Source organism: Chryseosolibacter histidinae, assembly GCF_018598225.1.
Taxonomy (GTDB): domain Bacteria; phylum Bacteroidota; class Bacteroidia; order Cytophagales; family Cyclobacteriaceae; genus Chryseosolibacter; species Chryseosolibacter histidini.
In genome coordinates this window covers 57,672-250,433 of the sequence record NZ_JAHESF010000009.1, presented here as the reverse complement: position 1 = coordinate 250,433, position 192,762 = coordinate 57,672, and the positions used below count along the sequence as shown (strand labels likewise).

131 protein-coding genes and 1 tRNA gene (1 of these 132 cut by a window edge) are annotated in these 192,762 nt (G+C 51.0%); 76 read left to right on the top strand and 56 right to left on the bottom strand.

Going from position 1 to position 192,762, the window contains the following annotated elements; all coding sequences use genetic code 11:
* Positions 1-865 precede the first annotated feature (865 nt).
* Positions 866-1,411 carry a tail fiber protein gene (locus tag KK083_RS11740; protein WP_254163422.1) on the top strand — a complete coding sequence of 182 codons (546 nt, stop codon included), beginning with the start codon at positions 866-868 and terminating at the stop codon, positions 1,409-1,411.
* Positions 1,412-1,624: 213 nt separating this feature from the next.
* On the opposite strand, the gene KK083_RS11735 is transcribed toward KK083_RS11740, so the two are convergent.
* Positions 1,625-2,395, bottom strand: a complete 771-nt coding sequence (locus tag KK083_RS11735) for a class I SAM-dependent methyltransferase (RefSeq protein WP_254163421.1) — start codon at positions 2,393-2,395, stop codon at positions 1,625-1,627.
* A 272-nt stretch (positions 2,396-2,667) separates the two neighbouring features.
* On the opposite strand from KK083_RS11735, the gene KK083_RS11730 reads away from it, so the two are divergent.
* The 6 genes from KK083_RS11730 to KK083_RS11705 all read left to right on the top strand — a co-directional run bounded on the left by KK083_RS11730 (position 2,668) and on the right by KK083_RS11705 (position 9,935).
* Positions 2,668-3,300: an RNA polymerase sigma factor gene (locus KK083_RS11730; RefSeq protein WP_254163420.1), complete on the top strand. Its 633-nt coding sequence runs from the start codon at positions 2,668-2,670 to the stop codon at positions 3,298-3,300.
* On the top strand, positions 3,290-4,147 hold the full coding sequence (locus KK083_RS11725; RefSeq protein WP_254163419.1) for an anti-sigma factor family protein: 858 nt from the start codon (positions 3,290-3,292) through the stop codon (positions 4,145-4,147). Before KK083_RS11730 ends, KK083_RS11725 begins: the two co-directional genes overlap by 11 nt.
* Before the next feature lie 178 nt (positions 4,148-4,325).
* Positions 4,326-5,528, top strand: coding sequence for a hypothetical protein (locus tag KK083_RS11720; protein WP_254163418.1), 1,203 nt, complete (start codon positions 4,326-4,328; stop codon positions 5,526-5,528).
* A gap of 176 nt (positions 5,529-5,704) precedes the next feature.
* Positions 5,705-7,084 (top strand): efflux RND transporter periplasmic adaptor subunit, encoded by a 1,380-nt coding sequence (locus tag KK083_RS11715; protein WP_254163417.1) that lies wholly within the window; start codon positions 5,705-5,707, stop codon positions 7,082-7,084.
* An 18-nt stretch (positions 7,085-7,102) separates the two neighbouring features.
* The gene (locus KK083_RS11710; RefSeq protein WP_254163416.1) at positions 7,103-8,467 is read left to right on the top strand and encodes an ABC transporter permease; all 1,365 of its coding nucleotides are present in this window, start codon (positions 7,103-7,105) and stop codon (positions 8,465-8,467) included.
* On the top strand, positions 8,460-9,935 hold the full coding sequence (locus tag KK083_RS11705; protein WP_254163415.1) for a TolC family protein: 1,476 nt from the start codon (positions 8,460-8,462) through the stop codon (positions 9,933-9,935). The genes KK083_RS11710 and KK083_RS11705 overlap by 8 nt, the downstream gene beginning before the upstream one ends.
* 74 nt (positions 9,936-10,009) lie before the next feature.
* On the opposite strand, the gene purB is transcribed toward KK083_RS11705, so the two are convergent.
* Positions 10,010-11,347 (bottom strand): adenylosuccinate lyase, encoded by a 1,338-nt coding sequence (gene purB, locus KK083_RS11700; RefSeq protein ID WP_254163414.1) that lies wholly within the window; start codon positions 11,345-11,347, stop codon positions 10,010-10,012.
* 328 nt (positions 11,348-11,675) lie between these two features.
* On the opposite strand from purB, the gene KK083_RS11695 reads away from it, so the two are divergent.
* Positions 11,676-12,815: a ferredoxin--NADP reductase gene (locus tag KK083_RS11695; protein ID WP_254163413.1), complete on the top strand. Its 1,140-nt coding sequence runs from the start codon at positions 11,676-11,678 to the stop codon at positions 12,813-12,815.
* Between the two features lie 170 nt (positions 12,816-12,985).
* Here the strand turns inward: KK083_RS11695 and KK083_RS11690 are convergent, their stop codons facing one another.
* From KK083_RS11690 to KK083_RS11675, 4 genes are all read right to left on the bottom strand, one after another.
* Positions 12,986-13,468 carry a response regulator gene (locus KK083_RS11690; RefSeq protein ID WP_254163412.1) on the bottom strand — a complete coding sequence of 161 codons (483 nt, stop codon included), beginning with the start codon at positions 13,466-13,468 and terminating at the stop codon, positions 12,986-12,988.
* Complete coding sequence (locus KK083_RS11685) at positions 13,465-13,863, bottom strand: response regulator (protein ID WP_254163411.1); 399 nt, start codon at positions 13,861-13,863, stop codon at positions 13,465-13,467. The genes KK083_RS11690 and KK083_RS11685 overlap by 4 nt, the downstream gene beginning before the upstream one ends.
* A 354-nt stretch (positions 13,864-14,217) precedes the next feature.
* A complete protein-coding gene (locus KK083_RS11680) occupies positions 14,218-14,835 on the bottom strand; it encodes a response regulator (RefSeq protein ID WP_254163410.1) in 618 nt (205 codons plus the stop codon).
* The gene (locus KK083_RS11675) at positions 14,832-17,462 is read right to left on the bottom strand and encodes a PAS domain S-box protein (RefSeq protein WP_254163409.1); all 2,631 of its coding nucleotides are present in this window, start codon (positions 17,460-17,462) and stop codon (positions 14,832-14,834) included. The genes KK083_RS11680 and KK083_RS11675 overlap by 4 nt, the downstream gene beginning before the upstream one ends.
* Before the next feature lie 166 nt (positions 17,463-17,628).
* Between KK083_RS11675 and KK083_RS11670 the strand changes: the two genes are divergently transcribed.
* Positions 17,629-18,768 carry a glycerate kinase gene (locus KK083_RS11670; protein ID WP_254163408.1) on the top strand — a complete coding sequence of 380 codons (1,140 nt, stop codon included), beginning with the start codon at positions 17,629-17,631 and terminating at the stop codon, positions 18,766-18,768.
* A gap of 109 nt (positions 18,769-18,877) precedes the next feature.
* Here KK083_RS11670 and KK083_RS11665 read toward each other — a convergent pair whose 3' ends face one another.
* From KK083_RS11665 to KK083_RS11625, 9 genes are all read right to left on the bottom strand, one after another.
* Positions 18,878-19,867 carry a cation diffusion facilitator family transporter gene (locus KK083_RS11665; RefSeq protein ID WP_254163407.1) on the bottom strand — a complete coding sequence of 330 codons (990 nt, stop codon included), beginning with the start codon at positions 19,865-19,867 and terminating at the stop codon, positions 18,878-18,880.
* Positions 19,868-19,873: 6 nt separating this feature from the next.
* Positions 19,874-20,143 carry a CBU_0592 family membrane protein gene (locus KK083_RS11660; protein WP_254163406.1) on the bottom strand — a complete coding sequence of 90 codons (270 nt, stop codon included), beginning with the start codon at positions 20,141-20,143 and terminating at the stop codon, positions 19,874-19,876.
* Positions 20,144-20,250: 107 nt separating this feature from the next.
* The gene (locus KK083_RS11655; RefSeq protein ID WP_254163405.1) at positions 20,251-21,261 is read right to left on the bottom strand and encodes an SMP-30/gluconolactonase/LRE family protein; all 1,011 of its coding nucleotides are present in this window, start codon (positions 21,259-21,261) and stop codon (positions 20,251-20,253) included.
* Positions 21,262-21,352: 91 nt separating this feature from the next.
* Positions 21,353-22,090, bottom strand: a complete 738-nt coding sequence (locus KK083_RS11650) for a DUF8737 domain-containing protein (protein ID WP_254163404.1) — start codon at positions 22,088-22,090, stop codon at positions 21,353-21,355.
* Between the two features lie 72 nt (positions 22,091-22,162).
* On the bottom strand, positions 22,163-23,089 hold the full coding sequence (locus KK083_RS32655) for a helix-turn-helix domain-containing protein (protein ID WP_254163403.1): 927 nt from the start codon (positions 23,087-23,089) through the stop codon (positions 22,163-22,165).
* Between the two features lie 174 nt (positions 23,090-23,263).
* A complete protein-coding gene (locus KK083_RS11640) occupies positions 23,264-24,637 on the bottom strand; it encodes a SusD/RagB family nutrient-binding outer membrane lipoprotein (protein WP_254163402.1) in 1,374 nt (457 codons plus the stop codon).
* Between the two features lie 12 nt (positions 24,638-24,649).
* On the bottom strand, positions 24,650-28,237 hold the full coding sequence (locus KK083_RS11635) for a SusC/RagA family TonB-linked outer membrane protein (RefSeq protein WP_254163401.1): 3,588 nt from the start codon (positions 28,235-28,237) through the stop codon (positions 24,650-24,652).
* 193 nt (positions 28,238-28,430) lie between these two features.
* Positions 28,431-29,405, bottom strand: a complete 975-nt coding sequence (locus KK083_RS11630) for a FecR family protein (RefSeq protein WP_254163400.1) — start codon at positions 29,403-29,405, stop codon at positions 28,431-28,433.
* 250 nt (positions 29,406-29,655) lie between these two features.
* Complete coding sequence (locus KK083_RS11625; RefSeq protein ID WP_254163399.1) at positions 29,656-30,237, bottom strand: RNA polymerase sigma factor; 582 nt, start codon at positions 30,235-30,237, stop codon at positions 29,656-29,658.
* Positions 30,238-30,699: 462 nt separating this feature from the next.
* On the opposite strand from KK083_RS11625, the gene KK083_RS11620 reads away from it, so the two are divergent.
* Positions 30,700-32,415: a M3 family oligoendopeptidase gene (locus KK083_RS11620; RefSeq protein WP_254163398.1), complete on the top strand. Its 1,716-nt coding sequence runs from the start codon at positions 30,700-30,702 to the stop codon at positions 32,413-32,415.
* Between the two features lie 2 nt (positions 32,416-32,417).
* On the opposite strand, the gene KK083_RS11615 is transcribed toward KK083_RS11620, so the two are convergent.
* The 4 genes from KK083_RS11615 to KK083_RS11600 form a co-directional block, all read right to left on the bottom strand.
* On the bottom strand, positions 32,418-32,762 hold the full coding sequence (locus KK083_RS11615; RefSeq protein ID WP_254163397.1) for a hypothetical protein: 345 nt from the start codon (positions 32,760-32,762) through the stop codon (positions 32,418-32,420).
* Between the two features lie 15 nt (positions 32,763-32,777).
* The gene (locus KK083_RS11610) at positions 32,778-37,256 is read right to left on the bottom strand and encodes a T9SS type A sorting domain-containing protein (RefSeq protein WP_254163396.1); all 4,479 of its coding nucleotides are present in this window, start codon (positions 37,254-37,256) and stop codon (positions 32,778-32,780) included.
* A gap of 148 nt (positions 37,257-37,404) precedes the next feature.
* Positions 37,405-37,860, bottom strand: coding sequence for a MarR family winged helix-turn-helix transcriptional regulator (locus KK083_RS11605; RefSeq protein WP_254163395.1), 456 nt, complete (start codon positions 37,858-37,860; stop codon positions 37,405-37,407).
* Positions 37,861-37,913: 53 nt separating this feature from the next.
* The gene (locus tag KK083_RS11600; protein WP_254163394.1) at positions 37,914-38,492 is read right to left on the bottom strand and encodes a YceI family protein; all 579 of its coding nucleotides are present in this window, start codon (positions 38,490-38,492) and stop codon (positions 37,914-37,916) included.
* Positions 38,493-38,811: 319 nt separating this feature from the next.
* On the opposite strand from KK083_RS11600, the gene KK083_RS11595 reads away from it, so the two are divergent.
* Together KK083_RS11595 and KK083_RS11590 are read left to right on the top strand one after the other, a co-directional pair.
* Positions 38,812-39,018, top strand: a complete 207-nt coding sequence (locus KK083_RS11595) for a hypothetical protein (RefSeq protein ID WP_254163393.1) — start codon at positions 38,812-38,814, stop codon at positions 39,016-39,018.
* A gap of 2 nt (positions 39,019-39,020) precedes the next feature.
* Positions 39,021-39,452 carry a hypothetical protein gene (locus tag KK083_RS11590; RefSeq protein ID WP_254163392.1) on the top strand — a complete coding sequence of 144 codons (432 nt, stop codon included), beginning with the start codon at positions 39,021-39,023 and terminating at the stop codon, positions 39,450-39,452.
* Here KK083_RS11590 and KK083_RS11585 read toward each other — a convergent pair.
* Entirely contained in the window at positions 39,437-40,150 is a 714-nt protein-coding gene (locus KK083_RS11585; protein ID WP_254163391.1) for a tRNA1(Val) (adenine(37)-N6)-methyltransferase, read from the bottom strand. The genes KK083_RS11590 and KK083_RS11585 overlap by 16 nt on opposite strands.
* 169 nt (positions 40,151-40,319) lie before the next feature.
* Here KK083_RS11585 and KK083_RS11580 point away from each other — a divergent pair, with 169 nt between their 5' ends.
* Positions 40,320-41,309 carry a Gfo/Idh/MocA family protein gene (locus KK083_RS11580; RefSeq protein ID WP_254163390.1) on the top strand — a complete coding sequence of 330 codons (990 nt, stop codon included), beginning with the start codon at positions 40,320-40,322 and terminating at the stop codon, positions 41,307-41,309.
* 219 nt (positions 41,310-41,528) lie between these two features.
* On the top strand, positions 41,529-42,044 hold the full coding sequence (locus KK083_RS11575) for a cupin domain-containing protein (RefSeq protein WP_254163389.1): 516 nt from the start codon (positions 41,529-41,531) through the stop codon (positions 42,042-42,044).
* Between the two features lie 155 nt (positions 42,045-42,199).
* Here the strand turns inward: KK083_RS11575 and KK083_RS11570 are convergent, their stop codons facing one another.
* Positions 42,200-43,582, bottom strand: coding sequence for a serine hydrolase domain-containing protein (locus tag KK083_RS11570; protein ID WP_254163388.1), 1,383 nt, complete (start codon positions 43,580-43,582; stop codon positions 42,200-42,202).
* A gap of 92 nt (positions 43,583-43,674) precedes the next feature.
* Between KK083_RS11570 and KK083_RS11565 the strand changes: the two genes are divergently transcribed.
* Positions 43,675-44,460 carry a TIGR02757 family protein gene (locus KK083_RS11565; RefSeq protein ID WP_254163387.1) on the top strand — a complete coding sequence of 262 codons (786 nt, stop codon included), beginning with the start codon at positions 43,675-43,677 and terminating at the stop codon, positions 44,458-44,460.
* 118 nt (positions 44,461-44,578) lie between these two features.
* A complete protein-coding gene (locus KK083_RS11560; RefSeq protein ID WP_254163386.1) occupies positions 44,579-46,789 on the top strand; it encodes an eCIS core domain-containing protein in 2,211 nt (736 codons plus the stop codon).
* On the opposite strand, the gene KK083_RS11555 is transcribed toward KK083_RS11560, so the two are convergent.
* Positions 46,783-47,343, bottom strand: coding sequence for a hypothetical protein (locus tag KK083_RS11555; RefSeq protein ID WP_254163385.1), 561 nt, complete (start codon positions 47,341-47,343; stop codon positions 46,783-46,785). The two genes, KK083_RS11560 and KK083_RS11555, sit on opposite strands and share 7 nt — an antisense overlap.
* Before the next feature lie 236 nt (positions 47,344-47,579).
* Between KK083_RS11555 and KK083_RS11550 the strand changes: the two genes are divergently transcribed.
* The 19 genes from KK083_RS11550 (at position 47,580) to KK083_RS11460 (ending at position 70,767) form a co-directional block, all read left to right on the top strand.
* The gene (locus KK083_RS11550; RefSeq protein ID WP_438834722.1) at positions 47,580-48,791 is read left to right on the top strand and encodes a c-type cytochrome; all 1,212 of its coding nucleotides are present in this window, start codon (positions 47,580-47,582) and stop codon (positions 48,789-48,791) included.
* Between the two features lie 39 nt (positions 48,792-48,830).
* Complete coding sequence (locus KK083_RS11545) at positions 48,831-51,929, top strand: TAT-variant-translocated molybdopterin oxidoreductase (RefSeq protein WP_254163383.1); 3,099 nt, start codon at positions 48,831-48,833, stop codon at positions 51,927-51,929.
* 41 nt (positions 51,930-51,970) lie between these two features.
* A complete protein-coding gene (gene nrfD, locus KK083_RS11540; protein WP_254163382.1) occupies positions 51,971-53,386 on the top strand; it encodes an NrfD/PsrC family molybdoenzyme membrane anchor subunit in 1,416 nt (471 codons plus the stop codon).
* Positions 53,387-53,417: 31 nt separating this feature from the next.
* Entirely contained in the window at positions 53,418-53,948 is a 531-nt protein-coding gene (locus KK083_RS11535) for a DUF3341 domain-containing protein (protein ID WP_254163381.1), read from the top strand.
* 39 nt (positions 53,949-53,987) lie between these two features.
* Positions 53,988-54,644 (top strand): c-type cytochrome, encoded by a 657-nt coding sequence (locus KK083_RS11530; RefSeq protein ID WP_317195224.1) that lies wholly within the window; start codon positions 53,988-53,990, stop codon positions 54,642-54,644.
* 66 nt (positions 54,645-54,710) lie between these two features.
* Positions 54,711-56,102 (top strand): quinol:cytochrome C oxidoreductase, encoded by a 1,392-nt coding sequence (locus KK083_RS11525; protein WP_254163379.1) that lies wholly within the window; start codon positions 54,711-54,713, stop codon positions 56,100-56,102.
* Positions 56,103-56,118: 16 nt separating this feature from the next.
* A complete protein-coding gene (locus tag KK083_RS11520) occupies positions 56,119-57,195 on the top strand; it encodes a cytochrome c oxidase subunit II (protein ID WP_254163378.1) in 1,077 nt (358 codons plus the stop codon).
* 20 nt (positions 57,196-57,215) lie between these two features.
* On the top strand, positions 57,216-59,099 hold the full coding sequence (locus tag KK083_RS11515; RefSeq protein WP_254163377.1) for a cytochrome c oxidase subunit I: 1,884 nt from the start codon (positions 57,216-57,218) through the stop codon (positions 59,097-59,099).
* Entirely contained in the window at positions 59,099-60,121 is a 1,023-nt protein-coding gene (locus tag KK083_RS11510) for a COX15/CtaA family protein (RefSeq protein WP_254163376.1), read from the top strand. The genes KK083_RS11515 and KK083_RS11510 overlap by 1 nt, the downstream gene beginning before the upstream one ends.
* A gap of 2 nt (positions 60,122-60,123) precedes the next feature.
* Complete coding sequence (cyoE, locus tag KK083_RS11505; protein ID WP_254163375.1) at positions 60,124-61,017, top strand: heme o synthase; 894 nt, start codon at positions 60,124-60,126, stop codon at positions 61,015-61,017.
* Between the two features lie 19 nt (positions 61,018-61,036).
* Positions 61,037-61,630: a cytochrome c oxidase subunit 3 gene (locus KK083_RS11500; RefSeq protein WP_254163374.1), complete on the top strand. Its 594-nt coding sequence runs from the start codon at positions 61,037-61,039 to the stop codon at positions 61,628-61,630.
* A 13-nt stretch (positions 61,631-61,643) separates the two neighbouring features.
* A complete protein-coding gene (locus tag KK083_RS11495) occupies positions 61,644-62,393 on the top strand; it encodes a cytochrome c oxidase subunit 3 (RefSeq protein WP_254163373.1) in 750 nt (249 codons plus the stop codon).
* Between the two features lie 21 nt (positions 62,394-62,414).
* Positions 62,415-62,753, top strand: coding sequence for a cytochrome C oxidase subunit IV family protein (locus KK083_RS11490; RefSeq protein WP_254163372.1), 339 nt, complete (start codon positions 62,415-62,417; stop codon positions 62,751-62,753).
* 69 nt (positions 62,754-62,822) lie between these two features.
* Positions 62,823-63,308, top strand: a complete 486-nt coding sequence (locus KK083_RS11485) for a hypothetical protein (protein WP_254163371.1) — start codon at positions 62,823-62,825, stop codon at positions 63,306-63,308.
* Between the two features lies 1 nt (position 63,309).
* Positions 63,310-63,849, top strand: a complete 540-nt coding sequence (locus tag KK083_RS11480) for a DUF420 domain-containing protein (protein ID WP_254163370.1) — start codon at positions 63,310-63,312, stop codon at positions 63,847-63,849.
* An 84-nt stretch (positions 63,850-63,933) separates the two neighbouring features.
* Positions 63,934-64,191: a hypothetical protein gene (locus KK083_RS11475; RefSeq protein ID WP_254163369.1), complete on the top strand. Its 258-nt coding sequence runs from the start codon at positions 63,934-63,936 to the stop codon at positions 64,189-64,191.
* Positions 64,192-64,258: 67 nt separating this feature from the next.
* Positions 64,259-64,537, top strand: coding sequence for a DUF983 domain-containing protein (locus tag KK083_RS11470; RefSeq protein ID WP_254163368.1), 279 nt, complete (start codon positions 64,259-64,261; stop codon positions 64,535-64,537).
* A 58-nt stretch (positions 64,538-64,595) separates the two neighbouring features.
* Positions 64,596-68,237 carry a sensor histidine kinase gene (locus KK083_RS11465; RefSeq protein WP_254163367.1) on the top strand — a complete coding sequence of 1,214 codons (3,642 nt, stop codon included), beginning with the start codon at positions 64,596-64,598 and terminating at the stop codon, positions 68,235-68,237.
* A 169-nt stretch (positions 68,238-68,406) separates the two neighbouring features.
* On the top strand, positions 68,407-70,767 hold the full coding sequence (locus KK083_RS11460) for an ABC transporter permease (protein WP_254163366.1): 2,361 nt from the start codon (positions 68,407-68,409) through the stop codon (positions 70,765-70,767).
* 172 nt (positions 70,768-70,939) lie between these two features.
* On the opposite strand, the gene KK083_RS11455 is transcribed toward KK083_RS11460, so the two are convergent.
* Complete coding sequence (locus tag KK083_RS11455; RefSeq protein ID WP_254163365.1) at positions 70,940-71,689, bottom strand: ABC transporter ATP-binding protein; 750 nt, start codon at positions 71,687-71,689, stop codon at positions 70,940-70,942.
* Positions 71,686-72,420: an MlaE family ABC transporter permease gene (locus KK083_RS11450; RefSeq protein ID WP_254163426.1), complete on the bottom strand. Its 735-nt coding sequence runs from the start codon at positions 72,418-72,420 to the stop codon at positions 71,686-71,688. The genes KK083_RS11455 and KK083_RS11450 overlap by 4 nt, the downstream gene beginning before the upstream one ends.
* A 67-nt stretch (positions 72,421-72,487) precedes the next feature.
* Here KK083_RS11450 and KK083_RS11445 point away from each other — a divergent pair, with 67 nt between their 5' ends.
* The 4 genes from KK083_RS11445 to KK083_RS11430 all read left to right on the top strand — a co-directional run bounded on the left by KK083_RS11445 (position 72,488) and on the right by KK083_RS11430 (position 76,768).
* Positions 72,488-73,195, top strand: a complete 708-nt coding sequence (locus KK083_RS11445; RefSeq protein WP_254163364.1) for an SDR family oxidoreductase — start codon at positions 72,488-72,490, stop codon at positions 73,193-73,195.
* 123 nt (positions 73,196-73,318) lie between these two features.
* Entirely contained in the window at positions 73,319-75,289 is a 1,971-nt protein-coding gene (gene ispG, locus KK083_RS11440) for a (E)-4-hydroxy-3-methylbut-2-enyl-diphosphate synthase (RefSeq protein ID WP_254163363.1), read from the top strand.
* A complete protein-coding gene (locus KK083_RS11435) occupies positions 75,289-75,519 on the top strand; it encodes a DUF6728 family protein (protein ID WP_254163362.1) in 231 nt (76 codons plus the stop codon). The genes ispG and KK083_RS11435 overlap by 1 nt, the downstream gene beginning before the upstream one ends.
* 280 nt (positions 75,520-75,799) lie before the next feature.
* Positions 75,800-76,768, top strand: a complete 969-nt coding sequence (locus KK083_RS11430; RefSeq protein WP_254163361.1) for a hypothetical protein — start codon at positions 75,800-75,802, stop codon at positions 76,766-76,768.
* A gap of 21 nt (positions 76,769-76,789) precedes the next feature.
* On the opposite strand, the gene KK083_RS11425 is transcribed toward KK083_RS11430, so the two are convergent.
* The gene (locus KK083_RS11425; protein WP_254163360.1) at positions 76,790-77,062 is read right to left on the bottom strand and encodes a four helix bundle protein; all 273 of its coding nucleotides are present in this window, start codon (positions 77,060-77,062) and stop codon (positions 76,790-76,792) included.
* A 387-nt stretch (positions 77,063-77,449) separates the two neighbouring features.
* Here KK083_RS11425 and KK083_RS11420 point away from each other — a divergent pair, with 387 nt between their 5' ends.
* Both KK083_RS11420 and KK083_RS11415 read left to right on the top strand, forming a co-directional pair.
* On the top strand, positions 77,450-79,324 hold the full coding sequence (locus tag KK083_RS11420) for an LVIVD repeat-containing protein (protein WP_254163359.1): 1,875 nt from the start codon (positions 77,450-77,452) through the stop codon (positions 79,322-79,324).
* On the top strand, positions 79,324-79,827 hold the full coding sequence (locus KK083_RS11415; RefSeq protein ID WP_254163358.1) for a T9SS type A sorting domain-containing protein: 504 nt from the start codon (positions 79,324-79,326) through the stop codon (positions 79,825-79,827). The genes KK083_RS11420 and KK083_RS11415 overlap by 1 nt, the downstream gene beginning before the upstream one ends.
* 206 nt (positions 79,828-80,033) lie before the next feature.
* On the opposite strand, the gene KK083_RS11410 is transcribed toward KK083_RS11415, so the two are convergent.
* From KK083_RS11410 to KK083_RS11365, 10 genes are all read right to left on the bottom strand, one after another.
* Positions 80,034-80,732 carry an SOS response-associated peptidase gene (locus KK083_RS11410; RefSeq protein WP_254163357.1) on the bottom strand — a complete coding sequence of 233 codons (699 nt, stop codon included), beginning with the start codon at positions 80,730-80,732 and terminating at the stop codon, positions 80,034-80,036.
* 27 nt (positions 80,733-80,759) lie between these two features.
* Positions 80,760-81,704, bottom strand: coding sequence for a YheT family hydrolase (locus KK083_RS11405; protein ID WP_254163356.1), 945 nt, complete (start codon positions 81,702-81,704; stop codon positions 80,760-80,762).
* 191 nt (positions 81,705-81,895) lie between these two features.
* Positions 81,896-82,423 carry a YfiT family bacillithiol transferase gene (locus KK083_RS11400; RefSeq protein ID WP_254163355.1) on the bottom strand — a complete coding sequence of 176 codons (528 nt, stop codon included), beginning with the start codon at positions 82,421-82,423 and terminating at the stop codon, positions 81,896-81,898.
* Complete coding sequence (locus KK083_RS11395) at positions 82,416-83,168, bottom strand: TerC family protein (protein ID WP_254163354.1); 753 nt, start codon at positions 83,166-83,168, stop codon at positions 82,416-82,418. The genes KK083_RS11400 and KK083_RS11395 overlap by 8 nt, the downstream gene beginning before the upstream one ends.
* A 277-nt stretch (positions 83,169-83,445) precedes the next feature.
* Positions 83,446-98,496 (bottom strand): glycine-rich domain-containing protein, encoded by a 15,051-nt coding sequence (locus KK083_RS11390; protein ID WP_262899494.1) that lies wholly within the window; start codon positions 98,494-98,496, stop codon positions 83,446-83,448.
* A 226-nt stretch (positions 98,497-98,722) separates the two neighbouring features.
* The gene (locus tag KK083_RS11385; RefSeq protein ID WP_254163352.1) at positions 98,723-99,937 is read right to left on the bottom strand and encodes a hypothetical protein; all 1,215 of its coding nucleotides are present in this window, start codon (positions 99,935-99,937) and stop codon (positions 98,723-98,725) included.
* Positions 99,938-99,947: 10 nt separating this feature from the next.
* A complete protein-coding gene (locus KK083_RS11380) occupies positions 99,948-101,018 on the bottom strand; it encodes a porin family protein (protein WP_254163351.1) in 1,071 nt (356 codons plus the stop codon).
* 11 nt (positions 101,019-101,029) lie between these two features.
* Positions 101,030-104,164 carry an nSTAND1 domain-containing NTPase gene (locus KK083_RS11375; protein WP_254163350.1) on the bottom strand — a complete coding sequence of 1,045 codons (3,135 nt, stop codon included), beginning with the start codon at positions 104,162-104,164 and terminating at the stop codon, positions 101,030-101,032.
* A gap of 8 nt (positions 104,165-104,172) precedes the next feature.
* Entirely contained in the window at positions 104,173-105,618 is a 1,446-nt protein-coding gene (locus tag KK083_RS11370) for a hypothetical protein (protein WP_254163349.1), read from the bottom strand.
* Between the two features lie 13 nt (positions 105,619-105,631).
* A complete protein-coding gene (locus KK083_RS11365) occupies positions 105,632-108,805 on the bottom strand; it encodes a hypothetical protein (RefSeq protein WP_254163348.1) in 3,174 nt (1,057 codons plus the stop codon).
* A gap of 240 nt (positions 108,806-109,045) precedes the next feature.
* Between KK083_RS11365 and KK083_RS11360 the strand changes: the two genes are divergently transcribed.
* Positions 109,046-111,361: an OmpA family protein gene (locus tag KK083_RS11360; RefSeq protein WP_254163347.1), complete on the top strand. Its 2,316-nt coding sequence runs from the start codon at positions 109,046-109,048 to the stop codon at positions 111,359-111,361.
* Between the two features lie 102 nt (positions 111,362-111,463).
* Here the strand turns inward: KK083_RS11360 and KK083_RS11355 are convergent, their stop codons facing one another.
* Complete coding sequence (locus tag KK083_RS11355; protein ID WP_254163346.1) at positions 111,464-112,657, bottom strand: S-adenosylmethionine:tRNA ribosyltransferase-isomerase; 1,194 nt, start codon at positions 112,655-112,657, stop codon at positions 111,464-111,466.
* Between the two features lie 248 nt (positions 112,658-112,905).
* On the opposite strand from KK083_RS11355, the gene KK083_RS11350 reads away from it, so the two are divergent.
* Positions 112,906-113,985 carry an o-succinylbenzoate synthase gene (locus KK083_RS11350; RefSeq protein ID WP_254163345.1) on the top strand — a complete coding sequence of 360 codons (1,080 nt, stop codon included), beginning with the start codon at positions 112,906-112,908 and terminating at the stop codon, positions 113,983-113,985.
* Positions 113,986-114,014: 29 nt separating this feature from the next.
* Here the strand turns inward: KK083_RS11350 and KK083_RS11345 are convergent, their stop codons facing one another.
* From KK083_RS11345 to KK083_RS11315, 7 genes are all read right to left on the bottom strand, one after another.
* Positions 114,015-114,878, bottom strand: coding sequence for an SDR family oxidoreductase (locus KK083_RS11345; protein ID WP_254163344.1), 864 nt, complete (start codon positions 114,876-114,878; stop codon positions 114,015-114,017).
* Between the two features lie 162 nt (positions 114,879-115,040).
* A complete protein-coding gene (locus tag KK083_RS11340; protein ID WP_254163343.1) occupies positions 115,041-116,492 on the bottom strand; it encodes an APC family permease in 1,452 nt (483 codons plus the stop codon).
* Positions 116,492-117,580, bottom strand: coding sequence for an aromatic ring-hydroxylating oxygenase subunit alpha (locus KK083_RS11335; protein ID WP_254163342.1), 1,089 nt, complete (start codon positions 117,578-117,580; stop codon positions 116,492-116,494). Before KK083_RS11335 ends, KK083_RS11340 begins: the two co-directional genes overlap by 1 nt.
* A 284-nt stretch (positions 117,581-117,864) precedes the next feature.
* Entirely contained in the window at positions 117,865-118,647 is a 783-nt protein-coding gene (locus KK083_RS11330; RefSeq protein WP_254163341.1) for a hypothetical protein, read from the bottom strand.
* Between the two features lie 34 nt (positions 118,648-118,681).
* Complete coding sequence (locus KK083_RS11325; RefSeq protein WP_254163340.1) at positions 118,682-118,849, bottom strand: type II toxin-antitoxin system antitoxin; 168 nt, start codon at positions 118,847-118,849, stop codon at positions 118,682-118,684.
* Between the two features lies 1 nt (position 118,850).
* Positions 118,851-119,393 (bottom strand): hypothetical protein, encoded by a 543-nt coding sequence (locus tag KK083_RS11320; RefSeq protein ID WP_254163339.1) that lies wholly within the window; start codon positions 119,391-119,393, stop codon positions 118,851-118,853.
* 3 nt (positions 119,394-119,396) lie between these two features.
* Positions 119,397-120,248 carry an SPFH domain-containing protein gene (locus KK083_RS11315; RefSeq protein ID WP_254163338.1) on the bottom strand — a complete coding sequence of 284 codons (852 nt, stop codon included), beginning with the start codon at positions 120,246-120,248 and terminating at the stop codon, positions 119,397-119,399.
* Positions 120,249-120,410: 162 nt separating this feature from the next.
* Between KK083_RS11315 and KK083_RS11310 the strand changes: the two genes are divergently transcribed.
* Positions 120,411-121,289 (top strand): bestrophin family protein, encoded by an 879-nt coding sequence (locus KK083_RS11310; protein ID WP_254163337.1) that lies wholly within the window; start codon positions 120,411-120,413, stop codon positions 121,287-121,289.
* 531 nt (positions 121,290-121,820) lie between these two features.
* Here the strand turns inward: KK083_RS11310 and KK083_RS32505 are convergent.
* Positions 121,821-121,946, bottom strand: coding sequence for a hypothetical protein (locus KK083_RS32505; RefSeq protein ID WP_262899493.1), 126 nt, complete (start codon positions 121,944-121,946; stop codon positions 121,821-121,823).
* Between the two features lie 159 nt (positions 121,947-122,105).
* On the opposite strand from KK083_RS32505, the gene KK083_RS11305 reads away from it, so the two are divergent.
* The 6 genes from KK083_RS11305 to hslV all read left to right on the top strand — a co-directional run bounded on the left by KK083_RS11305 (position 122,106) and on the right by hslV (position 132,128).
* Positions 122,106-124,457, top strand: a complete 2,352-nt coding sequence (locus KK083_RS11305) for a TonB-dependent receptor (protein WP_254163336.1) — start codon at positions 122,106-122,108, stop codon at positions 124,455-124,457.
* Between the two features lie 6 nt (positions 124,458-124,463).
* On the top strand, positions 124,464-125,297 hold the full coding sequence (locus KK083_RS11300) for a DUF4249 domain-containing protein (protein ID WP_254163335.1): 834 nt from the start codon (positions 124,464-124,466) through the stop codon (positions 125,295-125,297).
* A gap of 63 nt (positions 125,298-125,360) precedes the next feature.
* Positions 125,361-128,345: a hypothetical protein gene (locus tag KK083_RS11295; protein ID WP_254163334.1), complete on the top strand. Its 2,985-nt coding sequence runs from the start codon at positions 125,361-125,363 to the stop codon at positions 128,343-128,345.
* Between the two features lie 142 nt (positions 128,346-128,487).
* Positions 128,488-130,119 carry a pyruvate dehydrogenase complex dihydrolipoamide acetyltransferase gene (locus tag KK083_RS11290; protein WP_254163333.1) on the top strand — a complete coding sequence of 544 codons (1,632 nt, stop codon included), beginning with the start codon at positions 128,488-128,490 and terminating at the stop codon, positions 130,117-130,119.
* A 174-nt stretch (positions 130,120-130,293) separates the two neighbouring features.
* Positions 130,294-131,523, top strand: a complete 1,230-nt coding sequence (locus KK083_RS11285) for an alginate lyase family protein (RefSeq protein WP_254163332.1) — start codon at positions 130,294-130,296, stop codon at positions 131,521-131,523.
* Positions 131,524-131,591: 68 nt separating this feature from the next.
* The gene (hslV, locus tag KK083_RS11280) at positions 131,592-132,128 is read left to right on the top strand and encodes an ATP-dependent protease subunit HslV (RefSeq protein ID WP_254163331.1); all 537 of its coding nucleotides are present in this window, start codon (positions 131,592-131,594) and stop codon (positions 132,126-132,128) included.
* Between the two features lie 221 nt (positions 132,129-132,349).
* On the opposite strand, the gene KK083_RS11275 is transcribed toward hslV, so the two are convergent.
* The 6 genes from KK083_RS11275 to gap form a co-directional block, all read right to left on the bottom strand.
* Positions 132,350-133,495 carry an AI-2E family transporter gene (locus tag KK083_RS11275; RefSeq protein WP_254163330.1) on the bottom strand — a complete coding sequence of 382 codons (1,146 nt, stop codon included), beginning with the start codon at positions 133,493-133,495 and terminating at the stop codon, positions 132,350-132,352.
* A gap of 125 nt (positions 133,496-133,620) precedes the next feature.
* Positions 133,621-134,808: an aspartate aminotransferase family protein gene (locus KK083_RS11270; protein WP_254163329.1), complete on the bottom strand. Its 1,188-nt coding sequence runs from the start codon at positions 134,806-134,808 to the stop codon at positions 133,621-133,623.
* 451 nt (positions 134,809-135,259) lie between these two features.
* Positions 135,260-135,739, bottom strand: a complete 480-nt coding sequence (locus KK083_RS11265) for a nuclear transport factor 2 family protein (RefSeq protein WP_254163328.1) — start codon at positions 135,737-135,739, stop codon at positions 135,260-135,262.
* Between the two features lie 142 nt (positions 135,740-135,881).
* Entirely contained in the window at positions 135,882-136,316 is a 435-nt protein-coding gene (locus KK083_RS11260; protein WP_254163327.1) for a hypothetical protein, read from the bottom strand.
* A gap of 201 nt (positions 136,317-136,517) precedes the next feature.
* Positions 136,518-137,699, bottom strand: a complete 1,182-nt coding sequence (locus KK083_RS11255; protein ID WP_254163326.1) for a tetratricopeptide repeat protein — start codon at positions 137,697-137,699, stop codon at positions 136,518-136,520.
* A gap of 136 nt (positions 137,700-137,835) precedes the next feature.
* Positions 137,836-138,834 carry a type I glyceraldehyde-3-phosphate dehydrogenase gene (gene gap, locus KK083_RS11250; protein ID WP_254163325.1) on the bottom strand — a complete coding sequence of 333 codons (999 nt, stop codon included), beginning with the start codon at positions 138,832-138,834 and terminating at the stop codon, positions 137,836-137,838.
* A gap of 181 nt (positions 138,835-139,015) precedes the next feature.
* On the opposite strand from gap, the gene KK083_RS11245 reads away from it, so the two are divergent.
* Positions 139,016-139,090 (top strand) — tRNA-Glu (locus KK083_RS11245).
* Positions 139,091-139,177: 87 nt separating this feature from the next.
* Here KK083_RS11245 and KK083_RS11240 read toward each other — a convergent pair.
* The 3 genes from KK083_RS11240 to KK083_RS11230 are packed head-to-tail and all read right to left on the bottom strand — an operon-like array spanning position 139,178 to position 142,352.
* Positions 139,178-140,434, bottom strand: a complete 1,257-nt coding sequence (locus KK083_RS11240; RefSeq protein WP_254163324.1) for a peroxiredoxin family protein — start codon at positions 140,432-140,434, stop codon at positions 139,178-139,180.
* A 39-nt stretch (positions 140,435-140,473) separates the two neighbouring features.
* Positions 140,474-141,319, bottom strand: a complete 846-nt coding sequence (locus tag KK083_RS11235; protein ID WP_254163323.1) for a formylglycine-generating enzyme family protein — start codon at positions 141,317-141,319, stop codon at positions 140,474-140,476.
* 28 nt (positions 141,320-141,347) lie between these two features.
* Positions 141,348-142,352: a substrate-binding domain-containing protein gene (locus KK083_RS11230; RefSeq protein ID WP_254163322.1), complete on the bottom strand. Its 1,005-nt coding sequence runs from the start codon at positions 142,350-142,352 to the stop codon at positions 141,348-141,350.
* A 915-nt stretch (positions 142,353-143,267) separates the two neighbouring features.
* On the opposite strand from KK083_RS11230, the gene KK083_RS11225 reads away from it, so the two are divergent.
* The 9 genes from KK083_RS11225 to KK083_RS11185 all read left to right on the top strand — a co-directional run bounded on the left by KK083_RS11225 (position 143,268) and on the right by KK083_RS11185 (position 157,326).
* A complete protein-coding gene (locus KK083_RS11225) occupies positions 143,268-146,393 on the top strand; it encodes a SusC/RagA family TonB-linked outer membrane protein (RefSeq protein WP_254163321.1) in 3,126 nt (1,041 codons plus the stop codon).
* 26 nt (positions 146,394-146,419) lie between these two features.
* Positions 146,420-148,009, top strand: coding sequence for a RagB/SusD family nutrient uptake outer membrane protein (locus KK083_RS11220; RefSeq protein WP_254163320.1), 1,590 nt, complete (start codon positions 146,420-146,422; stop codon positions 148,007-148,009).
* A gap of 46 nt (positions 148,010-148,055) precedes the next feature.
* Positions 148,056-150,374, top strand: coding sequence for an arylsulfatase (locus tag KK083_RS11215; RefSeq protein WP_254163319.1), 2,319 nt, complete (start codon positions 148,056-148,058; stop codon positions 150,372-150,374).
* Between the two features lie 297 nt (positions 150,375-150,671).
* Positions 150,672-152,297, top strand: coding sequence for an arylsulfatase (locus KK083_RS11210; RefSeq protein WP_254163318.1), 1,626 nt, complete (start codon positions 150,672-150,674; stop codon positions 152,295-152,297).
* Positions 152,298-152,542: 245 nt separating this feature from the next.
* The gene (locus KK083_RS11205) at positions 152,543-153,061 is read left to right on the top strand and encodes a hypothetical protein (RefSeq protein ID WP_254163317.1); all 519 of its coding nucleotides are present in this window, start codon (positions 152,543-152,545) and stop codon (positions 153,059-153,061) included.
* Between the two features lie 198 nt (positions 153,062-153,259).
* Entirely contained in the window at positions 153,260-154,693 is a 1,434-nt protein-coding gene (locus KK083_RS11200) for a hypothetical protein (protein WP_254163316.1), read from the top strand.
* A 22-nt stretch (positions 154,694-154,715) separates the two neighbouring features.
* Complete coding sequence (locus KK083_RS11195; protein ID WP_254163315.1) at positions 154,716-155,237, top strand: hypothetical protein; 522 nt, start codon at positions 154,716-154,718, stop codon at positions 155,235-155,237.
* 1 nt (position 155,238) lies between these two features.
* A complete protein-coding gene (locus KK083_RS11190) occupies positions 155,239-155,931 on the top strand; it encodes a hypothetical protein (protein WP_254163314.1) in 693 nt (230 codons plus the stop codon).
* A gap of 3 nt (positions 155,932-155,934) precedes the next feature.
* Positions 155,935-157,326, top strand: coding sequence for an ankyrin repeat domain-containing protein (locus KK083_RS11185; RefSeq protein WP_254163313.1), 1,392 nt, complete (start codon positions 155,935-155,937; stop codon positions 157,324-157,326).
* A gap of 17 nt (positions 157,327-157,343) precedes the next feature.
* On the opposite strand, the gene KK083_RS11180 is transcribed toward KK083_RS11185, so the two are convergent.
* Positions 157,344-157,751, bottom strand: coding sequence for a DoxX family membrane protein (locus KK083_RS11180; RefSeq protein ID WP_254163312.1), 408 nt, complete (start codon positions 157,749-157,751; stop codon positions 157,344-157,346).
* Between the two features lie 304 nt (positions 157,752-158,055).
* Here KK083_RS11180 and KK083_RS11175 point away from each other — a divergent pair, with 304 nt between their 5' ends.
* Entirely contained in the window at positions 158,056-158,664 is a 609-nt protein-coding gene (locus KK083_RS11175; RefSeq protein ID WP_254163311.1) for a hypothetical protein, read from the top strand.
* A 30-nt stretch (positions 158,665-158,694) separates the two neighbouring features.
* Here KK083_RS11175 and KK083_RS11170 read toward each other — a convergent pair whose 3' ends face one another.
* Positions 158,695-161,421, bottom strand: coding sequence for a tetratricopeptide repeat protein (locus tag KK083_RS11170; RefSeq protein WP_254163310.1), 2,727 nt, complete (start codon positions 161,419-161,421; stop codon positions 158,695-158,697).
* 266 nt (positions 161,422-161,687) lie between these two features.
* Here KK083_RS11170 and KK083_RS11165 point away from each other — a divergent pair, with 266 nt between their 5' ends.
* Together KK083_RS11165 and KK083_RS11160 are read left to right on the top strand one after the other, a co-directional pair.
* Positions 161,688-161,999, top strand: coding sequence for an antibiotic biosynthesis monooxygenase family protein (locus KK083_RS11165; protein ID WP_254163309.1), 312 nt, complete (start codon positions 161,688-161,690; stop codon positions 161,997-161,999).
* Between the two features lie 115 nt (positions 162,000-162,114).
* The gene (locus tag KK083_RS11160; protein ID WP_254163308.1) at positions 162,115-166,323 is read left to right on the top strand and encodes a hybrid sensor histidine kinase/response regulator; all 4,209 of its coding nucleotides are present in this window, start codon (positions 162,115-162,117) and stop codon (positions 166,321-166,323) included.
* 80 nt (positions 166,324-166,403) lie between these two features.
* On the opposite strand, the gene KK083_RS11155 is transcribed toward KK083_RS11160, so the two are convergent.
* Positions 166,404-166,844: a winged helix-turn-helix transcriptional regulator gene (locus tag KK083_RS11155; protein ID WP_254163307.1), complete on the bottom strand. Its 441-nt coding sequence runs from the start codon at positions 166,842-166,844 to the stop codon at positions 166,404-166,406.
* Between the two features lie 91 nt (positions 166,845-166,935).
* Here KK083_RS11155 and KK083_RS11150 point away from each other — a divergent pair, with 91 nt between their 5' ends.
* The 13 genes from KK083_RS11150 to KK083_RS11090 form a co-directional block, all read left to right on the top strand.
* The gene (locus KK083_RS11150) at positions 166,936-167,505 is read left to right on the top strand and encodes a YceI family protein (RefSeq protein ID WP_254163306.1); all 570 of its coding nucleotides are present in this window, start codon (positions 166,936-166,938) and stop codon (positions 167,503-167,505) included.
* 761 nt (positions 167,506-168,266) lie between these two features.
* Entirely contained in the window at positions 168,267-168,962 is a 696-nt protein-coding gene (locus tag KK083_RS11145) for a hypothetical protein (RefSeq protein WP_254163305.1), read from the top strand.
* A gap of 18 nt (positions 168,963-168,980) precedes the next feature.
* Positions 168,981-169,649: a hypothetical protein gene (locus tag KK083_RS11140; protein ID WP_254163304.1), complete on the top strand. Its 669-nt coding sequence runs from the start codon at positions 168,981-168,983 to the stop codon at positions 169,647-169,649.
* Between the two features lie 265 nt (positions 169,650-169,914).
* On the top strand, positions 169,915-171,108 hold the full coding sequence (locus tag KK083_RS11135) for a DUF4856 domain-containing protein (RefSeq protein WP_254163303.1): 1,194 nt from the start codon (positions 169,915-169,917) through the stop codon (positions 171,106-171,108).
* Positions 171,109-171,202: 94 nt separating this feature from the next.
* Complete coding sequence (locus tag KK083_RS11130; protein ID WP_254163302.1) at positions 171,203-172,336, top strand: imelysin family protein; 1,134 nt, start codon at positions 171,203-171,205, stop codon at positions 172,334-172,336.
* Between the two features lie 75 nt (positions 172,337-172,411).
* Entirely contained in the window at positions 172,412-173,758 is a 1,347-nt protein-coding gene (locus tag KK083_RS11125) for an HTTM domain-containing protein (RefSeq protein WP_254163301.1), read from the top strand.
* On the top strand, positions 173,739-176,159 hold the full coding sequence (locus tag KK083_RS11120; RefSeq protein ID WP_254163300.1) for a TonB-dependent receptor domain-containing protein: 2,421 nt from the start codon (positions 173,739-173,741) through the stop codon (positions 176,157-176,159). The genes KK083_RS11125 and KK083_RS11120 overlap by 20 nt, the downstream gene beginning before the upstream one ends.
* Before the next feature lie 153 nt (positions 176,160-176,312).
* Positions 176,313-176,687 carry a hypothetical protein gene (locus tag KK083_RS11115; RefSeq protein WP_254163299.1) on the top strand — a complete coding sequence of 125 codons (375 nt, stop codon included), beginning with the start codon at positions 176,313-176,315 and terminating at the stop codon, positions 176,685-176,687.
* Between the two features lie 83 nt (positions 176,688-176,770).
* The gene (locus KK083_RS11110; protein WP_254163298.1) at positions 176,771-177,136 is read left to right on the top strand and encodes a hypothetical protein; all 366 of its coding nucleotides are present in this window, start codon (positions 176,771-176,773) and stop codon (positions 177,134-177,136) included.
* Between the two features lie 242 nt (positions 177,137-177,378).
* Positions 177,379-180,228, top strand: coding sequence for a PA14 domain-containing protein (locus KK083_RS11105; RefSeq protein WP_254163297.1), 2,850 nt, complete (start codon positions 177,379-177,381; stop codon positions 180,226-180,228).
* A 666-nt stretch (positions 180,229-180,894) separates the two neighbouring features.
* Positions 180,895-182,880 (top strand): T9SS type A sorting domain-containing protein, encoded by a 1,986-nt coding sequence (locus KK083_RS11100; RefSeq protein WP_254163296.1) that lies wholly within the window; start codon positions 180,895-180,897, stop codon positions 182,878-182,880.
* 32 nt (positions 182,881-182,912) lie between these two features.
* Positions 182,913-184,955: a beta-helix domain-containing protein gene (locus KK083_RS11095; protein ID WP_254163295.1), complete on the top strand. Its 2,043-nt coding sequence runs from the start codon at positions 182,913-182,915 to the stop codon at positions 184,953-184,955.
* A gap of 53 nt (positions 184,956-185,008) precedes the next feature.
* Positions 185,009-192,762: the 5' portion of a SpvB/TcaC N-terminal domain-containing protein gene (locus KK083_RS11090; protein WP_254163294.1), read on the top strand. The gene runs 1,963 nt beyond the window's last position; the window shows 7,754 of its 9,717 coding nt (coding positions 1-7,754); its start codon is at positions 185,009-185,011; its stop codon lies off the right edge, out of view.

Genomic DNA, 192,762 nt, shown 5'->3' with positions numbered 1-192,762 from the left:
CGGCCGGGTGAGCGCGGGGTTTTTTTTGGGGGGCGGCGGCGGCAGACCAGGGATGGGGGGAACGAGTTTGGGGGCTGGGGTCTGACGACTGCATCGGTACCATTGCGCATGCCGTTTGAATCTTAACCCTTAAAAAAAAGCGTGTATATTGCACGCCCGGATATTGTCAAAACAACGAAGAAGTCAGCAATACATCCGGTAATCACACTGCAAATCACTTCAACTTATCAAATCAATGAAATCACTACGGAATCTCTACTGCCTTTGCTTATTGGTATGGGTTACTTCAACTGCCTCAGGTCAACTGTATATACCCGGAACGGTACAGGCTGCCGCCGGAACGACGACTAATGTGGGCGTCGGTACCTCTACTCCGGAAGGAAAATTTACCATTTCGCAAATTGGCAATGGATGGAATGATGGGCTGCGGATAAATCGTGATGCAACAAACTGGCTGACCTTAACAGAAGACGTTTCGGATATACGCCTTAAAAACTGGGGAACCGGTGGAATTTTCTTTTATACTTCTTCCGGACTGGTAACGATTTTGAATAACGGCAACCTGGGCGTTGGAACGGCTGCTCCATCAGCTCCATTGGAAGTCAGGGCCGCCAATAATCCCCTTGGGACCATACGTGTTAATACGCTGGCTTCCGGAGAGTATTCATCGTTCGGCCTATATGAAAATAATGCTAAGCGGTGGGCATTCTATAACCATCCCGGGCAGTCAAATAATTTGGTTTTCGCCAACAAGGACAATCAGGATAAAATTTTCTTTACACAAGATGGAAAAATCGGAATAGGCACTGCCCCTCAGGCACCGATTCATGCTGTAGGAGCTTCGGGTGAAGTAATGAGATTGAGCATGCCGAATACTTATGTGGCCAACGCTGGTCCTGCGCTCGTTTTCTGGAATGGTATAAGCGAAGAACTCGCTTCTATCAGTGGCGTATTCAAAGACAGTAACCAGGGCAATTACGGCAATCTTGTCTTTAAAACGAGAACAAACGACCAGGTGAAACTTGAAACCAAAATGGTTATACTATCCAATGGCAACGTGGGCATTGGAACCAACGAGCCCGGCACCTTCAAACTTGCCGTCAACGGAAAGATCTGGTCTCAGGAAGTGAACATCGCCATGACCAACCCCGGTCCTGACTACGTCTTCGAAAAAGATTATAATCTTCTCTCCCTCGCCGAGCTCGAAGCTTACATCAAAGCCAATAAACACCTGCCCGAAGTTCCGTCAGCAAAGGAGATGGACGCCGAAGGCCTCAACATAAAAGAGATGAACCTGATCCTGCTGAAGAAAGTGGAGGAGCTGACGTTGCATTTGATCGAAGCGAATAAAAAGATCGAAGAGACCAACGAGAAAGTGAAAGCCCTCGAAGAGCGGGTAAAGGATAAGTAGCGAATTCCCCGCTAAGACCGGTATCCTGAGCGAAGCCTGTGGGCAGGAGCTGCGCGGAGCGAAGGATCTCCAGATTACGGAGTGCATACGCTTGGTACTGTGCGCTAATGAGTGTGTAGCGATGATCTGGGGATCCTTCGTTCCCTCAGACCCGCCGCGCTTACCGCCACTCTGGATATCGGTTACTGGGAATGATATAGGTCTTCGTTCGGCCTAAGGCTTGATGCCTTTGTAAATGATCTCTCCATTCACCAGCCCATACCGTTGTCTTTCTTCCGCGGTCTTCTTGTTCACGAACGGATCTTCAATGGCCTTCAGTCCGGCGCGTTCCATGCGCTGCGGATAATCGTTTCCATATTTGCGTACGTGGTCATCCTGCCCGAAAGCCTTTTCACGCGCTTTCGGATCGGTAATGCTGGCGTCTTCGAACGTCTTTTCAGGTACGGGATTGAAAAACGGCACCTGCAGAATAGCGAAGCCTCCCGGCTTCAGCACGCGCCTGATCTCGCGCATGGCCCTGATGTCGTCGTTTACATGCTCCAGCACATGGTTGCAGAGCACGGCGTCAAACGTGTTTTCAGCGAACGGGATGTCATGGATATCCATCTTCACTTTGGCCAGTGGCGATTCGATATCGGCGGTGATGTAACCCGCACCGTGCTGCGCTTCGAAACGTTTGATAAAACACGCTTCGGGAGCAATATGAAGCACTTGTTTTTTGCCACTGAAAAAGTCTGTCTCTTCTTTCAGGTACAGCCAGATGAGGCGATGGCGCTCCAGCGACTGGCAGTTAGGGCATAAGGCATTCGGGCGCGGATTGATCCTCCCGTAAGGTAAAAACTTGCCATACTGCTTGCCGCAAATGGGGCAGGTAACATTGCTGCCGGAATAAAAGAAACCTAATATTTTCAACCCGACTCCCGCCACGCGTTGCAGGTATTTACGCGGAACGTACCGGATGATGAATGCGATCAGTTTTTTCATGCGACGGCAAAGATAAAAAAGTTGCCGGTTACCGGTTGCCGGGTGGCCAGTTTCGGCGAAGCATAGCATTAACAGGGACGGTATTTATACCAAATTGACCCCATTGCTCACACGTCTGAAATCACATACCCTAAACCGGCTAGCTGGCAACTGGCAACCGGTAACCAAAAAAAATCTCCTTGTCTAAAACTATTCCCCCCTCCGTGCCATCTTTATATCATGAAACGGTGAAACTGTCCCGGAAACGGGCGGAAGGGCTGAAAATGGCAGCTATGCATGCAGAAACTCTACTGGACATCGCGATGATGCATTCCGAGACCCTGATCGTAAGGGCCAGGCAGGGAGACCAGGGTGCCCAGGGCAAACTGGTTCAATTGTGGTATAAACGGATCTACAATTTCGGGTACAAATTCTTCCTGGACCACGATCTGGCCATGGAAGTGTCGCAAAAGACCTTTATTTCCATGTGCCGGAACCTGGCGGGTTTACAGGATATTGCCCGTTTCAAGTCGTGGCTTTACAAGATCGCCGTGAACAACTGTCGCGAGGAAGCCCGGAAAAACAAAAACAGCCGCTCGCTTTCCTTTGACCAGGTATGGAACAGGGAAGCCGAAGAATCGCCCGCATGGGAAGGATCGGGCCAGCGGCTTGATAATCCCGAACGGCAGCTGGAGCAGGTTGAGCTCTCCGATATTCTGCAGGAGGCACTGCTGGAACTGAACGAAGAGCAACGTGAAGTGGTGATCATGAAAGAATACGAAGGATTGAAATTCAGGGAGATCGCGGAAGTGCTCAACATTTCTGAGAACACAGTGAAGTCAAGAATGTATTACGGACTTGACGGGCTGAGAAAAATACTGGAAAAGAAGAACATCAATAAAGATACGATCGGCTATGAACTATAAACCAGACGAAAAAGATTGGATGGCTTACCTCTACGGTGAGCTCGAGGGGCAGGAGAAGGAGAAGATAGACCGGTACCTGCTGGAAGATGCTGAAGCCAGGGCGGAGTTCGAGAAGTTTCGCAGGCTGCGTAAAATGATGAGCACGGTGGAAGATCAGGAGGTGATCGCGCCCCCCATTTTTATAGGCGACACACGGCAACGCATGCTCTGGAGCAGCCCTTATTTCAAAACCATTGTGAGCATTGCGGCATCGCTGCTGCTGATCATTCTGGTTGGCAGGATCACGGGTACACGCATCAGCGTTTCGAACCATGAGTTCCGGCTGAGCTTCGGTGAAGAACAGGCGCAACCCATCCGCGAAAGCGCTCCTCCAACACAAGCGCTGACCGCCAGTGAAGTACAGCAGATGATCAATGCATCGCTGAACGAGAACAACCTCGCACAGCAGGCCAGCTGGAAAGAGACGCAGGCAAAGCTGGATGTTTCCATCCGGAGGAACCTGAACGCAAGCTCGGCCCGCATCGATCAGCTTGTACGCCAGGCAGCCACCGCATCGCAGGATCAGATCAGGCAATATGTGTCCACTATCCAGACAGAGAACGCGCAGATGGTGAAAGATTATTTTCAACTGACATCCGGTGAACAGAAAAAATACATTGAAGACCTGCTGGTGGATTTTGCCCAGTATATGCAGCAGCAACACACCAACGATCTGCAGGTAGTACAGACACAGCTCAACAGCCTGCAGCAGAACACGAACATCTTCAAGCAGGAAACGGAGCAGATCCTGACGAGCATTATCACCACCGTTGGGGCGCCGCAGGAGTCGAAGGAGATAAAGAACTGAGACCAGGATTTACAGGATTAAAGGATTTAAAGGATTGATCGGGACCAACGGGATAAAGGATTAACAGGATTAGAGGACTGACAGGATTAAATGCAGGCGGTCCCATAGCAATGCAGAATCGCGCTTATAATATTATAACAGAGATAAATAAAACTTTTAACGACCAATACAGAAGGATATGAAAAAGATGATAAAGATCTGGGTGAGTGGAATACTGGCGTTGTCACTGCACTCGCAGGTTTTAGTAGCTCAGAAAATTGATGAAGAGCGCATGACGCGCGATATTGAAGTGGCGGAGAATGTGCTCGCTACGCTGATCAAGCACGAGGTTAGCCCGGATAAGCGCTACATCGGCATTGATGTGAATGGAAGGTATCAGGAAGGATACGGCGTTACGTTCCGGATCCCCGGAGATTATGCAATGCCCATGGCCTTTTCGATCAGCGGTAACGGTGTGACCGTACGCTCTGGTACTTATTACTACTCCGATGATCAGGCCCCCGTGATCGTGAATGGGATCGGCGAAGTGAAAACGACAAAGCCCAACCCTCCCGCCAAAGAGAAAGAAGATGACGGCTACAAGCTGAAGGAAAAGGTGAAGGAAAAAAGAAGGGTTGTCAATGACAGCCTCCGCGATGAATTCAACAACAGGATGATCAAAGCTTCGAAAGATTTCATTCTCGACTATGGCGACCTCATCAGCCAGCTGGGACCGAATGAAAGGATCGTTGTCACCAACCAGGATGAGCCCGGCAGGTCATGGTACTTCAGGGGACAGCGGACCCACATTTCCGTCGAAGGTACCAAAGCAGATGTTGTTGCTTTCAAACAGGGTAAAGCTACCCGTGAGCAGACCCTTGCCAAGCTGAAAGTGGTGAACACTGAAACCGTGGAGGTGAAAGAACCGGACCTGGAGCTGCTTTCCAGCATCATCAACAGGCTGTATCGCCCTGACCTTTCCAAGACTTATTTCGGTGAAAACAATATCTACTACGAACGCCTCAAGGATTACGGTGTGATCTACTACATGAGGGTTTACAGCAGCAGCGAAGATCGTGACTTCAAACGGTTTTCAATGCCTACCCAGGGGCTGGAAGATATGGATCAGGCCACCCGTAACAAGAAGGTGAAGGAGCTCTATCCCCAGTTTGAGCGTGAGTTCAAGGAGAACATCCTCGAATACGGCCGCACCCTGAAAACACTGGGCGATGAAGAAGTGCTGGTATTTAATATTTCGCTTACCAAATGTGAGGGCTGCGGTATACCCTCAACGTTGGAGCTTGGCATAAAAGGCTCAGTACTGAAGGATCTCAATATGGGTAAGATTGATAAAGCGGCCGGAATGGCAAAATTCTCGGTAAAAAAGGGACCCGTTCAATAACTTTAGGTATAGTATAAACGTTGATGTTGAGAGCGGCTGGCGTATGGCAGGGAGACCTTCACTATACGCCAGCCTTTTATTTTACACTGCGGGGAAGGAAATTATCTCAATGGCTGAAGCAAGTGTAACCATTGCGCTATCTTAGAGTAATCATTTTTTGACCAAATAAAAAAGACATGAAAAGAAACCTGATCATTGGTGCTGGCGTGATAGCTGTGTTGCTTATTGCCTATTTCATCGTGAAGGGCAACAAGTCCGGCGAAGTGGCCGATATCCTGGCCAATGTGAAACGCGGTCCATTCAAGGTGGAGATCGAGACCACGGGGGAGCTGGAGGCCAAAAACTCCGTGAAGATCCTCGGGCCGGCAAGCCTTCGCGATTTCAGGATCTGGCAGGTCACCATTCAGGACATTGTCGATGAGGGAACCGTTGTAAAAAAAGGTGATTGGGTGGCCACCCTCGACCGGTCAGAGTTTCAGAACAGGTTCAATGAAAAACAGATCGAGCTCGAGAAAGCCAATTCGAAATTTGTACAAACACAGCTCGACACCACCCTTCAGCTGCGCCAGTCGCGCGATGAGCTCATCAACCTGAAATATGGTGTGGAAGAAAAAGAGATCATCCTCGAACAATCCAAGTTCGAGCCTCCCGCCACCATCAAACAGGCCGAGATCAACCTCGATAAAGCAAAACGCTCATACGAGCAGGCGCTTGAGAACTACAAGATCAAACGTAACCAGAATGTGGAGAAGATGCGTGAAGTGTCTGCCGAGTTCAGAAAAGTGCGGAACGAGTTCGACGCCATGACCAAGGTGCTCGAAGCGTTCAGGGTTCTGGCTCCCGAAGACGGCATGGTGATCTACGAAAAAGGCTGGGATGGCAAACCGATCAAAGCAGGTTCTCAGATCCAGATGTGGGATCCCAAAGTGGCCATGCTGCCTGACCTGACCAAAATGCTTTCAAAAACTTATGTCAACGAAGTGGATGTGCGCAAGGTGAAAGCGGGACAGAAAGTGGAGATCGGTCTCGATGCCTATCCTGATAAAAAGCTGGCGGGTTTTGTGATCCGCGTAGCCAACGTGGGCGAGCAGCGCCCCAACTCCGATGCCAAGGTGTTCGAGGTTTCCGTGGAGATCAACGGCACCGACCCAACCCTGAGGCCTTCCATGACCACCAGCAACAAAGTGATCGTAAGTGTGAAAGACAGTGTGCTGTACATTCCGCTCGAAAGCCTTCACAGTCATTTCGATTCCATCACCTTCGTGTACAAGAAACAGGGTATCAACACCATCAAGCAGGAAGTGATAGTAGGGGAGACCAACGCCAACGATGCCGTGGTAGTGGGTGGCCTTGAAGAAGGCGACCGTATTTTTCTCTCCGTACCGGATGGCCTCGAAGACAAAGACTTCAGCCTGTTACCTGAAATGAATGGCAAGCGCAAGAAGAAAGAAGAGGAGCAGAAACCTGACGATAGAATAGTGCCTTCAGCGCCGGCATCACCCAGCGTAAAAAATGAAGCGAAGCCAGTGGGCAAGGAAGGAAAGGGAAAAGGTTAACCACTAAACCAGCACACCATGCAAGCACGCCTGATGGCTAATCTCTATATCGCGGTAAACGCGGTGGTAGCCAATAAAGTACGTTCGTTGCTCACCGCCCTCGGCATCATATTCGGCGTGGCCGCAGTGATTGCCATGCTGGCGATCGGTAACGGTGCACAGCAGGAGATCCTGGACCAGATCAAGCTGGTAGGGGTCAACAACATCGTGATCAAGCCAATCATCGAGCAAAAAGAAGAAAAGGTAGAGGAAGAGGTAGGCCAGAAAGACAAGAAAAAATTCTCCCCCGGCCTCACCATCCGCGACGTCAAAAGTATCCAGTCTATCATCCCCGGGCTCACGAGGTTAAGTCCTGAGATCATCCTGGAGACCAACGTGATCAGGAAGGGATACCGCAGATCGGCCAAGCTGGTGGGCGTGGAGCCTTCGTATTTCGATATTTATAATTTCGAGCTTCAGGAAGGCCAGATGTTCAACGACGAGCAGCGCAGGCTCGGATCGCCTGTTTGTATCATCGGCCAGTCCATCAAGTCGCGTTTCTTTCCTACAGAAAATCCCATTGGAAAAAATATCAAGGTAGGGCCGCACTGGCTTACCATTACAGGTGTGCTGAAAGAGCGTGTGGTATCGCAGAACAGCATCAGCAAGCTCGGCATCCGCGATTTTAACATGGATGTTTACACGCCACTGCAGTCGATGCTGATCCGTTACAAGAACAGGGACCTCATCACCGCGGATGAGCTGCGCCAGGAAGCCATGCGCAGCAGGGGAATGGTAGTGAACAGCCAGAACAATAACGAGTCTACGTCTGCCCAGCTGGAGCGGAAGAACTATCATCAGCTCGACAGGCTTGTGGTGCAGGTTGACGAAACCACAATGCTGCAGCCGTCAGCGGAGATCATGTCGCGCCTGCTGCAGCGGAGACATTACGATGTGGTGGACTACGAAATTGAGATCCCTGAATTGTTGCTCAAGCAGCAGCAGCGTACCAACGATATTTTCAATTACGTGCTGGGCGCGATTGCAGGCATATCTTTGCTGGTGGGTGGCATCGGCATCATGAACATCATGCTGGCTTCTGTGCTGGAGCGTATCAAGGAGATTGGCTTGAGACTCTCCATCGGCGCCAAAAAGAGCGATGTGGTTCAACAATTCTTGTTCGAGGCGATCATGATCAGCGTATCGGGCGGCATCATCGGCGTTATACTCGGCGTATCCATGGCCTATATTGTTTCGGAGGTGGCGGGTATTCCCACCATCATCAGCTTTACTTCTATTCTGCTCTCATTCGGTGTAGCCGCAACGGTAGGGCTGATCTTCGGCATAGCCCCGGCACGCAAGGCCGCCAACCAGGACCCCATTACCTCACTTCGTTATGAATAAGATGTTTTTACGGATATTTTTAATTGTTCAGATCACGTTCATTACCTTTTATGCTTCGGCTCAGCAATCTTTTCCCCTGGAAGAGATCATCGTGCGTGCCAAAGCACAATCCCCGGCGGCCAAGCAGGCAGAAACGCGGAAGGAGAACCGGTACTGGGCCTACCGCTATTACAAGACCAATTTCAATCCACAGCTTCGTTTGAGCGGACAGCTTCCTTATACCAGGCGGGTTACGCAGGCCCCGTTGTCTGACGGAACCTTCACTTATGCCAAGGTGAACCAGTTCAACAGCTTCATGAACCTGGGCCTGGAGCAACCCATCCCCTGGACGGCGGGCACCGTGTCTGTGAACTCGAGCATTGGCTACTTTAATAACTACAACCACGCGCCTGAATCGTTGAGCCCCAAGGAGCAATGGAGTGGAACCGTGATGAGCGTTGCCCTTAACCAGCCTATCTTTTCGTTCAACCAGCTCCGCTGGGATAAGATGACCGAACCTTTGCGATTTGAGGAATCTAAAAGAGAGTACGTGGAGCAGATGGAATTCATTTCGCGTGAAGCGGTAACAAGATTCTTTAACGTGTTGCAGCAGCAGATCAATCTGCAGATCGCGCAGTTCAACCTTGCCAACAATGACACGATCTACAAGATCGAGCAGGGGCGCTACAACATCGGCACAACATCGCTCGATAAACTTTTGCAGGTAGAGCTTCAGTTGCTGCGGTCAAGACAGGCGGTGGCCGAAGCAAGTCTTCAGCTGGAAACAGCAAGGCTTCAGCTGCGATCCTACATCGGCTTGAACGACGGAGAGCAGTTTCAGCTTTCCTTGCCTGAGATCATCCCGACTTTTATGGTCACGGTTGACGAAGCGCTGGAATATGCCAAGCAGAACAGGGCGGCGTACATTGCTTTTGAACGACGAAGGATCGAGGCAGACCGGGAAGTGGCCCAGGCGCGGGGACAACGATGGCAGACGGAGCTCACCGCGGCGTACGGGCTGAACAACAACGGCCTTGCCCTCAATGACATTTACGTAGACCCCACCGAACAACAGCAGTTCAACCTGACATTAAGCGTTCCCGTGCTGGACTGGGGCAGGAATAAGTCGCGCATGCGCACTGCGATCGCCAATAAACAATTCAACGACTTCGCCATCGCTCAGGAGGAAGTTAATTTCGAGCAGGAGATCATGACGCAGGTAAGGCAGTTCGAGATGCTGAAGCTCCAGATCGAGATCACCAAGAAGTCGGATCAGGTGGCCGCAGAACGTTACAACGTGGCACAGAACCGTTACCTCATCGGCAAGATCGACATCACCAACCTTAATATCGCGCTCAACGAAAAAGACGATGCCAAAAGAAGCTACATCCAGGCTTTGAAAGATTTCTGGACGGCGTACTATGACCTGCGGAGGTTAACGCTGTATGACTTTGCGTTGAAGCAGTTGTTGTATAAACAAGAAGAATAGAATTTAGGAGTTAGAATTTAGAATAAATACCGCCGGTGACCATACTCATTCTAAATACTAAATTCTAAATTCTTCTATATCCCAGTGTAGTTAAACGGCGTGATCTCCTTCAACCTTTTCTTCAATCCATCCTTGATGTTCAGCGTATCGATGAAATCAGCAATGCTTTGCTGGGTGATCTTTTCATTTTTCCGTGTGAGCGCTTTCAGGGCCTCGTAAGGATTCGGGTAACCTTCTTTTCTGAGGATGGTCTGGATCGCTTCGGCTACTACGGCCCAGTTGTTATCGAGGTCGCTGTCGATGGCCGCCTTGTTGAGCTCCAGCTTGGAGAGTCCTTTGATCAGCGATTTAAACGCGATGTAAGAATGGGCCAGCGGAACACCGATGTTTCTAAGCACCGTAGAGTCAGTGAGATCGCGCTGCAGTCGTGACACGGGCAGTTTCGCCGACAGGTGCTCGAAGATGGCGTTGGCAAATCCGAGGTTGCCTTCTGCGTTCTCAAAGTCGATGGGGTTCACCTTGTGGGGCATGGCAGATGAGCCGATCTCGCCTTCTTTGATCTTCTGTTTGAAATACTCCATGGAAACGTATTGCCAGATATCGCGGCTCAGGTCAATGAGGATGGTATTGATGCGCTTGAGGTTGTCGAACAGTGCGGCGAGGTTGTCGTAGTGTTCGATCTGTGTGGTGGGGAAGCTGCGCGAAAGACCGAGGTGGTGGCAGAATTCATCACCGAATTTGTTCCAGTCGGTCTCCGGATACGCCACGTGGTGAGCGTTGAAGTTGCCGGTGGCGCCACCGAATTTAGCGGAGTGGGGAACGGTTTTTAAAAGGTTCAACTGTTTTTCGATGCGTGCGGAAAAAACGGCGATCTCCTTACCCAGGCGGGTCGGCGATGCGGGCTGACCGTGGGTGCGGGCAAGCATGGCCACGTCACCGTAATTTTTGGCAAACAGGTTCAGGTCGCGGATAAGGTCTTCCAGCAGGGGCTGGTAATCGCGCTGCAGAAAATCTTTGATGGAAAGGGGGATGGCCGTATTGTTGATGTCCTGCGAAGTGAGCCCGAAGTGAATGAACTCCTTCAGGAAGCCGAGGTTCATCGCCTCGAATTTTTTCTTGATGAAATATTCAACCGCCTTTACGTCGTGGTTGGTGATCTTTTCAATCTCCTTGATCTCCCGGGCATCCGCTTCCGTGAACTGCTTGTAGATCTTTCTTACATCGCTGATCTGGTGTGCGGGAAAATCAGTGAGCTCAGGCAGCACGGCCGACAGGGCAAGCAGGTATTCGATCTCAACCTGCACCCGGTAGCGGATCAGGCCATACTCCGAGAAATAAGCAGAAAGGTATTTGGCAGTTTCAAAATATCGCCCGTCAACGGGAGATATGGCATTCAAAGGATTTAATTGCACGGCATCTGTGTTAAAATGTAAAATTAATGGCTTATGCAGGATTGCCAAAACCTGTGAGGCCTTAAATACCGCGAAAATAGGGCTCAGAACGCCGAATTTGAAGCTTCCGGCTTTTTGTTAGTTTTGCGGGGAGAATAGTTGCCGGTTACCGGTTTACCGGTTGCCGGTTTAGTGCAGTGTATTTTTCGAAGCCTGAGTATATTGGGCCCAATAATGGTTACACGCTTTATGGTGGATGTTGTTGACAGCACTTCATCAAACCGGCTACCCTGCAACTGGCAACCGGCAACTGATCCTAATTTTGTAAATCGTAGATCAATCGTTCTATATGGCTTTTAGTTTTTTTAAGAAATCAGACAAGACCGAGAACAAAAACAAAAAGGAAGAATCCAAAGGCGGGCCGAGATACTTTGAGCTTAAGGTAAAGAACATCATCAATGAGACCAAGGAGGCGATCTCCATCGTTTTCGAGCATCCTTCCGATCAGAAGATCGACTACAAACCGGGGCAATTCCTTACCCTCATCATTCCAGTAGACGGTAAGGAAGTGCGCAGGTCTTATTCACTCTGTTCGTCACCCTATGTCGACCAGGACCTGGCCGTTACAGTGAAACGTGTGGAAAAAGGTCTCATGTCTAACTGGCTGGCCGATAACCTGAAAATAGGGGGTAAGGTGAAGGTGATGGAGCCGATGGGGCAGTTCACCACCGAATATAACAGGTCGCGGAAACGCCACATCATTATGTTTGCAGGCGGGTCGGGCATTACACCCATGATGTCCATCATCAAAAGTATGCTCACCCAGGAGCCTGAAAGTATCGTGTCCCTCATTTATTGCAATCGTGACATCGACAGCATCATTTTCAAAGAAGAGCTGGAGCGGCTCCATACTACCGACGAGGGAAGGCTGCATGTGGTGCACGTGCTTGACAACGCGCCCATGAACTGGCAGGGCTACTCCGGTCTGCTGAACCACGACATGCTCACCAAGCTGTTCGAACGCATTCCTGACTGGGGTATCGAAAATTCAACGTACCTGATGTGCGGTCCTGAAGGCATGATGAAGAACGTGGAGACATTGCTGTCCATGCGGCACATCCCCAAAGAAAAGATCTTCAAGGAAAGTTTTGTTCAGGGCACGATCGACAAAGATCTGAAGAAAGAAGCGCCGGTAGTCGAAGCCAGTGAGCGCAAAACCAGGGAAGTTACCATTCGTTATGACGGCCAGGAGTACAAGGTGATGGTGCCGCCGGATAAGGCCATTCTCGAGACGGCCCTCGATCAGGGCATTGATCTGCCGTATTCGTGCCAGAGCGGACTCTGCACCGCCTGTCGTGGAAAGGCGCTGTCAGGCAAGGTGAAGCTCGATGAGGAAGAAGGGCTGTCGCAATCAGAGCGCGCCGAAGGTTACGTGCTTACCTGTGTGGGCCACCCGCTCACGGATGATGTGGTGATCGAGATCGGTTAGAATAAGTTTTAAAATTTAAGGTTTCAAGTTAAAAGTTGCCAGTTAGCCGGTTGCCAGTTACCGGTTAGACTGGGTGTAATTCACTTGCTGGTTTCTGTTCAATTGTTTCCAATAGTTATCGCGATTGCTTTGTCTACTGCTTGCCCGCCGAAGCTTTAGCGAAGGAGGGCCTACTGCCTACTGCCTACTACCTTATTCGAGTTCATTCGTTCAATGCCGGCGAGGGCATCGACTGACAGGGGTTTGGAAATAAAACCCTTTACAACGCTGTAGGTATTGGCTCTTTCGATCTCGCGCTGGTTTACGGTGGATGAAAGTACGATCACCTCACATTTTGCAAGCACGAAGTCCGGCAGCTTTTCATACTCGTTGAGAAAATCCCATCCATCCATGTGCGGCATATTGATGTCGACAAATATCACTTCCGGGAGCTGCTCTGCCTCGGCCGGCGTATAGGCCTGCAGTGTCTCGAGTGCTTTTGCCGCCTCTGTGAACTCAACGATATTGAAATTGAATCTTGAGGAAATCACCCGCCTGTGGATGTAGTTCGTTAGCGCATCGTCATCGATCAAAAAGAGTGTTTTGGGTTGCATATCATTTTCTGTTTTCAAAGGAAGATGTACCGCTGTGTAGACTCCTGTGTAATTTGTCATAACTGGATATTTTTGAGTACTTCCGACACCTTGTCGAAATCATTGGATTTGTCGAAGAAATAGTCTGCTCCCAACGTCATACACGTGCGGCGGTACTGCGGATCCGTCAGGTTGGTAAGCATCATGAGCTTCATCCGGCGATATTGTCTGCGCAAAGTGATGAGCAGGTGTAACCCGTTCCCACCGGGATGCTGCTCACCCAGGTGAATGTCCAGGATCACAACGTCGGGTTTTTTACTGCTGATCAGCTCCAGCGCCTCAGGTACGCTGCGGGCATTACCCAGGAACCTGATATTGGCCAGCTCGACGAGCAAGGATTGAACCCTTTCCGCTACCACAAGCGAATCTTCAACAGTCACAACCTTTACTATCGTGGCAGCGGATTTAGGGCTCATCTATGCTGTAATTACAGTACAAATAACGCAAGGAAAGCAGCCGTAGTTAATAGGATAAAATGTGAAAGCGTTGTAGTGGTTTGTACTACAGAATAGTCCACGATCCACGGTCGACGGTCCACGGTCGAAGCCTCCTCAAAACCGGTATCCTGAGTGGTGGTTTGGCGGTAGACGTTGAGCGAGCGAAGGATCCCCCGATGGTTACTGCGAATTTGATACGAGCACCTGTGCCATGCTTTCGCACGCTGCTACCCGAGGATCCTTCATTCCCGCACACCTTACGCACTGCCATCGTTCATGATGACGGTCCCGCGGGCTGACTTGCCGTGGACTGTGGTCTGTCGACTGTGGACTCTAAACAAGGTGGTTATCTATCGCATACCTTGTCAGCTCGGCATTGTTGTTCAGGCCAAGCTTGTCGAGGATGCGGGCGCGGTAGGTGCTGATGGTATTGACGCTGAGCGAGATCTCTGTGGCGACCTCTGACACTGTTTTGCCGGAGGCGATGAGCTGGAGCACCTGCATCTCACGGTCAGACAACAGCTCGTGCGCAGGTTTGTCTCCGTCTGCTTCTGCCAGCTTTTCAGCAACGAATGGTGTGATGTATTTTTTTCCCGACAACACGCGGTGAATGGCGTGAAGCAATTCGTCTGTGGCGCTTTCCTTATTTAAAAAGCCGGAAGCGCCTGCTTTCAGTACCCGCACGGCATACTGGTCTTCCGGATGCATGCTCAGCATCAGTATGGGGGCATTGACACCATTTGCCCTGATCTGTTTTAATGTTTCGATGCCGTTTCTCCCGGGCATGGAAATGTCGAGCAGGATGGCATCCCAGGCATGCCTGCCCGCTTCCTGGATCGCATCACTGCTGCTGGCTACTTCCGTTACCTCCGAGGCTGGAAATTCTTCGCGTAAAATGTCAACCAGCCCTTTGCGAACGATGGCATGGTCATCGGCTATCAAAAATTTCATTGTGCGATCTTTTGAGGGTTAGCCACCCATGGTACTTTCAGCATCACCACGGTGCCTTGTGATCTTTTACTATTGATGGTAAGCTCGCCTTTAAACATGCGTGCCCGTTCTTTCATTCCTACCAATCCCAGCGAGCTCTTTTTGACCCCGTCTGTATCAAACCCCTGGCCGTTGTCTGACACCACGAGCTTTACACAACCGTTCACCACCTCAAGCTCCGTGGTCACCAGCGATGCATGCGCATGCCGCGCAATGTTGGTGAGGGCCTCCTGATAGACCCTGAAGATATTGGTGGAGAGCTCTCTTTCCGGATTGAAGTCATTGATCGCAGCATGGAACAACGTTTTGATGCCCGTGCGTTTTTCAAATTCCTGCGTCTGCCATTCCAGGGCTGGTATCAACCCAAGATCATCCAGGATGCCTGGCCGCAGCTCCGATGAAATACGCCGCACGGTTTTCATGGTCTCGTCCACCAGCGCGATCATCGACGAAAGTTTATCGGCCACAAGCTTATCTTCCGTTTTGTTCTTTCTGATGATCCATGAGATATCCATTTTAAGGCCCGTGAGCTGTTGCCCCAGCTCATCATGGATCTCGCGCGCCATCCGTGTTCTTTCTTCTTCGCGGATTCGTTCCAGGTGTGCCGTAAGCTCCTGGATCTCCTCCGTGCGCTGGTAGAGCTCGCGCTCGGCTTTTACGCGGTCTGTAATATCGATGCCCATACCGATCAGGTAAGTGATGCCATTGAAATGCACACGCCGTCCATTGAAATAGTAAGGGATCCTGGTTTTGTTTTTGGTAAAGAAATGCGCGGTAACATCCGAGTCTCCATCGATGAATACGGTTTTGATCTTATCGCCGACGATCCTTTTCTCATCGCGGTCGAAGAAATCCAACGGATGCATGCCACGGATCTCCTCTGCGCTGTAACCGGAAACAATTTCGAAATTGTTGTTCCACCGGATGAACTTCCCTTCGTGGTCGTACATGTAGAAGATGCCCGGCAAGCTGTTGATGATGGAAACGGAAAAATTTCGCTCCATGATCACATCCTGTTCTGCCTTTTTCCGGTCGGTAATGTCTTTGTAGTAGATCGTGAGCCCGCTTCCGGAAGGATACACCTTGACCATGAACCACCGTTGCATAGGAGGGTAGTAGTCTTCAAGTTCCTGTGTTTGCCGGGTGCGCATAGCCTCCTGGTATTTTTCCCAGAAAGAAGAGCCGGCCAGGTCGGGGTGTGCTTCCAGCATGGTCTTGCCCAGCGTGTCGCGGCCCAGCGGATGCGTTGCCAGGGCCGCGTCATTTAAAAAAGTATAACGCCACGCATTGTCCACCGATACCACGCTGTCGTTGATACGATTCAGGGCTGTCTCCTTCTCCTTGCGAACGTTATCCACCTTCTGTTCGAATTCAACACGGCGGGTGATGTCATGGTAATTGTAAACAATGGCTTTTACGTTATCGTCATTGAGCAGATTGCTGTAGGTGCCCTCGATCCAGATGTAGTTGCCGTTCTTATGTTTGAACCGGTGTGTACGCGCAACCACGGCGCCCGGCGATTGTACCAGTGATGCGAACATGGCAATGTCTGCTTCACGGTCGTCCGGGTGGATCAGATCGGCGCCATTGAAGGCCTGGCTTTCTTCCAGGGTGTACCCGATGATCTGTTCTGTGGAATGGCTCTGGTAGATCACCTTGCCAGCGCTGTCGAGCAGCACAATGGCATCGGAGCTTTTTTCGATCAGGGACCTGAAATATTTTTCACTCGCCGCCAGGGCATGCGTCTTTATTTCCACCAGCCGTTCCAGTTTCTCGGGTTGTCTTGCCAGGTGCAGCACAAACAGTCCCGACGTGATGGCCAGCACAAGCCCCAGCACCGATAGGGAGGCCGTGGCGAAATGGATATTTCCGTTTTCCCTGGCAACGACATATAATTTCCATTGCCCGTCAGGAACTTCAATGGATGCGGCGTTCCACTTATCGGCAACGGGTAAGGGGGAAGCCAGAAAATACTCTTCCTTTTTTGTTGCAGGATTTATTTTTGACAGCTGGTAATGAAAGTCCCCATCCTGTGTATTCTTCAATCCTGCTGCTTCCAGCAACGTAGATAATTTGATGATCACTGCGGAGAACCCGAAAAACTTTCTGTCCCTGAAAATAGGAAGCCTTCCGACCACGGCCATGCCGCCCTGCTTCAGCTCGAAGGGACCGGCGAAGAACAACGCATTTTTCTCCAGCGCTTTGTAGGCCTCTTCGTTCCGGAGCGAATCTTTGAGGATATCGTAGCCCAGGGCGGCCTCATTTCCCTTGCGGGGATACACATGGGTGATCACGCCACCTTTTGTCAGCTCCAAAACATCGATGTTCCTGTTCGAGCCGATGATCTCCTTGCCAACACTGTCAAAATCTTCCGGTACACCGTATTCTTTTACCAGGAAGGCGAGTGTCTGCGTCGCCGAAAGGCTGTAGCTCAGGGCGGTTTTGAGCCGTTCTTTCACCGTATTGATCTCCCGGGTGACCTTTGCACGTTCGTTATCCAATGTAATCAGGTGCCGCTGGTACGCCACATATTGGGTCAGCGCCGCTACAGCAATGAAAACGATGAAAGCAACTAAGCGGGATCTCATGGGGGTTTTTGAGTTGAGTATAATATACTGATTTTTTCTGTAACAATGGGGGAGGTTATGTTTCTGGATAACCCCGTCTTTTTTAAAAAACTTGCAGCTAAACGCAGGAGCACCTTTCCGGAAAATGAATAATTTTAATATTCACTTATCATTCCGGTAAACAGTCATGCACGTCCTGATCGCTCCCAATGCATTTAAAAACAGTCTTTCTGCCGAAGCAGCGGCGCAGGCCATCCAGCGGGGGCTGGAGCAGAGCATGCTTTCATGCACATGCGAATGTTTTCCGATAGGGGATGGCGGCGATGGTACCGGTCACCTGCTCATTAAAAAATGTGGAGGCACACGCGTGGAGGCAGTAGTGCATGATCCGTTAGGCAAGGCCATCCGCACATCGTTGGGACTGATCGACCAGGGCGTTACAGCCGTCATCGAGATGGCCGATGCCTCGGGGCTGCGCCTGCTGCGTACAGACCAGCTGAATCCATTGCGCGCATCATCAGCGGGTACGGGTGAGTTGATCAGGCTTGCGCTCGACAAGGGTGTTAAAAAGATCATCATTGGCATGGGCGGCTCCGCTACGGTAGATGGAGGGACCGGCATCCTGAAAGCGCTGGGCGTGCGATTCCTGGATGCGGCAGGGGAAACACTTCAGGACATGCCTGAAAGTTTAACCAACCTTGCGTCGGTGGATACCATAGGAATCGACCCAAGGATCTTTGCGTGCGAGGTGATCGTGCTCTGCGATGTAGACAACATGCTGCTGGGCGAGCAGGGATCTGCAGCGGTGTTTGGTCCACAAAAGGGCGCATCACCGGAAGCTGTAAAAAAACTCGATGCCGCACTGGCCCGGTTGTCAGCCGTGGCGTTGCGGCAAACCGGTATTGATATGTCAGCCGTCAAATATGGTGGCACCGCGGGAGGAGCCGCCGCAGGTCTTCATGTTTTTCTGAAGGCCAGGCTTGTTCACGGCATCGATCACTTTCTTCAGCTCACACGGTTTGAGCAGGCGCTGGAGAAAAGCGACCTCGTGATCACGGGAGAAGGCAGCATCGACGAGCAGACATTGCAGGGAAAAGGACCGTTTGGTGTGGCCATGGCTGCGAAGCGAAAGAACATTCCTGTCATCGGCCTGGCCGGAAAAGTACCCCTTGAAAAGAGCAGCACCCTCCAGCAATACTTCGATATGCTCCTCTCCATCGGCAACGAGCCCACCGATCTCACCAGTGCTATGAAACACACCGCCGCTAACCTGACAAGAACCGCTTGGGAGGTTGGGAACTCGTTGAGCCTGAATTTTCGAAGGTAGGGCACTTGTTGCCGGTTGCCAGTTACCGGTTAGGCTAGTGCATTTTTCAGAGACCGGGCAATGGATCAAATAAACGCTTTAAACCGGCTATCTGGCAACCGGCAACTGGCTAGCCTTTCAACTGGTGCTTCTCATTCGGAGCCACGTTCTGTACCGTCCAGACGATCCTTTGTTTGAAGGCGTGTTGCCGCACGGGGCAATCTTCTTTGATGCAGATGGGGCATTGAATGGGCAGGCACCCGTCGGTGTGCACGAAGAACTCGATGGAGTGGCCAAACTGCTCGCGGATGATCTTGCCAAGCTTGTCGATCTCGTCATGCGCTTCATGCACATTCAGGTACCACGGCACCGTGAGATGGCAGTCGATGTGCAGTACGCTGCCATACTTGATGATCCTGAGGTTGTGGAGGTCCATCCAGTTTTTGCTGCGGCCGTGATCGAGCGCCTGGATCAGCTGTTGCAGCAGCTCTTTGTCACGTTCGTCCATGATGCCGGCCAGTGAGCTTCTGATGATCTTAAAGCCTGTATAGAGGATAATGACTCCAAACAGGATTGCCACGGCGCTGTCGATCCAGGTGATGCCGGTGATGAAGATCAGCAGCAATCCCGCCAGGATGCCAATGGTACTGTAGGTGTCGGAGTGCAGATGCCTGCCGCTGGCCTGCAGTGCGAGGGAGTTGTTCTTTTTGCCTGTGCGGATACAAATAGATCCCATGATATAGTTCAACACGGCCGTTGCAGCGATCAGGCCAATGCCCATATCGAGCTCATGGATCGGGCTGGGGGAGATGAGGTTTCTGCCCGCTTCGATAAAAATGAGCACGGCGGCAACGGAGATCATGGCTCCTTCAACAGCGGCCGAGATAAATTCGATCTTGCCATGGCCGTAAGGATGGTCTTCATCCCGTGGCTTGGCCGAAAGGCGCAGGCTGTACAAGCCCATAACCCCAGCCACCACGTTGACAATGCCTTCGAGCGCGTCGGTTAAAATGGCAACGGATTGTGTTAAATAAAATGCTGCAAGCTTGACGATGAGCAATACAACCGAGAGCACTGCCACCCAGGTTTGAACCTTGATATTTTGACGGGATGTTTCCAAAAAAGATTATGGCTTCGTGTGAGATGAACGTTTTGTCTGCGAAAGTTTAAGGACGGCAATCAGCGCGATCAGCACCCAGACGACGTTCACGAACGTATTGGCCCATGCCGCCTTGTATACTGAATAAACGATCAGCAAAATTCCGCCGGTAAGATTCAACAGGTAAAACCATGCCGAGTCAGACCTGATCTTCTGATAACTGTTCAGCCCGTAAGCGAGCAGGATCTCCACCGATCCGACCCAGCCGAGTATTTCAATGAGTAGGTTTGTTTTCAAATTAGTTGCCAGTTACCGGTTGCCAGTTTCCGGTCTTTGATTGGGGTGAAGTTTAAGGTTTAAAGTTTAAAGTTTAAAGTTGGAGTGGTTATTCTAAATTCTAACTTCTATTCTCTCAGCTTCACTCTTAGCAGGTAATTATCCGAGGTGAGGAAGAGTGTCTTCTCGCCGTCAGCGAAGGCGCAGTTGGCGGTGGGTACGGGCGTTCTTATTTTGCCGAGCACTTTTCCCTCTTTGTTGAAGATCCATACGCCGCCAGGACCTGTAGCGAAGACATTTCCCTGCCGGTCGATCTTCAGTCCGTCGGGAAGACCGTTGTTCTCGGCTTTCGCTTCGGCTGTTGCATTGTAGAAGATCCGCTGGTTCACGAGTGAATCGTTCGCGGTAATGTCAAAGGCATACCAGATCGCCTTGTCGGGATCGGAGTTGGCTACGATCAGCGTTTTTTCATCGGGTGTGAAGGCAAGGCCGTTAGGACGGGTCAGTGAGTCAACAAGCAGCGTGAGCTTCCCATCAGCTGATACTTTGTACACGCCCTGGAAGGGGATCTCCTTGGCGGGATCGCTTTCATTTTGCAGGGGCAGTCCGTAAGGAGGATCGGTAAAGAACAGGTCACCGTTCTTCCTGCACACCACATCGTTGGGACTGTTGAAGCGTTTGCCGTCATAGCGGTCCGCAAGGCTCACAAAAGCTGCTTTGGGCTGATCGAAACTTGCATCCAGCCGCGCCAGCCTTCTGTCACCATGCTGACACAAAATGAGACGTCCTTCGTTGTCCAGCGTCAATCCGTTCGAGCCTGGTTCTTTGCTTTGGGTGGGCTCACTTCCCGTATAGCCTGAGGGTGAGAGATACGCTTCGGCGCCATTTTTCTCCGTCCATTTGTAGATGGTGTTTTTGGGCACATCCGAGAACAGCAGCATCTTTTGTGAGTCGACCCAGATCGGGCCTTCGCTCCAGTCGTATCCTTCGGCGAGCACTTCGATGGTTGCTTTTTCACTGATGATATCATTGACAGCGGCATCGATGCGTTCAATGGAGCCAATGGTCTTTGTTTCTTTCATGGTGTTACAGGATATGATCAGCAACCCTGCAGATATGAGCAGGCAATTTATCTTCATAAAGTTGTGTGTTAGGCGCGCGAAAGATAAAAAAAAGCGCTGACACGCGGATCGTGACACAGCGCTTAAAATGACCTGCTTAACGCTGCCCTCAGGGCTTCTGACCTACAAGGGTGCCCGTCAGGAGCTGCCGCAACGAAAAGAAATGTAACGTATAAGCGAGAGGAACCAGGAACCCGGGTAACCATGATATCGGAAAATAAGCCACAATGGTGTTGGCCGGTTCGTTCATAAAGATCCGCCACGGCGAAGGAGTGGAAAGTATGGCAACGCTCACGATGTTGATGAGCAGCCCCAGGCAAATGAGGTTCCAGGCAATCAGTGCGGCGCGTGGAAGCTTTTGCCGCGCGGCAAGCCACGCCACTACGGGTGCGGTGATGCCCGTCAGGATGTCGAAATTCCTGCCTTCAAATGTCATTTGTCCGGGAAGCCTGCCCGCAATGAGCAACGCCCATAAAAGCAGCTCCACAAAAAAACGGAAACTCTGGAGCTGGATCAGATTCTGGACGGGGATATGCTTCAGCACTTCACCCAGGTCTTTCGAGAACAGCGAAAGGATCACGGTAACCAATGGAATGACGATCACCGGCATGAAGTTGAACGGAAAGATGCCGAAATTGGCCATCATTCCCGAACCTGACCACGCGCTGACCAGGACGCACCAGAGCATCAGCATCATGAGGATCCGGGTGACGATATTCTTTTTCACACCACTGGTACGACAGGCGACCTCAGCCCCTTGTTTAAGCTCACGGAGAAGAAGCCAGAAATAGATCACAGTGAGAATGATAAAGCCCAGCTGGGTGATCAGGAGTAAGTAAGGTTTCATAGTATTGAATTTACCCCTTTGTACGAAAAGACAGAAACAGGCGATATGACAAAAATTGCTAATTCGACGCCATTAGCGGTATTGCGATGGATAGAGCCCTGTCTGGTGATAGAACATACGGCTGAAGGAACTTGTGTTGTCAAATCCAAGGGCCTTGGCAATGGCGCTTACCTCCATGCCTGTGCGTTTCAGAAATGTCTTCGCCTGCTGAACCTTAACCTCGCTGATGAACTGGTGAGGTGTTTTTTGAAACGCGATCTTGAACAGTCGCAAAAAGTGGAATTTAGAAAGACAGGCAACACCGGCCAATTCTTCTAGTGTAATATCCTGATGATAGTAAGAGTGAATATAATCCGTTGCGATCAGGAGGCGCTTCAGAATTTCCTGCTTTGTGCTGTTTTTGAGCACGGGAATGCGATGGGCGATGACGTCAACCTCATGGTTCTGGCGGAGCAGGTGGATCAGCAGATCGTACAGCTTTTCTTCTTCGTAAAGTTTGCCGCCCTGGTTGTTCTTAAGCTCCGTTGCAAGCCGATTGAAAACGTTGTCGCGGCGGTATAGTTTATTATATAGCTCGATGCGGTGATGGGGCGCCGTAAAAAAGCACTCGTCAATAATTTTTTCAGGATGGAGCTTCAGTGTGCTGAAGACCTGTTCGGCGAAATACGCTCCGAAGTGAATGTTGAGCGTCTCGGCAGGTGTGTCCTTATCTATCTCGAGGGTGTAACGCTGATCGTGGTTGCTGATGAAGAAGTAATCACCCTGCACCGTTACCTGTTTGCCACCACACGTTACGCGGCTTTTGCCTGATACGTTGGTGAATACAGACAGCGGACCGCGGATGTTATCACGGCAGATGTTCGTTGCCTTTACGTTGAGGATTACCGTAGGCCAACCCGCAACAGGAAGCGTGTGCCCGCCCCATGCCTTCTGGCTGGAAAAACCTTCCTCAGCCTGTTGCCTGAGCCATTGCAGATCCGGGAATTGCGTATAGATCACGACGATATGAACGGATTACAGACCCACAAGTTAAATAAAAAAACGCAGGGACATTAATCCCTGCGTTTCGCTTTATTCTAATCAATAAGCCTCAGTCAGTTTCCCCGTTCCTCTAAATTCTTACTCCTTACTCCTTAATTCTTACTCCTTCTTCTGACTCCTGGCTCCTGACTTCTATTTATCCCACCAAACTCTCCCATAAAGGCTTTCCTGCCCTCCGAACTGCCGCTCCACGGCCTCATTGTAGTGGGTAGTGTTATTGAAACGTTCTGCCTCTACATAGATCTGCCGGCGTGGCACCGCGGCTCCGGCAGGCGACACCAGATTGTTGGGGAATCCTGTTCTTCTCCATTCTGCCCATGCTTCGTAGCCGTGCATGAACAGGTGGATCCAACGCTGCGTGGCGATCTGCTCAATGGCCGTGGCCGGATTGTAAGCAATGCCAGGCTGCGCCAGGAATGCCGCTGCTCCCGCACTGCTGCCGGTCCATTGCAGCAACGACTGTTCAATGGCCATTTTGTAATTCGCTTCCGCTTCAGTATCTCCGCCCGTGATCCATTGCAGTTTTACAGCTTCTGCTTTTGCGAACAACAGCTGCGCATAGGTTACCAGGTGAATCTGTGAATCCGGTTGGCGGATCGCTTCACCCAGCAACGAATATTTCTCCGTGTCGAAATCCTGCGTGTCACCGAAGAGCTGTCCCACGTACTCATTGTTGGTGCGGTTGGGATCACCATACACCGCCAGCCTTGGATCGTTTACGGGTTTCATTTTATCCACGAGGCCTTTGGTCAGCGCCCACCATTCGCGCGACTGAACTTCTACCTGGTCGTACCAGTAGCTCCAGTTGTTTTCGTCAGCAAGGTGCTTGTATACAAGGTTGTCTGCGTTAGAGGTCATGACACCTGCGGCCAACGCATTGTTGAACTCCAGCTTGCCTTTGTCAGGATTCACTTTTGACAACCGCAGCGCCATCAGCAGCCGGATGCTGTTGCCGAGCTTCTTCCAGCGGGCCATGTTGCCGCCATACACGATGTCGCTGGAGAGCGTGCCGATCGCAGGGGTATTGTTCGCCTCGTCGAGCAGCTGGAACAGCGCATTGTAGATGCTTTCCTGTGTATCGTAGGCCGGTGTAAAATTCACGTTGCCTTTCAATGCTTCGCTGTAAGGAATATCTCCCCAGCGATCGGTAATATGCCATATAAAATAGGCCTTCAGGATCCTGGCAACAATGAGCTCGTTGTTGGCCTTCGATGTTTTTAACACGGTCTCGATGTTGATCAAAGGATCCTGGTACAGGGTGTAAAAGCTCGTGCTCGATTGCGGATACAACGAGGCCTGCACGTACTGGGTCTCGGCCAGGTACTGTGCCATGAACTGCGCCTGTGGCGATGAGCTCAACGTTGGCAGCGAAAGCATGGCGCTGGCAAGTAATTGCGGGCCTGATGCCTGGCTGGGTTCGTTGGGGTTTGTATTGATATCATCGTCAAAGTTGTTGCAGGCGCCGATGAGGAGAATGCTTGTTATGAGTATGAATGTTTTTTTCATGACAGTCGGCATTTAGAAGGTCACATTAAGATTAACTCCGTATGAGCGAACGGTATTGATCTGGCCCGATTCAAACCAGCTCAGCGACTGGCTTCCGGTAGATACCTCGGAGGGATCAATACCTTTCGGTGCTTTCTGGTACAGCATCACCGGGTTGCGTGCTGTCAACGCCAGCCCTATTTTCTGGAACGGCAGCTTAGACCAGGTGCTCCGGTCGAAGGTGTATCCAAGCCGCACCTCGCGCAGTTTTACATACGAGGCGTCGATCACCCAGTCATCGTATGCCCGTCTTCCTACGATGCCAAAGTAGGTTTGGGGATTCACGTACGCCGTCACGGGCTCGCCGGTAGAAGCAGAAATGCCCTCAACCTTGATGCCGCCACCATTGGCAATCGGTTCGCGTATGTTAAAACCTTTATCGTTCGTGGCTACCGTGATCGGGTCGAGGCCCGTCCTTACCGCCAGCATCTTCGAACGGCTGAAGAACTGTCCGCCAACCTGGAAGTCGATCATGGCGGCCAGCTCGAATTTGCCATAGCGGAATACGTTCTGCATACCACCGGTATAGTCGGGCAACACGGTGCCGAAGTCATGGTCAGAAGCGGTATAGGTTGGCATGTTGTTGTTGTCGAGCAACATCTTGCCCGTTGCAGGGTCACGCTTGAAAGTAGGTCCTACCAGGCTGCCAATGGGTTTCTTCTCGTACGAGATCGCATAGGTTGTCACCGAAGCGTAGGTGGTGCTGCCATACTGGTACGAAGTGATACCGGGATAAAGCTTCACGATCATGTTCCGGTTCCTGGCAATGTTGAACGCAATGTCCCACGACAACTTGCCGGTTTGAACGGGTGTGCCCGTCAGGCTGAGCTCGATGCCTTTGTTTTCGATCTCCCCGGCATTGATGGTTGCTGACTGATATCCGCTGGTGCCGGAAACATCCAGCTTCAGGATCTGATCTTTGTTGATCTGCTGATAGTAGGTGAAACCTGCGCCCACACGTCCGTTGAGGAATTTCAGGTCGATACCCGCCTCATAAGAATGGGCGAATGAAGGTTTGATGTTCGGATTGTTCAGGTTGTTGGGTGTGGTGATCGTATTCGCGTTGACGGCGCCAGCGTAAACTTTGCCGATCTCATAATACGATGAGGTTTGATAAGGGCTCAGGTCAGATCCTGCCTGTGCATAACTGAGTCTCAGCTTGCCCAACGACATGGGACGCCAATCCAGCAGCTCGCTGAACACGAGACTTCCCGATACGGATGGATACCAGTAAGAGTTATTATTTGACGGCAGTGCCGATGAGTTGTCGTTCCGGATCGATGCATCGAGGTAATAGGTGTCATTGTAGCCCAGCGAAACCATGGCGTATCCGCTGCGGATCTGTTTTCTCAGCAGGTAGGACATGTAATCTTCCCGTCCACTGTCAGGCCTGTCGATGGACGCTGCAATGCTGTAGTAGCCCGGAACAGAAAGGCCACCGACCGTTCCCATAGACAGGAAAGTATATCGCCGATCGTAAATATTTCCTCCCAGGATTCCATTCAATGAAAAGCGTCCCCATGTTTTGGTGTATTGGGCAAGGAATTCATAGTTCATTTCCCGGTTCTGATACTTCGCTGTCGTGTAGCTGGGAAGTCCGGTGCCACCAAACGCTTCTCTTGCTTCCACACTTTGTGTGAACATATCTGACCGGATGAATCCGCTAAGCTTTAACTCGGGCAATAATTTGTACGTCAGGCCGAGGTCCCCGAAGAAACGGTCGCGGCTGTCGTTAGACAGATTTTCGTAGGCAAGGAAGTAAGGATTGGACCAGTACAGGGGAGCGAAGCTGTTCATTTCACCGGTGGTTGCGCTGGGCCTCGACAGGTTCCAGTGCAGAATGGTGCCATCGTCATACTTGTAATCTCTCAGGCGTTTCATGTCGAAGCTCCGCTGGAACCACTGACCGAGATACCGTGAACCTACCTCTGATCCTTGCTGTGGCCGTTGTGCATTGTTACGCGCATAGTTGACGTTGGTGGAGACCTTGAGCTTCGAGGTGATGTCCATGCCGGCGCTGATGCCGAGGTTGTTCCGTTTCAGGAATGTGTTGGGCTCGACGCCTTCAACACGGGTGTCGTTGAAGCTGATGCGGAAGTTTGTGTTCTCGCCGCCACCCGATACAGATACTCCGTTATTAAAGTTATAACCGGTTTCGAAATAGTCGCGGATGTTGTCGGGGTGCGGTACAAAAGGCATGAGCTGTTTGTACTCCGGATCCTGCGGATAAAAGCTGAACACATGGCGAACGAGTGTTCCGTCCATTTTGGGGCCCCAGCTTTCATCGACAGACATGTCAACGTACTTGTCACCGTTGGGCAAGGTGCGCCAGGTCTGGCTGCTGCCACCGCCGTACATATTCTGATAAGGCATGAAGTTGGCGGCCTTCTCCACAAAGAAAGCGGAGTTGAGCTCAACATTCACCTTTGACGCTTTGTTGCCTTTTTTCGTGGTGATCATGATCACGCCGTACTGGCCACGCAAGCCGTACAGCGCTGATGCCGTGGGGCCTTTCAGCACGTTCACCGACTCAATGTCTTCAGGGTTCACATCCTGGCCAAGGTTACCGAGGTCTACGCCAGCACTCGAAGAAAAATTGGCATTCGAGATGGGTGTACCATCTACAACGATCAGCGGCTGATCGCTGCCATTGATCGAGTTCACGCCCCTGATCTTGATCTTTTGCGTGCCGCCCATGCTTGCGCCGGATGAGCCTACCACCTGTACACCTGCAATTTTACCGGAGAGGGAGCCCAGTACGTTCTGCTCTTTTGTGAAGGTCAGGTTTTTGCCTTCCACTTCCTGTGTGGCATACCCCAGCGAGCGTTCTTCCCTCGATACACCGAGCGCGGTAACCACAACTTCAGTCAGGGAGGTTACATCAGGTACTAACGTAACGTCGATCGTTGTGCGGTTCTCGATGTTTACCTCCTGAGTAGTGAAGCCAATGAAGGAGAATTGAAGCACACCGGTAGGTTCCTGAAGCGTGAGCGCGTAGATGCCGCCAACGTCAGTTGTGGTTCCAGTGGTGGTACCTTTCAGTACGATGCTCACACCGGCGAGTGGCTCTCCCGTATCATCTACTACTTTCCCGCGGACCGTGTGCTCTGTATAAACAGCATTCTCCGGGTTTGATGAGGATTCTTCCCTGCGTACGATGAGGATGTTCTTACGCATCTGCCGGAAGGTAAAAGAGGTTTTGCCGAGGATCAGGTCAAGCGTTTCTGACACGGTTCGCTCGGCTTTCTCCAGGTTGATGCTGCTGATCTGCCTGATCTCTTCGTTCCTGTAAACGAACCTGAACGGGGTCATGCGTTCTATCTTTCTCAGGGCAGATTCAAGCGATTCGTCCCTGAGCTCGAGCACAAGTTTTGTATCATCAGTGCCTTGTCCGTGACCGGGGGTGGCCAGCAGCAACTGAAAACTTGCAAACAACAACACTATAAAAACCACGCTGATGCGCATAATCTGCTTTACTATGGGTTCCTGGATCAGTCCTGCCAATGCCGAAACATGGGCATAACAGGACTGTCTTTCTGCATTGTGTACAGAAAAATTCATAATTTTGATATGTTTTAAGTGATGCGAATTATTTAAAACAGGCCTGTTGCCAATGGCTGTTGGCGAGCAGGCATTTCAGGTCTCCCTGCCCTTGGCGGGGGGACCGTTTTTTTGATCAGGTGTGCTGTACAATCATCACATAGAAATTTAGGGTTTAGGTAGTGGAACAAAGTTTAGGTTAATACAATATCTTTTAAAGTGTGCAACCGCTGCCGCTGATCCTGATGTTGCCTGATCCATCGGTGCTGTACTGCGCCCCATTAAAAGCGCAGATCACATCGAGGATCTGGTAAAGGTCTTCGCCACGGATGAACGTGGCTGTAAACCTGCAATTGCCGATGCGCTCGTTTTCCAGGGCAATGCGCACATTGAACCGTTGCGCCAGCTCATCCACGGCATCACGCATCGAGGCATCGTCAAAGAAAATATCTTTTTCCGTCCAGGCAGTTGCTTCATCACTCTTTACAACATGCTGCAACGACTTCCTGCTCGTCTTTTGCACAACGATCTGCTGATCGGGTGTGATGATGCCCAGCACCTTGTCTTCATCGCTTACCCTTACCTTGCCGCGAGAAACGGTCACGGTAATATTGTCCTGCCCCGGGTATGCCTTCACATTAAAAGCGGTTCCGAGCACTGTGGTGTTGATCCTTTCGGTGTGCACTATAAAAGGTTTATTAGCATCGTGCCGGATATCGAAAAAAGCTTCACCGGTCAAATACACTTCGCGTGCTTCTTCATCGCTGAAAGTTTCGGGATAATCCAGTGTACTGCCTGCATTCAGGATCACCCTGCTTCCGTCGGGCAGCCTGATAAAGCGATGTTTTTCTTCGCCAATGTCCGCCACCGTTTGCATTTGTTTTTCCGTGGACACGAGCTTGTAGACCAGGCCTCCTGAAAGGACTGTAAAAACGATGACCGCCGCGGCCTTCAGCCAGGTAAAGCTTCTCTGCCTTTGCTCCATGGGTTTGCTTTCCGATGATCGCAGGATCACCTGAAGGATCTTCTCTGCCTTTTCAGCGGGTAGTGTATGGGCAGGGTTGTTCCATAAGTGTTGCAGGAAGTCGCGGGTCTCCGCACTGTCATGTTTGCTGATCAACTGCATGAGCTCACTGATCTCCTCTTCCGTGCAGGATGCGTTGATATAGCGTTGAAATAAAGTATTCAAGCGGTCATTGTACATAAGGCGTCTGGTCGTTGGCTTTAAGCCGTTCTGTTTATAATGACAATTGTGGGTAGGAGTAAGGAGTAGTGGTGATGAAAAAAAAGTCCATAGCCGATGGTCCATAGTCCATAGCCGGCCGGTGTGGCGTATTCGATTGAGAGTACTATAAGGTGTCCGGGAGTCTGACAGTTATACACGTCCTGCCACGGACCATTGACTATGGACCTGTTTGGTCGATAGAACGAATTTGTGACTACAAGCCCAGCGAAAGAAAAACAATTCCAATTTGCAGTACGTGTGCGAATTGTGATTTGAGTGTTCGGAGAGCCTGCTGCATGTGGGTTTTAACGGTGAGGCGGGAGATCTTCAGGCGCTGGGCTACTTCTTCGTAACGCAGACCTTCCTGGTGACACAGGCTGTATACCAGGCGCTGCTGCGGAGGCAGGTGACTGATGGCGCGGTTCAGCAGTTGCTGATAGTCGCGGTGGATCACCGTTTCTTCGGTGTCGGAATGTTTGTCTGCGAATTCGCGTTGTAAAGTATGCTTTGCTTTTTCTTCGATGGAGAGTCGCTTCAGGGTATTGAAAGCAAGATTCCTTGTGATTGTATAGAGATAACCGTTGAAGTTATCGACAGCCGCAAGCGATGCACGGTTGATCCATATTTTCAGGAATACTTCCTGCACCATTTCTTCAGCAGTTTCCTGCGAACGGGTGAGTCTGAAAGAAAAAGAATAAACCCTGTCTGAGAAGGCGTGGAAGATCAGGCGAAAAGCATGCGCATCGTTTTTTGAAAGGCGGTCCAAAAGATTTTTAATGTCCTTGAGTTCCTGCATTCAAAATTTGCTTAGGTGGTTGCTGATGATAACCTAAACTTAATGAAAAGGAAACAAGGATGCAAAAAAAGGAGCCAGGAGTCAGGAGTAAGGAGTCAGGAGCGCTCGAATGAAATGTGAAGTGATGTTGTAACATTGTTCTTCGGCTCACTGTTTTCAGGGATGCGTAGTAGTAGGCAGTAGGCGATAGCAGTGGGCAAAATCATTCCGATTACTATCGGGAACAATTGATTGATAGAAAACAGAAGGTGCAATCGTAGCCCCACTAATCGTACCTCGTACCTCTTACCTCTTACCTCTACCTCGTACCTGAAATAGCAAATGCGGTGGACCGGAGCCGGGACGAATGAATTAAGGCGGACCTTAACCGGCAACTGGAAACCGGCAACTGGCAACCATTTTAACCGTTTGTGAAGTCCGCTTCATTTTAGGTATTTTGCCATAACGATAATTTATGATACTATGACTGATGTAATCGATATCCCCAAACGCCCCGTCCGTAAGTTCCTGCCGGCAAACTTTGCCGTGACCTCGTGGGAGGTACTGAAACCCTATTTTGACGACCTGCTGGCCAGGAAAATAGAATCGCTGGAGAGCCTCCGGAAGTGGTTCCTGGACAGAAGTGAGCTGGAATCGGTTATCTCCGAAGATCTTGCCTGGCGGTACATCCGCATGACCTGCTACACCGAGAACCAGGATTACCTGAAAGCGTACCAGGACTTCATTCAGAACATACAGCCGCAGATAGCACCGGTCTCCGATCAGCTGAACAAGAAAGCGGCTGCAGTGCCCGCTATCAATGACCTGGCAAAAGAAGAAGGATACGATATACTGATCCGCAACCTTAAAAAGGATATTGAGATCTTCCGCGAAGAGAACGTTCCCCTGTTCACCGAGATCAGCACACAATCGCAAAAGTACGCCCAGATCTCCGGCGCGATGACCGTCAATATCGATGGCAAGGAGATGACCCTGCAGCAGGCTTCGGTATTGCTGATGTCTACCGATAGGAAAAAACGCGAGGAAGTATACCACAAGATCACAGAACGCCGGCTTCAGGATAAAGATGCGCTCGACGATCTCTTCACCCAGCTTATCAAGCTGCGCCATCAGGTTGCCGTGAATGCGGGTTTTAAAAATTTCCGCGACTACATGTTCAAGGCATTGGGCCGGTTCGATTATACACCGCAGGACTGTTTCAATTTTCATGAGGCCATTCAGCACGAAGTAGTGCCGCTGCTGAATGAGTTTGCGAAAGAGCGGAAGAAGCTGCTCAAGGTTGATTCGCTGCGTCCCTGGGATAAAGCGGTTGATCCTGAAGGTCGCGAAGCGCTGAAACCTTTCACCAATGGGAAAGAGCTCACGGAAAAAACGATCGAGGTGTTTCACCGCCTCGACAAATACCTGGGACAATGCCTGTCTGTGATGCAGGCCATGGGACACCTCGACCTCGAATCGCGCATTGGGAAAGCTCCCGGCGGATACAATTATCCACTGGCCGAGATCGGCGTGCCCTTTATTTTTATGAATGCTACGTCAACCCTTCGCGACATGGTAACCATCATGCACGAAGGTGGTCACGCGATCCATAACTTTTTAACGAGAGAGCTGGCGTTGAACGATTTCAAGTCTACGCCTTCAGAAGTGGCCGAGCTCGCTTCCATGTCTATGGAACTGATCTCCATGGATCACTGGAATGTTTTCTTCACCAATCCCGCAGAGCTGCAGCGCGCCAAACGTGAGCACCTCGAAGATAGCATCGAAACGTTACCCTGGGTGGCTACCATCGACAAGTTCCAGCACTGGATTTACGAAAACCCCGAGCACACACCGGCGCAAAGAAAGGAAGCCTGGAACCGGATCTTCGATCAGTTTGCAGACACACAGACTGACTGGTCGGGACTGCAGGTTGCCAAAGATTACCTCTGGCAAAAACAGCTTCACCTGTATGAGGTGCCGTTCTATTATATCGAATACGGTATGGCACAGCTTGGCGCGATTGCCGTGTGGCGCAATTTCAGGAACGATCCCGCCAAGGGGCTGCAGGGATATCAGAACGCTTTGAAGCTGGGCTACCTCCGTTCCATCCCGGAGATCTACAAGGCTGCCAATATCAAATTTGATTTCAGCAGGAACTACATCAAAGAGCTTATCAGCTTTGTAAGAAAAGAACTTTAAGGTCACTGCTTTTTGACCTGCACAAGCTCATAAGAAGACCTGGAGGCATCAGCTTCCAGGTTTTCTTTGAGATAGCCCCGTACCTTTTCACCGGTACGGAGCTTAATGTCTTTTGTTATTCGTACAGGCATCTGCTGCCCTGCGGCCGGAACATTGATGATACCCTGGCCGGAGCCGACAACTTCCTCGATCTTTAACGTGGCATAGTTGCCCGATACCGTTGTGACGCTGCCGATCACAACAACGTTACCGGGTGGAATTTGTGTGCTGTCGCTTGCAGGTCTGATCTGCGCGCAAGCATACTGGCATACAATGATGAAAACAAGTAACAGTCGGCAGCTTTTCATACGACTGTGGTTCCTCTATTCTTTAACGAGTTTCAGCGTCTGATGGTGGATCAGCTGCTTTGCTTTCACCAGATAGATGCCTGATGGATAGCTGGATGCATCAACCTCCACCACAATGTTGCTTTGTGTTTTGGCCAAGAACACCCGTTCACCTTTTAACCCCAGGATCTCCATCTCTACCTCATCCTCAAAAGGCGAGGCGATCATGATATTGAATTTATCACGTGATGGATTGGGCCATGCGTCGATCACGAACGGTGTAGCAGTCTCCAGCATCTCATCGTCGCCCGCAAAACGTGCGTAGGCAACGTCATGCCCTGTGCCGGTACACCTGGTCTTGGTTGAACCCTTCATATCGATGTGAGGAATGTAGAAATCATCGCGCCAGGTGATGATCGCGGTGTTGGATCCCTTCACTGTACTGGTCGTGAAATAAGATTCGCCGGGAGGTGCCGTGTAGTTTCCACGTTGCGATGTTTTGTGTAGTCCCCATTCCACTTCGATATCAAAAGGGTTGGGATTGGTAATTCTCCATCGACGCACAACGTCCGGGTTATCGGAGCATACGGCAGCAAGCTTCAGGTTCTTCACCGGCGCAACGATCACCACGTTTGAGTTTGCCGATTCGCCGCCCGCATTTACTGCGCGCAGCCTGTATTTGTAAGATCGTTTAAAGTGTGTGCCCCATACAACGTAGTGGTCGCCTTCCACAACCCTGGCTTCGAAGCCTGGCAGGAAGGTTGCAAAATCATCGGCCGATACATCGAGCTCATAGTGGTTTGCGCCGGTCACAGATGTCCAGTTGGCAACAAAAAACGTGGGAAGCACGAAGGTGGCAAGCCCTGCTACGGGTGCGTCTGGGATCACCGCTGTGCTGGCGACATTGGAATAGGCCGAGGTATCGCTGATGCCGATGGCAGCAACGCGGTAATAATAGGTGAGCGTGGGATCGAAGAGATCGGTGTCGGAGTAGGTTGTTTTGCTGGGGCCAACCGTGGTCCGTTTGGCAAAGGTCGTTCCGTTGGTAGAACGTTCGATGAGGTATGCCATCTCCGTTGTTGCGTTGTCATTCCAGCTCAGGTTAAACCGGGTGTCGCTGCTGTATAAAGCAACGAGGTTGCTGGGCGCTGCGGGAGCTGCCACCGTGCCTTTGCCATAGATCGTGAACAACATGTCGGTGGGTACTCCGCCGAACGCTACGGACTGTGCCGTCCAGTTGATAGCGCCAACGCCGAAGAGGTTGGCCGCATCCCTGAACTGGCCTTGTGTGCCGTTCACGGTGGTGGTTGTTCGCCAGAACCATTGCCGGCTGCTGACAAAAGCCAGCTCTGCGTAAACCGAGATCCAGTATTTTCCTGCTGTCAGGGATACGGGCGCAGGCAGCACCAGGTCGAGGTTAGCATTGGCCGTGCCGGAGGCGGGCACCAGCGCAGGACTCACATATACTTCATGGCCGGGAACACCAAGGGTATCTTTGTAGATGACCACCCGGATGGCATTCAACACCGGTGTTCCATTGACGCCGCCCGGAGTTACTACCCGCTCGATGGACCATGTATCGCCTGCCGCCACGGTAAAGTCATCGGCACTTTGGGCCAGCGCATTTCCGAAGTTGGTGAAGAGCTGTGAGGGACGCGAGCCTGCCGGGGCCGTATTCTGATCGTAGAGAATGTATTCGATGTCGCGCACGGTGATAGTGAACGGTTCGCTGATCGATTCTCCTGCAGCACTCGCAATGATGCCGATGGTGCCTCTGCCCAGGGAAGAAGATGGGTAGGAGAGCGTGAGCAGGTTTCCGTTGAGCGATGCCGTGATCAACGAGGGGTTTGTATTGATCAGCGAATAGGCGATGGCGTCGCCGTCGCTGTCATGGAACACGTTGCTGATGTCAATGATGGTATTGGGGCTGCCGGCAAACACTTCAAAATCGTCGATGGGATTGATCACATGTAACGTCGGCTGCGGTAGTGGGGTCACTTCAAACCTGGCGCTGTAAAGGCCGTTGCCATGGGTGGCTACCGCAGCCAGTCCGTCTTCGCGCGTTTTGATCATCGGGATCACCACATTACCGATACCGTCAACGTCTTCCTGTGTCCACACCGTTGAAGCGCCATTCAGCGCAACCGTTGAGTAAAGTCCCGTGCTTGTGCCCACGTAGTAGCGATCGCTGTTTCCTTCAATGGCCAGCCAACGAACGGATGGGCCGCTGCCTACGGGTGTGGCATTCTCCTCGAGGTTGGCGCTGATATCGGTCCAGGTGGTTCCACCATCAGCGGAGTAAAAGATGCTTCTCACGTTGTAGTTGGAGTAAACAGCAAAAACGCGGTCGGCGTTGGCCGGGTCAACGGCAATGCAGCTCACATTGCCCACAGGCAACCCTTTGCCGGTAGCAATGTCGGTTTTGGGCTGATCGCCTATGTTGGCGTTATCGATGCGGAAGATCAGTCCGTTGTTGGTGCCATAATACAAACGGTTCGCCGGCATTCTTGATACCGCCAGCGCGCTGATGGAGTGGCCTGCGGGTACCTGTGAGTTGGCGAGGTTGTTCCAGTTCACCGAAGTGGTTGCGTTGCTGAAGACGGGGATCCCGTCAAGGTTGTCGTTGCGCCACATTCTTGCGCCGGCCGGCATGTACATCACGTTGTCGTTGTTGGGGTCGAGCACAAAAGGCGCTACGAAAGCGAACCCTGTTGCACCTGTGGGGGTGACCCGTGTGAATGAGACATAATCGTCGCCCGCATCGTCAGGGGAGAGGTAGTTGAGCCGGTAAACATTTCCGCCCTGTGAAGACACGTAGCGGGTAATGCTGCCGTCGGCAAACGCGTTGTAGGAGCCATCGCCCGAAAATGCGTCTGACCATGGCGTTGTGAGGTTCGACGAGCTGGTGAACCACGTGCTGTTATCCTGGAACCCGGACATCAGCTGGTCACCGGTTCCCTGCGGATCGAAAGACAAGGTGTAGGGTTGCGTGGTCAGGTATCCGTTGTTGCGCGAGGTCCAGGGCACTGGCAGCACACCCGGGTTCGTGGCGAGTATGTCATCCGTATATTGGATGCCGCCATCATTGCCGGAGAGTGCCCGGGAAGGATTTGAAGGATAGAACACCAGTGCATGCTGGTCGGGGTGCTGGTTGGGATACATGCTCACGTTGTTGGCCGGCGAATATCCGCCAACCCATGCCATGCCTGTGCGGGAAGTAAATCCGTTCGGCGACCGGTAAAGATTCGTTGCACCGAGAAAGACAATGTTGGGGTTGCTCGGATGCACTTTGATCAGCATGTTGTATCCGCCCTGCGTATTGAGGTTGCCCACGCTTCCGCCGAAAGCGGGAATGTTGGCCGTGAGGTTCGTCCAGGGCGTTGCAGCGCCGTGCGTATAACGCCACAGGAAGCCGGAGCTCGCGTTGTCTGCAAAAACGTAAATGATATTCTCATCAGAAGGTGTATAGCCCAGCACGGTCCTTCCATACGTGGCAGGGAAGGTGGCCGGTGTGATGTTGGTCCAGGTAACGCCGTCAGTGGACCGGTGGATACCTTTGTTGGGGATGCCACCGCTGTCAAAAGTTACATAGATGACGCCACCGGGTGTGATCATCACGTCGGTCCAGGTATCGAAATCGCCGGCGATGACCTCGGTGAATGAACCACCGCCATCCGTAGACCGGTGAATGCCCCAGAAAGTAGCGGCATAAAGGTCGCCCGTAGCAGGATGGATGGCGAGGTTAAAAATGATATCGTAACGACTGTTGGCTTGTGGCCTGTTGTCTGCTGTGAACGGTAGCAAGCTCCAGCTTCTGGCACCATCAACGGATTTATAAATGCCATTGCCGCCAAAGAAGGCGCCGCCACCCGAAGCCGAGTTGCCGATGCGCTCACCCGTGGCGTAATACCAGATGTTTCTGAAACCGGGACGCGGATCCTGTACCACCGCAGTGACGCTCTGGATCTCGTTCGAGCCTGTGGTCTTGAACCATGTGAGACCACCGTCTTCAGAACGCCACATGCCGCCCGAAACACCTCCGGCAACAATGATGTTCTCATTGTCAAGGTCTATGGCCAGCGCGCGCGTACGTCCGCCAACATTGAACGGACCTCTGGGCCTCCAGTCTTCAACAACCCGGGCGTTTTTACGTCCTGCCTTATTTCCGAGCGATTCATTGAGACGCTGGGCGAACGCAAGCTCCCGTTCCCTGATCCCTTCCGGAATCACCCCGGTAGCAGGGTCTTTCAATAATTCGATTTCATAAAGTCTTCGCAGCAAGGCGTTGTCACCCACAGGTTCGGGCTTGCCTTGTGCCTGCCTGAGCTGTTTGTCATAGATGTTTGCAAGTTTGCGAAGATTGTTGTGACCTGTTACTTGTTGCGTGGCCTGAGGTTCTGTTGCTTCAGTTTTGAGACCAGGTTGCTGGGCACGTATGGCGAGGGGCAAAAACAGTGAGAGAAAGATGAAAAGCAAGACTCTGCTTCCCACCCGAAAGCGTAAAGATCTTTTCATGAATAGTTAGGTTAATAACTCAATCTAATGAAAAAAAGGCAGAATTGCTTAGCCAGGACGTTATTATAATTTACGATTACCGATTTTAGATCAACAATTGGAAGGCATTGATTGTAAATCTGATCCCGGTCGGCTATCGGCACGGAGATTATCGCACGCCTCTCGATTTATCGAGCAGCTCGCTGAGTTGGTGAGCTTCATCGTCTGAAAGCGCCAGAACGTTATCGATATGCCTTTGATGTTTGTCGATCTCTTTCAGGAGGTCGAGGCCCTGCTGCGTGATGAAGACGTCGAAGGCGCGTTTGTCTTTGGTGCAGGCTTGTTTGGTGAGCAAATTTTTGGTAGCCAAACGGTCGAGCAAACGTGACACGTCTGAGTTCTGATCCAGGAGCCTGGTCTTGATGTTGGTGGCTGAGATGCTGTTGGGATGCTGTCCCTTCAGAATGCGGAGGATGTTGAACTGCTGCCCTGTGATGCCATACGTTTTAAAGAAACCCTGGTGTTTGTTCTGAAGCCAGTTGGCAGTGTAAATAAGATTGATCACCGCTTTCTGATGCGGGCTTCTGAATTTCTTCTGCTGGATCTCCTCTTCGATTCGTTTCATGGGGCAGCGTGTGAAAAATAAAGCCCCGGCCAGTCGCCAGGGCTTTTAAGATCTTAAGCTTTTTTGTCGAGCTCTATCTTTGCTACAACGTCAACTTTGTCACTTACCACAGCCTCACCTGAAGCAAGTTTGTTGTTCCAGGTCAATCCAAAATCCTGGCGGTTGATCTGACCATTCAGCTTGAAGCCTGCTTTGATACCTTTGCCCGTGTTGATGCTGCCACCATAGGTAACATCGAACTCAACAGGTTTGGTCACACCTTTCAGCGTCAGGTCGCCTTTCAGCTTGTACTTGCCGCCAGCCTTCTCCAGTTTACCTTTGAAGGAAATGTCAGGAAACTTTTCAGCTTCGAAGAAATCGGGAGACTTTAGGTGACCATCTCTTCTTTCATTGTCAGTGTCGATGGAAGCAGTCTTGGCTGAGAAGGTCACTTCAGCGCCATTAAAGTCTTCCGCTTTGCTGATAACCGATCCTTCAAAATCTTTAAAGTTGCCTTCTACTTCAGAGACTGCCATGTGTGTCACGTTAAAGCCTACCTTGGAGTGGTTCTTATCCACAGTCCAGGTAGTTTGGGCCACAGCGCCGCCTGCCACAAGCAGGAGCATCATTACAAGTGCGTTCAATTTTTTCATAATACGAATTGGTTTCATTTGGTAGTACAAGATAACACCGGAATCAAAGTATATGTTATAACAAATAAATATTTTCTTGTAACAGTTTGAGGGACAGAGAAAAAAAGAAATAAGGAGCCAGGAGTCAGGAGGCGGTTCTTTCAGATAAGCGTGCGTCAGGTTTTAGCTTACCTGTTTAAAGCAGTGGCGGGCAGCGAGGCGAATGTTTAGACTCCACTTTTAAAAATAGACTCTGTAAAAAGATAGCGTTTGATTTGCTCGGTAAGTTTTAAATCAGGAGCTTCATGTAGTAATATTATTCATTTAAATTTTTGATTGTATGATTACTTTGCCCTCTCTTGATCATTCAGTATTACCCCCTCGTATCAAGTTCACAGAATTCAAAACATCCATTACTAAAGAGATGGATGCTGAAGAGTTTCTGCAGTTCGTTTCTGAGCACAAAGACCGGATCATCTCCAGCCGTCTTATTCTTCCCAAACTTGGGTCAAACGGTTTTGGTAAGTTCATTGTTGAGTTCGAATAACGATGGATGAGTCAGGCAAGGTCCCTAAGCGACTTCCTGAGAACGTTATCGACAGACTGGTAAAAACACAGTACCAAAAAGCCTTAAATGAAGCTGAGCAGATCAAGCTTAGGATCAGAAATTCTGATCACCAGGCAGATTATGCGAAAAGGCTTTTGGAGTATCAGGCTCAGATAATCACCAATCGACCGGAAGAGCATAGAAAGACTGTTACCCGATACGCGTATGTAACAGTGATGATCCTATTTGTTTTTTTGGGATTCATTACAACGTGTCTTTATATCGGCAAGGAAGAATTTATACGGTATTTCCTGCAGATCGTCAGTTACATTGTTGTCTCAGCTTTTTCGTTCTATTTTGGTAGAAAGACAGGAGGCAGAAAAGATAATGGCGTTAAGGAAGCAGAGGTCGTCGATTCTCAGCTCTTCAAATAAAAGTCACGTGTAAGCCTGCGATAATCTTCAGACCATTCCTCACCTTGATCGTGAAGGATCAGGGATTCGTCTTTTACATCCGCGGCCTGACGACTGAACTCCAGCAGCAATCGCTCCACGGGTTTATGGGCGCGGGATCTGAACTCCATGCGCCTGACTATGTGCAGTCCATGATCTTTTGCGCTGCCTGTAAATTGCAATGCTTCCTGGTAGGGAAGGATCACAGCCAGCCTGCCCGTTGGCGCCAGCAGGCGTGAGGCAGCGCTGAGCAGCTCATCGAAAGACAACTCATGGGTATGCCGGGCCTGGCTTCGTTTTTTTTCAGGAGGTTTCCAGCTGTTGATGAAATAAGGTGGGTTGCTGATCACCAGGTCGTATTGGTGCGAAGGCGAAAATTTTTGGATCGCCGTATGGTGTACGCTGATCCTTGAAGCCCATGGTGATTGCAACACATTTTGCAATGCCTGCTCACGATCCTCTTTTTCGATCTCCACTGCATCGATGAGAACAGGTTCGGCAGTACGCTGCGCCATCATGAGGGCGATCACCCCGGTGCCGGTACCAACATCAAGGATGTATCGCGCATTGCTGACGTCCGCCCACGCGCCCAGCAGCACACCATCGGTCCCGATCTTGTGCGTGCTGCGGTCATGCGCAACGCTGAATTGTTTGAATTGAAAGGTGCCCTTGCGTCTCATGCGTTGAGTAGTCCACAGTCCACGGTCCACGGTCCACAGCAGGGCAGTGTGAGGTTACCAATCGTACTTCGTACCCAGTATCTCGTACTTTCAAACAAAGTGGTGGGTAAATTTGTCAATTGTTTTATATTGTCAATTGTCAATTGTTTAACAAGATTCGTCATTTTTTATGAGCAAAAAAATCAGGTGGGGTATTCTCGGATGTGGCAAGATCGCCAACAAGTTTGCAGCAGACCTCCGGCACGTTGAAAATGCCGAGCTGGTGGCGGTGGCTTCACGCGATCACGCCAAGTCCCGGGCATTTGGCGAAAAGTATGGCGCCAGGTTATTCTTCGATCGTTATGAGGCATTGGCTTCGTCCATGGAAGTGGATGTGATCTACGTCGCTACACCGCACGGCATTCATCACAGCCATGTGATGTTGTGTCTGCAGCATAGAAAGGCAGTGCTGTGTGAGAAAGCCTTCGCGCTCAATACACGTGAGCTCAGTGAGATGGTGGCGTTGGCTCGCAAGCAGAAGGTATTTATGATGGAAGCATTCTGGACCAAGTTTTTACCACAATACGATGAGGCCATGCGGATGATCCGGGAAGGAGTGGTCGGTGAGGTGAAGCTGATCCAGGCAGATTTTGGATTCAAGGCACCGGACCCGGCACCGCAGCGTTTATACGATCCGGCGCTTGGCGGAGGCTCGCTGCTGGACATTGGTATATACCCGGTATTCATGGCGCTGTCTGTGCTGGGCAAACCCGAAGAGATCCAGGCCATGGTTACTCCTTACAGCACCGGTGTTGATGAACAGTGCGCCATCATCATGAAGTTCGCCAACGGTGCGCTGGCGGTGCTCTCGTCAACGTTCGCGTCAGAAACCCCTGTGGAAGCGATGATCGCCGGTACGAAGGGGAGGATCCACATGCGCAACCGCTTTCACAATGCGCAGGGTACCCTGGAGGTTGTCACCGGCAAAGATGTGGTAACAAGTATAGAAGTGCCCCGCGAAGATGCTTTCGGTTACCAGTTCGAAGCGCGCCACGTAGGCGATTGCTTGCAGAAAGGCCTCACGGAAAGCCCCGTAATGAGCCTCGACGACTCCCTCGCATTGATGGAGACGCTTGATAAGATCAGGAAGATTGCCGGGATTAGATACAATGTCGACTGATTATGAAGAGTCCACTGTCCACAGTCGACAGTCCACGGTAATACCGTTTACAGGCATTAAACATACTTTGCATACGTGTGAATAATGCGAATAGGATCGTTCTTCAGCACCTCACGGCTGTGGACCGTGGACCGTCGACTGTGGACTTTTTGCCTACCGCTTACTTTTTTTTTGCCTGCTGCATACTGTTTCGCATATTGCGGCCGAAATTTTTAATCCATGAGCAAACTTCCTTCCCTCACCGGTGAAAAACCCGCTGTATTTCAATCTGTTCAGCAATACCTTGATACATTGGGATTGTCTGTTGTGTCAAAAGATATGAACAGGCCCTGGGGAGGTTTTTTTGTACTGGACGAAACGCAGGCCGAAAAATTCGGTGCATTGTTCTTTCCGGGCATTGCGCTCGATACACTGAAGATAGGAGGAAAGCTTAGTCCCAAGATCCTGATGGTGCAGCCTGACAAGCGGCTGTCGTGGCAGTATCACTTCCGGAGAGCGGAGATCTGGAAACTTGTTGCCGGCACTGCAGGCGTGGTGACCAGTGAAACAGACCAGGAAGGTGCCGTGAAGAAACTTTCGATCGGTGAGATCATCCGCCTGAACCAGGGCCAGCGCCACCGTCTCGTGGGCCTCGATGGCTGGGGAATGGTAGCAGAGATCTGGCAGCATACGGACCCCACCAATCCTTCGAACGAGGATGATATTGTTCGACTGCAGGATGACTTCGGCAGATAAATTGCAGTTGACAATTGACAAATGGGCAGTAGACAAAGACCCAGCGCAGGATTTGCCTGGGCATGTTGTCAATTGAAGTGAAGGGGAATCGTGACGATTTCTCCTATCTATTGTCAATTGCTCCCGATAACATCGGGGTTGTCAACTGTCAACTATTACTTCACCGCTTCCACAATTCCGGCGAGAAACTTGTTGTCGTCAAGGTAATCTCCCTGCGAGAGGCTCAGCTTCACTATTACCAGATTTTCAGACGGGATCACAAACACGTTCTGGCCTTCGAAGCCATCGGCCCAGTAGAGGTCTGCGGGGGCATCGGGATAATAACGGTTCTTCGGATTGCCGGGAGCGCCGGCGTTGAGCCAGAACTGTGCGCCGTACTGGCCGCGGTCTGCACCTTTGGCTGGTGTGGTCGTATACTTCACCCATCCTTCCGGTAAGATCCTTTCGTTGTTCCAGACTCCGTCATGGAGGTACAACAATCCGAACCGGGCCCAGTCTCTTGCTGTGCCGAACGAATAAGACGAACCCACAAATGTTCCACCCGCGTCAGGCTCAATAGTGGTGTTATACATCCCGATCCTGTAAAAGAGCTGTTCATACGGGAATTTGTAATAACCTTCGTCGCCAATGGTCTCACGCACGATCCGCGAGATGATGTTGGTGGTACCGCTGGAATAATAAAAAACTTCCCCTGGCTTCATCGCTGCTTTTGCTTCGGCAGCGTACAGGCCCATGTCTTTTTTCTTGAACAGCATGTTGGTGGCGCCGCTGGGTCCGCCGTAATTTTCTTCCCAGCTCAGTCCGCTGCTGGCGTGCATCAGGTCGTTCAGGGTGATGTTCTTCCTTTCGTCCGTCCATGTCTTCACTGTTGCAGGGGCATCGATGTTGAGCTTGCCCTGTTTCACCAGGATGCCCACCAGCGCGTTGGTGATGCTTTTGGTCATCGACCAGCCAATGAGCTTCGAGGTGGCGGAAAATCCCGGAGCATAACGTTCGGCAACGATCTTGCCATTGTGCACAACGATGACGGCCCGTGTTCTGCGAAGCTTTTGAGGGCCGGGTTCTGAAAAAGCGCTGTCCATCACCTGGGCGAGCTTTTCGTTATCGATGCCTGTTGCTATCGTATCGTTGACAAGATTTCCCATGGGCCATGCCAGTGTATCCTGGTTGGCAGGAGGGGCCCCGGGGAGGTTGACTTTCTGGCTGCGGAGCTCTTCTTCGCTCATCTCCACCACCAGCGAGCAGCCGAGCCCTTTGCGGTAGACCGCCTTTCGTTTGGCCAGCCCGAAAACACTTCCGGTGGCGGAAGAATCCTGGTAATTTGCCTCGAAGCTTCCCAGCCTGAGCGGAAAACCACCCAGCTCGTTTTTGATCACGTCTTCAGGGGCTCTTCCGGCCAGCATCACGCACGAGCACATATTTTTGGCTCCGTAACCGCTGATGATGGGAAATGCCTGCCACGCATAATACAATGCATAGCTGACGACCAGCAGTACGATGGCGAGCAGTGACCTCTTGATGATCCTTTTAATATTCATGGAGGAGATGGGATTTATAGCGGACTTAAAGATATTTAAACGATGATGAAGTTTGCAATGAATTGAAGTAATCTTGCAGTTTAACCCGCAGCGTGAAACTATCGAAGAAACCTGATCCCGCCGAGCTGAAGCAGTTCCTGGATGAAAAAGCGGACCAGTTCAACAGGCCGGCCTTCATTGAGAATGATCCGGTGTCAGTTCCTCGTTCGTTTTCAAAAAAGCAGGACATCGAGATCTCCGGGTTATTTGCTGCGGTGCTGGCGTGGGGTCAGCGCAAGACCATTATCCGCAAATGCAGGGAGCTGCTGGAGCGGATGGACAACGATCCGCATACCTTCATCCTTCACCATAAAACACGCGACCTGAAAGCGTTTTCCGATTTTAAACATCGCACCTTCAACGGTACGGATACTTTATACTTCATCGAATTCCTGAAGCACTACTATCAGCAGCATGCATCGCTGGAAGATGCTTTTATAGTACCACCCGGAGATACAACGGTCGAGCAGGGGCTGATCAGTTTTCACCACACCTTTTTTAGCATCGAAGACCATCCTCACAGAACCAAAAAGCACCTGCCTACACCAGAGCGTAAATCCACCTGCAAGCGCATCAACATGTACCTGCGCTGGATGGTGCGTGCGGATAACCGTGGCGTTGACTTCGGCCTCTGGAAGAAGATCTCCATGGCGCAGCTGGTCTGCCCTTGTGATCTGCATGTGGACCGCGTGGCCCGCAGGCTCAAAATGATCCGGCGCAAGCAGACCGACTGGCAAACCGCGCTGGAGCTGACCGCCAACCTGCGCAAGCTCGACCCTGCCGACCCGGTGAAGTATGATTTCGCGTTGTTCGGTCTTGGGATAGAGGAGGGGTGGTAGATCTTACACCGGCCCTGCTTGATAAATCAATTCATCCGCTAAAAATTTATCCCATTCAATCAAAAAACTGGCAGTTACACGTGGTTTCATGCAACTTCAGCACAAACCAATCAGCCAGATGTGCGCTTATCTTCAACGTTCTTTTGAAAAGGCCAGACCGGCCGGCGTGGCTCCGCTCAAAGGAGGGGCCTCATTGGAAAACTTTGGGATCCATGATAACCGTTCTCAAGTTGTATTTCAGCATCGTGCGCCGGAGAAACAGAATAATACGGGAATACCTGACGCACTGAAATCAGCCGCTGAGCATTTTTCCGGCATTGACCTGAGCGATGTGAGGGTTAACTACAATTCAGAGGCACCCTCAAGGTTGCAAGCGCATGCCTATGCCAGGGGATCGGAGATTCATTTGGCTGCAGGTCAGGAAAAACATCTGCCACACGAGCTGAGTCACGTGATCCAGCAAAAGCAGGGAAGGGTGAAGCCAACGGGCTATGTGCAATCACTGCCTGTGAATGATGAGCAAAAGCTTGAGGATGAAGCAGACCGGATGGGCGCAAAACTGGCCGGCGCTGACATTCAGGAAGCTCGGTCTTATTCGCCTGCGATACAATCAACTCCTGGATTTGCCGACACCGCCGGAATAATCCAGGGTGTTTTTACCCGCAAGCACAAACGTTCCGGAAGCGTGCAAAAATACACCAGCCTCTGGTTAAATACCAGGAGAGATGCGCTGGGAGGGGCCTGGTATATCGCCTATTGTGATATTGTTGGAGTCGTGGGACTGAAAGCATGGAGCCGGTTTGAGAAGGGCGTCAACGATACCGGGGAAATCGATATCACAGAAGATGATGAGATGCTAACCATCATTCGAATGATCCGCGATCACTGGAATGCTTCGGAAAAAATGGAAGATGATAAAGCTGTGGAACCAGCTCCGGTGCCAATGAAGGAACACGTCAATTTTTCGTTCTCAACCCATAATGTTGAGAAGTACGGCGAACGTACAAAAGACAGGACCACCAAGGCAGGGCAGGAGGCATCATTGATGAGCAGGTTTCAGCCTGACGTGGCTTCCATGCAGGAGGTAACGAGGCCAGACCTGCTGATCCAGGATATGGATGCCATCGGGGTGGACGATCAGTACAAAATACATCCTGGTCCTCAATATGAATCGGGCACTTATAAAGAATCCTATTCTTTGGCCTTTAATACAGGCAGTGTTCATTTCCAGCCAGAACTGTCATTCATCGATCCCGCTACCAACAGCTCCATGCCATATTCTCAAACGCTGTCATTTGGCAAGCAGGCCGCGCAGGAGAATGGCGATCCTGAAATGAAGCAGGCCCGTCCTACAAGTTATTGGGATATACCTATTCCCGCCGGTCCTAACCTACGCCCAGCCTATAAACATACGGGCGATGCAGAGGAGGCTGAAGCGTATGCTAAAAAACATCAAAACCTGCGGCACAGGAGGCATAACCCTTACCTGAACGTAAGACAGGTTAATGTTCACACATCGCCAGGCAAGTCAACGCCAACGATCAATAAGCAGGTGAACGGCATCATGGAGGACATGGAAATGCTTTCAAAAGAAGAACCCAACACGATGGCCAGCGGAGACTTCTATATGCAGAAGGGGTCAAAGCAAAACTGGAAGAGATTAAGGAAGGGTACGGATAAACTGAAGCTTGTGGCACCTGGCGTAGCGACAAACTTTAAAAAGGGAAGAGGTATTCAGACGGCGGATCATTTTGTAGTACCGGCCAACTGGAGCGGTACCAGCGCGCACGCGCTTCCGCCCCCGGAGAGAAAAGAGACCAATGAGGAATTGCTGGCAAGGGGAAAGGATGTAAATGAGCTGGCGAAATGGGAGAAAAGCGGGATCGATCACGCCTTTGTTTTTGGCCGTGCGCAGGTTCCTGTGCCGGCACCAGGTCAGGGGTTGGTGGATGCACTGACTTTGTATTTGCAACACTTTTTCGCCATCATATACAGACAGAACAATTGCCTGATCCAGGCCATTGCGGATGCTGCGGGGATCAACCTCACAGGCCCCGTTACCGCGGATATCCGCAACCAGCTCAGTAAAAAAGTAAATAAGCCTGTTCCGATCGGAGATTTTATTGAAGCGAGCGAAGAAAATATAGGCATCATTATGAGAGCCCTTGGCATTTACGGCATCGTTCGGGTCTTCAATGTTGAGCACCCCGAGCAGGCAACGCTACCCATTTTTATTGCGGGGTCATCATTTACCCAAACAAGGAATGTTGTGCTCGAGATCAACTATTCCTACAGTCATTTCTATGCAAGCCCCCGCACCGGTCAATAGATCACGCGTTTTTCAATCGCAAGGCTGATAACGAGTATCACCAGCAACACCAGGGCGACGGCAGTATGCACCCAGGTCTTTTTGGTTTTGGTGGTTATCATAGTTGATAAGATGATGAGCACTGCCAGGTGAGGGATCTGTGTCTGGAGTGCCAGGCCGCTGAACGCGAGGTTGTGAATAATGCTCTGGATATCAAGGATGATCACAGCAATGAAGAGCTTCGGATAGTTGTGAAGATAGAACTCCCTGGAGGTGAATTCGCGCGAAACGCCGGTGGGAAAGAGCAGGTGCGCGAGTATGTAAAGGCTTATGGGATAGATCAGTATGGCGAGAAACTTATGCAACGTCCAGGTCTGTACGGCTTTCAGCTCATACGTCACCCACCATTCCTGGATGTAGATCACGAACACCAGCGCTATCCATATAATATAAGGAGCATACAAGGCAGACAGACGTGTATGTTTGATCATCTCGGCAACACCAGTCAGGATCGTGGTGATTCCAAGCCCGAGGATGATCGAAATGAGAACGATAACATATTCAAAAGCGGTCATAAACAATTTAAAATGATTCTAAATTAAACTTTTTCCGTCCATCTTCGCAATCTGTCCTTACCTTTCGCCGCCGGACATAAAAGCCTGCGAAACAGCATTAAAATACTGATAAAATATTGTGCAGAACTGTAAATAAATTTGAAAAAATGAGTTCCAATAGTAGATTTGTGCCACTTGTTTTGGAAACGGACACTAGCCTTATCATGATAAAAAACTATCTACACTCCACGTGCAAGATCTTCTTATTCGTTTTTACATTAATCTCCGTTAGTTTCTCCGCTTATTCTCAGGAAATCCCCAAGGAACCTGCTGCGATCTCAGCCGGGAAACAGATTTTTGATTCAAACTGTAAAGCTTGCCACAGAGTTCATCAGAAATTAGTAGGCCCTGCACTGGCCGGCGTTTATGACAGAGCTCCGTCTATTGACTGGATCAAATCATTCGTCAAGAACTCATCTGCAGTGATTGCCAGCGGTGACGCTTACGCCGTTAACCTCTTCAACGAGTACAACAAGACGACGATGACGTCGTTCTCGAGCTTCAAAGATCAGGACATCATGAACGTTCTGGCCTACATTCAGGACGAGACGATCAAAGGTCCTGGAGAGCAGCCTGGTCAAAAGCAAAAAGTAGTTGACGGTCCTAAGGAAGAAGGTGTTCCTGCTACATATTTAAATGTTCTGCTCGTAGGCATGATCGTGATCCTGATCCTGCTTGTTGTCATTTTAGCCTTCCTTGTTTCATCCCTGAAACGTTTCCTCGATCAGAAAGCACTGACGGAAGAAGAAAAAGAAGTTGTTCACTCACCCATTACAGCAGGTACCATCGCCAGCAGCCGCGGATTCATCTTCGTGGTAGCGTTCCTGGTAGGCGCCCTCGGCTTCAAGGCAGTGATCAACGGATTGTACTCTGTTGGCATCCAGCAAGGCTACGCACCGAAACAACCCATCGCTTTCTCTCATAAGATCCACGCCGGTCAGTACGAGATCGACTGCAAATACTGCCACGTAGGTGTAATGAAAGGCAAGAGCGCAACCATCCCTTCTGTGAACATCTGTATGAACTGTCACAACCAGATCAAATCAGGAACAACCACAGGAGAAGGAGAGATCGCCAAAATTGTAAGAGCTTATAATGAGAACAGGCCTATCGAATGGGTAAGGATCCACAACCTCCCTGACCTGGCATACTTCAACCACGCCCAGCACGTGAACGTAGCCGGCGTTGAATGCCAGACCTGCCACGGCCCCGTTCAGGAAATGGATGTAGTCCGCCAGCACTCCCTGCTGACCATGGGCTGGTGTATCGACTGTCACCGCAAAACGGATGTCAATACAAAAGGCAATGCCTACTATGACAAGCTTGTAGAGCTGCACAATGCGAAGTCCAAAGGAAATATGAAGGTGGAGAATATCGGCGGGTTGGAATGTTCAAAGTGTCACTATTAATCTGAAATAATTACGATCACGCATCGCGATAAATGATTTATGGAAGAATCTAAGAAGATATACTGGAAAGGCATCGAGCAGCTGGCAAACAATCCCGAGTTTGTAAAACACGCTCATCACGAATTTGCCCCTGCGCCTCCGGTGGATGAAGAAGACCCTGGTCACTCACGCAGGGATTTCCTGAAGATGATGGGATTTGGTATGGCTGCCGTTTCACTGGCTGCCTGTGAAGCGCCGATCCGCAAGGCTATTCCTTATGTGAACAAGCCCGTAGACATCGATCCCAGCATCGCCAACTATTATGCTTCCACATACATCAATGGTGGCGACTATTGCAGCATTGTAGTGAAGACCCGCGAAGGCCGTCCGATCAAGGTTGATGGCAACGCACTTTCAAACGTTACGAAAGGAGGCACCAGCGCACAGGTTGAGGCTTCCGTTCTTTCATTATACGACAACGACAGGCTCCGCGGCCCCAAAGCCGGTGGAAAGAAAATAGACTGGAAAGACCTCGATACTCAGGTTATAGCAAAACTCAGCGAGATCGCAGGTAAAGGTGGCCAGATTAGGATCGTGAGCAACACGGTGCTGAGCCCCAGCACCAAGGCGGTGATCGAGAAATTCAAAGCCAAATATCCCACCACCCAGCACATCCAGTACGATCAGACATCGCACTACGGCATGTTGAAAGCCAACGAAGAGTCATTCGGCACCGCCATGATCCCTTCGTACGACTTCAGCAAGGCAAACACCATCGTGAGCATTGCCGCCGATTTCCTCAACAGCTGGGGATCGTCTATCGAGAATACCAAACAGTACGGTAAAAGCAGGGAAGTAAGCGAAGAGAAACGCGACATGTCCCGTCACTACCAGTTCGAGTCGATCATGACCATCACTGGTGCCAATGCTGACTACAGAACACAGATCAAACCTTCAGAAGAAGGTGCGGTTGCCGTTCAATTGTATAACCTGATCGCTGCCAAAGCAGGCCGCGCTACGGTGAGCGGTGGTATGGAGAAGCCTAACCTGTCACGCGCCGCTGACGAACTGTGGGAGAACCGCGGAAAAGCGCTCGTGGTAGCAGGCTCTAACGACAGAGCCGTTCAGGTGGTAGTAAACGCCATCAACGATATGCTCGGAAGCTATGGCACAACCATCCTTCCCGGCCTTCCTGTAAACTTCAGGCAAGGTAACGACGAGGCCATGACCAGCTTTGTAACCGAGCTAGAAGGTGGAAAGATCGATGGTGTGATCTTCTACAATGCCAACCCTGTATACGATCATCCGCAAGGAGAAAAGATCGCCGCTGCACTGAAGAACGTTTCACTGTCAGTAGCAACCTCTTATAAAGAAGAAGAGACCGGTACGCTGGTCAACTTCCTGGCGCCCGATCATCACTACCTCGAATCATGGAATGATGCCGAGCCTAAGAAAAATCACTACAGCCTTTCACAACCTGCCATCACGCCGATCTTCAAGTCGCGTGCAGCACAGGAAAGCTTCCTGACCTGGGCAGGTGCGGCTGATACAGACTACTTCGAATTTGTAAAAGAGAACTGGAGAAACTGGTTCTTCAAAAACCAGACGATCGATTTCCAATCGTTCTGGGATAAGTGCCTGTACGATGGCGTTTATGAGCTGCCTGTTGAAGGTGGTTCAGTAACCTTTGGCGCCAACGTAGGCAACGCCGCCAATGCAATCGCGAACAACTACAAGAGCGGTGGCATGGAGCTGGTGATCTACGAGAACGGAACCGTAGGCAATGGCTCACAAGCCAACAACCCGCTGCTGCAGGAGCTGCCTGAGCCTGTTACCAAAGCCGTGTGGGATCACTATGTAACCGTTTCTCCCAAAGACGCTGCCGGCATCTCATTCTCTGAAAGCATTTCAAAATACGCAACCATCAAGGCCAACGGCAAGGAAGTAAGAGTACCTGTACTCGTTCAGCCCGGCCAGGCACAGGGAACGATCGGCATTGCGGTAGGCTATGGCCGGACGAAAGCCGGAAAAGTAGCTGACGGAATCGGCGTGAACGCTTACCCGCTCATCGCCAGCATCAACAATTCACTGAGCTACAGCGCGGTGAACGTTGACTTCCAGATCACCGGTGATACGTACCAGATCGCGCAGACCCAGACTCATAACACGTACATGGGCCGTGCTACCGTGATCCAGGAAACCAGCCTCGCCGAATACAAAGACGACAGCTACCAGAAAAAGAAATACAAGCCTGAGATCCATACCTGGAAAGAGGAGTCGCACAAATCTGACCCTGAAAAACTTTCCATCTGGAAGAACCACGACTACAACAACCACCATTGGGGTATGGCCATCGACCTCAATACCTGTACGGGATGCGCTGCCTGCGTGGTGGCTTGTAACGTAGAGAACAACGTGGCACTGGTAGGCCGTGAAGAGGTGATCAACCGTCGCGAAATGCACTGGTTGCGCATCGACCGCTACTACAGCAGCTCAGCCTCTATCGATGACTGGAAAGGACTCGAAGAAGCCGCCGATAACCCGGAGGTTGTATTCCAGCCGATGTTGTGCCAGCATTGTAACAACGCTCCCTGTGAGACAGTATGTCCTGTTGCGGCCACAACCCACAGCACAGAAGGTCTCAACCAGATGACCTACAACCGCTGCATCGGTACACGTTATTGCGCTAACAACTGTCCTTATAAAGTAAGACGCTTCAACTGGTTCAAGTATCACGATAACCGCCAGTTCGAGAACGTGAACACAGCGATGAACACAGACCTCGGCAAAATGGTGCTGAACCCCGATGTGACCGTTCGTTCACGCGGTGTAATGGAGAAATGTTCATTCTGCGTACAGCGCATCCAGTTGGGCAAGCTTAACGCGAAGAAGGAGAGAAGGCCGCTCGAAGACGGCGAAGTAGTAACCGCGTGCCAGGCATCATGCTCTACTGGCGCGATTGTTTTCGGTGACATGAACAACCCGAACAGCCGGATCTCGAAATTGCTGAAGATCAGACCGCTTGATCCGAACAGGCCGCACATCAACGATAAGGAAGCGGACAACCCGCGCGCTTACGCTGTGCTGGAAGAGATCAACGTACGTCCTAATATCTTCTACCTGACCAAGGTGAGGAACAAGGAAGAAGTTAAAGCTTAAGAAAGAATCGATTTAATAACGGATAACGCTTAAAAATAACAATGCAAGTAACTTCGGCAATACGTGAACCTTTGATTACCGGTGGTAAAACCGTAAAGGACGTATCCCATGATATCAGTCGGCAGGTAGAGGGCGCACCCACCAAGCTCTGGTGGATGGCGATGGCGATCTCCCTGGTGGTATTCGCTTACGGATTCTACTGTGTGTGCATGCTGCTTTGGCATGGCGTAGGGATGTGGGGTCTTAACAAAACGGTAGGCTGGGCTTGGGACATCACAAACTTCGTGTGGTGGGTGGGTATCGGTCACGCCGGTACGCTGATCTCCGCGATCCTTTTGCTGTTCCGTCAGCGCTGGAGGATGTCGATCAACCGCGCTGCTGAAGCGATGACGATCTTTGCCGTTATCTGTGCCGCTACTTTCCCGCTCATGCACATGGGCCGCCTCTGGCTGGGATTCTACTGGTGTCTGCCCCTTCCTAATACCTGGGGCTCACTGTGGGCGAACTTCAACTCACCGCTGTTGTGGGACGTGTTCGCGATCTCGACTTACTTCACCGTATCGCTGGTGTTCTGGTACATGGGTCTGATCCCTGACTTCGCTACCATCCGCAACAGGGCACTCATGCAAGGCAACAAGATCCGCGCTACCATCTATAATGCACTGAGCTTCGGCTGGTCAGGTGGTGCTAAAACCTGGGCAAGATATGAATCTGTGGCCCTGATCCTGGCAGGTCTTTCAACGCCGCTGGTGTTGTCGGTTCACACAATCGTATCCATGGACTTCGCTACCTCCGTGATCCCTGGCTGGCACACAACCATCTTCCCGCCGTACTTCGTTGCGGGTGCGATCTTCTCCGGTTTCGCCATGGTGTTAACGCTGCTGCTCATCACCCGCGCTGTATTCAAACTGGAAGATTACATTACCATCTACCACATCGAACTGATGAACATCATCATCATCGTTACCGGTTCGATCGTAGGTATCGCTTACATCACGGAGCTCTTCATCTCCTGGTACTCAGGTGTTGAATATGAAGGATATGCCTTCTATAACCGCGTGCAAGGTCCTTATGCCTGGTCATACTGGTCTATGATGACCTGTAACGTGATCTCTCCGCAGCTGTTCTGGATCAAGAAGATCAGAACGAGCATCGTGGCCACGTTCGTGCTGTCGATCATCGTGAACATCGGTATGTGGTTCGAGCGCTTCGTGATCATCGTTACGTCGCTGCACAGGGATTACATTCCTTCCAGCTGGACGATGTTCCATCCCACCATGTACGATATCGGTGAATACCTTTTCACCTTCGGACTTTTCTTCACCGCATTCCTGCTGTTCGCCAAGTTCTTCCCGGTGATCAACATTGCTGAGGTGAAGAGCATTCTGAAGGCAACTTCAGAGAAGAAAGCGGTGGCGCATGGCGAGCTGGTGGAAGAAAGCGCAAACAAACATTAATACGGATCGATAACATTCATAACTCAATAAGATGGACGTTAACAAGAATTTTCTGGTGGGGGTTTTCGAGGATGAAGATGTGCTGCTGGCCGCAGTGAAAAAAGTGAGGTCAGGCGGCGTAAAAATACACGAAGTATATTCACCCTTCCCGGTGCACGGCCTTGACGAGGCGCTGGGGTATAAGAGAACCCGTTTGCCGATCGCAGCTTTCCTGTTCGGCCTGACCGGAACAACTTTGGCGTTGACCATGCAGATCTGGATGCTCGGTTATGACTGGCCCATGATCATCGGTGGTAAGAACTTTGTGTCACTGCCTCCCTTTATCCCTGTTACCTTCGAGATGACGGTACTGCTGTCTGCCCTCGGTATGGTGGCTACCTTCATGATCGTGAGCGATATGAAACCTTATGGCTCACCCCGTCAGTTCGACCTTCGCAGCACGGAAGATAAGCACGTGATGGCGATCGATACCGATGCGAATGGAGGTAAAAGCAAGGACGAGATCAGCCGTCTGCTGAAAGAAGCGGGCGCCTCTGAAGTGAACACTAAATCTTTCGAATAATTACACAGGAGCTATAAAGATATGCGCTTAGTAAAAAGCTTGATAACAGGAGTTTCAGCGGCAGTCCTGCTGAGTTCATGCGGTGCAGGTGGTGACGATCAGGGTACCGAGTATGCACCCAACATGTATCACTCCGTGGCTTACGAACCGTACTCACAGATCACAGACGAGGATGCCGGCCGCTGGGTAACTTCCATCGACTACCCTACTTCCGTGGAAGGAGGAGAGGGTCATGCCGAATATTATAACTCGAACAGGTTCAACCCTCATCGCATGAACATGCGCGAGCCTGCGCCCAATACCGTAAAACGGAACGCGCAGGGATGGCTTCCTTACCGTCTTCCCAACGATTCAACTGGATTGCGTCTTGCCAGCAGGCTGAAGAATCCCCTGGACTCAACGGCCGAAGTGGTAGCCGCAGGAAAGGCGCTGTATGAAATGTATTGCGACCACTGCCACGGACCGAAAGGCGAAGGCAACGGAAAAGTTGCTGAAGGTGTGGAAGTGGATGGCACGAAGAAAGGTAACTACAACGGTGTTCCGAACTACAAGTCTGACGCATTGAAGAAGATCACTGAAGGACATATCTTCCACGTGATCACCTACGGTAAAAACCTGATGTGGCCCCACGGCTCACAGATCAGCCCGGAAGACCGCTGGAAGATCGCCAAATACGTGAAGACCTTACAGAAATAAAATCCACTAACGAATGAACGAACCCGCGTCTGAAGAGGGCGGGGGACAACGATAACGAAAACAACAATGGCTCATTTACAAGTTGCAGACGAACAATACATATTCAGGCCTGAAACCAGGAATAAGCTCTTTATTCTTCTTGGTGTAGGGGTGGCTTTATTTGTCCTGGGGTTGATCCTGGCCATGAGAAGCGGCGGACATCACGAAGAGGCCGGCCATGGTGAAGGACACGGTATGATCAAAACTGAGAACCTGGTAGCCAGCACAGAGAAGGCTGCGGCAGGAGACCAGGAAGAGCATCATGCCGCTGCTGCTGAAGCAGGAGAGGGCCATCATACAAAGGGTTGGAAAGAAAGACTGTTCTCGTCTCTTTGGATGAATAACGTGTTCTTCACAGGACTGGGCATCATCGGCCTGTTCTTCGTAGCCATTCAATATGCCGCACAGGCAGGCTGGTCTGCCGGTGTGCTCAGGGTGCCGCTGGCCATGGGTAACTGGATCCCGATCGCGGGCATCCTCATGATCGTTCTCTACTTCACTACAGGTCATGATATCTTCCACTGGACTCACCACGATCTTTATGATGCGAACAGCGCGGAATACGATCCACTGATCAATAAAAAAGCGCCGTTCTTCTTCTGGCCTGGTCATGCAGGCGGATTCCCGATCTTCTACATTTTCAGAATGGTGCTGTTCTTCAGCATGTGGTACTGGTTCTTCACCATGATCAAAAAGAACATGCTGGCCGAAGACCTCGAGAACTCTACTTCATACTGGTACAAGAACAGGGTGATCTCTACCTGGTTCCTCATCTTCTTCGCCGTAAGCTCTTCAATTGCTGCGTGGGATTGGGTGATGAGCATTGACACACACTGGTTCAGCACCATGTTCGGATGGTATGTGTTTGCAAGCTGGTGGGTAACCGGCCTGGCCACCATCACGCTGATCTGCGCATTCCTCAAGGATGCAGGTTACCTGAAAGTGGTGAACTCCAACCACCTGCACGATCTCGGTAAATTCGTGTTCGCATTCTCGATCTTCTGGACGTACATCTGGTTCGGACAGTTCCTCCTGATCTATTATGCCAACATTCCCGAAGAAACTGTATACTTCATAGAGCGCATGACTACCAGTCCTTACAGCTGGATCTTCTATGCGACCCTGATCCTGAACTTCGTATTGCCTTTCCTGTTGCTGATGACAAGGGATGCAAAACGTCAGTTGTCTACACTGAAGCTGGTTTGCCCCATCGTGATCGTTGGTCACTGGTTCGACTTCTTCCAAATGGTGACACCTGGGGTTATGCAGCAGAACGGCGGCCTGGGCTTCCTTGAAATCGGATTGGCCCTCGTATTCCTGGCTGTGTTCCTGCTCGTAGCATTGAGCAACCTGGCAAAAGTACCGTTGGTTGGCAAGAACCACCCGATGTTACAGGAGAGTCTAAATCACCACATTTAACGGATAAAGTAATATTATGATGAGTTTGATTATTGGTTTAGGTGTAATTCTGGTTCTGATCATTCTTTATCTGATCTTCAGAGTCAGCAACCTTGTAACCATCGCCAAAGGCACGAAGACCGATGAAGAAAGGTCAGATTCTTCCAATAGCCTGAATGCCGCGTTGTTTATCATTTTCATGGTGGTTAGCCTCGGTGTATTTTTCTGGTACTCTTTCGAATATTTTGAAGACTATACGTTGCCGATCGCTTCTGTGCACGGCGCCTGGACAGACACACTTTTCTGGATCACCATGGGGGTAACGGTGGTAGCTTTCAGCATCATCAGCATCATCATGTTCGTGTTCATCTACCAGTACCGCTACAAAGAAGGCCGCAAGGCAAAGTTCTATCCTGATAACCATTACCTCGAGCTGGCCTGGACCATCATCCCTGCCATTGTATTGGCTGTATTGATCTTTACCGGTTTAAGAGCATGGAACGACATTACAGCGCCGGCTTCTGAACAAGCTGAGGTGATCGAGCTCGTAGCCCAGCAGTTTGCATGGACCGCCCGTTATCCCGGCGTAAAAGACAACAAGCTTGGTGGCTACAACTTCAGGCTGATCGATGCCGTCAACGAGTTCGGACTGGACCTCACTGACAAGAATACTTTCGACGATTTCAAATCGCTGGAGCTTCATATCCCCAAAGGAAAAGAAGTGCTGCTGCGCATCCGTGCCAAGGACGTGCTTCACAGCGTATACCTCCCTCACTTCAGGGTGAAGATGGACGCCGTTCCCGGCATGACAACACTGTTCAAGTTCACAGCAACCAAAACAACCCAGGAGATGCGTGATGAATTGGGTAACCCCAGCTTCAACTACGAGCTCGCCTGTGCAGAGATCTGCGGCCGCGGCCACTTTTCTATGAGAATGCCGGTGGTAGTGGATGAGCCTGAAGCTTACGAGCAGTGGAAGAAGGGTCAGGAAGCTTGGTTGAAGCAGAATCCTGACTACCTGAAGAAAGTGCCTGCAGCGCTTCAGGAAGCAGCAATGATCAAATCCGGAATGCAGAAAGACCCCGGTGCAACGGTAGCAGAGATAGGAAAATAAGATTAAAAGGAATTTAAGACATGGCAACAACAGATATTCACATCCAGCATGACGTTCACCATCACGACGACCACAGTCATGATGAACATCACGAAGGCAATTTCTGGACAACCTATATTTTCAGTCAGGATCACAAGACCATTGCCAAGCAATTCCTGATCACAGGTATCTTCTGGGCGCTGGTGGGCGGTACACTTTCCGTGATCTTCCGTCTGCAGCTCGGTTTCCCTGACATGAACCTGGAGTGGCTGAAACCCATTCTCGGTGGCTGGATCACGCCTGAAGGTAAACTCGATCCTGAGTTCTATCTCGCGCTGGTAACCATGCACGGTACCATCATGGTGTTCTTCGTGCTTACTGCCGGCCTGAGCGGAACATTCTCGAACTTCCTTATTCCGTTGCAGGTAGGTGCCCGCGATATGGCATCCGGTTTCCTCAACATGCTGTCATACTGGTTCTTCTTCCTGTCGAGCATGGTAATGCTGGTGTCGTTCTTCCTGGAGACCGGCCCTGCTGCCGGTGGCTGGACTGTTTATCCTCCGCTGAGCGCGCTTCCGCAGGCCATCAAAGGTTCCGGCATGGGTATGACCCTCTGGCTGGTATCCATGGCGTTGTTCATTGTAAGCTCGCTGCTGGGTAGCATCAACTACATCACTACGGTGATCAACATGAGAACCCATGGCATGTCTTTCACCAGGCTGCCGCTCACGATCTGGGCGTTCTTCTTTACCGCGATCATCGGTGTGCTGTCGTTCCCTGTGTTGTTCTCTGCAGCACTGCTGCTGATCTTCGACAGGAGCTTCGGTACAAGCTTCTATTTGTCTGATATCTTCATCGGGGGCGAGGCGCTTCCGCATACGGGTGGTAGCCCGATCCTGTTCCAGCACTTGTTCTGGTTCCTCGGTCACCCTGAAGTATACATCGTGTTGTTGCCGGCGCTGGGTATCTCTTCCGAGATCATTGCCACCAACTCACGCAAGCCTATCTTCGGATACAAGGCCATGATCGGCTCCATGCTGTTCATCGCTATCCTGTCGTTCATCGTGTGGGCTCACCACATGTTCGTGACAGGTATGAATCCGTTCCTCGGTTCAATCTTCATGCTGCTCACACTCATCATTGCGGTGCCTTCGGCGGTGAAGATCTTCAACTATGTAACGACACTCTGGAAAGGTAACATACGGTTTACGCCAGGCATGCTGTTCTCCATCGGTCTGGTATCATTCTTCCTTACCGGTGGTATTACAGGTATCTTCCTGGGTAACTCTGCGATCGACATTCAGCTGCACGACACTTACTTCGTGGTAGCTCACTTCCACCTTGTAATGGGTAGCGCGTCGTTCTTCGGTATGCTGGCCGGTATCTATCACTGGTTCCCGAAAATGTTCGGCCGTATGATGAATGCCAAGCTTGGCTACCTGCACTTCTGGTGTACGTTCATCGGTGTATACCTCGTGTTCTTCCCGATGCACTACATTGGTATCGCCGGATTCCCCAGAAGGTATTACTCATGGACCAACTTCGAGACCTTCAGTGGTTTCGCAGACCTGAACATGCTGGTGAGCATTGCCGCCATCGTAACCCTCAGCGCGCAGTTCATCTTCCTGTTCAACTTCTTCTACAGCATGTTCCGCGGTCGCCTGGCTCCGGCCAACCCCTGGAATGCAACAACACTTGAGTGGACTACACCGCGTAATCCTCAGCACGGTAACTGGCCGGGCGAAATTCCTTCTGTTTACCGTTGGCCTTACGATTACAGCAAGCCAGGGGCAAAAGATGATTTCATCCCTCAAACCATACCGTATTCAGAAACTCCGGAATCTAATCTGCCGCATGAGAATGAGCTGATCAAGCTGGAGACATCAAACGGACACGGAGCGATCATTGTTGAAGGAAAGCATTGATGAAAAAACGCAGGGCTTTTTATAAGCTCAGCCTTTCAACACTCGTAGCGGTTTATATTTTAATACTCGTTGGAGGCGTCGTTCGGAGCACGGGGTCAGGCATGGGTTGCCCTGATTGGCCCAGGTGTTTTGGGAACTGGGTGCCTCCAACGTCTGTTTCTGAGCTCCCCGAGAATTACAAGGCCTTTTACTCCAACTACCGCGAGAAGAAGAACCAGCGCTTCGCCAAATACCTTCGGGTGATGGGGCTGCGTGAGACGGCAGACAAGATCCTGCACGACAAATCGGTGCTGGAAGAGGCCGACTTCAATCCTACCAAAACCTGGATCGAATACATCAACCGTCTTGTGGGCGTGGTGATCGGGTTTATGATCTTTGCGCTGTTCATTGCCTCGCTCAAATTCTGGAATACCGAACGAAAGCTCACGCTTGTGGCACTGACTACCTTCGTGCTGGTAGGGTTTCAGGGATGGATCGGCTCGTTCGTGGTGTCCACCAACCTCACACCGTGGACGATCACGGTGCACATGTTCCTGGCCCTGGTCATCGTGGCGTTGCTGGTATACCTTGTTGATGAAAGCGATGAACGCAATACCGCCTTTTATACTCCGCTCGGTTTCTGGCTGCTGATCGTATGCATGGCCGCGCTGCTCGTGCAGGTGCTGCTGGGGACGCAGGTGCGTGAGGCGATCGATCGTGTGGCGGAGCTGGCAGCCCGTGCAGAATGGATCCAGGCGATCCAGGGCGAGTTCATCATCCACCGGTCGTTCTCATGGGTGGTGCTCCTGTTGCATGTCATCCTGATCGTGAATTTGCGCAAAACAACTGGTCTGAAAAGTTTTCCAATCGCGCTAATCGTGCTAATTTTGGGCACTATTTTAACTGGGGTGGGCATGGCGACTTTTGCCGTTCCTGCGTTTCTTCAGCCGCTGCATTTACTGCTGGCCACCGTCAGCTTCGGGATGCAGTTTCTGCTCCTGTTAAAGGTCAATAAAAGAGAAAAAACCGCATTGAGCACCTGACTATGATCGCCGGACCTATTCATACATCCTCTGGTTTTTCGTTTGCAGCGAAGGCGAAGGCATACTTTGAGCTGCTGAAGTTCAGGCTGTCGTTCCTGGTGTCGTTCTCGTGCGCGTTCGGATATGTGCTGGCATCGGCGGAGGTGAACTGGTTTGCGCTGGCCATGCTCTTCATTGGTGGCTTCCTGATCTCGGGTGCGTCAGCAGTGATCAACCAGATCCTGGAAAAGGACCTCGATAAGTTAATGTCGCGCACCATGGGACGTCCGTTGCCTACCGGGCGCATCAGTGTACAAGAGGCGATCGCTTTTTGCGTGGTGTGTGCAACGGCAGGTGTACTGATCCTGCTGGCTTATACCAATGTGCTGACCACAACACTCTCGGTGGTGTCGATGATCTTGTACGGCTTTGTGTATACGCCACTGAAAAGGGTGGGACCGATCGCTGTCTTCATCGGCGCATTTCCCGGTGCATTGCCACCCCTGCTGGGATGGACCGCCGCAACAGGAGTGATCTCACACGAGGCGCTGATCATTTTTGGTATCCAGTTCATCTGGCAGTTCCCGCACTTCTGGGCTATTGCCTGGGTGGCGGATGACGACTATAAAAAAGCAGGTTTTAAATTGCTGCCTTCCAGCGGACAGAAAGACCTGAACACGGCGATCCAGATCATGATCTATACCCTGTGCCTGATCCCGCTCGGCTTGTTGCCCGCCACCTTTGGCATCACGGGCATCAATTCTGCGATCATCGCTACGGTATGTGGTGTGATCTTTTTCGCGATGACATTTTCACTGATGAAATCGGGCGACAGGAAGTCGGCATTGAAGATCATGTTCGGTTCGTTCTTATATCTGCCGATCGTTCAGATCGCCTATTTGTTGGATAAAGTTTGATGGAGGAGAGATTGATTTTATGGCATCAGAATTCAAAATAGTAGAAGAAGCGAAGAAGCCGATGGCGATGCACCCGAAGAAGTTCGGTGTGTGGCTTTTTATGGTAAGCGTGGTCATGATATTCGGTGCGCTCACCAGTGCTTACATGGTACGCCAGGCAGAAGGCAACTGGCTCGACTTCGAGCTGCCAACGATGTTCTGGGTGACCACGGGCATCATCTTGCTGAGCAGTGCCACCATGCATTGGGCTTACCTGTCGGTGAAGAAAAACAATATTGAAACCGCCAGGGTGGCGATCAGCATCACGGCGGTGCTGGGTGTTGCATTCCTGGTAGGGCAGTGGATGGGATGGACGCAGCTGGTGGCCGCAGGTATCCACCTGGTGGGCCGTGATGCGAGCGCTGTATCCGGATCGTTCCTGTATGTGATCTCAGGATTGCACGGGTTGCACGTGGTGAGCGGAGTTATTTTTGTGCTGGTGGTGCTGGTGGCAATTTTCAGGTTTAAAATCCATTCCAAAAACCTTGCGCAGATGGAAATGTGCGCAACTTACTGGCATTTTTTGGACGGGCTTTGGTTATATTTGTTCGTCTTTCTACTATTGTACCGATAAATTGAAATAAACAATGGCAAGTACCTCAACTAGTGTTCAGGCTCCCGGAAGAAGTGTATGGGATGGCGGAGTGTCACCCATGGGCGCAAGCTATGGCAAGCTCATGATGTGGTTTTTCCTGCTTTCAGATGCATTTACTTTCTCTGCATTATTAATTACCTATGGTCTGGTGCGTTCAGCTCACCCCGGCTATGAAGGCGATATTGAATTGTTTCAATTCTCCCAGGCCTGGTGGCCGGTGCCTGAAAAGGTGTTTGAGGCGATACCCTTTTTCGAGGGTCTCAATGCCCCCCTGGTATTTGTCGGTTTAATGACCTTTATTCTCATTATGAGCTCCGTTACCATGGTGCTGGCTGTTGAGGCCGGTCACAGAATGGATCGCGCAGCGGTTGAAAAATGGATGCTCTGGACCATCCTCGGCGGACTTACCTTTTTGAGCTGCCAGGCCTGGGAGTGGAGCCACTTCATTCACGGCGCCCACCACGGACCTTCAGTAGCTGAGGGCACGAAGTATTTCGGCGCCAGCCTTTCCCAGAACCAGTACGGACCTCCGGATTTTGCAGCGTTCTTCTTCTTCATTACAGGATTCCACGGATTCCACGTATTCAGTGGTGTGTGTCTTAACTTCCTGATCTATTACAACACCGTGATGGGCGTTTATGACAGGCGCGGTCACTACGAAATGGTTGAAAAAGTAGGCCTCTACTGGCACTTTGTAGACCTCGTTTGGGTATTCGTATTCACTTTCTTTTACCTGGTTTAACGTTTATAAACTGAACTTATCATGGCTCATTCAGAAGAACATCATACACCCGTAACCGTAATACCTCCGGATAAAGAGAAGATCAAAAAGCTTTGGACAGTGGCGCTGATCCTGCTGATGATCACGGTACTTGAATTTATCGTTGCCTTCTCTGTACCGCACCAGTACGAGGCTACCCGGGTAACCATCTTCATCCTGATGACGATCGTTAAAGCGGCGTACATCGTGGGCGAATTCATGCACTTGCGTCATGAGGCCAAAGTGCTGATTTGGTCTATCCTGATCCCGATGGTGTTTGTCATCTGGATGCTGGTTGCCTTCGTATATGAAGGTATGGCCATCTTTAACCTCAGGTACTGATCATTGATTTGAGATACAATTTTGTGATGGAGGCTTGGGTTAACTACCTGAGCCTCTTTTTTTGATAGCATGGGTAAGAAAATAGTATTCCTTTTCCTGGCACTGCTGCTCCCGGTGTGCATCTTTTTGTTTTTGAAGATCTTCGGAAAGAACGAGTTCGATGTAGCGCCATTGCACGAGCAAGGTGTGCCTGACGCGCCTGCCCATTGCAACCTTACCTATCCGTCGCCCTATGTGCTGCCCGACTCTGTTATGAAGCTGATCGGCAGTGACGCGCCGCTCGTTATCCTGAATTTTTCAGGAGAAGAGACTGTTCTTCAACGGGTGTACGATGAAGTAAGTGAAAGCGAAGTGAAGACCGTGCAGCCACAAGCAATGGCCCTGCGCGAAGAAGACCTTTCGTTCCTGAAGCGTTGTGTGCTGCTGCTAAAAGATCCTTATGACGTTGTGCTGATCGACAACCAGAAACGCATCAGGGGTTATTACCAGGGGAGCAGCCGCGAGGAAATAGACCGGTTGCTGATCGAGTTAAGCATTATACTTAAAAAATACTGACATGGCAGAGCATATCAACCTCATCGAGAAAAAGGAACCTTACAAAAAGCTGATCGTTACACTTTCCATTGTTATTCCTGTTGTGGTAGCCATTCTCTTTGGCATGCCCAAGGTTGAAGGTTACGATTTTTCATTTCTGCCACCGATCTACGCCACCATCAATGGACTCACAGCCGTGATGCTCATCTCCGCTGTGATCGCGATCCGGAACGGTAAGAGACAGCTTCACGAAAGGCTGATGAAAACGGCTATCTTCCTTTCAGCTTCATTCCTGGTGATGTATGTGATCTATCACCTCACCAGCGAGTCAACTCCTTTTGGGGGGCAGGGCACCATCCGGTACGTCTACTTTTTCATCCTTATTACGCACATTTTATTGTCAATCGTTGTTATTCCTTTTGTGCTGTTCACGTTTGTGAGGGCCCTCAGCGGCAATTTTGAAAGGCACAGGAAGCTGGCCAGGATCACCTTTCCGCTGTGGCTGTATGTGGCCGTCACCGGTGTTGTGGTTTACCTGATGATCAGTCCCTACTACAGTTAGAAGTTAAAAGTTAAAAGTTTAAGGTTTAAAGTTTAAGGTTTAAAGTTTAAGGTTGCCGGATGTTGGATTTGAAATGATACAGATATGAAAAGGGTTTTGTTGTTTACGTTATGTTTTCTGTTGCTGGGCATCGGCAACACGTTTGCACAATGCGCCATGTGCCGTTCAACGCTCGAGAACAACTTCAGCAACGGTAACCCTGGTGTAGGCGCAGGCATCAACACCGGCATTCTTTACCTGCTTGTGATGCCTTACCTGGCAGTGATCATCCTTGGTTATTTTTGGCTTAAATCCAGCAGAAATGCCCAACAAGAGCTTAGCGGCCGCACTTCTTCAAGGTAAGTGCCCCCGGTGCCGCCAGGGCGACGTCTTTGCTTATCCCGCCACCAGGCTTTCAAAATTTACGGTCATGAACACCCAATGCGCACATTGCGAATTGAGGTTTGAACCGGAGCCCGGTTTTTACCAGGGCGCTATGTACGTGAGCTATGCCTTTACGGTAGCCTTTATTGTGATCATCGGTATACTTCTGTATGTGCTTGGCGATCCTTCCGAATGGGTTTACATAGGCGTGGTGATCGGCGTGATGGTTTTGCTTATTCCCCTCAATTACCGGTACTCGCGCCTGCTCTATCTCTATTTCATCGGTGGCATCAAATACGACCGGAAGCTGGCAACCCGTCGCTGAAGCTATGGCGGACGCGCCGTAAATTGCTAACTTTACTGGTCATCCTAATGTGACCTGGTTGAAGCGAAGAACAAAAATCTTAGGCGTTGTTTTTATCCTGTTGCTGGCAGGCGGTCTCCTGTCAGCGTATATCTCCTTTCAGCCTTATACACATGAATCGGTAGCGGAGCGCATTGGCGCCGAGGTTAAAAAAGAGCTCGCGCTCGCCTCCAACGAGCTCGACGAGGTTATTGCTGCTATCGACAGCCCGGCTACGATCTCACAACCGAGGCGTTATCCTTTTTTTGTCTACAGCCGTGATTCGTTGCTTTACTGGTCCGATAACCATTATGTGCCCACGCCACGCATCGTCTCGGATACCTTTCAGGTGAAGCTGCTCAAAACGGGCAATGGGGCGTTCCTGGCCATGAAGAAACAGGCGGGCCTTCGCCGTTATGTGGTGACGCTGATCACGCTGCAGCGCGATTATTTTATCAACAACGATTACCTCACCCCGGAATGGAACCGCCGCATCTTCCCGTCAGGAAGCATCAGCATCCTGGAGCCTGGCGCCGCTGCCGGAACCCCTGTCTGTGTGGACGGCAACTGCCTTTTCAGGATCAGCCTTCCATCAGGCAATTTCCCGGTATACAAGGCTTCGAACAATATGGCGCTGGTGCTGATCACGGCCTCGCTGCTGCTGTTCCTGTGGATCGTATATGATCTGGTGAAGTTGATCGACCGGAGGTTCGCAGAGCTGGGACTGCTGCTCCTGTTCGTATTCTTCCGCGTGGCCCGGGAAGTGATGACCCAGCTTGATTTTCCCAATGTGTTTATCCGCACAGACCTGTTCGATCCGCAGGTGTTCGCATCGTCGCCGCTGAACGCATCGCTCGGTGATCTTTTTCTCAACGTGATGGTGGTGCTGGCATTGTGCCTCTACATCTTCAAGAACTATTGCAGGTTTCGTTTTTTGAATTATCGTCATAACAGTGAATGGGCCTGGTTCATCATGATCCTCTCCGGCGCATGTGTCGTGTTCGCGGGGTTGTTTCCTTTCGTGGTGATCCAGACCCTTTACAACAACTCATCCATCGCCCTGGATATTTCACAATCGCTGCAGTTTGACAGCCTCCGGGTGATTGCCTTACTCGCCGTAGTGTTGTCAGGCATCAGCGCTTTCCTGTTCTCTCACGCGTTTATCCGGATCCTGGCCAGTGACAGGAACAGGACCCGTGCCCTCAGTGCCTTCGGTATTGCCGTGCTGATCTTTGTCATCGTCAATGAGATCACCGGCCAGATGTATGTGTCTTCACTGCTGGTGACAGTCTTTTATTTTCTGGTGGTCTACTTCCGGCGCCTGTACACAAGCCTGAAAAGGTTGAGCTACGCCACCTTCGCCTATCTTTTTATCGGCATCTTCTGTCTTTCTGCCAACGGTGCTTATGGCCTGCAGCATTTCAGCGAAAAGGAGAAAATAGATAACCAGTTCCGTTTTGCCAATAACTTCCTCATCGACCGTGATATTTTCGGAGAGCACCTGCTGTATTTGTCGTCGCTGAAGATCGCCAACGATGCCTTCACCCAGGCGCGTATAACCACCCCGTTCCTCGGCAAGGAAGCCATTGGTCAGAAGATCAGGCAGTATTTTTTGCCCAGCTATTTCGATAAGTATGACGTTGACATTATGATCTTCAATACGGTGGGTGAACCCGTTGGCGGTGAGCTGGCCCCTTCATTCTCTGAAGTGGTGAGCCGGTACGACCAGGACGCATCACGAACGGAGTATGAAGGTATCCGTTTTGTCAGCAACCCTGAATCGGATATCACACAGAAGTACCTGATGATCGTGCCCATCCACCGGCAGGGAGTCATTTCGGGTTACGTGGTGGTTGAGCTTTCGCTGAAGAAGATCATTCCTGAAAATGTTTACCCCGAGCTGCTGGTGGATTACCGCTTTCAGCAGTTCTACCGCACCCAGGATCTCAGCTACGCCGTATTTGCCAGCAAGAAGATTCTTTTTACCTCCGGTGAGTTCAACTACGAGAAGTTCTTCAATAAATCGTGGATCGGTAATACAAGATTGTACACCGAAGGGATCTCAGCCGGGGGCTATGATCACATTGCACAGGAAGATCAGAACGGTCGTATTGCCGTGGTCACATCCCGCAAGGCATCCTTTCCTTACAAGCTTTCCAATTTTTCGTTCCTGTTTGTGCTGGGCCTGCTCGTGATCCTGTTCATGATCGTCACCCAGGGCATTTACAATTATTTCAAGGGAAGGCGCCTGTTCTTTTCAGCGAAGATCCAGCTTTACCTGAACCTTGCCTTTTTTATTCCACTGATCATTGTGAGTGTTTCAACGCTGAGCCTTACCAGCCGGTCATCGCAGCAGCAGCTTGACAATGAGTACCTCAGCAAATCGCGGATCTTCGGGCAGGAGATCACCACTGCCTTGCACGATTATTATTACCAGGACGGCGATAATCCCGTTTCGTTCAACAACCGGCTTGCAGACCTGGCCGATCTCTCTAACCTCGACGCCAACGTTTATAGTGCCGATGGAACGCTGATCGCCACAAGCCAGCCCCTCATCTTCGAGAACCACCTTATATCCACCTACATCAACTCCAGCGCGTTGAACAAGATCAGGAGCGGCGAGACCACCTTCATCGAATCGGAGCAGGTGGGAAGCCTCCGGTATTTCATCGCTTATGCGGCGTTGAAATCGCCACAAACGGGCAGGCTACTGGGCATCCTGGGGATTCCGTTCTTTCAGTCGGCATACCTGCTGGAGAAAGTGCAGATCGTGATCCTCACCAACATCCTCAACATCTTTGCTTTCATTTTTATAGCGCTGCTCGTGCTTTCGTATTTCGTTTCGGAGTGGCTTACTTTTCCGCTCCGGTTCATCACGCAGTCGCTGCGGCGCACGTCGCTCACCAAAACCAACAATCCGCTTACCTGGAATGCCAGCGATGAGATCGGGCTCATGGTGAAGGAATACAATACCATGCTCTACAAGCTGAGCGAAAGTAAAAGTGAGCTGGAGCAAACCCAACGTGAGAAGGCCTGGCGTGAGATCGCGCAGCAGGTAGCCCATGAGATCAAAAACCCACTCACGCCCATGAAGCTGATGCTGCAGCAGCTCGAACGATCGTTGCAGTCAGGCAATGGCTCCGCAGAGAAAAGTCAGAAGGCCATTACTTCGCTGCTCTCACAGGTAGATACACTCAACGAGATCGCCTCATCTTTCAGCGGTTTTGCCAAAATGCCCGAGCTGGTGGTGAGGCCATTGGAGCTGGTGTCGGCTGTGAAACGTACGGTTGACCTGCACAGTCCTTCGGGAGAGATTCTCTTCAAAAGCGCGGTAAAAGAAGTGCAGGTAATGGGCGATGAGCAGCTGTTGAGCCGCACCTTCTCGAACCTGATCCTGAACGGCCTTCAGTCGGGCAACCCGGGGCAGGCCGTGCGCATCCAGGTGGCTATCGAGCGGGTTAATAACAACATCAGGATCGAATTCAATGACAATGGTAAGGGCATCGACCCGAAGATCGCCGACCTGGTTTTTCTGCCCCATTTCAGCACCAAAAAGTCGGGCTCCGGCCTGGGGCTCGCCATCGCCCGGCAGGGCATAGAGCAAATGCACGGCAGGATCTGGTTCGAAAGTACACCCGGTAAAGGGACCTCGTTCTTTATCGAGCTACCGATTATCGCGTAGTAGAGTGTCCCTGCAGATCCCGCTGATTTACGCGGATTTTTTGTTTCTCGTTATCTGCGCTCATCTGCGAAATCTGCGGGAACTGCATTGTAACCTTCTTCATCTTTCCCGGTACCCTTCATGCAACCCTTCGGTGGCTTGCCTGTCCTTCAACTAAAATTTTTGCCCTATGCTGAGAAATTACCTGGTTGTTGCCTTCCGCAACATATTCCGTAACAAGTTGTTCTCCACGCTCAACATCCTGGGATTGGCTTTCGGGATCTGCAGCGCGCTACTGATCTTTTTATGGGTCAACGATGAGCTGCAGTATAATAAGTTCCATACCAACATCGACCGCCTGTACAGGGTGATGGAAAATCAGCGGTACAGTGATGGCAGGCTTTACACCTTTGCCGCTACGCCGGGACCGATGGCGCCTTATATAAAAGAAAAATTCCCGGAGATCGAGCTGGCTACACGGTTCACATGGTCGGTGAACCATCTTTTTCAGAACGGCGATAAGGGCTTTTATGAGCCAGGTCATTTTGCCGATCAGGACTTCATTGAAATGTTCACTTTTCCGTTGCTCCAGGGCGATCAGAAAACGGCATTGAAAGAGAAGAACTCGATCGTGATCAGCCGGAAGATGGCGGAAAAATATTTTGGGTCAGAAGATGCCATGGGTAAGATGCTGACGATGGACACCAAAGATGTATTTACTGTCACCGGTGTGTTACAAGATATACCCAAGAGTTCGTCGATCCAGTTCGAGTATTTATTGCCTTTCCAGTATTTTTTTGACCAGAATAAAAATTGGCTCGAGCAGTGGGATAATAATAACATCCGCACTTTTCTCCTGCTTCGGGAGAACACAGACGTGACGGCGTTCAACAAAAAGCTCGAGGACGAGATCAAGAACCACGCTGAAAGTACCAATGTGAAGTTATTCACGCAGGCTTTCGGTGACTCTTACCTGTACGGCGATTTTGAGAATGGCCAGCAATCCGGAGGACGGATAGAATATGTGAGAATCTTCTTTGTCGTGGCTGTATTTGTGCTCATCATTGCCTGCATCAATTTTATGAACCTTGCCACCGCCCAGGCCACCAAACGCGCCCGGGAAGTGGGGCTTAGAAAAGTGATCGGCGCCGTACCCCGGCAGCTCTTCAAACAATTTATGGGCGAATCTTTTGTGACCGTAGGCATCGCGGCACTCATTGCTGTGGTTGCCACGCTGCTGCTGATACCGGTATTCAACGAGATCACGGGCAAGGCATTGGGGTTGAACCTGCTCGATGCCCGCATCCTGGTCACCTTTATCGCCATCGTTGCCTTCACGGCATTTGTTGCGGGCAGCTATCCGGCGTTTTTTATTTCGGAGTTCAAACCTGTGCAGGTATTGAAAGGACAGCTGAAGAGCGGCTCGCGGGCGGCAGCCTTCCGAAAAGGATTAGTAGTGCTGCAGTTCTCGCTCTCCATCATCCTCATCATCAGCACAGCGGTGGTGTTCAGGCAAATGAGCTACATGCAGAACCGTGACATTGGCTTCGACCGCGAGAATATGTTTTACGTGTGGATGGAAAGCGATATCAGCAGGAATTTTGAAACGTTCCACAACCGGCTTGCCGACGCAGAAGGCATCGAGTCTGTCACAGCCTCGGGACAACTCCCCATCGGCATCGGCAACTCTACTTCGGGTTTCAACTGGGAGGGCAAGAACAAGGATGAACGGATCCTTTTCACAATTCTCAATGTGGATTACGATTTTATCCAGTCGATGAAAATGGAGATGGTAGACGGCCGGGCGTTCGACCGGAAGCTGGCCACCGATACAATCAATTATATCGTGAATGAAAAAGCTGCGGAGAAGTTCGGATTCAAGAATGGTGTTGTCGGGCAAGACCTCGCCTACGGGGAAAATAAAGGAAAGATCATTGGCATTGTCAAAGACTTCAACTTCGGCTCACTGCATAACCCCATAGAGCCGCTGATCATGTACATTCAACCCAGGAACTTCGAATGCCTGCTGGTGAGAACCAAGGTAGGAGAGACGGAAAATGCGCTGCATTCAGTAGAGAAACTGCACAAGGAATACGCACCCGGTTATCCGTTCAGATACACCTTCCTGAACCAGGACTGGGAGAATTTTTACAAAGCTGAGTCGCAACGTGGCAAGGTGTTCAATACGCTGGCCGTGCTGTCGATCTTCATTTCGTGTTTGGGACTGTTTGGGCTATCGGCGTTCTCTGCGGAAAGAAGGACCAAAGAGCTCGGCATCCGCAAGGTGCTCGGTGCGTCTGTGCCGGGTCTTGTGCAACTGATGAACAGGGAGTTCGCCACGCTGGTGATCATCTCCGCCGGCATAGGTTGTCCCGCAGGCTGGTATCTGATGACGAAATGGCTCGAAGGTTACGCCTATCACGTCGATGTAGGCATGATCACGCTCCTGGTAGCCGCCGCCATATGCCTGTTGATCGCCGTGGTCACAGTGTCGTATCATTCATTAAGAGTAGCGATGACCGATCCGGTGAAGAGCTTGAGGTATGAATAGAAAAGAAGTCAGGAGCCAGCAGTCAGGAGTCAGAAGGGCATCGTATGGGAAATCAGTGTAAGTGCTGACAGGAGAGGCAACACAGCCGTCAGGCATCGAAGCCAGAATAGCGGATCAAACACCACACTCTTCTGACTCCTGGCTTCTGACTTCTGGCTCCTGGTAAGAACACCTACTTCGTTCGAAGACTCCGCATCACTTTATTCGCAAACACAAAGTCATCAAGCTCCTTCACGCCCGAATGAGTGATGGTGTCCTTCGTTCCTTCCCAAAGCTTCTGGCCTTTGTAGATGAAGAGGATCCGTTCGCCGATACCCATTACGGAGTTCATGTCGTGGGTTACAACGATGGTGGTCATTTTGAATTCTTCTGAAAGATCGTCGATGAGCTCATCGATGAGGATAGAGGTCTGGGGGTCGAGGCCGGAGTTAGGTTCATCGCAGAACAGGTAGTTGGGATTGTTCACAATAGCCCGGGCAATGCCCACCCGTTTTTTCATACCACCGCTGAGCTCCGAAGGCATCTTTTTGTTGGCGTTCTCCAGGCCCACGCGCTTCAGGCAGAAGTTCACGCGGTCCATCTTTTCTTCATACGACATCGGGGTGAGGATGTCGAGGGGGAAGCGCACATTCTGCTCTACATTTTTGGAGTCGAACAGCGCGCCGCCCTGGAAGAGCATGCCGATCTCGCGCCTGATCTCGATCTTGGTGTCGCGGTCGCCTTCCGAAAAATTGCGCTTGTCATAGAAGATGTGGCCGTCATCGGGTTTCACCAGGCCCACGATACATTTGAGCAACACACTTTTACCCGTGCCGCTGGCGCCGATGATGAGGTTGGGTTTCCCTTTTTCGAATACACCGCTGACATCTTTCAGGATGGTTCTATCGCCGAAGGATTTTGAGATATGCTGTACTTCGATCATTGGCCGAGCAGGAGTTGAGCGAGTAAATAATCTGATACTAGTACAGCGATCACGCTGTTGGTCACGGCCTGTGTGCTGGAAATACCTACTTCCAGTGCGCCGCCTTGTGTATAATATCCTTTGTAAGACGAGATGGATGCCACGAGAAATGCAAACACTACTGATTTGATCAGCGCAAAGGTGATGGTGAATTCATTGAAGGAGTACCGGATACCGTAGACATAATCTCCCGGCGAGATAATGCTTGTTACAAGTCCCACCACATAGCCGCCGCCCAGCGCGCACACGCCGGCAATGATCACCAGCATCGGGTACATGAGCATGGATGCAATTATCTTCGGCAGCACCAGGTAGGAGATGGAGTTGATGCCCATTACTTCCAGCGCATCGATCTGTTCGGTGATGCGCATGGTGCCAAGACCACCGGCCATGCTTGAGCCAACCTTTCCCGCATAGATCACAGCAATGATGGTAGGTGCCAGCTCCAGCACCGTGGTCTCGCGTACCACCTGAGAGATCACGTAGTCGGGGATCAGGGGACTCACCATGTTAAAGGCCGTCTGCACCGTGGTCACCGCGCCCATAAAGGTAGAGACCAGCGCCACCAGGAAAAGCGACCCGATGCCGATGCTGATGGATTCTTCCAGAACAAGCTTGTAGTAGGTTTTAAAAGACTCCCGGTTCGTAAAGAGATGTCCGATAAAAATGAAGTATTTGCCAATCTCCTGTATCATGCTGCAATAAAATCCCTGCAAGTATTATCTTGCTTTAAAGATACTTGAAAATAATACACCAGCAATGCGCAAGCTCATTGTCGTTACCGGGGGATCAAAAGGCATAGGACGGGCTATTCTTGAAAAATTTTCACAACAGGGCTTCGACGTTGTCACCTGCTCCCGCAACGAGCCGGAGCTCAACGACCTAAAAGATAACTTCCGTTCCGCGTATCCCGGCATCGGCGTGTTTACGTTCAGGGCCGATATGGCAGAGAAGTCGCAGGTGAGGGCTTTTACAGATTTTGTGCTCGGACTCGGGCGCCCTGTTGATGTGCTGGTGAACAATGCCGGCCATTTTATTCCCGGTGAGCTCTCCACCGAACCCGATGGCACGCTCGAGCGCATGATCAACGCCAACCTCTACAGCGCATACCACGCCACACGCGGTCTGGTGCATGCCATGCGCGAGAGAAAAGCGGGCCATATTTTTAATATCTGCTCCATCGCCAGCATCAAGGCGTATCCTAATGGAGGCGCGTATGCCATCTCAAAGTTCGCCATGCTGGGGTTCTCCAAATGCCTTCGCGAAGAACTGAAACCTTTCAACATCCGCGTTACAGCCGTAATGCCGGGCGCCACCCAAACCAGGAGCTGGGAAGGGGCCAACCTGCCGGACGAACGATTCATGAAGATCGAAGATATCGCAGAAACCGTCTATGCTGCCTATTCCCTGTCAGAAAGAAGTGTGGTGGAGGAGATCATTCTGAGGCCGCAATTAGGAGATATTTAGTGGACAAAGTACGTTTAAAGTACGAGGTACGAGATACGAAGTACGAAAAGCACCGCAAATCGTACCTCGTACCTCGTACTTCGTACCTTGTATTTCGTTAATTTTGCACTAAACCGAGAGCGTGTGAATTCCCCGATCGAGTCCGTCAAGCAATATTGTAATAGCCTGGTCCAGTATAGCCGCCGAAAGACCATAGAAGTAAAGATCGGTGATCTGCCGATGGGGGGAGAGAACCCTATCCGGATCCAGTCGATGACCACGGTAGACACCATGGATACCCATGGCTCAGTGGAGCAGACGATCCGCATGGTGGATGCCGGCTGCGAATACGTGCGCATTACGGCGCCCAGCGTCAAAGAAGCACAAAACCTGGAAGCGATCAAGAAAGAGCTCCGCATGAGGGGCTATACCGTTCCACTGATCGCTGATATCCACTTTACACCCAACGCCGCCGAGCTGGCTGCCCGGATCGTTGAAAAGGTGAGGATCAACCCCGGAAACTACGCCGATAAAAAACGCTTTGAAGAGATCGAGTACACCGACGCCTCGTATGAAGCCGAGCTTGACAGGATCCGCCAGAAGTTCACGCCGCTGGTGAAGATCTGCAAGGAGTACGGAACCGCCATGCGTATCGGCACCAACCACGGCTCGCTCTCAGACAGGATCATGAGCCGCTACGGAGACACGCCCCTGGGCATGGTAGAGTCAGCGCTCGAGTTCCTGCGCATCTGTGAAGACCTCCAGTATTATGATATCGTTCTTTCCATGAAGTCGAGCAACCCGCAGGTGATGGTGCAAGCCTACCGCCTGCTGGTGCAGAAGCTTGACGAGGAAGGATTCAAACCTTATCCGTTGCACCTGGGCGTGACGGAGGCGGGCGACGGTGAAGACGGCAGGATCAAATCTTCCGTGGGCATCGGCACGCTACTGGAAGATGGTCTCGGCGATACCATCAGGGTGTCACTGACGGAAGAGCCTGAAGCAGAGGTGCCTGTAGCCAAAACCCTGGCCGATCGCTACACTACCCGGAGCGGTCATGCTGCTATTCCCGAGATCACACAGTATCCCATCGATCCGTTTGCGTATGCCAGGAGGGTTACCCACGAAGTGATGAACTTCGGCCATCACCAGGTGCCCAGGGTCATTGCCGATTTTTCAGCGCGCGAAAAGATCACGCCCGCGTCGTTCTTCGGTGTGGGTTATCATTATTCCGTTCCGCTCGACAAGTGGAACATCTCCGACCTGGCATGCGATTATGTTTTCCTCGGCGATCAGACGATCGATTTTGCGATCCCCGGAACCCTCGGACTGATTTATAATCACAAAACGTGGCTCGCGCAGAAACACCAGGACCGCGCTTACCCCTTCATCAGGTCTGAAGCCTACCTCGATGCTGCCACGGAATTGTCGCCGCGTCTTAATTTTGTTTATGCCTGTCTGAAAGATATCACCTCGCCGCTGGTAGCGAAGCTGAACAACGATGCCACGGCAGTGCTGCTGATCGATACCTACAACGCGCACGGCATGGCGGAGCAGCGGAAGCTGTTCGTAGAGCTTCTGACCCAGGGATGCAGGGTGCCTGTGGTGATCGGGCGTGCCTATGAGAACCTGACCCCTGAGAAGCTTCAGCTTTATGCGGCAACCGACATCGGAGGTTTGCTGATAGACGGATTGGGCGATGGCGTCTTCATCGCGGCCACCAACTGCGGAGGCGACAAGATGGTGAACGAGACCGCGTTCAATATCCTTCAGGCCACGCGAACCCGGATCTCGAAGACCGAATACATTTCATGTCCTTCATGCGGGCGTACGTTGTTCGATCTGCAGGAGACTACGGCGAAAATAAGGTCGCGCACATTCCACCTCAAAGGTGTGAAGATCGGCATCATGGGATGTATTGTGAACGGACCGGGAGAGATGGCCGATGCAGACTATGGCTATGTAGGGTCAGGTCCCGGCAGGATCACCCTGTACCGCGGAAAAGAGGTTGTAAAAAGAAACGTTCCCACGGCAAAAGCTGTTGATGAATTGATAGAGCTGATCCGCGAAGACGGAAACTGGCTCGAGATACCGGAAGTTAATCACGCAGGATAATGGCTGAAGACAACAATACGATCCACGGCACACGGCCGCACGGGGAAAAGAAGGGGAGCTGGTTCAGGAATTTTTTCCGGCTCGGAGAAGTAGGAGGGTATTTTTTCAGGGGCAAAGACCCTTCAAGGCCTACCAACATCAATATCAAAATGATGCACGGGATCAATAAGATCTCGATCATTATCTTCCTGCTGGGGGTGTTGTTCATTATTCTGAAGAGACTCCTTTGAGGGTTGCCGGTTACCGGTGCCAGTTACCGGTTTCGTTCGGTGCTGAAACGCCCATTGAGCCATGCATCTGGACATGGAACGATCATGTGATAGTGCACCCACCCTAACTGGCAACCGGTAACAGGCAACTGGCAACGATTCCAGTACTTTTTCATAATCTCCGCTCACTAAATCCCCCCTCCGAGCGTTAGAAAAATGAGTACATTTCCATGCGTCTACCTGGCTTTTCTGCGCTGTTTTATGGGTTTATTTCCTTATTTTTGCTTGAATTACCCCGTTCATGACCAGGGCTTTTAGCGTCTTTTTTGGCTTGATGTGCCTTTTGTTGGGTTCCTGCACCCAGCGGATGGTTTGCCCTGCTTACCAAAGTGCCTTTATTTACGATAAGGATGAGCTCAGGAAGAAGTTCAGCTACTTCCAGGAGGATTCAACCCCCAAGATCTATACAGCCAGCAAGAACAAATATCTCATTGCAGAACCGGTCTCGTATCAGCGCAAGGTCCGCAGTCTGCGCACCGTGCAGATGAAGCCGGTACCGGTGCATGTGCCGGATTCGCTGTCAGGAAAAGGTAAGGGCGCAGATTCGGTTTCCATGGCCGATTTTGAACGTGCCGCCAAGTCGATCAGAGACACCACCATGATCGTAGACGTGCCCCAGGCCCCGGCAGATTCGGTTTCCGAGCCCCTCGACAGCATTTACGTGATCACCAAAGACCGTGAAGTAAGGCTGTTGAAGTACAATACCCCGGATAGCCTCCTGTACGATTCCGTGCTGAACAAATGGGTGCCGCAGATCCCTAAATACTATATCGCCGACGTGCGTTACAACGTTACCCAGGACAACTACATGTGGTACCTGCGGGATGCGCTCATACTACCGGATGTGCGGATCGCGAAAATGCAGCAGGCCGGTGGAGGTGCAGAAGAAGGAGAGGAGAAGGCAGCGGGTAAAGAAAAACGCAAGGGTCTGGGCCTGAAAGGACTGTTCAAAAAGAAGCCTAAAGAGGCCGTGGATTCAACAGCCACACAAACACCTGCGGAAGACGAATTTGATTTCATAGAAGAAGCCGACACCGTTTCACAGGCAGAAGTGCCCCAGCCCGGCCAGGAGGAGAAAAAACCTTCACGCAGGGAGAAGAAGCCCAAAGTGAAGAAGGTGAAGAAACCGAAGAAGGATAAGAAGCAACCCGAGCAGCCTGAGGTCACACCGGAAGAGAAGAAAAAAGAGGATGACGACGACGGGTTTTGAGGGGTAAGTGGTAATCGGTGATCAGTGATCGGTATTCGGTGCTTGATTATTATTCAGTGGTGCATTATTGCAAAAAGATGCAGATTTATTGATCATTGAATTCAGCATCCTTCCTAGAGACGAACATTGCTGTAATAGGCCATCTGCAAGTTCCTTGGATGTATAGGAACAATCCAGTGCAGTTTCAATCCAATGTTGCGTTTCCAATTGTTCTCCATCGGCGTCTGTTAACTTACTTATGAAGTGCTTTTCATACTTCCGTTTTCCCCAGGCGTGAGCAATTTGAGTATCCAATTGAGCGTGATGAGCTACTTTCCTGCTCTTTAAACGAATACATTTCTTCTTTAGGAAGCTTTTTCGAATGCTTCAAAATATCCATAACTAAATGGCCTTAAGAGATAGTACACCCTATTATCGAAGGTTGACTTTTCTTGAAAATTGTACAAAAACAATTCAATCATGGACGTTGGTGGCAATCGGGGTGTTGTCTAACAGATGATACAAACCTTGCTTTTTTAAGAACCCGAATGCCTAAGTATATGCATAGCATTAGCCACGTAGTCACTTGCGATACAAACTGTAGCAGTAACCACCTCGTTGTGTTAAAGAACACTCGAAAGATTTTAATTGAGGGCTAACTTCTGGTATTATAATTCGTTTAAAAACTTAAAACAAAACCCTATGAAAAATAAGCATGCTTTCGCTACCGGGCTGGCTACTTTTTGCCTAGTCGTTGCTGTAACTGCGCAAGTAGTAAATCCCACTCATGTAACTAATGTTACTGATCATGGGCTTGGTTCGGCGCAGCTGGGTTATCCCACTTCGGTTGTTGTGGATGGTATTTACGCCTACGTTGTGAGCGCAACCAGTAATTCTTTCCAGATTTTCGACGTCAGCAATCCCAACACGCCCTCTCCGTTGGGTTTCCTTATCAATGGTGGTGCCACGAAATTGGATTATCCAACATCTGTTTTTGTTTCGGGCAGCTACGCTTACGTGACCAGCTTGAACAGCGACGCCCTGGAAATTATTAACATTAGTAATCCCAGTGCTCCTGTGCACACTGGTTTTATTGTCAACGGAGGAAGTGCGGCGCTAGCCGATGCTGCTTCTGTTTTCGTTTCCGGTAACTATGCTTACGTAGCTAGTCTCAATGCTTTGGAAATCGTGAATGTGTCAAATCCCGCTGCTCCAATTCATCAGGGTAAAATCTTGCATGGCAGTGGAGGTGCTATATTTGGAACCACATCGGGCGTTTCTGTATTGGGTAACTATGCTTACGTTACTAGCAGCAGCGGCAATGCGGTCGAGATCGTCAATATTACAAACCCCTCCAATCCAACGCACGCCGGGAAAATACTCAATGGCACAGGCGGGGCCAGCATCAGTTCCCCTAATGGCATTCATATCACGGGTGGGTACGCCTATGTAGCCAATTTAGGTTCCATAGAAATTCTGAATGTTAGTTCACCCGGAGCGCCTACTCATGCTGGGAAACTGATCAACGGTTCAGGCGGCGCCTTGCTTAGTAGCCCAAAATCGATTTATACGTCTGGAGGATACGCCTATGTTGTCAATAGTGGCGGCAATTCTTTGGAGATCGTGAATGTTTCGACACCGGCTGCTCCCGTACATCATGCCAGCCTCACGAATTGCACTGGTGGGGCATTACTTGCAACACCGTCGTCTATTTTTGTTGCTGGTGGCAATGCTTACGTCGCAAGCAGTAGCAGTGCCGCACTTGAGATCATAAACGTATCAAGCCCGTCTGTTCCTGTCCACAGAAGTGCTGTAAGAGATGGAATGGGAGGGACATTATTAATCAATCCTCAGTCTGTTTTTGTATCCGGGAATTATGCTTATGTCACTGCCTATAGTAGCAGCGCTTTGCAGATAATTGATATAACAAATCCATCTGTGCCGGTGGCAAAAGGTGCTCTCGCCCATTCAAACACGTGCAATGCCAAACTATGGGGCGCAGCCTCCGTTCATGTAGTGGGGAATTATGCTTATGTAGCCAGTCGCAATAGCGATGCATTGGAGATCGTGGATGTTAGCAACCCGGTAGCTCCGTCCCATGCTGGGAGCCTCACGCATCTGTCTGGCGGTGCATTACTGGATGACGCTTATGCTGTTTATGTCTCAGGTAGTCATGCTTACGTTGCCAGCAAGCTGAGTAATGCCCTTGAAATCATCGATGTAACTAATTCTAGTGCTCCTTTTCATAAAGGAAGTATCACCAATGGGAGCGGCGGTGCCGCGATAAGCTCCCCCAATGGTGTTTTTGTGTCAGGAAACTATGCATATATAGCCAGTTACGGCAGTGATGCACTGGAAATAGTAAACGTCACCAACCCCTCTAGTCCTGTGCATGCAGGCAAGTTGACTGTTTCGCGGCCGATGTCTGTATATGTTGTCGGGAGCTACGCTTATGTAGCGAGTTGGGATGGTGCTCTGAAAATTGTAGATGTAACCAATCCCACCGTGCCCGTTCTGGTAGGATCTATCTTTGATGGTGGGGGGGGGCCAACCTGTATGGAGCCATCTCTGTTGTAGTGAGGGGGAACTACGCCTTCGTCGCCAGTAATTTGGGCGATGCCGTGGAGGTTATCGACATATCGAATTCTTCCGCACCTACACATAAGGGAACCCTTGTTCACGGGACATCCGGAGCATTGCTGGATGGCGCACAGGGTATTGCTGTTGCCGGTGATTACATTTATACAGTCTCGGCAGCCAATCATGCCCTGGAGATCTCAAATTTTCCTGAATCAACCCTGTTTGCAGCAAGCACATCCAATCGCACAGCGAGGCAATTCGAAGTGTTCCCAAATCCCACTGTGGACAACCTTACTATTTTACTACCATCTGTCCCGCAGATAATCGAAGTTCAGGTAGTCGATGCAATGGGTACTCTAAACATTTCTAAAAAAATATACAATAACGAGCCTTCAGTTAATCTAAACGTTGGGCATTTACGAGCAGGTATCTACATTGTTAGAATTATTGGAGCTGCCAACGAAGAAGTTGTGTCGAGGAGAATCCGGATCGAAAGATAATTTTACTTGCCCTCCATCTTTTGTTCAACATTCAACCGTCCCGAAAGCAAGGTATAGCATGCTTTTGGGACGGTCTGGTTTATGAACCTTCAGATAAATCAATGATATTCAGTAGTGAAACCAATAAATTGGGTCCATTTTAGTGGAATAAGTTTTTGCGATGGCCTAATGCCGATTAACCTACCGATCACCAATTACCGACTATCCTAATCAAATAAAGTAAGGTTCCCATGCTGGTCCGAGGGTGGTGTGGGAATGATCAGGGAGGGAACATCTGATCGCACATCGCTGATGCCCGGAGATACCGGGTAATGATTCATGGCCGCAGCGGGGTAGGTCGTGAGCAGTCCCAGCAACGTTTCTTCATTGCTTCCATTGTCAAGCCATACTTTTTCAGATTGCCGTGTCAGTATCACCGGCATCCTTTCCTGTACCTGGCTCACTAGGTCATTGGCAACCTGGGTGATCATGGTAAACGTGCGGATCTGGTTGCCATCCGTGTCTTCAAACTCTTCCCAAAGCCCTGCAATCGAAAAGGGATCTCTTGTGTTCAAAACGAACCTGTAAGGGATCGCCGTTTTTTTGCCTACTTTTTTCCAGCCATAGAAACCATCGGCGGGAATGATGCACCGGTTCTTTTTCAAAGCTTTCAGCAGCGAGGGTTTTTCGGCGAAGCTCTCCGCCCGGGTGTTAATGATCTTTTCACTCACCACCTTGTTCTTCGACCACTCGGGAGAGGTGCCCCAGTAGAAAGATGAAATACCTTTGGCGCCGGAGGCGGTGATCACAGGAAGCAACCTGGTGGGGGCAGCATTGTAATGTGCCTTGTAGAGATCGAGGAAGTCCACAGAGAATCGCTCCCTGATCACATCGGCAGAGGTGGTGATGCTGTACCGGTCGATCATAGCCGGGTGTTAACGTTGATAAAAAGATTATTGGCCATCGATAAAAGACAACGCGCGCTGTTCAGACCAATATAGTCCATTTTTGTTGAATTGCGCGAAGCCTACATGCCCGCCGCGTAAAAGAATTTCGAGCTGCACATGGCGATGGTCTTTCAGCTGTGCATCCGGAAAGCACTCGGGGCTGAGGAACGGATCGTTCAGCGTGTTGATGATGAGCGTGGGAATATCGATGTTGTTTACAAAATGGATCGAGCTGCATCGCGTATAATAATCGATGGCGTTGCTGAACCCATGCAGTGGTGCCGTGTAGCGGTCGTCGAACTGCTGGAGTGTTTTTATCCGGTCTATACCCGAAACATCCAGGCCGGGCATGCGGGCAGCCTTGGTCTGTACTTTCTTCTTCAGGCTTCTCAGGAAACGGTTGGCATAGATCCAGTTGGACGGACGAGATATCTTCTCACAGCTGGTTTGCAGGTCCATTGGCACAGAGATCGCCACAGCCTTCCGGACCTCCGGTCGTGGTGTTTTTTCTCCCAGATACTTGAGCGTGATATTGCCGCCCAGGCTGAAGCCGATGAGGTAGAGCGCTTTGTATTTTTTCTGGTCGATGGCATAGTCGGTCACAACGTTCAGATCATCCGTTGCGCCGCTGTGATAAAATCTGAGCTGCCGGTTCATCTCTTCGCTGCAGCCACGATAGTTCCAGGCCAGCACATCGTAGCCCTTGCTGAAGAAGACCCTGGCCATTCCCTTGATGTAGGCGCGGGTGGTATTGCCTTCAAGACCATGCGAGATGATCACCAGTTTGTCCGATCCTTGCGTGAGCCAGTCGAGGTCGAGGAAGTCATCATCCGGTGTAGTGATGCGTTCGCGCGTGTAGGGCTGCAGTGAGACCCTCCTGAGCAACGCCGGGTAGATGGTTTCTAGATGGGGCGAGAAGAGAAAGCGGGGAGGCGTGTAGCTGCGAGTCATGGGTTACTAGCTGCAATAATTGGAATCGGTATGGGGTAATCGGTAATCGGTTTGAGAGCTGAAGCGTTTTGTGCAAAATTAACGATTTTACGGTCAGTTATTGCTGGCGAACGGCTGCCCACGGGTTTGAGTAATCGGTATTCGTTTTGAGGGATGTACTGATTACCAGATCACAGATTACAGATTACCGGCTATTTCTTTGCTACGATCTCCAGATGCCCCAGGTGATGCTCTCCGTGCCATGCATACAGTGCTATCAGCCTGTCGAGCCGCACGTGCTTTTTCGATTCGGGATGGAAGAACTCGCGCATGAGATCTTCAGGTTTTATTAACCTGAGCATCGCCACCCATTTGACGTGCAGCGCTTTCAGGAAATTGACCGAGATCACAGGATCGAGTTTTGTTTCGGGTGTTTCAGCCCACAACTTTTCATCATAGGCTTTGATGGTGGGAGTGTCTTCGGTTAACGTCCACTTGATACGGATGTACGCGTTCATGTGGCTGTCGGGAATATGGTGAAGCACCTGGCGTGCTGTCCAGCCTCCTTCACGGTAAGGTGTATCCAGCTGTACTGCTGAGAAATTTTTGATCAGCGCTTCGATCTTTGCCGGCAGGGCTTCGATCCTGTCGATGCATTGCTGAAGCTCTTGCGGTGTATAGGATTCCTGTGCCGTGAATTTTCCTATCGGATAGCGCAGGCGTTCGTCGCTGTTACTCATGGGCTTCTTCTTTTGCTTTTTTACGCCGGTTCCGGACTCGGATGTTAACCATCTCTATGAGCATGGAGAATACAATGGCGAAATAGATATAACCTTTCGGGACGTCTTTGCCGAGACCTTCCAGGAAGATCATGAACCCGATGAGGATGAGGAACCCGAGCGCCAGCACTTCCATAGACGGGTGCCGGTGTATGAAATCACTGATGTGACCTGAGAAGATGATCATGATGCCGATGGAGAGCATGACGGCAACGATCATGATGACCACCTCGTTGGTAAGGCCCACCGCGGTGAGAATGGAGTCGAATGAGAAGATGATATCAAGCAGAATGATCTGTGCGATGATACCGCTGACGTTCACTTTTTTGCCACCACCGGTAGCCATGGTCTCTTCCTCGCCTTCCATCTCGTGGTTGATCTCCCGTGTGCTTTTCGCGATGAGGAACATGCCGCCGAAAATGAGGATCAGGTCTCTTCCGCTGATCGAGCCATCGTCGCTGATCCAGTGTGGTACGGTGAACAGAGGTTCGGTGAACTTCATTACCCACGTAATGGTGAGCAGCAGAATGATCCTTACACCCATCGCCAGGAGCAGACCGATATTGCGCGTGCGTGCGCGGATCTCTACAGGCAGGCGGTTCGAAACAATTGAAATGAAGATGATATTGTCAATTCCTAAAACAACTTCAAAGAAGGTAAGGGTAAGCAAAGCCAGCCAAGTCTCCGCCTTCAGGAAAATTTCCATGTGTGGGGTTTAAAGGGTTGTTTGGTCGCTAAAAATAGCGGATCGGAAACTATCCTCCAAAGATAGACAAAGGAATAAAACATCCTTTTTTGCAGTGAAAATCGGGTCAAAATAACCGGAAAGATACGTTGGAAAACACACTTTTTCAAGTGTCGGACCAACGGTGTTTTTGGGGTGCATCGGTGTATAATTACGGGCAGCAACCACCTCAGGTTTCATGATAATAAAAAAGCCACCTCATTGCTGAAGTGGCTTTCGTGGGTTTGGTATGATTTGTTTAATTCCTGTGTGTCACCATCACTTTTCTTCTCAGGATTCCCTTCGGTGTTTCGACCTGGATCAGGTACACACCGCCTGCAAAGCTTTCGGTGCCGATGGTCTTTTTGGAGTCACCTTTTTCGAAGTATGACTCTTCCACCACTTTACCCAGCTGGTCGTACATCCTCAGCGTTGCGCGTTGTGTTGCTGTCTCCGGTAATTCCACCGTCATCTCTTTGTCTGCCGGGTTAGGGTAGACATTGAACGATGCGTTGAGGTCTTCGATGCCGGTAACGATGCCAGGGTCGTTGACACTCTTCGTAATGAATGACTGGTAGATGACCTTGCTGTCTTCGTCCTGGAGGAAGACGATCACCTGAACGTCATCCTGCGGTTTGAAGAGTGTGGCGTTCGACCAGGTGAATGGACCAAACTCAACGGTTTGCCCGTACGCGATCGGCGTGGAATACTTGGTGCCCGCGCCGTTCGGTAGCATTTTTCTCAACACGTATTCAAATTCAGTTTCACCGCTCCTGATCCGGCCTGAATTCAGTTCAGGATTGTTGGTGAGTGAAATGTTTTTCTCCACCACGGCCACGTGTAATATCGTAGGTCTGGCCAGGTCAAGCAGCGGCTTGAATGACCCTGTGATCGTGAGTGCGTTGTCAACGATCTCGGCTTTCACCTTGATCTCGGCATTGGCAAGGTCAAGGATGCGGCTGTCGAACTCGGGGCGACCCCACTGGCTGAAGAGTGGTCCGGGTGTGGTGCTGAACGTTCCGTCGAGGCGCGTCTGCGGCACCGTGGAGACACCGTAGTACAATGCCCGCGCGCCGGGATCCAGCGGGTTCTGAACGTTGAACGGATCTTCGCCGGGGAAGGCAACGTGGTAATTCAGCTTGATGACCTCAAGACCTACTTCGTTAGCTTTCTGGAAGGTCTTCAACGTGTCGCTGACAACCTTGACCGAAGCATCCGCGCTTGCGGTATTGGTGAAGTTCTCGATGAGCACGGTCCTGGTTCCGTTACCAACCCTTACTTCGTCGATGGCAAAGCCGTCGCCGGTAGGGCTATCGCTAACGCTGGCCAGTGCAAACCGGAATACAACCCTGTGCCTGGCTGCTTTCGGGATCTCAGCCAGTGAATGCTTGGAAGGTCTCCACTCGAGATCCGGGCCGGTCCATCCGTTGTCACCGCTTGTCTGTTCTCCAGGTTTGGAAGGCAAGCTCAATCCGTTGTACCAGTTCACACCGGTTGATGTGAGCGTGGTGCTCTTGATCTCGCCCAGCCTGATCCATTGTTTCCTTGCATCATCGGCGATGTTATAGTTATCGATGGAGTACTCCAGTACCACACCGTCTCCCTGGCCCAGGTTCCTGAAGCTGTTGAAGGTGATGATGGGCCTGATGAGGTCGTAGATGTCGAAGGCGGCGGTATACAACGCTGACCTTTCTTTAGGATTGTAAGTTCCGCTCAGGCTTGTGGTCCATATGCCATTGCTGTCATCCGTGGCGTCTCCTATGACAGTGCCGGCTGCCGGAATACCATATTGCCATGAAGAGGCACCCGTTGCAGCCACATCCTGATAACCTTGTCCGTTCGACTGGAAGTCGGCAAAATATGCATCGACGTTGTCGTTGAGGTTCACCTGCGGAACGATCACGATCGGTTTGGTTGCCTCGTTCACACAACCCAGCACACTGGTGACTTTCAGGTTAGCATTGAACTTACCCGCAACGGTATATTGATGGTTCATCACCGTTGCAGGGTTTGAAGTGTTTTCAGGTGATCCGTGGCCATAATTCCAGTCCAGTCTGGCGTAGCCGTCGCCGACAGTCGAAGAGCTCAGGATCTCAGACTCATTGGTGAACCTGACCTGATCGGCAGTGGAAACGCCATCGAATGAGAACTTCACCACCGGTACTGCGCCAACTGCCAACGGTACATCGAAAGCATCGGACTGGCATCCGTAGTTCGAGGTTACCACAAGAACCGGATTATATTCCGCTGAAGCTTTGAACTTATGAGAGACGATTTCAGCCGTAGCTTTGTCACCTGCCGGCTCATTGGGGTTCGTTCCATCAGAATTGGTGGCATCGGTAAAATCCCATTTGTAATTGACGATCGTGCCATTTAAAATCGTCGAGCTCGAGGCGTTAAAGTTGATAGCGATGTTCTCACAATAAGCAGTGTTCACCGGTGTGTTGGGTGTGCTGGCGCTCAGCGCTGTGAACTGTGCAACAGGATTGGGAGCGATCCGAATCAACAACTCTGCGGTCTTGCTGCAAGGCGAGTTGTTGTCCTGGTACACATATTGAATCTTCATGGTTTTGTAGTCATTGTACATGCCAGACGGCTTCAGTACCGCGGTGCCATTACCATTGTCCTTGAAATAATTGGTCACCACACCGGCATTGTAGATAATGCTACCTGAGAGTGCATCAGTCACCATAAAGTAACCCGTGGAAGAACCGGCATTCGCTGCAGGGTATCCATTGATCAGGATGTCATTTCCGTTCTGACAGAAAATAGGTATCGCACCGTCATTCGCTGTTTGGCCGGAAACCTCTACTACCGGGATCGCCGGAATGAAGATCTCGATCTCCTGTCGTAGGGGGATCTGGATCGTTTCATCTGCAGTGCTTTGATATTTTCCTGTGAACTCAACTTTGCCAATGGAACCACCTGTATAATACGTGCGGCCCATCGGGGTGACCTCCCTGAAATATTTGAAGGGGTCGAGCGTCGGATTCAAAGGAAGCAATACACTATAGTCCCAGTTATAAGATTTACCGATAGAAGTAGCTGTCTCCACGATAGGGATCTGACTGACGAGGTTTTGCCATGCTGTACCATGCATGATCTGCGCGGTTGATGGATTGCTGGCCAGTGTTGTATCGAGCTTGGTTGCCGTCACAGGAATATTGGCATAGAGCTCGCGGAGGCTATAACCTGCTTTGCTGTTGATCTTAACGATCTTGGCCGGGTCTTTTAACGAACCAGCAGGATTGCCATTGGTATATCCTGGGTTGTCGATACATGTCTTAGGTCCCAGGCTGCTTTCTATCAAAGCAGGGATCGCGTTGATGTGATCATAAACCTCGTATTGATCGGTCTTGGTCGAGATACAGCCGTTCATATCGGTATGCGTCATGGTGATATCGAACGCACTGTTCAACTGCACACCGGTGAGGCTTAACACGTCATTGGTTACGCCTGACCCATTGAAGAAGAAGGGACCGTAATCTCCCGTTGGAACATTGGGTGTCAGGCGCACCGCCAGTTGCCCGAGGTTCTTGTCGATGAAATTATCCGGAATGGAAGTCACCACATTGCTGATGCCGATGGAGGTGAAATCATTATTGGTAGCGAAGGTATTGGTAAAGGTCAACGGTTGAGCTGAAATAGCGGAGATACCAGCAAGCCTTCTGCCGTCGGCGAGGGTAGGAATGCCGTTTCCTGCAAATCGTTTGATCTCCCCGGAAGCACCTGTATTGCCGCGAACCCGGATATTTGAGATAATGATCTTATCCATGCTCGCATTGTTGTTGTTGATAAAATTGATATTGAGCACTGATCCGCTCAGGTATGAAAAGCTGAGCTGCCCCGGATTGGTGGGAACGGTTTGATCGAAATCTGAACCCGATAGTGTAATAGTAGGGTTGACGTCTGTATCAAACTCGAACCCGGTCGGAAGCAGAACATTGAAATTCTGCGATCCGTGGTTGAATTCCCCTGAGACCCCCTCCGCGATAATGATCGGATCGGCCAGCGTGGTTGTGCTGTTTGAACAGATCGTGTACGTGGGGTTATTCAGATACAATGACCCGGAGCTTACGGGAATTGTGATCTTGAATGTAGGATTTCCTGCCGAGCCTCCGCCCACTGCAAAGGAGGTTGTTGGATCGGAAGTTTTAGGGCCATAAGGCGCTGATGTCGATACCGCTGAAGGCAATGCGTCATTTTCGGCATACATCCACACATCATAGGTTCCTGGTGCCAGCGATGCCGTAAACGTACCAAACTGCGTGTTGGGATAGATCTGCTTAATGTCAATAACGCCTCGGGCCAACGCTGACGGATAACCGCTTAAAGCATCTTTGATCTCTGTATTTGTGGGCTTGGCAGCATTTTGTGGTACAACCATAAAATAAGCCTTACCAAATTGATCGAATGACGCGTTCAAAGATCCGCCGCTTTGTGTGAGATAATACCTGAGCGGTTCGGTCTCTTTCAGCTTGGGCGGATTATTGCTGGCGATCTTGAAGTACAACGTTCCATTATAAGAGATCCCACCAAAAAGGTTGGAGCCATCGTCAGAGATACCTTTACCTGTATTCGATATCGGATCGAACGTGCCTTTTTCAATGGTCAGGTAATAAACGCTATCAGGTTTTAGTACTGCGGTACTTGGGATTTGGAACGTGAGCGGTGTAGGGTTGGTGACAGATCCCGCAACAGGTTCTCCCATCGCATAACGCCCATTGATTGCGTAAACGGTGTCTACAAGCTTGTTATTCTGACGATCATAAAGCTTCGCTATGCCGTCAAGGCTCCACACACCAACGTCGAAAGTGAGGCTGATGGTATTCTGTGCGGGATTGACATTCAATTGCCCGTTATTCGGATAAGAGCTTACCAGTGACGGTGGCCTTGTGGAGGCAAATGAGTACTCCTTGCCCACGATATTGGCGGTAGCGCTTCCTTTTGTGGTCAGGATGCTGGCGTTCGTATTAGGCGAGCTGTAGTAGCCGTCATCAAGCATCTGAACCCTTATTTTTGGCGTGTTTAAGGTCACCGTAGGATCAACATCGGCCACCAGGTAATACGTCAGCGGACTTGAAGGATTGTGCAGGTTGCGGTAAGTGCCGGGGGCAAAGGTTACTGTAACCATGTCCTTCACGGCCGAAGGTGTTCCAAGGGGCAGCAACGGAGATTGTTGTTCTGTAACATCTCCACCAAAGCCCGTAACAAGTGTCGCTCCTGTATAAACGCCATTGGTGGATTCAAAGACCTTGAAGTTTTTGAAGGTCGTCGAAGTCTGTGTTTTATAAGGCTTGTCAAAAATAAACGAGAACCCTTTTAACTCAGGCTGCGCGGATGTATAGTGCTGTGCATTGAAGGTAATGCCAAAGATCACAACCTCGCTGGCGCCGCGTTTGAGGTTCGGCGTGGAGATAACACCATTGGTGTTTTCCGTAGCGGTGACATGGATCACATCAATATGATTGCAGGTTGTTGAGACATTGGGAATTCCATCCACGGAACCGGTCGCGTTGCTTGAAAGCGTTCCTGCCGTAACTGTGATCGTACCATCACCCGCCGAGCTGTATTGCATTCCACTGAGATCCAGCACACCTCCGCTGAATGTATACGTGCCAGCGCTGATGTTTGCACCGGGTGTATTGAGGGCGGCAGGTAAGATGAAATCCTCGTCCAGTAATCCCAGCTGGTCATGCGCTGCAACTACGCCTGTGATCACAGGTTCGTTGATACCGGCAAATATGTCTGGCTGCGTGGTGAAATCAAGTTTTGTTGCCGTGATCTCGATCTTCTGCTGTGGTGCACTTGAGCCGTTTAACACACCGCCGATATACAAGGGATCATAATCCACCGCGCCCACACTTTTTATGAACCTGGAACCTACACTTAATGTGGCAGCGGTTACTTTGATATCGATCAGGTCGCCGTCATTGACGTCGGTATTGTTGTCCATGAAGGTAGCACGCAGTGTGAAGTTCATCGAACCTTGTGTCGGTCCGTTCATATCCGCTGCTGTGATTGACAGTCCGCTGAAGGTTACTGTAGCTGCACCGTTAACGGTTTGTTCCGTTCCGGGAATTTCGGTGCCGCCTGCGTTGTACAACGCAACGTCCCTGATATTGGCTGAGTTGGTGATCGATACCGTAAATGAGCTGAGGATCGTATTGGCACCGTCGATATCACCGTCTGCATCGCCATCGTAGAGGGTGAACTCTGACAGGATCACGCTGTTGGAAGATGTCAGGTCAAACCCAGGGCTTGTGGCCTGGTATTTAATGTAATCGATGGTAGGATCCGCGATCACCGGATTGATCACCAGCTTTGATTCGTAAGAAGATTGTACGGTAATGCTGGGTGAGTTTCCTGTAATGCCTCCTGCGGTCATGTGAAGGGTACCCGCTCCGTTTTCACCATTTCCGTCGCTCGTGAACTGGAAGCCGCCGTTGAACGTGAAAACACCCAAGCTAAAGGCATCTAAAGGGTCAGAAGGATTCGGCGCATTGCTCATGCTCAATTGTACGGGGCTAGGGGTGCCGGCGCCTGTATTGGAGAAGGCTGTAATATCTCCGTTAAAATCCAAATCTGTGTTGCCCCTGGCATCGCGTGCTTCCACTCTGATAGCTGTGGCGAACGGGGTATTGATGCTCGCTGAAACAGGTCCCGGGAGCAGTGTTGTAAAGTCGAGTTGTGTGGCATCTACATCCACCACGTTTTTGGTGGAGCCTGAATTCCCGGTTTGGCTCGGAGCAATGCCGGATCCTTCGGCGTACGTGGCGATATTGGCAGTTTGAATATCGAAAACGAAATTGAGACCGTCGATCTCCGCAGCCAGTGCGGGACTAACCGGATTTTTAAGCCAGAGCTTCAAGGTGTATGTCTCTGTGTCTCCGTCAGCAACGAGGCCAAGAGCGGGGCCCGCACCTGCGGTCAGGTTAAATATCAATGTGTTGCTATTGATCGTTGCCACTGACACCGTATTATTATGCTCGTCGCTGAGGGTAGCGCCTCCGATGGCGTCTGTCCAGTTGTAGTTGCTGGAGCCTGCAATGTCGTCACCTCCGCCGTATGTAATACTCAGGGAAGTGATCTGCGTCGCTACACCGTCATCTTCTGCTCCGCCGTCGTCTTCAACGTCAAATTCAAAGACCGTCACGCCGGGAGCGGATGTTTCCAGCGAAGAGATAAAGTCAGGCGAAGAGGCAGCGATGGCGGTGATGGTTGTCGAAGCTGCAGTCCTTACTTTAACATCGGTGCCGATAGCCGAAGACGGAGCAGCCCCATTGGCAGCTACCACAGAAGAGCTGACGGTAAGCCGACCCTTGCCGTTGCCAACCTGCGTATACTTGAAGTTGGCCGGGAAAGTAAGTACGCCGTCAGTGAATGTAAGAATGCCCGAAGTGGACGTCGGCGGATTAGCCGTGGTCAGGTTTCCTTCGGTGGTCACCACCACACCTGTAACGGGCTCATAATCCCAGTCACGGTTATTATTGATATCACGCGCCACAACCTTCGGGGGCGTGGGCAGATCGGTATTTACAAGCACATCCGTGGGTGGAGTAGGAGGATTGACGGTAAATACCATTTTGGTGGCAATCACCTGCACGTTGTTGTTGAGACCGCCATTGGCATCAGAATGAGTGACAGCAGCCGGATCGATCTTACTGCTGGCCGCCAGCGGTGTTATATCCGCCTCAGTGACCTCAAGGATAAAACGTTTGTTATCGATCTCATCCGGTTGTGTTCCGCCCATGGCCGCTTTGAACCAGATATATACCTGGTAGCGATTTGCCCCGTTATCCGGAATATAGCCGTTCTGTCCTGGACCATTATTTAATCCATTAAATACAATCTCGTCTGCTGTTATAGAGGTTGCATTGAAGATCGTGAAGCTATTGTTGTTGTCGTAAAGTATGGCTCCTGCGATCGCGTCTCCCCAATTGCTGACCTGGTCAGCAAACCCGCTGCGGGCCGAAACCTTTACTTGCGAAAGACGTGTGGGAGCGCCGTCACCGCCGCTGCCATTGTCGTCTTTGATCTCAAAATCAAATACCATGTGTGAATACAGGCCTGTACCAAGCGATGTGAGGTTCTGGTGTTCAGTATTAGCCCCAGCTGTTATCGTTGTGGTACTGCTATAGATTACCGTGACCGACGTGCTGCCGGTATTGGTCGTGGCGAGGTTACCGTCATCTACCGATAACGTACCATTGCCACTTTCTCCATACCTGAAGTTCACCGGGAAGGTAGCGATACCGTTCACCATTGTAACAGCAGTGGTAGAAACGGCAGACGCAGGAGGTGTAACGGCGGCGTCGAATATAGGCAGGTTGCCTGCGTTTGATACCGTCAGGGTTGCATTGTAGTTAGCATCAGTGTTACCATAGGTATCCCGTGCACGTACCACAGGTTGTGTGGTCAGATCAGCCAATACAAAGACAGAGCCGGGAGGTTGTACAGTGAAGTCCAGCTGCGTTGCGATAACATCGACCTTGTTGGCACCCGTGCTGGAGCTCTGTGTTTGCGCGGCCTCTATCTTGGAAGAACCGGCCACATACGAAGTGAAGCTGCTGGCATTGACATTGAATACAAATTCACTGTTATCAATGTTGTCACCCGCCGAATTATCCATCGGGCCCTTGAGCCTGATACGCAACTCATATTCCTTCAGTTCATTGTCGTCAAGCTCACCGGCGGCATTATCCGTTGTTGGCAAGGTGAACGTGATGGTATTCGTGCCGATTACAGTAGTTGTTACCGTATTGCCCTCGGTGATATCTTTCAATTCGGCTTCGGCAATAACATCCGCCCAGTTTGCTATGCCATCGCCACTTCCTTCAAAAATGGTAAGCGTTCCAAAACGTGTTTTGGAGTTGTCGGCACTGAGGGAAAGACCGTCGTCCTGTACTTTGAAAGTAAAATTCTTATTGGTGAATGATGTTGATAGCGATGAGATCGTCAGCGGCGGCGCTGTGGTGCCTACGGTGATAGCTCCGAGCTCAGCGGCAGGTGTTGTTCCCTGGATTGTGGGGTTACCTGTAAATAAATAATCACGGTTATCGTTGGACACAACAACCGTTAATGGTATGATCTCGAAATCATACGTTTTGCCGGAAAGCAATGTGGTGAAAGTAGTTGCCGTCGCTGCTGCTGATACATAACGGAAGCCGTTTCCGTCGTTGAAGTTAAGATCAGTGGGGGTCAGGAAGGTGCCGTCCGCAACGGGCGTATAGCTTCCGGGCGCGTCATTGATGTCGGGGCCTTTTACTCTGATCAGATACTGGCTCGCTGGCTGCACCGGTGCAACTGGATTTACCCAGTTGAGTGTGATGCTGGTTGTGTTGTTGACGGTGACACTCAGGCCGGAGGCGTTGGCAGTAGGCTCAGGCAGAACGATGGTGTACAAAGGTCCGGTTACGCTGCCATCTGTATTTGAAGCAGAGGTGATCACCGGGTTGCCTGCAATATCCATTACTGCCTGCGCGTTTTCGCTGTCTTTGAACATCAGTTCGATCCTGCCAGTACCGGTATATCCTGTCACGGTAACATCATAAACCGAGGTGCCTGAAAATGCTACGGGTGCCTGGATGGTGGGGGTACCTCCAATACTGGTTGTGGGGGTAAAAATAAAGTCATTGGCATCTATCGAAGCGGGATCGATGTTTTCAGAGAATGTAACACGGTAGACAACGCTTGTAGCGGTAGTGCCACCCGTTGTAGAAAATGAGTTGACCGTAGTCGCCCTTGTGATGGAGACAACTGTGGGGGCATTCGCGTCGATGCGGTCATTGCCCTGCGCGATGGCAGTTGTATAAGTAGTGCTTGTGTTGCCCTGACCATCCTGTAAGGTGAGGGTCACAGGAATATTGGAGCCCGCTGCAACGTCAGTGCCGTCTTCAGCAACGGTGAAAGTGGCGATCTTGGAGGTTCCTGCCGCATTGGTGAAAGTTAAGGGGAAACCACCAATGGTACTGCCTGCAACGATGACCGGATCGTCGCCATCGTCGTTGGTCGTGGTAATCGTTACAGTTACCACATCACCAACCTTCATCGGGGTATTGGGAATGCTGACGCTCGAAATTACAGGTGCGTCAGTTTCTACGACCAGTGCGTGTGCCGTAACCGTGTTCATCTCGTTGGTAGCAACGTCTTTCACGTTTCCGCCAGATGCTGTTGTATAGCTCACGGTGGTGCTGCTGGTCCAGTCGCCGTTAGCGGAGCTGGTCAGTGTGATCGTATAAGGAGCGCCACCCGCATTGTCTGTATAAACAGCAGAAGCAACTGCTCCTGTGCTGGTGAAAAACCCGGTCACCGCCGCGCCCGATGCAAGGCCAAGCTCTTCAGACATGGTGAAGACGATCTTTTCGGGATTGCCTGCGCGGGGATAGAGAGTCATCACATCAGGTGAAATAAAAGGTTTGATCGCATCGCCATTCGTAACCGGCTTGATATCGGTCAACATTTCGTTACCGGCAATGTCGATGATCAGGTTGCCCGATCCGCCTACGCCGCTGGGCACGTACTGAACGTTGGTGGCATTGGCAACAGACCAGTTGCTGCTGTTGCCGGAGCTTTCAAGATAGATCAGTCTGGTGTTAGTGAACGATGTACCGTCGATGGTGTTGGCTGAAGCATTGTTTGCATAGGTTGTTGACCCAACGGCGCCGTCATCTACGCTGAAGCCCTGGTTGCCGTAGGTTCCGCTGAACTTCGGAGATGTTCCGTGTGTCAGGGTGATGTCTTCAGACAGCGTGAACTGGATCACTTCGTGGTTGTTGGTACCGCCTCCGTTGGCAGGACCACCACCTTTATTAGCGTATACCTTCACGGCGCTGGCAATAGAAGGAGCCGTCTGATCCACGTGCAGCACGGTAGTGCTTTGAGCTCCTGTAGTAGCGTTGCCTGCCACATCGCTTATGACAGCCCTTATCTGGATGTCAGTATTTTCTGCGAAGCTGGCGATGGCCTCGAACTGTGCTGCCGAAAGTGATACGGTTTTGTTGGTATTCACGGCTGCGATAGCAGATGCCGAACCTACGTTGGCAAACGTACCGGAAGAGATGCGGGCTTGCAGCTGAACGGAACCGCCGTTGAGAGTAGCATCGTTGGCAATGGGTACTACGATATCCACACCGGTGTTGGTGGAGTTCCAGTAATTGGCAACCACCCGTCCACCGGTTGTTGTCACAGTACCTACCGTAAAGGCGGCGGGAGCCGTCTGGTCTACTACTGTATTGGTGGCACTTTGTGTGCCTGTGGTGCTGTTGCCGACATTATCGGTGAGAATGGCGGTGATCTGGATCGTTACACCGTTCGCAAATCCGGCGATGCCTTCAAATTGCGTATCTGTAAGACTGATGGTCTTGGTTGTATTGACATCGCCTCCTGCCAGCACAATAGTACTTCCCAGGTCGGCAAAGCTTCCGGAAGAGATCCTTCCCTGAAGTTGAAGGGTACCACCATTCAGGGAGGCGTCGTTGGCGATCGGCACCTGGATATCTACGCCTGTGTTGGATGCATTCCAGCGTCCTGTGATAATGGTGCCTCCTGTAGGTGTTACAGTGCCTACGGTGAAAGCCGCGGGTGCGCTTTGATCGACAGCGATCGTTGTAGCACTTGTGGTACCGGTGGTAGCATTGCCGGCCACATCGGAAATGATGGCGGTGATCTCAACGGTCTCGCCATCTGCAAAACCAGCAATGGCTTCGAGCTGGGCTGCGGTAATGGCGATGGTTTTGGTTGTATTGAGGTCGACAGCCGCGAGAGTCACAGCTGATCCGACGTTGGCGAAGGATCCCGAAGCGATCCTGGCCTGGATCTGGATGGAACCGCCGTCCAGCGTAGCCTCATTGGCAACAGGCACCTGAACATTGATACCGGTATTGGTGTTGTTCCAGATGCCGGCCATCACCGTTCCACCTGTCACCGTTACGCTGCCCACGACAAAAGCTGCAGGTGCGGTCTGATCGATCACAATGGTGGAGGCGCTTGCCGTACCGGTTCTTGTGTTCCCGGCAACATCGGTAAGAACGGCCGTGATCTCGATGGTCTGTCCATCGGCAAAGCCTGCAATGCCTTCGAATTGTGCATCGGTGAGGCTAATGGTCTTGGTTGTATTCACATCACCACCTGCCAGCATAACAACGGCCCCCAGGTTAGCAAAGCTTCCCGAGGTGGTTCTGCCGCGCAGCTGAATGGAACCACCGTTAAGTGAAGCGTCGTTAGCAACGGGTACCTGAATGTCGACGCCGGTGTTCGATGCATTCCAGCGACCTGCTTTCACAACGCCGCCGGTAGGCGTTACTGTTCCTACTGTAAAGGTTGCAGGTGCGGCCTGATCAACTGCAATGGTTGTAGCGCTGGTTGTACCTGTAGTGCCATTCCCTGCAGCATCGGTGAGAACAGCCGTGATCTCCACGGTCTGGCCATTCGCAAAGCCTGCGATGCCCTCAAATTGCGCGTCGGTAAGGCTGATGGTCTTGGTTGTATTGAGATCGCCTCCTGCCAGCACAACGGCGCTGCCCAGGTTGGCAAAGCTTCCGGATGTGATCCGGCCTTGCAGCTGCACCGATCCGCCGGTCAGCGAGGCGTCGTTCGCAATGGGTACCTGAACTTCGATGTCGGTATTGGATGCGTTCCACCTTCCGGCAACGATCGTACCTCCGAGTGTAACAACAGAGCCTGTAGCAAAGGCTGCAGGAGCTGCCTGATCAACGGCAATGGTTGTTGCGCTGGTAGTACCGGTGGTAGCATTGCCTGCGTTGTCTGCAAGAATGGCGGTGACCTCAATCGTTTCACCATTCGCAAAACCTGCAATCGCTTCGAACTGCGCTGCTGTGATGCTAACAACCTTGGTGCCGTTGATATCGCCTGTGACCACTGCTACGGGTGTTCCTAGATTGGCAAAGCTTCCGGACGTGATCCGCGCCTGCAGCTGAACGGTGCCTCCGTCGAGGGAAGCGTCATTGGCCACGGGCACGCTGATATTGATGCCGGTATTGGTGCTGTTCCAGAAGTTTGCTACTACTGTACCACCTGTGGCTGTTATAGTGCCAACGGTGAAGGCGGCCGGTGCAGCCTGGTCTACGAGCACATTGGTGGCGCTTTGAGTACCTGTGGTGACGTTGCCTGTTACATCGGTCAGGATCGCGGTAACCTGAACGGTCTGGCCATTGGCGAACCCGGCGATGGCTTCGAACTGTGCCGCCGTGAAGCTGAGGGTCTTGGTCGTATTTACGTCGGTTGTGATCAGCGGTACGGCAGCGCCAAAATTGGCAAAAGATCCCGAGGCGATCCGTGCCTGCAGCTGCAGAGAACCTCCGTCAAGCGATGCATCGTTGGCGATCGGCACCTGGATGTCCACGCCGGTGTTGGAGGCGTTCCAGTGTGCGCTGACAACAGTGCCACCTGTAGTGGTGATCGTTCCTACGGTAAAGGCAGCCGGAGCTGTCTGGTTTACAACAAGGGTTGAAGCACTCGTGGTGCCCGTAATACCGTTTCCTGCAATATCGAAAATGACAGCAGTGATCTCTATTGTTTCACCGTTAGCAAAGCCGGCAATGGCTTCGAGCTGTGCTTTGGTAGCTGTTACGGTCTTGGTAGTACCGAGGTCGCCGCCAGCCAGGGTTAAGGCAGAACCGATGTTGGCAAAAACACCGGAAGAGATCCTTGCCTGCAATTGAATGGAGCCACCGTTAAGGGTGGCCTCATTGGCTACCGGCACGCTTACGCTGATGCCGGTATTGGTATTATTCCAGAGGTTGGCTATCACATTACCACCGGTGGTGACAACAGCGCCCGTAGCAAAGGCAGCAGGAGCAACCTGGTCAACCACAGTATTGGTAGCACTTTGTGTACCCGTTGTTGCGGGGTTGCCGGACGCATCTGTTAAAAGCGCAGTTACCTGAAGGGTGACACCTTCGGCAAAACCAGCAATGCCTTCAAACTGTGCAGCGGTGAGACTGATGGTCTTGGTTCCGTTGATGTCACCTCCCGCCAGCGCTACAGCCGAGCCAAGGTTTGCAAATGAGCCTGAAGAGATCCGTCCCTGCAACTGCAGTGAGCCACCGTTGAGCGATGCATCGTTGGCGATGGGTACCTGTATATCAACGCCTGTGTTGCTTGCGTTCCAGCGTCCTGCCACCACGGTGCCGCCTGTCGGAGTCACCGTGCCTACCGTGAATGCAGCAGGGGAGGCCTGATCTACCAGAATGGTTGAAGCGCTGGTAGTGCCTGTTGTACTGTTGCCCTGATTGTTGGTAATGATGGCTGTAACCTGAATGGTCTCTCCATTAGCAAAGCTGGCGATGCCTTCGAATTGCACAGCCGTGAGTGCAATGGTTTTTGTTGTACCAAGATCGCCGCCAGCCAGCGCTGTTGCTGAGCCAACGTTGGCGAAAGAGCCTGAAGAGATTCGAGCCTGAAGCTGTACATTGCCACCATTGAGTGTAGCATCGTTGTCGATGGGTACCTGCACGTTCACGCCGGTGCTGGTGGAATTCCAGCGTCCTGCTACCAGCGTGCCTCCGGTTACAGTAACGCTTCCAACCGTAAACGCTTCCGGAACTACATAAGTAATGACGATCTGGCCGTTAGCGCCATTGCCACCGGCTTCCGCTGCAATATCGTTCGATCCACCCCCGCCACCACCTGGCGCGCCACCGGCTCCGCCCGGGTTTCCAGTGCTACCGCCATTTCCGCCTGCACCACCGCCGGTCACGGCACTCGTAGCACCATTTCCGCTCCCATTATTCCCGGCACCACTTGGTCCGGCAGAACCGCCGCCAGCGCCGCCTGTATCGCCTCCGTTCGCTCCGGACCCTCCAGAGTATGAATTGTCACCAATGCTTGAGCCTGCTGCACCGCCATTTCCGCCGTTGCTACCTTCGTCACTACTTCTTCCCCTTGAACCTCCTTTTGCCATGAGCGTGGTGGCACTGCTGAACCACGTGTCTTGTCCACCGATAGCATTGGTGCCTGAGCTGCCCGGAGCACCTGCTCCGCCTGCACCAATAGAGTAATTGAAAGATGCCGGTAATGGGCCATTAAATACTTTTATACTATAAGCACCGCCGCCGCCGCCACCACCACCGTCATCAGTGGTGTTATCGCTATTACCACCACCGCCGCCACCGCCCCACACTTCTACAGTGATGCGGCTCACGCCTGCCGGAACGGTCCAACTGTTAGCACCGGGTGTTGTGATCGTCACCGTCTGCGTGGTCTGTCCAACCGCGGAGAATGAGGTGAGCAAACCAAGGCATGCTGCAAAGAGGTATACAAAAGATCTGCTGACGATCGATGAGCCCATCCGTGCACGATCCTTCTGGAGGTATCGTTTAGAAAAAAGAGTACACGTTGACAGGACTGAAATCGTAGACTTCCGAATCATATGGGGTTATTTAAAGTAGTTGTTCTAAGCCGATAAAAACGTCATGGTCATTCAGCCTGCGCGGAACGACCCTGCTCTTAAGATGTTTTGTATTGTATATAGAGTCCCTGGAGGACCCATTCTTGTATTCCTCTGTTATGATGCCTTACAACTGCCCGTTCTGCTTTACCTTCATCAGCATCAGTTTCCTCACCCGGTCACCGAAATAAGTTGTTCCAAATATCAGGTAAGATCCATCGGAAGTGGTTCTTACCGATGCGCCTTCTTCACGGTCTTCGCCACGGTATTGCACCTGCCAGATCAATTCACCGTCGATTGCGTTTCTTTTGGTCAGGTACAGATCCTGCTGTGTCTCTTCGGATTCAACTGTTCCCAGGATCACCAGTCCACCATCAGCGCCGGGGCAGATCGAGTTGCCCCTGTCATTCCTGCCTCCTTCGAATCCGATGACCTTCTCGTAAAGCACTTCGGAGTTATTGGAAACTTTGAGCAGATAGATGTCATCATTGCCATTGACATTGGAAGATCCCGTGATGGCCCAGCCGCCCACGGCCTGACAGAAGTCGATGGCGTTTTCATCGACGGTAGGACTTACAATTGGATCGCCGATGATCGGTGATTCTGAATCTTTGGGAGCTTCAACAAGGCGGACATCGGCGTGGCCTGAGGAGGTCACCGATCCGGCCCAGAAGAGATTTTTGGTAGTATTGGTGTAGAGCTTGTTGATGAGTGAGCTCGATCCGGCACCGTATTGTCTTTTCCACTGAATGGACAGGTCTTGCGTGCTGAACCGTGCCACAAACATGTCTTTGCCATTGCCGTTTTCGATACGGGCCAGCGCGACGAAATAAGAACCATTATCTTCAAGCTGGATCACAGCCTGTCCATGCAATGACGCGCCAGCGGGAAGTGCGATATCGGTTGCCGATATAGTTACAGAGTCTTGCATGTTTCCGTTCAGGTCTGTCCGTAATAGGAGTAGGTCTGTGGTGCCGTCGGCATTAATTCTGTCGCCTGCAATTAAGTAACCCGAGTTAGCCAAAGGAATAAACGAGGCTGCCTTCATACTTTTATCGTCCACTTCGAGGGGGAAGGCCGGGTAGTTGGTCTGCCATTGCAGGTTTCCATTGCGATCGGTATGGATCAGCCTGATCTTGTACTTGAATGCCGCGCCCTCCTGGATCTCCACGTTGCTCAACAGGGTGTATCCGTTCTCGTCTTCAAGGGCCAGCTTGGCATCCAGGTTGTTTTCAGAGCCGAAATACCGGATGAACGATCCCGAAGAAGGCGCTACATCGCTTTCCGTTTTGCAGCGCACAGCAACCATGGCCAGGAGTATATAAGGCAATATTCTTTTCATTTCTAAACAGCTACTTGATCAGTTTCTTGGGATTGAAATAAGGAACGATAAGGCCTATGTTGACCATTGTCTGGCTCAGGTTAAAATCATTGTCGACATAACCGTAATTCCAGAGCAGTTCATTTGTTATCGTAGGCTTGTAACGATTGTCTTCTTTCACCACGTTCACGAGGCCGCGTACGTAACGGACATCCGCGGTGAGGTAAAAGGCGCCCACTTTATACTTAATGCCGGCAGCAGCGGTCACGGCATAGGTGAGGGTTTTGTAGTTCTCTTTTGTAGGGATATTCGGGATCGTGATCTGGTTGCCTACCGTCAGGTCGCCTCCGAATGAAGAGTTCATCAGGTACCCGATGGACGGGCCAATCGCGATGTAGGGCGATAAGGTTTTGTCAAGCTTTCCCTTGGAGAATTTATACTGCACTAAAAGGTTGAGCAGAAGGCGGCTTTGGGTTATGGTGAATTCGGCCCTGTCGTTGCTCTGCTGATCGTCGCTGGTGGAGATGTCGGAATTGGAGTAAATGAACGAGCTGCCTGAGTACATGATCTCAGGATTGATGATCAGGTTCTCTTTGAGGTTCTTCTCGAACAACAACGTGCCGTTGATCCCCGCATTCGATTTGTAAGTTCCTTTACCTTTTGCAGCGGCCCAGATGTAATGATTCTCAATAACGTTTACCTGGTTGGTGTTCACACCGAACTTCGCACCATAGCTGAATACTGGCTTCGTCCTGAATTTTTTGTACAGGCTTTTGAACTCAACAGGATCTACCGCCTCATTGATCTCGAAGAAGTGATCTGTGCTGAGCAGATTGATCATGGCAGCGTCCGCCTGCTCAGGTTCTTCCAGGTAGATGTATGTAAGCACCAGAAGCCTGTAGGCCTCAACCTTTTCTGTTTCCGTAAATCCGCTTTTCAAACATCCTTCCAGCAGTGTCCGCATCTCGTGCAGCCTGCCTTGCTCATAAGTAGCCCGTGCCGTACGCAGCTTTTGCGTACAGTTCAGCTCCAGGTTTTGACTGAAACCTTCTCCTTTGATCAAGGCTACCAGGATCGCGGTACAGAACAGGTATCGTTTCATTTCTCAAAAAACTATTTTGTCTTAGTGTCCTTTACGGTGCTGCAGGTTTTTTCATAGAGCAGCTGCTCGTCAACATAGGTGGCCCATTCGTCTTCTGTGAAGTTCCGCGTCAGGTAATTGCAAAGCAGCTCTGACATGGTTTCGATCTTGGTGGGCCAGGCGTGAATGGTCTCCTGGGGTTTTTCTGCGTTGCTGTGCATACCCGCCAGGAGCTGCTCGTCGTCTGCGCTGTATACTGCGGTTCGTACCCAGTCGGCGTGTCCACTGAGCACGATGGGCTGTTCACGCAGCCTGAGCAGGTTCCACAACCGTACGGTCTTGTCGTTGCTGGCAGTGGCCATGAACGTGCCGCTATTATTGAAGACGATCTGCTCGATGCCTGATGTATGACCGGAAAGCGGACGTACTGAAGATACGTTGTCCATATTGATGAACTTGACGAGACCATTCAGGTCACCGATCACAACATTCTTTCCATCACGCGTAAAGCCTACAGAAGAGAGGCCAGCCGAGTTTTTGTAGAATGTCTTTGCAGCATAGTTGTTTCTGACATCCCAGAACATCAATGAACCCTCGTTGCCGGCACCTGCGATCAGCGTACCGTTCGGATTGAGCGTGATGCTGTTGATCTTTTCCTTGCTGGCAATGATCTCGCGGCTTGTGGTCAGGTCAGAAAACTTGATGCTGTGACCAGAGTTGTCACGGGCGTAGAGGCCTTTTCCGTCTTCCGTGAAGTGGAGGTTGTCGATGTCATGGACGTATCCCTGGATCTTCTTCGGCGGCGCGCTCATATTCCTCAGGTCATACAGTTCAATGTAGTTGAGCGTAGCATCGCCATCAGCCAAACCACCCGCCGCCAGAAGCGTGCCTGCATCGTTCACGGCAATGGAGTTCACAACATATGCAGTTCTCGGACCTACCAGTACTTCCATGACCCATTTTGCACCGCTATAGGTCCAGCGCAGGATGCGTCCGTCGCTGCCACCGGAATACAGTTTTTTGCTTGCGGTGTGGATCACCAGTGAGCGGCATGAGCCCTTGTCGTGACCCTGCAGGTTCAGTGTAAGGGCATTGTCGTATTTCTCAAGGGCTTCGTGGAGACCATTGTAGATAGCGTCGTCATAGGCGTAGCCTTCATACTTTTTGTTAAAGTTATAGGCCTGCTGTGCCATGAGTGCCTGAAGCTCGCGGTCAGGAACTTGCGGCGACTTGATTGCCATAGCCTTTGCCGTAGCGATGTATTGCTTCTGCTGGGCAAAACCTTTTTGACGGTCAGCTTCAATCGCGTTTGTCTCCGCTGCCTTCTGCGCCACTTTAGCTTTCTCTTCTTCGGTCTTGGCCTTTTGTTCGTTCAACACCGCCAGCTGACGCTGCTGCTCTGCCAGGGTTCTTTGCTCCGTTGCCACGCGTTCGTTTTCCACGGCAAGGTTCCGCTGAATGTCGGCTTCGCGTTTCTGCTCTTCTGCGATCTTTTGTTGTTTTAAAGCTTCCGCGGCAGCGATCTTGGCGTCGTTGGCGTTCTTATCGGCGATCACTTTTTGTGCTATCGCATCTTCACGTGCTTTGTCGGCAGCTGCCTTTTGTACAAACGCAAACACGAGGAACACCAGTGAGATGATCGTAGCGGAGGCGAGTACCAGCGCAACGATCCTGGCGCGTTGAAGTTTTCTTTTTTGTTCAAGCTCCTTGATCCGTTGTTCGGTCTCCCATTCCTTCTTGGAATACTCCAGGAAGATCATGGTACGCTCAAACGCCGGATGGTATCGCTGGCCCCACACGAGGGTGGGTTTGTGCTTGGCCTGCCAGTTCAGGGCAAGCTGAAGATCCGGTGGCCTCCAGAGACCGGCCTTGCCCACCTGGTACATGGAAGCAGCTTCCGCCAGGCGTGTGTACATCTGCACGGCATCAGCTTCGTCATCCACCCAGTTTTTCAGGCGCACCCAGATGCGCATAAGACTTTCGTGAGAGATATCCACCATCGACTTCGAGTTCAACGGTGTTCCGAAAGCGGGTGTCAATAACGATCTTCCCTGCTCGCGGAATTTTTCGATCACGCCGGCAACATCTTCTTCCGCAACGTCAGCGATGGCGGCGATCTCGTTCAGTTTCGTAGGTCTTCTGATACCGAAGTTCTCGCCCCGTTTTTCCGTGATGGCTTTGAACAGCACCTCACAGATACGCTTCTGATCTTCGGTCAATTCGTCGTAGGCTTCGTTGGCGTGCATAGACAACGCCTCGGCCATGGTACCGATCGCCTCGTAATGTTTGAGATCTACCGCTTCTTCAGCGTAGTCTTTATAAGTGGTCCAGTAGCTCCACGTACGCATGAGCGCGTGCTGGAGAATGGGCAGCTGATCAGGATTGTCTCCCAGGTCGTTCAGCAGCTGCTGCGTGAGGCGGGGCGAGATCTTGGCGCCACCTACCGCCACAGGTCCTTCAATGGCCCTGCGTTTCTGATCACGCGTAAGCTGCGGGATCAGGTAGTGGCTGTCATTGATCTTGCGGGTAAGGTCAGGGAACTGCGCGCAATCACCGATGAAGTCTGAACGCATGGTGATGGCCACGTAGATCGGGGCATCGGGATAGTTGATGGCTTCGATGAGCAGGTTCACGAATGCCAGTGTCTCGTTGACGGAGTTGGCGTCGTGGCTGTCTTTGAAGCGGAATAATTCTTCGAACTGGTCAACCAGCACCAGGTAATTGATGTCCTGGTTCTTGCGGGTTTGCTCAATGGCTTCTACCAGCCCCAGGGAGCTACTTCTCAGGAGTGTGGAGAAGATGGTGCGTTTGATCTTTTTCTCTTCATTGTCGGCCGACCTGTATTCGGCGCTGTTCTTCAGCAATGCTTCCGCGAGGTTATCGATGGGGCCGGCACCGGGCCGGGTCACTACCACCTCCCAGTCGGGACTGGCGTCGGTAAGGAAACCGCCATACAGGATGGGCATTACGCCACAGTAGATAAAGGAAGATTTACCACTTCCTGACGGGCCGATAACACCTACGAACCTGCTCTTCGAAAGTTTGAGAAGCACTTCATCGCTTTGTCCTTCGCGGCCAAAGAAGAGGTGCGACTCTTCGATTTTAAAAGGTCGCAATCCCGGAAACGGGTTAGCCGTTGATACCTGCTGATCGATAATTTGGCTCATGGCTTAATTTAGACGTTAAACTCCTGGATAAAAGATTTGATGGATTCAACAGAACGCTGCGGATCGCTTTCTATCACGCGCAGGTTCTGGCTCTTAAAGGCTTCAGCATTGAGCGTCGACCCGGGAGGTGTTAAAATGGCTTTGCCGATGATCGGTTTCTTTCTTCCGAAGCCGGGAGCTTTTAACAGGTCGAGGGCCTTCATGCGGACCCATTGCTCATTTACTTTTCCTTTATAAATAATGGCAGCGTCAAATGTTCTCAGGTTGTCGATGTGCTTCTTGCGCACCTCCAGGAGCTCGCCTTCGAATTCAGGCACCAGCACCCTGAAGCCGGCTTTTTCAAGCACTTCTTTGATGGGCTTAACGTCATTTACATCCATGCGGTCATGCATCAGGTATACAGAACGTCCGCCCACGTCTTCAGAAGGTTTTCGTTCGCCCGACTCTACGAGCTCTTCGCGCATAATGTTTTTAAAATCTTCCAGGGGCGTTTGCAGAATTTCGGCGCCTTCCTGTGCTTCCACATCCCGTTTGATGTTCTCGATAAATCCCTTTTGTCTTTCACTGGCGTTCACCAGGGTAGGGGAGATCCAGATGAGGCGTGTAAAATCCTCGTGGCTCTCTTTGGCCCGAAGGCTTTTTTCCGCGGCAAGCTTGTTCTGGATGTCTACCACAGAACGTTCGGAGCCTGCCGGGATCTCGCCATAGGCGCTGCCGATCAGGTGAATGGAGAGGTTGCTCTCCGTAAGATCGCGCTGCACCACTTTCTCGAGATCTGCCACGTTGTTGGGCAGGGTCTGGTTGGGCAGCACCACGTATCCGTGCCGTTGCAGCTCGCGTTTGATGATGTTCCGCTGCACGGAAAGATCATGCCCTGTTTCCGCCAGGTAGATGGTCTTGCGTTTGTAGATGTTCTTGATCTCCGCCCGCGACGTTTCCTCCTTCAGCTGAAGCAGGGTGTCGTAGATGTCGTAAGCAAGGTCCACCATCTTCATCCAGTACTGGCGCTCTGCCTCGGTGCTGAAGTAGTCGGTGTATTCGCGGATCTCGCCAGACTCCACATCGAGCTGATACATGTCGTAACCGATGAGGTCTCTCAGTCGTGGTGGTTGCTCGCCGGGACTCAGCGGGGTTTTGAAAACCTTGAACACGCGGCTCCTGGTTTTGGATGCCGACTCGATCCTTTTGTAAAATGTTTCCACATGGTCGAGGCACTTGCCCGACTGAATGAACTCCTTCGATAATACCGGTACGAGAACCCCCACCTTATCCAGCTCGGGCGCCGTGATGCTGTCATAATCTGCCTTAAGCAGGATCTTTGACTTTTCTCCCAGCACCTGGTTCAACATAAGCTCCAGGAACTTCTTGAATTGCGAAACCCAACCCAGCTCATTCTTAGGCGCCTCGTTGTCTTTCTCTGCAAATACGATCAATACGTCAATTTCAAATCCCATAGTAGCGAGGGTTTTACGGATTAGGTTGTGAATACTGTAGTTTGCTTTCGGTGATATTTTTGATGAGGCCCTGCACCAGGTCGTGGTGGTTGGCCATCACAAAATAAAAATCAACCAGGTTGATCCTGAACAGCACCGAGCGTTCTGTGGCTTCCATGATGTTGGCTGCCAGTGCCGGGCCATCCTGGAAAAGGTCGCCATACACGCTTCCTTTTTTGAGCACGGTCAGAATGTTGTCGTTGTTCTTCAGTTTTACCTCACCGTGGGCTACGATGAAGATCGGGCTGTTAAGCTCGTCAGGCGTGAATTTGATCTTTTCACCCAGGTGCAGCTCCAGGGGAATGATCTTGTCGCTCAGGTCGCTGAGCAGTGTGCCATGAATATCTTTGAATACGGGTAACTGCTTGAGGAACATTACCATCTCTATACCGAGGAAGAAACCATCGTCGAGGCCTTCCAGCAGCTGGTTGTGCTCGATGGATGAGTCCAGGAATTTTTTATCGCGCGCGGGAAGTCTTTCGCGCACGGCTTCGAACGCTTTTTTATCCTTATTATAGATCACCCATGCCGACGTTTCCTGCAACAGGCGGTCGTTGTTGAATACCTGGGCGATCAATCCACGGCTTACGCGGAACTCGTCGAGGTAAGCTGCGGCGTGAACAGCACAGGCCTTCGTCCAGCGGTTGTTCTGGTTGAAGTCGCGGTTCAGGATATAATTGATCACCTGGATGGTGTTGTAGCTTTCGCGGGGATAATATAATTGCAGCGCGCGGAGCTTGTCTGCCGTGCTCGAGTCGTCGAGCAGCGGGAACAGCTTGGGTTTCAGCTCCTGGTCGATGAACAGGTCCATCAATTCCATGGCGAAGGCGATGTTATCCGGATCACCGGAGTCCATGTTCTCCCTGACGAGCTGTACGGATTGCGGATCATACAGGATCGACAGCAGGATAGAGATCTGATCGAAGTTCTGCTGCACCTCTTCGCGCAACGCTTCACGCAGAAATTTGAAGAAATCGGAATCCGGAAGCTCTGTGAGCGCGGCCATGTTCCAGATGGCTTTACTGATCTCGGTGTCGAGCAGGTCCATTACTTCACGCACCTCGCGTCCCTGTGCCCGGTAGTTGATATAACGCAACGAATATAGGATCTGGCGTACGATACGTTTATCGGGATAGTCGGCCTTTTTCCAGAGCAGCTTCAGCGCTTCGTCGCCACCGATGCGGCCCATGATCTGTACAATGCGCAGCATCACGAGGTCGGTCTGGCCCGACTTGTGGAACGCAGCCTCGAGTGTAGGCAGCACCACTTCGCCGCCTTCTTTCAGCGCCGCGGCAGCGTGATGTCCGAAGGTTGGCGATGAAAGCATCTCGATCAGCACGGGCCATGTTTCGGGACGTTTTGTTTTTCTGGCTGCCAGCAGCGCTTCGAAACGCACTTTGGCATCTACGTCGCGCAGCAGCTCCAGGAGAATGAAGATGGTTCGCTGACCCACCATTTTACGGAGGAGTTTCGCAGCCAGCACCCGGTCGTTCTGCTTGATGGATTTGCTCAGCTTCATCAGGTTGTCGGTGGAAATCGATAACAGATCGCTGTCTTCGATGCTTCCCACGGCCTGCTGTGCCAGGTTTTTAATATCGTTCCCCTTTGATTCTTTCTCGATGCCCAGGGCCTGGATCTTCTCCTCGGCAAACTTGCGCAGCTTGCGGTTGTCGCTGTCCACGAGCTGAATGATGGCGTTCTCAAAAAGTGCGGGCTCGAGCTTCTCCATCAGCTTGAGGCCATAGATCACTTTTTCCTCTACTGTGCTGCTCACTTCTTTTTCGAGCACGCTGTTCACGGTGTACTCACGGGTGACCTGGTTCTCGCTCTTTTCTTTATTCTTGACAAGTGTATTCTGGAGGGTATCCCGGTAGTTCTTGTGCATCTTGTTGGTAGCCAGGTACCAGAGCACCAGGAACGGCAGGGTGAAAATGGTTACGTAGATCAGGTCGAACAGGTGCAGCTGCGTGATGATAATAATGAGTCCACCGGCCGCCACCATGGCAAAGGCGGTAACAATACCTTCGATCTTGGTCTGAACATCGATGCGGATATCGCTTTCGATGGGTAGCAGGTACAATTTGAAGGTAGGGTTGTCAAGCGCTTCTTTGAGTGAGCGGATGAAAAGTTTGCTCAGGGCGATGGTCATGAAGAACACCACGAAAAAGGTATCACCCTGTGAGTAGCCGAATACGAGGCCCAGGATGAGCGCACCCATTGTAAAGAGGGCCAGCAAGACAGGGTTCACCAGCAGGGAGACCCGCATACCGTATTCTGAGTTGACCCGGTCTGTGGCAAAAACGTCGAAAAGGAAGCTGAAAATTACAATGGTAGCCTCGAACAGGGAGATGAAGTTCGCCAGCGATTCACCGTCCATGTAGAGCGTGGCCACGTTCAGGAAGGAGTAATCCACGAAGTTGATGGCGCACATCGAGAAAATAATGAACAGAGACATGTAAAAAATGTACCTGTTTTGCACAAAATCCTTGACACCCAGCTTTTTATATGCCTTCTTTTCCTGTGCGAATGATGTAATTTTTGTTAACTGTTTGAAACTTAATAAAATAAATATCACGAAAAAGGCGACGATACTGCCCAGCCCGATGGTATAAAGCGATTGGGGACCAGCCATGTACCCCAAAAGGAACGGGATAGAGAAGAAGGAGATGAAAGTAGCCAGCATGGCACCGATATCCACCGTTCCGACAAGGCGTTTTGATTGACGCAGGTTAAAAAGACGTCCGAATGACCCCCAGAACACCAGGTAGGTGAGGAAGGAGAAGGGAAGCATCTGCGTAAAGCCGAACTCATACATTTGTTTGGGATCGGCAAAGAAGCCTTCGCCAAACTCTATAAATGCAGTCGTAGCGGTGATGTATACAAGGCTTAAACCCGCCAGAAGGGGAAAAGGAATGCGGTTTTGCAGGAAGTTATAGACTACCGTGGCAATGAGACCGTAAATACCGGCCTTCAACAGGGCGTAGGGAAGGTCCTCAGTCTCGCTAAAGTATTGGAGATAAAGCGATTGTGAGGCAACGCTGGTGGTAGCGATGAACAGCCCCATAAACACCCCCATGATGAACAGGAGACTCACACGTCCTGCTTCATCTGGCTCGACATCCAGAAACTTTAACAGCCTGTCCTTCATAGTGGTTCGATAAACGACCCTAAAAATCGGTATAAGTAAGGTAAATTCCTATGATTTATTTGCGCGGCAGCAATATTGTTACTATAACGCCGTGGATTCCAGATTGAAAATAATTACAAAATTAGAGAAACATTACGACCAGACGGCTAATTGGGTTGCGCCGGGTTGTAAGATTGCGATTAAAAATGCAGTATAGAGCTACCATATTCTTTGTACGTTTGATTTTAAAATTGACTACCCATGATGCGAAAGGCTATTAATCTGTTGATCATCCTGTTCACGGTCCAGGCAGCGGTGTTTGCCCAGGCTAACAAGAAGACACTGTCTGAAGCAGAACGTTTTTATGGTATCAAGGCCTATGACCAGGCGCTCCCGCTTTTTGTGGAAGCCATCAAGGCCGGGGAGAAAGACCCAATGGTCCACTACAAGGCTGGGGTTTGCTACCAGAAGTCACCCAACACCAATGAGCAGATCAAGGCAATTCCTTATTGGGAGTACGCCCTGCAAAATGGAAAGGGCATGCCCAACACACTGGCATACGACCTGGGTGAGATCTTGCTGAAAGATGAGAACCTTCAGAAAGCGCTCAACAGCTTCACCCAATATAAAGAGCTCAACAAGGCTGATAAGGCAGCGGTAGCCAAGGCTGACAAGGCCATCGACATTACCAACAATGCCATAGCGCTGATGTCTGTTCCCCGCAATATCAAGGTGAGCAACTTCGGCTCCATCATCAATACGAGCTATACAGAGTACAACCCCGTGGTTTCTGCCGATGAAAGTGTGATGGCGTTCACCGCCCTTCGCCCCAACACCGGTAAGACCCGGTCAGGAGATGCGTTCATCGAAGAGGTCTATATTTCTTACAATCATGCTGGTACATGGTCTGAGCCCAAGGTGATCCCCATTGCATCTGCCTATAACGTGGGCACAGCAGGGATCTCGTCTGACGGACAGAAGATGCTTATCTTCATGGGTGGTGTTACTGATCCCGGAAGCTTGTTCATGATCAGCAAGAGCGGCGACTCATGGTCGAAGCCCGCGCTGATCAACAATGTGATCAACCATCCGAAGTTCCTTGAATCGACCGCCAGCATCACGCCCGATGGCAAAACCATTTATTTCGCCAGCGACCGCCCCGGAGGACAGGGAGGTCTCGATATCTGGAAAACACAAATGCAGGGCAATGGCTCCTGGAGCTCACCCGTGAACCTCGGTCCGGAGATCAATTCAAAAGCAAACGAAGATGCTCCTTTTATACACCCTGACCAGAAGACACTGTTCTTCACATCAGACGGACATAACACCATGGGCGGCCGCGACGTTTTTGTTTCGCGCCTGGTGGCCAACAAATGGAAGGCACCCGAGAACATGGGCTTTCCCATCAACACCACCGCGAACGATAACTACTTCACACTGATTGCCGACGGCACACGCGCTTATTTTTCGTCTGACCGCAAGGGAGGACTCGGCGATCAGGATATCTATTTCCTCGATATGCCCGAGGATGCTGCCAACATTCCGCTCACGATGATCAAAGGAAAGATCCTCAACGCGGAGACCGGCAAGCCGATGCCTACCAAGATCTACCTGGTGGATAACCAGACCAACAAAAAGCTCGACTTTGTTTACGATCCCGATCCGGAAACCGGAAACTATCTGGTGATCCTTCCGCCGGCCAAGAACTATGACATGATCATTGAGTCGGAGGGTTTCCTTCCTTATACGCTCAACATCAACGTGCCCAACCAGGACTATTTCTATGAGCTCTACCAGATGATCAACCTGAAAACCATCAAACAGTTCGATGTGGTGGTGGGCCAGGAGGTTCAGGTGAAAAATGCTTTTTATGACACAGACCAGGAAGTGAAGGCCGACCTGCGCAAAACACACGAGGCCAAGCTTGTGAAGAGTGGCAACGTGGATGTGTATGATATGATGCTGGACCTGATGGCCGCCGATGACAAGGAAGGTATTGCCTATCTCATCGACCTCATTGAACATACCGACCCCATCGATGGTGTGGTGTTCGATGAAAGCAAGAACGAAAAAATGGAAGTTGCTGCCCGCACTTATTATTATGATGAAAGTGACGAAAGCAAGTTCGAGCAGAAGAACGTAGGTGGTAAAACCATCTTCTCGCTGCCTACCATGTTTGTGGCCGAAGAAGCAAAGAAACAGAAAGAGCAGGGCACGAAAAAGTCACAGTTCGACCAGAGCGCGCTTACCAAATCGGCCAAGATCTATTTCGATGCCGGCAAGAGCGACCTGAAGGCGCAGTACAATGCTGAGCTCGATAACCTGCTGAGCGTCCTGACCAAATATCAGGACCTGGGTGTGGAGATCTCGGGCTTCGCTTCTGCAGAAGGTTCGGAAGAGCTTAACCGCGAGCTGTCTAACAAACGCGCCATTGCCGTGCTGGACTATATCAACCATAAAGGTATTGTGAGAAGGCGCATCGTGGCGAAAGGTTACGGTGCATCCAAAGACCAGGTATCCAACAAGGAAGAAGGCAGAAGGGTGGAAGTGAAGATCGTTGATCTGAACGCGAAGTAAGTTTAAAGTTTGAAATTTAAAGTTTAAAGTTGAGCCGAAACAGGTTTCGGAAAATTGAAACACGTTCCAACTTTAAACTTGAAACTTGAAACTTTGCATTGCTCATCCCGAAGGGATCAGCAGCGAGCTATCGCCGTAGCTCAGAAACCTGTAGTCATTTTTCAGCGCTTCGTTATAAATCGTCTTCCAGTCTTTTCCTGCAAAGGCAGCTACCAGCAGGATGAGCGTGGATGCCGGCTGATGGAAATTGGTGATCAGTCCCTGGCAGATCCTGAAGGTATACCCTGGCTTAATGAAAATAGAGGTCTCACCCGTGATTGTTTCAAGCCCGTTCCTGTTCATGTATTTTTTTATCGCCTCCATCGACTCACGCGCTGACGGAAGCGCGCCCATTGTTTCGTAGGGATCGTTCTGGCGGATGATGAACGCCGCATGCTGATCCTGTAAAAGTTTTACCCCATACCAATAGAGGCTTTCAAGCGTTCGCATCGAGGTTGTGCCTACCGGGATGATGAACCTGCCCGGCACGAGCAGGTTGTCGATATTCTTTTCTGTGACGATCACCTGTTCGTGGTGCATGGTGTGCTCTTCGGCATTTTCGGTTTTCACCGGCTGAAAGGTGCCGGCGCTCACGTGCAGGGTCACGAAGTCGTGATGGATATTTCTTTTCTCCAGCGAAGCAAAGACCTTTTCCGTGAAGTGCAGCCCGGCGGTAGGAGCTGCCACAGCGCCCTCGTAATGTGAATAAATGGTCTGGTATCGCTCGCGGTCAGAGTCTTCAGCCTTTCGCTTCAGGTAAGGCGGCAGTGGTGTTTCGCCCCAGAAGCCGATCACTTCAGCAAAAGCATGGTTGCCATCCCAGGTGAATTGTACAAGGCCGGTTTCCCGGTCGAGCAGGGTTGCTTCTATGGTAATGCCTTGCACGTGCTTCGAAAGTTTTGTTCCGGCAGTCCAGCGTTTCAGGTTGCCAATGGTGCACTTCCACGTACACGTTGCTGTAGCCTGCATCGTCTCCGAAAGCACGGGAGAGGGTGTAACGGGCGACAACAGAAAGATCTCGATCTCTGCCCCGGTCTCCTTTCTGAAGTGCAGGCGGGCGGGGATCACTTTGGTGTCGTTAAAGAACAGGAAAGCAGAGGAAGGAAGAAAGCCTGCAAGATCGTAGAACCGGTGGTGTGTGATGTTGCCTTTTTGCCAGACCAGCAACCTTGACTCGTCCCTGCTGGCCAGGGGATACAATGCAATTTTTTCCTGCGGAAGATCGTAGCGGTAGTCGTTGATGTTGAGGATGGCCATAACGCCTGCAAAAGTAATAACTTCTTGTTTCCCGCAGATCACGCGTTTTCTTTTCCCGCAGATTACGCAGATTTGCGCAGAGGTTTCCTGATTCCCCAAAATCAGTATGATCAGAGAAGTGCATTTCATTGCTTATTTTTAGGTGGCCCTAGCACGGCCTTCCCGCTTTCCGTAGCGCACGCAGCCTCCCTTTACCATGATCTGCGAAATCTGCGAGATCTGCGGGGAATGTATTTAAAACTCGACCAATGCCGCTAAGAGCAAGCTACTTCAAAAGGGTTTTTCAATTCAATTTCAAGGCGAGGACCTCCCGTGGACTGATGCGCGACAAGGTATCGTGGTTCATCAAGCTGCACCATGCGGGCGATGACGAGGTCTATGGCCTGGGTGAGTGCGGGCCGTTGCCGGGATTGAGCATCGACGCCAGGCCCGATTTTGAGGAACGGCTGGCGGAGATCGTGAGCAGGTTCAACGAGGCCCGTTTTGAAAGCTTTCGGGCCGAAGATGTTTTGAAGGTTGTTCCACCTGAGTTTCCCTCCATCATCTTTGGATTTGAGACGGCGGCCTATGACCTGGTGAACGGCGGCAAAAGAGTGATCTTCAAAAACCATTTCCTGGAAGGCTACCGCATCCCCATCAATGGCCTTATCTGGATGGGCGACATCGATTTTATGATGGGCCAGATCAGCATCAAGGTCAGTGAAGGTTTCAGGTGCATCAAGCTGAAGGTGGGCGGCCTTGATTTCGACCGCGAATGTGATGTGCTGAACTATATTCGTAAGCGATACTTCCGCGATAATGTCATTCTCAGGCTGGACGCCAATGGGGCATTCAAGCTTGATGACGTGTTGTACAAGCTGGAGGAGCTTTCAAAATTCACCATACACTCCATCGAGCAGCCCATCAAACCCGGGTTGCCTGAGATGGAGGAGCTTTGCAGGAAATCTCCTATTCCCATTGCGCTGGATGAGGAGCTGATCGGTAAAACCACCGATGAAGAAAAGGCCTCGTTGCTGCAACGCCTCAAGCCTCAGTACATTATCCTGAAGCCCACGCTCCACGGAGGTTTGCAGGGATGCGCCTCGTGGATCAACATCGCAGCGCAGAACAATATCGGCTGGTGGGTGACCTCCGCCCTGGAGTCGAGCGTTGGCCTCAATGCCATCTGCCAGTTCACAGCCAATTATAATATAGAGACCCCGCAAGGCCTCGGCACGGGTGGAATCTATGACAATAACATCGAGTCGCCCCTGGAAGTGAAGAACGGCGAGATCTACTGGAATGCAAAGGAGAAGTGGAACCTGGAGGAGATAGCCGAAAGCTTTTAGTTGCGGGCCGCAAGCAGGAGCAGCACATATCAATTATTTTCTGCAAAGCTGCGGATGGTGGTCATCGGTTTTCCTAATTCATTCCATGTGTTCTGGGCTTCGAACCTCTCTGGGTAGTTGTTCAGCGCTTCAATGATGTTGACACCGTAATCCATCTTCTGGCTGAACCTGGCCATCAAACGCAACAGACCCAGCGGAGCGCGCGAAATGGCGAGCTTTCCTTTTTTGTAATGCCTGATGTATTCTTCGGCAGCTTCGTCTGCGGTGAATGCTTCGGGACCTTGTACAACATACTCCCTGTTTTCGTTGCGAAGTATCTGGAATGAGCGGGCTACCTGTTTTCCGTAGTCCGCGGCTGAAATGAAATGCATCTTGTGGTGCGAGGTTCCCGCCAACAGGATGCGGCTTCCCATTCTATAAGTAGTCTCGAAGTTGTCGATGAAGGTAGAAGGGTAGAAGATCGTGTAAGGAATACCGGATCGTTTGACCTTTTGTACGGCCTCGCGCTTCATATCGAATACCCACCAGTTGAAGTTGTTCATACCCTGGTATCGCATCACCAGTGAGCTGATGAACCCGATCCTTTGAATGCCGGCTTTTTTTGCCGCCGTTAGAATGTTGGCAAGTCCATCGGTTTCTGCATGGAAATGGTTTTTCTTCTCCGAGTGTTTCAGGTTCAGGCTGATGTAAAGCCCTTCCTGACCGGTCATCAGTGCGTCGAGTGCTGCGGCGTCACGGATGTCGCCCCTCATACACCTGATACTTCCGGGAAGTTGCCTAGCCTTGTCCTCATCCCTGACCAATGCGGTTACGGTAAAGCCCGCATTTACCAATTCCCTGGCAACAGGTTTGCCCAGCATGCCGGTTGCGCCGATGAATGCAATCTTGTTCATGTATGTGTTCTTTGGCTGGAGAGTCCACGGCCCACAGTCGACGGTCCATGGCAGTGCAGTGAACTCACAAGGCAAACTTACTATTCACAGATGAGTCGTCCAATCACCCCTACGAACTAGTGTAAACGGGCCCATTCGTACCTCGTAATCGTACTTCGTACCTCACTTGCTGCTGTGATCTGTGGACCGTCGACTGTGGACTCCTTTAAAATACCAATACAACGGGATCCCGAGCGCAGTCAGCAGCAAGCCCAGCAGCGAATTGATGATGTCTGTTTTTCCTGCGCTGTAAAGCCGGATGTCATTGACGACGGTGGCGATGAGAAAAAAAAGGGTGAAAGCAACGAAGATCGCGGGCACGAGGGGATAACCCCAAACCCTGTAGGGCCTCTCTGCGTGGGGCAGCTTTTTCCGGAGCACAAAAATACCGGCGGCGCTCATGCCATAAAACAACCAACTGACGAAGATGAGCATGTCGGTAAGCATATCGAAGGATCCGCTCAGCACGAGTATAGAGGTCCAGATGCCGTGAAGCCACAACGCGTTGCCGGGCGTTTGAAACCGGGGGTGTACCTGGCCCGTGAAAGGGAAGAACTGTTTTTGTTGCGCCATGGCAAACGACACCCGTGCTGTAGCAAGCACGTTGCCATTGGTGGTGCCGAATGTGGAGATGATCACCATCAGCGCAATGCAGGCGCCGCCCGCGCTTCCCATCACCACGGTTGCGGCATCTGAGGCTACCATGGAAGAAGCCGCCACCGAGTCGATCGGCAGCACATAACAATAGGCCATGGTGATGAATGCGTAAATGGCCGTGCAGATAACGAGTCCCGTGAGCAGGCTTTTGGGAATGTTCCGCTGGGGGTCTCTTATTTCGCCGGCCACAAAAGTGATGTTGTTCCAGCCGTCATATCCCCAGAAGGCGCCGGAGATCGCTGCCACCAGCGCCCCCACCAATGCCCACCCGGTGGGGGCTGTTGTTGCGGAATTATTGACAAGATTCGCAGCATCGCCCTGACCTGAGAATAATAATCCTGCAATGATCAGCGCCATGGCCACTACTTTGAGCAACGTGAAAACCACCTGGATATCACCACCCGATCTTGTGCTGCGGTAATTGACGTAGGTGAGGCCGAGCACTACCATGATGGTGACACCCTTGACGCCGATATTGTGCAGTGGAAAAATAGACCCGATGAATGGAATGTAAAGCTGCAGGCTCCGTTCTGTCTCCGGTGAGAACCTGGGAAGCTGCACGAAATATTCCGTGTACGTGCCCAGCACATAAGCGATGGAAGCAACGCCCGCGGTATTGAACACGGCGAAGGCCGACCATCCGTAAAGGAATGCGAAAAAATCGCCGTACATGGCTTTAAAAAAAACGAACTGGCCTCCGGTCTCGGGCATCATGGCGGCCACTTCGGCATTGCTCAGCGCACCGAAGATCGTGATGATGCCGGCCACGATCCACACAGCGATGAGCAGCTCAGGGGAGCCGAGCTGTGAGGCCATGATGGCAGGTTTCATAAAGATGCCGGAGCCGATAATACCGCCCACCACCAGCGAAACGCTTGTCCAGAAGCCGAGTGCCGGTATGAGCTTCGGCTGCTGCATCACGCCTGGTTGATGAAGCTGGCCAGTAATTGGTGAAAGTGATGGGTACCTGTTTCGCGGGTCACGGAGTAACGCCCATGTTTATAGAATCTCGAGCGGATACCTTTCTGAACGTTCTGCACCACATCCTCGTCTTCCATCTCTACCTGGTGCAGGTTGGCACCCGCGCCCTGGCGGAGCTTGTTCTCATTCCACACATAAGAAAGGAACGACACCTTGGTTTTGGATACTTCCAGTGGCTGGATCAGGTTAATGGATAAACCCCAGGGATAAAAGTTGAACATCATGTTTGGGAAGATCCAGAAATAATAACCCGCGATCTTCTTGCCGTAGTCTGGCGCGTGCCGCGGAAGATCAAAAATGAATTCGTCGTCTTTGGCGAGTCCGAGCTGCAGGCTGGCATACGGATACAGCTCGGTGGTATAATTTCCGTAGTCGATCACAGCATTGAGCCCGGCATGCACAAAAGGGATATGGAAGCCTTCGAGGTAATTTTCACAGTACAGTGCCCAGTTGGCGTTGATGATATAATCGCGCGAGAACTCCGGCCGGAACTTGAACTCCTGGAAAGGCATCCAGCCCACCCGTGCCGACATTTCCTGGAAGAAACGCTGCGGCTCGAAGGTCTTGTTCAGCGATGTGAACAGCCATTTGCCCCATTGAAAAAAGGGCAGTGATGTGAGGTTGTCTTCCGGTCCGGGGAAATTCTGCACTTCCTTGAATTCGGGCATGGAGAGGAACTTGCCGTCGAGGTTGAATCTTCTGCCATGGTATTTGCAGCGGAGGTCATTGAGCTTGCAGGGCTTCTCCACCAGCAGGTTGCCGCGGTGGGTGCAGACGTTGGAGAGGCAATGCAGCGCTCCCTGTTTATCGCGCGAGAGCAGGAGGGGCTCGTTGAGGTAGTGCTCCAGCAGGTTCACCGGCGTGACCCAACCTGCTTCCATCACCTGGTCGGTATCACCCACCAGCTGCCACGATTTTGCAAAGATCTTTTCTTTGGCCTGCTCGAAATACAACGGGTCAAGGTAGAAGTCTGCGGCAATGGTCTGCGCTTTTGCAATGTCAGGATTGACCTGGAAGTGTTTCATGATCAGTTAAATTACTGAAATTTAACCGATGTCCAAATGATAGAAAGTCCACAGTCCACGGTCGACGGTCCACGGCATACCAGCGAGGGATCTCCGGATCAATTACCGTGTACTTAATTCGCAGGCAAGCCGGAAGCTATGCACGCTGTCAAAAGGGGATCCTTCGTTCCCGCATATCACCGCGCAGCCTTCACTCAGGATATCGGTCTCGGGAGGAGCGAAGCTGGGTCTTCGATCGAAGACTACTTCCTCCTGGCTCCTTACTTCTGGCTCCTGGCTTCTTTTCAATTTTTCAGGTCGTCCAGAGCTCCCTGCAGCTCTGTCGAAAGCCCTGCCTGTGAAAGCGATGACTTCAATCCTTCGAGCAGGAAGTTGGGTACTTTTTCTCCGCGGCCGATCTTGTTCTTGATATCGGCGATCATTTCAAGGGCATCGCTCTTTCCTTCAAAATCGCTTTTGGCTTTTACCTTGTCCTCCAGCACATCCCAGGCGTTGATCTTCTTCGACCGCACCTCAAGCTGGGCAATGGCTTTTCCATGATCTGCCGTGCGCGCATCGATGCATTTGTTGTATTCGTCAACCACCTGGTCGATCGATTTTTTGCTCAGGTCTCCACTTTCGATCCTGGATGCAACGTTCTCGCACTCCGCCAGGAACTTCGTCATCTGTTTTTTGAACGCCAGGTTCGGTACTTCCATGCCGGTGCCGTCTCTTTTCTGAAGGTACAGCCCATCGAACGATACCTGGTTTTCAGGCTGGAAAGCGAACATCGAAAGATAGCCTGACCTGATCAGCTTCATGAACACATATCCACGGTCAGTTCTTACAGGCTGGTATACCTCATCCCGGAACCGGAAGGCGCGTGTCTGAAAAATGGAGTAGATGTTTTTCTTTTTATCGGCCGTTGTTACCTGCACTTTCTTCTCGGGGCCATAGGCGAGCGGCTTCACTTCGCCCTGGATCGTGTCGCCTTTTGTGGTGACCACATAATCCTGTGCTTTGGCGCACTGGTATACGAGCATGATCAAGAAGAAGAGCAGAATGTGAAGGACGCTGAAGTTTTTCATGGTTCTATTTAAGAGTGCTAAAATAAAAATAATTTTATTCTGTTTTGCCTTTCAGTTTCAGCCGGCCGGCTTCTTTCAACGCCCGATGAATGATCCATTCTATTTGGCCATTGGTGCTGCGAAACTCATCCGCCCCCCATTTCTCAACCGCTTTCAGCAGTTCCGGATCAAGCCTTAGTACAAATGGTTTTTTTTGGGCCATTTCAGATCGTTTGGTTTTTTGCCATCAACTTTTTCATAGCCCATTCCAGGCCCTCCGGATTTTGGGTACCCAGCAGGATCGTGTGCCCGTTTTTCAGCTTCAACGAAAGATGCCGTCCGCCCCGTATACGGTAAGACCGTGTTCGCAGAAGAAAGCTGCGGTGGTGGCCGAACCCGCCCGACCGGAACACCCGGAAACCTTTTTCAAGCGAATACGAGTCGATCAACCCGCTGGTGATCAATTGCCATTGCGGCGTGACGGGGAAATACCTGTAGCTGAGGTTATCCCCGTCTACTTTCACCTCCAGCTTCGACGACAGGATCACAAAGGCTCCGATGCCCACGGATACGAGCACTACCAGGAACATTGAAACCAGGCCGCTGTCTGACATCGGCTTATTGCCCCAGGGGATGCCCATCGCCAGTTGCTGATACAAGCCGTACGCGAGGGGAAGGAGAGAAGACAACAATACTGCCACGACCGCTGCCACCACCCATCGGTTTTCACGGAAGGCCTGCACCTCCTCGAAGTAGACGCGTTGCATCGCTTAGTGGTTTAGGGTGCCAGTGTTTACCACGGGGTTCACATCCTTGTCGGAACAAAGCACCACCATCAGGTTGCTCACCATGGCTGCCTTGCGCTCTTCATCCAGCTCGATGATCTGTTGTTGGGCAAGATGCTCCAGGGCCATCTGCACCATGCTGACGGCGCCTTCCACGATCTTGAAACGGGCCGACACCACCGCGGCGGCCTGCTGTCTCCGAAGCATGGCCCCGGCAATCTCAGGGGCATAAGCGAGGTGGCCGATGCGCGCTTCGATCACCCGGATGCCTGCAATCTCGAGCCTGTTTCTCAAGTTCTCTTCCAGCGCGTGGTTTACTTCCTCATGTGCGGAGCGCAGCGTCACCTCTGAATCGGTATCGAAGTTGTCATAGGGATACAGTCCCGCCAGAAGACGAACAGCGGAGTCCGTTTGCAGCTTCACAAAGGTCTCATAGTTATCTACATCAAAGGCGGCCTTGAAGGTATCGTGCACCTGCCACACCAGGATCACGCCGATCTGGATCGGGTTGCCCACCTTGTCGTTCACCTTGATCTTGTCGCTGTCGAAGTTGCGGGCACGCAGCGAAAAGGACTTTTTCATAAAGAAAGGATTCACCCAAAAGAAGCCGTTCGTCTTCACGGTTCCCTGGTAGTCGCCAAACAGCACGAGCACCATCGATCCGTTGGGGTTAACGAAGAAGAATCCAGGCATGAGCACAATGGAGATCACCAGGGGCAGGATCAGCCACATGGTTCTGGCCACGATCAGGCCCCAGATGCCTCCGATGAATAAAACGGCTATGATGGCCAGCATCACATAGCCGGAGACCGGTGAATACGCTTTTTCGTTGTTCATAGCTCTAATGATTTTCTAATGTCTTGCGGTTAAAAAACTCAGTGATATTAAAATGATATCATAAATATATCATTTGTTTTTGTTAACGCAAAACCGTCTGGCAGGTTTCCGTTGCAAATGAATCTTTCTTGCGCTTACTTAGCGATCCTAAAAATCCTGAAGATGGTTAAATACAACCCCAAGACCTGGTTTTCACTGATCTTTCACTCCTACAGCAGGCAGGTGATGAAAACGCTCACACCTACGCTGTTATTCATGATCGTCTACACCACGGTTTGCTGTTTCGTTATCGTTGATTTTTTCAAACTTCACGAATCTGATTTTCAGCCAACCATCGCCATGCACTCGCTGCTGGGTATTGTGCTGGGTCTTTTTCTCGTGTTCAGGACCAACACGGCATACGATCGCTGGTGGGAGGGAAGAAAGTTGTGGGGCGGCACGGTTAACAGTACCCGCAATTTTGCGCTCAAGCTCAATGCCTATCTCAGCCCTGAGAACCGTGATGACCGCGACTGGTTCGCAAAGATGATCCCGAACTTTGTTTTTGCCATGAAGGAAAGTCTGCGTGGTGGTGTTCAGTTAAACGAGCTCGAACCGGTAAGCGATGATTTTCTCGAGAGCCTTCAGAAATACAAGCATAAGCCCAACCGCATTTCAGCCATGCTTTACAGCAAAGTGAATGAGCTCTATAAGAAAGGTGTGCTCACCGGCGACCAGCTCATCAACCTGGACAAGGAGCTGAAGGATTTTATCGATTTTATCGGCGCCTGCGAGCGGATCAAGAACACCCCCATTCCATACTCATACATGATGTATGTGAAAAAATTCATCTTTATCTACATCATCACACTTCCATTCGGATTTGTGACCCAGTCAGGATACCTGACCATCATCATTGTAACGCTGATCACTTTTGTACTCATGAGCGTGGAGCTCATCGCTGAAGAGATCGAAGATCCGTTCGGCAAAGACCTCAACGACCTGCCTACTGATGAATTGTCTGGCAAGATCAGGGATAATGTTAGGGAAATACTGCTTTAATGTTGGGATAATAAGGAGGTACGAAATACGAGGTACGAAGTACGATGAATGCTGATCGAGCTATCGTACTTCGTACCTCGTCCCTCGTACCTCGTCCCTCGTACCTCGTCCCTCGTACCTCGTACCTTCCTAAGACCACAGCATCTTTACCGTGAGACCGGTATCCTGCGCGGAGATTGTGTGATGGCGTATGGGAACGAAGGATCCCCGTTTGGCAACGTGCATCGTTTTGTGGCCTGCCTCCGAATTAAGTACGCAGTAATTGATCCGGGGATCCTTCGCTCGCCTGATCCATTATAATACCACCGCCCAATGACGTGTCCACAGGAGGCTCCGATGGAGCCAATATGAACCAATCTTCCATTCTATAAACATGGAGCTCCTACCGGAGCTGAAATGCATTTCACTCCGGTAGGAGTGTTCTGTCTACTGCTGGATGAGTTCTCTGGAGGACGGTTCCGAAGGAGATATGCCGTGGACCGTGGTCTGTGGACTCTTCACCGAAGGACTTTCCGCGACAAGTCTGTCATTTCAAGCGACCACCACACTAATAATGAAGTACAACACGATCAGCAGTATCAGCACGCCGTACATGATCAGATCAACACGGATGTAGGGTTTATATTGCTGGTAAAGCGCTTTCAAACGTTTGAACATGCTGCCTGTAATTTCTTTTCATGATTTGCGACTGCTAAAGTAACTATTTATAGCGGTTTCCGTCAGACAACAGGTGCCATCGCGCGGCAGGAAAAATAAAAAATCCCGATAGGGGTATCGGTACAGATGATTGTCTGATGCTTAATGAACCTTAAAAACATGTTACGATCCTTACTAGTTTTAACACTTATTCTGATTTCACTGGCGGCCAGGTCGCAGGAAAAAGTCACCCTCAATGGTTATGTCAAAGACGCAGACAATGGCGAAGAGCTTATCGGCGTTACGGTTTACATACCCCAGCTTAAGGCAGGCACTGTCACCAATGATTACGGATTCTATGCGCTTACAGTGCCCAAGGGAACCTACACGGTGCAGTACAGCTATGTGGGATACAAGATCCAGGATGTGACCATCGAGCTTCAGCAGAATGTGTCGCGCAACATCAACCTTCCCGTGGAGGCCGAGCTGATGCAGGAAGTGGTGATCGAAGAGAAGCCGCTGAACGAGAACGTGGTTGCCGTGCAGATGAGCAAGAACACCATCAATATCAACCAGGTACGCAAGCTCCCCGCGCTGTTTGGCGAGATCGACATCATCAAGAACATCCAGATGCTTCCGGGTGTGGTATCGGCCGGTGAAGGCAGCTCCGCTTTCTTTGTACGGGGTGGCAGCGCAGACCAGAACCTGATCCTGATCGACGAAGCGCCGGTATACGACCCTTCGCACTTGTTCGGTCTTTTTTCAGTGTTCAACGCTGACGTGATCAAAGACTCGGAGATCTATAAGGGAGGGATCCCCGCCAGGTTCGGTGGCCGCCTGTCGTCCATCCTCGATGTGCGCACAAAAGACGGCAACAACAAACACTTCGAAGGCTCAGGCGGTATCGGCTCCATGGCCGCAAGGCTTGCCGTGGAAGGCCCTATCGTTAAAGATAAGGCCTCTTATATAGTGTCGGCCCGTCGCTCATATGTCGACCTGTTCCTCAAGGCGGCAAACGAAGACAACCTCGTGCATTTCTATGACGTGAACGCAAAAATAAACTGGAAGCACAACAACAGTAACCGCTTCTTCCTGGCATTCTATACCGGCAGGGACGTGTTCTCTTTTGGCAACGACTTCGGTTTTGCCTGGGGTAACATGACCGGCACCTTCCGGTGGAATCACCTTTTCAACGAAAAGCTTTTCCTGAACACTTCAGTTATCGCCAGCAATTTCGACTACAAGCTCGAGCTGAAAGATGCCATCAACGGCTTCGAGTGGGTCTCTAACCTGCAGGAGCTGAGCGTGAAGAATGACCTTTCATACGCCCTCGGTACACGCAACGAGCTTTCATTCGGGTATCACCTCACAGGCAGAAGGTTCTCCCCGGGAGAGATCAGCCCCACCGGCAGCAGCTCTTTCTTTGCGCCCCAGAAGCAACAGCACATGTATGCCCTCGATCATGCCTTCTACATCAGCGACCTGCAACGTGTCACCGACAGGATCACCCTCGATTACGGTGTAAGGCTTTCGATCTTCCAAAGCGTTGGCAAAGGCGATGTATACCTGTATGAAGACCCACAAGACAATATCAAACGTGAGCGCACCGATACGCTGCACTATGACGCCTGGGAGACCATCAAAAGTTATGTGAACCTGGAGCCGCGGGTAGGCATTCGTTATATGCTGAAGGAAGGCCAGTCGCTGAAACTGTCGTACAACCGCATGGTGCAGAACACACACCTCATGTCGGCGGGAACCGTACCTGTGCCATTCAATACCTGGAACCCCAGCAGCTACTACCTGAGGCCCCAGGTTGCCGACCAGATTGCCGGCGGATATTTCAGGAATTTTATGGATAACCAGATCGAATTCTCTGCAGAGGTCTTTTATAAGGATATCAAAGACGTTACAGACTTTGCCGACAACGCCCAGTTGTTCTTTAACAAAGACCTTTCTACAGAATATCGCCAGGGTAAGTCATGGTCATACGGCAGCGAGTGGATGGTGAGCAAAACACGGGGCAAGCTCACGGGTATGCTGAGCTACACGTGGTCAAAAGTAATGCGGAAGATCCCTGGTGTGAACCGTGGTGAGGCGTTTCCTGCCAACCATGACCGCCGCAATGCGATCAATCTGCAGATGGCCTATGATCACAACGACAAGTGGACATTCGGCGCAACTTTCAACTACAGCACGGGCCGTCCTTTCACTCTCTCGTCGGGCAAGTACGAGTATGGGAGCTATAACCCTGATGTGATTGTTGAGCGGAACTCCTATCGTTTGCCGGACTTCCACAGGCTCGATCTCTCGGCAACACTGAACCCGCGCAAGAATGCAAACCGCAAGTGGAAGGGGCAGTGGGTATTCTCCGTCTACAATGCGTACAACCGCCAGAACCCGTTCACCATCTACACCCGTACCAAGAAGGACGACGATGGCAATATCATCGGCGATGGCACTGAAAAAGAAGCAAGGATGATCTACCTGTTCCCGTTCCTTCCTTCCGTTACCTATAACTTTAAATTCTGATTTGACATGAGATATTTCATCATCACTATATTCGCTGCTTTGACCCTGATGGGATGTGACGAACCCATCCAGCTGGACATCGACCAGACCCCGGAGCACATCGTCATCGAAGGACTGGTCACCGACATTCCCGGACGCCAGAGTGTGAAGATCACCCGTTCCGTAGGCTTCTACGACAAAGGTAAGACCCCCCGCATCACCGATGCCCTGGTTACTGTGAAAGATGACCTTGGAGAGGTTGTTACCTTTGTGCACAATCCGCGCAACCACGCAGACTCGGCGGGCATCTACATTCCACAAAGTAAATTCACCGGAAAGGTAGGAAGAACCTATACCCTTACCGTGGATGCTGACGGACAACGTTACGAGGCAACAGACCTGCTGGCCAGCGTCATTGTTATGGATTCGCTCAAGTATCAGATCGACGAGGACCAGGAAGAAGATCCCGAAGACGAAGGCAAGATCTATGAGCTGCTCATGTTTGCCAAGGAGCCTCAGAATCAGCTGAACTGGTACCTGTTCAAATTTTACAGGAACGACTCACTGACCTACTTCAACGATACTGATATCTACTATACAGACGATGAGTTCCTGGCGGAGAATATCAGCGGCGCCGAATCGCCTGTCTATTATGGTAAGAACGACGTAGCCAAAGTGGAGGTGTACAGCCTGAGCCGGGTGGGATATGTTTTTTATAACGATCTGTCAACCTTGCTGAACAATGATGGGGGAGGTATGTTCGGACCGTTGCCGTCCTCGCCGCGTACCAACCTGAGCAACGGTGCCCTGGGCTTTTTCCAGGTGAGCTCCGTGAACACCAGCACGATCAAGATCGAATAGTTTTCTTCAAAGCGTTTGCTTTTCACAGAAGGGAGTTGAATATTCACCTGGTAAACCTGCCGGATGAAGAAACTGCTCCCTTTTGTCTTTTTGTTGCTGACGGGCCACGCGCATTTTGGTCAGACCATTCTTGAGAACAATCCGCCATCGCTGAAATGGCGACAGATCAACACTCCCAACTTCAGGGTTCTCTTTCCCAAGGGATTTGAAGACCAGGGGCAGCGGGTGGCGAATACGCTGGAGCATATCCACGCCGAAGAAGCCAGGTCCATGGGGGCTACGCCGAGAAAGATCTCGGTCATCTTACAAAATCAGTCCTCCATTTCGAACGGATTTGTTTCTGTGCTTCCCCGCAGGTCGGAGTTCTATGCCATGCCTCCGCAGGATTACAATTTCATCGGTAACAATGACTGGCTCGATATGCTCATGTCGCACGAGTACCGCCACATTGTTCAGTACCAGCATGCCAAACGTGGATTCAACCGCCTCTTTTATTATCTCTTCGGGGCCACCACTTTTGCAGGAATGGCACAGGCTGCGGCGCCGCCCTGGTTCTGGGAAGGAGATGCCGTGGCTACTGAAACAGCCTTTACGCCAACCGGACGTGGTAAAATACCCTACTTCGGCCTCGTGTTCAAAACCAACCTGCTTGAGGGAAGGGAGTTCAATTATCACAAGCAGGCCCTGCGGTCATACAAGCACAACATTCCCAACGAATATGTGCTGGGTTATTACATGATCAGCTATCTCAGAAAACGCACCAACGATCCCGAGATCTGGGAGAAGATCACGAAGCGTTCATGGAGTGTTCCTTTTATTCCGTTTGCTTTTTCGAATGCCATCAAAAAGGAGTCAGGTCTTTATGTTACAGAATTGTACAGGGAAATGGCCAACGACTTTCAGCAGGAGTGGCAAAAGCAGCAGGCCAGTCTTACACTCACCCCGTTCGAACGGGTGAATCCGCGCAACAGCAGCGCTTACACCGATTACCTGTATCCCCAGGTGCTGGAAGACGGAAGTGTGCTGGCCATGAAGCAGGGCATTGGCGACATCGAGCAGTTTGTGCTGCTGAAAGATGGGAAGGAGAAACACGTCTTTACACCGGGCTTCGTCAACGATGCGGGTATGCTTTCATCGGTGGGGCAGAAGATCGTATGGAATGAATATGGGTTCAGTCCGCGGTGGGCCGTGAAAAATTATTCGCTGGTGAAAACGTACGACCGTGATACGAAGCAACGCAAAGTGATCGGCTCCCGGCACGAGCGGTATGCCAGCGCATCACTTTCGCCCGATGCCAGCAAGATCGTGACCATACGCACCAACACACAGTATCAGACACAAATGGTGGTGCTCGACGCATCAACCGGTAGCATCCTGAAAGAATTTCCGAACGCAGAGAACCATTTCTTTTCCATGCCCCGCTGGTCAGATGACGGAAAGGTGATTGCTGTATTGGAAAATAAACCGCTGGGAAAAGTCATCACCTTGTTCGATTACAGTGCTGGATCAGTGCTTCAAGGATTCGTGGTGCCGCAGCAGGAAAATGTCGGTCACCCTGTGTTGGTGGGTGATTATGTGTTATTCAATTCACCGGTGAGCGGCATCGACAACATCTATGCCATACAGCGCTCCACCGGGCAAAGATACCAGGTCACCAGCAGCAAATATGGCGCTTACAATCCTTCTTTGTCGAAGGATGGGAAAACGATCTTTTATAACGACCAGACCCGAGATGGCCTTGACGTGGTGAAGGCGCCGTTCGATCCTGCAACGTGGAGGCCTTATAAGAAAGAAGGCAGCCCTGTTGAATTCTACAGTCACCTCGTTGAGCAGGAGGGCGACCCGGGCTTGTTCCGGAACGTGCCGCAGCAAACGCTTCCTGTGACTAAGTATTCGAAGCTGCGTGGATTGATCAACCCGTACACCTGGGGCGTGAATGTGGAGACGGATCTCACGGAGGCAACCGTGGGCATTGTATCGCGCGACATCCTGAGCACGCTATCGCTCAGCGCGGGTTATGCTTTCGACATCAACGAAAGAACAGGCGCATGGCGTGCCCAGGCGAGCTATCAGGGATGGCTGCCGATCATAGACGTTACGGCTTCCATTGCAGACCGGTCTGTGGATGAAGGCAGAATTACCTACGGCAAAGTTGTGAGTGGCGATACCGTGGCCGTCACTGACAACCTCACTTTTGACTGGAACGAACAGACCATCGAAGCGGGGTTGCGCATACCGTTGAACCTCACCAACTCGCGCTTCAGCACCAATCTCACGTTTGGAAATCATGTGGGCTATACCTCCGTTACAGATTTTACCAACAGCATCGATGGTGGTGGCAGGATCATTACCTCGCGATTGCCCCAGTTTTTTTTCCGCGATTATATCGACCATGGAAGCCTGTTCTACAACCACTTCAGCTTTGCCGGATACCGGTTGCAGAAGCTGAGCCGGCGCGACATTAATGCGCGATGGGGACAGCGGGTGTTCATCGATGCCTACAATACTGCCACTACCCTGGACGTGCCTGGCATGGGCCGCAGGAGGTTTGGTGATTACACAGGCAAACAGTTCTCGTTCTACGGATTACTTTATTTCCCCGGTCTCGTGAAGCATCATTCGCTTTGGGGCTACTGGGCTTTCCAGTCCACCGAGCTTACACGGGCGAATGCAAAAACAGGGGAAGGGCTTGACAGCTACATGTTCCGCAACCAAATCCCCCTGCCGAGAGGCCAGTCTGTGTCGCGGTTCGAGGAGTTCTATTCCATGTCGGCCAACTACACCTTGCCTGTCTGGTATCCTGACATTGCCATCGGCCCCCTGGTGAACATCCAACGCCTTCGGGCAAACCTGTTTTTCGACTATGGTTTTGGTCAGAGTCCAACGTACCGGACCAGTCAAACCTATACGTCAACCGGTATCGAGGCCAAGCTCGACATCAACATCCTGCGGTTTTTACCCCAGTTCGACATTGGGGTACGGTACGCTCAGGGGCTTTCCCCGTCTGTTTCAAAGTTCGAGGTGCTGGTAGGAACCTTTAATTTCTAGATCGGTTTACCATTAAAATTTGCTTGAAAATCGCGTTTTATACCCTATTTTTGGAGGCTTAAAACAGGACGGAAATCGACCCTGAGGGGTTGGAAACGGCCTGGAAGCTGTTTTTTTGATCTAAATTCATTACAAAGTAACAATGGCAGAAATCGTACGCATGCCGAAAATGAGCGATACCATGACCGAAGGGGTGATCGCCAAATGGCACAAGAAGGTAGGTGATACTGTGAAGTCCGGGGAGTTAATGGCTGAAATCGAGACCGATAAGGCTACGATGGACTATGAGTCTTTCAACGAAGGCACGGTACTATATTTAGGTGCTCAGGAAGGGCAGGCGGTAAAGATCAATGATGTTCTTGCCATTGTAGGTAAAAAAGGAGAAGACTATTCAAGCCTGCTTTCCGGTGCGGGTAACGCGGCGGCTTCAGGCGGAAAAGCAGAGGCCCCACAAGCGGCCTCGGGACCTGTTGCTACAGCGGTGGCGGCACCCGCAGCGCCAGCCATCGATACTTCAGGCATCAAAGCTGAGATCGTGCTTATGCCCAAGATGAGCGATACCATGACCGAGGGTGTCATCGCCGCATGGCACAAGAAAGTTGGCGATCCTGTAAAATCAGGTGAGCTGCTGGCTGAGGTGGAGACCGATAAGGCCACCATGGAATATGAATCGTACAACACCGGCACATTGTTATATATCGGCGCTGAAGCTGGCAAGGCCGTTGCTGTCAATGGCGTGCTTGCCGTGATCGGCGAACAGGGTGCTGACTACCAGACGTTGCTGAAAGCACATCAGGCGAAAGGCTCGGGAGCACCTGCTGCAGGCGCACCTCAACAGCAAGCTTCGGCTCCGGCATCAACCGCGGCGCCGGTACAGGCTGAGCACGCTTCTAATGGAAGGATCAAGGCATCTCCGCTGGCTAAGAAGCTTGCGAAAGACAAAGGATACGACATCAATAAGATCCAGGGCAGCGGCGACCATGGCCGTGTTACCAAACGCGACGTTGAGAACTTCAAACCTTCTGCCGCACCTGCTCCAGGCAAGGCTGAGAAGACAGGAGCGCCGGTGTCATTGCCCAAAGTGGTAGGACAGGAGAGCTTCGAAGAAGTTCCTGTGTCGCAGATGCGCAAGACCATCGCCAAACGCCTGGCCGAAAGCAAGTTCAGCGCGCCGCACTTCTACCTCACCATGGAGATCAACATGGACAAGGCCGTGGAAGCACGCAAGAGCATCAACGAGATCAGCCCGGTGAAGATCTCCTTCAACGATATGGTGATCAAAGCTGCTGCTGCTGCTTTACGCCAGCACCCTGACGTGAACGTGTCGTGGCTGGGTGACAAGATGCGCAAGAACCATCACATCCACATCGGTGTAGCGGTCGCCGTAAAAGACGGCCTGCTGGTTCCCGTGATCCGTTTCGCTGATAACAAGTCATTGTCACACATCGCTGTAGAGGTAAAAGACCTCGCTCAGAAGGCACATGATAAGAAGCTGCAACCCGCAGACTGGGAAGGCAGCACCTTTACCATCTCCAACCTGGGGATGTTCGGCATCGAAGAATTTACGGCCATCATCAATCCTCCGGATGCCTGTATCCTGGCCGTGGGAGGCATCAAGGAAACACCGATCGTGAAGAACGGACAGATCGTTCCTGGAAATATTATGAAAGTTACCCTGTCGTGCGACCACCGCGCGGTGGATGGCGCGGTAGGATCGGCCTTCCTCAAAACGCTGAAAGGCCTGCTTGAAGATCCGGTAAGGATCCTCATTTAAGTTTATTTCCCGCAGATCCCGCGGATATACGCAGATCATTTCCCTGTTTGATCTGCGTTTTTTTTTGTGGAATCTGCAGGAAAATATTTTGGACGGTTTGTAAGCACTTCGAAATGCTAAGGGTTTTCCCCTCTTTATACGTCATTTACGCAGACTATCCGGAAAACATATCGCATGGCAATCCCCTTTATTTCTTTGAGACCATTGATGACGATTGTCATCCTGTTCCTGCTTGCTTCAACGGTACAATCGCAGCCTGCTCAGCCTAATACTTTTTTAATTGATCGCGCATTCCTGAAAAACAGCAAAGACCGGATCGCGAAAGGTGACGCTGAGCTGATCAAGGCGAAAACAGCACTGGTAAAGGCGGCGGACGAGGCTTGTAACAAAGGCCCGTATTCCGTGACAAACAAGGAGAAGCTCCCGCCCAGTGGCGACAAGCACGACTACATGAGCGTGGGGCCGTACTGGTGGCCTGATACCACCAAACCCGATGGATTGCCCTACATCCGCAGAGACGGGCAAACCAATCCCGAACGCCACAAGGTAAAAGATGCCGACGATGCCAAAGCCCTGGGCCATGACGTAAAGCTGCTGGGCATAGCGTTTTATTTCACGGGCGAGAAAAAATACGCGGCCCATGCTGCAAAGCTCTTAAGGGTGTGGTTCCTGGACGCCGCCACCAAAATGAATCCACATCTCAAATACGGCCAGGCCATTCCCGGCATTACGGAGGGACGCGGCATCGGCCTGATCGATACAAAATGTTTTGTGGATATCATTGATGGCGTTCAGCTGATCGAGGGTTCGGCAGCGTGGCCCGAGTCCGATCACAAAGCCCTTCAGCAATGGTTCAGCGACTTTCTGCAGTGGGCCCAGAGCAGCGACCTCGGCAAAGACGAAGCTGACGAGCACAACAATCACGGCACTTACTACGATCTTCAGATGGCCACCATCGCCCTGTTCACCGGCAATGAGAAGCTCGCAAAAGACATACTGCAGAACCAGACATTGCCGCGCATCGAGAGCCAGCTTGCTGCCGATGGAAGTCAGCCGCATGAGCTTGCCCGCACCCGGTCTGCCAACTACTGCATGATGAACCTCAAAGGTTTCTTTGCGCTGGCCATCCTTGGCGACAGGGTAGGGGTTGACCTCTGGAACTACGAGACTCCCACCGGCAAAAGTCTGAAAGAAGCTTTTCTTTGGATGGTGCCTTACGCTTCGGGAGAAAAAAAATGGACACACGAGCAGATCGACGCTTTTGAATGGGATACCTTTCTGTCGCTGGTGAACCTGGCGGCGCTTCACTACAAAGACCTTGACCTGACGGCCTTGCAAAAGAAGCTGTCGGCGCAGGCCGGGCACCCGTATATTTCAGTTCTGAGCAATAGTGTATGGTATTAAAATATTATACATTGTGCAGCCGTCTGTAACCACAGACGGAGATTGTATACCTGCTTAAGAACTGCACAATGGAAAAGATACACGCAACAACCATCATCGCTGTGATGCACAATGGCCAGGTTGCCATCGGTGGCGACGGACAGGCCACCATGGGTAATTACGTTGCCAAGAGTAATGTGAAAAAGATCCGGAAGCTCTATGAGGGCAAAGTGCTGGCGGGGTTTGCGGGCTCCACCGCTGATGCCTTTACACTCATTGAACGGTTTGAGGAAAAGCTCAACAGCTACGGCGGTAACATGAAGCGCGCTGCCATCGAGCTGGCCAAAGACTGGCGTATGGACCGGTTCCTGAGAAGGCTCGAAGCCATGCTCATCACGGTGAGCAAAGACGAGCTGCTGGTGTTATCGGGCACTGGCGATGTGCTGGAGCCCGATCATCACGTGGCGGCTATTGGCTCTGGCGCCATGTACGCACAGTCTGCCGCCCTGGCGCTGAAGAAACATGCACCCCACCTGTCGGCCGAAGAGATCGTGCGGGAGAGCCTGAATATCGCGGCGGATATCTGCATTTATACCAATCACAATTTGGTAGTAGAGAAGCTCTGAAAAGTCCACGGTCGACAGTCGACGGTCCACGGCCGAGTTTTTTTTGATCAGTCATTCAGAACGGGGAATGTGAGCAGGCATGCGCGGAGTGAGGAATCCCATTGTGGCAAAGTGCTCACGGTAAGACAGATGTTCGAATAAATACGCAGTAACGTTCGGAGGATCCTTCGCTCGCACTCCCGATAGCTATCGAAATCGAAGCACTGGCTGTTAGCTTCACACTACTTGGCTGTGGACTGTGGACCCTGGTCTGTGGACTCAGCCTCCACTTCCTTCACAAACACCTCCCGCTTCAAGTCCTCGACAGGCGGGGTGTGCTCTGTTGGGTCTCGCTGCTTGTCTTCGGGATTGTCGTCGCCGAGCAGGATCACAAAAGGTTTCAGGCGGTGGGAGTAGGCGATCACGATCTTGAGCACGCCGATGGTAGGCACTGCCAAGATCATACCTGCGATGCCGAGGATCTTGCCGCCGATGAGCAGGGCGATGATGGCTGCCAGCGCGTTGATGCTGACCTTGGAGCCGGTGATGCGGGGTGTGATAAAGTTGCCTTCAAGGAATTGAACAACGGTGAAAACGATCACCACCCCAACAGCATACCAGGCGCTGTCTTTGGTGATGAGCGCCATGAGCACCGGAAGCAGGGCGCCGATAAAAATACCTACGTAGGGGATAATGGTGAGCACACCTGAAAGTATACCAAAGAAAATAGCATGGTCGATGCCCAGGCACAGCAGGCCGATGGTGTTCAGGGTAGCCACAATGAGCGTTACCAGCATCAGTCCTGAGATGTAACCCTGCATCACATTTTCGATATCTTTTTTCCAGGCCATCTCCTCTTGATTTGCCGGCAGCAGGCTGATGAAGAATTGCCTGAACTTCTCGCGGTAGATGAGCAGCAGGAAAAGATAGATCGGGATCTGGATGAAGGTTGATATCGTATTGGTGGTGGTCAGCAGGAAAGCGCCCACGTACCCGCTGACACTTTTCGCCAGGTCTTTGGCCATCTGGTTTTGCTCCGAAGGCTGGATGTTGAATTCTTTCAGGAGGCTGCTGGCCTGCTGGATGAACCTGTCGAACTTCGATTCGAGGTTGGGCAGGTCATTGGCCAGGTTGATGATCTGCTGTACCAGCAGCCACCCCAGCAATCCCAGCACCACCACGGTTCCCACCAGCGTAATGGTCACGGCCAGCGTAAGGTTCGTTCTCCGCTCGATGCGTTTGATGATGGGCAGCATGACGACCGAGAGAAAGGCAGCGAACGCCAGCGGGATCACAATATCGCGGCAAAGGATCACAGCCGTTATGGAGAGCGCGATCACCACCATCAGTTTGTAAATGTATCCGAGCCGGTCGAAAGGTTTTGTCATGTTTCGAAGTTATGGAATCAATTGACAGTTGACAAAGGGCAGTTGACAAAAAACAGTGCAAGCGTCGATAATATGGTTCTGTTCGAATTGATCCCCGGCATTGTCAATTGTTTATTTGTCAATTGTCAACTGGTTTTCTCAATCGCTCTCACAATCACCTCACACGACTCCCTGATCTGGTCATCTGTTATGGTGAGCGGAGGGGCGATGCGGAAGCTGTAGGGATGAGACAGGAACCAGTAACAGATCACACCACCGGCCTTGGCTTCGTTCACGATGGCCGAGACGCGGTCTGCTGTATCGAAGTCGACGGCGAACAACAAGCCTATCCTCCGGACCTCTTTGATGGACTCATGTTTGAGATAACGTTCAAACAATTGTCCTTTTCTTTCCACTTCGTCTACAAGGTGCTCATCGAGGATCACGTTCAGGGTTGCCAACGCCGAAGCACAGCATACCGGATTGCCGCCGAAGGTAGTGATGTGTCCGAGCATGGGCTCGTAGGTGAGTGTCTCCATCAATTTTTTATCCGCTATAAAAGCCCCGATGGGCAGGCCACCTCCGAAAGCCTTCGCCACCGTGAGAATGTCCGGCACAATGTCAAAGTGCTCGAAGGCAAACAGCTTCCCTGTTCTTCCCATCCCGCACTGGATCTCATCCAGGATAAGAATCGTGCCTGTGTCGCTGCATTTCTTTCGTACCGCCTGCAGGTATTGTTTGGAAGGGATGCGCACCCCTGCGTCGCCCTGGATGGTTTCCATGATCACGCAGGCGGTCTTTTCCGAGATCATGTGCAGGTCAGCCAGGTTGCCGAACTCCATGAACCTTACGCCAGGGAGCAGGGGCCGGAAAGCGGATTTCTTCACTTCGTTGCCCGATACGCTCAGGGAACCGTGGGTGCTGCCATGGTAAGACTTCCTGCAGGAGATGATCTCGCGGCGCCCGGTAACCCGTTTGGCGAGCTTCAGGGCCCCCTCGTTGGCTTCGGTGCCGGAGTTTACAAAATAGCTGCAGTTCAATGAAGGGGGAAGTACTTCCGCCAGCTTCTTCGCCAGCAGGTTGGATGCCGACTGGATGTATTCTCCGTACACCATCACGTGCAGGTGTTTGTCAAGCTGGTCTTTAATGGCCTGCACCACCCTCGGATGCCGGTGCCCGATAGCGCTTACACCGATGCCCGAGATCAGGTCCGTGTATCGTTTGCCATCAGGTGTATAAAGGTAAATGCCCTCGGCGCGTTCGATCGGGAGCAGGAAAGGAGCGGGCGAAGTTTGCGCAAGGTTGTTGAGGAAGATGTCTGTGCTGAAATCCATCCTGCAAAGGTAGGGACGAAATACGAGGTACGAAATACGAGGTACGTTTGCTGCGTACCGGTATTCCGTACTTCGTACCTCGTACTTTTTACTCGCGCCTTGAAAAACGAAAAACCCCGGTAGATGCCGGGGTTTCGAAACTAATTTAACCTTTAACTTATCCTAAAATTTTACAAAACATGATCACGAGCTCACGGAAATAGAAATGAGTATGCCGATGATAATGGTTAACAACAGCACAACGGCCTGCTTGATCCGACCAGAAATTCGCGCATTGGCAATTTCCTTAAAGTCCAGTCTATCCATCCTGGGCATACGTGTAGTGGTTACGGAAGTAAAGATCGCACACGCAGGGGGTTGGTTCCACCCAAATCATGGCAAAAACCTACATCGGTGTCTAAAACAAGGGTAATGGATGAATGCGGCGTCAACGGCATGGCTGCCGTAAAAATCATTTCTGCGGCTTGCTGAATTGGTCGACGAGTGTAATAAAATCCTTTATGATCTCGTTGGGTACAGTAACCGACAGGTGGTATTGCTCAATGGTCCAGCCGGAAGTGGTTTTTCGCAACACACCCGAACCCCGGCACACACCCATCCAGGTTGTTAAAAGCTCAGAAAACCATACATAACGGCCATCAGGGGAAACGTGGAGGTCGCGGTCATAAGGTTTAAAATCCCAGGCTTTGCCGGCATCGAAATACGGTTTGGCAAAAGTAATAAACCCGGCTTTTGTCCAACGCTCCTTTGCATCGGTGCCAATATAGATGCTGTTCTCTGCCATGCTTCCGAAAAACACTTTGCTGTTGGCAGTCGCCGCAGCCTGGTGCCATTGATCGATGCACGTGTTGAGCTCGGTATGCTGGGAAAATGCGTTGGAAGCGCTGCCTATGAACAGGATCAGCAGCAGGAAATATTGGCGTGTTTTCATAACGATGTTTCTTGGTCCACGGTCCACAGTCGACGATCCACGGCACGATGGCTGCGAAGTACGATTGACGAAGCACGAAGTCCGTTTTCTGATCGAAGACTACACCCTCCTGACTCCTTGCTCCTGGCTTCTGGCTCCTTCTTCAAGCTTCATGAAGCTTCATAAAGTCCATCACTTCCTGCTTCACATCGCGGGGCTTGCGTTGGTCGTAGGCCGCGGTGGCAATGGACTTGAACAGCTCGCTGACCACCGATGCCCTGAAGCCGAGTTTTTCGGCGTAGATCACGGCAACTTCCAGCTCCACATCTTCCACAACCTTGTCGAGGTAGATCATGTACACGAGGTGATAAATGTCTTCGAGCTTCTGCATTTTTTCTTCCGGATGCGAGAACTGAAGGTGAGAAATATCGATGTTGGCCTGTTTGAGGTCGTCAGGGTTAAGGCGCAACTGGAACCCCCATTTCAGGAGGCACCTCAGGTATCTGCTTTCGAGCTTCTCCTGTCCCAGAAAAAGTGCAAGGATATTGAGGTAGCTTTTTTTAACGGAATGCGCCTGCTCTTTGCTGAGGTCTGTCATGGTAAAACGTGTTTGGGCTCCTTGTTTAGCCTGAACATACGTATTCAGGAAAAGCTAAGTTAGATTATTTTTTGTGAGTATAAAGGTGTGATCAGGGCCATAAACTTACCTGCTGCCGGTTTTTTGGGTTTAAAGTTGAAGGTTTAAGGTTTAAAGTTGGAGTCTCTAACTTTAAACTTGAAACTTGAAACTTTAAACCTCTTATTTTCGACAGTACTTCTGCTTCATGGGGCCGGCCTGCACCATGCCGAGCTGCAGGGCGTGCGTCAGGTCATCACACACCTCGCGGTATGTTTTCAGCCTGATCCGGGCATCGGCGCGCATCAGGTAGGGCTCGCCTTCGAAGGGCCTTAAAAAAATAGCCCAGTTGCAGTCCGTCACCGCTTCCTTGTAGTTCTTCAGCCTGAGGTTGGTAACGGCGCGGGCGTGAAAAATGCTGTAATATACATCGGGTATGTCGGCAGGGTCTATCACCACCTCAAAAGCCTCGCCGTAGATCCGCGACAGCTTCTCCTTGAACTCTTTTTTGCCGAGTGTAAAATAGTACGCAGCTTCCTCCGGGTTGTCCAGTTTCTGAAGGTTGATCTGGCCGATCTGGTAGATCAGGTTGATATTTTCAGGTTGCTGTAGGTGCAGATGTTTCAAAGCCTGAAGCGACTCCTTGTAGTTGCCCAGGTAATACTGGCAGAGCGAAATGTTTTCCAACGTTTCGAAACGGACAGGATGCTCATGCTTTTTCAGCACCATGTAATGTGTGACGGCGGCGGAGAAATCATGCTGCTTGAACTCCACATCGGCCCGCTGGCGCAGGGCGGTAACGAGGCTGTCGCGGGCAAATCCGAAGCGATACTCGAGCGGGTCTTTCTCTTCCAGCACACTGATCATGGAGAAAGCATCGTCAAACCGGTCGGCGCCGAATAATCCATTCACCTGTTTCAGCAACTGGCTGTTGGTGTTCCATTTTTCGCGGTACTTGCGCTCCACATAATAATGCGCTGTGTGGATGATGCCGAAACAGAAGCCGGCAATGATGAGGAAAACGAGGAAAGCCAGGCCCTGGATCTTGAAATAATTCTTATCGATCCGGTAACGGTTCTCCTGCGACTGTTTCCATTGCTGATAACGGCGGCGTTTTACTTCCTGCCAGTAAGCGTCATCGTATTCTTCTTTTACCCAATAAAAGCGGGAGTCATAACGCAGTTTTTTCTCCGCATTGGAAAGTGTGTGATAAGCTTCGTTGATCAGTTTAAAGACCTCTTCTGCGTGCTTGTCGCCGGGATTGTGATCAGGGTGGTAGCGCATGGCCATGCGTTTATACGCTGCCTTGATCTGCGTCTGGCTGGCACTTTTATCGATTCCCAAGACCTCGTAGAAATCCTGCATGGACCTTATACCTTTATATGAAACGTTTTCGCGGCCGGAATTGCTCCTTGCTTAACGTAAAAAGGTCTAAATCTTTATGCCATAAAACGAAAAATGCCGCTGTACACGGCATTTTTCATAAAATATCGGTTGTTGATTACAATTTGGCCAGTTCCTGAACAAGGTCGATCAGCTTGTTGGAATAACCCCATTCGTTATCGTACCATGAAACCACTTTTACAAAGTTGTCATTCAGGGCGATACCTGCTTTGGCATCGAAGATAGAAGTGCGGGCGTCGCCGAGGAAATCCTGTGATACAACTTCGTCTTCAGTATAGCCGAGGATACCTTTCAGCTCGCCTTCAGAAGCTTCTTTCATCGCCTTTTTGATGTCTTCGTAGCTTGCCGCTTTTTGTAGCCTTACGGTAAGGTCGACTACCGATACGTCAGCCACGGGAACGCGGAACGACATACCTGTCAGTTTACCCTTCAGTTCGGGGATCACCAGCGCCACCGCTTTGGCTGCACCGGTTGAAGACGGGATAATGTTCTGGTATCCGCCACGGCCACCGCGCCAGTCTTTTGCTGAAGGACCGTCAACAGTTTTCTGTGTTGCCGTAACAGCGTGTACGGTGCTCATCAATCCTTCCACGATACCGAACTTATCGTTCAGCACCTTGGCCAGGGGAGCCAGGCAGTTGGTGGTACATGAAGCGTTGGATACGATGGTATGCTGCGCGGTCAGTTTTTTATGGTTAACGCCCATTACAAACGTTGGCGTATCGTCTTTGGCAGGAGCGGAGAGTACCACTTTTTTAGCACCGGCGGCAATATGCTTCTGGGCATCAGCCTGGGTGAGGAATAGGCCGGTTGATTCGATCACGATCTCGGCACTGACTTCAGACCATTTCAGGTTCGCGGGATCTTTTTCAGCTGTTACGCGGATCTTTTTTCCATTCACGATGAGATTCTTGTCTTTAACCTCAACGGTGCCATCAAATTTTCCATGGGTTGAATCGTATTTCAGCATGTAGGCCATGTAGTCGGGCTCTACAATGTCGTTGATGCCGACGATCTCGATATCTTTACGGTTTACGGCAGCTCTGAATGCCAGGCGGCCGATGCGGCCAAATCCATTGATTCCTATTTTAGTCATGGTTGTTATAAGTGTTTAATGATGAAGCTCCTGCCTTGATGACCATCGCGGCAGACAGGTGCCAAAAATAAAAGACCGGATGGCCAAAACCAATGAAATAACATCAGCTTTCAGAAAAAAATTACCGCACCGGTTTGCAAATCTGTTTCTCAGGTCTATATTTGCACCTCCTTTAGCAAACGGTCCGTTCGTCTAGGGGTTAGGACACCAGATTTTCATTCTGGTAACACGGGTTCGATTCCCGTACGGACTACCAATAACAGACAAGCCTGTAAAATTCCCCAACCGGAGTTTTTACAGGCTTGTCGCTTTATTACCCTGTTTTCAGGCTTATTGCCTCTCACTAAATCGAGCCAGCCTCATTCAGCAGGTTGGTGATCTCATCTGCAAATTCTTCTTTGAAGCTTTCATAATATTTTCCGGTGGCAGGGCCTGTGAAACCGGTGTGGATCTTTCTGACCTTTCCTTTTTTATCGATCAGGATGGTGGTTGGAAAGGAGAGAACAGCATTGAGTTGGGGAAGTTTTTCTGAAGCCACTTTTTTATCTGCCTTGCCCGCAAAGAGGATGTCATACTTTACGTCAAACCGGCTGATCAGTGTACCAAGCCGTTCCTTTGCAAAGGCGAGGTCATCTTTTCGCTCAAAGGCAAGACCAATGATCTCAACACCACGATCGCTGTTTTCTTTGTACCAGGAAGCAAGAAAGGCAGTTTCATCAATACAGTTCGGACACCAGCTTCCCAGGATCGTAACGATCACCACTTTGTCCCTGTATTTGCCGTCCGTCAGAGACACCGGTTTGCCGTTGAGGTCGGGGAATGTAAAGTTGAATTTCTGAACACTGTCTTTGAGGTACGTCAGCTTGTAAGCATCCGGTAGCTTTGCCGCACTGTTCCGTTTGCCCGTGAGCTTGCTGCGGCTGGTGAATCCGATCAGTTCTCCTTCAAAGTTATTTTCATCAATGAGCGTAGCCTTGATCAACCTTGGTGAAGACCCGCTGAACCCCGAAAGCAGTATTTGATTTTTGTCTACCTCTCCGGCAAGGTACCGGTAATCTCCGGTGATGGTCATGATCGTTCCGGTAAGCTGACCGTTGCGTTGCTCGAAGAGCCCCACCGTGTGATCAGCAGACGTATCGCTTTCGTTTGTGATCGCTACATCCCACGAACCGGACAGGTCAACGGATGTCTTATCTCCGGTGACTTCAAACCGATGGGTTTTGCCGTAACTGGCTTCGAAAGGAATAGCACGGGCCGGCGAATTATTCCTGCGATAGTAGCCCTTCAGGAATTGGCCATCTGAAAGACCAATGAGGTAACTGTCATACAGGTCGAGCGGTATCACAATGGAGTCTCTTTCTATGGTCACACCAGTGTACCTTGCATGCTCCGTTCCATTAATGAAATCGATGTTCAACGGACCGGATAGTTCCCTGGACACTTCAAACAAAAAGGGCACCTTTTCTTCGTGAAATAAAAATTCTCCCCGCCATACTCCTTCGCGAAGCAGGGTATCGCGCTTTTCTTTGCACCCCATCAGCAATGCAATGGTCAGGATGTAAATCAGGAACTTTCGTTTTTTTTGCACTTCCAATATCATAGGACTCCGTGTTTTTTTTAATTGCGCGTTTATAACAGTTCAATAATTTTTGGCACACCTGAAACCGGTATGCATCAACGATGATTCGGGTGTTGAAGACGATCTGCCCGTTACCACGAAGCCGTGACATACCATCGGGTCACAGAGGAACGAACCTCCCCGCGTTACTTTGCGCATAGCCGGGTCGATCTCTTTATCGCGGCCGGTGGGCTCGATGTCGTCTGCGCACCATTGCCAAACGTTGCCACCCATGTCGGTTAACCCGATCTTGTTTTCTCCAAAAGCACCAACAGGCGACGTGTACTCGTATCCGTCTTCCACGGTGTTATAAAAAGGAAAGCTTCCCTGCCACGTGTTGGCTTTATATTTTCCATTTACCACCAGGTCTTTTCCCCAGGAATATTGCTCGTTTGTTTGCACACCGTTTTTTGCGGCAAGCTCCCATTCCCATTGTGTAGGAAGTCGTTTGCCTTTCCATTTTGCATAGGCAGCCGCATCGTTCCACGACACCTGCGTTGCGGGATGATCAGGGCCTGCCTTCGGATGGTTACGCCCCAGTGGAAAACGGAAATCAGCGCCGTCAACCAGCGCCCATTGTTTGGTGACCTTGTCGAATACAGCGGCGTTCCCGAATTTTTCTGCCTCGGTACGATAGCCGGTTGCTATCACAAAGGTTTCGAAATCGGCTACGGTAACCAGGTTCCTGTCGATGAGAAAGTTTTTTACTTCCACTACCTTGTTTGCCTTGGTGATGGGATCAAGGGTGTGCAGCGTATTTCCCCGTACAGCAACCATTTCACTTTTCACAGAAGCCAGCTGATAGGAGAGCAGTGAGGCTCCTCCAAGGAGGATCGCGATAAGACTGACAATCGATTTCCGGTTCATATTGTTTCCGATTGATTTAACTATAATCTTATTTTCTTGTGTCATTTCTTTTTGGCTTGGCCACTTGTTCCTGCTTCCGTTGCTTCATTAATGCATCGACCCCTTCACACGCCTGGGTGGATGTTTTGAACACGCCGGCGATGATCTCCCTTTGCGTTGTGAGCAGTTTTTCATCGAGGTTCAAAAAACCGGAGTCATGATTGAAGCTTTGGCCGTTGGTTAAAACCCAACTTAAGAAAGTGCCTGCTGCGGTATTGGGTGTTGCTTTATTGAAGATCACGTTGACGTTTTCGGCTACAAACTTCCGGTGGTTCGTTTTTTCAACGAAAGCGATCACCTCATCCAGTGTGCTGTAGGCCTGTTCTTCTTTCTCAATGATCCCGTTCTCATTCAGGTCCAGGGGAATGACCGCAAGGCCCTCTGCAATTTTTCTGGAGGTCACATCATAAATGAACCCCAGGTTATTGAAGGAAATTCCGTTAACATCGTTCTTCACGGCTTTGGCAAGGTCCTGGTCGTCACCTTTCACGCCCACGCCCTGGATCGCTTTCGGATCGTTGCCGAAATGTCTTGCAAAAGTGATGGCAGCGCACGCAGGCCGTTCACGGGTATAGATCGTTATCGGAGATTGCGCAGCGCCAAAGGTTGCTGTATTGCTTGTTGAAAAGAACAGATTATCAAAATCGGATTGCTGAAAACCCCGGGCCTGCATTTCTTTTAAACCGGGATGGTTGCTGTTGGCAATGGGTAACTGAACATAACGTGTTACAGCAACGGATGCCTGGTGATCTTTCAGGTCGCCCTCCACAATGCTGTGGGCAGCGAAATTCAGGTCGATGCTGTCTGCCGGTGCATTCTGCGCAATGGTTACTTTAATGCCGGGATATTGCTTATTGAATTCCGCGATCCATTTCCGCACCAGCGGATACGTAAGCCGCGTACCCCGTACCTTAACCACACCGTTGCCGGAGGGTTGTGCCGATGCTGCGATCGTGATCAGCATCAGAAGACCGATAATGGTATATCTTTTCATGGTTGTAATGGTTAAATTCCTTCTTCAAAGGAGATCTTGATCATGATACCTCCCTTGCGGGATTGGAAGCGATGCATGATTCATTTCCTGATCGATCTGGTGATGGGCAGCGGATCCGTTTTTTTTCCGAGACAAGCACGACGCACTGCACTTTCAACAGCGAAAGCCTTTTCTACGGAGCAAACAATTGGATTTTTGAGAGGCAACCATTTGATACGCGCATGGAAAAGATTTTCCGGGATATCAATGGTGGAGATTAATATCTACTAAATCGATAGACAAATATAATGCAGGAACTCTAAACTCAATTTTTCCTGGCCGAAATTTTTTTTAAGGCGATGGATTTTATGGGCATCCAACCTGCCCACGACTCACATTAAAATGAACAAAGCCGACCTGCAGTTTTGTTTTAAACAAGTTAAACGGGAAGTCATCCGGAATTTTTTTTCAGGCGCCGGCGACGATTGAAAGTGCTCTTCCACAGCATTTTACATACGGCTCGAAAACTTTTTAGAACCGGAAGTTTGCAAGTGTGTCGAACAGGTATTTACATTTGTCTATCGAATAAGTAGACTTTAAGATCTCCCACCAGATTTTACTTATTCAATAGGTTCATTCCACCGGATTTCCACCATTGAGATTTAGGAGAGCGTAAGCTCAAAGAATTTCTGGCGTCCTGCCTCCACCACAGGTTACTCCATGTGCTCACGTAAGACCTGAGCGTTTAAGCGATCGATTCATCTATCACTGGATTTAAATTTTATGGCGCTAACGGTTGACCAACGATCTGTTCTCATGGCGAGTCAAGGCCTTCCCGAAAGCTGCCGGAGGCCGATGTAAGCGATGCATCGCCCGGTCGTGCGATGTGATTTTAATTCGAATAGAAGATCAAACTAAATTTTAAGGAGCCCACAAATGAAAAGAATTTTACTGATTGTCGTTTTTGCGACCATTATTCAACATGCGTATGCCCAGGAGGTTGTAAAGGGTGTGATCAAGGATGATTCGGGAGAGCCCTTGCCTGGCGCTACCATCCTGATCAAAGGCACCAATGTGTATGCCTCTTCCGATGTCAACGGGGAGTTCAGCATTCAGGCGCGAAAAGAATTGCCGTTCAGCGTTGTTGTCAGCCTGACCGGATTTAAAACCCAGGAGGTAGAGGTTTATGAGGTGACCGAAGAGACAATAGAAGTCTCTTTGAATGGCGACAACGTGCTCGATGAAGTTGTTGTGATCGGTTATGGCGAGCAAAAAAGAAAAGACATTACCGGTTCGGTTTCGTCAATACCTGCAGAGCTGAGATCGCAGCCCGTTGCTTCGGTGGAGCGGCTGCTTCAGGGCGCTGTGGCTGGCGCTATTGTAACCCAAACATCCGGACAACCCGGTGGCGGTGTTAGCGTGCAGATCAGGGGCAGTAACTCTATTACGGCCTCCAGCGACCCGTTATATGTGATCGATGGTTTCCCGATCAACAATGATTACGGCCTTGTGGATGCAGGTGTTACCAACGGCCCGAAGATCAATCCGCTTTCGTCGCTCAACTCAGCCGACATCGAATCGGTCGATGTGCTCAAAGATGCTTCGGCTACTGCCATTTACGGTTCGCGCGGAGCTAACGGTGTGATCCTGATCACAACCAAAAAAGGAACTTCGGAGGGATCTTCCATTCACTACGACGGATATTACGGCGTGCAGGAGGTGGTAAGAACCCTGCCATTGCTGACGGCGGGCGAATGGTGGCAGCTCAGAAAAGATGCCGCGTTCAACACCAGCGCAACAGCTGTCGCCAATTTAAAATCTGCCAACAAAGCTTATCTCGCGGCTGCGGAAGCCGGAGGTTATACCCTCGATACGCTGGGCACCGGAACAGACTGGCAGAAAGAAGCCTTCACGCAAGCTGCCATTCAAAGCCACAGCCTGTCGTTCTTGTCTGGAAACGAAAAAACCAAACTGGCTTTTTCGGGAAATTACTTCGACCAGGACGGCGTGATCAAGAACACCGGCTTCACCCGGTATTCCGGGAGATTCAATATCGACCATGAATTCAATGACAGGTTCAGGATCCTTTCTTATGTCAACGCCAGCAACATTGCTGCAAAAGTGGCCCCCGATGCGATCATCCCGAATTTACTTCAGTCGCCCGCGTCGCTTCCCGTATATAACAACGATGGAACGTTCCTGGTGATCTCCGGCCTTGATCAGGCGCTGGCCAATCCGATCAACTCGCTGTACAACCAGATCAACGAAACCCGCACAAGCCGGTTGCTGGCAAACATCTCCGGAGAGTATAAGATCAACGAGCACCTCAGCGCAAAGGTGTTGTTCGGAACAGATGTGGTGATCAACAAACAAAACCGTTACCTGCCCAACTCGACGCAGGAAGGCCTGGCTTCAAAAGGAACGGCTACGGTTGGAAGCATCAATACTTTCAACTGGCTCAACGAAAACACCATCAACTATTCCAATACTTTCAACCAGATCCATGTTGTGAATGCTGTTGCCGGCTTCACCGCACAACGCTCTACAACGGAGAGTGTGGTGGCAACGGCCAGTAATTTTTCGTCCGATTTTTTTGACTATAACAACCTGGGCACCGCCGTCACACCGGGTTCTCCGTCTTCTTCCTACAGCCAATGGTCTTTGGCCTCATGGCTTGCCCGGGTTAACTACAGTTTGAAAGACAAATATTTGCTCACGCTCACGATCCGTTCGGATGGCTCTTCACGTTTCGGCACGCAAAACAAGTGGGGTTATTTCCCTTCGGCGGCAGTGGGCTGGAATGTGCACGAAGAAGATTTCCTGAAAAGTGTACAGCCCGTTACATTCCTCAAGCTCCGGGCAAGTGTAGGCATCACCGGCAATCAATCCATTCCTCCGTATTCTTCACTATCACAGCTGAGCTACTTCCGGTACAACTTCAACAATCAAACCGTGTCAGGATACGCTCCCACAAACGTGGCCAACCCTGATCTTGGCTGGGAAAAGACTGTACAGGTCGACATTGGCGCCGACATCGGCGTGCTCGATAACCGTGTGAACATTGTGGTTGATTACTACTACAAGAAGACCACCGACCTTTTATTGAATGCTATCGTACCCGGAACTTCAGGCCTGGCGGTGGGGGGTAACGTAAACTCCGGTCAGCAGGCGGCGGTGTACCAGAACCTCGGTGCCGTTGCTAACCGGGGACTTGAAGTAAGCTTCAACACACAGAATGCAGTAGGCGCATTCAGATGGAATACGATCCTGGTCTTTTCCACCAATCACAACGAGGTGCTGGATCTGGGCAACGGTGTAACGCGAATTGTTCCCAATACCAACGCGCCTTCCGTGATTGAAGTGGGCAAGCCATTGGGCTCATTCATTGTATATAAAACCGATGGATTGATACAGCCGGGAGAAGAAGGCCCGAATGCCCTGACACCACAGGCCTTCAAAGGTGTTGGTGCTCAGAAATATAAAGACATCCTCGTCGATGGCGTGATTACGCAGGCGGGAGACCGCGTGGTGATCGCCAATGAACCTGGTGTCAATGTAGGCCTGACCAACACATTCGCCTACAAAGGTTTTGACCTTGCTGTGTTCTTCCAGGCTTCCATCGGCGGCAAGTTATACAATCAAAACCGCGCGCAGCTCGAGCTGAACAACGGAGCGGGTAATGGCGCCAAGGCTGCAGCGGATGCATACCGGGTGCCCGGCACGCGTGGAGCGGATGACCCCGGAAATACAAATACCGATGTGAAAGCTGCATACCAGGACCCGGCAATTACCCTGGCTGACCGGTTCATAGAAGATGCCTCTTACCTGCGATTGAAAAATGTTTCTTTAGGATACACCATTCCGCAAACGCTGACTTCCAAGCTCGGCATCAAGTCGCTCAGGTTCTATGTGTCTGCTCAGAATTACTGGACTCTTACAGATTATACCGGCTACGATCCGGAGGCGAGCCGGAACGGGCAGGAGCTGATCAGCCGCGGTGTGGACAACGGTGTTTACCCGAACAATAAATCCATTCAGGGCGGTGTTCAATTGTCATTCTAACTGGTAAAATCTTAACACACGGAATCATGAAAAATTTCAGATACATTTTGTTCGCCATCCTTTCATCGGTGGCTGTTTCATGCAGCGATTTCCTGGCAGAAGAACCGAAGTCGGCCATTTCAGAAGACCAATATTATAAAACACCAGCCGATGCGTTGACGGCTGTGAATGCCACCTACTTTTTCTACAATGCAGGCGGCTCAACCGGATCAGGACAATCTCCTTACAATTCACTGCTTCAGGTGGGGATGGAGTTTGCTACGGACGAACAATACCCGGGCCCTGGTGCGACCAACGCTGATGTGAGGTCGCTGTCAGTACACAATCACTCTTCTACCAACCGTACCTTTTATGAGAACTGGCAGCAGCACTACGCGGGTGTCAGGAAGGCGAATGTAGCGATCGACAAAATTCCGGGTATTGACTTTGGAAGTAACACGGCGCTTAAAAACCGATACATAGGCGAAGCAAAATTCAACAGGGCTTTTATTTATTTTAACATCGTGAGGTTGTGGGGCGATGTTCCGCTGATCACAAAAAATCAAAACTATGTTAAAGCTACTGATTATTACATCGCGAAATCTTCAACGGCAGAAGTCTACGCGCAGATAGAACAGGATCTGACCGAAGCCGCGGCTGTTTTGCCTGCTTCGTATGCGGGCGGCGACATCGGAAGAGCAACGGCCGGGGCGGCCAAAGCCCTTCTTGCCAAAGTATACCTGACCAAGGCCTCGTTTCCTTTGAGGATCACCTCACACTACCAGGATGCCGTGAACAAGGCAGAGGAGGTATTATCACATGCCGATGGTGGTACCGGATCCTACAACTACAATCTCCGCGCTGATTATGCTCACGTGTTTTTACCTGCTTACAAGAATAACGAGGAGCACATTTTTTCGGCGCAGTTCCTTACGGGATTTCAGTCACAGGGCCGGAATGATTTTCCACGCACACTTCCCCGGTTCCCTTCAAGCTTTGGTGTGATAGGAACCTATGCCGACCAGGTGAATTTTTATACGAAGGGCACGGATAAGTCATTCAGCACTTACAAACTTTATCAGCCTAACGACAAAAGAAAAAAAGTCACCTTTGCGACACTTTTTGTGAACCCAAGAACAGGAGCGAAGTTCGGAACACCCCTTGCGAACCCCGCTTACCCGGGAGACTCCATTCCATACATCAATAAGTGTTTTGACCCAACGGCCTTCGTAGCGGTTCCGTCAGAGGCGGCAACCAATGTAACGCTGCTTCGCTACGCAGAGCTGTTGCTAATCCACGCAGAAGCTGAGAACGAAGCCAATGGTCCTACAGCGAAAGCTTATAAGTCCATCAACAGGGTGCGAAGCAGGGCCGGGCTTCCGGATCTCACACCGGGACTCTCACAAGATCAGTTTCGGGAAGCAGTTTACCTCGAACGACAGCTCGAGCTGTTCTATGAGTATCAGCGCTGGTTCGATCTCATCAGGCAACGTGACGCAGCCGGAAATCCTTCGTTCGTTCAGAAGCTTCATGCTGCCGGCAAGATCAACGCGGTGGACAGGAACCGGTGGTTTCCGATACCCCAGATCGAATTGGATAACAACCTGCTGCTCGAGCAGAACGATCTGTGGAAGTGAAAAATAGAATTACCAGAACATTCTTTAATATTTAAAACCAAGTGCCATGATCCTTTACAGAAATTTCAAGACTGCCCTTTCGCTGCTTGCCATAAGCGGAGGATTGATCGGCAGCGTATTTGCCCAACACGACCCTGTTCAGCAGTACCAGGGAAAGACCGGCCGCAACCTTGCAGAGACCCAGCAATGGTGGCCCGCCAGGAAGAAAGCTCCTCAGGGTGCGCCCAATGTGGTTTGGATCCTGCTTGATGATGTCGGTTACGGCGCCGTCAGCACCTTTGGCGGATTGATCGAAACACCCACGCTTGACAACCTTGCCAACAACGGCCTGCGCTACACGAACTTTCACACCACGGCGATCTGCTCTCCTACACGTGCTGCATTGCTGACCGGAAGAAATTCTCACTCTGTTCACATGGGCCTGTTCCCCAACACTGCCATCGGTGCACCCGGCTATGATGGATTCATGCCATTCGAAAAAGCAACCATTGCTGAAATACTTCGCGAGAATGGTTATAACACCTATGCCGTAGGTAAGTGGCACCTGACGCCGCCATCAGATGCAACCGCGCTGGGGCCGTTCAACCGGTGGCCTACGGGAAGAGGGTTTGATCACTATTATGGTTTCCTCGGTGGATCCACAGACCAATGGCATCCTACGGTATATGACGACACGCGTAAGGTAGAGCCCGAAGCGGATGGTAAACATTTCACCACACGTATTGCCGACAAGGCCATCGGTTACATCGCAGAACAAAAATCGATCGACGCTGCCAAACCGTTTTTTCTCTATTTCGCGCCCGGCGCCGGCCACGCGCCACACCAGGTAGCGAAAGAATGGTCTGATAAGTACAAAGGCAAATTCGATTCGGGTTGGGACAAGTATCGCGAGAAAGTTCTTGAGCAGCAGATCAGGCTTGGCGTGGTCCCCAAAGGAACTGTATTGCCGCCGAGAAACGCGGGCATCAAACCGTGGGATTCTCTTTCAGTTGACGAAAAGAAAGTGTTTGCCCGGTTCATGGAAGTTTATGCAGGGTTTGTTTCTCACACAGATTACGAGATCGGCCGCGTGGTGGACTATCTGAAAAAGATCAACCAGTTGGAGAATACCCTGATCTTTGTTTCGGTGGGCGACAATGGCGCCAGCAAGGAAGGTACATTAACCGGGATCATTAATCGCAATGATCCAAGCTGGACAGACCAGCAACGTTTTGAGGCGAACCTGCAGGATCTCGATAAGTTAGGTACAGAAGCATCAAGGGCAAACTATCCGTTGGGATGGGCCATGGCAGCCAATACTCCTTTCAAGCAATGGAAGCAGGATGCTAACTCCGAAGGCGGAACCAGGAATCCCCTCATCGTATTTTATCCAAAAGGAATTAAAGAGAAAGGAGGGATCAGAGATCAATATGCTCACCTGATCGATATTCTTCCCACAACGGTCGAGCTGATCGGTGCGCAGATCCCAGCGGTGATCAACGGCTATCCTCAGGAGCGGATTGAAGGCACCAGCCTTGCGTACAGCATTAACAACACCCATGCGCCGTCACGTCACACCGTTCAGCACTATGAGATCATGGGCTCACGCTCCATCTACAAAGATGGCTGGAAAGCCGGCACCCTTCATAAGAAAGGTGAAGACTTCAGCAAAGACAAATGGGAGCTTTATAACCTGAACGAGGACTTCAATGAACGTTTCAATGTGGCGGAGAAATATCCTGAAAAGCTGAAAGAGCTCCAGGAGCTTTTTGACAGTGAGGCAGCGCGTTACAATATCTACCCCTTGAAAGATGGAACTGAAAAGGAGCTTGATTATACGAAGCTGTACGTCAACAACAATGCTACCCGTACGGTGTTTTATCCCGAGGCACCCCAGGTGTATGGGGTAGCCAACCCGATCACACCACTGAAATCATACGTGATCACTGCCGACGCTGAAATAGGCAAAGGTACTGAAGGCGTATTGTTTGCGGTCGGCGGACGTTTCAGCGGGGTGAGCCTTTTCATCAAGGACGGAAAATTTCAGGTCACCAACAACGCAGGCATTACCGTGAGCCACCTGGCGTCCGGCAAGCCGGTACCTGCTGGTAAAGTCAGCCTGAAATATGTTCTCAACTACACAGAGGCTAAGAATGTAACTGACCCTGCTGGAACACACGAGCTGTACATCAATGATATCAAAGTGGCTGAGGCACCTATAGTAAAAGCCCAGGCAAACATTCGTACGAATGATGAGATCAATGTGGGCCGCGATCTGATCACGCAAGTGTCGGATCGTTATAAAGGCACCTTCCCATTCAATGGTAAGCTGAATGTTGTGGTGGTTGAAACAGGAACACAGTCTATTTCGCTGGGCAGCAGATAAAGGGTCAATAGATCATTCAAGGCGTTTATGATCAGGTCCGCTCCGTTATGGTGGAATAACGGACGGACCTTTTGACCTTATTTCCAGCATACTTGCTGGCCGGTAACATAACCGAACAGCAGCAGGCGAATAAAGAACTGTCGCTATTGCGGATCCAATGGAACCAAAATATTACGTGGAACCTTGATGGATTCTTGTCAACGACAAAGCATTTATCACCTTAAAGTTTGTAAATTCAGTTCTGCTCTTTTAAAAACGCGAACGCGTAAATAGTTAGAAACTCTTAATTAATCACCGATGCAAAAACTTTGTACCCTAATTCTATTGCTGTCAGCTTTTACGGCAATAAACGCTCAAAAGAAGCAGGACGAAAAAAAGCCAAACATCATTCTCATGATGGTGGATGATATGGGTTTTTCCGATATAGGTTCTTACGGCTCAGAGATCCGAACGCCGAACCTTGACCGGCTTGCCGCGGAAGGAATTCGTTTTCGTGAATTCTATAATAACTCGATATGCGCACCCACACGTGCTTCGTTGCTCACTGGCCAGTATCCGCATCGAGCAGGTATCGGGTATTTTGATGTAAACCTGGGACTGCCCGCTTACCAGGGTTATCTGAACAAGGAGTCGCTGACGCTCGCCGAGGTGTTGAAGCAAAACGGGTACAGCACGTTGATGTCGGGTAAATCACACGTGGGCAAAGATAGTTTGTCATGGCCCAATCAACGGGGCTTCGAGCAGTTCTATGGATTTATCCCGGGGGCCAGCAATTACTTTGATATAGGAAAATACGGACAGGCACCTCCTGTTGAGCTGATCAAAAATAACCGGAAGGAAAAACTGAAACCAGGCGAGTACCTCACTGACAAGATCGTTGATAACGCTTTGGGCTTTTTGGATGAGCAAAATAAAACCGGGAAGCCCTTCTTTTTATACGTGGCATTTAATGCGCCGCATTGGCCATTGCAGGCCGTGCAGGAAGATATAGATAAGTATAAGGGTAAGTATGATATCGGATGGGACTCGGTACGTCAACAACGTTTGATCAGACAACGTGATCTGGGCATCCTTTCTCCCGGACAATCTGTTGCCGCCCGCGACCCTGAAGTTCCGAGATGGGAGAATCTGACTTACGACCAGAAACAATTGTGGAAAGCCAAGATGGAAGTATATGCAGCCATGGTCGACCGGGTTGATCAAAACATCGGGAGAATCCTGGGCAAGCTGAAAGAATTAAAAAAGGACGATAACACACTGATCATTTTTATTTCCGATAACGGAGCGCAGGGTGGATTTGCAGGTTACAACCGAAAACCACCGCGCAATACGGGTCCCATTGGATCGCCCGGCTCGTACGACTACCAGGAGCAGAACTGGGCTTACGTTTCCAACACACCCTTGCGGCAATATAAAAACAACATGCATGAAGGTGGCATCAGCTCTCCGTTCATCGCGTGGTTTCCTAACCGTATCAAAGGCGGCGACCTGGTGAAGGGTACTGCACACCTCGTTGATATTGCACCAACCTTCTACGAATTTGCGGGAGCCAAATATCCCGAAAAATACAATGGCGTTACTCCGAACAGCCTTCCCGGAAAAAGCCTGGTACCTGTTTTAACGGGCAAGCTCAATTCAGTGGAAAGGAATGGCGCTATTTTCTGGGAGCGTGCCGGTAACCGCGCCGTAAGAAAAGGGAAATGGAAAATTGTCTCCACTTACCCTGCCTATCAGTGGGAGCTCTATGACCTTGAAGCCGACAGAGGTGAAACGAAAGACGTTGCCAGCCAATATCCCGCGGTTGTTAATGAATTGTCGTCAGACTTTTTTAAGTGGGCTGAAGAAAACGGCGTTGTCAATTACGACAAGATAAAACCGGCACAACCGATGCAGATCCCTGGAAGCGCTGTGGCAGCACAATAAACGGGTTCAATCTTACTGAATTGAAAAGCCCGAAGTTGTAAAGATTTCGGGCTTTTTAGGTTCGATAAATCTCCTCACATATATGCACAGTTGTGCCCGGCTTCATCATACGCTCTAAATTCTAACCCCGGCGCTGTATTGTCCAATGACGCTGCCACTGCTATATTGCGTTTACATTGTTCAGTCATAAGGATCAGCCTCTTTAACTGACTACCCAATAAACATCAGACTTTCGTACCCCATTTATGTTAAAGCAGCATCGTTTCATTCCCTCCCTCATCATTTTTACCTTGTTGTCTTGCCCTGTCTTTTCGCAAAAGAAAACGCAGGATCCGAAAAAGAAAAAAGCCGAGAAGGCGCTGGTGGATTATGTGAACAAGCTTTGTAAAGACTTCACAGACAACCAGCTTCCTGTTGACATGGGAACCATCGTTACACCTTTTGCCATCAACGATGGCGTTTTATCGATAGTTAGAAAGTTCAGGGATGAAGAAGACAGCACTAAAACGTACCAGGTCCGGTATTCCGTTGATATCGATAAACTGAACACCGTTTTTTATGATTATTACGTGGGTTTTGTCAGCGAGGGCGACTGGATAAAGACAGAAACGGCTCCGGATAGCCAGTCCGGCTTCGTTCCTGATGATAATGGCGCCAATATGCTTTATGTAGCCCCTCTTGGGGATGGCGACTATGGTGTAAAAATAAAGAATAAGCTCGAACAGCTCTTACAAAAGGCACAATCACGGGGATCACAAAAGTAAATATTCCCGCTTACTGCCTTCCGCCTGGCTACTAATTTCTCACAATACCCATAAATAGGTATGGTGCGATACTTAAGAAAAATTCAACTTTCGCCGGAAAACTATCCGGACATGAGCTGCGGTCTTGCAAACGATTTTCATTCAGGTGCGCAGGGGTCATAGGATAGGTGGACTATGGTAAAACGTGATTCTCTCCCGGTGATGCGATTATTCTCAACCTGTTTTGCAGCCACGCTGTTATTGATACTTCCGGCAACCGTCTTGTCGCAGGGCCGGATCCCGAAAGCAAAAGACGGCAGTGTCAAAGGTGCGCTGGCATTCTTTCCCCACAGTAAGCTCGCGCAGGGGTTTCATACGGCAACCTCTACATTTCCAGGCCAGACGGATCCCGTGCTGGAACGCAACAATTGGGTTTACAGTGACGACAAACGTGTGGCCGTGAAGGGATTTGTTAAAGATGCTGTGCTGCTCTTTCAATGGTGGACCCTGCTTGGCGACCCGGTTGAAAAATACGGTTTCAAGTGGCTCACCTCGGGATATTACGAAGTGATGTATGAAGAAAAAGGACAGATGGTGACGAAGGTCATCTACCGGAACGATCTTGTAAAATATCCCGACCTGCTGAAAAAGTTCGATCGTATAGAGCCCCTCAACGTGGATGTGGAGATCAACTTCAGCAGCGCCAACATCGACGACCAGAAGTATTATGACTTCCGCAGAAAATATAATATCCTCTCAGACCTGGGCAGCGCCGGTTATAAAGCTTCGTATACCATCAAGTCGCTCGGTATACATTACCTGTACGCTCCCAGCGGAGAAGATGCACCCTTCATCATACCCACCATGGCGGTGGGAGGCTGGCCGGATTTTTTGAATGTCGATAAAAAGGACAGTGAGCTGACGAAGCGGAACATCGAGCTTTTTCGCCTGGGCCAGGAGCTGGTGATCCACAGTTTCAGGATCACAGATCTCGAATGGCAGTTCAGTCCTTTCATCGAGATCGCCAAACAATTCGAGCGATACGAGAAGAAGGAAGACAGCCCGAAGGAGCAGGCAGAAAAAGCAGCGCTCGCGGAAGAAAGCGGTGACGGCGACAGCTTCTGGGACCGGGCCGAAGTAGTGCAGGCAGACATGGAGGTATACCGCGATCCTACTAATTACAAGTATGGCCTAAAGGCTAAGAAGGGCCTGCGCGCATTGCCCGCCACCTATCGTAACCTGGTGGCTTCCGGAAGCAAGAAGAATTTGTTTTTTGGGGATACAGAACAGGGTGTTGTCGCTATCAATGGCTCCGGAAAAGTGCTGGGCACATTACCAGGTAATGGATGGTACGCCACGGCCACTGGCGCGAGACGTTACGTGCGCGCTCCGGAGGTCGACTGTGCAGATTATCAACCGAGCTATTCTGAGGAATATTTATTCGAAAACGGCAGCTTTGCAACGCTGAAGAAAACGTACACCATCAACCGTCAGGCATATCTGACCGTATCGAGTAGTAATGAAAGACCGTTGACGGAAGCTGAAAAAAGACAAGCGGAAGAAAACAGCAAGCGATGGGCAAGGGAGTGTTACGAAGCCTGCAAACGACAGGCAGAAAGTGACGGATATCAGCCCGCCAGCAGCTCAAACTAGCGATCAAGACTCCACCAGCATCATGAGAAAACATATCAACTCATTTGGATCGATGATCCTCTTCGCCACCCTGGTTGCCGCATGGGCATCGTGCGCTGATGAAGAGGCTCCGGGCTTTTCGCCGTCAATAGATCTCAAAGCCACCTACAGTTTTAAGCTGACCCCACCCACGGGTGGTACCGTGCAGTATAACCTTACTGACATCACCAGGCAGGCCTCAAAAGAAGGTGCTGACCGCTGGATCTTCCTGCTGAAAGGAAAGGACAAGACCACGAAGAGTGAAGTGTATATCTCGGGACTGGCAGGCACAAGAGATTCTTACCTGAATATTTTCATCGCTCCGGCGGCAGGCGCCTCTTCCTTTTATAAAGACTGTAACAACTTCACTTGCCAGGCCACTGCAGGAAAAGACACTAAAGGAAGCTTTGTACAAATGAATTATACCAATCAGTGCGTGACCCCTACGCTGGCCAGTGAAAGAAGTATGACCATCGTACAGTGCCAGGTTGAGTTGAGCCCCATCACTTTTTATGTCCAGGATTAACATGCGTCACCTGCTTTTATTCGTGCTGCTGTTGCCGGCGTGTTTCCGGTTATCGGCGCAGAACAAAGACCTTGCGTACTTTGCCAAAGTACCCACTCGCTTTTTAAAACCCGGGCTTTCGCCGATGCAAAGCGTACGCTTCACTTACCTGGGCATGCCGGGAAATGAATGGGTGAAGCACAGCGGAGAGCTCAAGCTCGACCTGTTCCGGATCAAGATCAGCACACGGGTCTCCGCCATCATTTCGGGGTCGGCGTTGGCGGGTTATAAAAGAGAACGCCACAATCTTTATAAAGCGAATGGGCAGGAAGCTTATGAACAAACCCAGTATTATTTTGCAGCACCCGCCGTCAGCGCAGGCGTGAGCTACGGATTTTTCTTTCCGTACTTTCTCAGTGCACGTTTAGGTGTATACAGACCCTGGGAAAGTGCCCGTTACAAGGCGGTGCTGCCGTTGCAATACAGCGACCAGGATGGCGTAAGCACCCGCGAAGCCGAGGTTGTGCTCACGGAAGAGGTGACAGGCGATATCAAAAAATATGCGACCCTTGAAATCTACAGGCCGTTGAGATCACATTTCAAGCACAGGCATCCCATGGGCATATCGGCATCTTACACTATTTTTCCCGGCAACGAGAGCGGCGAGCAGGGCGCCTGGAATTTCGGGATCTACTGGCACATCAAAGCAAAATAAAGTATGAACGCGTTTGTTATAAAAGCCATATACATCGTTGCGATCTTCATGCTCTTATGTTTGCCGGCAGGTGTGAAGGCACAAAGTGCAATTGAGAATTTCAACAAAGCGAAGTACGCGCTGGAAGACGGCAACACTTCCGGATGCCTGATCTACCTGGAGCGTTGTGAAACACAGCTCAAGGGAAGCAATGTCAAGATAGAGGCGCTCAAAGCACAGTGCTATGCGCAAACGGATGATTGGGTGAAGGCCAAGATCGCCTTCCGGAACTATTATCATATGCTGGATGCGGCCGACCGCGGAGGAGAGACCTGGGAGCAAATGGAAGAGCTGGGGCGTGAGATCGACAAAGGCCTCGAGGAGAAAGAGAGCGCATTCCGAAAGGAGAAAGAGGATGAGAAAGAGGAAAATCTCCGGCAGGTGGAGGAAACGATCCGGCAGCACGAGATGCTCACGGCTGAAAAAACAAACAAAATAAATGAACGGAATGGGGGAGTGCTCTATCGCTCGGCCATGGCAACCCGCGATCCGAATGCATTGGCACTCTATAAAGAAGGGGTTGGCGATGCAGGCGGTACCAACCAGGTCAGGCTGATAGAACAGGAACTTGATAAGCAGAAAAACCCGGACAAATACCTGCTGCCCGCTGTACTTGACCGCAACACTACTGAAGCCGAATACCTGATCAGCCTCGGCGGAAACAAGGACCTTAAAAACAGTGACGGTAAGAGCCTGCTGCACCTCACGGTGGATACCGATGACAAGGCTACACAAGAAATGTTGAAGCAGAAAGGTGCAAACCTCGAGGCACGGAACAGCCATGATGAGACACCGCTGCTCTATGCGTTGCGCATGGATCGGGATGAGCTATGCCACAATCTGCTTGATCTCGGAGCAGATCCCCAGGCCACAAAACGCAGCGGAGTCACCACCTTACATTATGCTGTGACCTTTACTAACAACGCCGACATTGCGGCAAGGCTCCTGAAAAAAGGAGCGGATGCCAACAAACCTTTCGTGTATAACGACACCACCATGACTCCGTTGTACCACGCCGTGTACCATCGCAAAAACCGTCAGCTTGTACAAACGCTCCTTGACGGTGGCGCGCGTGTGGATGAAGGGAAAGAAGGGTGGACACCCCTGATGGCGGCTATCGTAATCCATCAGCCCGAGCTGGTGAATGTCCTTTTGAAAAACAATGCCGGCGTGAACAAGAAGGGTATTCACGGATGGACCGCGCTTCATTTTGCCGCCCGCGAAAATCAGCCTGACCTGGTCGCAGCACTGCTGAAGGCCGGCGCCGACAAAAAGATAGCAGACGAGTGGGGCCGCACGCCTAAGAACGTGGCGTATGAAAACGACACGCATGCTTCTCTGAGAGCCTTGCGCTAGCGTAAGATCCAGATGATTTAACCAGCCTGTTTTTCCTGCTGCGCCAATAAGATGGCGGCGGCGCTTCCTACCCACACGGAATAATCGAGGGTTGATTTAATGCCGATCGAAACGCTCATGGAGAGCGCAAAAATCAACAGCAACAGACCTGTGAATGCGGCGGCATACCGTGTCTTGAATCCAATAAGAAGCAGGATGGCGAAAACAATTTCCAGAAACGTGGCGAGGTATCCACTGATGGTGCTTAATGACTCAGGGAGGAAAAAAGTCAGCTGCCGGGTATACTTTTGAAAATTCTCCCAGTTGCCCCACGCTGCATTGGCGCCCCAGAATCCCAACCGGTCTGCAACCGCCGAAAGCAGGGTGGCTGCCAGCGCGAGCCTTAAAAATAGTCGAGGCAAATTCTTCTTGATACGTTCGTTCATGGTTGTTGATTTAACCGTGCAAAGGAACGACGATCAGCCCGATAAAGATCTTAAACTGGTTTAAGAAAGTATCCTGATAAAGGAAGACCTTGAATGTAAAGAACAGTGAGCGTTCCGTTTTGATTCAATACAATTTTGCAATGATGTCGGAGTGTTTCATTCACCCTTTGGACAATTTTGGAAAAGACTTAATTTAGGGCAAGTTCATGCAGGGACTTTGCTTCCGTACGCGACATGCCTGGGCGACTGTGCATTTCAACCTGACTACCAACCAGATACACAATTGGCAAAAAAATAAAACCAAATGAGCATAGGCCTGATCATAATCGCAGTAATAGTTGCAATAGTTGTAATTTTTGTTGTCTATAGACTGATAATTGTCAAGCGACAAAATAGCAAATTGAACAAAGAGCGGTTTGAGCGCATTAAACCACTCTATGATAAACTTGAGAGTAAGCAGGCGATCACGATACAAGATGTTTTTCCATTTGCTAAAAACTTGTTGACAAGAGAGGTAACGTTCCAGCTTTTAAGCGATCACAATAAAACTGATCTGTTCCCTGCAGAATTTTTTACGCTTGTGAAAGGGGCAGAAAGCAATCTTGCAAACTGGCTGGAGTTTCCCACAGAGTTAGATGCCTGCCCTGACGAAATGGAGCATGTTAAAAGAGTAACAATTGATTTTGACGGGCATAAAAACTATGTTCACTATGAGGTTTTCAAGTATAGAGTTAATGAACCCCATTGGGCAGCTAAGGACGGTTGGATTCTTGGTGTCGTTGGGCCTTTCTTTGACGATAGCAAACCTTATGATCATCCAGGCGCGACGTTCAGTAGAATAAACAGCATATTGAAGGTATCGCCGGATGAAGAAGCCAAATGGGTTCATGAAAATATTTCAATGAGACGATGAGTGCCACGATTCCGGCGATCCGCAAACCATTTACTGATCAATCTCGCCATGTGACTCTCCGTTGCTGATCGGCAGGATGATCCTGAACGCCGATCCCTTGTCGGGCTCGGAGTCAACTTCAATGGTTCCCTGCAGAACCTCTACTTGCGACTTGATCAGGTACAGTCCCAGGCCGCGCCCTTCAACATGTGTATGGAAACGTTTATACAGCTTGAACAGCTTTTCATGATGAAGCCTGATGTTGAAGCCAAGCCCGTTGTCGCTGATCTCCAGGATAGCTTTTCCATTCACCCGCTGGCTGGTGGCGACCACCTTGAGCCGGCGCTCCGGTGATTTGAATTTGATGGCGTTGCTTAATAAATTATAAAAGATACTTTGCAGCATAGGCCTCACGGTAGTGATGGCGGGAAGATCTTCGAAATTCGCCACGATCTCTTCATTACCCGTGAGGCTGTCCTGCAGCAGGCTTTTGCTCTGTTCCCACTCCGAAGCAAGCGCCACCACCTCTTGCGCCTGGTGGGGATTGTTACGAAGCTCGAGGATCTTGCTCAGGTCTTTGATGATCAGGTCAAGGTCATGGGCTGTTACCCCGATAAAATCGATCAGTTGTTTTACCTGCTGAAAATCGTGCTCTTTGTCAGCGAGGTCGGCCAGGCCCAGCAGCCTCGCCACGGGGCCGCGCAGGTTATGCGATACCGTATACGAGAACTGAAGCAACTCTGCGTTGTACTTCATCAGCTCATCGTTGGTACGCCGCAGCTCGACCGTTTTCTCGGTCACGATTTTTTCAAGGCTGCGGTTTACATCGGTCATATTCCGGTTAGTTTCCGTCAGCTTATCGGCCTGCATCTGTATTTCTTCCTTCTGCTCTGAAACTTCTCTGTACAGTTGTTTCAGCTCAAGGTTATACTGCTTCAGCTTATCGGCCTGTGCCTGGATGCGCGTATTCTTATCCGTGACCGACACATTGAGCGCCTTGATGCGTGTATAAAAACGATAATACATGATGGCCAGCACACTCAGGAGTAAAAGGCCAACGACACCCGCGACGAGCAGAATGGATTGTTGTTTCAGCTGGGCCGCCTGCAGCTGAAGCTTGTCCTGTGCCAGGAGCTTGTCTTGTTGCAGCACTTTAATATCCCGGTCGCGCTGTTCGATCTCCCGGATTTTTTCAAGGTTCACAAACCGCCTGGCCACATCGGTACGGTGAATGGAGTCATTCAAAACATTGGCAAGTGTGGAGTACTTCAGCGCCTCCTGATAACGCCCCTGTGCCGTGAGCAGATCCCTGCGCGTATTGTAGTTGCGCACAATCACCTCGTTGGAGCCGACATGCCGCGCATAGTCCAGCGAGCGGTCCAGGAACAGCAACGCATTTTTAAGATCGCCCTGCCTGAAATAGATATCACCTGTGGCCCAGCATGACCACGCGAGCCCATAGCGGTAAGTGATCGATTCCGCCAGCCTGATGCTTTCCTGGTAATGCTGCAAAGCCTCACCGTATCTTTTACGTTTCCCTTCCAGGTAACCGAGGCTTCTTCTTGCTTCGCTTTTCCCCAGCACGCTGCCAAGGTCTGTGTAGATCTTCAAAGCCGAATCAAGACATTGGCGTGCAGCGGTATAATCTTTCACGTCTGTGAGCGCTATACCTTTTAACGAAAGCGCATTGGCGAGATCACCCCGCAGCAATTTTCTCCGGTCCAGCCGCAGCGCTTCATCCGCCATGAGCATCGCCTGACGCGGGTCACCCAGGTGATGATTGATACGGCCTATCTCGATGCGGATGATACCAGACTCTGCTTCAAAGCCGCGGAGCCCGCTAAGTCTCAATGCATCGTACAGGTTGTTGAGTGCCAGCTCATATTCTCCGCGGTCTGCAAAAACTTTTCCCAGGTCGATCAGCAGCGTCACGTATTTGTGAAGCAGGGTTTTTCTGAAGAAATAATTGCGGGCTGAATCGAACGCCACGACGGCCTGTTCAAATTTGCCTTTCTGAAATAAGATCAACGCCTGCATGTGCAGGATGTCATTCCGGTTCTCTTCGTCATTGGCACCGGGACCGACGAGCTCCGCGGCCTGCTTCAAAAGTTTTTCAGCGCCGGCAAAGTCTCCGAACCTCACACGGGTGTTCGCCTTGAGGATGATCGCTTCCGTCAGCAGTGTTTTGTCGGGCAGCAGCCGGCGGATGCTGATGGCGCGGTCGAGATAATATTGCTGTGAGTCGGTCTGATAACGTTGCCCGTAAAGTGCACTGATATTGCGGTAGAGCTTCGACAGGGTTACCGGGTCTGCGCTGTCTTTGAAAACCTCGCGGCTCTTTTTAAAGAAATGCAGCGCAGAATCCATCTGCACTTCCTCGAGGCTGCAGACGCCCAATTGAAGCAGGGTGTATCCGCGCAGTTGTTCGTCTCCCGCCTGGATGGCGAGCTCAAGGCCGCGGTTCAGATCGGCATGACCTTCGGAGAGACGGCCCGAAAGATATTCATACACACCGCGGTAAGTGTATGCACGCGCTTCGCCTTTCAGATAGTGGATGCTTTTACCAAGGTCACGCGCCTCTTTGTTGTAGGTTTCTACCTTGTTATTGTCGTGCGTGATAAATTCGTAAGTAAGCCGATTGAGTATATCTACTTTCAGCGGACCCTGCGCCTTCGGAAGCATCTGCTCGAGGCTGTCGGTGACTTTGGATTTTCCTTGCCCATAAGCGCTCCATCCGAGGCAGGCGGAGATCAGCAGGAACACAATTCGGCGGCTCATGGGTTGAAAAGACAAGATATAATCTACAAAACTAACCCTGATCCGGCGTTAAAAAAAGCCCGGTTTAGTGAGAAGTGGATCAGATCCGGTTCAAACCATTGCAACTAAGTTTATTGCATTTATAGACATTTATTGCCTAGCCTCAATTCAGGCAATACGCGCTAATTTTTCAATTATACAGGTTGTTGGCCGAGACCGGTATTAAGCCCAGTGTTACCGGCGACACTACTCGGAATTAGCGTTTATCTTTGAGAAAACCTTTAAACATGATCACAAGGATCTGGCACGGACGCACGGCCCCGCAACATGCCGACAGCTACCTGGAATTTCTGCTCACCAAAGGCACCGAAGAATACCGGCAAACACCCGGCAACCTTTCCATCAGGGTGTGGCGAAAAAAAGAAGCCGACTGCTGTCATTTTTATACTGTTACGGAATGGGAAGACCTTGCAGCGGTCAAACGGTTCTGTGGCGAAGATCACGAAAGAGCCGTCTATTATCCCGAGGATGAAGGTGTGCTGCTGGAGTTTGAGCCCCGTGTTAAACATTTTGAAACGTACACGGTTTCAAAAGACTAACAGACGCCTGTCTGTGTGACCATCCTGGATTACCTGATATTGTCAAATCAGGGATTCCCTGATCTCCCGGACCGGGTTGTTTCTTTATTTTGAAGCTGGTCCTTCCCCCAGGATTATGGCTATTATCCGGTTTGTTTTCTTCTCTTTTTTCCTGTTGCCGCTCATCTCGCTTTCGCAGGATGTAAGGTTCAGCTCCCTGTCTGTAGAGGAGGGGATGTCGCAAGGCAATGTCTGGGATATTCACCAGGATCGATTTGGATTTGTGTGGATCGCCACGGAAGACGGACTGAACATGTACGATGGATATTCGTTCAGGATCTTCAGGAACAACCCCGAAGATCCGTCAACCCTTGGCAACAACAATATTCATCGCATCGTGGGAGACAGTCTTGGCAATTTGTGGCTGGGCACGCGCGGCGGGTTGAATTACTATCACCGCGAAGAGAACAGGTTCGAGCGCTTCCTGTATGACAGCACCGTGGCCGGAACCATCAGCAACGATCTCATTGAAGGCATCCTGATCGATTCCAGGGGAAACTTATGGGTTGGAACAGGGCACGGGCTGAACCTGTATCAGCCGGAGCACAGAACATTCAGGCATTTTTTTCACGACGGTAACGATCCGCATTCGCTCGCATCAAACTATGTCACAACCATCGTAGAGGATAGCCAAAAACGGATCTGGGTAGGAACCACCGGAGGGTTGAGCCTCATGAACAGCGATGGAGAGACGTTCACAAATTTCACGCACAGAAGCGACGACCCTTCAAGCCTCAGCAGCAACAACATTACGTCTGTGATGGAAGACAGTCATCACATACTTTGGATTGGCACGTTCGACAAGGGACTCAACAGAAAGGAGGCGGGGCTGGATTCTTTCAAACGTTTCGTTCGCGATGAGGAGAATCCGCAGAGCCTTAGCAACAATTACGTTTATAACATCGCTGAAGACTCGAATGGCACTTTGTGGGCAGCCACAGATTATGGCCTTCACCGTATGAACGAAAGCGGCGACAGTTTTACACGTTATATCTATGATCCGGAAGATGCCTATAGTTTAAGAGCCAATACTGTCACCTGCATATTTTTTGACCGCAATGACCGTATGTGGGTGGGAACACGTTTTGGTGGTGCCAACATATACGACAAGAACAAATACCGCTTCATCCATTACAAGCACAACAGCACGGACAAATACAGCCTGAGCCACAACCTGATCTCCTGTTTTAAGGAAGACATGAACGGAAATTTCTGGGTGGCTACAGACGGCGGGGGCGTTAACTATTTCGACCGGAAATCGAAGCGGTTTATATCGCTGCCCGGTAAGTTTACCAACAACAAGGTGCTGGCCATGGAAAAGGACCTTGGTGGAGGACTTTGGGTAGGAATGTGGCAGGGAGGATTGAATTACTATGATCCCGTTACCGGGAATGTAAAAGCGTACAAGTATGATCCGGCAAACCCTAAAAGCCTGAGCGACGACCACGTTTTCTATATCCTGAAAGACCACACCGGTGCAATATGGGTGGCCACGTGGGCTAACGGGCTTAACCGTTATAATCCGGAGACCGATGATTTTACACGGTTCACTCATGATCCGGCAAATCCTAACACCATCAGCACCTCGGATGTGGCCTTTCTTTTTGAAGATTCGAACGGCATGTTGTGGATCGGCACAGAGCTTGGCGGCGCAGACCGTTACGATCCGCGGACCAACGCCTTTACACACTACCGGCACAGCAAGGCTGAAGAATCGCTGAGCAATAATTTTGTGTCGGTGGTATTTGAAGACTCCAAAAAAAGAATCTGGATAGGAACCTACGGGGGACTTAATCTTTTGGATCAGGAAACCAATACCTTCAAACGTTATTATGAACGTGATGGCTTGCCAAACGATGCGATCATGGGCATACAGGAAGATTCCAGCGGAAAGCTCTGGATCAGCACCAACAGGGGACTTTCGTGTTTCGATCCGGAAAAACAGAAATTCAAAAACTACAGCCAGAAGAATGGTCTGCAGGGCAACCAGTTCACACGATGGGCGTCGGCCAGGCTCTCTACGGGGGAGCTGCTGTTCGGTGGCACCAATGGCTTCACGTTATTCCACCCCGACAGCATCAAAAGCAACCGGTCCATTCCGCCGGTGTACCTCACGGACTTTAAAGTATCAAACAGGCCGGTAAAAGTAGAGGATCACGGCATCCTGGAGAAAGACATCACGATGGCCGATGAGATAAAGCTCAGCTATCTCGACAACATATTCTCATTCGAGTTTGCAGCCCTGAACTACTTCCATGCGGAAGAAAATCATTATCGCTATAAGATGGAGGGTTTTCAAAGCGAATGGGTTGATGCCGGCGTGGAGCGAAAAGCTACTTACACCAACCTGAGTCCGGGAACGTATACTTTCCGGGTGATCGCCTCCAACAACGATGGTGTCTGGAATCAGCAGGGCGCCTCGGTCAGGATCGTTATTACACCGCCGTACTGGAGCACGTGGTGGTTCCGCTCGCTTGTTGTTTTGATCGGGCTGGGAAGCATTGCCTCATTCTTTATGATCAAGATGAATGTGGCCAGGAGACATAAACATGAGCTGGAAGAAAAGGTCAGGCTTAGCACGGCCGAGATCATGGACCAGAAAATGGTGCTCGAAGCTCAGGCAGAGAACATGCAGGCCCTGAACGATCAGCTACAGGGCCAGACCGATTTTCTTCAGCATATCAATGAAGAGCTTCAGTGCCAGCGTGAGGAAGCAGACCTCGCTAGAAAGGAGGCGGAACGGGCCAACCAGGCCAAGAGTATTTTTCTTGCCACCATGAGTCATGAGATCAGAACACCGATGAATGGCGTTTTGGGAATGACGTCACTGCTGGGCGAGACAACCCTTACCGCGGAACAAAGAGAATACGCCGATACCATCCGCGCCAGCGGTGAAGCATTGCTGACGGTGATCAATGACATCCTCGATTTTTCGAAGATCGAGTCGGGCAACCTCGATCTCGACAACCACGACTTCGACCTGCGGCAGCGCATAGAAGAAGTGATGGACCTGTTCTCGGCGAAGGCCGCGGAAAAAGGCCTTGACCTTGTCTATGAGATCGACTACCGCATTCCGGCGCAGCTTGTGGCAGACAGTCACCGGCTGCGGCAGATCCTGATCAACCTGCTGGGCAATGCCATGAAGTTCACCCGGCAGGGCGAGATCTACCTGGGCGTGGAGCTTGTGCGAAGCTCCGGTAGCATGCTCGAGCTGGCCTTCCATGTGCGGGATACAGGTATCGGCATTCCGGAAGATAAGCTGTCGCGGTTGTTCAAACCTTTCTCACAGGTTGATTCTTCCACTACACGCCAGTATGGTGGAACGGGTCTTGGCCTGGCCATCAGTCATCGCCTGGTGGAGTTGATGGGCGGCGCTATCACGGTGCAAAGTCACGTGGGCCTTGGCACAGCGTTCAGCTTCACCATCCAGGGCGAGCCGAGCACGAAGCCTATCCGCCAGTACATCATGACCAATATGCTGGCGCACCAGGGTAAAAAAGTATTGGTGGTGGATGACAATGCAACCAACCGGATGATCCTTAAAAATCAGCTCGAGCAGTGGAAGCTGTCTACCGTGCTGGCGTCTTCCGGGGCGGAGGCTTTGTCTGCGCTGGAGAAGGTGCGTGACTATGACCTGGTGATCACCGACATGCACATGCCTGAGATGGACGGCATACAGCTCGCGCAGCAGATCAAGGTGAAGTATCCGAAGCTTCCCATCATCCTGCTGTCATCCGCCGGCGATGAAAGCAAAAAGAAATATGCAGGTGTGTTCTCTTCCATATTGAACAAACCGGTGAAACAACAGCAGTTGTTCCAGGTGGTGCAGCAGGCGGTGAAGGCGGAAGGTTCGTTCAGGTCGCCCGAAGAGCAGGGATCGAAACACCTGTTGTCAGAAGATTTTGCCACCAAATATCCATTGAAGATCCTGCTGGCGGAAGATAACACGGTGAATCAGTTACTGGCCGTCCGCGTATTGAAAAAGCTGGGATACGCGCACGTTGATGTTGCCATGAATGGGGCAGAGGCTATTGAAAAACTTGAAAAGACATTTTACAACGTTATCCTGATGGATGTGCAGATGCCCATTATGGATGGATTGGAAGCTACGCGTATGATCAGGTCGGGCAACGGACGGCAACCCACCATTGTTGCCATGACTGCCAATGCCATGGCCAGCGATAAAGAGATCTGCCTGCAGGCCGGCATGGATGAATACATTTCGAAACCCATCAACCTGGAGCAGCTGATGGATACCCTACGGAAAACATCTAGCGCTTCGTAGGAGGTGCGAAGTACGAGATACGAAGTACGGGGGGAGGTTATTCGTACCTCGTATTTCGTACCTCGTATCTTGTGAGCTCCTTATTTCTTACGCAAACCGTTGTTCGCTTTCCTGAACTGCTTCCTCGCCTTCGTGATCTCCGCTTCGTGTTTGCTGGCCCATTCGCCCAGGCTCATCATTACATCGAGCAGGCTTTTGCCGAGGGGTGTGAGCTCGTACTCCGCGCGCGGCGGGATCTCGGCATAAAGCTTTCTTAAAACAAGCCCGTCTTCTTCCAGCGAGCGAAGGGTGACCGTAAGCATGCGCTGTGAAATACCGGTGATCATGTTCTTTAGCTCACTGAACCGCGGTTTGCCCGCATATCCGAGGTTGAGCACCACCAGCATGGACCATTTATTGGCAAAGTGGTTCAGGAAATCATGGATCGGACAGAGCCCGGTACCGGTTTTCTTGTCGTCGAGAATTTTTCCAATCTTTTTTATTCTCTCAACTGGCTGATTTTCAACAATAGTTACCCCCATGTTACTTACTTATCTTATTGTTCCTTCTTGTTCAGTACTTAGTTACCAAATAGTTTTGAGTTATTAATAGTAACTATTTACATACAAATTTATGAAAAAAACCGTATTAGCCGTTTTATTTTTGATGTCAGCAGCAGTTGTTTTCGGTCAGAACTGGTCGCTTGACAAAGGACACGCCAAGCTTGGTTTCGGGATCACACACATGATGGTTTCCGATGTAGAAGGTACCTTCAGGTCGTTCGATGCCAAGATCGTTTCATCAAAAGAAGATTTTTCGGATGCCGTGATAGAGCTTTCAGCAGATGTTAACACCATCGATACTGATAACGAGCAGCGCGATGAGCACCTGAGAAAGCCTGACTTTTTCGATGTAGCGAAATACCCGACCCTTACTTTCAAGAGCAAGTCGATCAAGAAGATCGCCGACAAGAAGTACAAAGTTGCCGGTGACCTGACCCTGCACGGTGTGACCAAACCCGTAGAGCTTGAAGTAACCCTCAGGGGAACTACTGTGCATCCTTACAACAAGAAGACCGTTGCAGGTTTCAAAGCCAGCGGTGTGATCAAACGTTCTGATTTTGCCATCGCAACCAGCACCCCTGCTGCCATGCTGAGCGATGACGTGGCCATCACTGCCAATGCAGAGTTCGTAAAAGAATAAGCTGGATTTTTTTTCCTAAAAAAAGGCTGTTTCAGAAAAGAGACGGCCTTTTTCTTTTTTAACTTTTCGGATATAGTGAGTGTTGAATCTTTGCATCAATACGCAAGCACTTTTAGTTTTGCCAGATGATCCCCGGGAAACCTGCGCGTTGCCACGAGGTTACAGTCCTGTTACCTGCGCCGATATTTACGACCCATCGCACGCACGCCTGTGTAAAAGAAAGGTAACAACGGGATGCATGAGCGGTAACTGCGCGTTACAGCTTAAAAGATAAAGTTGCGCAAGTGTTGCACTGAGATTTTTGCGTGAAAATTAAAGGCTGTTAATCCTGGCCATCATGTAAATCCTAAAAAAACGCGGTCGAATTCTGTTCAACGACAAAAACTGTTATCGGTAGAATTGTCTCAGATACACATATTTTACAACACAATCGTGCACTGATTGGCATGCGATTTTTCTCCTGTACGCATCGTAGAAGAAACACCATGAAGCGCAGGCTGAAACATGCAATTCGTCGGAATATTTTTCATTTCATAGAAGATAATATTTTTCCGTTCACGCGCTTTGACTTGAAACTACTTTACTTAATTTTACAACCATAGATTCCCTGGTTTGCACATCGGTTCATTGAGCCGCAGCGTTGCTCCAGAAGGCACACTAAAGTTATCCGGATCCCGCCTCCCCACACTTTTACCGGATCAGTGCTGTATCTCCCTGGTTTTTTTATTGCGTATCACACAACCATAAACATACGTGCATTTATGAGAAGTCTTGTTGTAGCTATCGCCACGTTCCTGGCGTTGTCAGTCCTGTCATGCCAGGATACCCGGGTGGAAGATCAGAAACATGAAACCGATGTTGCTGTTTACAGGAACTTCGGCCACCAGATCCCCTACGAAACCGGCGTGCAGTGGATGGAATATTATCAACAGCAGCAAGGTGGTGTCCAGGGCAGAAAAAATCTGCTGGGGCTCGGCCTGTTCAGCTATACTATATCGGCGCCGCAGATGGAAGCCATGACGGCATCTGTTTCCGATCTTGTGGGCGTTGCCTTTCACTGGGCTATCGATGATGATGGCGATACACACATCATTGCCATTCCCGTCGATCCGACCCTGCGCCTCTGGACGTCTATCCCGGGAAGGATCTATATTGACTCCAACACGGGCAACGCGATCAGCCAGACGGTGGCGCAGGCGTGGGCGCAGAACTACAAAGACGAACATCCCACAGGCATCTGGTTCCACTTTTTTGGTGAGACCGTTATCAACCAGGTCCTCGCCGTTCCTTATTTCAATAGTGTGGATATCGAGCCCGCCATCAACATCCTGAACCTGTTGCCCCAGATGTTGCTGATCGTGTGGAACGAGGACCTGCTTCCGTTCGGAAGATCGGAGGCTGAACGGGCTACGGTCTTCGATGCCTCCAATCCCTGTCCTCCGTGCGCCTGTGAATAAATTATTCTGCTGAACACAATGAAACCTCCTGATATTTCCGAGATCATAAGACTGGCATCCAATGTCTCGTTGCTATTGCCCCTGGCGGTATACCTGTCGCGGTTCAGGTATGCCACCACGCGGGTTCACATCATTGGTGCGCTGATCGTTGTCTCGGGAGTGTGCGACCTGATCGGTTTTGTGCTCCGGGAAGGCCAGCAATCAACAGCCGTGTTGTTCAACATCTATTACGCCCTGCTGTTCTTCCTGCTCACATGGTTTTATTACGAGATCCTTTTTTTAAACACCCGCCGAATGGTGGTGTGGATCGGCCTGGCCATTTACCTGCAATCGCTGATCCTGGTCACCATATTTGTTCAAAGCTTCCTGGAATACCAAACGCTCATGTGGGTGATCACCGCTGTGATCATGATCGTTTACAGCATTGCTTATTTTCTCTATTCAATCTCCACCATGCCCATGCCGAGCCTCTTCGGTTATACCCTGATGTGGATCAACAGCGGTGTGCTGATCTATTTTTGTCTCAACCTGTTCCTTTTCATCCTCGGTAACTATGTGCTCACCCGCCTCGAGCCCCAGACAAGCCTGCTGATCTGGAGCTTCCATAATGTGAACAACATCATCAAAAATGTGCTGTTTGCCGTCGGCATCTACTTTTATAGGCGGAAGATCGTTGACTTTGAATGATTGGTCCATGGTCCACGGTCGACAGTCCACGGCAGTTAGGAGTCATTGAGTCATTGAATCCTTGAACCAAGCCTGGGCAAGGGGGCCGTATCTGCATGCCTAATGCCCAATTTTCTAATTCTGAACTGCGAAAAACCAGCTCTAACTGTGGTCTGTGGACTGTCGACCGTGGACCGTTTCCAAAAGAGTTTAGATTTTTTCTAAATAAGGATTTTAGAATTAGTCTAAATAAATAACTTTGCCGGACCGTTTCAAAACCAACACTATGAACAACAAGTTATACAGTCCTAAAATCATGCTTCTTTTCGCTGTTTTGGCGCTTTTTTCGTGCGATGACGACGATGAGACACCAGGACTCCGGACCAAGATCAGCTATGACCTGCTTACGCCTGAAACACCATATTCGTCACTTTTTGTAGACGCCACCGGCAACACCACGGTAGACCTGGCGGAGGGCAATACACGCCATAAGATGTTCCAGGCCATCAATTATTACGCTTCGTCGTCGATTGCCGCCAATGCGCAAATTGATGCTGCCAAGCTGAAGAACATGTTTTCGAACACCGGTAACCCGTTCACTAATATCTCAACTTCATCTGTTTCCGTTGTCGGTGCCGACCTGAATGCTTCCGGCGTACAACTGAAGAATGTGGTTGCCTCGTCAAAACCTGCTGCAGAAGCAGAGGCAGCGCGTACCAGGATAGAAGATCTTTTTAACCAGATCGCTGCCGCAAGCACCTCGATCTCAACGCCTGCATCGAAAGGAGTTGCAGGCAAACTCGGAAGTTATCTTGTTGATGCAAAGGGTATCGAGATCACCCAGATCATCCAGAAATCGCTGATCGGCGCGTTACAGCTCGATTACATCAGCAATGTATTGATGGATGAAGGATTGGACGCTGACAACCGCACGCTGGTGAGCGACAAGAACTACACGGCGCTGGAGCATAACTGGGATGTGGCTTACGGACTGCTGACACTGAACCAGGTATATGCACAAGGATGGACTGTCGATGCCAAAAATCCTGCAGTGATCGAATTCGCAGGAGGCTCCTATATCTGGGAATACAACCGCGCCAATTTCTCCAAGATCCATCCCGCATTTCTGAAAGGCCGCGCCGCCATCGTGAATAACGACAAAGCGGAGCTCCAGGCACAGGCCACGTTGATCCGCACTGAATTTGAGAAAGCCATTGCAGGTGCCGCCCTGGGATATCTGAAAAAATGGAAAGATGAGACCGGAACAGGAACAACCGCCGATGCAACGCGTGCGCATGCCATTGGTGAGGGAGCCGGGTTCATCTACTCGTTGCGTTTCGCCACCATGCACAATGCTGATGCAACATTCTCCGATAATATATTGACAGGTTTGCTGGGCTCGACCAATGGTTTCTGGGACCTGGATGCTACGAAGATCAATACCGCATCCGATGCCATCAAAGCCAAATTCAACCTGTAAGAAGTTTCAAGTTTCAGGTTTAAAGTTCGTCGAGGTGTAGAGTCCCTTTGAAGAACTTTAAACTTTAAACCTGAAACTTTAAATTTTGAAATGCATGACCAAACTGAATAAGATAACTGCGCTGGGTGTTGTTGTGCTGATCCTCTCCGCCTGTGGGGGTAACAATGGCGATCCGTCTCCCGGCGAGAATGCCAAAGACCGGAAACCCATTCTTACGCATTGGGCAGACAACATCATTGTGCCGTCGTATGCAGCCTTCAAAGGTAAGTTCGATGTGATGGTGAGTAAAGGTGATGCATTTGCCACCGCACCGGATGCCGCCTCACTGGTTGCGTTCCGTGCAGCCTGGGTTGATGCGTATGCAGAATGGCAGAAAGTTGAGCTGTTCGAGTTCGGCCCAGCGGACCGGTACACGCTCCGGAGTTTTTTCAACATCTATCCCACAGACGTGAATGGCATTGCGGCCAACATCAGCGACCCTTCTGCCAGTCTCGATCTTCCTGCTTCGTACACCCGCCAGGGATTCCCCGCCCTCGATTATCTGATCAACGGTGTGGGCAGTGACGATCAGGCTATCGTGGCGTATTATACCGCTTCCGTCGAAGGCCCCAAACGCACGGCCTACATCAAACGCCTCACCTCGCGCATGAATACACTGCTCACGAATGTGATCACGGAATGGGGCACTTATCGCGATACGTTCATCAGCAAAACCGGGCTTGATGTGAGCTCTTCCACAGGCCTGGTGGTGAATGCCTACGTGCTGTATTTTGAACGTTACATCCGCACCGGAAAGATCGGCATCCCCTCGGGGGCAACCGTTACCACGGCAGGCGTTCCGTACCCTGAAAAAGTGGAGGCTTTTTACAAGAAAGACCTTTCACTTGCCCTTGTCAAAAATGCAACCCTCGCCGTGCAAGGTTTCTTCAACGGTAAAGATGTAGTGACCGGCACGGAAGGACCGTCGCTGGCATCTTACCTCGATGCGCTGGAAGCAAAAGATGCGGCCTCGGGAACGCTGCTGTCGACGGTGATCAAAAATCAGTTTTCAGAGATCAACGGCAAGCTTGAGCCCCTTTCGCCCAACCTTACCCAGCAGGTACAGACCAACAACCAGGCTATGCTCGATGTTTATGCTGCCATGCAGAAGATGGTGCGGATCCTGAAAGTGGATATGACCTCCGCCATGAGCGTAACGATAACCTACACCGATAACGACGGCGACTAAATGGTGATCAGTAATCGGTGATCGGTAATCAGCGCCGGTGACCGAATACCGATTACCGAATACCGCTTACCGACTATGAGTGCATACTTTCAGAGAATGACCTCCGCCGCTCCACTGGCTGTTTTCAGAATAGCCCTGGGGTTGCTGATCTTTGGAAGTATGGTTCGCTTCTGGGCCAAGGGCTGGATCCATGATCTTTACATTCAGCCGAAATTCTTTTTTACATTTTATGGCTTCGGGTTTGTGAAGCCGCTGGGAGCGTACACCTACGTTCTCTTCGCGCTCTGTGCCCTCTGCGCGGTCATGGTTGCTTTCGGCTTCCTTTACAGGATGGCCAGCGCAGGGTTGTTCCTCACGTTCACTTACATCGAGCTGATCGATAAGAGCACGTACCTGAACCACTACTACTTCATCAGCATGATTTGCCTGATGATGATCTTTCTGCCGGCACATGCCTGTTTTTCCGTGGATGCCTTCCGTAATAAAAAGCTACTCTCAGGCAAGGTGCCCCGATGGTGTGTAGATTCCGTCAAGCTCTTTGTATGCCTTGTTTATGTTTTTGCCGGTATCGCCAAACTGAACAGCGACTGGCTGTTGCAGGCGATGCCACTGCGCATCTGGCTTCCCGCCAAGAATGATCTTCCCATCATCGGGCCGTTGTTCAATTATACCTGGGTAGCTTATGCGTTCAGCTGGCTCGGTTGTGTGTATGATCTGAGCATCGCTTTTCTGTTGCTGAACCGCCGCACCCGCGTGGTTGGCTATGGGGCCGTGGTGATCTTTCATTTGCTTACCGCGATACTGTTTCCCATCGGCATGTTTCCTTACATCATGATCGTAACAGCCCTGGTTTTCTTCCCGGAAAACGTTCATGCAAAGATCATTGGCACCATGGCGGCATGGATCAGGGTGCCCAACCTCGTCAATGCTTCCGGAGAATATAAGTACCCTGTGCGTGTAACAAAGCTGCTGAAACCGGCCTTCTGCATCTTCTTTCTGGTGCAGGCAGCGCTGCCGTTCCGGTATGTGTTGTATCCCGGCGAGCTGTTCTGGAGCGAGCAGGGGTATCGCTTTTCATGGCGTGTGATGCTGATGGAAAAGGCGGGTTATGCACAGTTCACTGTGAAAGATGGCGCAGGTAAGCAGGTGGTGGTAGATAACAGCGAGTTTCTCACCACACTGCAGGAAAAGATGATGGCCACACAGCCTGACATGATCCTGCAATATGCCCACATGCTCCGCGATCATTTTGCCGCGCAGGGATTTCGGTCGCCGGAAGTTTACGTCGATTCTTACGTGGCGCTCAACGGCAGGCTGGGAAGACCGCTGGTGGATGCGGGCACCAATCTTTCGAACGAACACGAATCATTCAACGATAAGCCCTGGATATTACCACCCGGTTATGAGATCAAAGGTTTTTAGCATAGTCTTTTTTTGTTGTGTGTCACTGAGCGCTTTTTCGCAGTATCGCCTCTCGGGCACGGTGAGCGCGCAGGAAGACAGCACGGCCATCAAAGAATGTGTGGTGTATCTCAACGACGGAAAAAGCTCCACCATGGCCGATGGACGTGGCAGGTTCCTTTTCGAAGATCTGCCTAACGGAAGCTACATACTGCATTTCACCAGCCCGGGATTTCAATACCATCAGCAACCGGTAACCATCCAGAATAACAACCAGCACGTGCGCGTACGGCTTGCATCACGCGCTGAAACGCTCGAGGAGATCACGGTAACAGATGCTGCGGTAGATTTCGGTTTTACGCGCATGCGTTCTGTAGAGAACATGGGCATCTACGAAGGCAAAAAATCGGAGGTGATCATCCCGGAGCAGCTCACGGTGAACCTGGCCACGAACAACGCCCGCCAGATCTATAGCAAGGTGGCTGGGATCAACATCTGGGAGAATGATGGTGCAGGGCTGCAGCTCAGCATCGGCGGCCGCGGCCTCGATCCTAACCGCACTTCTAATTTTAACGTACGGCAGAACGGATACGATATCAGCGCAGACGCCCTGGGGTATCCCGAAAGTTATTACACGCCGCCGGTGGAAGGTATCGGTCGCATCGAGATCGTGCGTGGTGCGGCATCGTTGCAATACGGCACCCAGTTTGGCGGGCTCATCAACTTCATCATGAAGAAGCCGGTCGCTGACCGCAAGCTGGCACTCGTAGCACGGCAGACCGCGGGCTCCTTCGGTTTTTACAATGCCTTTACCAGCGCCAGCGGCACCGCGAACAAGCTCAGTTATTACACTTTCTTTCAGTACAAACGCGGTGATGGATGGCGAGACAATTCTCACTTCAACAACCACACGTTTTTTGCCAACATCAATTATGCCGTAACACCAAAAATGAAGATCGGTGTGGATGTAACGCAAATGGGATACCTCGCCCAGCAACCCGGCGGACTCACAGACGATATGTTCAGGACCGATCCGCGCCAGACCAACCGTGAAAGGAACTGGTTCAAGGTGAACTGGAACCTGCTGGCGTTGCACCTCGATCACAAGATCAGCGCCACCAGCGATCTCAACCTGCGCTTGTTCGGCCTTTCCGCTTACCGGTATTCCCTTGGCTTCCGTCCCAATCGTGTGGCCACCATAGACGATAGCAGCGAGCGCGACCTCATCAAAGGTGACTTTACCAACTGGGGCGCCGAAGCGCGGTTCCTGAAACGTTATTCCATCGGCAAGGTGCCCTCCGTGGTGCTGGTGGGCAGTCGTTTTTACAAAGGATTCAACCACAGTGTTCAGGGCCTGGGAAGCACCAGCCGGGATGCCGATTTCAATTTTGTGAATCCTGACGAGTACATCACCTACGACTACCGTTTTCCTAACCGCAACGTTTCACTTTTTGCCGAGAACATCTTCTACGTTCACGAGAAGTTTTCCATTACACCCGGCATCCGGTTTGAGCACATTCGCACCACGGCAGAAGGTTACTACGACACGGTTTTCAAGGACCTGGCCGGCAATGTGCTGGAAAGGACCCGTACGGAAGAAGACCGGGTGAAGGGCCGCCATTTTCTGCTGGCCGGCATCGGTCTGAGCTATAAGCCTCTAACGCATGTGGAGCTCTACACCAACATTTCGCAGAATTACCGGTCTATCACGTTCAGCGATATGCGCATCGCCAACCCTTCGTCAGAGATCGACCCGAACCTTCAGGATGAAAAAGGTTATTCGTTCGACCTGGGCGTGCGCAGTGAACAAACCGTGCTTTTTAATTACGATGTCAGCGTTTTCTATCTCAATTACGATAACCGCATCGGTGAAGTGCAGACGTATGACGAACGGGAGCGCGTGGTACGCCGGCGTGGCAACATAGGCCGGGCGGTGATCCAGGGTGTGGAAGCTTACGCCGAAGCAGATGTGCTCGGACTGATCTTCCCACAACAGTATCAGTGGAGCGGGGTCGTCTTCAATAATATTGCGCTTATCCATTCGGTTTACGAGGCCAGCGACATCCCCGGCGTGACAGGTAACGAAGTAGAGTTTGTTCCTGCCGTAAACCTGAAGAGCGGTGTGCGGCTGGGATATGGCAACCTCAGGGGATCGTTTCAGTATACCTATCTGTCTGACCAGTTCGCCGATGCCACCAATGCCACGGATGGTGGTGTGTCGGCCGTGGTAGGCACCATTCCCGCCTATGCCATCATGGATGTCAGCTTATCGTATCAGCTCAAAAAGCTCAGGTTCGAGGCAAGTGTCAACAACCTCGCAGACCGTATGTACTTCACCCGCCGGGCAACAGGCTATCCCGGGCCTGGTATACTTCCGTCTGATGGACGAGGTTATTTTCTGACGATACAGGTTAAGATCTAGTTTAAAAAGGGTCAGCTGACGCATCACCTTTCGTTAAAGCGAGGAACTATTGTCAATTGCCCCTTGTCAACTGTCAATTTTTTAACGTGCCTACCCAAACCGTGGTGGCATGATTTTTTACAGCCGCTTTATAATACCGAAGGTTAACACTACATGATGAGTTTAAAAGAAAAATTCGGATGGCTGAATTTTCCTAAAAAAGAATATGCTTCCAGTGCGGAGGTTGTTCCATTCGATTTTGTCAGGACCAGGAAGGGCATTCTGAAAGAACTGGTGATCAGCAGCATGTCTGGCAACGTGGTAGGCATCTATTCGCGGGCTTTGGGCGAGGGAATGTTTCTCGCGGCTGTAGAGAAGATCGAATCCAACGCAAGAGAAGAGATCATTACGCTGAACCGTTACGATATGAGCGGGCACATGCTTGCCAGAACGAGGGTATCCGTCGATGAGATCCACATGGTTTGTCCTTTTAACAGGGTTTATACCAACCCTAGCATGAACGCTGAAAGGCCTGGTCTGTACCGGTAACGCTGTTCGGGAAGCGCGGGCGCTGGCATAATTTTTATCCATCATATAAGATGGATTTTTTTCCACAATTATAGAAGAAGGGCATGGATAAGATCGTTGTTGAAATTGTTACTTCTGCTGACGAGATCCTGAAATCGTTGATGGAAAGCCATGACTCCGGAACCATGATCGGTATTACCTCGCCCGAGCTGGGGCCCGACACCTACATCACTGCCGTCAGGGATATTCTCATCGACGATGACGACCCCATCATTGTGATCAGGGGATATGACAGGAGCGGTTATTTTTTCAGCAAAGATACGCTGAGTCTGAAAAGCATTACCAGTGTAATACCCTTCAACTCGATTTTCGACAATCCTTTCCTGCGTGAAGTGAAAAAAGAGCTGGAAGTGATCCGGGGCAACCGTGAGAACAATGCCAGTATTAAAACAGAAGATTACATCAGCTGATCTGCTTTCTGTGAGCTGATAAAATTTCGCTCCACTTTCAGTAGCCACCGTTTCTCTACAACCCGTCCCATAGCCGCGACGGCGCTTCCTTTGTTCGACGTTTAGATCCTGCGATATTTTTTTATCATCGCATGGTTCCAGCGTCCACTTACAGCCGATTCCAACGCCCGGTTTACCCGCACTACATCGCCGGATCTGCATCGGCGGGCACAATAATATTCGATTACGCGCAAACTTTCTCTATGAATAAAAATTTCTACCGTTCATCTTTTTTAGTGTGGATGCTGGTTGGCTTTTGCGCGCCCGCTAAAAGTTCAGTGCTTTCCGGTGAATCTCCCCGTGAGATTAATGTGATCCCTGCTGATGTTGCCCTGCAGCCGGTCGTGCCGTATCTGCTCGTGAAAGACATGCGCCGGACGTTTGTTGACTGGTATGTGTATGCGGATGGTGAGAGCTCCGTGGAAATGTACAGGTCTACGCAGCCCGAAAGTGAATTTGCGCTGATCGCTACCGTTGCGCCTGACCAGCAAACTTTCCTCGATTCAGGCCTGAAGCCACGCACAGCCTACTATTACAAAGCGAGGTCTGTGCTCAATGGAGAATACTCAGCGTTCTCGGATGTAAACAAGATCGTTACCGAGTCAGATTGGTTTCCGCCGGTTTTCACCGCACGGGCCATTGACGCCCATACCATCGAGCTCACCCTCACCGACAGAAGTTACCAGGAGCTGGGCTACGACATCAGCAGCCCCACATCGGAATTTCACGATGGCGTGGCGCTGGCAGATTCCGGTCGCACCGTAGTGTTCACTGCGTATGAGCTCCAGCCGGGAACCACCCACACCTTCAGCGTCGACGTTACATTGAATGAAGAAGGAGGCACCTGGCTTCAGAATGTAGCCTCGGCAAGCGCTACCACGCCACTGGCGGCGCCGGAATTTTCACCCGAGCCGGTATACGGTGATCAGACCGACATCGGCCTGAGCCTTTACAACCCCAACCCCGGCAGCAGCACGGAGATCTATAGGTCGTTGTCAGAGACTTCCGGCTTTGCGCTGATCGCCACAGTGCCCTGGGATCAGAATGCATACTTCGACCGTAACCTGAGACCCCGCACCGTTTATTATTACAAGCTCCGCGCGATAAAAGAGGGTGGGGCCTCGGAGTTTTCAGACACTGAAATGTTTCGTACCAATTCCAAAAACTATCCACCCGTGCTCACGGCCAGGGCTGTTGATGAGAATACCATCGAGCCGACCCTGGAAGACCGGAGCTACAACGATATCGGTTACACTATACGCAGCACGTCGCCCGATAACAGCTTCGTACAGGATATTTCTTTTCCTGCTGACTCAGGTGGCACGCAAGTGGTGATCCACGAGCCCGTTAACGCAGGTACCCGTTACACGTATGCCGTCGATATGCAAACGATGGACGAAGGATTGCCTGTTCTCAGAAATGTGGCGATTGACAGTGTTACAACACCGGGCAGTACAGCGTGCGCCGGCACCGGCTCCATCCGGTGGGAGGTATGGCAAAATGAAACGGGCACGGAGATCAGCAGTGTGGATTATTATAAATCGCCGGACCATACCACCGCGCTTACGATTTTTGAGTCGCCGCGGTATCATGGCAACAACTACGGCAGCAGGGTGAGGGGTTACATATGTCCTCCCATGACGGGCAGTTACACTTTCTGGATCGCCAGCGACGACAGGGGCGAGCTCTGGCTGAGCACAGATGACGATCCCATCAAAAAAGTGAAGATCGCTTCGGTGCCGGGATATGCGCCTTACCGGAACTGGACCAAATATGCTTCGCAGCGATCTGCGCCGGTGACGCTTCAGGCCGGCCGCAGGTACTACATCGAGGCGCTTCATAAGGAGATCAGTGGCGACGACTATGTTTCTGTTGGATGGCAGCTTCCTGACGGAACCTTGGAGCGGCCCATCGCCGGAAACAGGCTGATTCCCTTTGGCAATCCTGCGAACACCGCCCCCGCTATTATTCTGCACGAACCGGTGGAAGGCCAGGTGTATACAGAGCCGGCAAGTATATTCATGTTTGCCACGGCATCGCCACAGGATACCGGTCATCCCATCACGAAAGTGGTCTTCTACAAAGACACCACCAAAGTTTATGAAGATACCACAGAGCCTTTTCAATATTCGTTGAACAATGTTACAGCAGGAACCTACACCATCACCGCTAAAGTGGTGGATGCGGCAGGGGAGTCGAGCATGGCGCACGCCCGCATCACGGTAAATGCACCGTCGTGCTCGGAGGGAACCGGTGGACTGATTGTGCGGGAGATCTGGAGAAACATTCCGGGCACTTCCGTTTCGAGCATCCCGGTAGATTCTGACTACGACGACCTCCAGGGCATCAGTGGCTTCGCTACGCAGACTTATTACGCCAATGACTACGGAAGCCGCATCCGCGCGCAGGTGTGTGTGCCCCAGACCGGTAACTATGTGTTCTGGATCGCCAGTGACGATAACAGTGAATTGTGGCTGAGCACCACGGCAGCGCCAGGCAACAAGGTAAAGATCGCGTCGGTTACCGGCGCCACCAAAGTTCAGCAGTGGAACAAGTACACCTCCCAACAATCAGCACCCATTCCGTTGAAGGCAGGATACAAGTACTACATCGAAGCGCTGCACAAGGAAGCGAATGGAAACGACCATGTGGAAGTGGGATGGCAGCTGGCGGATGGCACGCTGGAGAGACCGATCCCGGCCAACAGACTGATCGCCTATTCGGAGTCGGGCGACCTTGCCGCTGCGGCGATGGCATCGGCAGCCATGCCGGTATCGGATAACACACAGGATGCGGTTAGCCTGTATCCGAATCCTGCCATCAGCCGTGAGGTTGCGCTGACGGTCTCGGGCGATGTGATGCAGAGTCTGAACGACGCGCAGGTGCAGGTGATCTCCGCCACTGGTGAAGTGGTGCATACCCAAACAGTGAAGTGTGACGGTGACTGCAACAATGTGCTGCTTTCGCTGAAGGAGAATGTAAGGCCCGGTGTCTACCTGGTCAACGTGATCGTGGGGAGAAAGCGTTTGTCGAAGAAACTTATGGTTGAATGAAAAGGAGCCAGAAGCCAGGAGTAAGGAGTCGGGAGTCGGAACTTTCAAGATCGTGCCATTGCATTGAAATGGTGCTGTAAAGAGGATAGAGACGAATAACGACTCGTTGGCTTGGTATTCAAGCTGGGACGATATGTCAATAGCCATGGGGCTCCACCCCATGGCTATTGTGCATTAGGCATTTTAACGTGCCACAGGTAGTAGTGATCTGCTTTGCACGTATTGGCACGTAACGCGTGAACGTGATCCGGGGCAACCAAAGGCTAATCCTGAATTTTTTTAAATATTTTTTATTAAATGTGCATTTGATCGCTCCCGCGGAAAGCATGTACTTCAGTAAAGTACATTACACCCGTGGTTTGACATAGCGGATTAATACTTACCGGATTTAAGCTTTCTATTCTGCTGCCAGGCGGTGCTTGTCACCGTATTGCTATGCGCACGGGTGCCGCGCACTCTTCGGGATGATCATTTTTTTGCGATAATCTTACGTCAGGTTTACATACTCCTTAAGGAGTATGCTGATCCACATATGCCGATCCTGGCGACATTTATGCCTGTTTAAACGGCAGATTTTCTTTACGCCGGTTAGGGGTAGGGATGCGTGAGGGTGCTATACCGGTGAGCAAATGATGATTTGCTGAAAAAAATAACCTCGGCTTGGCTATGATGTGTTCCACCCCCTCGTATCACCTGAAGAAGGCATTCGCCTTTGCGTTTCTTCTATTTTCCTTTTCCCTTGTTGTAAAGGGTCAACCTACTGACAGCTTATCTGGCCCGCGCGTATGGCTGAGGGCAGACCGCAGTGTGCTCAGTGGCCTGAAGTGGTCTGACGTCAGCGCCTACCGGAACGATGCCAGCGCTGCATCTTCGCAGCAGGTGCCGGCATTGAACGCAGCCATCAACTTCAACAAGGCAGTTACCTTCGATGGCATCGATGACTATCTGAAGATCCCGTATAGTGTGGAAGGCCTCGCGGACCTTTCCATTTTTGCCGTGTTCCAGTCGGCCGACACCACCGAACGTGGCGTATGGGGCAGCGAGCAGGGTGTTTCCCGCAATGTGTTGCTTACCACGCGCAAGGCTATTGGTCCTGACACCATCGCGGATGTTTACGGTAAAAGTGAAAAGATCACGGTGCTCAACGCAGTATTGCAGAACTGGGAGAAAGCCACGGCAACGTCTGCCACGGCTTTTTTCGCGTTGGGCAGCGCCGGAAAAACAAAAGGTTACAAACCCTTCAAAGGTACGCTTGCCGAGCTGGCCGTGTTCGACCGGTCACTGACTTTCCTGGAACGCATTCAGTTTGAAACCTATCTCGCTATCAAATATGGCACGGGCCTCAAGGCAGGCAACTTCGTGAGCTCCGGCGAGAAGGTGCTCTGGCGTGTGGAGGAGAACAAGGGTTACGGAAGAAATATCGCCGGCATCGGCAGGGATGATGCTTTCAATCTTTATCAGCGACAATCGGGAAGTGCGTATGATTCAGGGTTGCTGGTGATGAGCGCCGGCACACTGGCCACTTCGAATGTTGCCAATACGTTCCCCGTTGCAGACCAGGATTTTATACTCTGGGGCGATAACGGTTTGCCGCTGAGCACGAAACGTGGCATCAGCGCTGACTCCGTGTTGTCGGTAGTACAGCGCAAATGGCTGGTAACGGCAACAGGCAATACCGCTAACAAACTTGGCGTGGAGCTTCGCATCGATGCCGCCAGGTTCCCGGCCAACCCGCTCGGGTACTGGCTTGTGATAGACCGCAGTGGCCAGGATAATTTTTCTGTCGACAACCTCGAGTATATTTTGCCGGACGGGATCGCTGATGGCAAAGTCATTTATAAAAACGTAAACTGGGACAAGGACGGATCGGGCAAAGACCATTTCGGTTTCGCCAAGGCCACGGCATTGTTTGCTGTGGTGCGCCGCGTGAGCGATCCTTCCTGTACCAATGAAACCGCAGGTAAGATCAAAGTGGAGGTGATTGCCGGCAATGCACCTTTCCAATATTCACTTTCCAACCCGGAAGCCAGCATCTCGCGCAGCAGGAAAACATCCGAGAAATTGTCTGATGAGAAAGAGCTTGTCAAGGGCGCCTATGTGCTCACGGTAAAAGATGCCGGCGATGAAACCCTTGTCAGGAACTTTAAGCTGTTGATGCCCGATGGACTGGAGATCAGCCTGGGGCCTGACCGCGTTTATACAGAGACCAGCAACATTACGCTCGACGTTTCTTCGCAGGTGCCCGATGCGGTGCCGGTGACCTACCGCTGGGAAAACAACTTCGGATTCAGCAGCACAGAGAAAAAGATCACCGTTCAGGAGTCGGGCATATACAGGGTGTTTGTCACCAAAGACCTCGATGGTTGCGTGTTCTCAGACGATGTGATCATCTCGGGCGCCGAAAGTCAGCGCGTGGCGGTCTATCCCAACATCATCAGCAGCAACGAAAGTTACAACGTCAGCGTCTCGCTTGACAAACCCGGTGGTGTTGAGGTCAGGGTCTTCAACGGACGTGGTATCCAGGTGCATGAGATGAAAAACTCAGGACAGAGCGAATACCAGTTCATCACAAGCCTGAAAGATCCCGGCATGTACCTGGTGGTGATCCAAACCGCCAAAGGCATCGAGGCCAGAAAAATAGTGGTTTACTAATGCCATCAGTTTAATTCAAAAAAAAATCGATCATGAAAATATTTTTACAGAGAACAATGAGAGCCCGGTATCTTGCACTGCTTTGTTTGTGCGCACTTTCTTTAATCCGCTGCGGAGGCGATGACCCCGTTGACCCTGCAGCACCGGTAGCGTGCTTCGCCACCCCTGACAATACCCTGTATGCAAAAGTAGGCGTGGCCTTCAATGCCGACTGTTCGAAAAATGCAGCCACCTACACCTGGGATTTTGGTGATGGTGACGTGGCGACATCGGCTAGCGCTTCTCATATCTATAAAGAGCAGGGCTCCTATACCGTAACACTGAAAGTAGAGAACGCCCTCGGCCAGGTTCATTCCACTTCTAAGAAGATCAGCGTGCAGGCTTCGCCGTTCACGGAGCACACCGGTTACATAGACCAGGCAGAAGTGTGGAAAGAAGGCATGCACCTCATCACGGGCAACGTATACATCAGGCATGGTTCACTGACCATCGAGCCTGGTGCGGTGATCCACGTGAATAAAGAAAAATCGATCAGCGTTGGTCATAAAGATACGGCTACCCCCGGAGGCGCTTTGTTTACCGCCAATGGAACAGCTGCGAAGCCGATCATTTTTCAACCTTCGTCTGGCCAGTCCGTGGCAGGGGAGTGGGGCCACATTTTCTTTACAGATAAGGCCTCTGCAAACTCGTCTATGGACTATTGCGATATCAGGTTCGGCGGCAAAGCCAATGCCACCTGGGACTACGAAGCCTTTATGTACTATACCAACTACGGGATCGTGCATGTGGGCAAAACCGCTGTAAAGATCAATAATACAAAGATCAGCGGCGCGGCCAACTACGCGGTCTCTTTGAGCGAGACGGGTTATTTCACCGCATTCACCGGCAACACGTTGTCCAACAACGTCAATTATCCCATTTATGTGCATGTGAACTATGCCCACACCATCGGTACGGGCAACACCATTCAGAGCACCAAGGGCATCTACGTGTATGGCCAGGATTTTATGCAGCCCAACACTACCTGGCGCAAACAGAACGTACCCTATGTGCTGGTGGGTGAGAAAAGATTACTGACCGGTCAGAACGGTCCGTCAAGCCTGACGATCGAGCCGGGCACTACCATTGCGCTGAAGAAGTCTGCGTCGATCCAGGTAGGCTTGTACAGCGAAGGCCATCTGTATGCGGAAGGTACGGCAAGCGAACCTATCATCTTCACGTCAGCCGAAGACACAAAAGCAAAAGGTGACTGGTTCGGCATCTACGCGTGGGACAAGAGCACGTTCAAATATTGCCGGTTTGAGTACGGCGGCGGAAAAGATTTTCAGAACTACAGCAGGATCCTGGTGGTGTCTGATGCCGAGTCGGTAGTTTCCAACTGCACATTCACTGAAGCGCCTGGCGATGCGCTGGAGCTTGGCGATTTCAGCCTTGCGACCCTGCAGAACAACACCTTCGAAAAATGCGATGGTTATGCCATCAGGCTTTCTGCGCGCCAGTTCCATACCATGAGCTTTAACCAAACCATCACTGGGACAAAAGGTGTGATCATCGAGCCGCGCGAGCTTGCGCTGGAAGGCGCCGTGACCTGGGCGAAGTGCCCTTATAAGTTGACTTTCCACGGTACGCTGCGCATCCAGAGTCAAACCGGTGTGAGCTCGCTGACCATTGCGCCGGGAAGCACCATCCGTTTTACAGAAGCATCGAGCATCATTGTAGGCTCGGAAAGCTGGTTGCCGGGAACACTGATCGTTGATGGCACCAGCGAACGCATTACGCTTACCATCGACGAAGCTGCCAAGGCTGCGGGAAAGTATTGGGGAAATATCCGCTTTGGCGCGGGCACTTCTGCCACGACCAAGCTGGTGAACTGTGAGATCTCCTATGGCGGATACGCACCGGTTGATCCGTGGTTTGGTATGATCGATTGCACGGGCACTACGGGCAAACCCACCATCAGTAACTGTACCATATCCAATTCTTACGGTTATGGCATCTCGCTGAAGAATGCAACGCCGGCGCTGACAAACAATACCTTCAGCGCCAATGCCAAATCGAATACTTATACCTATTAAACCAGTACGATCAAAAGAATTTACCTGACCGAATACCTGTTACCCCTCTGACTATGACAAACGCTCTCTTCCGTTTAAGCCTGGTGCTGTTGGCCATGGCTTGCACGGCCCTCTCCAAGGCTGCTGACAATCCGGCGCCGCGCTCAGCTGTCAAAGTTTATTCGTCCGTAAATCACGAAGGTGTGATCGGCGTTACTGCGGAAGCACCTGCGGATAACCCGGCCGATAACATCTTCCACATACAGATCGATGAGCCCTTGTGCGGCAACGAGAAATTGTACCTGGTGTACGAGCTGGAGGGTGTTCAGGATCATACGTCTGTATCGCGCAGCATCAACGATCAGCTTGCCACCGGTGGATACCTGGTGAAGAAGCGCCGTGGCTGGGCAATACAACGCGAGCAGATCAACGCGTCGTGGCTGAAACAAGGCGATAACATTGTGCGGTTCACAACCCCGGAGCAGGCGCAGCACAGCTACAGGATCAGGAACCTGCGCGTTGAAGTTGCGCCGTCAGAACACGGCAGCGATGACATACAGATCATCTTCAATCAGCCTTCCGGTCATTATTACTTTGGCAAGGCCTATGTTAAAGGCCTGATCACAGGAGCAGGTAACGCCAATGTAAGGATCAATGTAGCGGGCAAACCTGCGCGGGTATCCAACGGCGAATTTGAAAGCCTCATCGACCTGGAGAGCACGCCCGGGTCATGCGCCACCGAGATCGAAGCCGTGTATGCTAACGGAAGCACTACTTGTCATATCATCAGCTTCGACGAGCCCCTCACCGCGGATTTTGTGTTTGCGCTGGATGCGGTGACCCATCGCACAGAAAAGTTACTGGATGCAGACCAGGGAGGCAGCATCAGTCTCCATGGCGCATCACTTCTTACGCCGGCGAAGGCGCTTGGCACTTCGTCTCTGCTGAGCATTACTACCTTACGTGACGTAGACGTTGCTGCGCTTGACGACGGCATGGTGAACGTTACAAAACATCATGCGGGCTTCAGATTCCTTCCCCACGGCATCACATTCGGAAAGGCGGTAAACATCCACGTTCCATATGACGCAGCGAAGATCCCTGACGGATATACCGAAGCCGATATCAAGACCTATTACTTCGATGAGCAGGCGCATCACTGGATACCGCTGAAACGGGATACAGTGCTGACGGAATCTCCTGAAGTTGTATCGCGCACCCTGCACTTTACGGATTATATCAACGCCATCATCAAGGTTCCCGAGTCGCCTGAAGTGGCAGCGCATAATTCTACATCGATAAAAGGGATCAAGGCTGCCAACCCGATGGCATCGGTGGACTTCATCGCTCCACCACAAGCGAACAATAACGGTTCCGCAACGCTGAGCTACCCGCTGGAAATTCCCGTGGGCAGAAATGGCATACAGCCGCAGCTCTCCATCAGCTACAACAGCAGGAGCGGTAATGGCTGGCTGGGTCTTGGCTGGAGCCTTTCCATTCCTGCGATCAGCATCGACACGCGATGGGGTGTGCCACGGTATGATCCAGCGAACGAAACAGAAACATACACCCTCAACGGAGATCAGCTTTCGCCTGTAGCACATCGCGGGGCGTTGGAGCCAAGATCGACTGCAGCCAAAAAACAGTTTTATCACCGCATTGAAGGTGCGTTCAATAAGATCGAACGCCACGGCACCAATCCCACGAATTACTATTGGGAAGTGACCGACAAAACCGGTACGAAATTCTTTTACGGCGCTACCAGGAACGGCGGCCTTGACAAGAATGCCGTGCTGCGCGACAATGAAGCCAGCGACGGCGGGAACATCGCCTACTGGGCTTTGCGCGAAGTGAGGGACCTGAACGGAAACGGTGTTCAATATCACTATGCTAAACCCATGGACACCGGTCTTGCTCCCGCAGCGAATCCCAGTGAAGAAGAGAAAGGTTACCAGCTCTACATCGACAAGATCACCTATACGGAATACAACGGAGCTGACGGTAAATACCAGGTGCTCTTCACAAGAGATCGGGAGATCACCTCACCGGCGTTTACCAGGAGAAAAGATGTGACCATCGCCGGCAACCTCGGCTTTAAGCAGGTTACGGCCGATCTGCTGATGAAGATCGAAGTGCAGTTCGAGGGCAAACCCATCCGTCACTATCAGCTGAACTATCAGAAGGATGGCACCAGCGCCAACTTCTACAAGACCTTGCTGACGGGCATCAGCGAATACGATGCTGCCGGCGCTCATTTCAATACGCACACTTTTGATTATTACAACGATGTTGCCCCAGGAGGAACGTTTGCGCCCTTAAAGGATATACCGGACAACTGGAATCCGCAAGACGATGGTGTACACGGTAACTTCCTTAACTCGTTCGATCTCTTCAACGACGATGCTTCGGCACTGAGCGGCACACGTTCCAGCGATTTCAGCCAGGGCCTCGCGGTTACGGTAGGTGCAGCCTCAGGCCCTTTGTGGAGCAAGTGTAATACCGTTGGCGGAAACTTCGGCATAGGCCGTTCCAAAAGCGAAGGCATGCTCACCATGATCGACATCAATGGCGACGGGCTGAGTGATAAAGTGTACCTCGACGGAGGAACATTCAAATACAGGCCCAACGAGTTCGCCTCGGGAGGAAGCATGGCGTTCGGTGACGAGATCACCGTGACCGGTGCGGGATCATTCCTGAAAGAAAAGAACAAGAGCACGAACTGGGGCTTACAGGCTATCGGATGTTATGGCGGAGGCAACGCCAACATTGGTAAGAGCTGGAGCAAGAGCACCTCTACAACGTCAGTTTATTTTGTCGATGCCAACGGTGATCAGTTGCCTGACGTGGTCAACAATGGCGTGGTTTATTTCAATCACCTGGACCCTAACACAGGAAAGATCTCATTCCAGCCTTCGAGCGGTGGTACGCCCAACCCTATTGCTGGGGGAGGAAGTGTAGCGGAAGGTGCCGGCGTTGATCAGCAGGAGCTGGAGAACGCTAAAAATGCCAACCCCTTGCACGACATGGTGAGAATGTGGCAGGCGCCTTACACCGGCAAGATCAAAATAGCCGCTCCTATCAGGCTACTGCCCAGTGGTGATCCCGAACGTTCTGAAAATACTGCAGACGGTGTAAAAGCCACCATCCAGCACCAGGACAGCTACATCGGCAACAGCATCACCATCAATCAAAATGATTATCAGGAGCATGCATTCAGCGGACTGGACAACATACAGGTGACCAAAGGCGACCGGATCTTCTTCCGTTTGCAATCTATCGACAATGGCTCTTATGACTCGGTGCGTTGGTCGCCGGTGATCGAATACCTCGAAGAGGACGGCAAGACCGCAGATGTTAAGCTGACCGATGCCAACCACAAGCCGCTCTATCGTTTTTCGAGTGAAAAAGATTTCCTGTTATCAGCACAGCAGGAGATAGCAACCCCTGTACCGGGAAAAGTGAAACTGGTGGGCGCGTTCAAAAAACCTTTTACCACCGATGACGTGCGCTTCCAGGTGATCAGGAAAAGAGCTTCTTCTCCCGACCTGCTGGTATTTGATAAAAATTACAAATGGAATGTGAAGGTGGATTCGGCGCTGGCCATGGACATAGACGTTGCCAAAGATGATATCTTCCAGCTCAGGGTGTATTCATCAACCAATGTCGATTTCACGGCCATCTCCTGGGCGCCGCATATTTACTATACGGTGTCTTACGATCCTGTGAACAAAACGGTGCTGGATAAGAACGGCAAGCCGCTGGTAAATTTTTATCCTGTTCCTGAATTCAATACCTATCCTTTGTTGCACGCGGTTACCAGGCCGTGGAAGCTGACAGAGGATGTTGAGAAGATCAAGGTAACGCCCTCGCTGGCTGTCAACAACGGAGGTTTCCCCCTGAACCTTACGTTGAATGGCCTGATCCATTTTTCCGTCAAGAAAAAAGATACGCTGCTGTGGAAGACCAGCATCCAGGTTACCAAGGGAGATCTTCCTGCGGCAATGCCTTCTGCCGAGATCACGGTGAAGCAGGGCGATACCCTGTACTTTGAATACGATGCCGACAACGCGAAGATCGCCACACGCATCACACAATACGATGCGAAACTGATGATCGATGGTACCGAGAAGTTGGTGAAAGCGGGTGTGTTCTCTGCGCTGAGCGACGATCCGATCTTCGGTCCCTTTTACCGGGGCTGGGGTCACTTCGCTTACAACGGCAACCCTGATCGCACCGATCGCCCGATCGATCGTGCCCTTTTGAAGATCAGTGACATGGCCAAAAATGCCGGTGATGTAGACGTGGAGAATGATATCCAGGATCCTGAAGATGTTGAAGGCGCCAACGCCTACGATCCCGCCAAGGAAATGTTCATCATGATGGTTCCGTCCGGTGAGAACCGTAACTGGATCGGTTATGACAATCTTACCATATTAACTGCCAGTGTGATGAGCAGCTCGCGCCTCGGCGAGGATGACATTGCAGGAAGGCTTACGTCCCACGGAGGAGGTAATGGCGGTGGCGGCGGTGTGACCCCTGCCATCGATAAAGTGACCAAAACTTCAGGTTCATCCTTTGGCCTGGGTATCGGTTACAAAGCGATCGGTGGTGGCTACAATTCCGGCAGCAATGATACGGAAGTGTTATCTGATTTTATGGATATGAACGGCGACCGCTTCCCCGATGTGGTCACGAAAGACTTTATCCAGTTCACCAATGCGCAGGGTGTTTTGTTGCCCAAGGTGCCGCATGGGCACGGCAATCATCACATGACCAAAGCGATCTCCGAAGGCGCTTCAATTTCAGGTACAATGGTTGAATCCAAGGCAAGCGCCACCTCTTCCAACATCAAGAAGGCGTTGGTAAGCGTGGGTAATGCCGCGGCCGGTAACGGGCTCAGCGCCGATTATGGCGAAGGCAAAAGTGAAGTGCCGTTCTCATGGCTTGACATCAACGGCGATGGTCTCCCTGACAAAGTGAGGAGGAGCGGTAATGCAGGTCCCAAACCTGAAGATGCCGGCAGCCAGAATTTAAAAGTGTCGTTGAACCTGGGATACAGGTTTGGCGCGGAAGAGAACTGGCCGATCGTGGAGAACCACATTCAGGGTGGTAAAAGTGTAAGCTACGGCGGCGGTGTTGGTTTCAGCTTCGCCAGTGGCAGCATCAACGCAGGTTTAGGTGCGTCGCGTTCGGAAAATGAAACAACCGGCACACTGGAAGATATCAATGGCGATGGTCTTGTAGATGAGCTGCTCTTCTCGAAAGACCAGGCGGTAAAAGTTAAGCTCAACACCGGCGCAGGCTTCCAGTCGGCAATGGAATGGAGCGGTGCCACGCACGTCAACGAGAACCGGTCTACCAGCGAGTCTGCGAACATAGCGTTCACAGGTTGTATTCCGATACCGGTGATCGGCATCAGGATCTGTATCAACCCCAGCACCAGCGTAGGCCATGGCGTGAGCCGCGAGCTGACAAAATTCACGGATATCAACGGCGATGGCTATCCGGACTATGTGCACTCGGAAAAGGATAACCAGCTCGTTGTAAAACACTCCACCATCGGGCGAACCAACTTACTGAAGTCGGTACACAGACCTTTAGGTGCTGCTTTCACAATGACCTACACCCGTGTGGGTAACACCTACGCCATGCCCAACAGCCTTTGGGTAATGGATGGCGTACAGGTATTCGACGGCTTTGCCGGTGACGGTGTGGACAATACGCTTACAACGTTTACTTATGAAGGTGGCTTCCATGACCGCCATGAGCGCGACTTCTACGGTTTCGCCAAGGTGATCACCCGCACCCACGATACCGGCAAAGGCAGTAAGCCGGTTTACACCATCCTGACACAAACCTTTAACAACGACAACTACTATACAAAAGGCCTGTTGCTGAGCGAGCTGAAGACAGACGGCGCCGGCAACAAGTTTGAAGGCAAGGAGAACGTCTACGTGCTGAAGAATATCTTCAACGGCAATGACCTTACGGCACAGGAAAGGGTAAGTGATGCAGGTAGTGCGTTCCCTGCACTGACAGAGACCAATGAAAGTGCGTATGAAGGCCAGTCCGATCCCGGCAAGACCACCGGTACAAGATACGCTTATAACAAGACCGGTGATGTAACAACCTACACCGAGCTTGGTGATGAAGGAGCAGAGGACGACGTCACGGCTACCATCACCTATCACAACCTCGAGAATTTGTATGTGATCAGCACACCGGCAAAGATCACGGTAACCGGCTCAGGCACCACCTACCGGAAACGTGAATCGGTCATCGATCCGAATACAGGCGATATTGTGCAGATCAAGCAGTATCTGTCAGACAGCGATGTGGCGGTGTATGACATGGCGTATGACCAGTACGGAAACCTGCAGAAGATCACGCGGCCGAAGAACCATAAAGATCAGCGGCTGAGCTTTGATTACGTGTACGACGATAAAGTGCACACTTATCCCACGAAGGTGAGCAACAGCTATGGCTATAGCTCGGAAGAAACCTATGATTTCAGTTTCGGTCAGGTACTGGTAAGCAAAGACATGAACGGAAACGAGATCTCGTATGAGCTGGACAAGCGTGGAAGGGTGGCGAAGATCACAGGACCTTATGAGAAGGGGGGAAATGGTTATACCATCAAGTTCACATACGATATCGATGCCGCTATTCCCTATGCGATCACGGAGCACTTCGATCCTTCTGATCCGAAGAACCCTTTGAAGACCGCCATTTTTGTGGATGGCCTGGGCCGTGTGCTGCAAACCAAAAAAGATATCGCCATCTACCAGGGAGACGGAAAAGCGGATGTGGAAATGATGTCAGTGAGTGGCCGTGTTTATTTCGACGCCTTTGGCAGAACCGTGAAGACGTATTACCCCGTAACGGCACCTGCTGCAACGCCCGCCGATTTTATTCGCGATCCCGACAGCATTGACCCCACGCTCACGGAGTACGATGTGTTGAGCAGGACAACCAAGGTTACCCTGCCTGATAAATCGGTGACGTTGACCCAATATGGTTTCGAGCAGGACAAGTTTGGCCGGAAGCAGTTCAGCACCAGGACCACCGACCCCAACGGCAAACAGAGCGAGCAGTTCACCGACGTGAAGGAACGGGTAACCTCCGTGAAGAATTATACTTCTGACAAACCGGTGTGGACAAGCTTTAAATACAACGCCATTGGTGAGGAGATCGAAGCCACAGATGACATGGGCAATACAACGTTCTCAACCTATGATAACCTGGGACGAAGAACAAGCCGTAAACATCCCGATGCGGGCACTACCACTTACAGCTACGACCTCGCCGGTAACATGAAAGAGCTTGTCACCGCCAACCTTCAAAAGTCAGGACAGGCCATTCTTTACACGTATGATTTTGAAAGGAAGTCGGAGATCATCTATCCTGAGAACCCTGAGAACAATGTGAAGTATACCTATGGCGAAGCAGGTGCAACGGATAACCGCGCGGGCAGGATCGTGCTTCAGGAAGACGCATCCGGCGCCCAGGAATTTTTCTACGGACCGCTGGGAGAGGTGGTGAAGAATATCCGTACCGTTGTGATTCCCCAGCACGACGAGCAGACTTATACCACGGAATGGAAATATGATACCTGGAACAGGCTTACGTCTATGACCTATGCCGATGGCGAGGTGGTGACCTACACCTACAATGCCGGAGGACTGCTCAAGAACATGACGGGCAAGAAGAAGAACGCCACCTATAACTACGTCAACCAACTCGGCTACGACAAGTTTGAGCAGCGTGTGTTCATGGCTTACGGAAACGGCACGAAGACAACCTATACCTATGAGGCTGACCGCCGGAG

What these genes read in the sequence shown, in the direction of transcription:
- KK083_RS11320 (WP_254163339.1), bottom strand. Translation starts at nt 119,393, where the DNA reads ATGCAACGCGTCTACTTCGAGGAGGTGCAGGCCTTCCGTGAAAACCGA.
- KK083_RS11145 (WP_254163305.1), top strand. Translation starts at nt 168,267, where the DNA reads ATGAGAAGTCTTGTTGTAGCTATCGCCACGTTCCTGGCGTTGTCAGTC.
- KK083_RS11375 (WP_254163350.1), bottom strand. Translation starts at nt 104,164, where the DNA reads ATGAGCCAAATTATCGATCAGCAGGTATCAACGGCTAACCCGTTTCCG.
- KK083_RS11520 (WP_254163378.1), top strand. Translation starts at nt 56,119, where the DNA reads ATGATGAGTTTGATTATTGGTTTAGGTGTAATTCTGGTTCTGATCATT.
- KK083_RS11165 (WP_254163309.1), top strand. Translation starts at nt 161,688, where the DNA reads ATGATCACAAGGATCTGGCACGGACGCACGGCCCCGCAACATGCCGAC.
- KK083_RS11265 (WP_254163328.1), bottom strand. Translation starts at nt 135,739, where the DNA reads ATGAAAACACGCCAATATTTCCTGCTGCTGATCCTGTTCATAGGCAGC.
- KK083_RS11395 (WP_254163354.1), bottom strand. Translation starts at nt 83,168, where the DNA reads ATGGAAATTTTCCTGAAGGCGGAGACTTGGCTGGCTTTGCTTACCCTT.
- KK083_RS11635 (WP_254163401.1), bottom strand. Translation starts at nt 28,237, where the DNA reads ATGAATTTTTCTGTACACAATGCAGAAAGACAGTCCTGTTATGCCCAT.
- KK083_RS11615 (WP_254163397.1), bottom strand. Translation starts at nt 32,762, where the DNA reads ATGAAAAGCTGCCGACTGTTACTTGTTTTCATCATTGTATGCCAGTAT.
- KK083_RS11585 (WP_254163391.1), bottom strand. Translation starts at nt 40,150, where the DNA reads ATGAGACGCAAGGGCACCTTTCAATTCAAACAATTCAGCGTTGCGCAT.
- KK083_RS11485 (WP_254163371.1), top strand. Translation starts at nt 62,823, where the DNA reads ATGGGTAAGAAAATAGTATTCCTTTTCCTGGCACTGCTGCTCCCGGTG.
- KK083_RS11730 (WP_254163420.1), top strand. Translation starts at nt 2,668, where the DNA reads ATGCATGCAGAAACTCTACTGGACATCGCGATGATGCATTCCGAGACC.
- KK083_RS11330 (WP_254163341.1), bottom strand. Translation starts at nt 118,647, where the DNA reads ATGAAAAACTTCAGCGTCCTTCACATTCTGCTCTTCTTCTTGATCATG.
- KK083_RS11120 (WP_254163300.1), top strand. Translation starts at nt 173,739, where the DNA reads ATGAGATCAAAGGTTTTTAGCATAGTCTTTTTTTGTTGTGTGTCACTG.
- KK083_RS11740 (WP_254163422.1), top strand. Translation starts at nt 866, where the DNA reads ATGCCGAATACTTATGTGGCCAACGCTGGTCCTGCGCTCGTTTTCTGG.
- KK083_RS11135 (WP_254163303.1), top strand. Translation starts at nt 169,915, where the DNA reads ATGAACAACAAGTTATACAGTCCTAAAATCATGCTTCTTTTCGCTGTT.
- KK083_RS11595 (WP_254163393.1), top strand. Translation starts at nt 38,812, where the DNA reads ATGATTACTTTGCCCTCTCTTGATCATTCAGTATTACCCCCTCGTATC.
- KK083_RS11545 (WP_254163383.1), top strand. Translation starts at nt 48,831, where the DNA reads ATGGAAGAATCTAAGAAGATATACTGGAAAGGCATCGAGCAGCTGGCA.
- KK083_RS11270 (WP_254163329.1), bottom strand. Translation starts at nt 134,808, where the DNA reads ATGGATTTCAGCACAGACATCTTCCTCAACAACCTTGCGCAAACTTCG.
- KK083_RS11580 (WP_254163390.1), top strand. Translation starts at nt 40,320, where the DNA reads ATGAGCAAAAAAATCAGGTGGGGTATTCTCGGATGTGGCAAGATCGCC.
- KK083_RS11365 (WP_254163348.1), bottom strand. Translation starts at nt 108,805, where the DNA reads ATGAAGGACAGGCTGTTAAAGTTTCTGGATGTCGAGCCAGATGAAGCA.
- KK083_RS11435 (WP_254163362.1), top strand. Translation starts at nt 75,289, where the DNA reads ATGGCTGAAGACAACAATACGATCCACGGCACACGGCCGCACGGGGAA.
- KK083_RS11315 (WP_254163338.1), bottom strand. Translation starts at nt 120,248, where the DNA reads ATGAACAACGAAAAAGCGTATTCACCGGTCTCCGGCTATGTGATGCTG.
- KK083_RS11515 (WP_254163377.1), top strand. Translation starts at nt 57,216, where the DNA reads ATGGCAACAACAGATATTCACATCCAGCATGACGTTCACCATCACGAC.
- KK083_RS11215 (WP_254163319.1), top strand. Translation starts at nt 148,056, where the DNA reads ATGATCCTTTACAGAAATTTCAAGACTGCCCTTTCGCTGCTTGCCATA.
- KK083_RS11360 (WP_254163347.1), top strand. Translation starts at nt 109,046, where the DNA reads ATGATGCGAAAGGCTATTAATCTGTTGATCATCCTGTTCACGGTCCAG.
- KK083_RS11590 (WP_254163392.1), top strand. Translation starts at nt 39,021, where the DNA reads ATGGATGAGTCAGGCAAGGTCCCTAAGCGACTTCCTGAGAACGTTATC.
- KK083_RS11475 (WP_254163369.1), top strand. Translation starts at nt 63,934, where the DNA reads ATGAAAAGGGTTTTGTTGTTTACGTTATGTTTTCTGTTGCTGGGCATC.
- cyoE (WP_254163375.1), top strand. Translation starts at nt 60,124, where the DNA reads ATGATCGCCGGACCTATTCATACATCCTCTGGTTTTTCGTTTGCAGCG.
- KK083_RS11240 (WP_254163324.1), bottom strand. Translation starts at nt 140,434, where the DNA reads ATGATATTGGAAGTGCAAAAAAAACGAAAGTTCCTGATTTACATCCTG.
- KK083_RS11230 (WP_254163322.1), bottom strand. Translation starts at nt 142,352, where the DNA reads ATGAAAAGATATACCATTATCGGTCTTCTGATGCTGATCACGATCGCA.
- nrfD (WP_254163382.1), top strand. Translation starts at nt 51,971, where the DNA reads ATGCAAGTAACTTCGGCAATACGTGAACCTTTGATTACCGGTGGTAAA.
- KK083_RS11255 (WP_254163326.1), bottom strand. Translation starts at nt 137,699, where the DNA reads ATGCAGGATTTCTACGAGGTCTTGGGAATCGATAAAAGTGCCAGCCAG.
- KK083_RS11610 (WP_254163396.1), bottom strand. Translation starts at nt 37,256, where the DNA reads ATGAAAAGATCTTTACGCTTTCGGGTGGGAAGCAGAGTCTTGCTTTTC.
- KK083_RS11095 (WP_254163295.1), top strand. Translation starts at nt 182,913, where the DNA reads ATGAAAATATTTTTACAGAGAACAATGAGAGCCCGGTATCTTGCACTG.
- KK083_RS11390 (WP_262899494.1), bottom strand. Translation starts at nt 98,496, where the DNA reads ATGGGCTCATCGATCGTCAGCAGATCTTTTGTATACCTCTTTGCAGCA.
- KK083_RS11650 (WP_254163404.1), bottom strand. Translation starts at nt 22,090, where the DNA reads ATGAAACCTTACTTACTCCTGATCACCCAGCTGGGCTTTATCATTCTC.
- KK083_RS11675 (WP_254163409.1), bottom strand. Translation starts at nt 17,462, where the DNA reads ATGAGATCCCGCTTAGTTGCTTTCATCGTTTTCATTGCTGTAGCGGCG.
- KK083_RS11225 (WP_254163321.1), top strand. Translation starts at nt 143,268, where the DNA reads ATGAAAAGAATTTTACTGATTGTCGTTTTTGCGACCATTATTCAACAT.
- KK083_RS11410 (WP_254163357.1), bottom strand. Translation starts at nt 80,732, where the DNA reads ATGATCGACCGGTACAGCATCACCACCTCTGCCGATGTGATCAGGGAG.
- KK083_RS11560 (WP_254163386.1), top strand. Translation starts at nt 44,579, where the DNA reads ATGTGCGCTTATCTTCAACGTTCTTTTGAAAAGGCCAGACCGGCCGGC.
- KK083_RS11290 (WP_254163333.1), top strand. Translation starts at nt 128,488, where the DNA reads ATGGCAGAAATCGTACGCATGCCGAAAATGAGCGATACCATGACCGAA.
- KK083_RS11285 (WP_254163332.1), top strand. Translation starts at nt 130,294, where the DNA reads ATGGCAATCCCCTTTATTTCTTTGAGACCATTGATGACGATTGTCATC.
- KK083_RS11695 (WP_254163413.1), top strand. Translation starts at nt 11,676, where the DNA reads ATGGCTTTTAGTTTTTTTAAGAAATCAGACAAGACCGAGAACAAAAAC.
- KK083_RS11735 (WP_254163421.1), bottom strand. Translation starts at nt 2,395, where the DNA reads ATGAAAAAACTGATCGCATTCATCATCCGGTACGTTCCGCGTAAATAC.
- KK083_RS11605 (WP_254163395.1), bottom strand. Translation starts at nt 37,860, where the DNA reads ATGAAACGAATCGAAGAGGAGATCCAGCAGAAGAAATTCAGAAGCCCG.
- KK083_RS32505 (WP_262899493.1), bottom strand. Translation starts at nt 121,946, where the DNA reads ATGTTCAAACGTTTGAAAGCGCTTTACCAGCAATATAAACCCTACATC.
- KK083_RS11480 (WP_254163370.1), top strand. Translation starts at nt 63,310, where the DNA reads ATGGCAGAGCATATCAACCTCATCGAGAAAAAGGAACCTTACAAAAAG.
- KK083_RS11180 (WP_254163312.1), bottom strand. Translation starts at nt 157,751, where the DNA reads ATGAACGAACGTATCAAGAAGAATTTGCCTCGACTATTTTTAAGGCTC.
- KK083_RS11455 (WP_254163365.1), bottom strand. Translation starts at nt 71,689, where the DNA reads ATGATCGAAGTACAGCATATCTCAAAATCCTTCGGCGATAGAACCATC.
- KK083_RS11275 (WP_254163330.1), bottom strand. Translation starts at nt 133,495, where the DNA reads ATGACAAAACCTTTCGACCGGCTCGGATACATTTACAAACTGATGGTG.
- KK083_RS11220 (WP_254163320.1), top strand. Translation starts at nt 146,420, where the DNA reads ATGAAAAATTTCAGATACATTTTGTTCGCCATCCTTTCATCGGTGGCT.
- KK083_RS11355 (WP_254163346.1), bottom strand. Translation starts at nt 112,657, where the DNA reads ATGGCCATCCTCAACATCAACGACTACCGCTACGATCTTCCGCAGGAA.
- KK083_RS11125 (WP_254163301.1), top strand. Translation starts at nt 172,412, where the DNA reads ATGAGTGCATACTTTCAGAGAATGACCTCCGCCGCTCCACTGGCTGTT.
- KK083_RS11100 (WP_254163296.1), top strand. Translation starts at nt 180,895, where the DNA reads ATGATGTGTTCCACCCCCTCGTATCACCTGAAGAAGGCATTCGCCTTT.
- KK083_RS11175 (WP_254163311.1), top strand. Translation starts at nt 158,056, where the DNA reads ATGAGCATAGGCCTGATCATAATCGCAGTAATAGTTGCAATAGTTGTA.
- gap (WP_254163325.1), bottom strand. Translation starts at nt 138,834, where the DNA reads ATGACTAAAATAGGAATCAATGGATTTGGCCGCATCGGCCGCCTGGCA.
- KK083_RS11140 (WP_254163304.1), top strand. Translation starts at nt 168,981, where the DNA reads ATGAAACCTCCTGATATTTCCGAGATCATAAGACTGGCATCCAATGTC.
- KK083_RS11495 (WP_254163373.1), top strand. Translation starts at nt 61,644, where the DNA reads ATGGCAAGTACCTCAACTAGTGTTCAGGCTCCCGGAAGAAGTGTATGG.
- KK083_RS11345 (WP_254163344.1), bottom strand. Translation starts at nt 114,878, where the DNA reads ATGAACAAGATTGCATTCATCGGCGCAACCGGCATGCTGGGCAAACCT.
- KK083_RS11535 (WP_254163381.1), top strand. Translation starts at nt 53,418, where the DNA reads ATGGACGTTAACAAGAATTTTCTGGTGGGGGTTTTCGAGGATGAAGAT.
- KK083_RS11720 (WP_254163418.1), top strand. Translation starts at nt 4,326, where the DNA reads ATGAAAAAGATGATAAAGATCTGGGTGAGTGGAATACTGGCGTTGTCA.
- KK083_RS11205 (WP_254163317.1), top strand. Translation starts at nt 152,543, where the DNA reads ATGTTAAAGCAGCATCGTTTCATTCCCTCCCTCATCATTTTTACCTTG.
- KK083_RS11105 (WP_254163297.1), top strand. Translation starts at nt 177,379, where the DNA reads ATGAATAAAAATTTCTACCGTTCATCTTTTTTAGTGTGGATGCTGGTT.
- KK083_RS11710 (WP_254163416.1), top strand. Translation starts at nt 7,103, where the DNA reads ATGCAAGCACGCCTGATGGCTAATCTCTATATCGCGGTAAACGCGGTG.
- KK083_RS11715 (WP_254163417.1), top strand. Translation starts at nt 5,705, where the DNA reads ATGAAAAGAAACCTGATCATTGGTGCTGGCGTGATAGCTGTGTTGCTT.
- KK083_RS11510 (WP_254163376.1), top strand. Translation starts at nt 59,099, where the DNA reads ATGAAAAAACGCAGGGCTTTTTATAAGCTCAGCCTTTCAACACTCGTA.
- KK083_RS11690 (WP_254163412.1), bottom strand. Translation starts at nt 13,468, where the DNA reads ATGACAAATTACACAGGAGTCTACACAGCGGTACATCTTCCTTTGAAA.
- KK083_RS11470 (WP_254163368.1), top strand. Translation starts at nt 64,259, where the DNA reads ATGAACACCCAATGCGCACATTGCGAATTGAGGTTTGAACCGGAGCCC.
- KK083_RS11405 (WP_254163356.1), bottom strand. Translation starts at nt 81,704, where the DNA reads ATGACTCGCAGCTACACGCCTCCCCGCTTTCTCTTCTCGCCCCATCTA.
- KK083_RS11370 (WP_254163349.1), bottom strand. Translation starts at nt 105,618, where the DNA reads ATGGGATTTGAAATTGACGTATTGATCGTATTTGCAGAGAAAGACAAC.
- KK083_RS11725 (WP_254163419.1), top strand. Translation starts at nt 3,290, where the DNA reads ATGAACTATAAACCAGACGAAAAAGATTGGATGGCTTACCTCTACGGT.
- KK083_RS11705 (WP_254163415.1), top strand. Translation starts at nt 8,460, where the DNA reads ATGAATAAGATGTTTTTACGGATATTTTTAATTGTTCAGATCACGTTC.
- KK083_RS11260 (WP_254163327.1), bottom strand. Translation starts at nt 136,316, where the DNA reads ATGACAGACCTCAGCAAAGAGCAGGCGCATTCCGTTAAAAAAAGCTAC.
- KK083_RS11350 (WP_254163345.1), top strand. Translation starts at nt 112,906, where the DNA reads ATGCCGCTAAGAGCAAGCTACTTCAAAAGGGTTTTTCAATTCAATTTC.
- KK083_RS11150 (WP_254163306.1), top strand. Translation starts at nt 166,936, where the DNA reads ATGAAAAAAACCGTATTAGCCGTTTTATTTTTGATGTCAGCAGCAGTT.
- KK083_RS11325 (WP_254163340.1), bottom strand. Translation starts at nt 118,849, where the DNA reads ATGGCCCAAAAAAAACCATTTGTACTAAGGCTTGATCCGGAACTGCTG.
- KK083_RS11490 (WP_254163372.1), top strand. Translation starts at nt 62,415, where the DNA reads ATGGCTCATTCAGAAGAACATCATACACCCGTAACCGTAATACCTCCG.
- KK083_RS11620 (WP_254163398.1), top strand. Translation starts at nt 30,700, where the DNA reads ATGACTGATGTAATCGATATCCCCAAACGCCCCGTCCGTAAGTTCCTG.
- KK083_RS11235 (WP_254163323.1), bottom strand. Translation starts at nt 141,319, where the DNA reads ATGAACCGGAAATCGATTGTCAGTCTTATCGCGATCCTCCTTGGAGGA.
- KK083_RS11655 (WP_254163405.1), bottom strand. Translation starts at nt 21,261, where the DNA reads ATGAAGATAAATTGCCTGCTCATATCTGCAGGGTTGCTGATCATATCC.
- KK083_RS11380 (WP_254163351.1), bottom strand. Translation starts at nt 101,018, where the DNA reads ATGAAACGATACCTGTTCTGTACCGCGATCCTGGTAGCCTTGATCAAA.
- KK083_RS11185 (WP_254163313.1), top strand. Translation starts at nt 155,935, where the DNA reads ATGAACGCGTTTGTTATAAAAGCCATATACATCGTTGCGATCTTCATG.
- KK083_RS11500 (WP_254163374.1), top strand. Translation starts at nt 61,037, where the DNA reads ATGGCATCAGAATTCAAAATAGTAGAAGAAGCGAAGAAGCCGATGGCG.
- KK083_RS11555 (WP_254163385.1), bottom strand. Translation starts at nt 47,343, where the DNA reads ATGACCGCTTTTGAATATGTTATCGTTCTCATTTCGATCATCCTCGGG.
- KK083_RS11640 (WP_254163402.1), bottom strand. Translation starts at nt 24,637, where the DNA reads ATGAAAAAAACATTCATACTCATAACAAGCATTCTCCTCATCGGCGCC.
- KK083_RS11195 (WP_254163315.1), top strand. Translation starts at nt 154,716, where the DNA reads ATGAGAAAACATATCAACTCATTTGGATCGATGATCCTCTTCGCCACC.
- KK083_RS11600 (WP_254163394.1), bottom strand. Translation starts at nt 38,492, where the DNA reads ATGAAAAAATTGAACGCACTTGTAATGATGCTCCTGCTTGTGGCAGGC.
- KK083_RS11310 (WP_254163337.1), top strand. Translation starts at nt 120,411, where the DNA reads ATGGTTAAATACAACCCCAAGACCTGGTTTTCACTGATCTTTCACTCC.
- KK083_RS11110 (WP_254163298.1), top strand. Translation starts at nt 176,771, where the DNA reads ATGGATAAGATCGTTGTTGAAATTGTTACTTCTGCTGACGAGATCCTG.
- KK083_RS11300 (WP_254163335.1), top strand. Translation starts at nt 124,464, where the DNA reads ATGAGATATTTCATCATCACTATATTCGCTGCTTTGACCCTGATGGGA.
- hslV (WP_254163331.1), top strand. Translation starts at nt 131,592, where the DNA reads ATGGAAAAGATACACGCAACAACCATCATCGCTGTGATGCACAATGGC.
- KK083_RS11335 (WP_254163342.1), bottom strand. Translation starts at nt 117,580, where the DNA reads ATGAAACACTTCCAGGTCAATCCTGACATTGCAAAAGCGCAGACCATT.
- KK083_RS11340 (WP_254163343.1), bottom strand. Translation starts at nt 116,492, where the DNA reads ATGCAGCAGCCGAAGCTCATACCGGCACTCGGCTTCTGGACAAGCGTT.
- KK083_RS11685 (WP_254163411.1), bottom strand. Translation starts at nt 13,863, where the DNA reads ATGAGCCCTAAATCCGCTGCCACGATAGTAAAGGTTGTGACTGTTGAA.
- KK083_RS11115 (WP_254163299.1), top strand. Translation starts at nt 176,313, where the DNA reads ATGATGAGTTTAAAAGAAAAATTCGGATGGCTGAATTTTCCTAAAAAA.
- KK083_RS11170 (WP_254163310.1), bottom strand. Translation starts at nt 161,421, where the DNA reads ATGAGCCGCCGAATTGTGTTCCTGCTGATCTCCGCCTGCCTCGGATGG.
- KK083_RS11420 (WP_254163359.1), top strand. Translation starts at nt 77,450, where the DNA reads ATGAAAAATAAGCATGCTTTCGCTACCGGGCTGGCTACTTTTTGCCTA.
- KK083_RS11670 (WP_254163408.1), top strand. Translation starts at nt 17,629, where the DNA reads ATGCACGTCCTGATCGCTCCCAATGCATTTAAAAACAGTCTTTCTGCC.
- KK083_RS11155 (WP_254163307.1), bottom strand. Translation starts at nt 166,844, where the DNA reads ATGGGGGTAACTATTGTTGAAAATCAGCCAGTTGAGAGAATAAAAAAG.
- KK083_RS11525 (WP_254163379.1), top strand. Translation starts at nt 54,711, where the DNA reads ATGGCTCATTTACAAGTTGCAGACGAACAATACATATTCAGGCCTGAA.
- KK083_RS11305 (WP_254163336.1), top strand. Translation starts at nt 122,106, where the DNA reads ATGTTACGATCCTTACTAGTTTTAACACTTATTCTGATTTCACTGGCG.
- KK083_RS11625 (WP_254163399.1), bottom strand. Translation starts at nt 30,237, where the DNA reads ATGCAGGAACTCAAGGACATTAAAAATCTTTTGGACCGCCTTTCAAAA.
- KK083_RS11570 (WP_254163388.1), bottom strand. Translation starts at nt 43,582, where the DNA reads ATGAATATTAAAAGGATCATCAAGAGGTCACTGCTCGCCATCGTACTG.
- KK083_RS11445 (WP_254163364.1), top strand. Translation starts at nt 72,488, where the DNA reads ATGCGCAAGCTCATTGTCGTTACCGGGGGATCAAAAGGCATAGGACGG.
- KK083_RS11385 (WP_254163352.1), bottom strand. Translation starts at nt 99,937, where the DNA reads ATGAAAAGAATATTGCCTTATATACTCCTGGCCATGGTTGCTGTGCGC.
- KK083_RS11190 (WP_254163314.1), top strand. Translation starts at nt 155,239, where the DNA reads ATGCGTCACCTGCTTTTATTCGTGCTGCTGTTGCCGGCGTGTTTCCGG.
- KK083_RS11400 (WP_254163355.1), bottom strand. Translation starts at nt 82,423, where the DNA reads ATGAGTAACAGCGACGAACGCCTGCGCTATCCGATAGGAAAATTCACG.
- KK083_RS11430 (WP_254163361.1), top strand. Translation starts at nt 75,800, where the DNA reads ATGACCAGGGCTTTTAGCGTCTTTTTTGGCTTGATGTGCCTTTTGTTG.
- KK083_RS11295 (WP_254163334.1), top strand. Translation starts at nt 125,361, where the DNA reads ATGAAGAAACTGCTCCCTTTTGTCTTTTTGTTGCTGACGGGCCACGCG.
- KK083_RS11210 (WP_254163318.1), top strand. Translation starts at nt 150,672, where the DNA reads ATGCAAAAACTTTGTACCCTAATTCTATTGCTGTCAGCTTTTACGGCA.
- KK083_RS11460 (WP_254163366.1), top strand. Translation starts at nt 68,407, where the DNA reads ATGCTGAGAAATTACCTGGTTGTTGCCTTCCGCAACATATTCCGTAAC.
- KK083_RS11160 (WP_254163308.1), top strand. Translation starts at nt 162,115, where the DNA reads ATGGCTATTATCCGGTTTGTTTTCTTCTCTTTTTTCCTGTTGCCGCTC.
- KK083_RS11130 (WP_254163302.1), top strand. Translation starts at nt 171,203, where the DNA reads ATGACCAAACTGAATAAGATAACTGCGCTGGGTGTTGTTGTGCTGATC.
- KK083_RS11575 (WP_254163389.1), top strand. Translation starts at nt 41,529, where the DNA reads ATGAGCAAACTTCCTTCCCTCACCGGTGAAAAACCCGCTGTATTTCAA.
- KK083_RS11680 (WP_254163410.1), bottom strand. Translation starts at nt 14,835, where the DNA reads ATGAAATTTTTGATAGCCGATGACCATGCCATCGTTCGCAAAGGGCTG.